This is a genomic window from Sideroxyarcus sp. TK5 (assembly GCF_054601595.1).
Genome location: NZ_BAAHSJ010000002.1, coordinates 222,153 through 452,838, shown reverse-complemented (window position 1 = coordinate 452,838; position 230,686 = coordinate 222,153). Strand labels below are relative to the sequence as shown.

Sequence of the window (230,686 nt, the reverse complement as noted above, 5' to 3'; positions counted from 1 at the left end):
TGCAATTGCGACAGGTCGGTGCGCCATGCATCACCGATGGTGTGGTCGATCAGCGCGCTCAGCTCGGGGTTGCTGGAAGCCATCCAGCGGCGCGGTGTCACGCCGTTGGTCTTGTTGTTGAACTTCTCCGGCCACATCTCGTAGTAGTCGCGGAACAGGTTCTGCTGCAGCAATGCGGAATGCAGCGCGGCCACGCCGTTCACCGAATGGCAGGCCGCCACGGCCAGATAGGCCATGCGCACTTGCGGCACATCGCCTTCCTCGATGATGGACATGCGGCGCTGGCGCGCCACGTCGCCCGGCCAGCGCAGCGAGACCTGTTCCATGAAACGGGCATTGATCTCATAGATGATCTCCAGCAGTCGCGGCAGCAGGCGGCCGAACATGCCCACCGACCACTTCTCCAGCGCCTCCGGCAGCAGGGTGTGGTTGGTGTAGGCCATAGTCTGCGAGGTGATCTGCCATGCATCGTTCCAGGACTGGCCGTGCTCGTCCATCAGCAGGCGCATCAACTCCGCCACGGCACAGGTGGGATGGGTGTCGTTCAGCTGGAAAGCGTTCTTCTCGGCGAACTGTCTGAAGTCCTGGCCGTGCCTGCGCACCCAGCGGTTCAGGATGTCCTGCAAGCTGGCCGAAGCCAGGAAATATTGCTGGCGCAGACGCAACTCTTTGCCGTTCTCGCTGGCATCGTTGGGGTACAGCACCATGGTGATGTGCTCCGCCGCGTTCTTGGCGGCCACCGCCTCGGTGTAGCTGCCGGCGTTGAACTCTTCCAGATTGAACTCTTCGGTCGCCGTGGATTTCCACAGGCGCAGCGTGTTCACAGTGCCGTTGCGGTAACCGGGGATGGGCATGTCGAACGGCAGCGCCATCACGTCCTGCGTATCCACCCAGCGCACGTGCAACTTGCCGGACATATCGGTGAACATCTCGCTGCGGCCGCCGAACTTGACGCGCACCGCATGCTCGGGACGTTCCACTTCCCACGGATTGCCGTTGCGCAGCCAGTGATCCGGATCCTCCACCTGCCTGCCGTGTTCGATGCGCTGGCGGAACATGCCATACTCGTAGCGCAGGCCGTAGCCGGTGACCGGCAGTTGCAGGGTGGCGCAACTGTCGAGGAAGCACGCGGCCAGACGGCCCAGACCGCCATTACCCAGACCCGCGTCGCTCTCCTGCTCCTGCACATCCTCCAGCATCACGCCGAAATTGCGCATCGCGTCGGCGGTCTCCTGCTCCATATCCATATTGAGCATGGCGTTGCCCATGGCGCGCCCCATCAGGAACTCCAACGACAGGTAATAGGCCTGTTTGCAGTCCGTCTCGTCATGCGCGCGCTGGGTGTGACGCCAGCGTTCGATCAGCCTGTCGCGCAGCGTGTGTGCCAGCGAGGAATAGACGGGATAGCCCGAGATGGTGTCCTTGCCCCAGCCCAGGGTGTGGCTGAAATAGCGCCGGAAGTCCTCCATGACGCTGATCGCATCATTGCCCAGCGGGGGCATGCTCATGATGCTGTGGTGTTTCTCGATGAAGGGCTTGCTGGCTGCGTTCACGATTGGGTTTCCTGCTGAGTGGAGGGTGCGAGAGACGGGGATTCTATCAAATCGCCCTCCCCTTTCTCCCGCGCATCATTATTGGATTGATTAGAAAGGCCTTATTCCGATCTGCGCATGGTGCCGCCTGCCGCAGGCGAGCCGCCGCCGACACTGATCACATGCTGCAGATCGACCGGCGGTTCCAGCTTGAGCAAGCGATACAGGTTGCTCAGGTTCTTGCGGAACAGCACATCGAACGAGGAGACGCTCTGCGCCGAGTTGTAGTCGCCGAACCACCAGAACCAGTCCGAGCCCTCACAATCGGCCAGCTGCTCGGTCGCCAGCTTGAGCTCGGCGGCATTCAGGCGACCGCTGTTGGCCACGATGTCATAACTGCGTTTCGCCTCGCACAACAGGTCCCAGCCGCGGTTCTTGTCCGGCGAACCGATCCAGGTGCTGAACGTGCCGTACACCCAGCTGCCGGCCACCATCTGTTTCAGCTTGCCGCAGCTGCTGCGGCTCTTGCCTTGATCCAGAGCTTGCGACACTTCGTCGAAGGTGGTGGTACTGATGTACGGGTGATCCTCCAGCAGCGCATACAGTTCCGACAGGAAGTAATAGCCGTTGTAGGGGTAATACTCCCAAGCATTCTCGCCATCCAGGATCACTGACACGACCGGGTCGTGTTCGCCGTGCGAATTCTTGTAGATGTCTTCCAGTTGGTGAACGAAATCAGCAGCCGCATCGTCGCCTTTCCACTTCGCGTATTCGAAGCCGATACGATCGGACAGATGATCGTCGCGGAAGAAGCAGTACACCGGCTTGCCTGCATCCTCCAGCACATAGGGCTGGTACAGATACTCGGACTTGTCCGGCAACGGCGCACCGTTCAACTCGCGCTGAAGACTGTGCGCCAGCACCGCCTGACCGGTCGCCGTCCAGTGGCAACCGTGTTCGCCCAGCAACTTCACCGTAGCGCGCGACAGACTGCCCTCGGACGGCCACATCCCCGCAGGCTTGCTGCCGAAATTGTGTTGATGGCTTTCCACCGCCCTGTTCAGGTGGGCCTGCGCACGACGCAGACCGCCGGGATAATTGTTGGCCCCCGGTAGCGGCGCATCCGGCTCGCTCTCGCGCGCGGTCTTGAAATCGAGCAGCAAGGGCAGGATGGGATGGTTGTAAGGCGTGGTCGATATCTCGATCTGGCCGCGCTCGGACAAGGCACGGTAACGAGGGATGATGCCGGCGATCAATTCGCCGATCAGCCTGAACAGCTCCATGCGCTCCTCGAACGTGAACTGTGCCCCCTTGGTCATCAGGCGCGCCACCACTTCGTTCTCACGGCGCACACTCTCCCCCGTCCATACCAGGTGATACCACACCAGCAGGTCGGCCAGATACTGGCCGGAGAGGTAGGTCACGCTCTCGCGGCCACGCTCCTCCACCATCTTCTGCAAGTCGAACAGATGCTGGTAGGCACGATAGGGCTGCAGCATCTTGGTGTGGTTGCTCTTGAAGCAGCTGTCGAGGATGTGCAGGCGCTCCGCATCGCCCAGCGCATCCAGGTCCTCGCGGCACAACATCTTCAGCAGGCCGTCGCGTATCTCGCCCGTCTGGAACTGCTGCTCGTAATCCTGCAGTTGCTCGACCAGGATGGGCACGAAATTCACCACGGCACGTGCCTTCGGATGCTGTTCCAGGTGATAAGCCATGTCGGTGTAATCCTTCATGGCGTGCAGATAGGTCCACGGCAGAGTGAACTCACCGCTGAGGTAGTCGCGGTAATCCGGCTGGTGCATGTGCCAGCAGAACACCAGCTGCAGTCTCTTCCCGGTTTGTTGCTTGCGTTGCGGCATAAGTTGCTTCGATTCCTTCTGATTTATCTGACGTGGTGGATGGACTGCCCCAGCATGTCCGGCGTGACCAGCGTGACACCGCCCTTGGAGACATGGAAGCGTTTGGCATCCTCGTCACGATTGAAACCGATGGTCATGCCATCGGGTATCTCGCAACGATTGTCCAGCACCACCCGTTTCAGTTTCACATTGCTGCCGATGCGGCAGCCCGACAGTATGACCGAGTCGGTCACTTCGCTGCGCTCGCCGACACGCACGTCGGAGAACAGCACGCTGTGGAACACGCGCGCCCCGCTGATGATGTCGCCACCCGACACCATGGAATCGATCGCCTCGCCGCGCCGCCCTTCCTCGTTGAACACGAATTTGGCCGGCGGCAACTGTTCCTGGTAGGTCCAGATCGGCCAGGTCTTGTCATACAGATCAAGAGCCGGCACCACATCCACCATCTCCATGTTGGCTTCCCAGTAGGCGTCTATGGTCCCCACATCGCGCCAGTACGCGCCGCCCGAATCGGTCATGCCCACACAACTCTTCTCGAACCTGTGCGCGTACACGCGATAGCGCTCGATCAGGTAGGGGATGATGTCGTGGCCGAAATCATGGGTGGACGACTTGGTGTCCGCATCGCGCACCAGTTGCTCGTACAGGAACTTGGCATTGAACACATAGATACCCATGCTGGCCAGCGCGCGTCCCGGCTTGTCGGGGATCTCGGTCGGATTGGCAGGTTTCTCGGAGAATTTGACGATACGATCCTCCTCGTTCACCGTCATCACGCCGAAAGCCGTGGCCTCCGCCACCGGCACTTCGAGACAGCCCACGGTCATGTCAGCCTCGCTGCGCACGTGCGCGGCCAGCATCTCGCCGTAGTCCATCTTGTAGATGTGGTCGCCCGCCAGGATGACGATGTACTCCGGGTTGTAACCGCGCAGGATGTCGATGTTCTGGAACACCGCATCTGCCGTACCTCGATACCACTCCTCCTGGATGCGCTGCTGCGCCGGCAGCAGGGCGACGAACTCGTTGAACTCGCCGCGCAGGAAACCCCAGCCCTTCTGGATGTGTTCGATCAGGGTGTGCGCCTTGTACTGGGTGACCACGCCGACACGGCGGATGCCCGAGTTGATGCAGTTGGACAGCGGGAAGTCGATGATGCGGAACTTGCCGCCGAACTGCACGGCCGGCTTGGCGTTCCAGTCGGTCATATTGTGCAGGCGACTGCCGCGCCCGCCCGCCAGGATCAAGGCGACGGTGTTCTTGGTGAGCGCGCTGATGAAGCGTGGTGAATGCATATCCTGTGCCATGTAGCTCTCCCTGTGTTTATTGATGCTGCTTTTCCAATACTGACCGGTACAGATCCAGATACAGCTGGGCACTATGACGCCAACCGACATCCTTGTTCATGCCGTTCAGTTGTATGCGGCGGAACGTCGGCGCATCGTGGTAACACTCGATCGCCCACTTGATGGTCTGCTGCAATGCCGCCACACCGGGCTCGTCGAACACGAATCCGGTGCCGCCTTCCAGACTGGCATTGATGACCGAATCGGCCAGTCCGCCGGTGCGGCGCACCACCGGCGGTGTGCCGTAGCGCATGCCGTACATCTGGTTCAGGCCGCACGGTTCGAAACGCGACGGCATCAGGAAGATGTCCGCCCCCGCCATGATCTGGTGCGACAGTGCCTCGTCGAAGCGGGTGGTCACCGACACCCGGCCGGTGTAGCGCTGCGCCAGCAGCTGGTAGCGCCGCTCGAACTCGGGTTCCCCGCTGCCCAGCACAGCCAGTTGCGCGCCGCTGTCCAGCAAGGTCGGCAGACATTCCAGCAGCAGATCCAGCCCCTTCTGGTAGGTGAGGCGGCTGACCACCCCCAACAACGGTGCCTGCGCATTCGCCTCCAGCCCCAACCGTTGCTGCAGCGCACGTTTCACCCCGGCCTTCCCGCTCAAGTCTTTCGTGTCGTAATGGGCGGGCAGATGCGGGTCGGTCGCGGGGTCCCACTCGCTCTCGTCGATGCCGTTGAGGATGCCGCTGACCTGCGCACTGCGCATCGTCAGCAATCCCTGCATGCCATAGCCCATCTCCGTCACCTGGATCTCGTGCGCATAGGTCGGGCTGACCGTGACGATACGGTCGGCATACTGCAGACCGGCCTTGAGGAAGGAAAGATGGCCGTGGAACTCCACGCCGTGCATGTGATACAGCGACTGTGGCAGATGCAGATGTTTCGTCCACTCATGGTCGAAGTTGCCCTGGAAGGCGATGTTGTGGATCGCCATCACGGTCCTGGCGTGGGGGTCCTGATCCAGATGCAGGTAGGCCGGCACCAGACCGGTCTGCCAATCGTTGCAATGCACCAGCTCCGCCTGCCAGTTCAGCGGCGATGCGCTGCTGCCCAGCATGGCCGCCACACGCGACAGCAGGCCGAAACGCATCGGATTGTCCGGCCAGTCGCCGCCCAGGTGGTACTGGTAGGGGCCGCCCACCCGGCAGTAATAATGCGGCGCATCCAGCACATACAGCGTCACGCCGGTCCCCGGCATCTTCGCGCTCAGCAGGCGCACCTCGGCCTGATCCTCGAACGGTTTGAAGGTGGCGACCACCTTCTTGCCCTGCAGCCTATCCAGCACTTGGGTGTAGCCCGGCAGCAGCACGCGCACGTCCTGTCCCAGCGCCTGCAAGGCGGCCGGCAGCGAGGCGCTGACATCGGCCAGACCGCCGGTCTTGATCAGCGGGTGCATCTCGGAAGTGGCGAACAGGATACGCATAGTTCTACTGCCTGATTGATTTGTAATGGTTGATCAGCCCGTTGGTCGAGGCATCGTGGGCGGTCACTGGCTGCGCATCGCGCAACTCGGGCAGGATGTGCGAAGCCAGCTGTTTGCCCAGCTCCACCCCCCACTGGTCGTAGGAATTGACGTTCCAGATGACTCCCTGCACGAATATCTTGTGTTCATACAAGGCGATCAGGCGTCCCAACGTGCGCGGCGTGAGACGCTCGAACAGGATAGAGTTGGTCGGCTTGTTGCCAGTGAACACCTTATGCGGCAACAGCAGCTCGATGTCTTCCTCCGCCATCCCGCTCGCCTCCAGCTCGGCACGCGCCTCGGCCTCGCTCTTGCCCTTCATCAGTGCCTCGGTCTGCGCGAAATAATTGGACAGCAGCGTGGCGTGATGTTCGCCCAGCGGATAGTGACTGTTGGCCGGCGCGATGAAGTCCGCCGGGATCATCTGTGTGCCCTGATGGATCAGCTGGTAGTAGGCATGCTGGCCGTTGGTGCCGGTGCCCCCCCACAGGATGGGGCCGGTGGCGTAATCGACCGCATTGCCCTGCCTGTCCACGCGCTTGCCGTTGCTCTCCATGTCGGCCTGCTGGAAATAGGCGGTGAAATATTCCAGTGACTGGTCATAGGGCAGCATGGCGATAGAGGCCGCATCGTGGAAATTGCGATACCACACGCCGAGCATGGCCAGGATCACCGGCATGTTCTGCTCCAGCGGCGCACTGCGGAAATGTTCGTCCATATCGTTGCCGCCCTGCAGCAACTCCTCGAACCGGTCCATGCCGACATACAGCGCGATGGACAGGCCGATGGCCGACCACAGCGAGTAGCGCCCGCCGACCCAGTCGGAGAACTCGAACATGTTGTTGGGGTCGATGCCGAACGCCTTGACCGCCGCCGCATTGGTGGACAACGCCACGAAATGTTTGGCGACATGCGCCTCGTCGAGCGCAGCGGCCAGCAGCCAGTCGCGCGCGGAACGCGCGTTCATCAGCGTCTCCTGCGTGGTGAAGGTCTTGGACGCGACGATGAACAGTGTCGTTTCGGGATCCAGCGTCGCCAGCCTGGTGGCGATATCCGCGCCATCCACGTTGGAAACGAAATGCGCACGCAGCTGCGGCAATGCATAGGGCTGCAAAGCCTGGCACACCATCAGCGGTCCAAGATAGGAACCGCCGATGCCGATGTTCACCACATCCGTGATCGGCTTGCCGCTGTAACCGCGCCACACGCCGTTGCGCACGCTGTTGCAGAAAAGGCGCATCTTCTCCATCACGTGCCGCACGCCGGGCAACACATCCAGACCGTCCACACGGACCGGCGCATGATCCGCCACGGTTGCCGCGCGCAATGCGGTATGCAGCACCGCGCGGCCTTCGGTGAAGTTGATCTTGTCGCCGGCGAACATGCGCTCGCGCCAGCCTGCCACATCGGCCTGGCGCGCCAGCGCCATCAGGTGCGACATCGTCTCCCCGTCGATCAGGTTCTTGGAATAGTCGAGCAGCAGATCGTCGAAGCGCAGCGAGAATCTTGCAAAACGTCCCGCATCGGCGGCGAAGGCCGTACGCAACGAGAAACCCTGTAACGATGCCCTATGCTTTTGCAGCGCCTGCCATGCCGGTGATTGCGTTAATTGAGACATATCCTGAACCCTGCCCGCTCTTGTTGTATCCGTTGTCCCCTGTCCCGCATCAAGCCATCCGCTGCAATACGATGCCCGCCAGCGGCGGCAAAGTGATCGCGACGGACTGCACCATGCCGTCGCATTCGACATCGTTCGAATACATGCCGAAGCCGTTGCCCATGTTGCTGCCGCCGTAATAGTGCGAGTCGCTGTTGAATATCTCGCGGTAACCGCCCTTCTGCGGCACGCCGATACGATAGTTCTCGCGCGGCACCGGCGTGAAGTTCAATGCCACGATCACCTCCGAACCGTCACGCGCGATACGGCGATAGACCAGCACCGACTGGTCGGCGTTGTTGCAGTCGACCCAGCGGAAACCCTCATGCGAGAAATCCAGTTCATGCAGTGCCGGCACATCGCGATACAGCCGGTTCAGATCGCGCACCAGGTTCTTGACCCCGCTGTGCTCGCCGCGATCGAGCAGATACCAGTCCAGCTCCGCGCCGACACGCCACTCCTGCCCCTGTGCGATCTCGTTGCCCATGAAGTTGAGCTTCTTGCCCGAGATCGTCATCTGGTAGGTGAACAGCAGACGCAGGTTGGCGAACTTCTGCCAGCCGTCGCCCGGCATCTTGTCCAGCAGTGAATGTTTGCCGTGCACCACCTCGTCGTGCGAGAAAGGCAGCACAAAGTTCTCGGTGTAGGCGTACAGCTGGCCGAAGGTCAGCATGTTCTGGTGGTAGCGGCGATGCACCGGATCGTGCTCGATATAGGCCAGCGTGTCGTTCATCCAGCCCATGTTCCACTTCATGGAGAAGCCCAGTCCGCCCAGATAGGTCGGGCGCGACACCATGGGCCACGAGGTGGATTCTTCGGCAAGGGTGAGCGTGCCGGGGAAATGCTGGTGGGTCATCACGTTCAGCTGGCGCAGGAAGTCCACCGCTTCGATGTTCTCGCGCCCGCCGTAACGGTTCGGCAGCCACTGGCCCGCCTCGCGCGAGTAGTCCAGATACAGCATGGAAGCCACCGCATCCACACGCAGACCGTCGATATGGAATTCTTTCAGCCAGAAATAGGCGTTGGTCAGCAGGAAGTTGCGCACCTCGTTGCGACCGTAGTTGAAGATCAGCGTGCCCCAGTCCTGGTGCTCGCCCAGGCGCGGGTCCTCATGTTCATACAAGGCGGTACCGTCGAAATGCGCCAGCGCCCAGCTGTCTTTCGGGAAATGCGCCGGCACCCAGTCGAGGATCACGCCGATGCCCGCCAAGTGGCAGCAATCGACGAAATAGCGGAAATCGTCCGGCGTGCCGAAGCGGCTGGTGACACCGAAATAGCCGGTGGTCTGATAACCCCAGGATTCATCCAGCGGATGCTCGCTGACCGGCATCAGCTCGATATGCGTATAGCCCATCTCCTGCACGTAGGGCACCAGCGTATCGGCCAGTTCGCGGAAATTGTAGAAACGCCCATCCCAATGCCGCTTCCAGGAACCGGCGTGCACCTCGTAAATGTTCAGCGGTCGATGTTGCCAGTCGCACGCTGCACGTTCCGTCATCCAGCTTTCATCCCGCCAGTCATGGTTGGCCAGCGAAACCACGCGCGATGCCGTTCCAGGACGCATCTCGAAACTGAAGCCATAGGGATCGGTCTTGGTCAGCAAGGCACCGCTGTGGCGACTGCGGATCTCGAACTTGTACAACTCGCCGATGCCGATATCCGGGATGAATATCTCCCAGATGCCGCTGCTGCCCAAGGAACGCATAGGATGCACGCGACCATCCCAGCCGTTGAAATCCCCCACCACGCTGACACGTTCCGCATTCGGTGCCCACACCGCGAAACGCACGCCCCACACTCCCTGCAACTCCATATGATGCGAGCCCAGAGTACGGTAGGCCTGCTGTAGCGTGCCTTCCGAGAACAGATGCAGGTCGTGTTCGCTGATGCTGCTGCCAAAGGTAAAGGCATCATGCACTTCCAGCAGATGGTTGAAATAGTTCAGCCGCAAACGGCAAGGTACAGGCAAAGCCTGTTTGCCACGCCATTCGAACAGTCCTGCTGCATCGACACGCTCCAGTTGCAGCCATGCCTTGCCGTCGAACACCGAAACTTCGGTGGCATAAGGCTGGAACACCCGGAATATGTATTCTGATTTGGATCGGTGCAACCCCAGGTATGAAAAGGGGTCATGGTGACGCGCTTCTAATACGGCGCGCTTGTTCTGGCTTTCGTTCGGCATTTATCGCTCCTGTGATGCAATATAGCCTGTAAATGCTGACAGAACAATGTGAAGGTATGAATACTTGGCGAAAAGCAGGGGATATGACTGGTGCGAAAGGAGAGACTCGAACTCTCACGCCTTGCGGCGCTGGAACCTAAATCCATAGATTAAATCCCACCAAACCCATTGCCTGCGCTGTTTATATTGATTCAAAAATAATTATCCGGCAAAATCCGGCAAATAGTTCGTGGGCACCATCATGTGGAAAAAGGTCGAGAAAGGCATATACCAAGAAGGTTTGTACTCTTTCCGCGTACGCATGATGGTGAACGGCCACAAGCTAGACAAGACGCTCGACAGTCTAGCAGAGGCGCGCGTCTTTCGTGACAGTCACAAACTCTCTCAAGCGCTCGATGTACATGAGAGCGCAGTAATTGAGAGTCGCATAAAAAAACAGACAATAAAGGGTTTATCAGTCAGCGATGCGCTTGATCGCTACCTGCTGGAGATAACTCCGCACAAGAAAGGTGCCGATACCGAGGAATGGCGAATCGGCAAAGCGAAGCGCATGCAGTTGGCAAAGAAGCCTTTCCATGGGGTCACCGCTGACGACGTAATCGCTTTCATGGGAGAGATTGGCGGAAGCGAAAACAATCAACGCAAGTATGTCTCACTCATCTCACACCTGTATCGCGTAGCAATACGTCAGTGGCGCCTGCCGGTGACGAATCCCGTCACCGGCCAGATAGATCTGCCAGATAACGGAGTGGCGAGAACCAGGCGGCTCAAAAAAGGGGAATACGACAAGCTGATGAAAGCGCTAATCGGCGAGCCGAAGCAATTCGTCATCATTGCGGTAGAAACGGCCATGCGCCAATCGGAAATATTCTCCTTGCGCTGGGAGAATATAAACAAAAAGAAATGCACAGCCCTACTCACCGACACAAAGAACGGCGAGTCTCGCACCACCATCCTTTCACGCGTTGCCATGAACGCCCTTGATGCAGTTGGCTGGGAAGATGAAGGTGAGGTGTGGTCGATCAACAAAGGGCAGCTCAGGAGAGCCTGGGAGGCCGCCAGAGATGACATCGGCGCCCACGACCTACATTTTCATGATTTGAGGCATGAAGGCGCATCGAGACTGTTCGAAAAAGGTCTCAACGTATTTGAGGTCCAAAGTATCACTGGGCACAAGACGCTTTCGGAGTTGCGGAAGTACACGCATCTGACACCAAGTTCGATACTTGCAAAACTGAATAAGTAGGCTACTCCTCAGGCAAAAGCAACTGCCAAGGCTCGACATTGAGTGCAGCGGCAATCTTCCCGATGTTTCCTAGCGACACATTCCAGATGCAGCGCTCGACCGCTGAAATATAGGTTCGATCCAGATCACTCCTGAATGCTAGGTCCTCCTGCGAAAGAGACTGTTCACGCCTAATGCGACGAACATTCTGCGCAAGAATGCTTCGCAGATCTTGCTCCTCCGAGGATTTCCCAACATTGACTGCTGTACGTTTTGCCATGCCGCGAAGAATCCATTCTTGCGGTGTTTGTTTCCACGGAGTTTGCTTCTCATTTGTGCTAAATTGGAGCCCTACAGATAAGGGGATAACCAGAATGACTACTGTTCTCGGAATTGTCATGTTGGCTGTATGTGCGATCGGTGCCATGTCCGTTCTTTCTTGGCTATACAGGGAAGTGGTGAAGTTGCACCTCGGTCAGTGGGGTGCGTTGCCACTCGCAAATTTATTCAAGCCAAATGGAACTGGGACATTACTGAAAGTCTGCAGGACAGAAGAAATGTGGGGGGAAAAGCTGACGCGATGGGAAGACCTTCCTCAATACAAAGGCCGCACAATGCCCTTTGGCCTCCCCCACTATCGTGACGTGAAGGTGCCAGACAAGCACAACTATGCAACCGTGGAATACATGAATCATCCGGTCAAGCAGTACGTGTATGACGTGATGACCAATTTCTCAGGTGGACTGGATGCCAAAGGGATTGCATATCAACTGTTTTTCCCAGTGACGTTCATACTGGCTGGGGCTCCTGTAATCACCGTATTGGTACTTTCCGGCCTGTTCTATGCCTGGTCATTGTTATGGCTCACACCTGCAGCAAACCGCGCATCTCGACGCTCCGCTGAACGGTGCAGAAACCTCAAGCCAAACGACTGGAGGAAGATCTACCAAGAGATCGCCGAGGAAAAAGCTCAAGAAGATATGCTGGTCCGAGCCCTGCGTAGAAGCGGGATTCGGAGATTGTGAAAGACGCTCAAACTTTGAAAGGGGACTTTCTGTGAATTGCCATCATCTTCGAAAAGTAACAGCAGGGTTCGTGATGCTTGGATTGGCCCTGATGTCTCTAGCTCATGCAGGAAACATTCCAGACAACAGCACCACGCCATCACACTACAAGAAAGGCGCCTCTTGCGTGCAGGAAAGCAGTAAGGCCGGGATGTTCACTTGCTGGGGAATGTTCGGGAACGAACTTGTCGGCGTCGATGAAATTTACAAGCATGGATGGCGCGTAGTTGCATTCAAGCCAAGGACGGATGATCCCAACACCATCGACAACGGAATTTTGATTATCGAAGAACAGTGAGTTGCATTTCCAACTTATCTTCTCGATAGCTCCTCTCAATTTTCAGTGCACGGCAACACGCAGAAGCTGCCGACTCCCTTCTCAGAAGTGTCCGCACAGACCATCTACAGTTGGGAAGCAGATAAATCGAGCCCGCGAACTGCGAAAATGGCAAGAATCGTAGCGTTGAGGAGGTTGGGCAAGCGAGCGGCCACTGAACAGTTAACCGTTGGGCTGAGCTTATTACGATATTACAAAGTTTGACTTGTCACACCTATAGACGGACAACCCCTTCAGTACTAAGCCAGATATTGCCCATGCAGATAAAAATAACGCCAGCTTTTTCCTTATCATTCATCACATTAAACTCAAGACAGCCCTAAAAATAGGCGCATTTTACTGCACTTGTGGTCGTTAAAATTCAGATAGTTGCAGATGGTTTTACAAGTCCACGACTGAACAGACGACACTAGTTTTCGTGCGCGCGCCGCCAGACGTTTGCAACTTAACTCACCTGCTTCATCCATCATGATATCGAGAGTATCAAATTCCCCCCCCCCACTCTACCCACCATCTCACTCCTCGGACAAGGATTAATGAAGTCACTTGTCAGTAATTGCCTGAGGATGCGACAGGCTGTAATTCGGCCATAACTGCCGGTGAGTACCAGATGAGCCAATGGCTGCTATGGAATCGTTAATCCCCATAGGCAGACATTGCTAACTAAACGCTCAGCACTTGGATGTTTCACATATCGCTTCAAAGCTATAGGTGGAGGTATAGATACTTTGTCATATTGACCTATGGGATATTGCGGCGTCATATCCGTCGCAGAACCAAAGATTGGATGTGGTGATTTTTTGGCAGTGTATTCAAACCAAGGAATAGAAAAGTTCTACTTCGTAGTCTACGTTGCTGTGGCTACCACTCTTCAGCAGAGGTGGTTTGACTGGCTGGTTTCTTTGCTGGATATACACGCAAATCAGAACTCATACTCCGCTTGCATCCTGACTGTATGGCCGGGAGTCGCATGATTTGCGCCCATAAGCCAGGCTGCGTTGTACTTGATTGCTTGCCGGGTACCCAGAGCCAATTTACCGAAGATTGCCGGCCCCATTTGATGCGACTGCTCGGCGCTTTTACTCCAGTTGTTCCATTTTCCTACCTCGCCCAATCCTTGCATGCCGAATTCGAAAACGGGCTGCCAGCGATATTTGACCTGCCACTGATAACCGAGGTTGGTACTGAACGGAACGCCGCTCTCATCAGTCTTGCCGAAGGCGCGCTCGAACAGCAAATTTCCATTCAACTGAACCCTGCCGAAATCCGATTGGAGCAATGGACCAAGTCTGACTTCCCACGGGGCATTGCTGCTTAACGGCGCTTCCAACTCCGTGATGAAGCCCAGATCAAGGGGGTATTCCCCGGCCTCGGTAAGCTGAAACTTGTTTTCCCATTCAACCGAGTTGGACTCTTGGTTGCCGTTGCGCTCCCGCTTAAAATAGACCTCGGTGAACCAATATTCCTTGGCGCCATAACCCACACCAAGGCTGGCAACCTGCCTAAGCGTTCCATCCGGTTGCCGGGCAGATCCATATTTTGAATCGATCTCTTTCTCGCCGTATTCCACCATTGGGGTGTACACATAATCTGCGGGGCCGGCGACAACGGGTTGTGCGAAGAGCGCCCAAACAAAGGCTGTCGGCAGCAGGAAGGCTAATTTTGTGCTCATGCGTCCCTCACAGTTCGATTCTGTGCCGACGTTTGGACGCTGCTAGGCGCATCCCTAGGTAGGTAACGGCCAACACGGCGATATAAAAGATCAATTGCATTCCTGCCGGACGCGAGTCGTATCCGATAAGGCTGCGCAGCAACATACCAGGGAGAGCATCTTCCGGCAGCGAATTCGAAGTGTCCCATAGCGGTGCCGCAAGGCTGGGTAACAGGTCAGCTTGGATCAAGAAGTGAGCCGCTTGCGAAGCCATGCCGGCGGCCAAAAGAAGCACGAGTACGCCAGTCACCCCAAAGAACCAACGCATGGGAATGCGTAATAGCCCGGCATAAATCGCGTAACCAGTTGCGATGCCAAGCAACATGCCAACCAGACCGCCTGACAGCATTGCAGAGCGTCCACCGCCGTCGGTCGCCGCGATGCCATAGAGAAACAGCACGGTTTCCGAGCCTTCCCTCAACACAGCCAGACTGACAATGATCAACAATGCAGAACATTCGCTGCGCCCATCGCGAATATCGCCGCCTACTATTCGCGCACTGGCTGCCAATTCAGCGCCATGCGATGCCATCCAGATGTTGTGCCACATCAACATCAGCACCGCGAACCCAAGAATGACGGCATTGAACAGTTCCTGCCCGATTCCGCTAGCGAGCGATCCAATCGTGTCGGTGAACGCTGCAACCAAGGCAGCTCCGGCCAGGCCGGCCAATAATCCGGATGCCAGCCAGAACCTGCTGCCGGGAACGCTGCGTGTCGCCGCAGCGACTATGCCGATAAGAAGGGCGGCTTCCAGGACTTCACGGAAAACGATAATGGCGGTTTCAAACATGATGTGACTCCTATTGAGCGATGATTACCCCTTGGGCGGTAGCTTCATGGAATTCCCCCATGAACTGGTAGCGGCCTGCTTCCAGCGGCCCGATGAAGATTACGGTACTGCCATTTCCTGCAATCACTTTTTCGCGGTTCAAGGCATGGCTCTCGAACTCTTCAGGTGTCGCATCTTTATTGATTATCTGTAGCTTGATCTTTTTCCCTGCCGGAACCCTCATTTCGGAGGGCAGAAATCGGTGATCCTTGATTGTAAGGATGAAGTCTGCATCAGCGGCAAGTGCGTGCAGAGGCAATAAAGCCAATAAAAGAATGAGGTGTTTCATGTCGGTCCTTTTTAATTGAGAGTGCGAACGATAACTATTCTCGTTTGCATTTGCAAATGATTTCTGACAATATGCTCAAAATCAAAAAACCAAGGCACATTGAACAGATATGGATCAAGCTCAGCCAGATAGCCTGAAGAATGTGGGCCTGAAATCGACTCTGCCACGGCTCAAGATTCTGGGATTGTTCGAATCTGGGCAAGAACGCCACCTGAGCGCGGAAGACGTTTATAGACTTTTATCGGCAAACGGGGGGGACGTTGGACTGGCTACGGTATACCGCGTGCTGACCCAGTTCGAGCACGCAGGGCTGTTGGTGCGACACAATTTTGAAGGCGGAAAGTCGGTGTTTGAACTTAATGAGGGCAAGCACCACGATCATATCGTGTGTCTACAATGCGGCCATGTGGAAGAGTTCCATGATGCGACCATCGAGTCGCGCCAGAAAAAAGTCGCCGCCGACCTTGGATTTACCGTCCACGATCACTCGTTGCACATTTATGCGGACTGTACAAAACCAAAATGTCCGCATAGGCGTTAATCTCCAAACCGGTTAACATGCAGCCATGAGAAAGTTTTTTCGACAGACCGCCTACTTCCTGATGCTCACGTTGATGAGCAACGCGGTCGGCTGGACGTTCAATAACGAAGCTGTTGCCGACGTGTTGTTCGAGGCACAGATTAACTTGGCTGTGGCTGCCGATCAGGTTTCTGGTGAACATCAAGAGGGTAATGCTGCGGCACATGAAGGCCAGTGCAATCACTGGTGTCATGCAATAAGCCATTTCATGGGCTTATTGAGCCAGACGGCTTTTGCGGTTCCCCAATATTTCGGTGAATACACTGCCCAGTTGCAAGTCGCTGTTCAGTCTTCTTCCCCCGACGCACTATTCCGTCCGCCTAGGGCAACGCTCGCCTGATCCGGCGGGGTTCCTTCAGTTTCGTTTTTTTTCGCAATCAGCGACACTAAGCCTCGCCGAATTCCAACGTAGTCTTGTCTGGAGAATTCGATGCTTAGATTTTTATTGCCGCTGTGGATGGCGGCGCTGTATTCCATCCCTGTTCTTGCAGAAACCATCTCTGCCACGATGCCCGCCGTGTCTGCGGCAACGATCACCCACGCGAATGGCAAGGTCTGGACGCTTGAATCCTCGATCCGCCGGGTGCTGGAAATAGCGCCGGAGCGCCGCCAATCAGAAGCGACCATACAAATGCGTCAGATGGAATTGACTCAGGCGGGAAGTTGGCCCAATCCAAGTATCGATCTGCGCACTGACAACAGGATCGGCCAGCTTAGTGGTCAAGGTGGTATCAGCCTCTCACAGATCGCTCTCTCCCAACCACTACCGATCCGTCGCCTTGCGCATCAGCGTGCCGCTGCCGAATCCGGTTTGTTGGCGGCGCAAGCCAGCCGCCGCGAACAGTTTTTATTGCTAGAGCGCGATACAGCCCGTGTTTTTCATGCGGTGCAGTTTGCTGTCGCAAAACATCAGTTGTCCCACGAACGGTTGCAACTCACCAACAGTTTCGCTGCGGGAAAAATAGCGGCAAAAGAAGATCGGATAAAGCGATATTTGACCCCACTTGAAACGGGGCGGCTCGCTCTTTTGCAGGAAGAAGCACATCAGGCAGATATTCTCGCCGAGCGTGACCTTGAAAATGCACAGATCGGATTCAAGAGCCTACTCGTTCTTAATGGCAAGGGTGACCCGGAGGCGATGCCGCTGATACTTCCCGAGCATCCGGCAGCATTCGCCGTGTTGGCCGACAAACTAGATCTGCATCCCACTGTTGAGGCGGCTCGCCGTGAAACGGAGTCTGCGGAAATGGGTATCAAGGTGGCGGAATCAAGGCGCTACGCCGACCCTGTACTGAAGTTTTTCCATGACCGTGATTTCAACAACGGCACCACCATGAACATCACGGGGATTGGCGTAGGGATAGAGATTCCTGTTTGGAGCCGGAATCGCGCCATGGAAGGCAAAGCCCAGGCCGATGCCGATGCGAGCCAGTCACGCTACGAAGTGTTGCGTCGAGATGCCAAGATGCGACTGGAACAGGCATATACCCAACTGACTCGCCTGCAAGATCAAACCCGGTTGATGGATGAGCAACTTATCGAACCGGCGCGAAAAATGTTCGAGCTCACCCGCCGCAGTTTCGCCGCAGGCGAATCCAACGTGCTGACGCTGGTCGATGCCAGCTATGCCTACTTCGATGCCCGTACACGTTATTTGGAACTGCTGCACGAATGCGTTCTGTCCTCGGCGGAAGTGAGATTTGCTGCCGGATTATCCGTTGTTGACCTGAAGGAGTATCAGCCATGATCGCCGCACTTATCCGTTTTGCGCTGATCCAGCGCCTGATGATGTTGATCATCGCCGTCGCGGTAGTCATCGGCGGGCTGTGGGCATTTCGCACGTTACCCATCGATGCCTTCCCCGACATTTCGCCACCGCAAGTACAGGTACTCGTCAAGGCCCCCGGACTTGCGCCGACCGAGGTCGAGTCGCGCATCGCCTTCCCCATCGAGATGGAGATGCAGGGTATCCCGCGCCTGAAGCTCCTGCGTTCGACCACCAAGTACGCCATATCCAACATCGTCATCGACTTTGAGGATGGCACCGATATCTATTGGGCGCGCCAGCAGGTTTCTGAGCGGCTCAATCAGGTACGCGGGGCGCTTCCCATGGATGCGGAAGTCGTGCTGGCACCGATAGCCACGCCCTTGAGCGACATCTACATGTACCGGGTCAAGGGAGATGGGTACTCGAACAGCGAACTGCGCACCCTTCAGGATTGGGTGATCCGGCCGCAACTGCGGGCTGTCGATGGGGTGGCGGACGTGAATGCAATGGGCGGCTTCGTGCGCGCCTTCGAAGTTCGCCCCGAACCGCACAAACTTGCCGCACAGGGCTTGACGATTGAAGATATAGAGCGCGCCATCGCGCGTAATAACCGCAACGCGGGCGGCGACCGCGTCAACCGCAGCGACAAGATGCTGCTGGTGCGCACGGTCGGACAACTCAAGAATGCCGACGACATCAAGAGTATCAGCGTTGTGACCCGAAGCGGTTTGCCCGTGCGCATCGGCGATGTCGCGCAAGTCGCCGAAGGGTCGCTGGTGCGTTTCGGTGGTGTGACAGCGAACGGCGAAGGTGAGATTGTGACCGGCTTGGTTTTGCTACGTGTCGGTGCCAACAGCCGCACGGTGGTCGAATCCGTCAAGCAAGAACTCGCGCGCCTTGCCCCCTCGCTCCCCAAGGGCGTCACCATCGAGCCCTACTATGACCGCACCGATCTTATCAACGCGGCGGTGCTCACGGTGGAGAAGGCCCTCGGCGAGGCGGTGGTGCTGGTGATTCTGGTGCTGATCGTGCTGCTCGGCAATTTGCGTGCAGCGCTCACCGTGGCGCTGATCCTGCCGCTGACGGTGCTGTCCACCTTCATCCTGATGAAGCTGTTTGGCGTCAGCGCCAACCTGATGTCGCTCGGAGGGCTTGCCATCGCCATCGGCATCCTGGTGGATGCAGCCGTGGTAGTGGTGGAGAACGTGCATACCCAGCTCGCGCATGCGCCCAAGGGGGTGAGCCGCTTGCATCTGGTCTATCGCGCCGTGGCCGAGGTGTCCGCTCCGGTACTGTCCGGCATCCTCATCATCGTCATCGTGTTCCTGCCGCTGTTCTCGCTCACCGGGCTCGAAGGTCGCATGTTCGGGCCGCTCGCACTGACCATCGTGTTTGCGCTGCTGGGCTCACTGCTGCTGTCGCTCAGCGTGATTCCGGTGCTGGCGAGCTTCCTCATGCGCTCGGGCGCGCACGGCGAAGACCGTCTGCTGGCGGCGATCAAGCGCGTGTATCTGCCGACGATGCGCTGGGCGATTGAGTATCGCAAGTCCGCCGTGTTCGGGGCGATTGTGCTTCTTTTAGCTGCCGCAGCGTTGTTTCCGTTGATCGGCAAGGAGTTCATGCCGACGATGGACGAGGGGCAAACGGTGGTGAGCTTGGAGAAAGCTTCCGACATCTCACTTGAAGCATCGCTGGCGCTGGACAAGCCGATCCAGAAAGCGATCTTGGAAATCCCCGAGGTCACCGGCATGATCTGCCGCAGCGGTGCCGACGAGCTGAGGCTCGATCCGATGGGCTTTTACCAGACCGACTGCTTCCTACAGACCAAGCCGCGCAAGGATTGGGGCTACGATCTCGAAGCTTTCCAGAAAAAATTGCGCGAAAAGCTGGAGCCGTTTGAAGAGCTGGGTGTCGAAGCAGGTTTTAGCCAGCCGATTGACATGCGCGTCTCGGAGATGCTGTCCGGGGTGCGCGCCGCTGTTGCCATCAAGCTCTTCGGCGACGACTTCGCCACACTGGAAGCGCTGTCCGGCAAAATCGAGGAAATCGTCAAGCGCACCCAAGGCGCAAGCGACGTGTTCAGGGCGCGCCTTTCCGGGCAAGGCTACCTCACCGTCGCTATCAATTCGGAAAAGCTAGCGCGTTACGGCCTCAACAACGAGGATGTGAATGCCGTGGTGGAATCCGCAGTCGGTGGCAAGGTGGTGACCGATGTCATCGAAGGTAGCCGACGCTTCGGTGTGTTGGTGCGTTATCCGGAAGCCGCGCGTGCCTCGCCTCGGGCGATCAAGGCGCTGCTGATCCGAACTGCAGGCGGTGCGCTGGTTCCCCTCGGTGAGGTTGCCGATGTCAGGGAAGCGGACGGGCCGGTACTGATCCAGCGCGAATCGGCACGTCGACTAGTCGCCGTGCGCACCAACGTCGAGGGGCGCGATGTGGTGGGTTTCGTCGAAGAATTGCGGGCTGCCATCGAGCGCGAAGTGAAACTGCCCGAGGGCTACCACATCAGCTACGGCGGACAGTTCGAGAACCAGCAACGGGCGGCGCAACGTCTGGGCGTAGTCGTGCCTGTATCCATCGCGCTAATCTTCTTCATGTTGTTTTCGACCTTCCGCTCGGTGCGCCAGGCCGGACTGATCATCCTGAATATCCCGTTCGCCCTGATCGGCGGGGTGGTGAGTCTTTATCTCTCCGGGCTTTATCTGTCGGTACCCGCATCGGTGGGCTTCATCACGCTGTTCGGCGTGGCGGTGCTCAACGGTGTGGTGATGGTGGCCTATATCAATCAGTTGCGCGAGACGGGACGCACGATATTGCAAGCAGTGCAGGAAGGCGCGGAGCGCCGCTTGCGGCCGGTGCTGATGACGGCGCTCATCGCCAGCCTCGGCCTCATGCCGATGCTGTTGGCCACCGGCCCCGGCTCCGAATTGCAGCGACCACTGGCCGTGGTGGTGATCGGCGGACTAATCACCTCCACACTACTGACGCTGGTGCTATTGCCCACACTCTATGCCTGGATCGAGACTCGTTTTGAGTCGAGCATCCAGAATAACCAAAGGAAAATGAAATGAAGAACCTCATGTTGATCGTGCATGCCGATATTCAACAGACGCTGGCGGATACGCTGCACAGCCTTGAGCAGGTAACCTGGTTTACCTTCATCCAGGTCGAGGGCCACAGTCCCCAGGACGAATCTGATCCTGTGCTTTCCGCGCGCGACCGCGTAATCGGCTACACGCCGCACGTGCGGGTGGACATTCTGCTCAAGGACGAGGATGTGGAGAATGTCTTGCAGGCTTTGCGTGCTGCCAACTGCGGTCTGGCGGGGCGCTGCACCTACCAGGTGACTGCGATTGAAAGAAAGGGGGCGTTATGACATTAACGGCACTAGGAAAGTGAAGCGGTACGTGAACGGGATTGGGGATGCGGCCACTTGCTGCCAGTGGCCGGAATTTCTGGCGTACTGAAGTTGGTTATGAGTTCAATACTTGATAAGGAGAAGATCATGGGTATTCGTTATGGCTTTGGCAAGCAGGTTGCACTGGATTTTGAAAGTGCGTTGGAGCAAGTGATCCGTGCCTTGCAAGCCGAGGGGTTTGGCGTGCTGACCGACATCGACGTGGCGGCAACGCTCAAGAAGAAGCTTAACCAGGACATACCGCCCTATCGCATTCTCGGTGCTTGCAACCCGCCGCTGGCGCATCGAGCTCTTGTGGCCGAGCCTTCCATCGGCCTGCTGCTGCCATGTAACGTGGTGGTGCGCCAGGACGAATCGGGTGCTGTTTACGTCGAGATCATGGATCCAAACGCTGTGCTCGATCTCGTCGACAAGCCTGCCATCACCGACTTGGCGCGCGAGGTACGGCAGAAACTCGAACGGGTGTTGCAGGCAGTCTCGTAGGTGAAGTATAGGATTTCATAAGCATAACCAAGCGGAGTAGTATGGTATTTAAGTTATCGTATTTGGTATCACAACCTGGTTTGAACCGGGCCGTTTCGGCCCATGTAGTGTGTTTTCAACCATAAAGGAGAAGTGATCATGAAAAAGACGATTTTTATAGCTGCAATGTCCGTTGTCTTGTTTTCTGCTGTACCGGCACTGGCCGAGAAGACTCCCCCTGCCGGAAAGGAAAGCCAGTCGGCGCAGCAGGCACCCGATGTTGCGAAATTTGACAAGCAGATGTCGCAGATTCAGGAAAACCTGAAGACCATGCAGGAGCAGATGGACAAGATTCGCCAGACACAAGACCCGCAGGAACGGCAGCGTTTGCTGCAGGAACACTGGACGACCATGCAAAGCACGAGCGGAATGATGGGCGGTATGTGGGGGCCGGGCATGATGGGATGTTGCGGCGGAGGGATGATGGGCGGTCACATGATGGGCGGTCACATGATGGGAGGCCATATGATGGGCGATCACATGATGGGCTGGCGTGGCATGGGTGGCTACTACTCCAATCTCACCCCAGAACAGATGAAGCAGCGCCAGTACATGATGGATCAATACATGGGCACACAGCAGATGATGATGGACCAGATGATGCAGCGCCAGCAATGGATGTGGCAGCCAAGGTAAAGGATCGGAAAATCTTTGGAGTTATGGAAGGAATGAAATGAAACAATCGGTATATGTCATCAGCAACATGGACTGCCCGACCGAGGAGGCACTGATTCGCAAACGTCTCGGATCAGTGCCCGGCATCGGTGAGCTGTCATTCAACCTGATGGCTCGCCGTCTTACGGTGATGCATACGCTGGACGACGATCAAGCCATTCGCGATGCCTTGCGCGAGATAGGCATGAAGACAGACACCGGGCCGCAATGCCAGCCTGGTTCCTGCTCCACTTGCAAGGTGGAATCTCCTGTGGTGTCGCGCCGGACCTGGATGCTGATGGCGGTGTCCGGCGCTGCGGCCATCGCTGCGGAAATCGTTGCATGGAGCGGGGCAAGCGAGCAATCGGTTGCGGTGATCTCGCTGGCTTTGCTATCCATCGCTACCGGCGGTCTCGGCACCCTGAAAAAGGGATGGATCGCGCTCAAAAACTTCACCATGAACATGAATTTCCTGATGAGCGTCGCCGTGATCGGCGCGATTGCCATCGGCGAATGGCCGGAGGCTGCGGTGGTGATCTTCCTGTTCGCGCTGGCTGAATTGATCGAAACGCTTTCGCTGGAACGTGCCAAGAACGCGATCAAGGGGCTGATGGCCATGACTCCGGAAATCGCCACCGTGCAACTCGACAACGGCGAGTGGCAAGACATGGCGGCTGCCGATGTGCGGATCGGACATACCGTGCGCGTCAAACCGGGCGAACGCATCCCGCTGGACGGCGTGGTCACGGCGGGCGGCAGTTCGGTGAACCAGGCACCGATCACCGGGGAGAGCATGCCCGTGGTGAAGGCGGCGGGTGATCCGGTGTTCGCGGGAACCCTGAACGAACGCGGCATGCTGGAATTCCGCGTCACGGCGAACAAGGGTAACACCACGCTGGACCGCATCATCCATACGGTGCAGGAGGCACAAGGTCAGCGCGCGCCGACGCAGCGCTTCGTCGACCAGTTCGCGCTTTACTATACCCCGGCGGTAGTGGTCTTCGCAATACTGGTGGCAGTCGTACCGCCGCTGTTGTTCGGCGCTGCGTTCCAACCTTGGCTCTACAAGGCGCTGGTCATGCTGGTGATCGCCTGCCCCTGCGCGTTGGTGATCTCCACGCCTGTTACCGTGGTGAGCGGTCTTGCCGCAGCGGCGAGGCTGGGCATTCTGGTCAAGGGCGGCGTGCATCTGGAGAATGGCCGTTTGATCAAGGCGATGGCGCTGGACAAGACCGGCACGCTCACGCACGGCAGGCCTGTCGTGACCGATGTGGTTCCGCTGGTCGAATGGCCGAAGGACAAATTGCTGCAACTTGCCGCCAGCGTGGATGCACATTCCGAGCATCCCGTTGCGGCGGCCATCGTGTCGGCTTGGCAGGATGGCGGTGAGACGGAACGGGCGCTGTTGCCAATCACATCGTTTGAATCCATCACCGGGCGCGGAGCCAAAGCGGTGGTGGACGGGCAACTTTACTATGTGGGAAACCATCGGCAGATCGAAGAACTGGGTGTCTGCGGAGTGCATGTCGAGGAGGTACTGCATCGTCTGGAACAGGCGGGCAAGACAGCCGTGGTGCTGGCTACGGCAACCGAGCCGCTGTGCATCATCGGCGTGGCCGATACGGTGCGGAGCCACAGCGCCGAGGCCATCCGCCAGCTTCACGCGCTCGGTGTGACATCGGTGATGTTGACCGGCGACAACCAGACAACGGCCAGCGTGATTGCCGCCCAAGTGGGTATAGACGATGCGCGCGGCAACCTGCTGCCGGAAGACAAGCTGGCAGCGATTGATGAATTGGTCAGTCGTTATGGAAAAGTTGGCATGGTGGGTGACGGCATCAACGATGCACCAGCGCTGGCCAAGGCATCCATAGGCTTCGCGATGGGCGCAGCCGGAACCGACACGGCCATCGAGACCGCCGATGTCGCCCTGATGGATGACGATCTGCGCAAAGTGCCGCACTTCATCCGGCTAAGCCGCGATACGTCCCGCGTGCTGCGGCAGAACATCGCGCTGGCCATCGGCATCAAGGCGGTATTTTTCATCTTGGCGCTTGCTGGGCAAGCCACGCTCTGGATGGCGGTGTTCGCTGACATGGGGGCCAGCCTGATCGTCGTATTTAATGGAATGCGCTTACTGAAATACAAGGCCACAGTCCATCAGGTCTAACTTGCTTAAATCTGCAGGACTGGATGCGCATATTTTTAGATGGATGAGCTGTTACTCTGGAATGAGAAACGCACCTAAACTCGAACAATCATAACTAGGCGCAATGGATCGAAAGCGGAAGTAATATCACCTAGTTTTCAGTGACTGCTTTGGCCGAATTGCCGACCTGGCTGACCTAAATCTTTGCAGCCTGATGGGCTACAATGAAAATGCAGTATTCGTAGAGTGCTACTTAAAACACCGTGAACAATCCTAGGAGGGTTAATTGTGGCCAATCTTACTTCAATGTTGAAGGATGAGATCTCGCGAATCTCTCGCAAAGAGATACGTGGCGAGACAGACAAACTCAAGAAAACATCCACGCAATACCGCTCAGAAATCGCGTCACTGAAGCGGCGTACATCAACTCTTGAGCAGCAAGTCGGACGATTGGAAAAGCTCGTTTCAAAATTGGCTGGTGAAGCGCCCTCCTCCGAGCCTGCGAGCAAACCGCGTTTTACAGCGAAGGGATTCAAATCCCATCGAAATCGATTGGGTTTGAGCGCAGAAGCAGTTGGCTCCCTTCTTGGAGTGTCCGCACAGACCGTTTACAGCTGGGAGGCCGGCAAGTCGAGTCCGCGAGCTTCGCAAATGGAAAGGGTCGTAGCTTTAAGGGCGCTGGGGAAGCGAGCGGCCGCTGAACTGCTCAACCGTTGAAGGGGCTCTATGGTGGTATAGCCCCCATAGGGATCTAGCCAACAACGCCCTTCCGAAAAATCGATACAACGTTCGTTCCGGCGAATTCCTTGTGCTCTTCAGTCATCTCGACAGAGCGCTTGATCAGATCTCCGAAAGAGCCAGGAATCTGCTCCCCCTCCACAAGGCCGGCAATCTCGTCCTGGATGAACTTGGGCGTTCGCCCGATGGTGTGAGCCATTCTTTCTGGCCGCACCAGTCCGTCGATCATCTCTTCCGTTTTTTGTTGTTGCTGATCCATGGTGTCGCACTCTGTTGTGTGATGCGTCGATTGTATTTCAGAACACGGCATTGCAGATGCTTGTATTTGCAGGTGTATTGTGCCGTTTTGAACGGCGGCTTGTATTACCTGCCACTTTATCCACGAAAAGTGCAATTCCTGATAATAGGAGTTATCAGGAATGCCGATTGACCGCGTACCGTTTCAAGATGAGATTCGGTAGTATTGGTCCGGAGGTTCAAACCGGCCAGTCATCTCTTGATTGTGAACGACAGCTTTACGGCGGGCAGATACAAATGCTGTCAGGCGGCTGCGTGCCAATTGCAGTCACTCGATGGCGCTGCTGGGAAAGCTCACTCTTCGGCCTGAAGAGACATTTCCGATTTCTTGAATTGCTAATTAGTCGTAACGAAGTGATGTCCGTTATTCACTCAGCACCAGACATTTGAGCATCCTAAGTAGTGGTGCAACTTAGGCAAAAGAAGTCTGTATGCAATGAGCACGCAACTAGCAACCGTCTTAGAGATCGTCGGGAGTAATTAGGGGATGACCGCGACGTGTTGCAGAGCCGATTGCCGGACTGAAGCGTTACATCAAACCCATATTGCGGGCTTGCAGCGCGGCTTCGGCACGTGATGAGATGTTGAGCTTGCGATAGATGTTCTTCACATGGTCGCCCACGGTGTGGTGCGAGATGCCCATCTCCTGCGCGATGGCGGCGATGCTGATGCCGCGTGCCAGCTGCCCCAACACCTCGCGCTCGCGAGGGGATAGCAGGCTCTTCTGCTCTTCCTGTACCGCGTCCGGTATTTCCCTGAAGTGACTCAGCATGCGCCGTGCGACCGAGGGTGACAGCGGCGGTCGCCCTTCACGTATGCCTTGCAGTTGTCTGGCCAATACCTCAGGTGCCTCATCCTTAAGCAGATAGCCGTGCGCCCCGGCACGCAGAGCGGGAAAAAGATGTTCGTCGTCGTCGAAGATGGTTGCCACGACGATCGTGCACGATGGGCATTCCGTAGCCAGCCGCTGGATCACCTCGATGCCGGATCCATCCGGCAGCGAAAGATCGATCAGTCCAAGCTGAAAACAATCCGTAGCGTGCGCCAGCGCGTTTTTCACATCTGCCACGCAGACGCATTCGATCCCGGGAAAAGCCGCCGCCGCGATCTCGCACAGCATCTCCTGCGATTCCGGCATGTCCTCCAGGATGAGTGCTTTCATGGATTGAGTCCTTTCAGCGGTACGGACATCAGCAGACGTACCGACCCTTCCTGCGCTGCGATGACCAGCGTGCCGCCGAGATCATGCAATCGCCCGCGTATGCTGCGCAAGCCATAGCCTTCCTGCCAGTGCATGGGGTCTCCTCTGTTGCCGTCGTTGCCCACACTCAACGCCAGTTCCGATCCCTCAGCCGCGATGCGGACTTCCACTTTGCAGGGCGTGGCATGCTTGAGCGCGTTGGTCACCGCTTCGCGCAATACCGAACCGAGCGCGGCCTTGATGCGTGGCTGCAGGTTCGATCGTGGCAGTTCGCCCTGTTGCCACTCCAGCGCCACCCCCGCCGCTGCGCAGCGGGCATCGATCTCGGCACGCCAATCGGCCAGCGCCTCTTGAAGCGGGGCAGGTGGCGCGTCGATGGCCGCGATGGCCGAGCACAGGTCTTTCATCGCATCGCGCGCGATATCCGCATCGGGCGAACCCCTCAGGTGATGGATGAGCCGCAGCAGACGCGCGCCGATGTTGTCGTGCAGGTCGCGCGCCAAGCGCTGCCGCTCCTGATGTACCCCGCGTTCGTAACCTTCGCGCCCGGTCATCACCTGTTCGACCAAATGGCACAGCGTGGCGGCAAAACTGGCATCGCGCGTGGAGAACAGCCGCCGACCACCTGCCGCGAAGCGCAAAGTGCGCGACTGCAAACCGCCGGAAGCCGGGAGGCACAGCGCGAGGCCATCTTCAAGTACGGTCACCTCCGCACAGGCGGCCTCGCCGCGTCGTATCTCGAGCGGATCGAACATGCGTCGCAGCACGGCTTCCAAGTGTGCCTCGCGCGATTCACCCTCGGACAGGAACGCCAATTCGGAAATCTGCGGCAACAGCGTCTCCAGCCGCACCACGTTGCTGTTCACGATGCGCTGCCACAGCCATTGCCGGAAGGGGAAATACATCCAGCCGCTGACCAGCAACGAGACGCCGAGCGACATGGCCTGCTCGATGCCCGCCATGATCAACAACACGTCCAGCGTGATCACCGCCGTCGCTCCCGCGATCCAGAGCAATACCCTGTAAGCCCATTCGTCCATGTCGAACAGCCGATATTTGCGCAGCCCGAGCGCGATGCCCGCATACATGATCAGAAAGAACCCGAAGGAATAGCCTTGGGATAACGGCGGCAATAAGCCCAACGTGGAATAACCGGGGACTGCCAGGATGAACAGACTGCACCCGAGCAGACTTGACAGCGCGAACCAGCGTAGCGAGGCACGCTCCAGAGGCTGGCGGTAGCTTCTGCGCCATTGCATTACAGCTAAGGTGATCGCCAGCAGCAATTCAATGATAAGTGGAATGCGGAAGCCCCAGTCGGTATCTGGTGCCCAACGAAAAATATCCGCAAGGAACCATGCGCCAAAGATGGCGGGCAGCACCAGCAGATTGCGAGGCCGGAACAGCATGCGTGGATAGCACATGAACAACGCTACCAGTGCGATACCGAAGGCTGTGGAACCTAAATGGTTGAGTGTGGATAAATGACGAAACAGGGCTTCCGGCAAGGCCAGCTCGCGCGTACTGTAGATCGCGGCAGTCGAGGTCGCTATGGGGAAGGCAAGTCCGGTCAAGGCGAACATGCGCGCCCCCCAGTCCCGGGGCCGCAACAGATAAACCCAGCCTGCAATCATCAGGCAAGCGAATCCAGCGCCGAGCTGGAACCAGAAGACCATCGACAGATCCCGCATCGACCGCTTGCCCGGGACGATCACCGTTGTGCCCGTTGTGCCGTCTTCAGCTTGCCAGTGCAAGCGCACTTCGCCCGAGCGCAGGATCGCATCCAGCACGGCCTGTCGCTCGAAGAAGGCCTCCATCTCCTGATAGGTATCGTAGAAATCCGGTTCTTCGATGATATCCATAGGCGCGATGTCGATCATTTCTGCATCGCGCCCCTGCATCCGCAGCACGGTCGCGCCTGTCGGCACATCGCTCCTTTGCGTCGCCCCGACCACAACCGCCTTGCCCGTTTCGGACAGATCGAAACGAACACCCAGCCAGGGTGCCTGCAAAGCCAGCCAGATGGTGAATGTGCCTGCTACCATGATCGCAGCCCATAACGCATACATGTGGCGTGCTGGTCTTTTCAACAGGCTCATGGTCCCCGGCGCCCCCGTAATTTGAAGTACGCAGACTCTACCAAAAGTCCTGCTGAATACCACCCCCCGAGTTCTCGGGATTGTGTGCGGCTGTTTGCACACCCAAAATCCCCTGCCAGCTACAGGCTAATCCATTCACCCATTTTCGTACTCAGGGAGCACAACATGCATTCGACTTCGATCCGCAGATTCCTTGCAGCCTTCGCGCTGCTCACTTTCACCTTCTCCATCCCCGCCCAAGCCAAGGATGACTTCAGGGACGAGAATCTGTCCAAGCTGAAGAAGCACGGCGTCAAGCAGGTGGTCGTACCCTATTTCAAGGTCAACGTGCATACCAAACTGAACAAGACTGCCAAGGCGAAGAGCGGACTCTTTGGCGGCGGCAATGCATCTGCCAAGGCCTCCATGTTCACGGAGTGGACCGATCCGGACACCAAGATGCTGCAACAGGTCGCGGACAGTGCTTGGCAGGCTTTCGAGAAGCAATTGACGGCAGCCGGTTTCGAGGTCGTGCCCTTGTCCAAGGTGACCGCCACCGAGGCGTTCAAGAAGATCAATGCCGGCACCGAGCCAGTGAAGAGCGACAACATGCTCTCGCTGGCACCGACCGGCATGAAAGTCTACGACCCCATGGGTAAGATCGACCCGAACGGCAGCTTCTTCCTCGGCGTGGGCAATATGAACAGCAAGCTGGAAGGCGATATCGCACGCGAGGTACTGGGTACGCTTGATGGCGTCGCCGTGGTACGCATCACACTCAATCTTGCTTACGGTGCCTTCGAGACCGAAGTGGATTCCTACACTGCAATGGGCAGCTCGGACCGCGATTCTGCCTCCGCAAAAGTGGCTTTCATCCCCGCGATCTCGATCAAGCCCTCTTCACCGACGGTCACACCCGAGATCACCGGCATCGAGTTCCAGACCAACTTCGATACCGGCAAGCTGCCGAACGGCACTGAGTTCAACATGCCCAAGGATTTCACCCGCGTACAGCTGACGACACCACTGGTCGGTGACAAGAAGGTCAGCGCTCTGGAGGAGGTCACCACTTCCGGCGAGAAGGCCGCCACCGGCGCGGTCGCCCTGTTCGGCGCGATGATGGGTCAGGGCGCTAGCCTTGAAGCTGGCAAATATGTGGCCAAAGTGGACGGCAAGGCATTCACCGCCGAGTCGAAAAAGGAGATCGGCAAATTGGCCGAATTGATCGGCCAGAAAGTCGCTGTAAAGTAGTTTTGTAGAGGCCCCGTGAGGGGCCTTGTTTTTATCGGAGAATCTTGATGTTCAATTTTGGCTTCCAATCAAAGTATTTATTTGTCCTTGTTTCACTCATTTCATTCAACGCGACAGCCAGCGACCTGGAAGTTGGCTACGAATACGGCAATTTTTCACTGCAAAGCCAGTATTACCAGTTTGCCGGAGCTGCCACGCCAGTCCGTGAGGATTCATCTTTCGGTTTGCACCGCTTCGTCTGGTTCGATACCCAAGGGGCGATGACTTCTGCCGTGCGCGGTGCGCTAAACGAAAGCGCAGCGCGTATGGAAAAAGAAAAAGAGGTGAGCGAGGCGTATCGCAAGGGCAATACCGCCAGCTATGAATATTCATGGCAACAGCCCGAGCCGGTACCAACGGCAGGGGATACTTGGGCGCTGGTAATTGGCTCCAAGGGTAATCTGCTCACCGACACACTGGCACCACAAACTTCCTCGACCAAGCAACCCTCTGTCGTTGGGCTTGAATTCCAGCAGAACGTCTGGGCACTGACGGCCGCCCCAGTCTCAGTAGCATTCGGTTGGGGCCTGCGCACGTACTATTTCTCTCACCTCAACGGATCGCACTCGACCCTCTCGACACCCTTAAGCATTTCCGCTTCCACACAAGTGATCGATGGCGTGGTTCCCTATGTCGAGTATTCGCGAGGCCTGATGGGTTTGTTCAATGCTGCGAAGTTCGGCCTTTACCAAAACGTGGAGGCTGGTATCCACTGGCAATTTTCACCTGAGTGGAAAGCCGTATTGACCTACCGCAAGACCCATGACGAAGTTGCCTTCGCCAACAATAATCCACCCAATACCGAGCATGATTCCACGCTGACCATGGTCGGCATCCGCTGGACGATGTAACCCAGATACAAGGAGACGAGCATGAATATTGTTAGAGTCATTTCAATGGCGCTGTTGCTGTTAGGCTTCGCCGCCCCTGCCTCCACCCTCGCAGATGACCTGAAATACTGGAGCTTCAAGAATTTTTCCCCCGCGCTCGGCAGCGCATGTCATGAGCGATGGGAGATGCAGAACAAAGGGCCAGGACCCAAGTCTCCTCAGGTCTGCGACCCTGTCGGCAACCAAGTCCAATCCAATACTGCAAAGGAAGGGGCTTAGCGGCTGTCACTTACTACTTTGTGCAGTATCGAATCCTCATGGCATGCAGTGGGCAGCACTCGCCCGATGATGTCCTACAACGCTCCTGCTGTAGTCGAGAACTATGGCGACCACATGACGTTCACCTTTCTGTCGCAGTCGGTAACTGACGAGGAGGTCGCAGAAGTCGAGAAGCAGATCAAGGATCGCCGCGAGGAGATGGCCAAGGAATACAAGGACACCAAGGTACAACTGACGCGCACCAACGGCGGCTATGCCATCACAGCACAGACCGATTTTGCCAAAGGGATGGACAAATCTGATGTGACAGATCGCATCGTCTGGCTGACCGGGCAGGCTCAGTTCCTGATGTGCGACATCACCAACGGCCAGGAGCTGTACCGCATGGCCATGTGGGATCGACTCAAGGGCGCTGATTTGACTTACCTGAACAAGGCTGAGTTCTATACGCTCAATCCCACCTTGCACGAGGGATACAAGGAAGTCAAAGGGGATGGCAAGGAGGGCAACTGGGGCGTGTCTTTCGGAGGCGGATCGTACAAGGTCTGGATGGAGAACTTCGGGGACAAGATGATCCTGTGGGTTGCCGTGCCACACAAGGAAACAGATTCGGAAGATGTGAAGAAGAAAGCCACGGCTGCCGTTGAAAAGTGGGTGAGTAAGAATAAGTTCGAAGATGCCGCCGAGATGACCGTGTTATGGAACGACGAGTGGGTATGGATCGGCGCGGACTATCCCTACAAGGGCCTGACCGGCAAAAAGGTGATGAACCTGGCCAAGGATTTCGAGAATGAATACGCCCCCGAAACGGCAGATGACCTGAAGGATGAGTTGGAAGATTTCGATCTTTGATTTCTGCCATAGTCCAACTTGCCGGTACGTGTTTTTTCGGAGCAGCTCAATGAATCTTGCTTTCAAAATTCTAGTGTCAGTCCTGATCGGATGCACGTTTTCATACGCTGCTTCGGCTACAGATATTAAGGCCTCCATGTTCGAAGGCGACCTTGCTTTTGACGTAGACAAGGCACCTGCTTCGGACCGCGGCAAGGCCACCCCCATCGGCGGAAATCCAGCCTATGGTTCCAGGTTCACGGAAGCGAATGGTCTGTATACCTTCATACTTCCAACCGGCTGGTCATGGCAGCCAGATGAGAACAATCCCAAGGCGATCTTTTTTTCAGGAAAAAGCGGCAATAACTATGTCGAGTGCACGGTTTACCCCCTGAATTACTGGCGAGGTCCCAGAACACTGGCAGAATTGCAGGCAACATCGGAAAAAACGGTACTGGATCATTACGAAAAACAACTCGTAAAACTCCAGGGATGGGAGAAGGTGGATTCACGCGGTTTCTGGCCGCTTGGTGATGGCGGCTGGCCAAAGCGCACGCCGATCAAGGCCCCTTTCTGGCGTGCAAAACACAAGGGCGGGGGCGTTTTTTACGATACTGATGCAGTGGTAGAGTCGCCCGCCAACACCTTCCTTATCCATTGCTATTCTGCCGACCCGAAGGCAGGCGAAATCGCCATCAAGAATGCATTTCGCCTAGCCGAAGGCGCGCTCGTTCCGGCGGCGGGCAAGGCCGATGTCGCTAGCAAACCGCTCAGCCCGGCCTCATCCGCAACACTATCTGCTGCTACTACCAGGCAAAAACTGGCGGAAGCATTGAAACTGGAAAAGCAGGGCGAGACCGCGAAAGCCGTGTCCATATACAGAGCGCTTGCAGAAGCCGATGACCCTTTGGCCCAACTCAAACTGGGCATGGCCTACAACGATGGCAAAGGCATAGACAAGGACAAGACGCAGGCCGCGATCTGGTTCCGTAAATCCGCCGCGCAGGGCGATGTCATGGCACAAGGCTTTCTTGGCCTTTCCTACCAGACCGGCGAAGGTGTACCGAAGGATAAGATTCTGGCCTACATGTGGTTCAAACTGGCTGAACAAGAGCCCTTGTGGGCGCAGATGGCCAGCCAATTGGGGATGGGGTTTACTACTTCCGAACTTGGCCGTGCTAATAAGCTGGCAACCGAGTGCCGTGCAAGTAATTACAAGAACTGCCCTTAAATTGATTGGCATCGGTACGCCAATCCCAGTACACGGGCATTATCCGCGTGCCTTTGCTTGCAATTGCACCGACGATCCGGACGGATCCCACACTACTTGCGACCGGTTGCCACGGCGTAACGCACATGTCGAACACAGTGCAATGTAATAACTGGCGAGCCCTTTACCGAAACGACAGGATTGGGCGCGTGCGTTTCGTGCAAGTCGTGTGCCTTGTTCTTGCCGGGCTTTGTGCCTACTTGCTACACCTTGCATTGTATGGGCGACCGGGCTTGGTTCCGCCTGCGCCAGTGCAGGAGCTGCTATTCGTGGTTCCGCTGTGCCTTGCCGGAATCCTGCTGCCCAGTTTGGGCATGGCTGCGTACCTGCGGCGCTACATATTGTCCTTCGAGGTCTGCGGCGAGCACGCGCGGCTGACCACACCGCGCTTGGTAAAGGGCAGGGTCTTGCGGGAATTCAAGCGCGAAGATTTCCTGGACAACCAGTACGAGGAAGGCAGGTTCAAGTCGTTCCACGCAGTGATGGTCCACGCGCCATGGACATGGCTGCAAACACGTCATTCCCGTTTTATCCTCGACGAACAAAGTCCGGGCGGGGCAGAAGTCACGGCCTGGGTTACCGCTAAAATATGAAGGCTCGAAACGTCGCATATAGTCACTTAGGAGGTGTTCCATGAAACGATTGTCCATTTCTATCTTGTCCTTGCTTGCCCTGCTTGCGGGATGTGCCGGGACAGGTGGACTCGGCGGAGGGCCGGTCGCACTTTCCGCATGTGAAGAAGTCAACAGCGCCAACCCGAATGGCTATTTCCCATATTGGCGCGAAACCGGCATCAGAAAAGGCCTGAGTGACTGCTACTTCGCTCCTTCATGCAAGACTTGGCATTGTCCCAAACGTTTCCCCAGTGATTTTTACGCGACCTATCAAACCTGTTGTGAACAGCTGAATGCCCAAAAGGATCTGGCGAAGAGATACCAGTCTGCTGTGGAAACCTATTACAACGATTCCAGCAAGGATCCCCTCACCGGTTTGCAGCCTGCCTCGCTGACCCTTTCCAGTAAGGGTAAGGTGGTCGCCAGCGGCAGCGTGGAACAGGTGATGCCGAAAGTCCGGCGCGGGGACTCGATCGAAGCCGGTGAAGGCAGTATCAACATCACTGCATACACCAAGAACATCCCGGACAGCATCTCGTTGCGCGGCCAAGGTCTCAAGACCGTCCTTTACACCACCACGATGGTCAAGATTCCTTCCAAGGGCTTGTTGTTCGAGAACCTGCTGATCAAGACCAAGAACGTCTCCTTCGGTAGTCGCGAACAGGGTGGCACACCGAACATTCTGGTGAACGTCACACTTTTCGGGTATCTGTTCGTTCCGGAATACGGCTATCTGTGGAGCAAACCCGATGACCGCGACATCGCGGGCAAGTTCGACGGCTGGAACAATGTGATCATGATCGGCGGCTCTTTCGGGGTGCAATCACCAGAAGCCATCCAGACTCTGCCCGAGCTGGCATTCGGTACGCACGCCGTGACATTGAGCGAGTATGGCGACTCGTTCGATATGTATGCCGCTCCGGACTGGTTGCCTGAAGGTGGATTGAAGACCTTCCTCAAGGGGCTGTCGCGCCAGTCACGTTCGACTTCGCTGGAATCTCGGCTGAAACCCGTAGCCGTGAACATGCTTGCCGACCTGAATCCTGACACTTTGCAATCTTTGCTGAAAACACGTCCCACCAAGGGCATGCCGGGCGCTCAAGCCATGGCGTTATCCAGCCTGAACGACTGGCTCGGCAAGGCGGGCGGCGGGCTTGACATTCAGGTAACTGATGAGGATCGCAAGATTGCCGAGATCATCGAGTCAGATATGAACAGCAAGCGCATCTTCTCGGCGCTGGCCCGTATCGCCACGCTGGACGACAAGCAGGCGCGCCTGAAGGCCGGCATGGCCGGCAACATCCTCGCGCTTAAGCGTGACCTCGCAAACCGTTATACCTGTCTGGCCAGTTACGAGGACGTGCCTGCCAAACGCGGAGAGCAGACGAGCAGACTTGGTCCGCCGAACGAAGTGCTCAGCAACGGCATCACGCAACGTCTGCTCCGTGATTTCGTTCAGCTGGTCCCGGCGGCGGCATACGGAACCGAGGTGAAAGCCAGCGCGGGGGACTTCGACTGCGAATACCGCATCAAGATCGGCCTCAATGATTTCACCTATGGCAAAACGGTGCGCAATGCCTATCTGGCGAATACGGAGTGGTGGATCAGTGCACAGGGGCAGGCCAGGAAGAATCAGGCCCTGTCGCAAGGTTTGACCAGTATGGGCAACAGCTTTGATGCGGCGGGGCGTTCCATGGAGAGTACTTGGAAGAACTTCGAGGAATATCGCTCACGCACGGTCACCACCCAGACTGGGGATCAGTATCTCAAGAGCTACAAGGGAGACCGCAACGCGATGAACAAGAACACCTTCGCTGAACTCGATGCATTGCGCAAGAATGCACCGACCACAGGCGGGCCGGGCGCGCCGGGTGACTACTATCCGGTACACACCTACAAGATCACGGCGATGCAGTCGTTCACCCATCAACTTCAATACGAAGTCAAACCTATGTTCAAGGGTAAAGCTGCCCATTGGAGCCATTCACAAAACCTCTATGAGCAGTGGAGCGATGGTCCATGTGAAGACAGCTTCATTGACAACGGAGCTTCTGTCAGATCCGGTGGCACAACCTGTTTTATGCATTCAGGCCACAGGGTGGTCAACAAAGCCTATCAACTCATCTATCAGGATTACGCAAGCTTCCTCCAGACACATCTGCTCAAGCAGATCGCTGCCGAGAATCAGCAACGCAGCAAGAACAAAGCCGTGGCCAATCAGGCTGAAGCCATCCTTGCGCGTTTTGCGAATCAGGAAGCCGTAAATGCCAACGAGTGGCGTACTGTCTCGCAGGCGCTCGGTGTGACACTGGATGCGGCTCGTGCCAAAGACTTGATGGATAGCATCAAACAGCTCTGACATAGCACCACGCACCTTCACTCTGAATCGACAAGGAATCTTGCGATGCACAGCCTTCAATTCTGCTTTCGCCGCATGCGCTGTCCGTTGCTGGAATACCTTGCCGATAATCTCTAACTACAGGAAGGGCCTCATGTTAATTAGCGAACAGCAATGACCGTTTTGGATTAACAATTGTTCCTTTAGCTTCAAATAATCGCAGGTAGAAAACGTCCGTTGCAGAATGAACAACGGACATACTTTCATCACAACTGATTAGCTATTTCAGAAAATCGGAAATGTCTCTTCAGGCCGAGATTGAGACAGGCAGGTTCTCGGCCTTCACTTTATGGTTCGCTAATTTTCGACACCTAATGTGTTCATGAACACGTTCAATCTAAATTGAATCAATTCCTCGGTATGAACACAGTTTATGTACAGTCACCAATCAAGTTAACTAGACAAATGCACTAAATCCTTTATTAATCATTTTGATAGGTCTGGATTTTAGTTCATATGTACATTTTCCAGTTCTTAGAAGTCAAATGAAGGGGGCGATAGGACAATATCAAGCAGCTCTTGTGAACTCGATTTTCCTTGCTTGCATCAATTCGTCTCCGGCGGCTGCACGATAGGCAGCCAAACCCTGAACGCGGTGCCTTTACCCGCCTCACTCTGCACCTCGATCCGGCCGTGGTGTTTCTGCACGATGCCGTACGACAGCGACAGCCCCAGTCCCGTGCCCTTGCCGACCGGCTTGGTGGTAAAGAACGGGTCGAATATCTTCTGCAGGTGTTCGGGCGCGATGCCGCACCCAGTGTCGGCGATCTCTACCCACACCTCGTCGCCTTCGCGGCCGGTGCGCAGGGTGATGGTGCCGCGTTCCTCGATGGCGTGAGCGGCGTTCACCAGCAAGTTCATGAACACTTGGTTGAGCTGCGACGCCAGGCATTCCACTTCGGGCAAGACGCCGTACTGCTTGACCACTTCCGCTTTGTATTTGATCTCGTTGTTGACGATGCTCAGGGTGCTGTCCATACCGTGGTGCAGGTCGGCATAGCGCCATTCGTCGCTGCTGTCCGCATGCGAGAAGTCTTTCAGGTTCTGTACGATCTTCTTGACCCGGGTGATGCCGTCCTGCGATTCGTCCATCAGCGCGCGCAGGTCGGTCTTGAGATAGGCGAGATCCAGTTTCTGCTTGGCCGCCTGTAGACGCGCCAAAACTTCTGGGTCGGTGATCGCCCCTTCCGCCTGCTCGTACAGTTCGATCATGCCGAAGGCGTCATGCACGTATTTTTTCAGCATGCCCAGGTTGGAATACACGTAGCCGATCGGGTTGTTGATCTCGTGTGCCACACCCGCCGCCAGCTGACCGATGGAGGCCATCTTCTCCGATTGCAGCAGTTGGCTGTGCGCATCTTCCAGTTTCCTGATGAGGATATCCTGCTCTTCCTGTTTCTTTTGCAGGATATGTTCTATGCGCCGGTGCTCCGCCAGTTCCTTGCGCAGTCCGCCATTGGCCTCGGTCAACTCTTTCGACATCAAATCAAGGGAGCGTTCGATCAGCAGGCGATCGGCATCGGCGTTGTCATAAGCCTCGTCCACAGCGGCGATGAATGCCGCAAGCCCCGCCGGCAGTTCGGCCGGATCTCCGAGGTGACGCTTGATCTGGCGTGCGAGCAGCCTGTGCATGGTTCATCGCTCCGAGAAAGTGGTGATCGTCATAGTCTGGTTGTGCAACTCGCATTTGGTGAACGCACCGTACGGACAGATCTCGCCGTAGGAATAAAAGCCGGCGAGCACAGTGTCTTCGCCCAGCACCTCGCGCACGCCTTCCACCTCTTCCTCCACACGCTGTTTGAGCACCAGCTTGCGTCCCACACAACTGACTAGCAGAGCCAGTTCGGGGTTGGACGCGCCCAGCGTCTCGCTGGTGGCGTGCGCCGCATCGGCTGCGCCGTCGATGAGGCGTTCGAAGTTGGCCTTCATCAGACGCGCATAGCCCCCTTCCGGCATGTCGCCGGCGAAGGTCATGCTTTGTTCTTCCTCGTTTATCACCATGACCGAACGCACCAGGCCGTAGCCCTCGCCGTCGGTGCGCAGCGCCAGCGGGAACAGCAGGGCTTCCGCCGGCCCGGCCGCATGTTCGCCCAGATATCGTTTGTACAATTCAAGGGCGGATTGCCCGTCCAGTTCATACAGCACGTTGCCTTTCGAGCGCGTGATCAGTCGTTCCGCGCCGAAGGAGTCCCAGCCACCGAGGGAGCCATAACCGACCTTGAGGCGATCACCGTAGAAACCCAGCGCGGCGATCATGCCTTCGGCGGGCGGGCCGTCGGCACAGACCAGTGTCTGTTTGAAGTTCGCGCCGTCGCCGGCCATGCCGCCGGTCACGGCCACGCCCTGCGGTAGGTTCTCGCGCAAACCGCGCGCCAACTCGGTGCCGTTGACCTTGAGCCCGTCCGACAGCACCAGCACATGCACCAGTTGCGGCTGCACCAGATCCTGCGCCAGGCGCTGGCCGGCATGCGCGCTGTCTGCGCTGCCGTTGACGGTCGTCTGCGCCAGCTTGATCGCGGTATGCTCGAAACGGACGGCGGTCACGACAAGCGAGTCGTCGCGCACGCGGGTGCCGCAGATCTCACCCGAGGTGGAACACCCGAGCAGCGGGGCGGCGGGATAGAACGCACGCACCTCGTCCATCCGCGCGGCATCGGCCAGCACATGGCCCGCGCCGAAGACCAGCACCAGCGAGGCATTACCGTCGACGGTGGCCGCCGATTCCTTTTGCCAGCCGTCACTGGCCGTCCAGTATTGCTGTTCGATGTACATGATCGCCCTCCGTTGGAGTTGATGGAAAAGCGGGCGTCAGACGCTACGCCTGTCCCGGCCTTTTTTCATAGACATACAGGGTCAATTTGTCGCCCTGTTGTTCGAAGTTCCTGATCTGCCCGATCAAAAGTTCGTCCAGCCGGTAATCCTTGGACAACAGCAGTTCGCCTTGTTTGGTCAGCAGATCGCGCGAAAGCACCATGCCGGGCCTGAGCTGCTCCGGATGCAGCGCCAGTTCCGGCCGCACATGGGCAGTTTCAGTGTTCGCTCCCATGACGCTGATGAAAGCATCCACCACCGCCGGATCGTAACGCCGCCCGCGGCCATCCTGGATGAACAGCAGCGCGTCGGCCTGTTTCAGATGCTTGTTCAACATCGTGCCGATCTGCACCGAGTCGTATTCGTTGGCCACCGCGATGATGCGCGCGCCCAGGGGGATCTCCAGCCCGGCCAGTCTGTCCGGGTAGCCGGAGCCGTCGAAATGCTCGTGGTGGCTGCGGATCAGCTTCGCGGCATTGTGCAATTGTTCCAGCGCCATCAGCGCCGTCTGCCCTTTGGCCGGATGTTTGATCACCGCGCCCCGCTCCTCGGCGGTCAGGGTCGAGAACGGCTTCACCAGCAGGTAGTCCGGAAAACCGATCTTGCCGACATCATGCAACAGCGCCGCCAGGAATACGTCCTGCACGTCCGGTTCCTTCATCTCCATCTGCCAGGCGATGGCTCTGGACAGTTCGGCGACCCGGCGCGAGTGCCCCGCCATGCCGCCCTCGCGCATCTCGATCAGGTTGGAGAACACCCGGATCGAGGTGATGAAACCCTGCTTGAGCTTCTCGTGTGCGGCTTCGAGGAAACTCATGGTCTGGCGCAGCTCCTCGGTGCGCGCCTTGACCTTCGTTTCCAGGCTGGCGTTCAGCTCCTTCAGCTCCTCGTTCTGCCGGTAGGTCAGTTCTTCCAGTCGCTGCTTGTCCCGCTCCAGCTGTTTCTGATGCAGCGCGTGCCGGATCGTCAGCGTGATGTCGTTGTCTTCCCACGGCTTGGAGACGTAACGGTAGATATGCCCCTTGTTGATGGCCTCGATGGTGGCGTCTATCTCGGCATAGCCGGTCAGCAGGATGCGCAGCGTCGCCGGCCATCTTGCACGGACCTGCTCCAGGAACTGCGCGCCGTTCATTTCCGGCATGCGCATGTCGGAGACCACCAGGTCGACGGGCTCGCGCTGCAGGATCTCCAGTCCCTCGGCGCCGCTTTCCGCCGTGAGGATGCGGTAACCTAACGGGCGAAACAGTCGCTTGAGGGAGGACAGGATATTCGCCTCGTCATCGACGAACAGTATCGTCGCTGTCGTGTCTGGTGTCTCGCTCATACGCGCCCCGATCGTGTGTGCCGTTGCATATTCGATATCCTTTTCCCCGCTGCTGCGGCTGACGTGATCATTCCGTCCTGTTGCGCGCTTGCTCAACGGGCAACCATACGCGGAAGGCCGATCCCCTGCCCAATTCACTCTGCACTTCTATCCGGCCGTGGTGTTTCTGCACGATGCCGTAAGACAGCGACAGCCCAAGCCCTGTCCCCTGCCCCACCGGCTTGGTGGTGAAGAAGGGGTCGAACAGTTTCTTCAGGTGTTCCGGGGCGATGCCCTTGCCGGTATCCGCCACTTCCACCCATACCTCATCGCCTTGCCGTCCGGTGCTGACAGTGATGGTGCCGCGCTCCTCGATGGCGTGGGCGGCGTTCACCAACAGGTTCATGAACACCTGGTTGAGCTGCGATGCCAGGCACTCCACTTCCGGCAACTCGCCGTACTTTCTGACCACTTCCGCCTTGTATTTGATCTCGTTGTTGACGATGCTCAGGGTGCTGTCCAGTCCGCGGTGCAGGTCGGCGTAACGCCACTCGTCGGCGCTGTCCGCGTGCGAGAAGTCTTTCAGGTTCTGCACGATGTTCTTCACGCGGGTGATGCCGTCCCGCGATTCCTCCATCAGCGCGCGCAGGTCGGTTTTGAGAAAGGCGATGTCCAATTTCTGCCTGGCTGTCTGCAGGCGCGCCCGCACGGCCGGGTCGGTGAGCGCGTCTTCCGCCTGTTCGTACAGTTCGAGCATGCCGAAGGTGTCCTGCACGTACTTTTCCAGCGTGCCCAGGTTGGAATACACGTAGCCGATCGGGTTGTTGATCTCGTGCGCCACGCCCGCCGCCAGCTGGCCGATGGAGGCCATCTTCTCCGATTGCAACAGCTGGTTGTGTGCGTCTTCCAGTTTCTGGTTGAGCTGTTTCATCGCATGGATGTCCGCCTCCAGCGCCTGCTTGGCCTGCTCCAGCTCGGCCGTACGGTCACGCACGCGCAGTTCCAGTTCCGCCTTGCTGTCGGCCAGTGCCGCGGTGACCGCCAGCAAGCGCGTGATGTCGGTGCGGATGGCGATGTACTGGCGCGGCAGCCCCTGCTCGTCGAGCAGGGGCACGATGGTGGTCTCGACCCAGTAATGTTCACCGTCCTTGCTCCGGTTGCACAATTCACCCTGCCACACGTTGCCGGCAGAGATCGTTCTCCACATGTCGATGTAGAGTCCGTCCTCGTGCATGCCGGATTTGAGAATGCGGTGGTTCTGCCCGAGCAGTTCCTCGCGCCGGTATTTGCTTGCCTTGCAGAATTTCTCGTTCACGTAAACGATTTGCCCCTTGGCATCGGTGATGCTGACGATGGCATGCCTGTCCAGTGCGAACTTGAGGGAGCGCAACTCTCCCAGCGAAGCCTGCAACACCTTCGCGTCATGTGTGCGCCGGCGCAGTTGCGCCACCATGGGCCGGAACAGGAACAGATACAGCGCGGGCGAGATCAGCACGACCAGCATGGCCGCATCGGCGAACGCCTCCTGCAGCATGGAAAGCGGCGGGAGATAGTTCAGCAGCAGCATCACCGACGCTTCGGCCGCCACCACGGACAAGGCGATGACCAGCAGGATCAGGGCGGGAGAATTCTCCAGCAGGGATGCGCTGCGCTTTGAAAGATCCATGGTCTCCGTTGCCTCCTCGCAATATCCTTGTGCATCAATCCTGCGTCGCCAGCATCAGTCTTGCCGTGGCATCCAGTTGCTGCGGCTGCGGCAAACAGACCTCCAGTTCCGGCCAGCTCAGTTGCAAACTCTCGCGCAGCGTTTCCGGCAGACTCTCGATCAGCGCCTCGCCGCCCGCGCCGCGCTCCAGTTCCACCGCGATATGCACCATCGCGGTCACCGCCTCGAACGGCTCATGCGCCGGCGCGCGCCAATAGCGGATGGCATGTTCCAGTTTGGCCGGAAAATTCCAGCGCCTGGCCATATCCGCACCGATCTCGGCATGATCGAATCCCAGTTCTTCCCGCTCGCATTCGAGCAGATCCCGGCCGGAAGCCGCTTGCTGCGCCAGTACGTCGGCGAACTGTTCCGGCATGCATACATCCAGCACCAGTTGGCCGACATCGTGGAACATGCCTGCGCTGAACGACATCGGCCGCTCATTGCCCAGACATTGCGCCAACGCCTCGGTGTAGGTCGCCACCCGGAAACTGCGCAGCCAGTAGGCATGGCGGTCGAAACCCTTGCCCGCGGCGGCGGGGAAGGCGCGCATGAAGCCCGCCGACAGCACCAGCGAACGGACGGTGTCGAAGCCCAGCACCGTCACCGCTTCCTGGATCGAACCGATCTCGCGCGGCAGGCCGTAGAAGGATGAGTTCGCCACCCGCAGCACTCTGGCGCTCAAGCCCTGATCGAGCGCGATCTTGTGTGCCAGAACAGCGCTGCCGATCCGCTCGTCATTGAAACTTGCCAGCACCTCCTGCACCACCAGCGGCATGGCGGGCAACTGATGCAGGCGGTCGAGAATCGCGTTCTTATCCATCGTAATTCGCGTAGTCATATTGGTTCGGGCCAAATTTCGGAATGATTAGTTTCATATGCCGGCATCGATAACGAGAACGAAGCCTTTTGATAACGAAAACGCCCCCATCCTGCAGCACCAGCAGCTGGCTTGCCGACCATCGTCCAAACGGTACGGGTATTTTTCATCCGGCCTGTCGCATTCCGCGCCCGCCATGCACGCCAGCAATTCGGGCGGGATGACGTCGCTGGCCGTCTCGCCCAGCAAGGCACGCGCTCCCTGCTGCGAGAACAGGCTGTGCGCGGCCCGGTTGGCAATGGCGATCACACCGTCTTCGCCAATGCCGATGACTGCCACCGGCAAGTGTTCCAGCACTTCCTGCGACACCCGCAGCACGTTCAGGTTGCGCATGACTTCACTGGTTTTCTCCTCCACCCGCCGCTCGAGCTCATGGTTGATGCTCAGCAACTCTGCGTTCGCGCGCTGCAACTCCTGCGCCAGCCGGACGTTCTCCATTTTCAATTCGTAGCGCTGGAACGCCTCTTCCACGTTGGCACGCAGCAGTTCGTCCTCCCATGGTTTGGTGAGGAACTTATAGACCGCACCGCGGTTGATGGCGTCGGTCACCGAGTTGAGTTCGGTGTAACCGCTCAGAACGAGGCGCACGGTGTCGGGATACAGTTCGCGCACCCGGCCGAGGAACTCCACTCCGGTCATACCCGGCATGCGCTGGTCGGAAATAATCACGCCGACCTCGTTCTGCGCCAGCAATTCCAGTCCCGCCTCGCCGCTGTTCGCGCGCAGGATGCGGTAGCCATCCCGGCGCAACAGGCGCAGCAGGGCGGAAGTGATGTTCTCCTCGTCGTCGACCAGTAACAGTGTGCGTTCCATCACACCTCCAGTGGCAAACTCAGGGTTTCGCCGTTTTGCAGTAAACGTGTCATTTCCGCCGCGGACACCGGCCGGCTGAACAGATAGCCCTGTATCTCGTCGCATCCCATCTCGCGCAGGCGTGCAAGTTGCGTTGTGGTTTCCACCCCCTCGGCGATGACGTTCATCCCCAGGCTGTGCCCCAATGCGATGATGGCGGTGACGATGGCTGCATCGCTACGGTCGCTGGACAGGTCGCGCACGAACGACTGGTCGATCTTGAGGCTGCTTATCGGAAAGCGTTTCAAATAGCTCAGGCTGGAATAGCCGGTGCCGAAGTCGTCGATGGAGAACTCTATTCCCGTTGCGTGCAGTTTGTTCAGCGTGTCTATCGTCCCGGCCACGTTGTGCATCAGCAGACTTTCGGTCAACTCCAGTTCGATCATCCTCAGCGCCGGATCGAGGCCGTATTCCTCTAGGATGGCGATCACCACCCCGGCGAAATCCGGCTGCCCGAATTGCAGCGGAGACAGGTTGACCGCAACATGAAAACCGGAAAGTCCGGCCGCCTGCCATGCGCGCGCCTGCTTGCATGCCGTGCGCAGCACCCACTCGCCCACCGGCACGATCAGGCCGGTCTCCTCCAGCAACGGGATGAACTCGCCGGGAGAGACCAGACCGCGCTCCGCGCTTTGCCAACGCAGCAGCGCTTCCATGCCGATGATCTTGCCGTGATCCAGATCGACTTGCGGCTGGTAATGGAGCACGAATTCATCGCGCTCCAGCGCCCGGCGCAACCCTGTTTCCAGTTGGAGCCGCTGCCATGCCGAGGCATTCATGTGGGCGGCGTAATACTGGAAGTTGTTGCGTCCCTCGGTCTTGGCGTGATGCAAGGCCGCATCCGCATTCCTGAGCAACGTCGCGGTGTTCGGCCCGTCGAGCGGATACAGGCAGACGCCGATGCTGAGCGTGACGAATATTTCGCTGTCGCCTATCGACATGGGATTCTGCGCGATCGAATCGATTATCTTCTGCGCCACATCGCCGACGTCATGCGCGGCTTTCACGCCCGTCAGCACCACGCCGAATTCGTCGCCTGCGATGCGCGCCACGGTATCGCACGCACGCACCTTGCCGGCCAGCCTTCCCGCCATCACTTGCAACAACTGGTCGCCCATGGGGTGTCCGAAAGAGTCGTTGATCTGTTTGAACCGGTCCAGGCCGACGGCCAGGACGGCCACCATACGATCTTCCCGATGCGCGCGGGCCAGCTCTTGATCCAGACGGTCGTTGAACAGCAGGCGATTGGGAAGACCGGTCAGTGCATCGTAATGGGCGATATGCTCGATCTGACTGTCCTTGTGCGACACCACCTCCGCCAGCTCAAGATTGACCTGCGCCAGCAGGTCGTTTGCGGTCTGTATCTCCTGCAGCAGATGCGCTTTCTCCCACGCCAACTCGTGGTGCCTGAAGGCCTCCAGCACTTCGGCCCGCAATATTTCGTTGTCCCACGGCTTGGCGAAGAACTTGTAGATGGCGCCGCGATTGATGGCATCCATCACCGAATCAAGGTCGGCGTAACCGCTCAGCACGATGCGTATGGTGTGCGGATAGAGCTCCTTCACCTGGGTCAGGAACTCCACGCCGGACATCTCTGGCATGCGCTGGTCAGAGATGATGACGCCGACATCGTGTTGTGCGAGTAGCGCCAAACCTTCCTTGCCGCTGCTCGCGCACAATATCTTGTAGCCGTCGTTCCTCAGCACACGCAACAGAGCGGAGGTAATATCTGCTTCGTCGTCGACCAATAACAGCGTGCGTTCCATATCCCCCCCTCGATTCATGGATTACGCGTGCACTTTATCACGGCATCCGCCATCGAACACGGAGACGCGCCGCAATGAAAGTCGCCCTGTACGCTACCCAGTGCACTGAACTAGGTTTTGCGGCAAGCATCATCTAACCGCATCAAAAGCAAGTCGGATTGAGGACAAGCATGGTGATCAAGACCTTCTGATCTCGACTTTACCGGCCTACATAAAAGAGGCGATAGCAATTCTTGCCTGCCTGTTTTGCCAGGTACATCGCCTGATCGGCATGACGCATCAGGATATCGGCATCGGCATCATCGTCGGGATAGAGCGTCACGCCGATGCTGGCGGATACATTCACTTCAAAATCACTGATCTGAACAGGCGCCGAGGCGGCTTCCAATAGACGGGAGATCAGTTGCTGCGTTACGGTCCGCATCTGCCTTGCTGCTGCCTGTCTTGGCGGCCAGTGCATCAATCAGTTCCTTGCGATTCATGAGATCTCCATATCCATGGTTGCCAATAGGGTTTTGGATTGTTTCCCAAATCGCTGCCCAGTACAAGGATAAAGAATATCTATATCTTTTCGGAAAAGGCATAGATATTCATGGCGATTCCTTTGCTGCGCACGATAGGCTATTTTAAAAAACAGCCCACCTCTCAGGAAGCAAACCACATGTCAGACAATCTGAACATCCGTCAGCCGCAAGATCCGCAACGCATCAACGTGAACGAACCGTGGGAATTGCGATACTGGACAAAGAGAATGGGGGTGTCGGAAGCGCAGCTAAAACAGGCCGTTAAATCTGTCGGCCCGATGGTGATGAAGGTGAAAATCTATCTGGGCGTCAGGTAGCGTCACGCAAACGCTGGATGCAAGGAGGCTTATTCCAAAAGGGATGACTGCTGGCTGTCGGTATGTCGCTATCCTGTTAGCACAAATCCAGCGGATTCTATTTTATTCAGTCCGGATACATTAATCCCTACTTTTAGAATGGATACTGCTAGTATCCATATGCAACACCCTTAATCAGCCAAGGATAACCAACTTTATGCAACTTGAACAATCCGGCTCCACATTGATACAAGCCGCCATCGTCATGGCGATCTTCTCCATGTTCGTCACACTAACCGTCAAGGGGCGCGAGATGCTGGAAAGCTCACATTGCAGTGACCTTGCCAATAAATTCAGGGCGATAGAACAGGCTCTTTATGATGGACAGATTCGTTCCGTTACTTCAGGCGGTACCAGTCAAGCCAACAAGCGCAGAACGCAAAACAACGAGAGTACAGGCGTCACCCAGGACAATCAACGCATCGCTGATCTGCTTAATACTTCCCTAAACGAACCGTTTTATATCTGGCAGAAGATACCGGAAACGGAATCAACGCATAGCGCCTCGAAAAGTCGCGTGAGCGGCTATGCGCCAATCAATTTGTCCAAGGGGGGAGTGAATGCAAGCGACATCCGCAACGCGCCCGTCCGCGGCATGGGCGGCGGATTCATCATCTGCTCCGACAACATCCCGGGTCGCCTAGCGAAACAGCTGGACATGATGCTGGATGATGGCATCACGACCAAAGGTGCAATGCAGATTTCCCACGCGCAACATGGCGGCGCGCCGCTCTCGGAGGATTTTATCAATGCTCACGATTTCTATCTTGCTTGTTTGAGCATCAGACGGACGCCTCAATAATTTCATTTTCGTCGCTCCCTCGCCTGCTCCGGTACGCGCAATCCGCCGGGCCTCAAATCTAGCCCGCCGGATTGGCATCACCCATCAGGTTGATATAGACAGGGGATAAATGAGCAATCCCACTTTATTTCCATAATGATGGTGTGGCTACTGATATAGATACAGGTATAGATAAGTATCTATATCTGTGCGGCATATATGAAAATCCTCCAGGACAGGGTAGTCTGATTAATCGTCGGCGATTTCTCCGGCGCTGTTGTCGTTTGTTCACATTTTACGTGATCAAGAACGCACAAAGAGGGACAGCATGAAAGTTCGTGCCCCATCATTGATCAGGATGCTGCTCATTGCGGTCTTGCCGCCGCTCGTTGCCGGCATGCTGCAATGGGTCTTCTGGGCCGCAATTCAGCCTTACGTATGGCTTCTATTCTTTCCTGCGGTGTTCATCAGCTCCTGGATTGGAGGATTGCGCCCGGGCTTGGCCTCCACGTTTTTTTCGGCAGCATTAGTCACGTGGTTCTTCATCCCTCCTCAATTTTCCTTCGCCGTCGACACGCCGATGACACTCGTCTCGGTCAGCGTGTTTTGCTTGATGGGTGTCCTGTTCAGCATTTCGCACGAAAAAAGAATAAGGTCAGTGCGGCAGGCTGTGGAGGCAACCGTCGCCCTGCGTGCCAGCGAGAGAAAATTGTCAGTGACGCTCGATTCCATTGGCGATGCTGTGATGTCGACCGATGCCCAAGGTAGGATAACGCGCCTGAATTCCGTGGCGGAACAACTGACCGGTTGGTCGCAGGTGGAGGCGCTCGGTCATCCTGTGGCCGATATTTTCCGCATCATCAACCACAAGACACGTCAACCCGCGACTATCCCTGTAGAAGCTGCGCTGGCGGAAGGCATCATCCACGGTCTTGCCAACGATACCGTGCTGATCGCCCGTGACGGCAGGGAAACCCCTATTGCCGACAGTTGCGCGCCCATACGCGACACCGATGGCAGCGTGATCGGTGCGGTGCTGGTGTTTCGCGATGTGGGCAATGAATACGCCGCGCAACAGGCGCTGCGGACCAGCGAGGAGCGATATCGCATGCTGGTCGACGGCGTCAAGGATGTCGCGAACCTGATGCTCGACCTGCAGGGCCATGTCATCACGTGGAATGAGGGGGCTGAACGGTTGAAAGGCTATACGGCCGAAGAGATCATCGGGCGGCACTTCTCGGTCTTCTATCCTGCAGAAGACATCGCATCCGGAAAACCGGCAGCAAAGCTTTCCCAAGCGATGGAGCATGGCCGTTGCGAAGACGAAGGCTGGCGGGTGCGCAAGGACGGAACGCGATTCTGGGCCAATGTAGTCATCACCACCCTTTACAACGAAGAAGGCAAAGCGCTGGGTTTTTCGAAAATCACGCGCGACGTCTCTGCCCGCAAGGCGGCAGAGGATCAACTGGACCGTTTCTTCGAACTATCGCTGGACATGATGTGCATCTCCAGCGCGGACGGTTACTTCAAGCGCGTCAATCCCGCATTCACCAAAACGCTGGGTTGGAGCACCGAGGAGATGCTGACGCATCCCTATCTTTTTTTCGTGCATCCGGACGAACATGCCGTCACCCTGCGTGAGGTCGAGCGGCAGGTCAAGTCCGGAGAGACCGTGCTGCGGTTCGAGAACCGCTACCGGCATAAGGATGGCTCATGGCGGATATTGTCTTGGTTGTCGGCGCCCGACAAGGATGGTCTCATGTACGCCACTGCGCACGATGTTACCGCCTACCGTGAGGCCACGAAACAGCTTGAAGCCGCGAAGCAAAAGGCGGAACTCGCCAACAAGGCTAAGGACTCTTTCCTTGCCACCATGAGCCACGAGATACGCACGCCGCTCACTGGCATGCTGGGCATGCTGGAGCTGCTTTCCATGACGAATCTCGACAAAGAGCAGCATGCGACGCTGGATGCTGCATGGGATTCCGGCAGAGGCCTGTTGCGTATCGTCAGCGACATCCTGGACTGGTCCAAGATAGAAGAAGGAAAACTTGAACTCTCTCCGCGTCCGACTTCAATACCGGGCTTGCTGCAGGATGTCGTCAACACCTACTCGCGTGTCGCCAGCGCCAAATCGCTGATGCTTTGGCAGCATGCCGATCCGCGTCTCAAGGCAGCTTACGTCGTGGACCCCTTGCGCCTGACGCAGGTACTCAACAACTTCGTCAGCAATGCGATCAAATTCACCCTGCAGGGAGAGATCGAGCTGAGGGCAGAGCTTGTGAAACATCTTGATAGCAGCGATCAGGTGCGTTTCTCTGTCAAGGATACGGGGATGGGGATCGCCCTGAAAGACCAACAGCGCCTGTTCCAACGCTACCGGCAGGAGAGCGCGGATACAGCGCGTATGTATGGCGGGACCGGACTCGGGCTTGCGATCTGCAGGCGATTGGCGGAGCTGTTGGACGGTGATATCTCATTGCAGAGCACACCAGGAGAAGGTTCCGTCTTCAGCCTTACCCTGACGCTTCCAGTCTCCGGTGCACCGGGCGAAGAAATAAGAAGTTCGCACCTGGAAGTGGAGCAACGTAAGGTCGTTCCTCTGCTCGACGTCGGTGCCGATGCCCCGCTGGTGCTGGCGGTCGACGATCATCCCATCAATCGCGATCTGCTGGCACGCCAGATCCAGTTGCTGGGATTGCGCGCCGAAACCGCGGAGAACGGATCGGTCGCTCTGTCGAAGTGGCGCGAAGGGCGTTTTGTGCTGGTCATCACCGATTGCCACATGCCTGAGATGAATGGTTACGAACTCGCTCGCGAGATACGCAAGGCGGAAGCGGACGAGTCCCTTCCCAGAACCCCGGTCATCGCCTGGACAGCCAACGCCTTGGCCGAGGAAGAGGGGCGTTGCCGGGATGCCGGAATGGATGAACTGCTGGTGAAGCCCGCCAACCTTGCCCAGCTCAAGCAGGTATTGGCCAAATGGCTATCTCTTGCACAAAGCAACGGTGCATCGAGTATGCCTTCCGTGACGACCACGGATGACCATGAGCAACCTTTAGACCACTCGATCCTGGATGCTATCGTGACGGACGGTTCCGGGCATGCGCGCGTATTGAATGACTTCCTGGCACATATCCGGGACGATCATGCCAAGCTGCCCGGAATGCTCGAACAAGGAAATATCGCCGATGCGGAGACTACCGCGCATCGCATGAAGGGCTCTTGCCGGATGGTCGGTGCCACGGCCATGGCGCGGGCATGTGAAGCGCTGGAGCAGGCGGCGCGGGATCATAATGAAAAAGCAGCGGCCATCGCCAAGGCAGCGCTTGATCAGGCACTTGAGAGGCTGGCGTCGTTTATCTCGGAAGGTGATAACACGGAGGGCGGGCGATGAACATCCATGACCTGAGCGTCTTGATCGTGGAAGATGACGAATTCCAGCGCAGCATCATGACGACCATGCTGAAGTCGCTGGGAATCACTTCCATCCAGACCGCCGGCAATGGCAAGCAGGCGCTGGATATCCTCCTTAATCCAGATTCGAAGAACGTCCATATCGCACTGTGCGACCTGAGCATGCCAGAAATGGATGGTATGGAATTCCTCCGCCATCTGGGAGAAATGCACCGGGATGTTGCTGTCATCCTCACCAGCGGGATGGACGACAAGATATTGACGTCGGTCGGCAAAATGACGCAGATGTATGGCGTCCAGTTGCTGGGCATGATGGAGAAACCGATCTTGCTGGAACAGCTCCGGCAGCAACTGCTCAAGTACGGCAAGACGGCGCAAAAAGCACCGCAGACCAACACGGCAATGAGTTTCCAACTTGAAGAGATCATGCAGGCGATAAGTGCCGGCCAGTTCGAGCCGTTCTTCCAGCCCAAGGTGGATATGAAGAGCGGGCGACTGGTGGGCGCCGAGGCGTTGGCACGCTGGAAGCATCCAGCGCATGGAGTGGTCGGTCCCGGTATGTTCATCCCGGTGCTAGAACAGACTGGCAACATCGATGAACTGACCTTCCATATCCTGAAAAGGTCGGCGGAGGCAGTACGTGTGTTGCATGGACAGGGGCACCTGCTGACGGTATCGGTCAACCTGTCACTGGTCTCGCTGGACGATACGACATTGGCAGACAAGATCACCCGGATCGCACGCGCGGCAGGAGTGGAACCGCAGTTCATCGTGCTGGAGATCACGGAATCCGCTGCCATGACAGATGTCGCGTGCGCATTGGAGAATCTGGCGCGACTGTGTATGAACGGTTTTGTGCTGTCCATTGATGATTTCGGTACCGGCTCTTCAAGTCTGCAGCAACTCACGCGCATAGCCTTCGGAGAGCTGAAGATAGACCAGTCCTTCGTAACCGACTTCGCAGACAACAAGGCACTGCGCATCGTGGTCGAATCAAGCGTTGACATGGCGCATAAGCTGAAGGTCAAGAGCGTGGCGGAAGGCGTGGAGACCCAGCAAGACTGGGATGCCCTGAAAGCCATCGGATGCGATACGACGCAAGGCTATTTCATTGCGAAGCCGATGGATGAAAGTTCATTCCGCGACTTCGTCAACAGTTTCGGAATAACGTTCGCGCACCTGACTCCCTCTTCAGCCCGGGAGGTCTCGCATAAGGCGGCTGAGCTGAAAGTCCTCGTGATCGAGGATGATGACTTCACCAGAAAACTCACACTTCAGGTTCTGCATGACTTGGGCTATTCGAATATCGTCGATGCTGACAACGCGACGGCTGCTATCGAGTTGCTGAATGGGCATGTATTCGATCTGGTCATCACCGACGTCAACATGCCGGGGATGAATGGTTTGCAATTCATCCAGAAGATACGCGCTGGTAAGACCTGCGCAAAACCAGAAACGCGGGTAGTGGTGCTCACTTCGTTCTCGCAGACCGAGATACTCGGTTCAGCGCTGGCACTCGACATCAACGGCTTTCTGGTAAAGCCCATCATTCCTGCCGTCGTGGAGGAAAAGCTTGCGCAGGCTTTGTCGGAACCCCTGCACCTTCATTCCCCCGTGGCATACGAAGCGGTCAGAACCGAATTGAAGAGTCTACCGTCGTCCGAGGAAACCAACACTTCCGTCCATCGCTCGGCTACTGTGAATGCATCCGGAGTTCGTCAGGTGCGCAATGCCAAGGAGCCGACTGGAGGACGACCGATCTCGCTGAACCGCTTGCGCCCCGGGATGGTGCTGAAGGAGAGCGTCCGCCTCAAGGACGGGACGTTGATCCTGTCACAAGGGCACGCACTTTCCGAATTGACCATCAACCGCTTGATGGATCTTAAGAACATGATGTACATGAACGGCATCGTCGTAGAGGGCGTGCTATGAAGGCAACTGCTCGCCACTCCGCAGGCTCACCGGCTTGTGTAACGTACTGGAAAATCATCCGCGCCTGTACCCGTGCCTTTCTCGGGTGCGCGTAATGCGGCGTACCTCTTTCAAGGCGTCTGACATGCAGAGGAACACTTGTTGTTTTGCGCCGCCTCTCCGGTTGTTCAGGCCATACCAACGCCTGCGCAAAATATATGCTCCGAACAGATCCTCACTCAGCTCGACCATGTATCCGCGCTGATTGCTCTCGAAACGCAGAATCACACCGCCCCCTTGCTCGATCTGCTCTGCCCTGCGCTTTCCACCGCACGCCACATATTCTCATCGGAGGCATCGGTATAAATGCTGGTTGTTTGAAGGCTGGCATGGCCCAGCAATCGCTGAATGACGTTCAGGGGAACGCCGCTCAACGCCAAATGGCTTCCGCAGGTATGACGCATCCAGTGGACCGTAGCCTGCTCGAATGCTTTGGCCTCGATGCTCCGGCCGTCTTCCTTGAGTTTTCTGGCCACGTCATCAAAGAACCCGTCCAGCGATTTGGAAAGCGCACTGGTGGTGACCGCTCCCGGGCCGGTCAGGCTTGCGATGAGCGGCGTCTCAGGCGGGTTGCTGAGGATGTCCGAGTTCAGGCCCCGATGGTCAAGGTAGGTTTTCAGCGCCTCGATGGTGTCCGATGGAATAGGCACTGCGCGCCACTTGCCGCCCTTCCCCAGCACCTTGAGCATCCACCTCACTCCCACACCATCCGTGAGCGGCATGGTGTAGATACGACCAATGGTCGCGTCCACCAGCTCCGAGATACGCATGCCGGTGGAATAGGCCAACGGGAGGACGAACTTCAGCCTCACGTTCTGTTTGCTGATCGGCTGGCCAGCCAGACCCGACATCAAATGTTCCCATTGGCCAACCGAGAAGGCGCGCATGAACTCAACCTCCGGTGCCGGTTCGTCGGCATTGACCCGCAGCGTCTTCGACACCCCTACCCATGGATTGAATGCGCAGTAATGTACGCGGACCAGCCACTCATACAAACCACTGACAACGGTTACGGCGTACTTCACGCTGCGCGCCGATAGCGCCCCATCGAACGGCTTCCAGCCTTGTTTGTGGCGAGCAATACCCTTCTCACCCAGCCATGATGACTGCGCAATACGGAAGGGCCACTCTGCGTCTTCTGTGCGGCCGAGCATGGAAAGCCAATCACGATAGGCGGCACAGTCTTCGACCGACAGGCTGGATAGTGCCTTGCCGCGTTCCAGCACCGCCCATAGCAGCATCCGTTCAGCTTCCTTCTGATAGGAGCGCTGCGTGTTCGGATTTCCGGACTTCGTGGCCAGCCACGCAAAGATGGCCTGGTAATCGTTGGCTGCATCGATGCGCGGTGCTCCAGGGTAGCGGTTCGAGCCGTCCCGTCCATCAAGGTCTGCCGGCGAGGCAAACGACTCCAGCGGCACGATTCCTGTGCACATCTGGCGTGTTTGGATCAGTGCGCTGGTGGATATGCTACGCAGCGGCATAAGTGACAGTTCCGGAAGTGCCCCCAGTGAGGCTTCATAGCCCCGCAGCCACGCCACGATACGCGCAGCGCCCTTTTCTCCTAGTCTTGGCACGCCGATCCACCACCGATATCCGGCGCTGGCAATACAATCCAAGAGATGCCCCAGCGTAGGCAGCCCGGCCAGCAGCAGGCGCTTGGATATCGTTTCATCGAACCATGCCGCAACCCAGTCTTCGCGCACAGGGTCGGCAGAGATCAATGGCTCTATCCATTTCAGGGCTTCCAGCTGCCGACTGATCAGGCGCTGCCTCTTCCGAGCTTGTGTATCGACGGACTGGGGATGGGCTTCCAGATAGGCTTGAAGCAGCTCTCTCTCGGTGTAGAAGCCGTTCGGGTCGAACTCATCCCGGAACTCATCCAGCGAAGGGATCTTGGCCGTGACCTCGACGGGACTATGGATGGTCACCCGCAGACGGATCAGGTGGGCCTCACGATGTTTGCCATGTCGCAATGCAGCCTGGCGCAGCGTGTCCCAGATCCACACCAGCGTCGTCTTGGCGCGGCGGAGATCCATGCCGGTCTCAAGATACTTGTCGGCCATGTCGCCGATGTCCAGCCCTTGCAGACTTGCACGGAAAAAGGCGATGTGATGCCGACCGATTTTTCTTTGCACGAGGTTGCCGCTCAAGGTATGTGCAGCACCTCGAACTCCAGCAATTTCCGGTGGCTCGACGGCCTTGTTCACAACCTTATCCACCATTTTTGTGGATAGATTTGAGCGCAAGGCGCGGAACAACCAGCCACTTCCAGATGCCCATCAAGCTTGTGACCGTGAAGCCGAGCTGCTGGACCACCAACCCATTAGCGTGTGTCAACAGGCCGTATGCAATCCAGGCAACATTCGACAGGATGAATAGCACCCATCCCCATGCAGAATGGCGGGAGTTCATGGCAAGCAGTGCTGCGCCGCCCAATCCGATGATGCACCCTACCCATTCAATCAATTCGATCATTCAACCCACCTCATCAGCGCTTCCAGATGTTCGCCTTCGAACACCTCGCGTTTCACTGCACTCAATTTCCGATAGTTCATCTCGGCCAGTGCCTCACAGAGTCTTTCCGCGTCCGGATGCAACAACCGTTGTGCCGTGTACTCGGGATGTGCTGCAGAACACTTCGTATTGCCTCCCCCAACTGTTCCAGCGACACCCATTCATGAGATAGGGCGCGCGACATCACTGCGGTCTTCTCGCTCATGATTTCTGACTTCCCGCTAGCCATCTGGATACAAGCGGCGCATTTCTGCTTCATGCTCCCGATCCCAGCGATAACGAACTTCTCCGGCCGCGTTGCTCATGGCATCGGCGAGTTCGATCATGCGCGGGAAGTTCTCGACGCACCAACGGCCAGCGATCCGCAATTCCTCGGTTTCGCCGTGGCGCGCGTACTCGTGAAGCATGGCAAAGACCGCCGCCGAATACTTGTTGTCGAGCGGTGCCAAGATCTCGCTGATCGAGAACGAGTTCCGGCTGTTGTACAGCGACAGGATGCACTTCACCATTGCGGATTGACCGCTTGTGCCGTGGTGCTGCTTGGCCAGATCAAGGCCGGCAAGATAGGGATTGCTAATCGTCATTCGTCTGCCCGAAAACACTACGCGTAATGGACTTTGCTGTGCTGCTAGCACCCTTGCCTGGTGTCGTCTGGATTGCCGCAGGAGCTGCCTGCGTAGCAACCGGCGCTGCTGCCGGTGCAGCGGCGGCGTGGGACCGACCATCGTTCATGAAAGCCAATCCCATCGCCGCAAGGAATCGCATCCGCTCAGCACGGGCGCGTGGCGAGTGCTTGGCCAACTCGGCCTCCAACTCAGGGTATCCCTCGAAATAGTTGACGGTTATCCGCATGACCCCTCCAAGCTCTCGCCGTCCATTACGCCGCCCCGCCGTGCCAGAAGCCGCGTGCGTTCGCGAACACGGACGATTCGGAAATCGTCAGCGGTGTCTTGTCGAAAGCTTCCTTGATCGCGGCTTGGAACAACGGTGCGCCACCACCCACCATCACGATGGCATCGACCGCTGACTCTTCCTTGCGCAGGGAGGCTTGCAGCTGGGAGCTGACGATGTGCCCCACTGTTGCCGAAGCAGCGGCCAGATAGGGGGCGATGTCGACGCGAGTGCCGTGCACCGACACTGTGTTCCGGCCGGAACGTACCGCGTTCTCCATCTTGCTGCGTCCTGGGCCGCTCCCGTAGTCCTTGCCGATCAGCGCGCTGGCTTCGTCCAGGATGACCGAGGTGGCATCGAGACTGGTACCGGACGAGCCGCGCTTGAATTCGCCGTTCACCAAAAGCACCCAGTCCACCGAGAAGAAGCCCGGGTCGATGACCAGTACCGAGGCATCTTCGATCTCGGATGGATCTTCGAGGTGGTTGAGGTAGTCGACGAAACCGCCCAGCGGCTGGGGCACGATCTTCACGTCCTTGACGATGATCTTCTTCTTCGGGGTGACTTGATGCTCGCCCTTCATGGTCTTGGCCAAGTGCTTGCGCAGACCGTCATCGAAGTATTGACTGGTCGGCAGACCAGTCACCACGCGATCGATCTCCGTCATGCCGGACAGCAGCAGACCGGCATTGAACAGGGCGCGGTAGGAATCGGTGGAGGTGTAATCCTTGTGGAGTTCGCGCGCCCAGTTCTCCAGTCGATCATGGCTGCATCCGGCGACATACTCTTTGCCATCCACCAGAACGCGCAAAGGCTCATCTGCGCCGGCAGGCATGATGCGCTGGCCGATATGCTCCGATGGTGCGGCACCGGCAGGACGGCTTACGAGCGCTGGCTCCTTCCCATCTTCACCAAATGCCACCTTCAAGTTCGAGTAACCAATATCCAGTCCGACGATTTGCACAGCATTCTCCTTGTGTGTAGTGAAATTCCAGTTCACCCACAGGCGTTCTACCGAACGTCTCGCAAATTTCACGCCCTCATCTTCAACACATCTACAAGGCGTCTGCGGCGCGTTTCCCTGCGCCTTCAAATCTTCCTTGCGTGCTGTAGTGCGCCTGTGGAGCGTGTGGCGATTATCAAGAGATGCTTCTCTGAAATCCTTGAAATACGGTTCAAATTTGAACCGCATTCCGAGGATTTTCTTGGGGGGCTGCGGCAAAGTCATGCTCGCAATACCCATCCCATTCACTTAAGGAACAACCATGGCAGACAAGACGGAAGTAAAGAAAGCAGAGATCCCGGCTGCGAAGCGCAAGATCGAATTCAGTAACCCCTATATCCAGAAAACGATATCGCTGAATACGACCCCTGCCCAACTGGCTTTTGATACCGCATTCGATGAGTGCGCAGTGTCGATGCGCAATTTGAGCGCGGTGCTCCCCACCATCATCAAAAACCAGAGCGACATGATGGCTGTCAACGGTGCCGTCGATCATCTGATCAACAAAGCGCTGGCCGAGCTGCGCAAGGTAGCAGCTCAGATCAAGAAGATCGCCGACGATAACGGTATTGAAATGGGTAGATTGAGCTACACGAATGCAGCGACCGTTGAGGCCAAACTGACCTGTCACAAGGCTGGCCAGTACCTGCAAATCATCACCGAACTGGACGAGCTGATCTGCCTTGTCCACTCAGCCTGGTTCGCTGGTTTCATTGCCGACGATGTGAAATCGAGCATGGAGCGCAAGTGGCGTCGCAAGGCCATCGGCGTGGCTGCCGAGATCAAGAGCATCACGAACCGCGCATTCAAAGCCCACAACAACAAGGGACCAGACCAGGAGCACGATGACGATCTGACTTTGACTGATGGCGCATCTACCACCGAGACCGGTACGGAAGGTTCGGAACCTGCTGCAACAGCGACCAAGCCGAAGCGCACAAAGAAGGCCGCCGCCGCAGCTCAACCTGCTGAAGCTGTCGTTGCTTGATCGAACTCAACCCGCATCAAAATCGGGCTATCAGCGCCGATGGGCATTGCTCGATTCTGGCCTGTCCAGGATCGGGCAAAACCAGCGTGCTATCCATGCGCGCTGCCCGGCTCCTCTCTGAAAACAAAACCGGACGGCTCTGCGCCGTCACCTTCACTCGCGATGCTGCAGCCGAACTTAAAGCCCGGACACTACAGTTGTGCGGGGAGCGCGAGGCGCAGCGCTTAGCTGTCGGCACCTTCCATTCCGTCGCACTTTCGCAAATTCGCCGCCTGAAGCACTTGTCCCGTATCAAGCTGCTATCTGATGGGGAGCGCATGGGCATACTGCGTCGGTGCTACTCTCAATTCAAGTGCCACGCACCTTTCGAGGACGTGCTGTCCGCCATCGACCGCGCCAAATCCCAACTCGGCGTCCCCAAGTTCGAGGATGTCGAGATCGAGGATGTGTTCCATGCCTACCAAGGCCTGCTGGCCACAGAGCGCGGCATGGACTTCTCCGACATCCTGTTGACCGTGGTGAACGGTATTCGGGATGACAGTATCAAGCCGCTCTCCATACGCTGGCTGCTGGCTGACGAATTTCAGGATGCGGATGAGATTCAGACGCAGTGGGTGATCGAGCACGGCAAGGCAGGCATCGAGTGCACCATCGTTGGCGACGATGATCAGAGCTTGTACTCCTTCAGGAACGCCCTCGGGTACGAGGGGATGCAGCGCATCACCCAGCAGCTTGTCTCCCAAGAGATCACCCTACCCGTCAATTACCGGTGTGCGCCGAACATCCTTGCTCACGCCGCAACGCTGATCGCCTGCAACAAGCTGCGTGCCAACAAGGCCATCACGGCGCATCGCTCCAATGTGGGCGTCATCAATGTGCATCGCGTTGCAGATCGGCTCGATGAGGCTGGCCGCGTAGCCAAGGCAATCAAGTCTTCCCCCGGCCAAACTTGGGCGGTTCTGGCCAGAACCAACAGCTTGCTTGAGCACGTCGAGGCGGAGCTGATGGCGAACGCTATCCCCTATCGCCTGTCTGGCGGCAAGTCCATCTGGGATGGCATGGTAGGAAGCGCGCTTGTCGGGCTGCTCAAGAGTGTGCATTCGGACAACTGGACGGGCATGGCCAACGCGCTCTCTATGTGCGGCATCAAGCCGGAGCTGCTCAACCTGGACCACAGCCACAAGAACTGCGACCAGATGCTGGAAAAGATCCGCCAGCACGTACCCAACGAAGATGTGCGCGCCATCAAAATCATCGACGGCGTGAGGCGCGGTTGCGCCGACTGGCGCCGGCAAATGGCAGACGGCAACACCTCTCTGGCCATCTATGCGGCCACGAACTGGTTTTCTCAGTACCTGAAGTCCGATAGAGGAAACCTCCTCAAGAAGCTGGCCAACATCGTGGCAAAGCTGAATGGATCTCTCGCGCAGCGGCTGAACACCCTGACCAGGCTGAATTCGGACACTGCCGCGGCCGAGGTCGTTCTCTCAACCTTGCATGGCAGCAAAGGACTGGAGTTCGACAACGTTTGGATCATCGCGGCCGAGGACGGGAACCTCCCCCACCTTGATTCTACCGAGGCCGAGGAAAGGCGCTTGTTCTACGTCGGTATGACGCGCTCCAGAAACCGACTTGAGATCAGCAGTTCGCTTGATGATGGGCCGGAATCGAGATTCATGAGGAAAGCTGAGCTTCTTTAGATTACCAAACTCCGGTGGGCTCCTTTTTGACATCCTCCCCGGCATGAGTGCCGGGGAGGATGTCAACCCCGCCTGTTGGGAGACGAAAAACCGGGGGGAAGGTCACACCTATTCCCTCAATGGAGAAATAGTCTCGCTTTGTTGCGGTGTGTGTCCGCCAAGTCAACGAAGGCACGCAGGTAATCTATATCAGCGTCCACCTCGCGGAATCCCAGAAAAATCTGCTTGGCCAAGCCACGCTTCCCCAGCTTTACCGGCGCGACGTCGAACTTGGCTGATTGATCCTCGACCAACCAGCGCGGCAGGGCAGCCACACCGCGACCGCTGGCGACCATTTGCAGCATGATGTCGGTGGTCTCGATGATTTTGTGGCGCTTGGGTGCAGCCCCGGCAGGGATCAGGAATAGCGTGTAAATGTCCAGCCGCTCGATGGCGACCGGGTAAGTGATGAGTGTTTCTCCCGAGAGTTGTTTGGGTAGTACATATTCCACCCCGCGCAGCGGGTGCTGCGGACCAACGACCAGCACTTGTTCGTAGTCGAATACCGGCTCAAAGGTGAGGCCAGGTTTGTAGAGCGGATCAGGGGTTACCAGCATGTCGATTTCATAACCAAACAATGCACCGATACCGCCAAATTGAAATTTCTGTTTTACATCCACATCCACGTCCGGCCATTGCGCGAGATATGGGGAGACAATCTTCAATAACCACTGATAACACGGGTGGCACTCCATGCCGATGCGCAGGCTGCCGCGTTCGCCCTGCGCAAATTGTTTTAAGCGTTCCTCGGTATGCACCAGTTGCGGCAACAGACGGTTGGCAACTGACAACAGATATTCACCTGCCTGAGTCGGACGCAAGCTGCGCCCCTCGCGGTACCAGACCGGCAGACCCAGTTGCTCTTCCAGCTTGCGCACGGTGTGGCTCAAGGCGGATTGGGTCAGGTGCAGTTTTTCTGCGGCGGCGGTCAGCGAACCGTGTTGTGATACGGCGCGGATGATTTCCAGGTGGCTGCGTTCGAGTATGCCCATAAGTCTATTGCATGAAAAATAATAATTGATGGTTGAAATAATATCATTTTATCTCATGGGATGATTTTTCTATCATTGCGCTCCTGTTCTCATCTGAAAGAAAAATCATGGTCGTCACGCATAACTTGGGTTTTCCGCGCATAGGCGCGAAACGCGAACTGAAATTTGCCCTGGAGTCTTACTGGAAGGGGCAGTCCTCCATATCCGAACTGAAAATCCAAGGCACAGCACTGCGCAAAACGCATTGGAATGTGCAATCCGGCCTAGACTGGAGTCCGGTGGGCGATTTTTCTTTCTACGATCAAGTGCTTGATATGAGCCTCACACTTGGCAATCTACCCCTGCGCGCACGCGACTACCATGGCGATCCGCTGGATAATTATTTCAGAGTCGCTCGCGGGCGTTCCGCACAAGGTACCGAGGATCATGCGGGCTGTTGCAGCGGGATCGCTGCGGGCGAAATGACCAAGTGGTTCGATACCAACTATCACTATATCGTGCCGGAATTTACTGCCGACACCGAATTCAAGCTGGATGCCACACGTCTGCTGGCGCAACTAGCCGAGGCTAAGGCGCAGGGCGTGCATGCCAAGCCGGTGATCATCGGCCCCGTCACCTATCTGCGCATCGGCAAAACCAAGGATGACTCCAGTCGACTGAACCTGCTGCCGCGTCTGTTACCCGTCTATTCCGAACTGCTGGACACACTTGCAGCACAAGGCGTGGAGTGGGTGCAAATCGACGAGCCCGCCTTGGTTACAGAATTGGATGCCGATTGGCAGAACGCTTACAATCTAGCTTACCACCACCTCAAGAGCATTCGCATCAAGCTGCTGCTGGCGACTTATTTCGGCACACTGCAAGAGAATCTGTATTTGGCATGCAATCTGCCGGTCGCCGGTCTGCATCTGGATGTCATCAATGCACGCAACGAGATACAGCCGCTGTTGAATCTGGTGTCTTCACACAAGATCGTGTCGCTCGGTGTCATCAATGGTCGCAATATCTGGAAGACCGACCTCAATGCCACGCTGGACTGGCTGGAACCGCTGGCCGAGCGCCTTGGTGAGCGTTTGTGGATCGCGCCGTCCTGCTCGCTGCTGCATGTCCCTGTGGATTTGAACAGCGAGCAGAAGCTGGATACCGAGATCAAATCCTGGCTGGCCTTTGCGGTACAAAAACTCGATGAACTGCGTGTGCTGGCCACCGCATTGAATCAAGGCCGTGCCGCCGTCGCCAACGAATTGAAAGCGAATCAGGGCGCACTCGCCAGCCGCCGCGCTTCGCCTCGTGTCAGCAACCCGGCGGTCAAGCAGGCACTGGCTCGCATCACACCTGAACTCGGACAACGCCAGAATGCCTATCCGGTGCGCGCCGAGAAACAGGCAGCATTTCTGAAGCTGCCGCTGTATCCGACCACCACCATCGGCTCGTTCCCGCAGACGGCGGAAATCCGCCAGGCGCGCAGCCAGTTCAAGGCGGGCGAGATCAACAATACCGACTACCAGAGCGCGATGCAGGCTGAAATTGCGCGCTGCGTGCGCGAGCAGGAAACACTGGGGCTGGATGTACTGGTGCACGGCGAGGCCGAGCGCAACGACATGGTGGAATACTTCGGCGAACAACTGGATGGCTACGCCTTCAGTCACTTTGGCTGGGTGCAGTCTTACGGCTCGCGCTGCGTAAAGCCGCCCATCCTGTTCGGCGACATCAGACGTCCGCAAGCGATGACGGTGGAATGGATCAAATACGCACAATCACTGACCGACAAGCCGATTAAGGGCATGCTGACCGGGCCGGTGACGATGCTGAACTGGTCCTTCGTACGCGACGACCAGCCGCGTTCGGTTTCCTGCTACCAACTGGCGCTGGCAATCCGCGAGGAAGTTCTGGATTTGGAACAGGCCGGGGTGCGCATCATTCAGATTGACGAGGCCGCGTTGCGCGAAGGATTGCCGCTGCGCCGCGCACAATGGCAATCCTATCTGGACTGGGCGGTGGAATCCTTCCGTATTGCTGCCAACGGCGTGACAGACGAGACGCAGATTCACACCCATATGTGCTATTCGGAATTCAACGACATTATCGCCGCTATCGCCGACATGGATGCCGATGTCATTACTATCGAGACCTCGCGGTCGGATATGGAGTTGCTGGATGTTTTCGACCATTTCAAGTATCCGAATCAGATCGGCCCCGGCGTGTATGACATCCATACGCCCAACATCCCGACTGAACAGCACATGGTGGAGTTGATGAAAAAGGCCGCCCTTCGTATTCCAGCCGAACGCTTGTGGGTGAACCCGGATTGCGGTCTGAAGACACGCCAGTGGGCAGAGGTCATTCCCGCACTGACCCACATGGTGGCGGCGGCAAAAACTTTGCGTGCCGCAGCAGTTTGAATCAAGGTCTATTTACATCCTCCCCAGCTTGAATGCTGGGGAGGAATTGATTGGCAAACCGCACGCCATGGAGCCTGTCCCGATCTATTGGATGTAAATGGATGTGTTTTGGATGGCGCACTTGAAATGGGTGTAATTGGGTGTATCATTGGTTCCGTGATTAAAACCGACACAATCCATATCACCCCGGACATTCTGTCACTGATCGCTAGAATTGATGAATTCAAGGGGGCGTGGCGCGCCTTGGGGACGCTCGCCCCAGACAGGCTGTCTGCCCTGCGCCGCGTTGCCACTATCGAAAGTATCGGCTCGTCAACCCGGATTGAGGGCAGCAAATTGTCCGACCGCGAGGTCGAGGGATTGCTGTCCAACCTGCAGATCAAAAACTTCAGCAGTCGTGACGAACAGGAAGTGGCTGGCTATGCGGAAGTAATGGAGCTAGTTTTTTCGTCGTGGAAAGACATCACATTCACCGAAAACCATATCAAGCAATTGCACCAGAATCTGCTCGTCTATAGTGAAAAAGATGCATGGCATCGCGGCAATTACAAGACCACATCCAATAGCGTCGCAGCCTTTGATGAAAACGGCACGCAGCTCGGTATCGTGTTTCAGACAGTTTCACCATTCGACACGCCACGTTTGATGACCGAACTGGTGACATGGGTACAGGAAGAACGCGATTCAAAACACCTGCATCCGTTACTAATCATTGCAGTTTGGGTAGTCGTGTTTCTGGAAATTCACCCATTTCAGGACGGCAACGGTCGCCTTTCGCGCGTGCTCACAACCTTGTTGCTGTTGCAATCAGGCTACGCCTATGTGCCCTATAGTTCACTGGAAAGCGTCATCGAGCAAAGCAAGGAAGCCTACTATCTGGCACTGCGTCAAACCCAAGGGACGATTCGCAGCGATGCCCCGAACTGGCAACCATGGCTGGTGTTCTTCCTACGTTCGCTGACGGAGCAGGTCAAGCGACTGGAAAAGAAGGTTGAGCGCGAAAAACTGGTGCTGGCCACCTTACCGGAACTTTCGTTACAAATCGTCGAGTTTGCCCGCGAGCATGGTCGTGTCACGATCGGCGAGGCAATCAAACTGACCGGTGCAAGCCGCAATACACTCAAGCAACATTTCCGCACGCTGATTGAACGTGGGCACTTGAACCAGCACGGTAGCGGACGGGGTGTCTGGTATGAGCTTCGGTGAAACCACTCATCTAGGACGCGGGTTCAATTCCCCAATCGCGCTATTTGAACCCGCGTCGCCGTGACACTCGGCGCACTTACCCACCGGCAGCAAGTTGTCAATCCAACGATGAGACGCTTTGAAGAACAACAACCTCGATGCCGCCACGCTCGGCAAAATCGTTTTCGCTCGCTTTCTCACTTTACCGCTCAAGGCCTATGATCGAAGCGTAGAAAAAATTGAGCTTTCTCCGCATTTCCGGTCGCTCAAACCCCATGTGGAAGTATCAGCACTGAATAGTGCAGTACTGTGCGCACAGACTGTGGAGCGATCTTCAAGTGCACCTTTGGCATTAGGGGAAATTCGCACGTCAGAAGGTTACCCAAGCTTTGTCTACCATCGGACGGCCTTCGTCCGCGAATACCGCTTCGACGAGGACGAAATAGAGCGCATGAAACTAGCGCAAGGTATTTTGCCGGAAATACATTCCATGCTTCATCGGCTACGCCTCATCAATAGCCGCAACCGATTGACTCATGCATTGATGCATTCGCTCATTGACGTTCAGGCGGAATATTTGATGTCTGGGAATCCGCTTGATCTGGCAGCCATGCCCCAAGCGCGTCTAACGAGAATATTGGCAGAGCGTGCCCAACTTCCCATGGTGGCCGACGTAAGTAGAGTGTCGCGCCTAGTGCGTGGACTGGCCTTCAAAATGCCGGATGGCAAAATTCAGCCATTAACGACACTCCTTCCCAACGAACGCCAACTCCATTGCCATCGCATTGATCACTTGATGAAATTGGAAAAAACGCTGATTCTGGAGAGGCGTATCGAACATCCTCTGCCAGACGAGGCTGTCGCCTCACTGCTCGCGCAGCAATATGGAGTTTTGATCACGCGGCGCTCGGTCGCCGCGATACGCCATCATCTGGCGATCCCAGACTGGCGTCGCCGTGCCGGACGTGAAAGCTATTTGTCCGTGGCTGGTGGGTTCTCTCCTCTCCTGCCCATGACGCAACAGGGAGTCAGCGCCATGATCCCTTCCCATTCTGGCGTATATGAAATCCACGCGACCAGTCCCTGTGAGGATACCGTCATGCCAGATAGCCAACTGTCGACTGAGCGAACACAAGTTGTATATATCGGTTCGACCAGGAATTTGCGCAAGCGTTTGTCAGATCATTTGCGCGGCAATGGTAGTGTATTATTATTCAGCGCACTAGCTGAGGGGGGCGCAAGAGTAAGGTACCGTGTAGTGAGCGAAGACTGGCGTTTGCTGGAGCGACAGTTGTACCATGCTTTTTGCGAGACGTTCGGTGCACCATCGCCATGTAATCGGATGAGTCCATGAAAAATAACAATCATCGTGTAATGGAAAGAACATTGCGCAAGCAAGCAAGCAAGCAAGCAAGCAAGCAAGCAAGCAAGCAAGCAAGCAAGCATAACGACCGGTTCGTCTCTTCCGAATGGGTGGCAGCGAGGGCCGGAGAAATGAAGCCGGTTGCTGAAACTGTCGAGTCAGTGATTGCAGCCCTCGGCCTGAACGATGCGGAAGTTTCGACACGCAAGGCATTCCTCGGCTTTTCTGAAGCAGATATCCATCTCCTGAAAAAACTCCACGAGGTACTCGATGGATTGGGACCTGAATTCGCCCAGCGCTTCTACGACCACATGCTGCGTTTTCCGGAAACGCGTCGCTTCATACCAGACCCCGAAACGCTGGGGCGTCTGAAACAGACCCAAGGCGAATACTTCGATTCTCTCACTGCCGGGAATTATGACTCCGACTATGTCCGTCACCGATTGCGCGTCGGCATTGCACATCAGCGCATCGGCTTGGAAACGCAATGGTATCTCGGCGCGTACGCCAAATACCTTGTGGATATCATGCCTGAAATATGGCAACGAATGGGCGAGGAACATGAACAATACATTCCCACCCTGCAAGCACTCCTCAAGATCGTCCTACTGGACATGGGGCTTGCCGTCGACACCTACATCCACGCTGATCGCCGATCGATTCTTGCGCTCAAGGAATATGCGGAACTGGTGTTCTGCGCCATTCCTGACGGGTTGGTCGTTCTAACTTCTGATTTCACCGTACTTTCCGCGAACCGTGCATTTCTCAAGCGATTCAATCTGACTGAGGCAGACATGCGTGGACGCTCTTTCCTCGCCTTTGTGGTTGCCGACGGACTCAACGACAAGCTCTGCGAGGTGCGCGATTCCGCTATCGCCCAGCACGATCTGCTACTCGACATGGGATTGGTCGGAGCATCAGAGCGCAATCCAGTGCGTGTAACCCTTACTGGCATGCGTCTTGCGGAAGAAGAAGAAGAAGAAGAAGAAGCCCGTATTCTGGTCGTTGTGGAAGACATGACCGAGCAAACCCGTTTGCAGCAGGCGCTCAAGGAGAGCGAGGCTACCTTGCTGCACGCTCAGGAGGTGGCACATATTGGAAGTTGGAAGCTGGATTTCAAGACCGGAACCTTTTCTTGGACACCGGAAGTGTCCAGGATCATTGGGCTGCCTCTGGACGCGCCAATCAGTCATGAGTTGTTTCTCGACCAAATCCATCCAGATGACCGGGAAATGGTCAATACAGCCTGGACTGCGGCAATCAATGGTGCGCCGTATCACGTCCAGCACCGCATCGTGGCGCGTGGCAAGATGCGCTGGGTAGAAGAGAGGGCTGAGATTGAATTCGACCGCAACCACCAGCCGGCAATGGGAATTGGCACTATCCAGGACGTTACGGATCGCAAGACCGCCGAAATGCGGATCGAAAATCTGGCCTTTTATGACACCTTGACAGGACTGCCCAATCGCGCGCTGTTCATGGACCGCTTGAGGCATGAACTGGCAGTTGCGGAACGGCGTAGCCAACGGCTTTCATTGTTTTTTCTCGATCTCGACCGCTTCAAGGAAATCAACGATACCATGGGGCATGATGCGGGCGACTTGGTGTTGTCCGAGGTAGCTCGCCGCTTGAAGCTGGCTTTGCGGGAAGATGAAACCCTGGCGCGGCTTTCCGGCGACGAGTTCGTGATCATTGCCGCAGATTCTGTGCAAACGGCTGGTCATATCGCCGACCGAATCGGTCGTGCGCTGTCCGCGACCTTCCATATTAGCGGCCAGAGTTTCATGCTATCCGCCAGCATTGGTATCGCGGTCTTCCCGGAAGACGGACGATCTACAGAAGATCTGCTCAAGCATGCCGATATCGCAATGTACCGTGCCAAGGGTGATGGCGGCGGCTATCGTTTTTACCGTTCTGAAATGGGCGAGGATTTGCTCCGGAAAATCACCGTTGCCAAGCGACTGGAAGAAGCGTTGGTGAATGGTGGTTTGCAGCTCCACTATCAACCCCAAGTGTATCTATCCAACGGCAAACTGGCAGGGGCCGAAGCGCTGGCCAGATGGCAAGATGCCGAGTGGGGTATCATGTCGCCAGCAGACTTCATTCCCATAGCTGAAGAACGTGGCTTGATTGGGCGCTTGGGCGAATGGGCTCTCCACGAAGCATGTAACCAGGTACACCTCTGGCAGGAACGGAATTGTCCTATGCCGGGCAAGGTGGCAGTCAATGTCGCGGCAAAACAATTCGAGGATGACGATTTCGTAGACCGGATGCTACGGATCGCCCGGGAACACCGTATTGCAGCTAGTCACATTGAACTAGAACTTACGGAAAGCGGCATGATGCGCGACCCAGAGCGCGCCATCGACATCACCCGTGCGCTGGCTTCCGCCGGTTTCTCGCTTTCGATTGACGATTTCGGCACCGGATATTCTTCGCTCTCCTACCTCAAGCGTTTTCCGGTGAATAAGTTGAAGATCGACATCTCTTTTGTGCGTGACATGCTGACCGATCATAACGATTACTCCATCGTCAGCACCATCATCGCCATGGGAAAAAATCTGGAACTGGAAACGCTTGCCGAGGGAGTCGAGCAGGCTGGGCAGGCCAATGCACTTCTTACTCTGGGATGCCAACTTGCTCAAGGCTATCACATCGGCCGACCGATTCCTGCCGAAGAGTTCGAAAGTAAATGGCTGATTCGACCGTGAGCCTGACTTGTTACTGTTTACCTACTCTGGCGATAGACTTTAGCGTGACCATCGGCAAATCCCTGTGTATTGAAGATTTGTTCCCATCCCTTTTGCGTGTCTCCGCCGCCTGCCTTACCCAGCTTTCCGGGTCATGAAGCGCTTTCTGCAACTGTTCTTCACTCAAATCGCCGCAACGTACTGCGACTTGTCTGATTCCCTCGTCATGGTGGGAAAGCATCATATCCAGGTGCGTAGGAAACATACATGCCACAGAAAGGTTGAGCTTACCAGCCGCCCAATGAACTCCAGAATCGAAAGCATAATCCGGCAGCCGGGATTCAATCTCGCGTTGTGCCACGGACAGATTTGAGAGAACACGACCGGTCAGGAGTTGGCCATCTGAAATGCTTGCCGCTGTAACAGCGCAAAGATGAGGTGTATGGCTTTCCATGCGTTGCAGTTTCTCGAAAAGCATCTCTGCTGTCTCTTGGGCGGACAACAGTTGATCGATGATGACTTTCAGGTTTTCATTCTGAGACGACATGGCTACCCCTTGAAGTTCGATTTACGTTAGAGGACTTGATTGATAAACCGTGAATCACGCCAGTAGAACCTCAAGGATGCGGACTACCAAAATCGACGCGCGCACGCAGTTCTAGACCGGCCTTGAAGCGTGGGACATATTTGCCGGGAACGGGAACTGAGACTCCGTTCTTTGGATTGCGTCCCATCCGCGGAGGACGGTAGTTAAGGCCGAAACTGCCGAAACCTCGGATCTCAGTCCGCCCTCCCCTGGACATGGTGTCAGCCATGGCATCCAAGATAATGGTGACTGCCAGTTCTGAGTCTTTGATGGTGAATTTCGGAAAACGATCAGCCAGTTTTTTTATAAGTTCAGAGCGTGTCATTTTATTCAACTGCCAGCTTTAGGTTGGTTTGAGTGATACTGATACTTCACCACATGCCCCGAGCAACTTTTTATACCTTCGGATCTGGGCACTCCTGACCAATCCATTCATCGTACTGTTCCGGTGAAATCATGCCGACCTCTCCGGACTTTTCTCTCATCTTGTAAATGAGGGAGTACAACGAGGATAGGCTTTCAAGAAGATTGACCATGTATCTTTTTCGTTCGGACTTTGACCATGCGCAGAATTGAGCCGCCCTGCTTCCAATCTTTTCTTCAAGCACGGGAGATTGTGGATCGAGTTGTAGCCACCTATCTTTTATCAATGGCGCGAGGCCTTCAAAGTCATCCTGCAGCGCATTTTCAATTACCCACTCAAGCGCGTACGTGATGGCCTGATGCTTTTTTCCAGAGTCTATGAAGGCAAGTGACGTTCGCAATATGCGATGTTGGGCTAACAATACTGGCCATAAAATCTTAACGCCGTATTGAACGCCCTGCTCTTCAAAATTCCTCGGTGGCTCGATAATCTCGCGCTGACGTTCAAATGCCTTTCTAACGTCATACGCAAGGCCAATAAAAAACCCTTCAACATCTCGAATCAGCGGAGAACGCTCATTCACATCATGGATGACTTCATGCAACACCTTCAGCGTGCCATAGTCACCAATCAGCATGATTCCACCGTGATTCTTCAGCAGTCTGTAACTTAGCACTGTATTAACTCTCTTGAATTGGCGACAACAACGCAGCTCGCGTGTCTTCTATTCGCATTTACTTTCGTCATTCCAACTGCTAGTCATTCAGTGTCTGGATGTGATGCAGCCCAATCATGGGCGACTTGGACTACATCATCGATGTCGTATCCCATGTGTTCGCCAGAGACGAACATCTTCGCGGTCGCAGCCGCATACATCACGGCTTCTGAAATCATAAGAGCACCAGGCTCATTACCCTCGCGGATCAGGTCGCCCAACCGCTCACGCGCCTCCAATATCTCGCCAAAGTGCATGAGGCGGTTCAGATATGCTTGATGATTCTTAGCTTCCAATTCGTTCAATTGCCCCTTGGCTGCCAGCATGCCGCGATTAATCGGCATGTCCGAAAAAGAGTATTGTTTTCCATTCATCTCAAGAATCGGACGCGCACTTGGATTTTCTACTGGCATGGTCATCCTTGCAGCAGCCTGATAGGTTTGAGATACAAACTTGAAAATCTCGAAATCAACGGGCAATAACATATCATCGAGCCAGTTTTCGTCTTGCCTCAACTCTTCTGGCGCCAATTTCTTACGCTTGTGTTCTCCCATCCCCTATTCCTCCGTCCATGTCCGCGCGACATAACTTGCCGCGAGAATCTGAGCTATTGTAGTTAATTAGTCGAATTACTGGTAGAAACGATGCGTCATTACGACCTATCACTTCATATCTATCCAGTTCGGAAACTTGGATGGAAGTGCTCTGGTTATCCAGAATCGCATCAAATGTCCTGTTGGATCCTGTTATTCGATGCCCTCTCTGAAGAATTTCAGAAAACCTGGTACCGGGCGGCTCGTACCCCAGTTCTTCTATGAACTTCAACAAGTCACTCAAAGCATTTTCCGCATTATCGAACAGCGCAATCATGCGTTTGGCTTTGTCGATATTTCCATTTCCGTCGATTACAACCTCTTTGTCCATGATGATCTCCTGTTTGTTGGCACACGCGGAAGTCCGCGTGATTGAACAAGCTATCACGGCTTTTTGAAACCTATTTCCTACGGCTCGATTTCCAACTGCAGACCACAAATAGCCCTTATGAAAAACTATACGGTATGAAAAATTATATGGTCCCCGAACGCAAACGACGGGTGTGAAAAAACCCGCCATCCATTCGTGACTGGCGGGCTCTCACAAAGTCTTGCAGCTTACTTCTTGCCGCCGTTCACGGCTGCTTTCAGCGTAGCGCCAGCCTTGAATGCCGGAGCCTTGGAAGCCTTGATCTTCAGCTCTGCGCCGGTAGCAGGATTGCGGCCGGTACGTGCTGCGCGCTTGCGAACTTCAAACGTGCCGAAGCCAACCAATGCAACGTTGTCACCCTTCTTCAGGGTGCTGGTGATGATTTCGATCAGTGCTGCGATGTTGCGATCTGCGTCAGCCTTGCTGCTGCCGGTCTTTGCGGAAAGTGCGTCAATCAGTTCCTTACGGTTCATGCTTATTCTCCTGTGTGGCGGTTAATTGTGATGGGAAGCATATCTCTGCACCAAGTGCAGAGATATGCTTTACTTATTGGAGTGCATTGTTATGTTTAACATCAATTTTCTGTGACACAACCGTTCTAGTAAACTTTTCCTTCAAATTTCAAATGGAATCACTTGATTGGTTGAAAGACGATTTCAATTAGGTTTTTGTCGTCTATCGACTTACTCTTTTCCAATTTTGCATAAGCCTTAACGAAGGCTGGATTCGATTGTGGTTTTCTTTCCCCCGCCTGATCAAAAACGACGATGTGTTTGAAACTGATGCCTGTTTCCGCTCCCAAGTCACCGCTTCCGTTGAGCGCCTTTGAGTCGTGGCCTCTGAGCAAATTAAGAAACTCTGCGACCTGCTTTGTATTGAAGTGCTTGGAATATGCTGGCTCAAGTAGGGTGGTTAACTTGTCTGCGATTTCGATTCGAATATCTGCTGCAATATGAAGGTCACACCCCCCTTTTTGTGGGCGGATTACACCAATAATATCGCCACTATCGATATCGACTTCAGCAACACGCCCCCTCCCTTGAAGCGCAACAGCAATTGATATTTTGGCAATGTAATATACAAAATGAGGAGTTATCGGAAGGCCAATTCGACCTAATTCTTGCAACGCCGCACTTTGAATGCTCAATGCATATAGTTCGTTTAATCTTCCAATCAGTTTCAACAATTTTCTATTATTGAGCCTTTCGGCACTTAAGGTACGTAGATTCTTAAACTCCCCCCAATCAATTGAGTAATACTTTCCATCAATCTGATAGACCTGATGCTTGCGGTCGATCTGATCAATCGTCAGTTTAAGTAGTGAGGCCTCTGTTTTCACGTCAATCGAGTTAAGGGTTCCTTCGACACAAAGAACCTGATCATTTGTAATTTTGTTATGGGTCAAGTCGCAAGTTTGCGAAATCACCAACAGCACGACATTATTTTCACAGGCAGCCTTGTATACATTAGCAAATCTAATTTCGGCGACACCAGCATCTAATAGTACTTGTTCTGTGCTTGGGAAAAATGACGCCTCGTAGAACAGTGCAGGGATTAGTTGTTGAGGCTTTAGTTGCCCTAACAGAACCTCATCGGAGTCTTGGACGATTCTTGCTGGGCCTACAAACTCAGCACACCTAAGCAGCTTTGATGTAAGCACCTGCCCGAACAGCCATGCTAAATATTCATCGAGCGTGTCTTCCTTTTGAAGCTGCGCAGCATGAAATGTAGCCAAATCCTCTAATTCAAGATCGTCGATTGATTTGGTAATTTCTGCAGCCGCATTTTGATAGCCCTTCTTGAGCCCTTTGTATACAGAGTAGAACCCAGACAACCTTTCTGAAGTTGTCTCTTGAAAATATTTCGCATGATTTACGATGCGACAAGAAAAATCAGCATCTGTTTTCGGTACAAAACGAAAATAGCTGGAGCGAGTTTTCGAATCAAGACGAAATGCTTTAGCCTTTGTTTCTCTATCTTGGCTTCTTAAGGAAGTGCTAATTAGCAAAACAAGTGGGGGCTTAGCGTCATCACTGTTAATGCAATGATCAGAAATTGCACTTAGCCACAAATTGCTCTCCCTGATTTTCTCTGGGTCAGCCTCCTCTGATAGTACGTAATCGAGAACGATGACTTCTGGAATTCGTAGCTGGGTGGCATCAGGCAATTGCTTTTGAAGAACGACTTCGAAGCCTTTTTCCTCCAGCTCCTTTCGGACTTGTTCTAGCAAAATAACGGACTCTCGCCAGATATTTGCAATTTCTCCCCAGTTATCCTGCAACTCATTGAACTTCGGTGACGAAGATAGTCGTTGCCAGAATTTTATGTCTTGCTCTGCCTCCCGCAACCAAGCATCAAAATACGTTGGGTCTGAAACTTCACCAGTTGTTCCATATTCCGAAGAAAACCAGTCCCTCACATCTTGATAGTCTTGAAGTATTTCCCGAATCTGAGGTATGCAAGAAACGAGCTTGCCTCTGGCAGGCGCGGCCCAAGCATCATCAATAAATAGGACTTGTGGTTGACGTTGCTTTTCTGCAGACAAAGAATCCATGGATCACGAAAAACTAAATTGGAAACCGTTAAAGACCTGCTCATCCTCACTCCAGAGCAGATGAATTTTTATCCCATTGTCGTCACACAATCGTTTAGCTATATATAGTCCCAAACCTCGCCCTGCAGAGGCCGGCTTCTTACTCCAGAAAGGATCGAAAATTTTATCTCCATCTTCCTCCTCCATACCAGGCCCGCTGTCTGTGAAGCAAATTATTTTCTGAGCCAGATCGAATTGAACGGTGATTTCCGACTGCCTGGCGTGACTTGTAGTCGAGCTGTCCCCCAAAAGCGAATCTCGAGTCGACAACCAATAGACAGAATTGGAAATCAAATTCTCAAAAATCTGGAACATTTGCCCAGGAACAACGTTTGAAACAAGCTTCTCGAATGGCTCCCGGTCAAACTTTATAGCTATCTTGTGGCGATCAAACTGAGCCTGATGGGCACTAAACAATGTTTCCAATACTTCCAATATATCGCATTCAGTTTTGATTTGTCGTCCTGGAGTACTCACGGGATCCAATATGCGGAGCCTCTTCTCAAGTGTTTTGAGTTGTTGCTGGAGTGACCGCAAGGAAGGTGAAAGTCTCGTAGACTTTGCCTCCATATCGAGGTCGTTCAAAGTGTACTTGGTTGTCCTTGCTAGCTCATGCACGATAAATTCCACTAGCAATCCGACTCCTGCAAGATGAACATAAGTCTCGGCACCGCTCTGTTGTTTCTTGATCGTCGATTTGGCATGAGCCCATGCGAGTTCCAGCTGATCAACATGAGATCTTAACTGTCGAATAGTAGAGTCACTTTCCGGTAGCTTCTTGGCTAAGACGGTCAATGACGTTTTCGCTGATTTAGATTGTGTCTTGACCAATTGATCAATCTTTTGGACCGAGTTCAGAGCCAAACGGGCAGAGCGCTCCTCATGAGCGGATACCCGAACACCCAATTCTTTCCAAATACCATATTGCAGACATTGAATTAACGCTCTCTTTTCGGGTGAGTCTCGCATTCCCTCCCGATTCGTCTGATCTTTTAGCGCCGGGTTTTGCAGGGCGCCAATTCGCACGTAGCCAACAAACTGACCTCGATTTAGCTTGAATGACTTGCGTCTCAATGCACGCTGATCAAGAGACAGCCAGTCATCCTCGGGAGACGCATATGGATAAACCCGAAATCCGTCGCGATATACCAGCAGGCCTCCGCCCCACTGGGTTAGCCATTCTTTGAATTCACTCTTTGCCCCCTTCTCTGGAAGTTCCAAGCCTTTACGCTGACGGTTATACCAATAACCCTTCATTTCGAAAGCCCCTAAAGAATCAATGCCCAGATAACGCGGAGCGTTACTACGCGTTTGTCCTGGCGCTATCGGCTCATTCTCGTCTGCTAACAGACTAAATACCCCATCTCCTTCGGCATAGATTTCCTTTTCATCTTCCTCAACGTTCCCTCCAGTTGCAGGTACGCGAAATATCGCTTTTCCAGTCAAGACCGGAATTTTTTTCGATTTACTTGGGCTATCTTGCACTGGGAGCTCTTTGTAAGAGAAGTTTAGTTCAAGATATCCATGCCATTGATCGAGCCAAGTTTTATCGATTTCGATCAATGCGCCTCTTATCTGAGTACTGTTAAAAAAGAGTCGAATATCCAGTCGAGGGGATTCCAAATCAAATGGATCCTGCAATTTGGAAAGATGCTGTACGGCGATTTGCCGAAGCTTAAGTTCTGTCCAATCGCTTTGCAGATCAGATATTGATATCGTCGTACCTTTGTCTTTGTTTTTTTCAACTTCAAGAGTGTTAATTTCGGGATGAAAATCTCCCAAATTTAAGTCCAAGTTTTCTTCGAGCGCCCCCCAATCACATCGCAACTGCGAGTAATGATTATCATGAATAGTTGTTGTCGTTACAATCAAGCGACGCCCAAGGCGCATTGTAGACAAGCGTCCAATGCCTTTTTCACCAAGGTATTGCTTAGTACCTTTCTGTAGGCGATTGGGCGTACCTACAGTCAGGAAATTTGTCTCCAAATTATCTTTGGACATTCCGTCGCCGTAGTCCTCAACCTCAATGTACGTGCAATTCGAATAGAGGCTACGCAATGGACTGAGAACTTGTGCCGATGTAGCCCCAACCAGAGTATTCACAAAACTCTCTTTGAACTCATGGCTGGCTTCTGCACTCACGTAGTGTTTGAGCCATTTCGTGACCTGAGCCGCTTTGAAAGGGGAATCTGCCTCCAAGATTTCTGCCAACAATGTTCGGTAGTCTGAGTGTTTCAGCCACGAATGAATGCTGATAATGATCTTTTTGCTGCCCGCATCAATGGCATTCTTGATTAACTCATACAGCGCTACTTCATCCGAACTGATGAGTTCAGCCCCGAGTTCAAGCAAAACGCGGGCTTTGACATTGAATTTATACATGGCGTGTAGTCATTTATCTTGAGGGGTACAAACAGGTGAGTATGTCTACAATTGACACACTAGGCAGCCTTGGTCATCATCTTCTTCAAGCCCTTCTGCCTGATCAGCTTCAGCAAAAATTTCAATAAGCTTTACGTTTTCCCTTCTTGCAGCATTTCGCTGCATCCGTATTACGTGCTCGCGCCTGATTTGTTCCATTCGCTCTGGTTGCTCCAATTCGGCAAGGCTCTCACCTTGACTCCACGTAAAGAAATTTCCTGTCTTCTCGTATGGCCTCTCGTACTCTTTAGCCTTGTCATAGAGATCAGGATAGGTTTCCTTCAGTCGAACCCATTCAATCTTTTGTTGATAGAAGCAGAAATAGCACCCTGACCTTGTACGGCCCCACTTGGTGTATGGAGGCATACCCACTCCTGAGGTATGCAGAATTTCTTCAATGTCACGCAACACCAGTCCGTCTTCTCTGAACGGGTAGACTGCTTTGATGTTTGGCTTATGGCTGATATAGCCACTACGATTTTCTTCTGCTCTCAAGCCAACATAGTTGATGACCTCTTCGTTGCCACAATACTGCTCAAAAGGTTTGAGCTTGAGGGCTCTAGTGCACCACCTACGATGGTTCGACGGAATCATTCCACCGTACATCTCATACCAGTGGTCAAAACCCACATCGGCATTTAGATGAACTACTTCTTTGCCTAAATAGCTGGATATTCGATCCAGATACTCATAGGTTTCTGGCAGCTCCTTCCGAGTATCACTGAATATATACTCCATCTCTGGCACACGATCACGCAAGTAGATTGCAAGCGCTGCACTGTCTTTGCCGCCTGACAGGCTCAAAATGTGCCTTGGACGTTTCTCTTCAGCCATGGCTGGTTCTCTCCTTCGCATTCTTACTTACATCATCTGTTTGAATCCCCATTAATGCTTGGGCCAATGATGTGGCCGCCAACTGGGAGTCACCCTTCGCAAACTTGGCAACCAATTCAAGGACGCTTTTCGCGATCGATGTTGACGCATCGTTGGTAGAGGAAAACACAGAGACTTCCTCACCTCCTGGAGTTGTTAACGTGACACCAATAAAGCGATCCGCAGCACGAGGAGCCTTTCCTCGAAGCATCACAACCTTCATCCAGCGCTGGTATCGACCGCAAAGATCAGCGAGTCCTTCCTGAAACTTGCTCATTGTGTCATCAACCCATGAATCCAAAGGTCGTTGCACTATAAGGCTCCCAACAGAATCAAGCCACTTTTCATCAGTTAGCAGCAAATCTGTACACCGCAGGATAAAGCCTTTTAATTTCGCATCTGCAAGCTTGGAACTCTCTTTAGTACACTCAGCTTGCAATTGGCCGCGAACGCGACTTAAAGGACCGCTTATCCCAAAGCCTCGCCCCAACTCATTAGCAACGTCCTCTTGAAGCTTACGATGAGCCATGCCCAGATTCGTCAAAGTGTTTGTCAGCCAAATGGAGAAGCTGTCTTTTGACTTCGATTCAAGATGTGCACGGCATAGCGTATGAGTAAGTAGCTCTATGGGGTCCGTAGCCTTGTCCAATATTGAGCGAACCAAAGTTGCGTCCTTACTAACGCTCAGAGTTTGTTTGGTGAAGTCTGGAAGTCTGTAGAACCACCGAATGAGCTCTCGCGCAGTCTCTAGGTACGTTGCATTCGTTTCAATGGAACAACCAACTGCCGTGAGCGCGACCCGATAGTCTGCAAGCAGCCTCCGACTTCCTTCAACTTCGGGCAACTCTCTCATCGTAAATGCCGACGGATTCTTGTACATCCGCTGCAAATGCTCGGAGGTCATTTCCAAAATCAACGTGCCTCGCTCGAAAACAGCACATCTAGCACGATTTGTTAGCAGATATACAGCAATCCAGATCCCAGCTGGTCCCGCCCTAACACCCAGAGGAGGCGCTGCAAGTGCCTCAAGAATTTGTTCAAAACTCTTTGGCTCTTCAGAGTCAAGTTGGAGCGCAATAGCTGACCATACTGCAGAAAAAGGGGATGACTTGGAGAGAATGGGCGCATGAAGCCCCCAACGACCGTCAACTTCCCGCCAGATGCCTGTATTACATAAAAGCGTGGTGTGAATCAGTCGCTCTGGGGGGTATTCGGCATCGCCACTAATTTGACGCGCTTCATCTCCGCTCAAGTAGACATCGAACATCCGTTGTCTTGCTAAAACTATAGCCGAAGCGGGCTTGTCTTTATTGATCAACTCGTTCACGATTCGCGGCGTCTGGTGATACACCTTATCGAATAGCCAAGAGGCCAGTTGGCTGACGTTCATGAACTCACTATTTGGAATAGTGGAGCCGACATGCCAATAACAGGGGCCGGGACGATCTGCAGATGGCACTAACGCTGAAGTCACAAGACGCTCGACAACATCGCCGGCATCCTGTAGTCGATCTTCGACATACCTAGTTGTCCATGGATCCAACCGCTTATTATTTACTTCTCCCAGTACAGTTTGCCAAATAGCGAACTCTGCAAGCGCGGCACGGCTTTCATTAGACAATGCCAAGCCAGCACTGATACAAAGTTCGTCCTGCTCGTCCTTTAAACGATCTGCCAGTTGCTGTTCTGCCTTTGAGCCCTTAGTAACCAATACAAGCCTAAGCCATGCATCTGGCCGCACATCATCTGATTTTCCGACTTGGATTTGCGGCCAGGCATCCGCTGTACCCACTAGCATGCCCATGGTGCGAATCGTGCCAGTTGCGTCATAGTGACGGTTGGCTACAACGAGACGTTTAGATAGTGCTTTGGCAATGCCCTTAACAACTAATTCACTTTCGCTAGAACCTGCCGCACGCTCGTAAAGCGCCTCAATGTTGACGGCATCAGACACTGCCAGACTATATTCCGGCTTCTTGCGACGCTTTAGAAGAATGCCTTGATCAACCAATCGTGAGAGTGCCGAACTACTCTCCATCACATCATCATCACCCAACGCGAAAGAAATCACCTCAGCGGTTATTGGCACAGTAATACCGGCCTGCACCAACTCTAGCACTGCAATTGTCTTTAAAACTGATAGTGCGACCGCATCCTGAGTAAGTCGCTCGACGGCTGCCTTAGCAAAAGCCCAACGGCGCTCAGCACCCAAGTCTCGAAAGCGCAGACTGTTCCCATCCGATAGAAAATCGTAGAGATCCGTAAGCCTGTACCAAGCACCAATAGCATGGCTAGCAGCAAAATCACGAAGTCCTTTAGGTTCGCTGCCTTTGAGGAATGCGTGAAAAGACCTTTCACTCTGACCGTATCGTTTCGATACTGTGGCAATAGCGGCTAACGTAAGCGGATGTAGCGGGTAGAGATTCTCTGGATACTCAAAGAGTTCTTTGTCAACAGTAGAAGTAGAGCGCAATATGCCCAATTGCAGAGCTTGTGTATAAAGAGTCTTGCCTTCCGAGACCAGATCCTTGCGTTTATACAAAACCGGCTTGACGCCCAGGGCGTGACTGGCAAAGTGAGCGTAACGCTCTATGGGTTCATCAAACGGAATTTCTTCGAACCGCGCAGCAACTTTATGCCACTCATCGTTGAGGGAGCGCCCGACACCGGCCGCATAACTGGCAAGATGTTGGTGCAACATTGCAAATACAACCAGCTTATCGTCGTTAGCCTTGCATGCAGACTCAGCAACTTGTTGAAGTGCAATTAAGTCTCCTTGCTCAGGGTAGAGAGCTGCGTACTCTACGAATTTACCCACCTCGTCGATCAATAGCGCTATGCCTTGGTAACCCACCGAGGTAACAACAGTGGCAAAGTCCCCGGCCAAATCGCCTACTACCGAATTAATTGGGAGTTTTTTGTAAGTTCCATTTTCGATATCGAGTTTTTTTCGAAACGCGATGACCGCTTTTGTCCCCTTGATGTCTTGAAGCGCCTGATCTATCGAAGCGGCCAAAGCCAAGCCAAACGACGTGCGCGAGCCAACAACTGCCAGACCAAGTCTGTTTGTCGATTGAAACTTGGCGGCGATATCTGGCGCAATTGCAGCAAGACATTCTGCAGCGGCAGGATAACGGCTTGGACCCGCTAACAACTGAGCAAGAATAACCCCCAAAGCAGACTTGCCGCTCCCATAGGGACCTACAATCTTCCATGCGCGTTGCGCTTTTCCCGTGACAAGACCCTCACCAATTTGACGAAGAGCAGCAAGGCCATTAGGCGTCATCAAATAACCATTTGTAACCTGGTCATCATATAAGTCCCGATTTAAAGCAATAGAGCGAGTGTGTCGCCCACTGAGAGTCAACACATCAATGACATGTTCATGCATATTCCAATACCTCCTCCCGCACCCACTGACGGTATTGTGGTCCAAGCTCCGCTGGCTTCAGGACAACGCTTTGCGTATCCGCAGTATCAACAAACCTGAGCGCCCCCTGGAACGGCCCTGCAATTGTGTTTGTGAGGAATTGACGCAATTGATGCTCATCCAAACGAAAAACAACCCCTGGACTACATTCCCCCTTGAGCACATTGCTAAAGTCAGCTGTCCATTGATTATTACCCTGACGGGCCAAGAAATTTAACAAGGCAAATCCGAACACACGAGCGGACAGCCCTATTGGTAATGCCGCATCTGTATTGTATTTGACGCCCCCATCCTCGGCTTTCGTTGCTTTGATCAAATTCAAGTCCTGCAATGGGCACCAAGAAGTATCGTCTGTACTGCGCTCGGCCTGATAGTAGCTCTGGATGAAAATTGAGACATGCTGCTCAAGAGTGCTGGACGCCAGAGGGCGAGACAACCCAGCGCTCCTCCTCATCAAAGCATTTACCAGTCCTTGCCGATCAAAACGAATAAGCCGCCCCTCGCCAAACACCTCATTCCACGCAGCCAAACCTGCCTTCGTGCTTAATTGCCAATGTATAAGCCACAAGGATTCTAACGATTCGAGATAAGGATCCCATCCTAACTCACCAAACAGGCATGAACCCACAAGACCGGGAACGTGTCCAGCCTTATCCGGTGCGATAATGTCAGTTGCTTCAGCCCAGAACTGCAGTGACTTCACCATATTTCGCCCGATGCCAAGAGTATCCATCGCCCCCTCATGATTTCGAAGCAGTGCCGGCTCGTTCACAACGGCACGATAAATCTTTGGCAACCAGCCGTAGCGACATACAAAAGACTCGTGACCCGAAAAACGCTCGGCCCGATCAAGCTCATCAACCATTTATCCACCTCGTTTCTTAGCATTTTTTGGCACTTCTGTTGCCCCCAAGACGGCCCCAGCTTTCTGAACAAAAATGTGCTTGGCTATAATAAACTGTATATGCATCACAGCTAATCTTAATTAAGTTAAATATTAGTACTATTTGCAAGCCAAATAGCGTCCTTCTCTGATGATTGAGATTGCCCGATCCGAAGACGTGTCATCGAAAAATCAGACTGACATTCGCATTTTTTCAGCTCAAATAACGAAGAACAAAATACGCCACGATTGCGCAAATGATTGCTGGCAATGCTACCAGCCAATCCTGGCGTGACGGTAGACTCGCGGCAATCAGCGTGCCAGCAATCCACACATGGACCAGATTCCACCCACCCGTAACCTCGGGATGGGCGACGGCATACCAGATGCTAAAAGGAAAGAGCGCAATCGGCGCCAGTGCAATCGGGATGCGCGTCAGGATGTTGGGAGCCATGCGAACTGATCCCAATGTCCAGGTGCCGCCCTCCCGCTTGGGGATAATGTTCGGGAAGCTAGGCTTAGCTCCCAGCAGCAGCGCAACAAGCCAGTGACTCAGCTCGTGCACCGCGGTACCAGGCAAAGCAAACAGGCTAAACGCCCACATGCCCAATCGAGGCGCGATGACGAAATGAATCACCAAAATGCCGCCAATCAGCAGGTGTGTGATAGTCGGCAGCGCAGTGAATTGGTCGAACAGGCTTGTCACTGCCTACCCGCCCTTCCTCATCTCGGAATAGAGAATGCGCTCGTCCCAAAGTAGTTCAGCCAGCTCTCTGGTTTTGCCCGTCGGGCCAATCGACTTGCACTCAAAACATTCCACTGCCCAGCCTTCAGTATCAATCTCGATGGTTCCAGTGTGTTCACTCGCGCAAAATGGGCATGCTGCATTCATGGCTTCACCTTTCGTTTCCGCCACTCCCATGGTGGCACTGCGTCTTCCAATCGCCATAGGCCGCGCTTTTCTCTTTTTGCGTCATCCTCGGCACGGTAGAGCGTTGTGTCATGCGCATACCTGCGATACACCCAAGCCATGCCGCGCTGGACTTGCTCTCTGTTCACATCGATGCCGTCCACAGAGATGCCGCACACAGAGATGCCGCACACAGAGCGGCCATAGCGGTCTGTATCACCACAGGAAGCCGTTACCATCTTGCCAAAGGTGAGTTGAGCCAGCGATTGCTTGGAATCGTTGCCGAAGGGCTGTCCGGGCTTGTTCTTGCCGTGCGAGGTCTCCGGTGCGTCGATCTGGGCAAGGCGCACCTTATGCTGCACTCTGGCCACATCCAGGATGGTGAGGGTATCTCCGTCCGCGACGCTGACAACCTTGCCGGTGATGGTGTTGGCCAAGGCAGAAGTGGCGAACGCGCATGAAATCAACAGCAGCAAGGCCGGAAGTCTCATCGTGCCGCCCATCCGTTATATCGCAAAACCTGAAGCATTCATGACATACCATGCGTCATCAACCAGATTGCAGGATACAGCGCCCTGGATGACCTGCTCGCTACCATCCACAAGTCTGAGTTTCACGAATGGTTGTCTCTGGCGCTGGCCAACCGAGCATGCCAGCACGTTTGTGAGGTGCGTTTTCTTGCCAGTTTGATGTTCAACCACTGCACAGTTCATAGCTCACATCAACCTTTATCCCCAAGAATCCGCCTCATTGCCCACCACATCAGCGGATGCACGCGCCGGTTGTTGCCTGACTCCAGTGGCGATTCCCATTTCTTGACCGTATTGATAGTCGTCATCCAGTGCTCTGCCGCTTCTGTCTGTGTCAGGCCGTGGCGCTCGCGCAAGGCGATTACCTCTTCCGGTAGTGGCTGATAAAAGGTGTGCCTATCAACGCTCATTGCATAATTACATATTTCATCGCTTGATGAGGGCTCCACCCGCCTGAATGCTCTTCTCTTGGAAGGCTTGAAACTCTACTGCCGCGTAATATCCACCAATCAGCAGCAGGCCAATTGCGATGATGCGAACAAATAACTCCATACGACTCTTCCCTATTGCAATTTAACTGCTTCGTGGTCATCGCCCAGAAATGCCGCTTGAGCATCTGCCTGCTCAAAATTCAGCGCGATCCAGGCCATCTCCAAAGGGCCGTAAACCGGTTCCTGCGTATCCGAATCGAACTTCGTCATCCTCAAGTACAGCCCAGTCGATATTTGCCGCACAACGTGAATCGTATGCATTCAATTTCCTCCAGCACATCGAGAGTCACTTCACCGGGCAAGCATCCACCATCATGCCGCGCCCGAACTATAGACCCAGTGGGTCTATGTAGCAAGTGCAAATAATGAACTGCAAACGCTTTTCATCATTCCCGCGAACTCGGGCCTATTCTGCCAATTCGTGTTCATCAACCGATGTTCCTCTCGGGTAACAAAAAAGCATTTAGCAGTGTCTCTTGGGTCGAACTGTTGCCATCTCTGATCGGCTGGTGATGGAATGGCGCGATAGCGGTAGCAATCATTCTTTTCAGCGCAGCCTTTGCCGGTACACATCGTTATGCTTGCCATGGTCACACCTTCGGACTATTCGCCAATTGAGCCAGGGCCGGATCAGTCACCGGTGACTTCGTGCCCTCTACCGCTTTTGCAATCTCGGCCACGGTTGGTTTCTTCTTGGAGTTGAAGCGCAACGTCGCATACCCTGCCTGACTGGTCATTGCATCCCGTTTCCCGTCCTTTTCTGACGAGTGCATGCGGTCATCCAGCTCGATCAGCGCGACAATGTTCAGCGCTTGGTCGCACACCACGAAATCAACCATCTTCTGCGAGAACGTCCCGCGAATGCGGTAATAGTTGCGCTTGTCCTGTCTGGTCACGGCTGGCTGCAAAATCGCCCCCATCGCCACTTGCGGGAACACGTAGAAGTCCGGTAGCGCCTCAATGAGCCGCCCAAAGAACTCTTTCTCGTTGTCAGTCAGAATCGGCTTTTTCAAATACTCCTGCGCGCCTTGTGAGCGTTGCGCCATCAGACGCATCAACACCAGAAATACGGCGACTATCAGAACCACGAAGACCACGAATAAAAATATCGACATCAATCCCTCCCTTTCACTTGATAAAGATCCGCATGGCCGTAATGGCCACCCAGCCATACATCAACAGCGCCAGAATGTACTCCCGGAAGTCCCCCGTGCACAGTTTCAGCGGCGAGACGAAACGCATTTTGCTTGGCCATAGCAGCGGCACCCCAGAGTTGGTCAGCCAATCCCCCATCAGATGCGAAAGATACCCGACCGCTATTCCCACCAGCACCGGTACCGCGATGCCTTGGTGCCAGTTGGCCTGCTGAAACACCCACCACAGGAGGCAGGACATGGCCACGACCGCAATCAGGCTGTGCGTGATACCGCGGTGCCCGAATATCGCGGAGATCGGCAAGGAAAGCGGTAAAACGCGGCTTCCGAATGCGCTTTTCGGGTGGTCGATGTCGGGCAGATAGCTTCCAGCAACACCACCGGACAGGACCAGCAACGTTTGAATCGGCCCCGCGTGAAGATATTGCGCAACCAGGAGCGAAGAAGCTGCCCCGGCAGCGGCATGGGTGAAGGCCATCATGGTCTCAAATCCGCTTCTGCAAGTTGCTCAACCAGATCCAGCTGGCAATCCCCATCGCGAGGATAGAGAGCGGCGCGAATACGGCCGGAATCGGGATCGGCAAGACCATCCAGAACGCCACAAAAAACAGATTGGCGTTGGAGATGACCACGCCCATCCGGTGTTTCATCGGCGACTGCGATGAAAACCGGTGCATGCTGATCTCTCGCACACCCCATCCGTCCATCGAGATGGCGAACACAAAGGGCATCAAGACAAAGAAATACAGCAGGAGCATATAGGCGCGGTAGGTGATGAGCGAGGCCCACAACCAGGTAACGATGATGCGCTCCTGCGCCCATCTTCTGACCGGCGCCGGCAGCGATTCTGTGCCTTTGATGACCGAGGTGGAGTCTTTGATGATGTCCATGCTGCCCGATATGGAGTGGGTGTAGATCCAGTGATCCGCATCCACGCCCCCCAACTTCATCGAGAAGTCGCGTTCCGACTGGAGGGAGCCCATCAGGTACTCTGGGGTTATCAGCGCCCACACGGCGGCGGCCGCCAAGATTGCAACCATCGCTATGGTCGCGCCGAAGCTCCCTTTGTTCTTTTTTTCAGCCATCGTGATTATTCCTCGTCCTGGAGTATCTTGATCTTGCCTTTGATGATTCGGCCACCGGAGAGCTTCGCAAAGAAGTGAAGCGGCGCTAGCTCGCCAAGGATTGCGGGGGGAATGACAGGCGCTTCTTCTTCGTTGACGGACTCTTGATACGAGGATTTGTATTCATCCTGCAGGTGTGCGTCAGCACCGTGTCCGTAACGCAAGGTGATGGATTTGTATTTGAACTTCGGCAGGCCGTTTGTGATGTATTCCTGCGTGTCGCCATCGGTCACACGGAAGCAGATCAGGTTGTTGATGTTGCCCATCACCTGTCTGGCCTTGTTCTCATCTCCCAGACGAGCCGGGAGGTCGGCAAGGGTCTGCATGGCCAACGTGACGCGGAACAGCGCACCGCCGCCCTTGTTCATCAGCTGGATGGTCGGCTGGTTGATGACTTCGGCCGCTTCGTCAATGAACAGGTTCACCGGCTTAATGGAGTCGATACCGTAGTTGTAGCGATCACCGGCCACCGCAGTCAGGTCGGCGAGCATGATGGAGCCGATTGCGCTGCCAACGGTGCCGTCCGCCAAGCTGTCCAGCCCCAGATAAAGCACTTGGCTGTTGTTGATGATCTTGGCCATGTCGGTCGATTTCCGCTTGCCGCCGATCTCTGCCGTGGGCGACAACAGGTCGGTCAGCGGGTCCGAGGTGAGCATGGACAGAATCGGGATGAGAGAGGCGACCATCTTCTGGAAGTGGTCCCGGTTGTGCTCGAAGGTGGAGATCAGGCCGTCCAGGTCGGATGACTGGGCTTCATGAATGGCAATCTGCTTGTAGAAGTCGATGTAGGCTTCAAGAACCCTGTCCTTGTGCTTTTTGACGAAGCCGCTTGAGCGCGACTCCCAATCGGCCACGTGGTCGATGAAGTGGTGACGCAGGGTATTCAGCACAAGGTTGTCTGCGCCGCCCTCGATGTATTGCTTGAGGTGCGCGAGGTTCGGGCTGACACCGGTGGCCACCAAGCCGTTCACGATGTCGTTGAGCACCTTCCAGCCAAAAGCCGCGAATGGGTCAGCGCCTGTTTCGGATGGAATCAGGGCCGCAACCCGGCTGGCGAGTTCTGTACGGCGGTTCCAGTTGCGCATGGGGTCGATCGCGACCGAGCGTTCAGGGTGCGCCGGATGGAAGTAGACGAACCGTTCGGGCTGCCCAATCTTTTCGCAAATGCGCTTCATGTTCTCCTGGAGCGCGTGATCACCCTTGGGGTCGATGACAATGACGCACTCTCCGCGAAGGATGGCTTGGCCAATCAGAAGCTCCATGCCGCGCGTCTTACCCACTCGGGTAGTTCCGACGAATCCGGTATGCCCCACAAGGTTGTCGAGGCTCATGAATCGGTCGGTCTCTTCATCCAGCCCATGCAGCCAGTACGCGCCGTTCAGTCCGTGTGCGTTGGTGCTCTTGCCAATGGTTTTTGCGATGCCCAAGCCAATCATGGAGTGCATCTTCTGGGCCTCGATGTCCGTCCAGTCGAATCCGTCGCCCAGCCAGACCGATTTATTCCTCTTCGCCTCTTCTGTCTTCTGCGCCAGTTCCGCGATGCTCATGAATTCAAAGCCTGAGTTATTCAGGCGCGAGCTGTCCACGAAGCGGTTGTAGGCTGCAATTCCACGGTAGGCGGCCATGCCAGTGCACACGAGCGCTGCGATCGCGCTGAACTTCATAGGGATGGGAACCGGCATGTATTTGCCGATCATGAGCGTCGCCGTTGCCGCCCCGCCCCACACCGCCGCCATCTTGGCCTCGATGTTCGGACGCCAAGGATTCTCCCAGTCAAACGACTTTGCCATGCGTTATTCCCTTGTCTTGAGTGTGAGGATGGTTGCGGAGAGGTACACGCCGACCAACGCTTCAATGAACGGCTGGCCAGCACCAACCAGAGTCAGGAATGCCATCGCGGGGATGGTGAGCAGGAACACGGCAGACAGAAGGCGCTTGTTCAGCCCCATCGACCCATCGTGCGAGGCGAACAGCCAGATTGCACCCAGCCAGACTGACGGTATCGCCACCGCAACAGCGCCGCCATATTCAATCCAGACCGCCAGCACGCAAGCCGCGAATGACAAGACGCCCAAGGCAATGCACAGGCCTGTCGAGTCAGGCATATCGCCCCAGCGGCCACGGAAGGTGTTGTACCGCCACGAGAGAGACGCCAGCGCCCGGATGAGTTGGCCTAGTTCGCTCATTTCGGCTGCGCGCCCCGCACTACATGATTGAGTGATGTGATCGCTTTGTTTGTTAGGTAGACCCTGCGGCGAATTTCACTCAGCTTCGGTTCAATGGCTTCAATCACGTCCATTTCCCAAGGTTGGGCCAACTTGCCCAGCACAGCCAAGTTGTAACCATAGCTACCCTTCTGCTTGGGAATAAGCCTCTTTGTCATACGGCGCGTCTTCGCCGACTTTGAGCCATACCACCGAATCTCGTACCAATTCGCTGTCAAGCTGTTACCACGAATCCGCGTCTGAACAAAAAGTACGCTCTTGTCGTTCCATGACTTCTGCTTGTTTCCGGCCATAACCAGTTCGAAATGCTGTTTGCATAACTCCTCGGCTTTGGTCCCGAGTTCTTCAACGCAATTCTTCAGGTGTTCGAGCGCCTTCTCTGCCTCCTCGCTGGCATGCCCCAATGCTTCACTCAATGTCTCCATACGTCCTCCATAAGTAGCAGCTCACCTAACAATTACCCACCTTGCTTACCCTGTTAAGGCCTAGCTTTACTTCTAGGCCGCGAGGTTCTCGCGGCGCGGTAAATTGGTACTCTGGTTTCGCCTTGTTTTCGTACATCGCGGAAAAATCGTCCTTCGTAATTTCAATAGGTTGAGTACGGAAAACGTCTCCACAACGCATGCGGAATTTTCTTCCGGTTGCGGAATTTTCTTCCGCTCTCACATCAAAAGGATGCTTCGAGGAAAAACCTTCCGGCTTCAGCGTCAAAACTTCACATTTACTTTCATGGTGTTGCATGTGGAATATTTTTCCGCTCTACGCTGATAACTTATAGGTTCGAATCGCGGAAAGTTTTTCCGCCCCATCGTCCTTGTCGGAAGAAAATTCCGGCAGCGGCTTGGCTATCAGTTCGTCGATGAGTGGTTTGAACTTGCGCAGTGGCGAGGTCGAACCTGTCACTTCATGCAACTTTGCGTATGAAACGGTCAGTCTTTCTGCGCTCCCGCAGTGCTGTTTGAGGAACAGGTAGATCAGCCTGCGTACAGCCGACTGATTGAAGTAATCGCGATGGATCTTGTCGAAAAATTCATTGTGCGCAAGGCAGTAAATCGAGTGCGGCAGCCTGATTTCAACCGTTTTTAATCGCCCTGCTTCGTCGCGACCCAGCTGGTACTTCTCGATGAAATTCAGCGATGCATATTCGAGGCCTATGGGCTTGGTATTGGTCGAAATGCTGCAGTCAACAAGACGTTCCAGACCTTGAATGAAAAGGCTTTCGCGCTCACCGTGCCGTGGCCGCCCTGCAAAGCGATAGAAGTCCTCTATCTCGAACTCATAGGTTGCTCCTACATCGGCATCCCGTCCGTCCAGGGCCGCGTTGGCTATCCACGTGACGCAGTAGATCAGCACATCGAAATCACGAATGGTCGGGAGTCCATTGGGGCCGGGCTTGAACTCCATGAACTTGCCCTTGTATTCGAACCTTCTGGGCTTCACGTCCCCTGCTGAAATCGCGAATGGCGAGCAGAATGGTAAGTCGGCCGAGAATTCTTCATACATGGCCTGCCGATCAGCTGGCGGGGCATCCGAAGGAAATAGATCCTCATCCTTGATAAAGGATGCTGCGAACAGGTCTAGGGATGCAATGAGCTTGAACGCGGATGATTTGATTCTGATGGCTTGTTGCTTCCCCATTGCGATACCACTTCGATTTGATTGACCGTCGAAGTCTAGTTTTTCGGGGAGGGGAAATCCCTTGAATGCGGTTCAAATTTGAACCGTATTTCCTGATAGAGGATGAAACTCTTCTGGACTGCGCAAAGCTTAAGCCTACTGTAGGCGCCCTGCCGTGTGTGTGCACCTTACTGGCATATCGTTCACATGCTCTGCAGTTGTTCTGCAAGCGCTATTGAAACGCAGTCTTATTGTCAGCTAACCTGCAGGCGTTCTGTAGTTGCGTTGGAATAGGCGATATATCTTCAAGGTCACTTTCACGGCCTCCCATTCTTCCGACAACATGGGATTCAACTCATCGAAAATCTTTGACGACAAGGTGTTGGCCCCGTTGGCCTTGGCAGTCTCATACATGGTCATGGCAGTCAGCGCGTGTGCATTGAACTGGGCGATTGAGACATTTTGTTTATGAGTAGCAGCTCAAAGCTTGTAAGGCGATTTTCCGGTGCCAAGGACGTATAGTCTCCAAATTACAAATTTTGAATCTAATTCGTCAGGTTGACACGGGGCTCATGATGTCGCTGGCCAAACGCTCAGATAGCCATTTAGCCAAGCTGGTGCCATCCAACCGTGCGTCTTCCAAAATCCTCGCAGCTTCTGCGCGCCAAGCGAGATCACCCGGCTCCATGAAAGTCCTGCGCAGATCGCGAATTGCTACCAGCGCTACTTCCGCCCACTGCCGGAAATCCTCCAATGGCCAGTAGCTCACTCTGCCCAGCGATGGCATGGCACCGCTGCAGGCTTTAGTGGCCGGGGTTACCAGCACCGACACGATTGTGGCCGACTCTGTACCCAATACGTGTGTGCGAATCCAGTCTGGGTGTGAAGCGGCCTGTCGAGCCTTGGTGGCGTCGATGACGGCGTCCGCTTTAGCGCCGGCATGGTCCTCAAAGACAATCACTTGGTCGCCAATCAGCCACCAAGGGTCCGGCGATGCATCCGACTCTTCCTTGCCGGCGGCAAAGCCTAGGTGCTCGCCGAGCTGCTGCTGGGCGCGTTCGAACGTTTTTGCCGAAGCAAGGCCACTGCGAATTTCGTTTTCCCGTACTACGAAGTCGCGATTGTGCAACGTACCGAGTCTGGCCAAGTAGGCCTCAAGGCGCTCTACCTGCAGCATAAGCGCGGCGTTATTAGTGGCCGCCGCTTCCTCAGCCTCCGCTGTTCCGCCTCGTGCCAATGTCACTAGCCAGGGAATGCCAGTTGCCGCTTCCTTTGCCTTGCGATAGGCCTGACGCGCCTTCGTATCGAAGCCGGCCACGCCCTCTGCGGCTGCACTTTCTGCCGCAGCACCAGCTAGATAGAACCACAGCGCGCGATAGCCTCGGAGGCCAGCGTCACTGAGGCCCGCCAATACGTCTCTCGCCGCATCGTGGGCACGCTCATAGTCTTCATTCCACATCGAGGTCTGCCATTCGATTTCATTGGCGACCACGCCCGTGAGCTCATCTATCGCAGGAAAGTCCTCTTGCTCCGCAGCGCTGCGCATCTCCAGAATGCTGTCATTGGCATCCTGCCAAGCATCGTCATGCTCAAGGAAAACCTTGAAATTTTCCAATATCTCCCGAGCTGTGGTTTCGGACGATTGCAGGATGCCGAACTCGATTTCGGCTTGCAGCTCTGGGTGGAAGTGCACGCGCCTTTTGCGATCGGTCAGATATGTAGGCAGGTCTACGCCAGTCACAAAGACTGCGGAATAGTCGTTAAGGCCGCGGGTGCAGCGCCCCAAGGCCTGCATGATTCTGGTCTGGACCCGCTCGTTGAATAGTAGGTTGGCACCCATGCGGGTCATCAGGAAGCGCTCCTGAAGATTGGTGGCCTTGGGCAGGCCCTCAACTAAGAGCAGCCGGCAGTCGTCATCCGGAAAATCGATGCCGTCGTAGCGATTCGCGATCACGGCCACAGCTCTCTCCTCTGCCACGAACTTGGCCTTGGTTTTCTCCAGTGAGTCCGCGTCGAACACGGGGTAGCCCAGCTTATCGCTGATGTCCTGCCTGATTTCCTCGGCGCTATCCTTTCTTGGGGTTAGCACCAAGCTGCGACCCGCAGCGCGCATGAGCGAATGGCGCAGTGTCAGGGTGTCGTCTTCGCTCAGCGATTTCTCAGGGAAGACAAAGAAGCGGCGGCCGATACCTTGAACATCCCATCCTTCCGGAATCGGCAATCGAAGTATGTTCGGGCGGCCAGTGAGCCGCTCTAGGTCTCCACCAGCACCAAGCGTGGCCGACATGAAGATACGCTGCTTCGCACCAGCGAAGGGGGCATGGGACCACGTTGGCGGAATCAGCGGACGAATCATGATCTCGGTGGCCGACATATATAGCTGACATGCGTTCAAGTGGCCCACCAGACTCCTCCAAGCATAGCGCTCGCGCGTATCCTCAACATGTCCGCTAATCGCCGATGCCAGTTCGTCAGCCACTTCCGCGAGCATATGAGTAGGCAGCTTGTCCACCCAGGACGCATCGTCAACGTCGCGAGTGATACCCATGATGCGGGCGTAGCTGCTGGCCGGAATCGCCTGCTTGATCACGCTGGCCACTGCGTTATGTAAGTGAACCGTATCATCGTTCAGGCGCGACATCGACAGGGTCCATTGTGCGGCAATGTAATTCTCGGCGGCATGGGCGTCGTCGACGATGATAATGTCCGGATCCTTGAAGAATGGGTTGGTGTTGAACAGGCTGCTGTAGGTAGTGACGGCGACCCTCTCACCGTCCATGTATGCGGCCTTGGCCGCCGGTGCGTAGTCCTTGACCCCACCGGTGAAGGCCTCGATGGACAGGCCGTACTTAGCGGAGGCCTCCTCCGCCACTTGGTTAACCAGTTGCTTCGTCGGGCATAGATAGACCACCTTTTCGCCGAACTTGCGGCGACGCCACTCCGCCAGCAGCAGGCCGACCAGAGTCTTGCCGCTGCCCGTCGGCAACTGAAGCGCGACGTCCTTCGCGTTGAGCGCCTTGGCTAAGTAGTTCCGCAGCATCTGTCCCTGGTGGTCAAATAGGCTGGGGTGCCGACGCCTGGGTAGGTCGCGGAAGAGTCGGTCTGGGCTTTCCGGAACGGCGGCGGTGATTGTAGGTTTCTTAAATGCCATTTTCACTTTCTCCCTGTAGCCGACATGTCGGCCCAATCTACTGTACCGGCTCGCCTCCATTAATTGCATGTTAATTTCAGCTTTCGCCTCTGGGCACCACTTCTCTAGCCCGCGGAGGCGCGCTCTAAGACACGATCTTCAGTACCGGCCTCTTGTCGCCCGGCACGGATGGTGGAGGTGGCTGAGTGACCAGCTCGCCCACTAATGACTCGATCTCATCCAGCGGGATGTGCAACTCAGCAGCGATGCGGTCCCTAGTAATGCCATCCTTCCAAAGCTCATCAAAGACCATGCGCCAAAGTATGGACTTCTCACGCGCAAGACCTTGAGGCTCAGTAGTTCGGTATCCCAAGTGGCTCATCTGCTTGCACAGATCGCGGTAGTGCCAGTCAGAGATCAGACCGGCATCGAACGCTGTCCGTGCTAGAGCCGACACCGAGACGCCCCACCGTTTTTTAGCGGACACCAGCTGCGTCAGGGAGTTGACCCGGCCCAAGTGACCAATCAGGTCGCCCCGGTTGATCAGAAACGCCGAGGCGAACATATCGGCCTCGCGCTCGATATCCCGACCGCCATTTGTCATGCCGTGGATGTGCAGGACTAGGTGGGCCAGCTCGTGGGCCGCATCAAAACGGCTACGCTCCGCTGACTTGAAGGTATTCAAGAAGATATAAGGAGTATTGTCTCGCCAGCAGGAAAAGGCATCAACATGCTTGTGCTGCTCGGCCAACGAGAAGACCCGAACACCCTTGGACTCCAACAGCTTAATCATATGCTCGATCGGCTTAGATCCCATCCCCCAATGGCTGCGCAGAACCTCGGCAGCCGCAATGGGATTTTCGTCACGCAGGTCAAGCAGCTGCGCTACGGGAAGCTCGAATCTCTCGGCCACCCAACCGTGTAATTCAAACGCCAAATCGCCCGCTGCCAGAGCTGCGTCGCGCTGGCGAGCCGTGAGCGATGACAAACTACGAAAGCTCACCGCTTCGGCACTAAGCGCTTCGCTGTCGCTGAGATACAAGAATTCCGTCGGGTAATTTAAGGCGAGGGCCAGCGCGCGCACGGTGTCGCTGCCCGGTTCTGGGGTATCGCCTGCCTCTAAACGCGTTAGCGTCAGAGCTGTCAGTTGTGCCTTCTCTGCCAGTTCCTTTTTTGTGAGCTGTCTGCGCTTTCGAGCTAGCGTAAGCCTGCTCCCGTTAAACATACGCTGATTCGTTCTTCATCTTCACTTCTTTGCTATTCGTACCACATGGTCTACGGGACCGCTGTTATCGTCGGGGCGACCGATGTCGCAGGGCGTGGGTTCCATATCCTCATCAACGACCCAGATACGTTTACTAAAGCCCTCGAACTGGTTGCCCTCGAAGGCTTCAGGGCAAGACACCTCGGCCCGCAACCTCTTGGAATCTGCGCTCACGCAAACAGCCCACACGGTCGGCGTACTGCCAATGGCGTCAACTGCCTCCGGAGCGTCTCGATTGAACAGCTCAGCCTGACCATTCTGGATGAGCTTGCGCGACCCAGCTCCTTTCCCAGAAATGGCCTGAGGGTTCTGTTCTGTGCAGGCGATGTCGACGTTCTGAAAACAAATCTGAACCCCTATCTTGTCGTTGACTGTTGCCTCCACGTTGCCGGTACGGCTTAGTCGCCAGCCCAGAGGCAAGAGCTCCATGCGGATGGCCCGGACGCCATTGATATAGGCCAAGGTGCCCGGCGTGCTCGAAGGGTCGATCTCTAGGGCTTCGGCCTTAGCTGCCGCAGCTTTCCGAGCTATGGACGTGACTATATCCGCCGTCAGCCCGAGCGAGTGTAACTGCTGATGGACAGAATAATCTTCACTAATAACAATGGGCGATTGCTGGGTCATAAGTTATGGGCATGTTGATTTTTAACGCCTACATTGTAGGTCAAATTAATCAACATGTGTGAATTTTATCCAGAATATTACAGCGGCGTTGCCACGCCCCCCCACCGAAGCGTGTGAACGACATCAATGTGTGGGCATTTGACCACATTCCAAAATTCTGAAAAGTAGCATTGACCGCACGTATGAGTTCGCGAGATCCGGGGGAGACTGCCACCCGCAGCTATTGGCCGAGCGGCAGGTAAGCAACGCATTGCTGGCAGTGATGATTCTGCATGCCACAGAAATCCACTTGTTTAATCCAACTTAATCAAGCAGCGTAAACGCTCCGCCCTTCCCCCTGATAACTCTGGTACACATGCTCGAACACAGCTGAACACTTGGCTTCGTAGAGCTCCTTGGAATAGGCACGCGGCAGCCCCTCATCCAGAGCATTCTCGATCTCGATCTTCACGCGGGCACGGGTGGATATCTTCTGCCGCCATCCCAGCACCAACAACTTGTGCAGCTTCTCCAGGAGGTGATGCGCGATCTTCTTTACCTCATCCCGCTCTTCGGTGGTTAGCTCTGGCGCAGGACGGGTGAGGATGTCCAAGATCGTCAGCTCTTCTTCGCTCAGGTTCTCGCGCACATGCCTTGTTTGCTCGTCAGTCAGCACCTGAGACAGCGCCAACAGCTCTTTGAATATCTCCTCGATATTGCGGCTACCGGAGTTATAGCCTTCGATCAGGTCTTGGAACTTGGCCAGATAGTCCGCCCTCGTAGGGTTAAGGCGAACCATGCGCTCCAGTTGCGCGCGCACAGCCGCCTTCAGCCGTTCGACATCCGTATTGCTTGGCTTCTTGTCTTCGAAGCGTTTGCGCAATGCCTCGAAATTGATCTTGGAAAGATCGATCTGCCCATAAGCCGATGTCTTTTGCCGGATCTTGAAAGGTTCAGCCTCAATTGAAGCATCGAGCAAATTCTGAATCCCCCGCATGATGTGCGAAATATCCGGAGGGTCAGTTACGGTACGGATGCACTCGGCTATTGCGGCAAGACAACCGCAGCGCTGGGCAAACTCGACCGCGACCGGATCGGGCTTCACTGCGCGATATAAACTATTTACCAATGCTTCCAGAGCCAGGAAATCGCGTTTGATCGTCTCTGGTGCCATCAAACGATCTGCGGCCGCCTGGATCGCACCAGCCTGTGCAAAGTTGGCTGTTTGCATATCCTCGATTTCAGCGAGTGAGATGCCGAGCTCCAAGCAGAACATATTCGCGTCATTGATGGCATAGCGCAGCTCGTCCGCCAGCGCCTTCTTATCCCGCACCGGCATCTCACCGCCGCCACCCTGGCCATAGATCGCCAGCGCCTTTTCCAGCGAAGCGAACACATTCGCGTAGTCCACGATCAAGCCGCTCTGTTTGCCGGCATAGACGCGGTTGGCGCGGGCGATGGTCTGCATCAGGGTATGGTTGCGCATCGGCTTGTCCAGATACACCGTCGAGCAGCTTGGTGCATCAAAGCCGGTCAGCCACATCGCGCACACAAACACGAGGCGCAATGGGTCATTGGGGTCTTTGAATTTCTCGTCCAGCTTCTCATCGAGCATGCGCTTTCGGTGCGGCACGATGTCGAGGCCCAGTTTCGCCATCTGCTCGATCTCGTTCTGCCCCGCAGAGACCACCACGGCCATATCAGTTCCCGTGAGGTAATCCAGACGCTCTTCCAACTCTAACTCGTGCTTCATCTCCGGGCTGTCTTCAGGGTCCAGCGTCCCCACGTACCCCGGCAGATTGTTCCACTTTTCAATCTCTTTTTGCTGATTTTCCAGCTCGATCTTCCAGTACTTCTGCACCTTGTCATACATGCGCAGCGCGGTCGCCTTGTCGATGGAGACCACCATCGCCTTGCCCTGGAATCCCCGCCCGAGGAAATGCTGCACGATGTCCTGTGCCACCGTATCCAGGCGGTCATCACGGGTGATGAGGTGATACTGCCGCCCCAGCTCGCGCTCCAGCTTCCTCTCGGCGTCTTCGGAAAGGTCGGCGTTCTCGATCAAGTCGTAGATGTCGTCGTTCAGGTCTGGGTTGTCGAGATGCAGCTCGGGCGTGCGGTTCTCGTAGAACAATGGCACGGTCGCACCATCCTCAACGGACTGCTGGAAGTCATAGATAGAGACGTAATCACCGAACACCTCGCGGGTGCGCTCCTCGCCGGCGATCAGCGGCGTACCGGTAAAGGCGACGAACATGGCATTCGGCAGCGCGGCGCGCATGTTCAGGGCCAAGGTGTCGTATTGGCTGCGGTGCGCCTCGTCGGTCAACACGATCACATCGCGCCGGTCACACAGCACCTCGGCGGCCTGGAATTTGTGGATCAGCGTGAATACATAGCGGTTGTTGCCGGAAAGCAGCTCACGCAGCTGTGCCCCGCTCTGTGCATGGCAGGCGGTCGCATCGCTCACTGCGCCACATGCGGCGAAAGTCTTGGCGATCTGCTCGTCCAGTTCCACACGATCGGTGACAACCACGAATGTCCAGTTCCCCGGAATCTTGCGCAGCACCTTCTGCGCGAAGAACACCATCGAAAAGCTCTTGCCTGAACCCTGCGTCTGCCAGAACACACCGCCGCGCCCATGCCCCTCCTCGCGTGCCTTGAGCATGGCCTGGATGGCGTTGTTCACGCCGATGAACTGATGGTTCTGCCCAATGATCTTGGTCAGCCCGCTCTTGTGCTCGGAGAACAGCGTGTAATTTTCGGTCAGATCGAGCAAGCGTGAGGGATCGCACAGACCGCGCAACATCACCTCCAGCGACACGCGGCGCGGTTCGTCCTCGCTCTCGATGCGCTTCCACTCAAAGAAACGCTCCCAGTCGGCGGTCAGCGAGCCGACGCGGCTATCCGTGCCGTTGGATGCAATGAGCAAGGCATTCGACCAGAACAGGGCTGGCACGCCATTCTGCGCATGCTTGTAACTGGTGAGGTTGCCGTCGAAGGCTTGTTTGGCCGGCACACCGGGCTTCTTCAGCTCGATCACCACCCACGGCAGACCATTCACGAAGCCGATCAAATCCGGGCGGCAGGTGTAAAGCTGGCCGACGATGGTCATCTGGCTCACCAGCAGGAAATCATTGGCAGTGGCATCGTCCCAATCCACCACCCGCACCCGCTCGGCCTTCACCCCGCCCTTCGCCAGGTCAGGCACAGACACCTTCACCCCGTCGCGCATCAATGCCCAGAGCTCACGGTTCGCGGCGGCAGGCGTCATTGCTGAACGGTCGCGCGACAACTCATCCACGGCGGCGTTGATTGCTTCAGGGGGTAAGGATGGATTCAATCGCGCCAACACATTGCGCAAGCGCGCGGCCAGCACCACCTCGGATTTCGTCTCACGGCCGAGCGTGCCACTCTCCCCCATCACCTCTTCCGAGGCGACCAGCGTCTCCCAGCCCAGCTCGGCAAAGAGCTGGATGGCGGGTTGTTCGACGAGGCTATCCTCGGTGTAGCTCAATTTTTATCCTATTTATCCAATTATTTTTTCTAATATTTCAATGCACTATCAATAGTCCGCAGTCACAAGAAGGATAAGAATGGGATAAAACGAGACATAGCGGGACATAGCGATGGCCAGTGAGCATAGTTAATCTGATTGCGTTAGAGGTAATGACCAACCACTTCCCGGGCCTTTGCCAGTTGGTTCTACTGCTCCTTCCCTGCGCATTTCAGCCAACAAGTTTTTTACCATGTTCCTCTTCTGTTCCTCACTTAGAACCTCCGGCAACTTTGGCAACAGTAGCCGTTCAATCTGTTCACGATTCGTTGCCCCAAAACTCGTCAGGTGGCTAATCACCAGCCCTTTGTAAAACACCTTGTCCAGCCCCTTGTTCCGTGTGTACTGGGCGGCATCGCCGACTGCGGCAGCTACATCTGCCGCCACAAAGAAATTAGGTGCACGGCCTTCAATCAGTTTCTTGCCGCGCAACATCCTCACCTCGTCAGGAGTAATCTCCAACCGCTTCTGCACACGGTCCAGCAAGATAACCTCATGTAGCGTCAAATCCGCATGTCGAATCAGCGCGAAGGTATAGCGCTCGTCAATCAGCCGCCCCGCGATATGCGCCTCCACCCGCGAACGCTCACGATCGATCAGGTAATCCGGCAAAGGGAAGAAGCGATTTCGTTGCAGCATGAACATGCGGCGGATGCCGCTGCCGATGGTATCAATCAACTTCATCTCCACCATCGCATCGGCCAAGCAGCGGTTGCGGTATTCTTCCGGCGGCACATCCTGTTCGATCACCTGCTCGACGGAGCCGGGAATGAAATTGCCCAGGTTGCTGAAAATCAGCTCACCCGGTTTTTCCACCACTCGCACCAGTCCGCCCATAGCGTAATCTTGGTGCGCGAGGCAGTTATGCAACGCCTCACGGATCACCCAATTGTCGTACTGCGGAACCTCGGTCGGAAACAATGTGCCCGGCGGCATATAGCGCACCGTCAGGTTGCGCACCCGTGCGAACAATGCATCCGGTAGCTTGAGCAATGGCAGGCCAAAATGCTGATAGTCCACATCCATGCTCTGCGCATCTTTCAGAATCCAACTGATTTTCGGCTGCACAGGCAACTTAGCCGCAGCCTCATCCCGGCCAAACAGCAACAACGCAGCGCGCGTGAGTTGCACATTGATGCGCAGCTTCAGCTTGTCGAGAAACTTGGCGTCATCCCAAGTTGCTTCCTCCGCAAGCAAGCGCACATTACCCTCATGCTTCTCGCGATACTTCTGCCGCCCCAAAGCCAAAGCCTCGGCATCGAGATCAGCCATCCCGGCATCAACCACCAACTCGGCCGACCAATCCACACGCAAAGCCTGCCGCCGGATGCGCTCGATCTTCTCGATGGAGAGACCCGCCAAAGATTCGCCATTGCGCCCATACATGTGCATCTTCCAGCTCACCGGCATCCCAGCAGGCGCAGGCGGGATCTGGAACATTAGAACCCGCCCTTCGGGGCGGATAAGCTCAAAAATATCAACGAAAGTGAGGTTCGGAGCTAACTCACGCGCCACCTCCTGCTTCAACGATTGCAGGCTGACGGCGGTATTGCGGTATTGGCTGCCAACAATCTGGCGCGGCTTGTCCTTCACGCCAAACACTAGCCACGCGCAGGGCTGACGATGCAGATTGGCCTCGTTGGATAGTGCCGAGAAATACTGCCCGAGGTCATTAGCACCGAAATCAAACTTGGCTTCCTTGAACTCCACCCATTCGGTTTCCACCGGCAGTGCAAGCAGGCGGTCAAGCAGCGCGTTTAATTCGGGCTTGATCACGCGGCCCCCCCAGCATAGACATGGAGATTCATTTATCCCGAGCCTGTTTAATTAAATTCGCGATCTGAGCGATCAGATTGCCCGCCTCTTCAGTGCTTGAATCAGCAGTTGATTGAGCACCCTCAGAAAAAATACCCTTGGCAATCTCAAGCTTTATTTGCTGTGCCTTATCGTCATCCAACAGCGCCAGATACGGATCGATTGTAGAAAGAATCAACTCGCGCCGGCGATTCAGCACTTCGGTATTTCTGTGCTTATTAGACTCCCGTGCAAGATAAAAGGCAGGAACGAATAAGATGATCGAGAATGGTATTCGGCCAAGCGTGACATGCCAGTCGAGAACGTAGTTTTCTGCTTCTTTGACAAACTTCGCTATCTCAGGAATCACCAACACTGCAACGCCAAGGATCATCAGCGCGATTGCCGACCAACGCAATATATTTGCCGTCTTCTTCTCTTCATTTGCATATGAAGAATAGGCACCAGCTTGCAGCGTGTTAACCACCACGCCAAAAACCTTGGCGGCATCATCATGGAATTTACCAAGCACCTCGAGCGTTGTGCCAGCCTTAGTTGACAGCTTCTCGAATTCTGCGTCAGCCTTTGTACCCAGCCTAACAACTTCGTCATCAATCCGTTTTTCGAGTTTAGCCAAAGCGACATCATATTTATCAACTCTGGCTTTTTCGCTTGCCTGGAATTGGGTATTAAATTCGGCAGTCTGCTTCTGGATAGTCTGGCTAACTGACTGAAGCTGTTCTTTCAAGGCGGCAAGAGTTTTTTCATTCTCGCTGATGGATATTTGAATAGTTTCGACATTCTTTTTAATGCCCCCGACCTCAGCATCCACCGCCTCATTTAATCGGTCCAAGTGCCGGTCAAGCACTTCGGAATAGGCACTCGCAGCCTTCGAGAGATTTCCCTTCTGTTGTCCCGCAAGCATAAAAGGCGTCTGGCTGAAAATTGTTATGATCGAATCAATATATGAATTCACATTGTGCAAATGCCCGATGGCTTGATTGCTCTTAAATGTATTCAACTGTGAAATGGAGTTGGTTGCGTGCTGGTTAAGCGTGTCAAACAACGAAATCGGCATCAACTCAGGATCAATCTGCTCCATGACAGAATCAATATATTTCACGACCTTGCGAAGTCGAGCAATCTCTTTAACCGCAGGCTCGTTATTATTTTTCTCAAGTTCAGCATCATCTAGCAACGCTTTCATCGAGTTCCACGAAGTCCTGAAAGCATGGTTTTGAAACTGATCGTTCCATCTAGACATGAGCTTCCTCCTGATTGATTGCTTGTATATTTATAGCACCAGACAACAGGCGTGGCAGAAGCAGGTCACGGGTGCGGCGAAGGTTGCCCAATGCAAAAAAAGATTGTGCAAGCTGCGAAAGCATAGGAGCCACAACAGTCTCAAACCGTTGCAATACTTCAGTAGACGGCAAGACAAGCGGCATTTCAGAAAGCGAGCCATCCCATACCGCATAAGGGATAGTCGCGCCCTGACTGTGCGCGTTGGCGTAAGCAACCGTTGTCTCGTCAAACACGGTCATCGTCGCAAAAGCATGCCATCCAGGCTGCATTGGTTTAAACACGAAGCACGTTGTCCGTGTTACTCCGGCGAACGGCGCGACTACAACCTTGTGGAAATAAGGGCGCATCGCGCCGAAAAGAATGTCACCTTTCTCAAACAGTTGCAGGCTGCTTTGAGCTTCCTCAATAGGTTTGGCCTCCAACAATGCAAGGCTCTTTGAAGGCAGGCAATCAATAGGAACATATCGACGTTCATCCAGTTGCTGGCCCGGCTTCGTTGATCGGCGCTTGTAATTGATTAGGTCACCAAGCTTCTTCACCTCCCACCCCTGCGGAATCTGCCCAAGTGGTGAATCGACGAGCGGAGCGGACTCGTGGCCGGGGTAGCGGAAGTGGACGAACCATTCGCGGTAGAGGCTGCGCGCCATTTCTTCCAGGATGCGGATGCGCCGCTGGTTGTTTTCGATCAGCTCGTCGTAGGCGGAGAGGATGCCTGCGATGCGGCGTTGGATATAGATTGGCGGAAGTTCTGGAATCGGGAGCGATCGCACATCCTTCATGTTTAAGTGCGCAACAGTAGCTCCGTTTGTTTTTGCATGGATGGCCCCCTGAATTTCAGGCCCATTCAGCAAGTAGTTCAGAAAAGCAGGAAATACCTTTGATCGATTAGGCCGAATCAGAAGTGTTCTTTGCCCCAGACACGGTTTTAGTCCGTCTGGAATCAACGCTGCATTCCCAACGGGAGCTTCACGAGCCATGATGATGTCACCAGACTGTGGCTCGGCACGCTTGGTCCAAAGCTTGTAGGTTTCCTCAGAGACCCGATTGACACCATCCAAGATGAAGTAGCCACGCCCAATGTTTGGAGTGCGAATTGACGGATAGCCGACCTCCTGTGTCGGAGCAGTCTTATGCTCACAATCAACTATTAGTTCAGAAAGTTCCCCCAGTTCCATCATTAGACTTCCAGAATTGCCGTCATATTCTGTGCGATTGTCTGCTCCAACTCACGCGCTTGGGCATTCAGTACTTCCAGTTCCTCATTCAGCGCTTCCAGTTTTTCCTTGAAATCTTCGTCGCTGACCTCTTCACCTGCAGCAACACCAACATATCGCCCTGCATTGAGGCTCCAGCCTTGAGCTTCGATTTCGGCCAGGGTGGCGGCTTTGCACAGACCGGGGATGTCGGCATAGCTCGGCTTCTTACCAAAAACCTCTACCAGCTTGGCCTTGGCTTCTTCGCCGCCCAAGGTGTAATCCGGCGCTTCTCCGCGATACAGGCGCACGATGTTGGAGATGAAGCCGATTTGCACATCTGCCCAGTCGCGATGGGCGCGGTCGATCTGGCGGTAGATGTGGCGAGTGTCGATGAACAGGATGGTGTCGGCGCGCAATGTGCCCTGCTTGCCCTTATCCAGGAACCACAGCGTGCATGGCAGCGTGACGGTGTAGAACATGTTGGGGCCGACGGCGACCATCACGTCCACAGCGCGGGCTTCGATCAGCTGTTTGCGGATCTCCTGTTCGCTGCTGCGTGCATCGCTAGCGGAATTCGCCATGACGAAGCCGGCGCGGCCTTGGGCATTCAGGCTGGAATAGAACAGTTGTATCCACAGCATGTTGGCGTTGTCGGTGCGCGGCACACCAAAGGGGAAACGGCGGCCTGCGCCCACGTCCGAAGCCAACCTATCCTTGTCCACGGCGTTGACGTTGAACGGTGGATTGGCGAGGACGAAATCGAACTTGCCAACGGCCTCGTGCGGGTCGTCGTAGTAACTGTTGATGTGCCCGCCGTGGCGGATGTCGCCTTCAAGGCCGTGGATGGCAAGGTTCATGCGTGCCAGGCGTCCGGTGTCGTCGGTCTTTTCCACACCGTGGATGAACAGTTCATCGGCGGCATTCTTCTGGTGTTCGGACACGAAGCGTGCGCTCTGCACGAACATGCCGCCGGAGCCGCAGGCGGGGTCGAGAATGCGACCATGGAACGGTTCGATCACCTCCACCAGCAGGCGCACGATGGAGCTGGGCGTATAAAACTCGCCGCCCTTTTGACCTTCTGTGCGTGCAAACTGGCCAAGGAAGTATTCGTAGATGCGGCCGAAGGCATCGTAGTCGAGGCTGACAGGGATCTCGGAGACTTTCTTCAGCAGCTCTTTGAGCAAGGTGCTGGTGAAGATTTGGAACGTGCGCGGCAACACGCCCGCCAGTTGCGGATTGTGCTGCTCGATCGCCGCCATGGCATCGTTGATGGCTTGCCCTACGTTCGCGCCTTCCGGCAGGTTAAGCAGATGTTCGAACCGGGCGGCTTCGGGCAGGTACATAACGCCCTCTGCATGGTAAGCGGCAGGATCATCCATCCGGCTTGTTGAGCGGCGGGAAGTTGCACCGACTGATTCGAGGTCCTTGCGGCGCTTGGCAAAGCGAGATTCGGCAAACAGCAGGAAGATCAGACCGAGCACCGGGGCGGAATATTGTGCCGCAGTCAGCCCGGAATTGGCCCGGAACTGGTCGGCTGCATCCCAAAGTCGTTTTTCAATGGTGTCGGTGGCTGTATCTCGTTCTGTTGGTGCTATCCAATGCATGCGGCTTCCCTGTTCTGTAGCTTGTTGTTTTATCGCCGGATGCTAGCACGAAGGGGGCTTCAAGACATATATGCCGTTTGGCCTATATCTATAAGGGTGTGCACAGCCTTACGCCTAACTGGTCCACCCCAATCTCCCCTGACGTGGCAGTGGCCAGTATACGAATCATTCCAGCCCCCTCGCACTGGAAGCCTCAATGCAGCTGTATCGAACAGCCCGCATTCTGGGCTGAGGCATATGCGCGCCCTTTAAACTTCTCACAGGTGCCGATCAACTGCTTCAGGATGTCGATCTGTAGCGAACGACGGCTTTCTGCAGTTTGCTGAAGTGCGACCTGCTGAATGTGCGCTTCCGCCTCGGCTTGAATCTCATTCAGCCCCTGAATGAATTTCACTGCTGGATAGGAAGCCTCCACGTTGTTCATCGTGACCAGAGATAGCAACTTCACTTCATCCTTATCCAGGAAGAGATGGTCATCCTGATATTTCATGGTGGCTCCTTATCCAGAAGTGATTACAAATGATGCATATGACGCACAGCAGGAGCTTATCCTTAGTCAGCCCAGCAAGCAGCCTGATGGGTATCCTCAATGTGGTGCAGATATCCAAGGGCTTTTGCAATGAAGGACACTTCTCGACGTATCGGGATAAGTTCCTCCTCAATACGGGTGACCATATCCACCTCCCAATACTGGGCGCGCTTTAGCAACGTATTCATATTGTAGCCATGTTTGTTTTTGGGCTTGATGATGACCTTCTTTTCCATACGGCGGGTCTTTGCCGCATTGGCTCCATACCAGCGGATTTCGAACCAGTTGATGGCAAGCGTGTTGTCTCGTGCACGGGGTTGCGCGTACAGAATGCTCCTCTCCACCCATGCCCTTCGCTTGTTCTCGGCCATGACAAATTCAAAGTGCTGATTGCACAGCGCTTCTGCCATTACTCTCAAATCGCCCAGACGAAGGATAAGATTGTCCAACGCCTCTTCGATACAGGGTGATTTTCTGTTCAGATTGCTCATTCGATTCTCCTCGTATGCGGAATTTTTGTCTCAATTCTGGGATGCTGCTTTCGCCCAGCTTTACCTCTGTGCGGAAATAGGGGAAACCGCACGGCGAAATCAGCTTGGTTTGTGGTGCGGAATTTTCCTCCGGCACTCAGAATGACGTTCGCTGGTTGTATTGAGTGATGATTTGCCAGCCGCTCTGGAGTTGCACTACAGGACAAGTGCCCTGCCCACTTCCTAGGCCAATTTTCACGAGATGTTCCCGAGAGGTTCTGTGGTACCACTGACCGCAGTAGCCTTCGTGCTAGATAGTGCTCAGCCGTGCTGGAGACGTACTGGAATGCCACTGTCATTTTGAATCCACCTCCTCATCCATTCTCCGCTGAGCAACTGCAACACCACGCTCGGGAGTGAATTTCCCGTCAGCAGCTCGCTGAACGAGAGCCATCGTAAACGCAACGGGACTGTTGATTTCACGATGAGTCATAGCACCGAAAAGCTCATCCAGAATGACTTGCCATTGATCTTGTTGGATCTTGTTGCGCACCAGAATGGAGTGAAGACATTTGCGCTCGCTCTGCGAAATTGTTGACGGAAAATATAGTGCCATTCGATCGTCAAATTCCTGTTGCAGCGGCTCAGCAAGCTGCTTCACCTTTGCATCTGTGGTGGTGGTTGATTCTGAAGATGCAGATGGTGTTGTAGTTGGCAGGCAAATTAATGATTTTTCAGAAACTATTTTTTTAATGGCTTCCGAACGGATTTTCGAGATCTCTCGTTTAAGCATCGTTCTCGACGTAGGCGTTCTGAAGCGATGAAATCGGAACCAGCCATCAAGGGCCAGTTCCGCCGTCAAACCATCAACAAACACCAAGCCTGCTTTTTCGAGATTCGTTATGCCCGTCTCGGTAGATTCTGGCGAGATACCCAGCGATGCGGCAAAGGGGCAAAGCGGAAGTTCACCGTATCCCGCGCAACTCATCCAGGGGGCAAACCAGAGTGCCGCAAGAATCAACTTCTCCTCCGGCAAACGGCGTGCCACTGGCGGCCAACTCAGCAGATTCGTTGGAACCAAGGAGCTCTCTCTCATGATTTCCCCCCATTTTGTTTTGGGGGCTGCTTGGGTCGACGACCACGCTTACTGAATGATGGGATTGCAGTGCTCTGCTGCTGTGCATTTAAAGGATCGCCTTGCACGAATGCCTCGACATCTGAGCGGCGAAGCAATCGCCTGCCGCAAAGAAGCGTTGTAGGTATCGGGAAATCTCCTTTAAAGATGTGGTTGCGAATCGTTTGAGGTGCAATGCGCAGCAAGTGCGCAGCTTCAGGGATGGTCAAATATAACGTGGTATCCATTTTGCTTACTCCATAGGTAAAGAAACAACCCGAAGGAAGTACAGCGCAAGCGGACGGGGCTGATAATCGTCACGCTTTAAGCGCGACGAAAAATAGGAGTGGGGATTAGACGGGCAAACAAGGAGGGGTGAACGATGCCTAGCGCGATTCTGACTCGAACAACGGCCCGGATAGATTGAACCTCCATGCGCTGAAGCAATGCATTCAAGGAATTCATCATGACATGGATTGTCGAGATACATAGATACCCGACTCGGCCAGAACCGATCCATCTCAGCGCAGCCGATATCATGGCGCTCATGAATACCTTAAAGCAGGCTGCACCTATCGAAAAAATCCCATGGCATAGAGCCAAGAGTTGAAGCCAGTCGAACAATAGCTGCAAAGTTGCGTCGATTCGGAAAGTAATCACGAGTAAGGCATTTACTACCAACAGCACCATCAGAGGTTTGAAACTCCGCAAAAGCAAAGCTTCAATGTGCTGCCAGGATTCGCTTGGCTGCGCATCGAAGAATTTCATATCCAAGGCTTTTTGCACCAGATTCATGCAGCAACTGTAATTCACCACCGCTTAAAAACACAAGTATTTTTTCATCGGATTGCCAAGATATTTTTGGAAAAAACAAAGCGGTAAATGGAAGTAAATATAAGTAAAAGCGCGTGATAAATTCAGGAACGGAATTTCGATTAAATCATTTAAGAGTTTGCCAGCCATGCCTTCTATTTCTGCACCTCGGCCAAAGCGGACTGTGGGGATTTGCTGAAATGTCTGTCTGATCTGGCAGAAGCGATGTCCGCCTCACATCCAACTCCAGTCATTCATAGACACTGATCTGAAGGTGATCGAGTGGCGATTCCTAACCCGTGCAGTCCCTGACGACAGGCTACTATGTAGCAGTCCAATTCCTATGGTGATGACGGATTATGGCTTTCTTGGACGTTCATTTAATTTCCTTGCTACTGCGTTAAGTTTGGCTTGCGAGTAATTTGCCAAGCGACTTCTCCGAAGAAATTGATTGTGCGAAGTCGACATAATTTCTGGAGCTAGGCAATTGCCTGTAAAAGAAAATCAGTCATAGATTTCCTGTGAGACCGCACAGGCACTGATAGTGCCGCAATGTCGATTATGCGAGTGACACCTCGTCAACAACTCCCCACCCTTGGTGGATTGCGGATTATGTAGAACTTTGCATTAACGACCTCCGCAGTAGCAAAGGACTTAGGGTGGGCGCAGAGCATCAAGTCCACACAATCAAGCAGTCTACATAATCGGCCTTATGTAGCGCACCACATAAGGCCGAAGTCCGGAAAATGGCACGGCAGATTTCCAAAGCTCGTCAGCATATCTTCTGCTCAAACTATTCCGCATCCCAATTACCCAAAACATCATCAAAAGAAATTCAAAATCAGCGGATGCTGGTCAAGCGGATGTGTAAGTCGATTCATTTTAGGCGCTGAAGCGGTCTTTTTCCACAACTGTTCTGGTGCCAGTAGTCGCGGTACTTCATGTCCTCTGCTAGGAGATGGTCGATCAGCGCATTCTTGACCTCGAGCCCCGCCTCGACCCACTCATACTCCAACCCGCCAGATTCGAACCTGCCCATGATGCCCTGCAAACATTGCAGGATTTCGGCGTGCTTGCGCGCATGCTCTTCCGCCTCCGGGTAGCCCCATTGCTTAAATATCTGTTCTTCATGTGCAAAATGCGCGATGGCATCCTGCTGGATGGCCCGCAAGCGTTTCTTGATCTCGGCAAGTCCCATGCGCGCGATGATGGCCTCGTTCAGTTCGTTGACAAGACGGGCGAAGCGCTGATGATCGGCATCAATCTCCGGGATGCCGACGCTCAGACCGTCCTGCCATTCCAATCGCCACGGAGATTTTTCAATTAGGGATGACATAGTCCTTCTCCCTGAACAACGCCACACAGGCATCCACCACTTGTGCGTCGTAGCGCGTACCGCGTCCGCGCGCGATCTCTTCCAGCGCCGCCTCGATGCCCAGCCCGGGACGATAGGGACGATGGGAAAACATCGCCTCCACCACGTCGGCCACCCCGATGATTCTGGACTCCAGCAGGACCTGCTCGCCCTGTAGCGCGTCCGGATAACCGGAACCATCCTGACGCTCATGGTGTTGCTGCACGATGGTGGCGATCTGCCATGGGAAGTCGATGGTCTTGAGCAATTCGTGGCCAGCCTGAGGGTGCTGCTTGATCAGGGCGAATTCCAAGTCAGACAGCTTGCCGGGCTTGCTGAGAATCTCTGCCGGTATCTGTATCTTGCCGACATCATGCACGACACCGGCCAGATAGATGCCCTCGACCTGCGCCTCCGGGAGCTGCATCTCTGTCGCGATGGCGACCGCGAGTTGCGCCACACGGCGCTGGTGGCCCGCAGTATAGGGATCGCGCAGCTCGACCGTCGCAGCCAGCGCCGAGATTGATTCGAGCAGGCTGGCTTTGAGCTGTTTCTGGCTGGCCTGCAGCTCGGCCGTGCGCGCCTTCACAATATCCTCCAAGTGGTGGCGCAATCTGTTCAACTCCAGATGGGTGCGCACCCTGGCCAGCAACTCATCCCGCTGGTAAGGCTTGGTCACGTAATCCACCGCGCCGATCTCGAAGCCTTTAAGTTTCTCTTCCGTCTCCGAGGCGGCACTGACGAAGATCACCGGCACCTCGCGCGTTTCGGGTTGCGCCTTGAGGCGTCGGCAGACTTCATAGCCGTCCATCCCCGGCATGCGGATATCGAGCATCACCAGCTCAGGCGGGCTGCTGCTGGCGGCATGCAACGCCAATTCACCGCTGATCGCAGCGCGCACCTCATAACCTTCCGCCTTGAGCAGATCTGCCAGCAACTTCAACGAGGCCGGTGTGTCGTCTACCACCAGTATCTTGCCTTTATCGGCCATGTCGGTCATATCGTTCACCAGTCAGTTGTCCTGCAACGCTTGCAGGATGGGCAGATAGTCATAACTTCCCGTCAGCCGGGTCAGCGTCTTGTGCAGTGCCGGGTCGAGTGCGGCGACTTGCTGCACCGCAGCGTCGATACGCGCCCCTTCCAAGCTCTGCAGGGCCTCACGCAGCTCCTCGCGCAAGGCCGGCGGCAGCACCTGCAGCATCTCCGGCGTCAGCGTGCCGCTGCTTTCCGTCTCGGCCGGCGTCTCATTTGCATAGGTGTATTCTACGCCCAGCTGTCTGACCAGACATTCGTAGATCTCGTTGAAGCGATACGGCTTGCGGATGAAATCATCCATCCCCGCACCGATCATCTCGGCGCGCTGTTCGGTGAAGGCCGAAGCAGTTACCGCGACGATCTTCACTTCTTTTCCTCCGGGCAGTTTGCGGATGCGCCGGGTCGCCTCCAGACCGTCCATCACCGGCATGCGCCTATCCATCCAGACCAGGTGCGGATGCCAGCTCTGATACAGCGCCACCCCCTGCTCCCCGTTCTCGGCCACCTTGGCCTGGATGCCGATGTCCTGCATCAGCTTGGCCAGCAACAACTTGTTGTCCCGCTGGTCTTCCACGATCAGGACGCGATATTCGGGCTGCCCGGGGGCCAACCCCGTCACCTCTCGGGTCACAATGCTGTCCGGCCGCCTCACCTCGCTCGCCTCTACTGGCTCGAGCGGCAGCTCGACCCGGAACACGCTTCCCTGCCCCGGCGTGCTCTCAACCGAGATCTTGCCCCCCATCAATTGCGCGTACTGGCGGGCCAGCGGCAAGCCCAGCCCTGTCCCTTTTTGAGACGCATCTTCGGCCAGCTGCACGAACGGCTCGAATATCTTCGCTTGGTCTTCCGGACTGATGCCGACGCCGGAATCTTCGATCTCGATCAGCAGATGGCTCTGCTCCGCATTCGGCTTCACCCCGAAACGCACGGTGACGCCACCTTGCTGCGTGAACTTGACCGCATTGCCGACCAGATTGATCAGCACCTGACGCAGGCGCGCTTCATCGCCATTGATGTAGCGCGGCACTTTTGACGACTGCTCCAGCAGCAGGCGCAACCCCTTGTCCTGCGCACGCAGCTGCATCATGTCGGCCACGTCGCGCACCAGCGCGCCCAGGTCGAGCGGCGCTTTTTCCACCTGCATGCGGCCGGCCTCGATCTTCGACATCTCCAGCACGTCGTTGATCAGCGTCAGCAGGTGCTCGCCGCTGCGGTTGATGATGTTCAGGCTTTCGGAATGTCCGGGTTGCAGCTGCGGGTCTTTGCGCAGCATGCTGGAGAAACCGAGGATGGCGTTCAGCGGCGTACGCAGCTCATGGCTCATATTGGCCAGGAACACGCTCTTGGCGCGGTTCGCAGTTTCGGCCGCATTGCGTGCCAGCACCAGGTCGGCCGTGCGTTGCTGCACCTCTTCCTCCAGATGGTCCTTGTACTGCAGCAGCGCTTCTTCTGCCTGCTTGCGCTTGGTGATGTCGGTCAGCGCTGCGATGAACCCGGTCACCCGGCCGTCGGTGTCGTATTCCGGCACATAGCTGGCATGCACGGTACGCGCTTCGCCTGCCGACGTGAGGGTGATGTCATATTCGTTGGCCTGCCCGGCCAGCGCATCCTCCATATGCGGGCGCGCCTGGGCGAAAACCTCATCACCCAGCAATTCCCGCGCACAGCCTCCAACGATATCTCCCGGCTCCCGGGCGAACATTTCCGCGTACGGTCGGTTCACGAACTTGTAACGCAGTTCGCGATCGCACTGGGCGATGAGTACCGGCACATGATCCGCCACGAAATGCGGCTGCGCTTCCACACGCTTGCGTTCGATGCGTGCGCGCAGCACCATGAGACCGAAAGCCATGTCGCCCGCCAGCTCTTCCAGCAGCCTCGTCTCTTCCGGGGTGAACGCGTTGGGAATCGCCGCGTAGATATTGAAGATGCCGAACACTTGGTTATTCTTGTCCTTGAGCGGCAGCGCGATGCTGGAACGATAACCGCGCCGCAGGGCGGCTTCGCCCCAGGGCGCGGCGTTGGGATCCGTACTGAAGTCCTGGATGCTGACGCTCCGACCGCTACGGATGGCGTTTCCGCTGGGGCCATGACCGCGCTCCGTGTCTGCCCAGGTCAGCCTGGCCTGCTCAAGATAGCCGCTCTCTGCCCCCGCCCGCGCCACAAGGCGGATGGTCTGAGCTTCATCCGTTTCCGGATAACCTGCCCAAGCCATCAGGTAGCCGGCATCCTCGCAGACGATGCGGCAGATCTCGTCGAGCAACTCCTGCTCGCTCCCGGCCCGCACCAGGACCTGGTTGCAGTTGCTGATGGCCCGTAGTTCGCGGTTCAGACGCCGCAGCGCCTCCTCATCCTGCTTGCGTGCGGTGATGTCCATCACGATACCGCGCACCTGGGCCACCGTCCCGCTTGCATCCCGCACCGGCTCCCCGCGTGCCAGCATCCACCTGGTGCCGCCCTCCTTGGGCACCATTTCCAGTTCCATCTCATAGGCGATGCCAGCTTCTGCCGCACGGGCGATGGCAGAACTCAATCTTTCCCAGCTCTCCGGCGTAAACAGCTTCATAGATTCGGTATAGAGCGGCGGCGGCAGCGCCGGATCGAAACCGTACATCTTGTACAGCTCCTCCGACCAGTAGACCTCGCCGGTCGCCAGGGTCATGTGCCAGCTGCCCAGATGCGCGATGCGCTGCGCATCCTTCAGGTCTGCCTCGCTCTGCCGCAGCGCGTCTTGTGCCCGCTTTTGCTCGGTGATGTCAATATTGACCCCGACCATGCGGAGAGGCTTGTGCTGGCTGTCGTAGTAGGTTTTTGAGGCGGCTTTGATGATCCGCACACTGCCATCCGGACGAATGATGCGAAATTCGGGGGCATATTCCCGCTCCCCGCGCAATGCCGCCTGAATCTCCCCGTCGGTAGACTGCTGGTCATCAGGGTGCAGCGTATGGAGCCACGCATCATAGGCACCGCCGAAATCCTCTTTGCGGATGCTATACAAGGCGTACATGCTCTCTTCCCAGACCAGCTCGTTCTTGACCACATCCCAATCCCAGATGCCGATGTTGCCCGCAGTGGTGGCCAGATGCAGGCGCTCCTCACTCGCCCGCAGCAGCACTTCGGTATGCTGTCGCTGTGCGATTTCTGCAGCCAGACTTTCATTGCTCTGGCGCAAGCTGCGCTCTCGACTTGCCACGGCATCGGACATGGTCTTGAAGCCGGCGAGAACCGGGGCGAACTCCACATAGGTTTGCGGCAGATCATCTTTCCGGTAGCGCCCCTCGACCATATCGCCGGTTGCACCGATGAACAGGTCCACCGGCTTTTTCAACAGTCTCGACAATATCCATCTGGTCGCGCCAAACAGCGCCACGATCAGCAGCAACATGGTGCCGATGCTTGCCAGCAACAACTGGCGGTCGCGCGCTTCGTATCCGCTCAATGTCAACCCGAACTCGACGCTGCCGATGTTCTGCCCGTTGTGTTCGATGGCGAACTGGTGCCTGATCTGATTCCCGTTCGGTTTCGCGTGTTGATAGACGACGCGCTGCTGATCGTCGCGGATCGTCATTGAGGCGATCTCCGCATTCGATGCGAATGCACTGCCGATATTCTCTATCAGCTCGTCGTCCACGTTCCACAGCGGCCACTCGAGCGCTTCGCGCAGATAGCTGACATATTCCGTGGCGCGGCTTTCATAGGCTGCTTCTGCTTCACGGGTGAAATACAGGTAGTTGAACAGATTGACCGCGATCGAAACCAGCGAAACCAGCACGACCATGGCAATGGTGAGTTCACGATAAAGCGATTTCGGCTTGCCGCGGGATAGATCCATTTTGCTTTGTCCTGTCTGCCTGTCTAGTTATCCCAACTGCTCGAATATTGCCGCTCGAACCTTTTCAGGTGTTCGAGTCGGTCAGCGGGTATGTTGTTCTGGCCGTAGAATCCTTCCAGAACGTCCAGGTATTCCCGGCTGCGCAGTGTCTTGTCCAGCACGCGACGATAGCGCTGCGCAACGGATATCCCCTCAGGGGCACCCACATCAATCATGATGGTGATGGGGCGCACCGAGCCCGGAATGGGCACTTGGATGAACGCGTCCTGCTCATTTGGAAATAGCTTGCGGATCGTGTGCTGTCCCGCTGCATCTACCAAGATGCAGAAATCGATACGGCCTCGCTTCAGCTTCCTGATCAGCGATTCAACCGAGTCGCTCTCTTCCACCCTGACACCGTTGCTGGAGAAATATTCCTTGTCCTCAAGCGTCCCGCGCAGGACACCCAGCGTATGGCCCTGCAAATCGCTCAGGCGGCGAAATGCGATCACCTCGTGATGGGGTTTGTAGTAAAAGAAGGCGGAATGGAATATGCCGATTGGAAAGATGGCGCGCTGTTTCTGGTTGATCAGGATGTCCGGGTCGCCGACGATGAAGGTCGCGCCACTCAGCCGGAAGCGCTTCACGGGCAAGTATTCGATGGAATAGTTCACCCCTGCTGCCGCTGACACCACCCGCAACAGGGCGCCTCCCAGACCGTTTTCGGGCAGCGAGGCCGACCAGAATGGCGGCGTTTCGGTTGATTGGAAAACGATGGCCTGATTCTCGGCTCGTGCATGGCACGACATCAGCAGCGACAAGCCTAACAGCAGCCGGGCCGCGCTCGTGCAGAAGGCCACGCCGGACCGCCTCATCGAGGCGGTCCGGGTCATTTCCACCCCGGATTCTGACGTTTCAAACGCGCGGCATAATCAGCGGGCACCTGCCCCTTGCCGTGATACGTCTCTAGAATCTCCAGATACTTCCCGCTTCGAATGATGTCGCGCAGACCGGCGCTGAAAGCCCGGTGCAACGCATTCCCGCGCGCGGTCTTGCTGAAAATGAGCGCAACCGCTTTGTTGCCGGTTGTTTTCGAACCCAGATAGAAAGTCACCGCGCGGTACTTGCCTCTTTCCTTGGCCGGCAAGTCTGCCAGGCTGCCCATCAATGCCGCCGCCTCATCGTTCTGGAGTGCATAGGTGGCCAATTGTTTCGCGGGCAGCACATCGAGCACCGGCGCTTGGCCTGCCGCCTTGAAGGCCACCGTCACGATGTCCAGCAGCAATGCGTTCTCCGATTTGGCTGCCGCCTCCTTCGGCGAAAATTGAAAACCGACGATATCGGCTTTCTTTTCCTCACCGAACATCTGCGGTGCGATACGCGGTGCCGTGGCCTGCGCACTCCACGAACAGACCAGGCAGCACAGGGTCAGCATACGGATCGCGTGCCCCCGCACTCGTAAGGAGAAAACAGAATCATGTAGTTGTTTCATGGTGAACCTCGCTTGATCAGTCTGCGATGCTGGAACTGGACAATACCAGCAACTTGTCCCACAGCTCGAAGTGATGGTTGAACGGATGGGTCTGCGACATAAAGATGGTGATCTTCTCTTCCTTCGGATCGACGCTGAAGCGCGTGGAGTAAAGTCCCGCCCACTCGAATGTGCCGACATCGCCGGCGTCCACGTTGTGCTCGCGATCCATCTGGATACCCAGCCCCAGCCCGAACTTCCAGCCCTCGTCATGCAGGGTGGTCTCGAAATGTCTGCCGATCTGATTGGTGGTCATCAGTTCGACCGTCTTGCGGCTGACCAGTCGCACGCCGTCCAGTTCGCCCTTGTTCAGCAACATCTGGGCGAAACGGAAGTAGTCGTAGGGCGTGCTGACCATGCCGACCCCGCCCGACAGGAAGGTCTTCGGCCCCTGGGTCTGGAAAGTCGGAGAATACACGTAGACCCCCTCACGATGCGGACCCGGCGTCACCTTCTCCAGTTTGCCGTGCCAGTCGCTCTTCCACACCGCCGAGAGCCTGTCCTGCTTGCTCTCCGGCACGAAGAAATAACTGTCGTTCATCTTCAGCGGTTTGAATATATGTTCGGTGACGTAGTCGTCCAGCTTCTGGCCCGAGACCACTTCGACCAGATAACCGGAGACATCCGCCGCCATGCCGTAGATGAACGCCTCACCCGGCTGGCTGGCCAGCGGCAAGCGCGCCAGCCGCTTGACCATGTCACCTATCGTGCCTTCGGTCTCGTACATGCCGCTGCTGATGCCTGCTTCCTCGTACAGCACATGCATCTGGTGCAGCACGCGGTCTTTGGGATACCACTCGGTGGCGAACGGATAGGGCATGCCTGCGGTGTGCGTAAGCAGGTCCTTGATGGTCAGGTCACGCTTGGCAGGAACCAGCCTGAAGGCCGGATTGGAACCTTCCGGCAGCATCTCGATCACCTTGGGGTGCGAGAATTCAGGGATGTATTTGGCGACCGGGTCGGACAACAGCAGCTTGCCTTCCTCGTACAACTGCAGGATCGCCAGAGTGACGACCGGCTTGGTCATCGAGCAGATGCGGAACATGGCGTCTTTTTGCATCGGGTTGCCGGTGTCGGCCTCGCCGAACGATTCGAAGTAAGCAATCTTCCCCCTGCGTGCGATCAGCACCACCGCGCCCGCCATCTTCTTTTCTTCGATGTGGCTTTGAATGAAGTCGCCTATTTTTTCAAGCCGCTGGGATGATAGGCCGACATCTTCCGGCCGAACTGTCTTGATATCTTCTGCAGCAACTGGATTCATCCACAATGCCAGTGTCAGCAGAATCGGTAACAAAATTGATTTCATCATGCCCCTCCAACAGAAAGCCCGTTGCTTGGAAAACAAACGGGTTTGTCAGCGCATGGTATGCCTATTCTGCCCGTCATGGAATAACTCAACATGTTCAGTAAATAAATCATCATCATGGTACTAACAGCGGAAATCGTTGAGGAGACAGTGTCTATGAACGGCTCTAGCTGGATGTGAAGCTGACATTCATGCTGTCCGAATTGGTAGACATTTCTGCATATCGCCGATGTCTCTTATGGCCGATAAAGAGCCCCTAGATGACCTATCGATCAAGCAACCATGATTGGAATTGTTGGGCGTGCCTTATGGGAGAGGGACATCCACTTGCATGCTCCTAAATTGAATGCCTATTCAGTTTAGGAGCATCCAAACCATCGTCGGCATAGCACGATTGACAGAAGTGAGTCGGATCCAAAGCAAGAAGCCAGACTTTCTTTGCGAAACCCACAAAGAAATGTTCCGGCAAATTCCGGCAAATTTTGCCAAAATTCATAGGTAAACTTAAGGATTTGCCGGTACACAGAAGTAACGTAAGTACTTGGTGCGAAAGGAGAGACTCGAACTCTCACGCCTTGCGGCGCTGGAACCTAAATCCAGTGCGTCTACCAATTCCGCCACTTTCGCATTCGAAGCCTGATGGCTTCGAGGGGCGCGGATTATAACCGAGCGACCCTCACTTGGCAGCGCAATCGACCACCGCCCGCCCGCGTGCCTGGCCTGCGATCAATTGCTCGCAGGCTTGCGACAACCCGCTCAGTGGAATGGTATGGGCGATCTTATCCAGGCCATTGGGCCGCAAGTCGGAAGCCAGCCGGCCCCACAATCGTTTGCGCAACGGCATCACGGTGGCGGCCGAATCCACGCCCAGCAGCTTCACCCCGCGCAGGATGAACGGGAACACCGTGGTGTTCAGCGCCGCGCCGCCGGCATTGCCGAAACTGGCGATGACACCTTCCAGTTGCATGGTGCGCGTCAGCCAGGCCAGCGTATCACCGCCCACCGCATCCAGCGCTGCCGCCCACAGTCCTTTTTCCAGCGGACGCGTGCTGTGCATGTCGATGCTGCCACGCAATAACACTTCGCTCGCCCCCAGCTCCAACAGGAAATCCTGCTCGCTTTCCTTGCCGGTCAGCGCCACCACGTGATAACCCAGTTGCGCCAGCATCTGCACTGCCAGACTGCCGACACCGCCGGTCGCGCCGGTGACGATGACCTTGCCCTTGTCCGGCGTCAATTCGTTCTGCTCCAGCCGGTGGATCGCCAGCGCCGCCGTGAAACCGGCCGTGCCCAGCGCCATCGCCTCGAACAGGGTCAAGCCGACCGGCAACGGCACCGCCCAATCCGCAGGCACACGCGCATATTCGGCAAAGCCGCCGTCATGCGCCACACCCAGATCGTAGCCGGTGACCAGCACGGCATCGCCCGCCTTGAAACGACTGTCCGATGAATGCTCAACCACGCCGGACATATCGATACCGCCCACGCATGGGAAACGGCGGATCACTTTGCCTGCGCCGGTCGCCGCCAGGGCATCCTTGTAGTTCACACCGGAGTGGTAGACACGGATGACCAGCTCGCCCGCGTCGAGATCATCCAGGCGCAGATCGACCAGCCTGCCTTGGGACTTGCCGTCCTCTTCGAAGATGCGGAATGCGCGGAAAGTAGTCATCACAGATCCAGCAGCACCAGCCCCGGCATCTCCAGATATTCCTTGATCGCGACCAGGAACTGCACCGCTTCGCGGCCGTCGATGATGCGGTGGTCGTAGGAGACGGCGAGATAGTTCATGGGACGGATGACGACCTGGCCGTTCTCCGCCACGGGCCTGTCCTTGGTGGCGTGGATGCCGAGGATGGCGCTCTGTGGCGGGTTGATGATGGGGGTGGAAAGCATGGAGCCGAACACCCCGCCGTTGGTGATGGAGAATGTCCCGCCAGCCAGTTCGTCCATGCCGATCTTGCCGTCCTTGGCGCGCGCGGCGAAATCGGCGATACGGCGCTCGATATCGGCGAAGGACAACTTGTCCGCGTCACGGATGATGGGCACCACCAGTCCGCGCTCGCTACCGATGGCAACACCGATGTCGAAGTAGTTGTGGTACAGCACATCCGTGCCATCCACCGACGCGTTGACGACCGGGAACTTCTTCAGCGCATGCACTGCCGCTTTAACGAAGAACGAGGAGAAGCCGAGTTTCACCCCATGCTTCTTCTCGAAAGCATCCTTGTAGCGACTGCGCAGCTCCATCACCGGCTGCATGTTCACTTCATTGAAGGTGGTGAGGATGGCGGCGTTGGCCTGCGATTGCAGCAGACGCTCGGCGATGCGCTGACGGATGCGCGTCATCGGCACGCGTTGTTCGGTGCGCCCTTCACCCTTTACTGTGCTATCCGAAGCCGGAGCCGCAGCAGATTTGGATTGAACCGCGCTCAATACATCTTCCTTGGTGACCAGACCATGCTTGCCGCTGCCTTTCAGGCTGGCCGCATCGACATCGTGTGCGTGTGCCAGTTTGCGCGCGGAAGGCGATGCCGCGGCGGGCGCCTCCTTGGGGGCTGGCTCGGCTGGTGACGCAGCCACAACAGGTGCGGGTGCGGCGGCTGTGGCAGCGGAATCGATCTGCGCGATGACCTCGCCGCTCACCACCTGCGAACCGCTCTCCTTGAGGATGCGACTCAGCACACCGCTCTTGATCGCCGGAAGCTCCAGCACCACCTTGTCGGTCTCGATGTCGATGAGGTTCTCGCCTTCGCTGACCGGCTCGCCGACCTTCTTGTTCCAGGTCAGCAATGTCGCTTCGGAAACGGATTCAGAAAGTTGCGGAACTTTGACTTCAATGATGCTCATGGCGGTGTGCTCCTGGTCGGTTCTTGACGTCCAGATCGGGGCGGAAGGCGGCCTCGACCACGGCTTTCTGTTGTTCGTTGTGGATGGCGAGATAACCCGCTGCAGGTGACGCGGACGATGGCCTCAAGGCGTAGTCGAGGCGCATGCCCTTGCGCATGTGGCGCAGCAGGTAATGCTGGATGCGGTGCCAGGCTCCCTGATTGCCAGGCTCTTCCTGACACCACACGACTTCCGTGGCATTCGGATAGGCCGCGACCTGTGCAGCGAACTCGTCGTGCGGGAAAGGATAGAGCTGCTCGATGCGGATGATCGCCATATCGCTGATACCGCGCTCGCCGCGCCCTTTGACCAGATCGTAATACACCTTGCCGCTACAGGCGATGATGCGACGCACCTTGCCCGCATCCAGCGACTCCACCTCCGGGATCACCGGCAAGAAGCCGCCATGCGTCAGGTCTTCCAGCGGCGACGCGGCGTCCTTGCTGCGCAGCAGGCTCTTGGGCGTGAACACCACCAGCGGTTTGCGCGTGGGGCGCAGCATCTGGCGGCGCAGCAGATGGAATGTCTGCGCCGAGTTGGAGGGGATGCACACCTGGATGTTGTAGTCCGCGCACAGTTGCAGATAACGCTCGATGCGCCCCGAGGAGTGTTCCGGCCCCTGTCCCTCATAGCCGTGCGGCAACAGCATCACCAGACCGCACAGCCTGCCCCACTTGGCTTCGCCGGAGGTGATGAACTGGTCGATGACGACCTGAGCCCCGTTGGCGAAATCCCCGAACTGCGCCTCCCAGATGGTCAGCGTCTCCGGTTCGGCTGTGGCATAGCCGTACTCGTAGCCGAGCACCGCCTCCTCCGACAGGATGGAATTGATGACCACGAAGTCGGACTGGTCGGGCGTCAGGTTCTGCAGCGGTACGTGATAACCCTTGTCCCATTGCGTGCGATTCTGGTCATGCCACACCGCGTGACGGTGGAAGAAGGTGCCGCGTTCGCAATCCTCGCCGGACAAACGCACCGCATAACCTTCAGTAAGCAACGTGGCATAAGCCAGGTTCTCGGCCATGCCCCAATCCAGCGCCATCTCGCCCTTGCCCATCGCCGAGCGGTCGCCGACGATCTTCTCGACGCGCGAATGCAATTTGAAACCTTCGGGTATCGCCGTCAACCGTTCGGCCAGCTGCTGCAGACGCTCGCGCGAGACTCCGGTATCGAGCGGGATGTTCCAGGGCACATCGCCCCGGTATTTGGCCCAGCTCACACCATACTCGAAATGGTAGTCGGGAATGACCTTGGCGATCGGGTTGCGCCCCTCATCCAGCGCACTGCGGTAATCGGCGACCATGGCATCAGGTTCCCCCGCGCCGATCACGCCCGACTCCACCAGCTTCTTCCCATACAGGGCGCGCATGCCGGGATGCTTGTTGATGTAGCCATACATGAAAGGCTGGGTGACCAGCGGCTCGTCCTGTTCGTTGTGCCCCAGTTTGCGGAAGCACACCATATCGACCACAACGTCCTTGCTGAACTGCTGGCGGAAGTCGAAAGCCAGCTCGGTCACCATCAGCACGGCCTCGGGATCATTGCCGTTGACGTGGAACACCGGCGCCTCGACCATCTTCGCCACGTCGGTGCAATACTGCGACGAGCGCGCATCCTGCGCCATCGAGGTGGTGAAACCGATCTGGTTGTTGATGACGATGTGCACCGTGCCGCCGGTCTTGTAGCCGCGCGTCTGCGACAGGTTGAACGTCTCCTGGTTCACCCCCTGCCCTGCGAATGCGGCATCGCCGTGCAGCAATATCGGCAGCACTTCCTTGCCCTTTGTGTCCTTGCGTCGATGCTGGCGGGCACGTACCGAACCCTCCACCACCGGATTCACGATCTCCAGATGGGAAGGATTGAAAGCCAGCGTGACGTGCATGGGCCCGCCCGGCGTGTCGATGTCGGACGAAAATCCCTGGTGGTATTTCACATCGCCGGAGGTCAGGTGTTCGTGATGGATACCTTCGAATTCCGCGAACAGGTTCTTGGGCTGCTTGCCCAGAGTGTTCACCAGCACGTTCAGACGGCCACGGTGCGCCATGCCGATGACGGATTCCTTCACGCCCTGCTTGCCCGCGCGCTGCAGCAGGTGATGCAGCAGCGGGATCAGCGTCTCGCCGCCCTCCAGCGAAAAGCGCTTCTGCCCGACATATTTGGTATGCAGGTAACGCTCCAGCCCTTCGGCGGCCGTGAGCTGTGCAAGGATGGCGCGGCGCGTCTCGGCCGGATAGTCGGGCTGCCCCTGCTCGCCCTCCAGGCGCGACTGGATCCAGCGTTTCTGCGCCACATTGTTGATATACATGTATTCCGCACCGACGCTGCCGCAGTAGATGCGGCGCAGCCGCTGCAGGATGTCGCGCAGCGTCATGCGCGCGCCGCCCACCAGCGAACCGGTGTTGAACAGGGTGTTCATGTCCGACTCGGAGAGGTCGTAGTAGGACGGATTGAGTTCTGCGACCTCCGGCTTCACATGCCGCGCGAGCGGATCAAGGTCGGCAGCGCGCACGCCGAGGAAGCGATGCGCATTGATCAGCTGCAGTACCGAAGCCTGCTTTCGCATCTCCTCTGTCTGCGCGACGGATGGATGTGCGGCCGCCGCCGTATCGAGTGCCAGCCCTTGCCGGATCGGGGTGTGCGCCACATCCGCCTGCGCGCCGGTCGACTGCAACTTGCCGAAATACTCGCGCCATTCCGGCGGCACACTGCCGGGATCGCGCAGGTAGTCCTCGTACAATCCCTCCAGGAACGCATTGTTGCCGCCGAACAGCGGCGAACTGTCTTGCATCGCTTGCAGATAGCTGCGTTCCGGGGCGGTCATCGCGTTTCCGATCAGCGCTTGTCCACCGGCACGAAATCCCGGCGCACCGCACCACGGTACAACTGGCGCGGACGTCCGATCTTCTGTTCGGCGTCGGCCACCATCTCGTTCCACTGAGACACCCAGCCTATGGTGCGGGCCACAGCGAAGATCACGGTGAACATATTGGTCGGGATGCCGATGGCGCGCAGCACGATGCCGGAATAGAAGTCCACGTTCGGATACAGCTTGCGCTCGATGAAGTAGGGATCGTTCAGCGCCGTCTTCTCCAGCTCCATCGCCAGTTCGAACAGTTTGTTGTTCTCCAGCTTGAGCTCCTTCAGCACCTCGTAGCAGGTCTGGCGCATCACGCTCGCGCGCGGATCCATGTTCTTGTACACGCGGTGGCCGAAGCCCATCAGGCGGTATTTCTTGTCCTTCACCCCCTGCACATATTCCGCCACGCGCGACACATCGCCGATCTCTTCCAGCATCTTCAGCGCGGCCTCATTGGCCCCGCCGTGCGCCGGCCCCCACAGCGCCGCGATGCCGGAGGCGATGCAGGCGAACGGGCTGGCTCCGCTTGATCCGGCCAGTCGCACGGTCGAGGTCGATGCGTTCTGCTCATGGTCGGCATGCAGGATGAAGATGCGCTCCAGCGCCCTCACCAGTACCGGATTGGGCACATATTCCTCGGCCGGGGTGGCGAACATCATGTACATGAAGTTCTCCACATAGCTCAGGCGGTTCTGCGGATACATGAAGGGTTCGCCCACGTTGTACTTGTAAGCCATGGCCGCGATGGTCGGCACCTTGGCCAGCAGGCGGTGCGCGGACACCACGCGATGCTGCGGGTTATTGATGTCGAGCGAATCGTGATAGAACGCCGACAACGCGCCGACCACGCCCACCATCACTGCCATCGGGTGCGCGTCGCGGCGGAAGCCGTTGAGGAAACGCGCCAGCTGGTCGTGCACCATGGTGTGACGCGTGATATTGCGGATGAATTCAGCCTTCTGCTCGGCGGTCGGCAGCTCCCCGTTGAGCAGCAGATGACAGACTTCCAGGAAGTCCGATTTGTCGGCCAGCTGCTCGATCGGATAGCCCCGGTAATACAGCAGACCGGCATCTCCATCGATGAAGGTGATCTCGGAGATACAGCTGGATGTGGAAAAGAATGCCGGGTCGTAGGTGAACAGTCCGGCTTTGCCCAGATTGCGGATGTCGATCACATCCGGCCCCAACGTGCCTTTCAGAATCGGCAATTCGAGCGTGCGCCCGTCATCCAGTGTCAATGTCGCGATACGATTGGTTTCCATATTCATCTCTTCCCCCTCAAACCTGTTTTATCCATTCCAGCACTTCGCGCTGACGCGCCTGTTCCGGCTCTTTCTCACCGCGCACCATGTCCCACAGATCGGTGTCCGGCAGATCCAGCAACTCATCGAAAGCTGCGCGCTGCTGCGCGTCCAGTTGCGCATACCGCTGTGCGACGAAACGCCCCAGCAGGATGTCCATCTCGAGCATGCCGCGCCGGCAACGCCAGCGCACCCGCTCCAAAAAAACCGGATCGACAGGCTGCATCAGCATCGCATCCTTATACCATCCTCTTTACCATCATATCCTTGATCTTGCCGATAGCTTCCGTCGGGTTCAATTCCTTGGGACAGACGTCCACACAATTCATGATGGTATGACAACGGAACAGGCGATACGGGTCTTCCAGATTGTCCAGCCGCGCCGCCGTATCCTGGTCGCGCGTATCGGCAAGGAAACGGTAGGCCTGCAACAGACCCGACGGCCCGACGAACTTGTCCGGGTTCCACCAGAACGAGGGGCAGGCGGTCGTGCAGCAGGCACACAGGATGCATTCGTACAAGCCATCCAGTTCCGCCCTGTCCTTGGGTGACTGCAGGCGCTCGGTCTCCGGCGGCGGATCGTTGTTCACCAGATACGGCTTGATCGAATGGTACTGCTTGAAGAACTGCGTCATGTCCACGATCAGGTCGCGGATCACCGGCAGGCCGGGCAAAGGACGTATCTCGATCGGCTGCCTGAGCGAGGACAGCGGCGTGATGCAAGCCAGCCCGTTGCGCCCGTTGATATTCATCGCGTCCGAACCGCACACGCCCTCACGGCAGGACTTGCGGAAGCCCAGGCTATCATCCTGCTGGCGCAACAGCATCAATGCATCGAGCAGCATGGCATCGTGGTTCGTCATCTCCAGCTCGTAGTCCTGCATGTAGGGCGCAGTGTCGGCTTCCGGGTTGTAGCGATAGATTCTAAAACGAAGTGCAGACATGACTATATCCCTCGAAGGAACGGCATGGCTGCACGAAGTTTCAGTGCAGGCTCATATCGGCGAAGCCGATGTGAAGCGTAGCGGCCGTAACTAGATCTCATCGCCGCCTCCTAGTACACCCGCGCCTTGAGCGGGAAGGTTTCCACCGTCAGCGGCTTCAGGCGGACCGGTTTGTAATCCAGACGTTTGCCTTCGCTGAAATACAGCGAGTGCTTGAGCCAGTTCTTGTCGTCGCGCTCGGGGAAGTCCTCGCGCGCATGCGCACCGCGGCTTTCCTTGCGCGCCTCGGCAGCGGTCATGGTGGCCTGAGCCACTTCGATCAGATTGTCCAGTTCCAGCGCCTCGACGCGCGCCGTATTGAAGACCTTGCTCTTGTCCTTGATCTCGGTGGTCTTCACGCGCTCGGCGACTTCGCGGATCTTCGTCACGCCTTCCGCGAGCAGATCCGGGAAACGGAACACGCCGCAATGCGTCTGCATCACTTTGCGCATCGCATCACCGACTTCCGCGACGCTCTCACCGTTCTTCTGCTCTTCCAGTCTGGCCAGTCGCGCCAGCGGACGGTCGGCTGCGTCGGCCGGCAGCGGCTTGTGGTTAGGATTGGCCTTCAGGTCTTCGATGACCTGGCGCGCGGCGGCGCGACCGAACACGATCAGGTCGAGCAGCGAGTTGCAGCCGAGTCGGTTGGCACCGTGCACCGACACGCAGGCGCACTCGCCCACCGCGTAGAAGCCTTGCACCACCACGTCCGGCCCGGTGCCGTGTGGTGCCACCACCTGACCATGGTAGTTGGTGGGGATGCCGCCCATCATGTAGTGCGCGGTCGGCACAACGGGGATGGGGGCCTTGGAGGGATCGACATGCGCGAACTTGAGTGCGATGTCACGGATGCCGGGCAGGCGGTGACGGATCACTTCATCGCCAAGATGATCGAGCTTGAGCAACACATGGTCGCCATGCGGGCCGCAACCGCGACCTTCCTTGATCTCGGTGGCCATCGCGCGCGACACCACGTCGCGGCTGGCCAGGTCTTTCGCGGTCGGCGCATAACGCGGCATGAAACGTTCGCCGTCCTTGTTCACCAGGTAGCCACCCTCGCCGCGCACGCCTTCGGTGATCAGCACGCCCGCACCGTGCACGCCGGTCGGGTGGAACTGGAAGAATTCCATGTCTTCGAGCGGGATGCCCGCGCGCGCCGCCATGCCGAGGCCGTCGCCGGTATTGATGTAGGCATTGGTGCTGGCGGAGAAGATACGACCTGCGCCGCCGGTGGCGAACAGGGTCGCGCGCGCCTGCAGGATCATCACTTCGGAAGTCTCGATCTCCATCGCCACCACACCCAGCACGTCACCGTCCTGGTCGCGGATCAGGTCCAGCGCCATCCACTCCACGAAGAAATTGGTGTTGGCCTTGACGTTCTGCTGGTACAGCGTGTGCAGCAAGGCGTGGCCGGTGCGGTCGGCGGCGGCGCAGGCGCGCGGCACCGGGTTCTTGCCGTAGTCCTGCATGTGGCCGCCGAAGGGGCGCTGGTAGATCTTGCCGGAATCGAGCCGGTCGAAGGGCATGCCGAAATGCTCCAGTTCGTACACCACTTCCGGTGCGGCGCGGCACATGTATTCGATGGCGTCCTGGTCGCCCAGATAGTCCGACCCCTTCACGGTGTCGTACATGTGCCAGTGCCAGTTGTCCTCGTTGACGTTTCCCAGCGAAGCGGCGATGCCACCCTGCGCTGCGACGGTGTGCGAACGCGTGGGAAACACCTTGGACAATACAGCAACCTTGAGCCCGGCCTGCGACAGGGTCAGCGCTGCACGCATGCCGGCGCCGCCCGCTCCCACCACCACCACATCGAATGTTCTCTTGTTGACCGCCATCACATGCCCCAAAGAATTTGCACCGACCAGATCACATACAGGATGAGCACGAGGATCACCAGTACATGGATGAGCAGCCGCACGCCGGCCGGCTTCACATAATCCATCACGATGTCACGCACGCCTATCCATGCATGATAGAAAAGACTGAGCAGGAACAGCAGCGAGAAGGATCGCATCATGTTGCCGGAGAACAACTCGGTCCAGACGTCGTAACCGAGCGCCGGTTGCCAAAGCGCCCAAGCGGCCAGCGCCAGCACATAGACAGCCATCACCACTGCAGTGACACGCTGCACCAGCCAGTCGCGCAGACCGTAATGCGCGCCGGTCACGATACGATTCACCATAGCTTCACTCCCAGGAGAACGGTCAATGCCAGACTCACCGCCAACACCCAGCGGCTACTGGCGCGCGCGCCGCTCAGTCCGTGCACCAGATGCAGGTCGATCGCCAGATAGCGCAGACCCGCGCAAAAATGATGCAGGAAAGCCCACATCAATCCGATCAGGGCAAGCTTGACCAATGCATGATCCAGATATTCTGCAAGGTTGGTGAAAGTCTCGATTGAGCGCAGACTCTGGTCGAGCATGGCGAGCAACAGGGGCAAAGCCAGGAACAGGATCGCACCGGAGAAGCGATGCAGGATGGAGACATAACCGGCCAACGGCAACTTGATCTTGTGCAGTGCTAGATGTTTGGGGCGTGTCTTGTTCATGTCCTTTTCCACTACCAAGATCGAGTGCCGCAATGTTACACCCGAAGCGACGGATTTAGATATCAATACGGCACCCGGTAACGAGTATTGAATTTTCCAATGCTCACATTAGGCCGCTCGCGATAGACACCAAAATGATATGCAATCGACCTTGCCATAACTTTACATTCGAAGAAAATGCAGACCATGACCGCCTTCAAAAGACTAAAAACAATCAGGGAATTCGAGAAGGCACGCATGCCGCACCTGCGCTCCCATGAGGATTTCGACATCGTGATCGAGGTCGGTTATCACGAGGATATGGGAGAGCCATTGACTCTGAAGTGCCTGCTGCTGATCGGCATCACCTCGACTTCTACCACCCAACGCAGAGTGCATGCACTGGTCGAAGCCGGCATCCTCACTCGCAACCGCAGCGCCAGCGATCGCCGCAGTATCCAGCTCGGCGTCTCTTCACAGACGCGCAAACTGGTGGATCGCTACGTGCAGATCCTGCACGCGCAAGCGCCCAAAAAGAAAGTCTGACATGCTCAGCCGCCTCGCCGAACTGGATAGCGAAGAGGAGATCACGCGTCTCATCCAGCAAGTGCTGGGCACTTTCGGGACCGTGGAGAGCATCCACTTCTTCGAGCCCACCGCGCAGAACCCGCAACGCATCGTCCTCGCGACGATGATCGCCACGGAGCCGGCCAGCCTGGCCTGCAGCACCCTCGGCCTGCGCGCGTTCGGCCACAAATCGCTCATCATCCCCGTCCCGAAGCCGAACCGCTGAACGCTTCCTTCCGCTGCGCACGGAACACTGGCAGAATGCCAAGCACGCCCATCCGCAGGAGGAAGCCATGAAAGCACCCGTCCGTGTCACCATCACCGGCGCCGCAGGCCAGATCGGTTACAACATGCTGTTCCGCATCGCGAACGGCGACATGCTGGGCCGGGAGCAGCCCGTCATCCTGCAATTGCTCGACATCACGCCCGCGCAGCAAGCCTTGCGCGGCGTCGCCATGGAGCTGGAGGACTGCGCCTTCCCCATGCTGCAACAGATCATCACCACCGATGATCCGCGTGTCGCCTTCCGCGATACCGAAGTGGTGCTGATGGTGGGCGCGCGCCCGCGCGCCAAAGGCATGGAGCGCAGCGACCTGCTGCAGGCCAACGGTGCCATCTTCTCCGAACAGGGGCGCATCCTGAACGAGGTCGCCGCCCGCCACGTCAAGGTGCTGGTGGTCGGCAACCCGGCCAACACCAACGCGTTGATCGCCATGAAGAACGCGCCCGACCTCGACCCTAAGAACTTCACCGCCATGATGCGCCTGGACCACAACCGCGCCATCACCCAGGTGGCACTCAAGCTGTTCCAACCGATACAGGACATCAAGAAGATGGTGGTGTGGGGCAACCACTCCGGCACGCAATATCCCGACCTGTCGCATGCGGAGATACGCGGACGCAAAGTGATCGATGTATTGAAACAGAACAACTGGGAAGGCTGGATCGAGGACGATTTCATCCCCACCGTGCAGAAGCGCGGCGCGGCGGTGATCGAGGCACGCGGCCTGTCCAGCGCGGCCAGCGCGGCCAATGCCGCCATCAGCCATATGCATGACTGGCTGCTGCGTTCGCACCACAACGACTGGGTCACCATGAGCGTTCCTTCCGACGGCAGCTACGGCATCCCCGAGGGGGTGATGTACGGCTTCCCGGTGACCTGCCGCAACGGTCACTACGAGATCGTGCAAGGCCTGCCCATCAGCGAGCTGGGACGCAAACACATGATGGATAGCCACAAGGAATTGACGGAAGAACGTTCGCATGTGAAGCACCTGCTGGGCTGAAGCACCGACACCGCGACGGAATAGCCCTAAACTTTACGGGGTTCCGGCCGATAGGGTCTCTACATCGCAAGTCTTCAGGGGGGAAGGCACAGCATGCAAAACAGGACCGCTTACGTCTCGCAGAAGGAAGTGCCGTTCCCGGCCGGGACGGTGCTCATTTCCAAGACCGACACCAAAGGCATCATCACCTATGTGAACGATGCCTTCGTGCGCATCTCCGGCTATGCACGGGATGAGCTGATCGGCAAGAGCCACAACATCGTGCGCCACCCCGACATGCCGCCACAGGCTTTCAAGTGGCTGTGGGACACCCTGAAAGACGAACACCCGTGGCGCGGACTGGTGAAGAACCGCTGCAAGAACGGCGACCACTACTGGGTGCATGCCACTGTGGCACCCATCATCGAGAACGGCAACATCACGGGATATGTCTCGGTGCGCCGCCCCCCTTCCCGCGACGACGTGGCGGCCACCGAATCGCTGTACGCCGGGCTGCGCAACAGCGGACAGCAGATCGTCTCCCGCTATGAACGCTACAAATTCAAGAACTGGTCGCTGATCAGCAAGCTGCAATTCCTGATCCAGATGTCGCTGGTGGTCGTGCTTTCCGGCGCGCAGATATTCGTCTCGGCCAACCTGCGCGAAGAATCCAGGATCCTGGCGGAAGAGAAAGGTGCACAGGTAGCCAACGAGATCATCGACGGCGCCAACCTGCTGATGGTCACCGGACAGATCAGCGAGACCGAGAACCGCAAACTGCTGCTGCACAAGATCAGCACCGGTGTGAACATCAAGTCGGTGCAACTGGTCCGCGCCCAACCCGTCGTCGATCTGTACGGGCCGGGGTTACCGGAAGAGCAGCTCAAGGACGAGGTGCAGCGCGAAGTGATCGCCAGCAAGCAGGCGCGCATCACTTTCGGCAAAGATGCGCAGGGCAATCCCATGCTGCGCGTCATCACCCCCTATGCCGCCAGCAAGGACTTCCACGGCACCGACTGCACCGGCTGTCACCAGACCGAGGAAGGCACCATACTCGGCGCGTCGGACGTGACGATAGACCTCGCCCCCGACTATGCCCGCATCAACCATATGGAAGTGCAGACCGTGCTCGGCCAGGTCGCCCTGCACGTGTTCCTGTATTTCTTCATCGGCTTCTCGGTCAAACGCTACGTGCGCACGCCGGCGGCGGCCGTGCGCAGCGAGTTCCGCAACATCATGGAAGGCAATCTGGACGGCCAGCTGGACATCTCCACGCGGGACGAGATGGGCCAGTTACTGTGCGAGATCCAGACCATGCAGACCTATCTGCGCACCACGGTGGACGAGATCGTCACGCCGGTGAAGAAGATACAGGGGCGCATCACCGAGATGGACCAGCGGGTGAGCACGGTGGCCGACAATGCCGTGAACGAACGCGACAACATCCAGCAGATCACACGCTCCATGGAGCAGTTCAGCCTGTCGGTAGAGGAGGTCTCGCACATGGCGAACGATTCGCTGCAGGACGCCAAAGCCATGCAGCGCGTGGTGGAGGAGAACAACCGCAACATGGAGCTGAGCATCGAAGCGACCGGCGAAGTGGCCAATACCGTGCAGTCATCCAGCAAGACCATCTCCGATCTGGGTCAGGCCATCCAGCGCATCGGCGCGATCGCAGACACCATCAAGGAGATCGCCGACCAGACCAACCTGCTGGCGCTGAACGCAGCCATCGAAGCGGCGCGTGCGGGCGAGCAGGGGCGCGGCTTCGCGGTAGTCGCCGACGAGGTTCGCAAGCTGGCCGAACGCACCGCCAACAGCACCACCGACATCACGCGCAACATCGGCGAGATCACCGCCATCTCCGACACGGCCGTGGCTTCCATGGAACACTCCGTCAGCAAGGTGAGCCAGAGCATAGACCTGATACGCAAGAACGGCGACGGTCTGAAGGAGATCATGAGCGCCTCGGTCAACGTCGCTTCGCGCGTCGACCACATCGCCAAAGCGTCGAGCGACCAGACCGCGGCCGGCAAACAGGTGGCCGAAAGTCTGGAGCGCATCACCGCGCTGGTGGAACATAACGCCAGCTCATCGGCAGAAGCAAAATCCTCCGCCGAGGAACTGGCCCGATCGGCGGTAGAACTGCGCAAGGCCGGCTATCCGCTGACCAAGTGCGGCATGACCGACGACCCCGCCACCTAGCCCGAGAATTCCTGCTTGCCCGGCGGGGCCCGGCGTCCTATGCTGGGCGCATGCAATTCCCCGAAGGGAGTCGTCATGCCGAACACACGTCCGCCTGCTGTCGCCGGATCCTTCTATCCGGCCGATGCCAACACCCTGGCCGCAGATGTGCGCGCCTTGCTGGCCTCCCCTGCCGCGAGCGACCTGACACCCAAGGCACTGATCGTCCCCCATGCCGGATACATGTATTCCGGTCCGGTCGCCGCCAGCGCCTATGCCAGCCTGCGAACGATCGCCTCCCGCATCCGCCGGGTGATCCTGCTGGGCCCTACCCACCGCGTCCCGGTACACGGCATGGCCCTGCCCGATGCGGACACCTTCTCCACACCGCTGGGCCCCGTCGCGCTGGACACGGACGCCATGCGCGCCATCGCCGACCTGCCCCAGATCACGGTCAGCGCCCAGGCACATGCCTTCGAGCACGCACTGGAGGTCCAGTTGCCGTTCCTGCAAATCGCGCTGAACGACTTCACCCTGCTGCCGCTGGCGGTGGGCGATGCCCGTACGGAAGACGTCGCCGAAGTCCTGCTGCGACTCTGGGGCGGAACAGAGACGCTGATCGTGATCAGTTCGGATCTCTCCCACTATCTGCCTTATGAGGTTTCCAGACTGGTCGACCAGAAGACCGCCCAAGACATCCTTGCGCTGCGCCCCGGCATCACGCACGACGAGGCATGCGGCGCGACACCGGTCAACGGCCTGCTGCTCGCCGCTCGCCGGCATCACCTCACGCCGCATCTGCTCGACCTGCGCAACTCGGGCGACACCGCCGGGCCGCGCGATGGCGTGGTCGGTTATGCGGCCTTTGCCTTTTGCGAGGAGAACGGCCATGAATGATGAACAACATGGACTGACATTGCTGCGACTGGCGCGCGCCGCCATCGCCCGCGAGCTGGGCTTCGATTCGCACGACCTGCCACGCAGTGACTGGCTGGCGCAGGACGGCGCGACCTTCGTGACATTGAACTTGCACGGCCGGCTGCGCGGCTGCATCGGCAGCCTGGAGGCTCATCGCGCGCTGTATGACGATGTGCGCCACAACGCCGTAGCTGCCGCATTCCGCGACCCGCGCTTCCCGCCACTGGGCAAAGAGGAGTTCGCAGAAGTGCAGATAGAAGTCTCCCTGCTCAGCACGCCCGAGCCCGTCAGCTTCAAGAGCGAGGCGGATGCCTTGGCCCGACTCCATCCCGGCCGGGACGGCGTGATCCTCGAATATGGCCGCAGCCGCGCCACCTATCTGCCTCAGGTCTGGGCGCAGTTGCCCGAGCCTGCGGATTTCCTCGGCCACCTGAAAGAGAAAGCGGGACTGCCTGCCGACTTCTGGTCCGACGATATCCGCCTCTCGCGCTACAACGTGCAGAAATTCAGCGAAGGAGCATGAGATGGACGAACCGATCGGCATCGAGGAACGCTACCCCGCACGCTACTGGCACCGGCTGGAAGACGGCCGTATCCAGTGCGACCTGTGCCCGCGCGACTGCAAGCTGCAGGAGGGGCAGCGCGGCGCGTGCTTCGTGCGCGGCCGCATCAACGACGCGATGGTGCTCACCACCTATGGTCGCAGTTCCGGCTTCTGCGTCGACCCCATCGAGAAGAAACCGCTCAACCACTTCTATCCCGGCAGCAGCATCCTGTCGTTCGGAACAGCCGGCTGCAACCTCGCCTGCAAGTTCTGCCAGAACTGGGACATCTCCAAGGCGCGCAGTTTCGACCGCTTGGCCGATCAAGCCACCCCGCAGGCCATCGCCGCCAGTGCCGTAGACCTCGATTGCAAGAGCGTGGCCTTCACCTACAACGACCCTGTGATCTTCGCCGAGTATGCGATGGATGTGGCGGACGCCTGTCATGCGGTCGGCGTGAAGACGGTGGCGGTGACGGCGGGTTACATCCATGCACAACCCCGGGCCGAGTTCTACGCCGGCATGGACGCGGCCAACGTCGACCTGAAAGCCTTCACCGACGAGTTCTATTTCAAACAGACCGGTGCCCACCTGCAGCCGGTGCTGGAGACCTTGCAGTATCTGTGCAGGGAGACCGATGTATGGGTGGAACTGACCACCCTGCTGATCCCGGGATACAACGACAGTGCGCATGAGATCGGCCAGATGTGTGAATGGATCGCACTGGAGCTAGGTCAGGACGTGCCGCTGCATTTCACGGCCTTCCACCCCGATTACAAGATGACCGCCATCCCCGCCACACCGGTCGCGAAACTATCGGAAGCCAGGCACATCGGCCATGCGGCCGGTCTGCATCATGTGTATACCGGCAACGTGCATGACCTGGATGGCGGCACCACATATTGCGCGAACTGCGGACAGACGCTGATCGTGCGCGACTGGCACCGGATACTGGAATATGCGGTCAGCGAACAGGGGACATGCACGCATTGCGGCAGCCCCTTGGCGGGCAGGTTCGGCAAGTTCGAGGGGCAGTTCGGCCGGCAGCGCATCCCCGTTGTGATCCGGGCCCGCTGAGCGGGCAGCGCCGTCAACACTACCCTGCGAGCACCATGCCGCGCCCTTCGTCGCGGAAACGCCGCGCGATGCGGGAGAAATCGGCCCGGATATCGAGGAAGGCATCGACGATGTCGCGATCGAACTGCGTGTCGCGCCCGGAAGCGATGATGTCGACCACCTCCTCGTGCGCGATGGCCTGCTTGTACACACGGTCGCAGGACAAGGCATCATAGACATCGGCCAGCGCCATCAACCGTGCGGAAATCGGGATGTCGTCTCCGCCCAGTCCGTACGGATAACCGCTGCCGTCCCATTTCTCGTGATGCCCGACCGCGATCTGGCGTGCCACGCGCAGGAAATGGCTCTGGATGTTCACCTGACTCTCGGCCGCCGCGATCGCATTCCCGCCCAGTATGGTGTGTTTCTTCATGATCTCGAACTCTTCATCGGTCAGTTTCCCCGGCTTGTGCAGGATATGGTCCGGGATACCGACCTTGCCCACATCATGCAGCGGTGCCAGTTTGAACAGCAGTTCCACATTCTCGTCGCTGAGGAAATCCCGGAAGCGTGGATGCCGCTGCAGGCGCTGCGCCAGCAACCGTATGTATTGCTGTGTGCGCCGGATGTGGTTGCCGGTCTCGTTGTCACGCGTCTCCGCCAGCGAGGACAGCGCCAGTATCGTGGCATCCTTGATCAGCCCGACCTCCTCGGTCTGCATGCGCAACTGCGATGTGCGATCCTGCACCATCAGCTCCAGCTTGCTCTCATGCGCGCGCAGCTCGGCATTGGCCTTCTCCAGCTGGTCGCGCGCCGACTCGGTCGCGTTCTTCTGCGCCTCCAGCTGCTTCAGCAACGTCAGGTTCTCGAAACGCTGCTCCAGAGAGGTCTGAAAGGTCGTGCTCAACACCCTGCCCGCCACCAGCATGACGATGCAGAACAGCAGCAGCATCATGGCCAGTATCCAGTGCAGGGTGTCGCCCTCCGCCATCACCCGGCCGATGAGCGGCAGCATGATGCCGAACAGATAGGCGAACGAGGCAGGCGGATGGACCGGGTTCATGGCGACCCCGCCCGCGACCAGACCGAGCATGATGCAGATCAGTATGCCCTGGTAGAACATGTCGTCCGGGAAGAACATCAGACAGGCTGCGCCCCACAGCAAACCGGAAGCCAGCGCGGAGAAAGTGAAATGCAGGTGCCAATCACGGCACTCCGCCAGCGTGTCGAGCCGGTGGCGATGCAAACTCCACTTGGCGATCTCCGCCACATGCAACGCGAACGACACGGCCAGCCAGAACAGCAGCGCCGAGTGGGAGGCCAGGTCCCAGAACAACCAGACGAATAGCGGCTGCACCGCCATCTGGCTGAACACCATGGCCGGGAACATCTCCATCCTGGTACGCAACTGCTCCCGGCGTATCCTGAGCGATTCCGCATCCAGCGCGAACCCCCAGTTGAATCGCCAGCTATCAGGATGGGCGGGATGCTTGGATGTCATGTCCATGACAGACTCCTTCAGGGTCGCATCGGCAGCGTGCGGGAGTGCCTAGGCCATCTCGAACGACAGGTGGAGTTTTGCCAGATTGGACTGGTAGCGGTCCGAAGCATCCTTGAAGAAACGGCTGCCGCGCACGATGGTCATCGCCGCTTCACGCTTGCCCAGTTCGACCAGCAGCAATGCCTGTGTCGCCGCCTCGTGGAACTCATAGCAGCTCTCATGCAGGTCGTTCAGCAGGGCCACATCCTTGCATTGCTTGCCACCCTCGCCGTGTATCCACTCGCCGACCGGGCAACCTGCACAACAATCTTCGGGAAACTCTGGCTTCTCAGTCGAATAGCCATGGACATAGGCTTCCACCTTGGATCTTTGGTTGAGGTGCATCTGAATAGCGCGGATGCCGTCGAAACGTACCAAGGGGGGGGCATTGCGTTGAACCGTGTTGCCGACCTGTTTCCACATGATGCACCTCCTGCAAAAGACCAGATGGGATGGTCATTCTGCGCGTAGGAAACGGCCGGTTCAATATGCCGAACGGCCTATATATCGGCCTATACAACAGCCTATACCAAACGTCTAACGCATTGATTCAATGAGGTTCAAGAAATCACCCGCACCAGAGCGAATCCCCCGCCGGGTGTGCGGAAGTTCGTGGTCTGCCCCTGGTACAGTCGGGCGGCGATCATCTGGACGCGTCCGGCATATACATAGCACCGCACGTCATATTTCAGTGACACGGATTCGCCGCCCGAACACACCTTGCGCTCGCCGGGCATCGCCAGTTGCTGCGCGATGTAGTCGGCCTGCATTACCTCATCGAACACACGCTTGGTCATCTTGTCGCCGCGATAGGCGCCCTTGCTGCCATAACCGCTCACCGGCTTGAAGAACCACTCCTTGCGCTCAGGCCACCAGCGTTCCGCATCTGCCGCCCGCACGATCCTGGTGAGCGGGATGCCCTGCTGCAAGGTCTCGATCGCCTCTTCCGCCACACCGGCGGCCCGCAGTGCGGCGGCATCGGTGAGCCAGGCCAGCTTGCGCTTGTCCGCATATTTCGCGTGATGCGCGGGCCCCGGGGTCAACACCACCTGCCTGCGTTCCCACACTCGCCGCAGATGCACATGCTGCGCCAAATCGAAATCCGTGAGCCGGTTGTAGACCAGATCGATGCGGCGGCCTTCCAGATACAGACCATCGTCGCGCGCCTCCAGCTGCGCCGGATCGGCGATGAAAGCAGCGATGCCTGCGCGTTGGAACATCTTCTGCGCAAACAGGAATTCCGGATAGAGATACTGCGACGCCGGTTGCTCATCCACGATGGCGACCGACTGCAACGGCGCATCGCCTTGCGCCAGACGCCATTCATTGCGGAACATGTCGATGAACGCCTGCTCCGGATCGGCCTCTCCCACCGCCTCGCCATACAGGGTGGCATCACGCTGGCTGCCGATCAGCAGCGCATTGAGGAATGCACCGCCCGCGTTGGTGTTGATCTCGATCAGGTGCGCGCCCTGCGCGTTGAGGTGGAAGTCGTAACCATAGAACACGCCGAGCGGCGCAGCATCTTCCGACCTACCCAGCGCCAGTTCTGCCGCCGCGATGACTTGCTCCATCTGGCGCAACTGCAGATCGCTGATGAACACCGGGACTGCAGCGAACAGATGCGGGCAGCGCTCCTGGACCAGCCCGAACCAGCCCTCACCCTGCGCCTGCAGTGCCTGCTGCAAGGCGGCTCCATCCATGCCGTTCCAATCCAGACATTCGCCGTTCAGGTGCGCGACGAAGTCGTGGTCGACGTCGAAATGTTCGGTTGCCGTATCCGGCGACAGCGCATCAGCCACCGAGCATCGCCTTCTTCAAATCGTCCTGCGCCGGCTTGTTGCCCAGCCATATCTTCAACAGCGCGCGCTTGAACGTAGCGCCCGCAACGGTGCCGTACACCTTGCCGTTCAAACTGATCTGCGTACCGCCGGCCGGCTGGTAATCGAGCGTGATCACATCACCCTGCTTGGCCTCGCCGATCTCATTGAAGATGTTGGCCATCTGTTCGAGCTGCCCCTTCATGGCCTTCAATTCCGCGCCATCATGGTTCGCCTGGATGGCTTCGTTGAACGCCCCGTACAAACGTTTGCTGCTTAGGTCACGCAACATGTGGAGCGCGACGCGCTGCACCTGCTCGTCGGCGATCACCACATCGGCAGCCTTCTGCTTCTGCGGCAGGTACAAGGCCCCGACATAGACCTTGAAGAACCACTTGGTACGCACGCCCGCGCCGTTCAGCACCAGCGCCTGCGTGCCGACCTGCACGCTGTCGCTCAGTTTCACCCCTTCCACCTCCAGCGCCGCCGCCGCACTCGCCCACAGCAACAAACCCGCCATCACCACTCGTTGCATGACCACTCCCTCATTCAAGACTTGCTTGTCCGCAGTTTAGCATTGCGCCAGAACAGTATCCCCATGGCCGCCATGCAGATCACCGCGCCACCGATGAAGGTGCTGGCCGCGCCCAGCGTCTGCCACAACACGCCGGCCAGCACACTCGCCAGCAGCATCGCCAGCCCGCTCATCAAATTGAAGAATCCATACGCTGTGCCGCGCAGATCGGCCGGTGCGGTATCCGCCACCATGCGCGCCAGCAGGCCCTGCGTGATGCCCATGTGCACGCCCCACAGCGCCACGCCCAGCAGCACGAACCACCAGTGATTGTCCCAGGCCAGCGCCGCATCCGCCGCGATCAGCACCAGCAACCCCAATGCCAGTAGCTTGGTATGGCTGACACTGTCCGAGAGTTTGCCGAAAGGATAGGCCGTCGCTGCGTACACCAGACTCATCGCCACCATCACCAGCGGCACGAACGCCACCGGCACGCCGCTCTGCTCCGCACGCAACACCAGGAAGGCCTCGGAGAAGCGCGCCAACGTGAACACCGCACCGAAACCCACCACCCACCAGTAGGCGCTGCTCAGCCGTCTCAGGTTCTCGCGCCTGATCGGGTTCACCGGCTTGTGCGTCTCCGTGCGCTCCGGCTCGCGCACCCCGAACAGCAGCAGCGCCACCGCCAGCAGACCGGGGATCACCGCCACCCAGAACACCGCGCGGAAATCGTTGGCCCACAGCAGCATCAAGCCCACCGCAAACAGCGGGCCGAGAAAGGCCCCGACGGTATCCAGCGACTGGCGCAGGCCGAACGCCGCACCGCGCACCTCCTTCGGCGTGATGTCGGCGACCAGCGCATCGCGCGGCGCACCGCGTATGCCCTTGCCGATGCGGTCGGTGAGGCGCGCGGTGAGCACCATGCCCGCGCCCTGCGCCAGGGCGAACAGCGGCTTGGTCAGCGCGCCCATGGCATAGCCCAGCAGCGCCAGTCCTTTGCGCTTGCCGAGATAGTCGCTCAGCGCGCCGGAGAACACCTTCACCATCAGCGCCGTCGCCTCGGCCAGCCCCTCGATGATGCCCACCGCCAGCACGCTGATGCCCAGCGTGCCGACCATGAACAAGGGCAGCAGGCTATGGATCATCTCGGACGAGATGTCCATCAGCAGGCTGACGAAACCCAGCACCCAGACGCCACGGGGGATGCGTGACTTTGAGAGATTGTCATTCATGGAGATTCACGCAGATCACACCATCCACTCCGTCATTCCCGCACAGGCGGGAATCCAGCAAGAAACCATCCCTGCCCCTACCGTCACACCGGCGCAGGCCGGTGTCCAGCTTATCAAAAGAACTGGATTCCGGCCTGCGCCGGAATGACGAATCGATACTTGACCAGAGGTTTCCAAAATGCATCGGGATTGAAGCCACTGGATTCCCGCCTGCGCGGGAATGACGACATCACAAAGCCTCGAACACCCCGGCCGCGCCCATGCCGGTGCCGATGCACATCGTCACCATGCCGTACTTCTGCTTGCGGCGGCGCATACCGTGCAGCAGCGTGGCCGTGCGGATCGCACCGGTCGCGCCCAGCGGATGGCCCAGCGCGATGGCCCCACCCAGCGGATTGACGATCTCCGGGTTCAGCCCGACATCGTTGATCACTGCCAGCGACTGCGCGGCGAACGCCTCGTTCAGTTCGATCCAGCCCATGTCGTTCAACGACAGCCCCACCTGCTTCAGCACACGCGGGATGGCCTCCTTGGGACCGATGCCCATGATCTCCGGCGGCACGCCGGCCACCGAGAAACCGAGGAACTTGCCGATGGGCGTCAAGTTATAGCGCTTCAGCGCCGCTTCCGAACACAGCAACACCGCCGCCGCCCCGTCGGACATCTGCGAACTGTTGCCCGCCGTCACCGACCCCTTCAGCGCGAACACCGTCTTCAACTTCGCCAGTGCTTCCAGCGAGGTATCCGCACGCGGGCCTTCGTCCTGCACAACCATGCGTGTCATCACGTTCACCTCACGGCTATGCATGTCCGGTGCATGCTCAGTGATCTGATAGGGGGTGATCTCGTCCGTGAACTCGCCGTTGTTGATCGCAGAGATCGCGCGCAAATGGCTCTGCAAGGCGAAGGCATCCTGCGCCTCGCGCGACACCTTCCAGCGCTCGGCCACCTTCTCCGCCGTCATGCCCATGCCGTAGGCGATGCCCACATGCTCGTCCTCGAAGATGGCCGGATTGAACGCCACCTTGTTGCCCATCATCGGCACCATGCTCATGCTCTCGGTGCCCGCCGCGATCATCACGTCCGCCTCACCGAGACGGATGCGGTCGGCGGCCAGCGCCACCGCCTGCACGCCGGAAGAACAGAAACGGTTGATGGTCATGCCCGGCACCGTGTCGGGCAGTCCCGCCAGCAGCAGCGAAATGCGCGCCACGTTCATGCCCTGCTCCGCCTCCGGCATCGCGCAGCCCACAATGACATCGCAGACACTGGCCGGATCGAGCGACGGCGCCTGCGCCAGCACGCTTTTCAATACATGGGAAAGGAGATCGTCGGGGCGCGTGTTGCGGAACATGCCGCGCGGTGCCTTGCCCACCGGCGTGCGCGTCGCGGCGACGATATAGGCTTCCTGGACTTGTCTGCTCATGGCTCGCTCCATCGGACGAAGTTGGCTTGCGGGGTGTCGTCTGCATCATACGTCAGCGCCCCGCCGGGGTGAAGGACAAAAACAAACGCCCCCTCGCGGGAGGGGGCGTTCAAGCACGCGGTGCGTCGCCGCACCGGCAGCGCGGGTGTTACTTGATCTCGGACAGCAGCGCCGGCTCGGTCACCAGCTTGCGCACGCCGTGTGCGTGATCTTCCTCGAACTCGTTCGACTCACACCATTTGGCCACCGAATTGATGTCCAGCTTGGCGCACATCGGACGCACGCTCCAGGTCACCTGCAGCGGCGAGCAGGTCGAATCGGAATAGCTCGGGCCGGTGGTCGAACCCGCGAACAGCACCGGCTTGCCGGTATTGCCCGGGATCGACTTGGCCTGATGGAAACCGTTCACCATGTTGCCGCCATATCCCAGGTCGTTGAAGTTCAGCGCGTTCTTGTCGTTCACCAGCACGAACACCTGGGCTTCCACGCGCAGGTCCGGATTCTTGTTCTTGTCCGACAGGCAGGCACCCAGCGTCTTGCCGGGCTTCACGTCAGCGGAAGAATGCACCCAGTGCACCTCGATGGTGTCGCCGGGCTGCAGGTCGCCGTGCGCGCTCTTGCAGGCGGGCTTGGCCAGCGGCGCCAGCTCGGCCTTGCTCAGGCTCTTGCTGATGTTGCACTTGTAGCCGCTGCCATAACCCTCGTGGCCGTCACCGGCATAGATGGAATAGTCCTTGGCCTTGTGCTCCGCGTTCTCGTGCATGTGGATATTGCACAGGTTCATCTGCTTGTAGTCAGCCGCCAGTGCAAAAGTGCGTGTGTTCGCACCCTTCGCGCTGTCGATGTCGCGCGGTGTCTGCGGCCCGAAGCCGGTACACGCCGGCGCTGCCGCTTCGTGACCGTGCGCATCATGGCCGTGACCATGATCGCTCGCGAACGCGCTGCCCGAAGCCAGGCCCAATGCCACTACCAAACCTACATAACTCTCCCTGAGTCTTGTCATTTGCGTCTCACCCTAAAATGTTCGTTGGAAATGTACAGCTTGTTTTTATAAGTGTTACCGAACAGTGCGATTGCGGCGGCGGATTCTACAAGCAATCCGCAGCAAACGGGCTAGCGTTAGAAGCGACTAATATTCTTGACGTTTTTTTCACATTGGATCAGTTCAGCAGGCCCGCCAGCTTGCGGCGATAGTCCTTCACCAGCTCGCCCGAACCGCCCAGCAGATTGAATACATCCAGCAGCGTCTTGCGCCCGATGTCGTCCTTGAACTTGCGGTCGCGCCGCACGATCTCCAGCAACTGGTCCATGCCCTCGGCCACGCGGTTCGAGGCGATCAGCACATTAGCCAGCTTCAGCCGCGCCTCGAGGTCGTTGCCGTCCGCCGCCACCGCCGCACTCAGTACCGCCTCGCTCTCGCCGCTCCCGCTCATCTCGGCTAGCCGTGTGTGCGCCTTCAGTTGCAGCACCCGCGCATCCTTCAGTACATCCACATCCTTCAGACTGTCGAGCAGGCGCTGCGCCTCTTGCGTCTCGCCCTTGTGCAGCGACAGCTCCGCCGCATCCACGCGCACCCACTCGTTGCTCGGATCCAGCGCCGAAGCCTCCGAAAGCTTCTGCAGCGCACCGTCAATATCACCCGTGGCCGCCAGCTGCTGCGCCGCGAGGCGCAACTCTTCGGCCGGGCTGGGGATGATCTTCTCCAGCCAGGCGCGCACCACACTCTCCGGCTGCGCCCCGGTGAACTCGTCCACCACCTGGCCGTTCACCACCGCCTTCACCGCCGGGATGCCGCGCACCTTGAACTGCGCCGAGATGTCCGGATTCTCGTCCGAATCCACCTTGGCCAGCAGGAAGCGCCCGCCATACTCCTCCGCCAACTTCTCCAGCAAGGGCTTCAGTACCTTGCACGGCGCACACCACGGCGCCCAGAAGTCGATCACCACCGGCTGCTTGAACGAAGCGGCGATGACCTTTTCCTCGAAATCGGCTTGTGTCACGTCCTGCGAATACATTTGCTGCTTACCTTTCCTGTTCCAATTTCATCGCAGTAGCATCTGAAAATTCAATTCCGATGCTGCCCCCATATCGCCGACCCCATATTGTTATTAATCACGAAGATGTTCCAATATCTGAAGCACGCGAAAAATAGGATTCTTGGCGTCATGCGTTGTATCTCTAGCCTTCTCCTGCAACTGAATAATTCGTTTCTTGTACTCACCATTGATAATCAATTCGAGGCCCTTAACTTTCTCCAGATTTTCCGTGATATACCCTCTTGGAACTACTGGCGACCAAAATTGAAATTTAATATTTTTAAAGTTAGATAAATTTTCCGAGGCATACTTTTTCTGCCTTTCATGCTTCTTTTTGACTCTCTCGACAGTCTCTTGATTGTTCTTGTATAGAACACCTCTGATGTGTGTTGTCACCTCACATACGTAAGCCGTTTTCGTTTTGAAGTTCAAACCTACAACATCAAGCTCACCCAATCCTTCTAATCCTCCTCCTGGAGGCCTGATGTTGTAATCAACAAAATCACAACCTTCTTCAAGCTGAAGGTAGGCTCCAACAATATATTCACCTACATCAGTAAGCATCTTAGTTCCTCAACGGCTTCCCACTCTTCAACATATGCTCGATGCGTGCCTGGGTCTTATCGGTGGCGAGCAGTTCCATGAAATGTTTGATCTCCAGGTCGAGCAGCCATTGTTCGTCCACCAGCGAACCCGCTTCCACATCGCCGCCGCATAGCGTGTCGGCCACGCGACAGCCGATGTTGTAGTCGTGTTCGGAGATGAAGCCGCCTTCGAGCATGTTGATCATCGCGGCTTTCAGCGTGGCGGTGCCGGTGCGGCCGGCGACGGCGATCTGGCGCTGGTGCAGCGGTGGGCGGTAGGCGGTGGCGTTGAGCGCTTTCGCTTCTTCCTTGGCGATGTGCAGCAGCTCGAACTTGTTCATCACGATGCGGTCGCCCTGCCGCAGGTAGCCCATCTCTCTTGCCAGCTCGGCGCTCTTGGCGACCTCGCCCATGGCGATGTTCTGGAAGTACTTGCGAACGAAGGGGAAGATGTCCACTCGGTTGTCGCTGGAGTAGCGCTGTGCTTCATTCGCGGCGCGTTGCGCCATCTCCTTGCAGCCGCCGCCGGCGGGCAGCAGGCCGACACCGACTTCGACCAGACCGATGTAGCTTTCCAGCGTGGCAACTATCCTTGAGCAGTGGATGGAGAACTCGCAGCCGCCGCCGAGCGCAAGGCCGTCCACTGCGGCGATGGTGGGCACCTGCGCGTATTTGAGGCGCATGGAGGTCTGCTGGAACTTGGCGACTACTTCCTGCACCTTGGGCACGTTGCCGGTGGCGGCATTGAGGATGTCGCCCACGCCACCGCCGCCCGCTGCGGTGTATTTGACGCGGTTCACCGCGCCCTTGAGCTTGCCGAACAGGCCGGTGTCGGGCGTCTCCTGCACGCCCTGCATCAGTTGCAGCAGGTTGGCCCCGGCGGAGAACGGCGGCTCGCTCTGCCACAGGATGAGCGCGCTGAAATGCTGCTCGGCCTCGTCCACCGCGCGCAGGATGCCGTCCAGCACCTCGTTGCTGACGGTGTGCATCTTGGTCTTGAAGCTGAGGATGGCGATATCGTCTCCGGTGTGCCACAGGCGCACTTCGTCGGTCTCGAAGATGGTTTCGCCGTAGTGGCGTTCTTCGCCGAGCAGTCGGTCAGGATAGGGCTGGCGCCGATAGACGGACAGTGTGGAGCGCGGCGCCATCGCGCGTGTGGCCGGGGCATAGGAGCCCTGCGCCGTATGCACGCCGCTGCGCGCCGGATCGGCCACCCACACCGGTAGCGGTTTGTCCGCCATCGCCTTGCCGGCGGCGATGTCTTCGGCGATCCAGCCGGTGACCTGTTGCCAGCCGGCGGCCTGCCATATCTCGAACGGACCGTTGTCCCAGCCGAATCCCCAGCGCACGGCGAAGTCGAGGTCGCGCGCGTTGTCGGCGATGGCTTCCAGATGCAGCGCGCAGTAGTGGAACACGTCGCGGAACACCGCCCACAGGAACTGCGCCTGCGGATGCTGGCTGTTGCGCAGGCCGGCCAGCTTCTTCGCCCAGTCGCGTTCGCGCAGGATGTCTTTCACGGCATCGTCCACTTTCGCGTCGGAGAATTTGTATTCGCGCGTATGCAGATCGAGCACGTGGATCTCCTTGCCGATCTTCTGGTAGATGCCGCGTTTGCTCTTCTGCCCCAGAGAACCCTGATCGACCAGGTACTGGAACCAGCCCGGCAGCTCGAAATGTTTATGCCACGGGTCTTCGGTGAGGTTCTCGCGCATGGTGTTGACCACATGCGCGAACACGTCGAGGCCCACCACGTCCAGTGTGCGGAAAGTGGCGCTCTTGGGACGGCCGAGGTAGCGGCCGGTCAGCGCGTCCACCATGTCGAAGCCTAAGTTGAACGCCGCCGCATGGTGCTTGGTGGCGAGCATGGAGAATACGCCGATGCGGTTGGCGATGAAGTTGGGCGTGTCCTTGGCGCGCACCACGCCCTTGCCCAGCGTGGAAACGAGGAAGGTCTCCAGTTCGTCCAGCAGCGATGCCTCCGTGCCCTTGCACGGGATCAGCTCCACCAGATGCATGTAGCGCGGCGGGTTGAAGAAATGGATGCCGCAGAAACGGTGGCGCAGGTTCTCGGGGAACGCCTCCGCCAAAGTGTTGATGGAAAGACCGGAAGTGTTGGTGGCGAAGATGGCTCGCTCGTTCACGAACGGTGCGACCTTGCGGTACAGGTCGGACTTCCAGTCGATGCGCTCGGCGATGGCTTCGATGATGAGGTCGCACTCGCGCAACTTGTCCAGATGCTGCCCGTAATTCGCCGCTTCGATGTAAGCGACACGGGACGGGGATGAGATGGGCGCCGGATCGAGTTTCTTCAGGCCGTCCAGCGCCTTGTTCACGTTGCCGTTCGGGTCGCCTTCTTTCGCGGGCAGTTCGAACAGCAATGTCTCGACATTGGCGTTGACCAGATGCGCGGCGATCTGCGCGCCCATCACGCCCGCACCGAGCACGGCGACCTTGCGAATCTTCAGTTGACTGCCCATCGCTTTCCCCTCAATCATAAAGCAGTGAAAACGGCGGGGAGTTCCCCCAGCCGTTCACGAACTGCAAGTTAGAACTTGTAACCGTACTGCAAACTCACGATATCCACGCTGTTGCTGTAGCTGCCGACCAGATAGCCTTTACCGCTCAGTTCGGTATTGGCCGTGGCACTCTGATTGATGGCACCGCTCTTGACGAACAGGTGGGCGTAGCCGAAATCCAGCGTGCTGGCAGCGTCAGGCTTGTACTGTCCGCCCAGCGCCAGCCAGGTGCGGTCGGCATCCGGGATGCGTACGGTGCGGTAGGCATCAGGCACCGGTGCCTGATCGAAGGCCACGCCTGCACGCGCTGTCCACTGTTCGCTGTAGTGATAACTGGTGCCGACGGAAACGCGCCAGGTATCTTTCCAGTTCTCGGGGGTCGCGGTGCCCAGCGATGTCCCGTTGGTTTTCTTCACATCCAGCGTCTTGAACACACTCCAGCCGGTCCAGGTCGCATCGGCCATCACTTCCAGCTTGTCGCCGTACTGGTGCAACGCGCTCATGGAGAAGGAGTCCGGCATGGTGATGTCCAGCGTGACCGCCTGATCCGGCAAAGCCGTGGCCAGCAGCGCCGGACGATTGGCGAACTTCACATCGCCCGTGAGTTTGTATTTGATCTGCGAACGGTAGGCCGCGCCGATGCGCGTCTGCGAATCGAGTTTGAACAGGGCTCCAAAGTTATAGCCCCAGCCGGTATCGCTCCCGGTCATGGTGCTGAGACCTTCCAGGTTCGGGATCGCCGTTGCACCCGATGTCGCCTGATATATCGCCGCGCTGTAGTTCGTTATGCTGGTCAGCTCACCGGTGATGCGCTGGTAATTCAAGCCTGCGCCCACACTGAGCGTATCGCTCACGTCATACGAGACCGACGGATTCAGGTTGATGGTCTGTATCTTGGATTTGACTGCCTGGAAACGGCCCATCCAGGTAGCGTCGTAATCGGTCTGCAGGCCGAATGGCGCGTTGACACCCACACCCGCGTGCAGCTTGTCATCAAGCCGCATGGCGTAATACATGTTCGGCACGAATGCCATACCGCCCGCATCGCCGCCCGTACCCGTGCCGGCCGTCTGTAGCGGAGCCAGACCGGAGATCGTTCCGCTGTACTGGGCTGAAGGCTTGATGAAGGCTCCGCCGACGGAGATCTGCGAGCCGTCCAGACGGGACATACCCGCGGGATTGAAAAAGACTGTCGCGGCATCTTCCGCAGATGCCGCCCCGCCGGCGAATGCATTGCCCAGACCTCCGCCCTGTTCGATCAACGCAAAACCGGATGCACCGGCTTGTCCTGCCATCAACAACAAGGCCGCTGCAACGGCGGTGCTCGATATGGTCTTCTTCATGATCCCGTCTCCTTTTTATGATTCAAAAGAACTACCCCCAACAAGATCCCGCTCTTCCGCTCAGAGCGGGGGCAATGGTCGCGGCTTGCGATCCTCTCCCACCGCGACATAGGTCAGTTGCGCTTCCGTCACCTTGTGGCAGGTGGGATTCTCCGGATCGCGCTGCACATAGACTTCCACGTCCACGGTGATGGAGGTGGTGCCGGTCTTGACGATCTTCGTGTAGAAACTCACCACATCCCCGACGAAGATCGGTTGCTTGAACACGAAGGAATTCACCGCCACGGTCGCCACCCGCCCTTTGGCGCGGTGCACGGCGGGGATGCTGCCGGCGACGTCCACCTGCCCCATCAGCCAGCCGCCGAAGATGTCGCCGGTGTAATTGGCATCGGACGGCATGGCCGCCACGCGCAGGGTCGGTTCACGGTCTGGCAATGAGGTGACGGGGGTGATCATGTTCAGTGTCCTTCGTAAAGTGCATCGATCTCGCGCGCGAACTTCGCCACGATCTTGTCGCGTTTCATGCTCAGCTTGGGCGTGAGCAGGCCGTTGTCTATGCTCCACGGTTCGGTCAGCAACAGCACGCGGTTGACCTTGGCATAGCCGGGGAAGGCGCGGATGTTGCGCGCGATGCGGCGCAGCACCTTGGCTTCCACGTTGCTGTCGGTGAGCGATTCCGGCATGTCCGGCCTTACGCCGACCTTGGCCGCGATGTCCGGCCACACCACCGGGTTGAGCACGGCCAGCGCCACCAGATAGGGTTTGCCCTCGCCGAGGATCATCACTTGGTCGATCAGCGGATCATGCAGGATGGCCGCTTCCATGTCGGCCGGCGGGATCTTCTCGCCGTTGGCCATCACGATGATCTCCTTCAGGCGGCCGGTGATGTAGACATGGCCGGTCTCGCTGATGCGCGCGATGTCGCCGGTGTTGAGCCAGCCGTCTTCGTCGATCATGGCGCGCGTCGCCTCGGGATTGTTCCAGTAGCCCATCATCACGTTCGGGCCTTTCACCAGCAGCGCGTTCTGCGCGCCCAGCTTGATCTGCACGTCGCGTATCGGCTGGCCCACGCTGTCGGGGAAGTTGTTGTCCAGATGGTTGCCGGTGACGATGGGACTGGTCTCGGTCAGACCGTAGCCTTGCACCACCGGCAGGCCGAGGCCGACGAACATGCGCGAGATGTCGGCATCCAGCGCCGCACCGCCGGTGACCGCCGTGCGCAAACGGCCGCCCAAGCGCGCCAGCAGTTTCTTCGCCACCAGTTTGTCCAGCAGCGGCCACAGCAGGAAGGAGGCTTTCCACGGGCCGCGTCCCTGTTCGTGCTCGAAACGCGCCCATCCCACTTCGACCGCCAGGTGGAAAAGCTTCTTGCGCAGCGGCGGCCCCTCTTCCAGCTTGGCGCTGATCGCCGAATGGATGCGCTCGTAGATGCGCGGCACCGAGATCAGGATGGTGGGGTGTATGGTCTGCAGGTCTTCGGAAAGCAATGGGATGGAGCGCGCGTAAGCGACGGTCGCGCCGGTCATCACTTGCAGGTAATAGCCGCAGGTGCGCTCGAAGGTGTGCGACAGCGGCAGGAAGGACAGCAGCAGATCGTCGCTGTAGAGCGCGAAGGTACCCAGCGCGGAGTGTGTGTTGCTCAGCATGTTGCGGTGACTGAGCATCACGCCCTTGGGTTTGCCGGTGGTGCCGGAGGTGTAGATGATGCTGGCCAGTTCGCCCATCTCGCACGGCACAGGCGCTTGCAGTTCGGCGGCAGACGGCAAGGCATGCGCTGCCGACATCAGACGCGAGTCATCGCTCTTTACCTCGTCCAGTGAGATGAAACGCTGCACACTGGGCACCAGCGATTTCACCGCATTCAATTCCTGCCATTGCTCGGCGGTCTCAAACAGCAGCACTTTTGCCTGCGCATCGTTCACGATGTAGGCGATGTTCTCGGCGCGGTCCACGGTATACAGCGGCACGGTGACCAAGCCCAGCGACATCGCCGCCTGGTCGAACATCACCCATTGCGGGCAGTTGCGCAGCATCAGCGCCACGCGCTCGCCCTTCTGCAGACCTTCCCTGGCCAGCGCCGCCTGCCAGCGCGCCACTTCCGCCTGCATCTGACGCCAGCTCAGGCTCACCCAGCCGTTGATGTTCGCATCGAAATATCGGTAGGCTTCCTTGTCCGGCGAGCGCCTTACCCGCTCAAGGAACAAACCGTGCAGCGTCCCCGCCTGTTCCGGCGTGATCACGTCTACGTTGTCAGGTGTCGTCATGGCCCTCTCCCCTTGTTGTTTCAATGCAAGAACAGATCGTCGAACAGTCGCCCCCCCGGACTGACCGCATAGTGCTCGAAGTCGGTCACGCCTGCTTCGCGCAGCACGTCCTCGTCGATGAAGAAGTTGCCGCTGCACGTATCGCTGGGCCGCATCAGGATGGCATGCGCGGCATCGGCCACGATGGCCGGCTTGCGCGAGGCGCGCAGGATCTCTTCCGGGAAGTTGTATTCGATGGCGGCGGTAGCGATGGTGGTGCGCGGCCACAGGCAGTTGCAAGCGATGCACGCTGCGGCGAACTCGCGCGCCAGGCCCATGGTCACCATGCTCATGCCGTATTTCGAGATGGTGTAGGCCACATGCGGCGCGAAATTGTCCGGCCCCATGTTCAGCGGCGGCGACAGGGTGAGGATGTGCGGGTTCACCGCCTGCTTCAGATGCGGGATGCAGGCCTGCGATGCAAGGAAAGTGGCACGCATGTTCACGTCCCACATCAGGTCGAGGCGGCGCACCGGGGTATCCAGCGTTGGCGTCAGATAGATGGCGCTGGCATTGTTGACCAGCACATCGATGCCGCCGAAATGCGCCGCGGCCTGTTCGACCGCGTCGTGGATGGCCTGCTCGTCGCGCACATCCAGTTGCAGTGCCAGCGCCTGTCCGCCCGCCGCGACCGCCTCTTCCGCCACACTATGGATGGTGCCCGACAGTTTGGGGTGCGGCTCGGCGGTCTTGCCGGTGATGACCACCTTCGCGCCGTCGCGCGCGCAGCGCAAGGCGATCTCCCTGCCGATCCCGCGACTGGAACCGGTGATGAAGACCACCCTGTCGCGCAGGCTGCTCATCCGTTCGCCTGCAGCTGTCTGGCATCGAAATCATCCACCATGATGACCTTGCGCCGCAGCATGTAATCGCGCTCCAGCTGCAGCGCTTCTTCCGCCGTGATGAGGCCAAGATCGCGTGCCTCGACGATACGCGCCATCTCGTCCATCGCCTTGAGCTTGCCGGCCTTGGCTTCCTTTTCCAGCACGGCCTGCAACGGTTCGCACGCCAGAGTGCTGGCCAGTGCCGCCTCCAGCGCACCGATCGCATCCTGTTCGTCGCGCTTGATGTACATGCCAGACGTGAGGCGCTCGCGCACCTCGCCCGGCTTCAGCATCAGTGCCGCCACCTGATGCCCCCGCTCATCGGAAGGCGGCTTGCGGCACTGCCCCAGCGGGAAGATCACCACCCGCAGCAACAGAGCGAACAGGCGGTTCGGGAAGTTCTGGATCACGCCGTCGAACGCGGTCTGGATGCGGTACAGCCCGTCTTCCATGGCCCAGTGCAGCAGCGGCTCGTCGGCTTGCGGCCGGCCGTCGTCCTCGAACTTCTTCAGCACCGCCGAGCACAGATAGAGGTTGCTCAACACATCGCCCAGACGCGCGGAGAGTTTCTCCTTGCGCTTCAGCCCGCCGCCCAGCACCGCCATCGCGATGTCTGCCGCGAAAGCGAACGAGGCCGCATAACGCGTCAGCAACTGGTAGTAGCGATGCGTGGGTGCACCGGTCGGCACATAGATCAGACGGCCGCCGGACAGCGCATACAGGAAGGAGCGCACCGCATTGCTCAGGCTGAAGCTGATGTGGCCGAAGAAGGCCTGGTCGAAGTCCAGCGAGGCGCGTTCCGCGTTCTGGTCATGCGCCGCCTGCATCTCCTTCAGCACATAGGGATGGGAGCGGATCGCGCCCTGCCCGAAGATCATCAAACTGCGCGTGAGGATGTTCGCGCCTTCCACGGTGATGCCGATAGGCGTCTGCTGGTACATGCGCGCCAGATAGTTGTCCGGCCCCATGCAGATGCCCTTGCCGCCGTGCACGTCCATCGCATCGTTGATCACCATACGGCCGCGTTCGGTGCAGTGGTATTTTGCGATGGCCGACACCACCGACGGCTTCTCGTGCAGATCCACCGCCAGCGCCGTCATGCGCCGCGCCGCATCCATCACATAGGTGTTGCCGCCGATGCGCGCCAGCGCCTCTTCCACGCCCTCGAATTTGCCGACCGGCATGTGGAACTGCTTGCGCACGCGGCCGTAGGCACCGCTGCTGCGCACCGCCAGTTTGGCGCCGCCCACCGCACTGGCCGGCAGCGAGATCGAGCGCCCGACCGACAGGCAGTCCATCAACATGCGCCAGCCCTGGCCGATGCGCGACATGCCGCCGATGATGTAGTCCATCGGGATGAACACGTCCTTGCCCACGGTCGGGCCGTTGAGGAAAGCGGAATTGAGCGGGAAGTGGCGGCGGCCGACCTCGACGCCCGGCGTGTCGGTGGGGATCAGCGCCAGCGTGATGCCGAGCGACTTCTCCGCACCGAGCAGATGGTCGGGGTCATACAGCTTGAATGCCAGGCCCAGCAAAGTCGCCACCGGTGCCAGCGTGATGTAGCGCTTCTCCCAGTTGAGACGGATGCCGAGCACGTTCTGCTCGCCGTTGAACTCACCGTGGCAGACGATGCCGTAATCGGGGATGGCACCCGCGTCGGAACCGGCGAACGGCCCGGTCAGCGCGAAGCAAGGCACCTCCAGCCCCTGCGCCAGACGTTTCAGATAGCGGTCCTTCTGCTCCGGCGTGCCGTACTTCAGCAGCAGCTCGGCCGGGCCGAGCGAGTTGGGCACCATCACTGTCACGCCCGCCGTGCCGCTGCGCGACGACACCTTGGTCACCACCGCCGAGTGCGCCTGCGCCGAGAAATCCAGCCCGCCGTACTGGCGCGGGATGATCATGCCGAAGAACCCCTTGTCCTTGATGAACTGCCACACTTCCGGCGGCAGGTCCTGCCGCGTGTGGGTGATATCCCAGTCGTCCAGCATGGCGCACAACTGCTCCACCTCGTTGTCGAGGAAAGCCTGCTCGCGCTCGGAGAGTCCGGTCTTGGGCATGGCCAGCAGCTTGCTCCAGCGCGGGCGGCCGCTGAACAGTTCGCCGTCCCACCACACCGTACCGGCGTCCAGCGCCTCCTGCTCGGTCTGCGACACCTGCGGCAATATCTTGCGGAACAGCTTGAGGATGAAGTCGCTGACCAGCTTGCGGCGCAGCCAGGGCACGCCGAACACCAGCACGAAGACCGCCAGGGCAAGGTAGATGTTCTTCAGCGCACCGTCCGAGATACGACTCTCGATAGCGATCATCGGCACCAGCACGAGGATGGCGAACAGCCAGCCCCAGATCGATGATCGGAAGAACGCCAGTAAGAGGAAGACCGCTACTGCTATCACCGTGATCGTCATCGCCATTTTCGAACCTCATTTATTGTTATGCGGGGTTGGGCGAACTTTAACCCCATCAGCGCCTTACGGACAATCGATATATATGATGCAGCGCAGTTCGGAACCATTCCGTTGACACATTGACTAATCTTCCGGTTTTAGCCACACTGCACCCCATGTCGACACTGACCCGAAAGATCATCGCCGTGTTCATGCTGTTGTGGCTCCCGCTCTCCGGCGGCAGCGCACTGGCGGCTTCGCTCGGCATGCAGTTGCAGCAGGGCGAGTGTCATGACAGCACCATGATGATGGACATGTCACATGACGACATGGGTGAACATCACATGATGCATGCGGAAGACATGCAGGCATCCGCCGCCGAAACATCACAATGCACATCCTGCGGCGTGTGCCATCTGGCCTGCACCGCCTTCCTCGCCGCACCGGTCGTCGCCATGCAACTGGAAGAAAGCGCTTCCCAGGCTGTGCTGTCCGTCCCCGAGGATCTCGCTTCACATCTTTGCGCCCCACTGGTTCCGCCCCCTCTCGTAGCCGCTTGATGCGGGACGAGTCCGTCTGCTGAATCCGTAACACCCCACTCGTCCCGCTTCGTGCGGCGTCCGTTCGCGGTCGTCCGCCTGCATTCCAACTGCAACAGGAAGCGGAACATGAGATACGTATCAGTGATTTTCACTTTGCTTGGCGCGCTGTGGCTTGCACCCGCGACAGCCGCGCCACCGCTGGGCAGCGACCTTGACGGTCTGCTGGCCTATGCGCGCGAACACAATCCCGAACTGGCGGCGATGCGACACGAGGCGGATGCCGCAGTGCAGCGCGTGCAGCCCGCCGGCGCATTGCCAGATCCGGTGCTGCGCGCCGAACTGATGGACGTCACCAACCAGGGCACGAACCAGCCTCCCAGCCTGTGGCCGTCCGAAGTGGGCGGTACGCGCTATCTGCTGATGCAGAGCGTACCGTGGTTCGGCAAGCGGGGTTTGCAGCGCGAGGTGGCCGAGGCGCAGGTCCAACAGGCCGACGGTCAGGTCGCCGCGACCTGGGCCGAGTTGGCCGGGCGGATCAAGACGGCCTATGCCAGCTACTACTATCTCTCCGGCAGCGAACGGCTGGCGCGACAAACGCTGGAGCTGCTGGCCACGCTGGAGCAGATCGCGCAGACACGCTATGCCCACGGGCTAGGCGCGCAGCAGGACGTCATTCGCGTGCAGGTCGAGCAGACTGGCTTGCGCGCGGAACTGCTCGATCTTGAGAGCGAGCGGCATCACCAGCAAAGCCGGTTGAATGCCTTGCTGTCGCGCCCTGCGATGGCGGAACTGGTAGCGCCGTCGCAGTTGCGGCGGTTGCCTGCCGCAGCTCAACTGGACTATGAGTTGCTGGAGCAGAGACTGCGAGCACGCAACCCGCAGTTGCAGATCGCCGAGGCGCAGATCCAGTCAGCCGAAAAGAGTCGCGACCTCGTTCAGCTCAATCGCTATCCCGGCTTCACGCTGGGCGTCGCGCCGACCCAGTCCGGCAATTCGGTAAGGAGCTGGGACCTGATGGTCGAGTTCAACATTCCATTGCAGCAAGGTACACGCCGTTCGCAGGAGCGCGAGGCGGAAGCTATGCTGGCCGCGTCCGGCGCGCGCAAGGAAGCGCTGCTCAATCAGACGTCGTCCGAACTGTCCGAGAGCCTCTACGGGCTGGAGACCGCACGCCGTACCGAGTCGTTGGCGACGACGCGATTGCTGCCGCAGAGCGAACTGACCTACCAGTCCGCGCTCGCGGGCTACGAGACCGGCAAGGTGGAATTCGCGATGCTGATCGAGGCGCAGCGGCAAATCCTGAAGGCGAAACAGCAGCTGCTCAAGGCGCAGGTGGATGCGCAACTGCGGCTGGCCGAGATCGAACGTTTGTTGGGAGAAGAATTATGAAAAACATTTCCGTAATCATCGTCGCCGTGCTGGCGCTGCTGGGCGTGGCCGCGGGCGGCTACTGGCTGGGCACGCGTTCCGCTGCACCGTCATCTGAAGCCGTCGCGGTCAAGAGCGAGCGCAAGTTGTTGTACTACCGCAACCCGATGGGGCTGCCGGATACTTCGCCGGTGCCGAAGAAGGATGCGATGGGCATGGACTATGTGCCGGTATACGAGGGCGATGCGGAGCAGGGCGGCACTAACCAGATAAGCATCAGCACCGACAAGGTGCAGAAGCTGGGCGTGAAGAGCGAAGCGGCGGCGTTGCGCGTGCTGGACAAGACGCTGCGTGCGGTCGGGCGGATTGAGATAAACGAGCGCCGCACTTTCGTTATCGCGCCAAAATTCGAGGGCTGGGTGGAGCGCCTCCATGTGAATACCACGGGTCAGGCGGTAGCCAAGGGCCAGCCGCTGTTCGAGGTATACAGCCCGGAACTGCTCTCGGCACGGCGCGAACGCGAACTCGTCGCGCAAGGCATAGACGCGCTGAAGGATGCGGACGACGAGGCGCGCGACGGCATGCGCCGCCTCGCCGAATCCAGCGCCGCGCGCCTGAAGAACTGGGACATCGCGGACGGCAGGGGGAGCGGCAACCGCGTGACTTTCCATGCGCCGGTCTCCGGCGTCGTGCTGGAGAAGCGTGCGGTGCAGGGCGTGCGCTTCATGCCCGGCGAAGAGCTGTACCGTATCGCCGACCTGTCCACGGTGTGGGTCGTCGCCGACGTCGCCGAACAGGACATCGCCAGGATTAAGGCGGGCGATGAGGTGCGGGTCAAGGTCGATGCCTACCCGGAGCAACGTTTCGACGGCAAGATCGATTTCGTCTATCCGACGCTGAACGAGACCACGCGCACGGTGCAGGTGCGGGCGGAGCTCGCCAATCCGCGGGGCTTGCTGAAACCCGCGATGTTCGCGCAGGTCGAGCTGCCGGTGGGTGGAGCCACTCAGGTGCTGACCGTACCGACGTCGGCGGTGATAGACAGCGGTGTGCGCCAGGTCGTGCTGGTGCAACTGGCTGCGGGACGTTTCGAGCCGCGCACCGTCACGCTGGGCATGCGCGGCGACGATTATGTCGAGGTGCTGGAAGGCGTTGCGGAAGGAGAGCTGGTCGTGACCTCGGCCAACTTCCTGATTGATGCGGAGAGCAACCTGAAGGCGGCGTTGTCCGGTCTGGGCGCTCATGCGGCGCACGGCGGTGCCACGGCATCGCCGGTCGAACAGCGCAAGGAGACTGTAGCGCCCAGAGACAAGCCTGCCGTGGTTGGACATCAGGCCCAAGGCACGCTGGAGGCGGTCAACGCCGACGGCACGGTCAGCATCACCCATGGGCCGATCGCGACGCTGGGCTGGCCGGGCATGACCATGGATTTCGCACTGGCTAATTCCTCGCTCGCGCAAGGCATCGAACCGGGTGCGGCGATCACGTTCGAACTCGTCGAGCGCGGCGAGGGCGTGTGGGTGATTACCAAACTGCGGGCTGCGCAGCACGAGGGACACTGACATGCTATCCAACCTAATCGACTGGTCGGCGCGCAACCGTTTTCTGGTGTTGCTCGCCACGCTGTTCGTCACGCTGGCAGGCATCTATGCGGTGATCAAGACGCCGCTCGATGCGCTGCCGGACCTGTCCGACGTGCAAGTGATCGTCTACACGGAATATCCGGGGCAGGCGCCGCAGGTGGTGGAAGATCAGGTGACGTACCCGCTCACCACGGCGATGCTGTCCGTGCCGAAGTCCAAGGTGGTACGCGGCTTCTCGTTCTTCGGCGCATCGTTCGTCTACGTGATCTTCGAGGACGGCACCGACATTTACTGGGCGCGTTCGCGCGTGCTGGAATATCTCAACAGCATTGCGGGGCGTATGCCCAAGGGCGTGTCGCCACAACTGGGGCCGGACGCCAGCAGCGTGGGCTGGGTGTACCAGTACGCAGTGCTGAGCGAGAAACATAACCTCGCCGAATTGCGCACGATGCAGGACTGGTATCTGCGCTACCAGCTCACCAAGGCGCACGGCGTCGCCGAAGTCGCCTCCGTCGGCGGCTTCGTGCAGCAGTATCAGGTGACGGTCGATCCGGTGAAGCTGCGCGCCTACAACATCCCGCTGAGCAAGGTCGCGCAGGTGATACGCGACAGCAATCGGGATGTCGGCGGGCGCGTAGTGGAGATGGCCGAGACCGAGTACATGGTGCGCGGCAAAGGCTACCTGCGCGGCAAAAGCGACATCGAGAATCTGGTGGTGAAAGCTGAACGCGGCACGCCGGTGCTGCTGCGCGACATCGCGCGGGTCGAACTCGGCCCGGACGAGCGGCGCGGCCTCGCGGAACTGAACGGCGAAGGCGAAGTGGTGTCCGGCATCGCGATGGCGCGCTACGGCCAGAACGCGCTGGAGGTGATCCGGAACATCAAGGCCAAGATCGCCGAGATCACCCCGGGACTGCCGGAGGGCGTGACCATACAGGCGGTGTACGACCGCTCCGAACTGATCCAGCGCGCCATCTCCACTTTGAAGACGACATTGCTGGAAGAAGGCCTGATCGTGGCAGCCGTGTGCATGGTGTTCCTGATGCATGCGCGCAGCGCGCTGGTCGCCATCGTGATGCTGCCGATAGGTGTGCTGATCGCCTTCATCGCGATGCGCTTCCTGAACCTGAACTCCAACATCATGAGCCTGGGCGGGATAGCCATCGCCATCGGTGCGATGGTGGATGCGGCCATCGTGATGATAGAAAACGCGCACAAGCATCTGGAACGCATGAAGGAAGGCGAGTCGCGCGCGGAAGCGATGATCGCCGCCTGCAAGGAAGTCGGCCCCGCGCTGTTCTTCTCGCTGCTGATCATCACCGTGTCCTTCCTGCCGGTGTTCACGCTGGAGGCGCAGGAGGGGCGGCTGTTCGCGCCGCTGGCATTCACCAAGACCTTCGCGATGGCGGGCGCGGCGCTGCTGTCGGTGACGCTGGTGCCGGTGCTGATGTTGCTGTTCATTCGCGGTCACATCAAGCCGGAAGCCGAGAATCCGCTGAACCGCTGGATGATCGCCCTCTACCGTCCGATGATCGCGGGCGTGCTGCAAGCGAAGAAGACCACGCTCGCCGTCGCCGCGCTGGCGCTGCTGGTGAGCGTGTATCCGGCGATGAAGCTGGGCAGCGAGTTCATGCCGACGCTGAACGAGGGCACGTTGTTTTACATGCCCGCATCGCTGCCGGGCATGTCGGTGACCAAGGCGGCGGAACTATTGCAGACGCAGAACAAAATCATCAAGAGCTTCCCTGAGGTCGCATCCGTCTACGGCAAGGCGGGACGCGCGCAGACCGCCACCGATCCCGCGCCGCTGGAGATGTTCGAGACGGTCATCAACCTCAAGCCGCAGGAGGAATGGCGGCCCGGTATGGACACCGACAAGCTGATCGCCGAGATGGACAAGGCATTGCAATTTCCCGGCGTGGCAAACTCGTGGACCATGCCGATCAAGGCGCGCATCGACATGCTCTCCACCGGCATACGCACGCCCATCGGCATCAAGGTGTTCGGCAAGAACCTGGAGGAGATGGAGCGCGTCGCCAAGGAGATCGAGGCCGTGGTGCGCAAGGTGCCGGGCACGACCAGCGCCTTCGCCGAGCGCATCACCGGCGGTTTCTATCTCAACATCGAACCGGATCGGCAGGCCTTGGCGCGCTACGGCCTGACCGTGGGCGAGGTGCAGGAGGTGATCGCCACCGCGCTGGGCGGCGAGAACGTCACCACCACGGTGGAAGGGCTGGAACGTTTCGGCGTGAATGTCCGCTACCCGCGCGAATTGCGCGGCACGCCGGAACAGATCGCACGCGAGGTGCTCGTCCCCACGATGGATGGGGCGATGATCCCGCTCGGCCAGATCGCACGCATCAGCATCGGCAAGGGCGCGCCCTCGATACGCACCGAGAACGCGCTGCTCTCCGCCTACATCTACGTCGATATCCGCGACCGCGACATCGGCTCCTATGTCGCTGATGCCCGCAAGGCAGTGGCCGAGCAGGTGAAGTTTCCGCCCGGCTACTACGCGACCTGGAGCGGGCAGTTCGAGTACATGGAACGTGCCGCCGCGAAGATGAAGATCGTGATTCCGATCACCCTGTTGCTGATCTTCCTGCTGCTGTATCTCAACTTCAAGCGCGTTACCGAATCGCTGGTGGTGATGCTGTCCGTGCCGTTCGCGCTGGTCGGCGGCGTATGGCTGCTGTGGCTGCTCGATTACAACCTGAGCGTCGCGGTGGCGGTCGGCTTCATCGCGCTGGCCGGTGTCGCGGCGGAGACCGGCGTGGTGATGCTGATCTATCTGGAGAAGGCATGGCAGGAAGTGCAGGCAAAGTGCGCCGAGGTTGGCCGCGAACCCTCAGTCCATGACCTGTATGCCGCAATTATGGAGGGTGCAGTGGAGCGCGTGCGCCCCAAGATGATGACCGTGGTCGCCATCATGGCCGGTCTGCTGCCCATCCTGTGGAGCAGCGGCACCGGCTCCGAAGTGATGCGCCGCATCGCCGCGCCCATGGTGGGCGGCATGGTATCTTCCGCCGTGCTCACCCTGCTGGTGATACCGGTCATCTACGCACTCATCAAGCAACACCGACTGGCAACGATCACATCAACCACTGAAGGAGAAAATCATGGATAAAACCACGCTCGCACTCTGCATCACACTGGCGACCGCCAGCGGAACCACACTGGCCGCATCCCACGAACAGATGCAGGACCACAGCATGATGACGCATCACGCCGCGCAGGAACACACCCGCTATCCGGCGACAGGTGTGGTCAAAGCCCTCAAGGATGGCAAGATACAGATCGCCCACGAACCCGTCGAAGAACTCGACTGGCCTGCCATGACAATGTGGTTCGAACTCAAAGGACACGCCGGTCGCGGCATCAAGGTCGGCGACCGGGTACGTTTCGAGATGATGCAGGGGGAAAAGAAGAAGTGGGTGATCGAGAAGATCGGGAAGAAGTAAGACCTTTCCGAGGCAGGGAGAGAGCGGGCACTACATCCGCTCACTCCCTGTAGCGATTAACGCCAAGAGTTTATTGACTGTTTGTCGGCCAAATCGGACGAAGTAAGCATAGTCAGATTAAGGCAGCTTTACACCAGACTCCGGCCATTCTCTCGGCCGAAACTGCTTGCCCATTATTCGAACAAGTAATCCCTGTCACAAAATTCCAGACCCCATCGAACGATGACGAAACTGTAATGAGCAGGTCACCTTGCTGTAGGGGGGCGTTACCTATTATGGCGACGAGTGGGAGGCGAAATGCTCCTGCCCAATCATTTTATCTATGCAAAAGGAGAGAACCATGAAACGCCATATCATTAGCCTGACCTTGGTCGCCTCGTTGTTCGGCACAGGCTCGACGGCAGCCTTCGCGCACGGGACATTTTCTGAGGAAGAATCCATGCACTGGCTAACCCATGTCGCGGAGACCATAAAACAACCGACGGCCAATGAGCGAGCGCCTTTCGGTTACGCCGTCGATGGTAAAGCCGACCGCTCAATCGATATTGGCCAAGGCACCAAATATCTCAACGTGACGCGTCTTGAAACGATCCGGATCAATGCCGGTGGGAAATCTGTCACCTGGAAATTCGATACCATGGGTACTGCATCCTTCCCTCTGTCGAACGTTATTCCTGGTCTGAATGGTATTACGGTCTACGTTGAGGAGAGTCCTTTGTACCGAGGTTGATAATTGACGAAGCGAAGATTTCATTCTGATTTTTTCAAGCAAAACCTATTTAACTTCTAAAGGAGCAACACTATGAATAAACTGCTAATCGCCTCACTTTTCTCCGTAATGTCTGCATCCGTATTCGCTGCCGATTTTGGGCAAGTGGATAAGTCGATTCCGCTCAAGGATGGGTCTACGGTCTATATCTTCAAAGATGGCAAAATGGGGATGGAGGATCAGTATGGCCGTGCCGTTCGCATGGACGAAAACCAGGTGATGGAAACAGCGGACGGGCAAAAGATCAGGATGCACGGTGACGAAGTTCAGCGTCTGGACGACATTCTGCGGGCAGACTATTTCGGCTAATAGCATCATCCCTCAGAAAAGGTTGGCCCTTCTCGGGCCAATCTTTCAATTAACGACGCCGCGTATAATTTCGAATGTTTGAAATCATGTGCCGAGCTCGAATATTCTCTTCAAACAGCCAGCACGAATTTTATCGGCCACCTGACCAAAAAGTTTCTGGATGGGCGTGCGCGAACGATACGTATTGATCCGGCCATCTTCAATATCCACGCTAGCAGTGTGTCCGCACCAATATGCTTCGTCATCATGGATGAACCTGCTGGTGCAGGGCAGCGCGTCCATACCTCAGAGCGGACTCGCGTAATATCAAAATGCCTGCTTGCTGAATGGGATTTGGCATAAAAACTCTCTTTTGCGGTAATGACAGAGGCATGGCTTGTGATCTCTTCATTAATTGCAATATAGCGAATCGCATCTTACAGCTCGGCATTCTGGTTCAACTTTGCAGTGCGTGGGAAGAACAGGGTGAAACACGTCCCCTCCGTATCGGACGATACCTTTACGTTTCCGCCATGCGCCGTGACGATGGTCTTGACGATTGCCAAGCCCAGCCCCGCGCCCAGCGTGTCATCGCGCGTGCGCGCTGTGTCCGCACGGTAGAAGCGCTCGAACAGGCGTGGCAACTGCGCAGGCGGTATGGATTCGCCCTTGTTGGATACTTCGATTTGCGTTACTTCGTCACTCATGTCGAGGCCGACTTTCACCTGGCTGCCCTGCGGCGCATGGCGAATTGCGTTCGATAGCAGATTGCTGAGCGCACGGCGTATCATCAGCCGATCTCCTTGCAGCGCCCCCTGTCCTTCGAATACCAAGGTCACGCCCTGCGCCTCCGCCAGTGCGTCGTAGTAGTCGAATAATTCGCGTAATTCCGAGCCCAGGTCGATGCTTTCGCATGAAGGCAACATCAACCCGTGCTCTGCCTTGGCAAGGAACAGCATGTCCGAGATCATCCGTGACAAGCGCTCGAACTCCTCGGCATTGGATGCAAGTGTGTCTCGATATGCTTCGCTACTTCGCGCCTGAGACAGAGCGACCTGGGTCTGCACCATCAAATTGCTGATCGGTGTGCGCAGCTCGTGGGCCAGGTCTGAGGAAAAATCCGACAAGCGTTGAAACGCCCGCTCCAACCGATCCAGCATCTCATTCAGGGTCGCAGCAAGGTCGGCCATTTCCACCGGGACTGATTCGAGGGGAAGCCGCAAGTCCAGCTTGCGCGCGGTCACGCTCGCGGCCTGCGCTTTCATGGCGCGCAATGGCGCGAGCCCGTTGCGCGCGGCAATCCAGCCCAGCAAGCCGCTGAATAGCACTGCGATGACAACAAACAGTGTCATCGTCAGTGCAAATTGCATCAGAAAATGGTCGTGCTGGACGGTATCTATTGCAAGGCCAACCATCACCGACGGCATTCCTGCCATCGCCGTAGGGATGGCACGCGCAAGACCGCGATAGGTATGCCCTCCGCTACGCCACTCGAACAAGCTTTCGCCTCCATGCAGGTAGGCAGACGGTATGGCGATTGCGCCAATCGTAAACAAGGGTTTTCCATCCGTTTCCAACACAGTGACTAGCAGGTTGGGATGGCCCACCAGCGCGTCATGTAACTGGCCCGGCATTTGGTTCAGCGCAGCCGGTGTCGCAATACGCTCGATCTCGCCACGCACAAGCAGCAGCTTGCCTTCAAGTTCCTCCCTGTCCATGGATGCGAAATGCCGATCGATAGCATTTACCGTGATGCTGGCGAACCCCAGCAACAGCAGCCCCGACATCGCCGCGAAAAGCAGTGTCAGCCGACTGGTCAATGAAAGGCGATGTCTCATTCGTGAGCGGCTGACTCGAGCACGTATCCCATACCGCGCACGGTCTGGATCAGTTTTATCGGATAGGCATCATCAACCTTGCTGCGCAGGCGCCGCATGGCGACTTCGATCACATTGGTATCGCTGTCGAAGTTCATGTCCCAGACCTGAGATGCTATCAATGAGCGTGGCAATACCTCCCCCTGACGTCGCATCAGCAACTCTAGCAAGGCAAACTCCTTGGCCGTAAGATCGATGCTCGCGCCAGCACGCGTAACGCGACGACGCAGCAGATCGAGTTCCAGGTCGGATACGGTCAGTGTGGTAGGTTCATTGCTGTGGTGGCCGCGCCGCAGAAGCGTTCGCACGCGTGCCAGCAATTCGGCAAAGGCAAAGGGCTTCACGAGGTAATCATCCGCACCCAGTTCCAGTCCCTTGACGCGGTCTTCGATCTGATCGCGCGCAGTTAAGAACAACACCGGCATTTCGCGACCACCATGGCGCATGGTTTCCAGAACCTGCCAGCCGTCGAGTGCGGGCAACATCACGTCCAGTATCACGAGGTCGTACTCTTCCAGCAGCACCATGTGCAGGCCATCCGCACCGTTGCGGGCGAGGTCGGTGGTATAGCCAGCCTCGCTCAGCCCCTGCTGCAGGTAGTCTCCGGTTTTGGGTTCGTCTTCGACGATCAGTATCTTCATGATCAGTATGTGCTTTGCGCTGAAAGCATTATGCACGTACTGCTCTGACGTTGGCGGAACATTACAGAAATGTAATCGTGGTGTCAGGGTCCTGATGGCAACGCTCGGTCACAATTACGCACAAGTTTGTTTGCAACTTTTCAATCATCCGGTCGGCTTGCTGGGTGCAAACAAAAAGGAGGGCATCATGGATGGATTGTTGTCATTACTGCTGTTCGCGGGGCTGTTCTTCCTGATGATGCGTTTCGGCTGCGGCTCGCACGTCGGTCACGGCGGGCACGGCCACCGACATGGCGGACATGGTGCGGCGGAGGAAGGCCCCATGTACACCTGCCCGATGCATCCGGAAATACGCCAGACCTATCCCGGCAGCTGCCCCAAGTGCGGCATGCAGCTGGCACCGGAATCCACTAGCAAAGGAGGGCAACCATCATGAGACACGGCCTTTCACTGACGGCGGTCGGCCATGCCACCAGCCTGTTTCTGGCGATCACGTTTGCGCTGTGCGTGGCGTTCGACCTCGCATTTCCCGAGCATGCGATGTACGAGGCATGGCGCAAGTTGCTGCCGGGATTCGATTGGATCAGCTGGTCCAGCTTCGGGCTGGGGCTGGTCGAAAGCTACGGCTACGGCTGGTACATCGCGCTGATCTGGGTGCCGCTGTACAACGTGTTCCTATGTGGCAGCGACCGGCACGGTTGCGGATATTGCTGCAGCAAGGACAAAGCGGAGTGAAACCGGGATGAACGGCATGCAATACGTCTGGCTGCTCTGGTCCGGCGCGTTCCTGCTGGCCTGGTCGTTGCTGTATCTGTTAAGGCCGGGCTTCAGGCATAAGATGCTGCGCGTGAGCCTGTGGACCAGTCTTCTCGGCTTGAGCGAACCGCTCTTCGTGCCGACCTACTGGAACCCGCCCAGCCTGTTCGACCTCGCGCAGCGCACGGGTTTCGACATCGAGAGCCTGATCTTCTGCTTCGCCATCGGCGGCATCGGCGCGGTGAGCTACAACGCCGTGACGGGGGGCCGTATGGCAGAGCTTACGCACGATGAGCGCCATGCGGGACGTCACCGCTGGCACCGCCTTGCCATCGCCGCGCCGTTCCTGGCATTCCCTGTGCTGTATTTCCTGCCGTGGAACCCGATCTATCCGGGCATCGCCGCGCTCACGCTGGGTGGCATCGCCAATGTGCTGTGCCGCCCGGACCTATTGCGCAATACCCTGACGGGTGGCCTGCTATTCCTGTCACTCTATGCGACCTTCATGTTGCTGCTGGTCATCTTCGCACCTGGCTACATCGAGCAGGTGTGGAACCTGCCCGCGATTTCCGGTGTGGCGCTGGCGGGCATCCCGCTGGAAGAACTCGTCTTCGGTTTCGCCTTCGGACTGTACTGGGCGGGCATCTATGAACATTTCACCTGGCATCGCAGCCAGTTCAACCAAGGAGCGTAACCATGCATCACCACAAGGCAACACTGACCAAGCTGCTGCACATCGGCCTGATGGCCCTGTCGCTCAATGCAACCACCGCTTTCGCCGCCACCGGCATCACCGTGTACAAGAGTCCCACCTGCGGCTGCTGCGAGAAGTACGTGGACTATCTGCGCGACAACGGCTTCAAGGTGCAGGCCATCAACGAAAACGACATGGACGCCGTGAAGAAGCGCTACGGCGTGTCCCACATCGCCAGTTGCCACACCGCGCGCATCGGCGGTTATGTGGTCGAAGGCCATGTGCCGGTCGGTGCCATTCGCAAACTGCTGAAGGAGAAACCGGCGATCATCGGCATCAGCGCGCCCGGCATGCCGATGAATTCGCCAGGCATGGGCGAGATGAAGAAGGGCACGCTGACGATCTACTCCGTTCCGAAAGACAGACAGGAACCGTATGTGTTTTCGGTCGAATAAGCGCGTGACTTTTTCACGCATCAAGAAAACAGGAGATTGAAATGAAGCGACATCAAACCGGAGAAGTAATGCTGGCAGTAATGTCCGTGATGCTGCTTCTTGTCCTGCTCTCGCGCGGACACATCGGTATGATGGGGCATGGACCGCACGGTGACCACGGTACGGACCCGCAACCGGCAACCAATGCCGCTACGGCTGTTCCAGACCTGCCAGGGACATCCGAAAACCGGCCATGACATACGGAGACGACCATGATCGAAGTGATCCCGAATTTGCACCCGCTGTTCGTGCATTTTCCGATTGCGCTCATTTCCGTGTCGGCCTTCTTCCATCTGGCGGCCAAGCTACTGCGCGGCCGACCACGCTATGCGGCTCACTGCGCCGTGCTCGCGCATGCCACGTTGTGGCTGGGTGCGCTGGCGGTTTTGCCCACGGCATGGCTGGGATGGCTCGCGTTCAACTCAGTCGAACACGACGAGGCCGGCCATGCCGCGATGTTGCTGCATCGCACTTGGGCATTGTCCACCGTAGGGCTGGTCGCGTTCCTGGCAGCTCTGGATGCCTGGCGCCATAAGGTAGATGCTACACCGACGCGGGCGTTCATCGTCGCGGTCTTTGCCACTTGGATACTGGTGGTTGTCACCGCATGGCACGGCGCGGAGCTGGTGTACCGGCACGGCCTCGGGGTGATATCCATGCCCGATGTCCATACTGAGCAGAATGCAGTACCGCATGGAGCGGATGACCATGCGCACCCGCAATAGCGGCTTATATGATGAAGTATCGATGAGAGGCTGGGCTTGCATGGAAGTGCAATGCATGGGTTAAACAACGCAGGAGGTGTGAACGATGACGACCAAGGATGTGGTTTGCGGCATGCAAGTCGAAACGGGCAAGAATCAATCGGTCTATATGGGCACGCCGTACTCTTTCTGTTCGGAACAATGCCGGGAGCGTTTCGAGGCCAATCCCCATCTCTACATCGGCTTGCCCGGAAAGAAGGCACCGAAGCAGGCCGGACTCTCTGTCATCAGGCAGCGCCGTCTGCGCCTGGCGCAGCCCTTGTTGCCCGAACAGCAAACGATGTTACGTGAAGCGCTGCAATCCATGATGGGTATTCAGTCTGTTTCGGTCGTGAGCGATAGCGTAGTGATTGAATATGACCTGTTGCAGGCGACAGCAGAACAGATCGAAGCAAGACTGGGGGAGATCGGCGTGCAACTTGGTGAGGGGCTGGCAGAACGTCTGCGGCGCGCATTCATGCACTACGAGGAAGACTGCGCAATCGGCAATCTGGAAGTGCGTCCCTGCCATCACAACCACGGGCATTGATCCGTAACTGGGATATGCACGGCAGGCATGTATCAACACATGAAGGACAGGAGGGATAGCGACATGACCACCGAAAGATCCATGACATTAGCCCAGCCTGTTCTGATCGGCATCGCCGCATGTGCGATGATGCTCGCCCTCTATTTCGGCATAGTGGGCCTGATCTCGGGGCTGGATTTCGCACGCGATGAATTCCTCAGGTTCCGCTATTACCTGTCTGCCCTGGCGATAGGCTTCGGCATGCAAGTCGGGTTGTACGTCCATTTGCGGAACCTGGTCTCTGGACAGGATGCCTCCACCCGCGTACTCGCCGTTTCCGGCACCACATCGACCGCCGCGATGGTCTCATGCTGCACCCATTACTTGCTCAATGTATTGCCGGTGATCGGCGTGACAGGATTACTCACATTCGTCGCCCAATACCAGATCGAGTTCTTCTGGCTCGGCCTCACATTCAATGCGGCCGGCATCTTCTACATCGCACGCAAAGTCCTCATAGCTAGAAAGGAGCACGCAAAATGCTGAACAGACTGTTATCGATGTTCGTGCTGCTGTGTCTCGGCAGCCTATCCATCCCTGCAAGCAATGCCGACGGTTGGCAGCTTGCCCCACAAACCAGCAACGCCGCAGGTGTGAAAGTGACGGTAACTCCACAAGCCCCAACAGGCAATGACACGGCATGGGGATTCGAGGTGATGCTGGAGACACATATCCATCCATTGGATGAAGACCTGACGCGCAGCGCGATCCTGCTCGTGGATGGCCAAACGCTCCGCCCGAGCAAATGGGAAGGTGCCGCACCGGGCGGTCATCACCGGAAAGGCTTGCTGAGTTTTGGTCCCTTGGCGGCAAAGTTCGATTCACTGGAGTTGCGTATCCAGTTGAATGGCGAAGCCACGCCGCGGTCATTCCTGTGGTCTCAGGAAGGAGTACTTCATGGCAACTGATCCCGTCTGCGGCATGAACGTGGCAGAGGACACGCCACACCGCCACACCCATGCAGGCCAGAACTGGCTGTTCTGCAGCGCGCATTGTCTGCATAAATTCCAAGCGGCACCGCAGGCTTACCTTGCGCCTCAACCTGCGATGCCACCATCGCCCCCAACAGGGAAGACATACACCTGCCCAATGCATCCCGAAATTAAGCAGCCCGCACCGGGCAGCTGCCCGAAGTGCGGCATGGCGCTTGAGCCAGTCACACCGGTCGCGGCACCCCCAATGGAATACACCTGTCCCATGCACCCTGAAGTGGTGCGCAACGAACCGGGAACTTGCCCGAAATGCGGTATGGCGCTTGAACCGCGTCAGGCCACCGGCAGCGAGGACAATGCGGAACTCACGGATATGACGCGCCGCTTCAGGTTCAGCGCCTTGCTCGCCTTGCCGGTGTTCGTGCTGGCGATGCTGACCGACCTGCTGCCGAAGTTACTGCCGGAATCGTTCTCCATGGTCACCGTGCAGTGGATCGAGTTCACCTTGGCCACACCGGTCGTGCTGTGGGGTGGGCAGCCAATCTTCCAGCGCGGCTGGGCATCGCTGGTCAATCGCAGCCTCAACATGTTCACCCTGATCGCACTCGGCGTCGGCGTCGCATGGGGTTACAGCATGGTGGCGATGTTCGCGCCCGGCCTGTTCCCGCCTGTGATGCACAGCATGATGGGGACCGTGCCGGTCTACTTTGAAGCGGCCGCAGTCATCATGGCACTGGTGTTGCTGGGCCAGGTGATGGAGTTACGCGCACGCAGCCAGACCAGCGCCGCGATCAAGCTGCTGCTGGGCCTCGCCCCCAAGACCGCGCGCATCGTGCATGCCAACGGCAACGAGACTGACATCCCCCTCGAACACGTACAGGCCGGTGATGTGCTGCGCGTGCGTCCCGGCGAAAAGGTGCCGGTGGATGGCATAGTGCTGGAAGGCAAAAGCTCGCTGGATGAATCCATGGTCACCGGCGAACCCATCCCCGTCGAAAAGACCGCCGGCATGCCGCTGATCGGCGCGACGGTGAACGGCACCGGCAGCCTGCTGATGCGCGCCGAGCGAGTGGGCGCGGACACCCTGCTCGCGCAGATTGTACAGATGGTGAGCGAAGCACAGCGTTCACGCGCACCCATCCAGCGCCTAGCAGACGTGGTCGCCGGATACTTCGTTCCAGCCGTGGTGCTGACCGCCGCAGCCACCTTCGTCATCTGGTGGGGGTGGGGGCCGGAGCCGCAACTGGCGCACGCCATAATCAATGCCGTGGCCGTGCTCATCATCGCCTGCCCTTGTGCGCTGGGCTTGGCCACACCGATGTCCATCATGGTTGGCACAGGACGTGGGGCTGGTGCAGGCGTGCTCATCAAAAACGCCGAGGCGCTGGAAGCGATGGAGAAGATCGACACGCTGGTGGTGGATAAGACCGGGACACTGACCGAAGGTAGACCGAAACTGGTCTCGGTCGTGACGGCTGCCGGATTCGACGAAGACGGGATACTGCGATTCGCAGGCAGTCTGGAACGTGCCAGCGAACACCCGCTTGCCGCCGCCATCATCGAAGGTGCACAGGCAAGAAAGCTGGCACTCTCGGCTGTGGCGGATTTCGCATCGCACACCGGCCAAGGTGTGACCGGGACTGTAGAAGGACGCGAAGTAGTGCTCGGCAACCTCAAACTATTCGAGGCATTGGAGCTGGACGCAACAGATTTGTCGGAACGTGCCACGGCATTGCGCAACGAAGGCCAGACGGTGATGCTGCTCGCCGTGGATGGCAAGGCCGCCGGACTGCTCGGCGTCGCCGATCCGATCAAGGCTTCGACACCCGATGCGATCCGCGACCTGCATGTGGAAGGCATACAGGTCATCATGCTCACAGGCGATAACCGCGCCACGGCGGATGCCGTCGCCGGAAAACTGGGCATCGATCGCGTCGAAGCGGAAGTGCTTCCGGAGCATAAGGCGGCCATCGTCAGCCAGCTCCAGTCTCAAAGACGTTTTGTGGCGATGGCTGGCGACGGCATCAACGATGCACCGGCGCTGGCGCGCGCGCAGGTGGGAATAGCCATGGGCACCGGCACCGATGTGGCGATGGAGAGCGCGGGCATCACGCTGCTGAAAGGCGACCTGCGCGGCATCGTGCGCGCTGTCCGGCTTTCACGCGCGACGATGCGCAACATCCGCCAAAACCTGTTCTTTGCCTTCGCCTACAACGTGCTCGGCATCCCGGTCGCTGCCGGCGTGCTGTACCCCGTTTTCGGCCTGCTACTGTCGCCCATCATCGCCGCAGCCGCGATGAGCTTCAGCTCCGTATCCGTGATTGCCAATGCCTTGCGCTTGAGACGGCAAGCACTATGAGCAACCGCATCACACTGCACTTTCTATCGGATAAGGTTGTTCGCACCGAGCCTTGGTGTTCAGTGGCTCTCCTTGCGGCAATAGCAATAAATAAACTGCTGTGTTTTACCCGCAGGGGTGTGATGCACTTCTTCCTGATGTTCAACGAGAACAAACCCGCCACCAAATTCATTATGCAGAGATTCCGGGTTATATCTCATCACAGGCAGCCCGCTGCATTGGGTCGGTCCATTTTCTCCAAAGGTGGCAACGATTACATGCCCGCCAGGTCGGATAGCGCGCATAACAAGGTCAATATATGCCTGGCGATCAGCGGGATCAGTTAAGAAATGGAAAACAGCACGGTCATGCCAGACATCAAGGCAGTGTGTAGGGAAGTTTGCACGAGTGATATCGCCGCACATCCAGTGAACGGTGTCTGCACTTTTACCTAGGCGCCGCTTTGCAACGTCAAGGGCGGCAGAAGATAGATCAAGAATTGTGATGTCGGTGTATCCCTCATTTACCAAATCATCCACTAGGGTCGAGGCTCCACCTCCAACGTCGATGATGGCGGCATCTTTTCCAAGCCCGGCATCATGAATTAGCTTAAGCGATATATCAGCATGCTTCTGAAACCAGCTCACCTCTTGGGGCGATTTCGTGGAATAGACACCTTCCCAATATTGCTTTCGATCCATTATGCGCTCCAAGCTAATATGACGGTTATATGGGACACAGCGGACATAGTTTATCGCATTCCATAAGGGCGACTATGGCCGAGCAGCAGCCCTCAAGCCGCATCCGCACCACCCAGCGAACAATACAACTCTTCCCGCTTCAACCGCGGATGGATGTGGAACATGCGGAAGGCACCATAGCCTTTCGCGCTCTGTATGGTTCCCGCGTAACGGTAGCGCGCCCAGTGTTCGCCTTCCAGTTCCAGCATGGCGACCAGCGGTTCGGTGCCGAATATCTCGCCCGGCGGCGTGACCGGTTCGATGCGCGCGGTCTTGGTGACGTCGGTGCTGGCGTAGGTGACGGTCTGCGCGAGATGGTCGCGCAGTTTGTAGACCGGGCCGTAGTGCAGGCCGATGCGCAGCATGAGCGGTTCATCCAGCGCGAGATGCGATTGATCGACACCGCTCATCGCATCGTTCAGTTCGGCGGCGATGTGGGCGACGGTGGAGGCCTTGCGCGCCACGAGATAGATGGCGTCGCCCCAGGTGTCGACGAACTGGATATCGTCGCGGTAGCGGTCGATGACGGCAGCCAACACCGGATGCAGTTCGTTGAAGAACCAGACCACCCCGCTGTCGCCCAGTTTGCTGAATCCGCGCACGTCGGAGAACAGGATGGCATGCGGCTCGCGGCGCAGCGAGGGATGCTGCTGGCCGAACGCGCGCACCACGGCTTGCGGCAGTCGCACCGGACTGTCGATGATCTCGCTGCGGTGTCCCAGCGACTGCCACCTGGCGATATTCGAATAGGTGCTCGATTGCTGGTCCGACACCACGCGGTCCCAGATGGCGACCTGCATCACTTTGGCCTGCAGCGAAGCGGCGCGCATCACCGCCATGCCCATGGCGATCTCGGCACAGTATTTGAACAGCCCGTCCTCGCCGAGGAAGTCGGACTCGGTGGCGAAGGACACGAGGTTGGCCTGTTCCAGACAGCGGTGGAATCGTTCCACCCATTGTTCGCCCGCGGGGCGCACCGAGATGTCACAGAAGGCATCGACCGCGAACGGCAGCCACACGTTGAGTTCGCCGCCCTGCGCCAGCACGCGCTCGGCGAACAGGATGTCCGAACCGGCTGCCAGTGAACCGTAGGCGATGACGCAATGATTGTCGGCCAGCACCTGGTCGATGCGTTGCCGCACGTCCGCCTCACCCGCCTGATCCAGCGGACGGTGGCTGTCGAACATGTGGCCGCAATAGTGCAGCACGGTCTCCGGCAGCATGGGGTCGACGATCTTTGGGTCTATGCCCATGTAGCGGCACACCAGCCGCAACTGGCGGTTCATGCGCGCACGGGTGAGCAGGTTGTTCTGGTTGAAACTCGCGGCCTCGCGTATCGCCTCGCCGGCCTGCACCGGCTTGTCCAGCAACAGGTAAGCTTCGGACAAGGTCGCCAGCGGGAAGAAGCGCGGCCCGCTGTCCTGCAACGCCAACTCGATGGCGCGTTCGGCCAGCGCCCGCGAACTGGAGGCGGAGCCGGAGAGCATGTACAGCGTGGCCGCATTGATGGCGGAATAGTGTCCGCCGAAATGGTTGTAGGCCTTGTGGTAGGTGACGGCGGCCGTGTAGAAGCGCTCGACGCCCAGCCCTTCGAACGGCTTGGGCCGGGTGATGTCCACATCGAGGAAGGCCAGGTCCTTCAGCATGCGCGGCTCCAGTGCGCGCACGTATTCATTGCGGCTCTCATGCAGGCGGAACTTGTAGAAGGCATCCAGTGCACGCTGCTTGGCGTTGCAGCGCGACAGCGACAACACCGCGCAATACTGGAAGAACTCGTCGTGCGGACTCAGGCGCAGCCCGGCCTGCGCCAGATCGTGTTCTTTCAGGTGGTCGCCGGTCTTCTGCGCGGCCAGCATGGCGACCCGGATCGCTTCCAGATCGGCGCTCATCGCATCTTCTCTACCGCTTCTTCCACCCGCTCCACCGCGATGACCTGCATGCCCCCGATCTTGTGTTTGGGAGCGTTGGCTTTGGGGATGATGGCGTGGGTGAAACCGAGCTTGGCGGCTTCCTTCAATCTTTCCTGTCCGCGTTGCACGGGGCGCACCTCACCAGCCAGGCCGACTTCGCCGAACACCACCATCTTTTCCGGCAGTGGTTTGTTCTTCAGCGAAGAGACGATGGCCAACAGCACCGCGAGGTCGGCACCCGGCTCGGTGATCTTCACACCGCCGACGGCATTGATGAACACATCCTGATCGAAGCAGGCGATGCCCGCGTGGCGGTGCAGCACGGCCAGCAGCATGGCGAGGCGGTTCTGCTCCAGCCCCAACGACAGGCGGCGCGGCGAAGGCGAATGCGCCTCGTCGAGCAGCGCCTGGATCTCGACCAGTAGCGGGCGCGTGCCTTCCTGCGTGACCATCACGCAGGAACCGGCCACCTGCGCGCCATGCTGCGACAGGAACAGCGCGGACGGGTTGCTCACTTCGCGCAGGCCCTTCTCGGTCATGGCGAACACGCCCAGTTCGTTCACCGCGCCGAAGCGGTTCTTGAACGCGCGGATCAGGCGGAAGCTGGAATGCGTGTCGCCCTCGAAATACAGCACGGTATCGACGATGTGTTCCAGCACGCGCGGCCCGGCCAGCGCGCCTTCCTTGGTGACATGGCCGACCAGGATCATGCTCACGCCCGCGCTCTTGGCGATGCGCGTCAACTGCGCCGCGCATTCGCGCACCTGCGCCACCGAACCAGGCGCGGAAGTGAGCTGTTCGGAATACACGGTCTGGATGGAGTCGATCACCACCACCTGCGGTTTCTCGTGGGCGATTGCACCTTGGATCTTTTCCAGCTGGATCTCCGGCAGCAGGTGCACTTCGCGCGCATCGAGTGCGAGGCGCTTGGCCCGCAGTGCGATCTGCTGCGCCGATTCTTCGCCGCTGACGTAGAGGACTTTCTTCACTGGCGCGAGATGTGCCAGTGTCTGCAACAGCAGCGTGGATTTGCCGATACCGGGATCGCCGCCGATCAGCACCACGCCGCCTTCCACCAGCCCGCCGCCCAGCACGCGGTCGAACTCGGCGACACCGGTGGGCGTGCGCGACACCTCGCTGGCTTCCACCTCGGCCAGCTGCTGCAACTTGCCCGAGGCCGCCAGCGCGCTGAAACGGTTCTTGCCCGCCGACGGCAACGCCTCGGCCACCGCCTCCACCAGCGTGTTCCACTCACCGCAATGAGGGCACTGCCCCTGCCACTTCGGCGTCTGTCCGCCGCATTCGGTACAACTGTAGATCGTCTTTGCCTTTGCCATGAATATCTTCTCTTGTCCTGGGGTGCGCCAGAAATTCTGTTGTCGGGATGAAGTACAAGGCGCACGGAACGCAGCAACCGGAATGTACGAGAGGTACATGAGGATTGCGAGTACCGCGCAACGCCGTAATTCGCCCGACAACTGGATTTATGGCGTGCCGCAAGGATAACGCAGAGGCATCGGGTAGAATAGCGCCCATGCTACGCCTCACCGAAATACGCCTCCCGCTGGACCATCCCGCCGACGCCCTGCAAGCTGCCATCCTGCAGCGGCTGGGCATCGCCGCGCCTGCGCTGAAGCGCTATGCCCTGTTCCGCCGTGGCTACGACGCACGCAAGAAGAACGCCATCGTGTTCGTCTATACCGTCGACGTGGAAGTGGAGAACGAAGCCGCGCTGCTGAAGAAGAAGCTGCCACATGTCGCCCCCGCGCCGGACATGGACTACCGCTATGTGGCGCAAGCCCCGCAAGGCTTGCAGGAACGCCCGGTGGTGATCGGCCTCGGCCCGTGCGGCATCTTCGCCGGGCTGCTGCTGGCGCAGATGGGCTTCAAGCCCATCATCCTGGAACGCGGAAAGGCTGTGCGCGAAAGGACGAAAGACACCTGGGGCCTGTGGCGTCAGGGCAAGCTCGACCCGGAATCCAACGTGCAGTTCGGCGAAGGCGGCGCGGGCACCTTCTCCGACGGCAAGCTGCACAGCGGCATCAAGGACCCGCGCTTCCTCGGGCGCAAGGTGATGCAGGAGTTCGTGAAGGCCGGCGCGCCGGAAGAGATCATGTATGTGAGCAAGCCGCACATCGGCACCTTCCGCCTCGTGGGCATGGTGGAGCAGATGCGCCACGAGATGGAACAGCTCGGTGCCGAGATCCGTTTCAAGAGCAAGGTCACCGACATCGAGATCGCCGACGGGAAGGTGCAGGCCGTGCTGCTGGAAGGCGGCGAGCGCATCGCCACGCATCACGTGGTGCTGGCCGTGGGCCATTCCGCGCGCGACACCTTCGAGATGCTGCACAAGCGCAACGTCTACATGGAAGCCAAGCCCTTCTCCATCGGCTTCCGCATCGAACACCCGCAATCGCTCATCGACCGCGCGCGCCTCGGCCCCAACGCGGGCAACGAACAACTGGGCGCGGCGGACTACAAGCTGGTGCACCACGCCAGCAATGGCCGCGCGGTGTACAGCTTCTGCATGTGCCCCGGCGGCACGGTGGTGGCTGCCACCTCGGAAGAAGGCCGCGTGGTCACCAACGGCATGAGCCAGTATTCACGCAACGAACGCAACGCCAACAGCGGCATCGTGGTCAGCATCACACCGGACGATTACCCGGGCGATGTCCTGGCGGGTGTGGAATTCCAGCGTCAATGGGAATCACGCGCCTTCGAACTCGGCGGCCGCAACTACAACGCCCCGGCGCAGCGCGTGGGCGACTTCCTCGCCGGACGGCCTTCGACGCAACTCGGTGAGGTCGTGCCTTCCTACACCCCCGGCGTGACCCCCACCGACCTCGCCACCGCCCTGCCCGACTACGCCATCGCCGCCATCCGCGAAGCACTGCCCGCCTTCGGCAAGCAGATAAAAGGTTTCGACATGGACGATGCACTGCTCACCGGCGTCGAGACGCGCACCTCATCCCCCGTGCGCATCAAGCGCGGCGAGGATTACCAGAGTCTCAACGTGAAGGGCTTGTATCCCGCCGGCGAAGGCGCAGGTTATGCGGGGGGGATATTGTCGGCGGGCGTGGACGGCATCGAGGTGGCCGAGGCCGTGGCGCGGGATATGGCCAAAGACTGACTAATGCAGCGTCTTGCTGGCCGTCATCGCGGGCACTTCGCTGAACACCGCATCGGCATCCACCCTGTCGAACACGTAGCGCTCGTTGCAGAACTCGCAGTGCACTTCGATCTCTTCACGCTCGGCCAGGATCTCGTCCACTTCTTCGCGACCGATCATGCGCAGCATGTTGGCGACATTGTCGCGTGAGCAGGTGCAGCGGAATGCTACCTGCTGTGGCTCGAACAGGCGGATGTCCTCTTCGTGGTACAGGCGATGTACCAGCTCGCCCGCAGGCAGACCCAGCAGTTCTTCCGGCTTGAGCGTGTCAGCCAGTTTGGTTGCACGCTCCCACGCATCCACGTCGTGCATCTCGCCCTGTTCCGGCAGTTTCTGCAGCAACATGCCGCCCGCGCTGGTGCCATCCGCTGCCAGCCACAGCCGCGTCTGCAACTGCTCGGAGCGCGTCATATAGCCTTGCAGGATATCGGCGATGCTGTCGCCTTCCAGCGGCACGATGCCCTGATAGGCTTGCCCGCCGTCCTTGGGGTCGAGGGTGATGACGAAACGTCCGTCGCCCACCAGTTCCGGCAGCGTGCCGTGGCTGATCTCGCCCTCCCATTTGGCAGTGGCACGCAGTTCCAGATCGCCGCTGCATTCCACCACCAGCAGCTTCACCGCGCCGGTGCCGTGCACCTGCAACACCATGGAGCCCTCCAGCTTGAGCGTGGCGGCGAGCAGCACGGCGGCCGCGCATAGTTCGCCCATCATGTCGCGCAATACAGGTGGATAGTCGTGGCGGTCGGTCACATGCTGCCAGACGGCGTCGAGACGCACGATCTCGCCGCGCAGCGGCAGGTGTTCGAACAGGAAACGGGACAGGGAATCGGAGGACTTTTTCATGGCGCGCGATGATACCGCAGCGGGCGGATCAATGCGCGGGACAGAGCAGTGCGGAACGCTCCTGCGTAGCGGGGTGACTGGCCAGATAGTCCATCACCGAACCACCGCTGTCCTTGCGGGCTTCGGCCTGCCGTTTGGCATGCGCGGCTTCCAGCTTGTGCAGGATGTCGGGCAGCAGGCAGGGCGACTTCGCGTTCAACTGCAAGGTGCGCGCCGCATATTCATCGGCCTCGCGTTCCATGTCGCGCGAGTAACTGGCTTGCACCAGCATTGCCGGCACCGTCGCCAGCAATGAGCTGACGTCGCCCATGTACCAGGTCATCGCCAGACCAACCGCCGAACTCTGCAACACCATGCGCAGGGCGTGGCGCTGCTCGACATGGCCGCGTTCATGCGCCAGCACCGCGATGATCTCGTCATCGTCCTGCGTGAGCGCGACCAGCTCGTCCAGCATGACGATGTTGCCGTCCGGCAGGGCGAAGGCGTTGGGGCCGATCTGCGGGGCGCTGCGGAATTCGATGCGGTAGGCTAGCTGCGCATCGGGCAAGGGGGACAACCTGGCATAGGCGTCGCGTAGTGCCTGTTGACGTTCGGGGGCGAGCTTGCTGGGTTCGAGCATCAGCTTGTCCAGCGTCTGCAAGGAAGACGCACCCATCTTCTGCAACATGGCGGGCGGGATACTCTGCGCGACGACCTCTGCACCCCATGGCAACAGATAGCGATAGGCGGCTGCGAAGAGGAGCACGATGAGCAGCGCCGAGAGCAAGGCCCAGCGCATGCTGTGCTGCATGCCGTCCAGCCAGCCGCTGCGGTAGCCGCCCTGCTTGAGCAACACCTCCAGTGCGGCATGGTCGGTCACTTCGCAGTGGCCGCCATCCGGCAAGGTGATGCGGCGCGGTGTATCCCCCAGTCGCTCGCTGACCTTCACATCCCGCAACGGCCACTCGTGCGCCACCACATCGCCGCGCATCTGCAACCATTCGCCGTCCAGCGTCAGCGTCACCGCGTGCGCGGCGGTGGTCCGTCCGTCGAAATATTGCGCAGCGACCATATCAGAGCGAGATATCCAGATCGAACATCTCTGCGGTCTCTTCGCCGGTGGCGCTGTCCGACTGCACCTGCCCCGCCACGAACTCGGCCAGATCACCCTGCGCCAGCACGCCCATGCAGCTGAACTTGTACTGGGCCATGCGGATCTGCGCAAAGGGGATGTACAAACCCAGTGTGAATACGATGCCCAGCAGATTGGTGAGTGCGATCATCAGGTATTTACCGACTTCCATACGGCAATACAGATCGTGCTCCCCCAATCCGGTCTTGCTCCAGATCAAGTTGGGTAAACGTACTGCCAGGAAGCCGACGATATACAGATAGATCAACGGCAGGATCACCATCAGGATCGGCATGTGCAAGGCGGCGGAGATGCCGAAGAACACACCGGCCAGCAGCAGCAAGCCAAACGCCTTGAGATAGATGCCGTAGAAGTTGCCTGCCGTGGCATCGAAGCGGAAGAAGGTGTCGCCGAAGCGGCTGTTGTTGTGCTGGTACTGCTTGATCTTGTAATGCGTGAACGGTGCCAGCAGGTACAGAGTGAGCACGGTGAGGATGGGGAACAGCAGGAACACGGCATAGGCCGCGCCGTCGCTCCCCGCAAAACCGAAACGCAGGCCGCGATAGCTGCTGTTGAACAGCTTGAAGCGCAGCGAGCGCACGATCAGCCAGGGCATCACCGCCGCGAGCAGCACGAAGATCAGGATGCCCAGCAGCGGGTTCATCTGCCCGGCGACGGTGTAGGCCGCCAGCAACGCGAAAGCGATGAGCCGCCCCTTGAGGATGGCGATGGGCGTGCCGTGGTATTCGAAGCTGGCACCGGCCAACTGCGTGTTGCGGTAGAAATACTGCAGCCTGCGCACCTTGGCCCAGGCGCTGTAGATGCCCAGCGTGAGGATGGACAGCAGCAGGTTGACGATCCATATCCTGAAATATTCCCAGCCCTTGCCGGTGAACTCGAATGCATGTTCCTGTTGTGTCTGCATGACATCTCCCAATGGAATGTTCGCCCCCTGGTCGCGAACGCCCGCGCACTATAACTGCGGCACGATCAAATAACGATATATACGTAGGCCTATATACCGGTCTATACCAGCCATGAAAAAAGGCAGCCGAAGCTGCCTTTTCCCATTCCATCAACACAGAGCGTGATCAGTCTTCCCAGTCAGGATAGTTGGGGATGCGCACGGTGTCCTCGTCGAACACGGCCTTCTTGGCCTGGGTGTGACAGGCGTCGCAATAGCTCAGCGACTTCACATCCTTGTTGCCCTTGATCATCTTCTCGGGGATCTCGTGGTGCTTGCGCTTGATGTAACGCACCTCGGTGATGCGCAGCGGTGCTTCGCCGTTCTCGGTCGCCTTGGCGATCTTGCGCGCGCGCTTGTACCAGGACTTGTCGGCCGCATTCTCCAGCGCGAAGGCTCGCACTTCCTTCAGCGTGTCAGCATCCAGTTCCGCGTTCTCGCCGAAGTGGTCGGCCAGCGCCTTCTCGTCCAGCAGTTTCTCCCACGACTGCGTGGGCAGCAGGCCGGGCTGGTAGGCGAAGTGGCAGGAACCGCACTCCTCCTGCCAGGCATCGTTGCTGACTGCGTTCACTTCGTTCTGACGCCAGATGGAGCCCAGCCAGGTCCACACGGATTCCTCGGCCTGCGCCGCGCCGGTCGCGCCCAGCAGGGCCGCCAGCAGGATCATGGATTTAATCTTCATATGCATATTCGTTCTCCGGAATTATTGAGCCAGCAGGAAGGTCAGGAAATCGGCCTTCTCCTGCACAGTGCATTCGCGCCCCCAGGCATCCTTGCAGTTGCGCTTGAACCATTTCTCGATCTTCTTCACGTCGGTGTAGCGCTCGGCGTTGACCTTCATCGACATCGGCTCGATCACCTTGCCGGTCTTGTGGTGCTTGCCCGGCTTGCTGAAGTCGCTGCCGTGGCAGGTGGCGCAGGACATCTTCTCGCCTTCCACCACTTCCTCGCGCGTCCAGTCCTTCTTGCCCTTGGCGGCATCGGGTGCCTTCGCACCTTCGGACTTGTACTTCGCCAGCAGCGTATCGCTGGCCGGTGTGGCGTGCGCCGGAACGGCAGCGAACAACCCCAGCACCATCAACATCGCAGTCAGTCTTTTCATGTTGTTTCCCTTACCAGGCGATCTTGACGGCAGCGATCATGCCGTAGGCACCGGCCATGCCCATGCCGGCATGGCTCACCGGCGTGGTAGAACCGGCCGACTTGGCGGTGGCATAGGCCATCAGCGCGGCACCGGTCATGCCGAGGATGACGTGCAGGTTGTCCGGATCGGTGAGGCCGTCTTCCAGATGGAAGTCGTCCCAGTGGTAGTACAAGCCGGTCGCCACGGTCGCCACGGCCAGTGCCGTAGTGACCTTGGCCAGCTTGGCGTGCGTGCCGTCGGTCTCGCGCGGGGGCGCAACGTAGCCGGGCGGGCAAGCATCTTCACAGCCTTCGCCGGGCGCTGTCGCGCCGGTGGCGAGCGCGGTGACGATGGTCGCCAGACCCAGCGCCATGTGGGCCTTGCTGCCGGTGAGCCAGGATTCCTCGAACTCGGGTTGCGCGGCCGGCGCAGTCACGGCCGGCGTCTTCTCCGCCGCAACCATGCTGTCATTGGCCGCCAGCATCATCGGCATCGCGCGTTGTGCGTAGGCCTGTGCCGGGGTGGAAAGATCGAGCGGTGCTTCCTGTGCACCCGCCAGCCCGGTAAAGGCCAGCATCGCGGCACCTGCCAGCGCCATGCTGCAACGTTGCTTCACTTCCATAACTACCTCCTCTTGAAAAAACATTGTCGTTGTAACTTTCCCGCTATGCTTCCGGCGCATTGCGCTTCATTCCCGTCACCATCGCGCGCACCAGGTTCTCCTTGTGCTGGATACTGCCGCTCACCACCCCCAACAGATGCAGCGGGATCAGCAGCAGGGCGATGTTCACCATCCAGTCATGCGCATGACGGAAGAGATAGGCCGTCTCGTCGCTCACATCGTTCGCCAGGAACAACAGCGGCCCTTCGAAATCGATCACGGCCAGCGTCACCAGTCCGGTGCCGAAGATCGCCAGCAACACACCCAGCAATGCGAACACCATCAGCGCCCCGGCCGGGTTATGACCGTAATAGTGTCTGGCGTGACCGCTGCGCAGCGAACGCACATAGGCCAAAGTCTCCTGCGGCGAAAAGATGAAGGACTTGAAGCGGGCATATTCATTACCCGCGAATCCCCACGCCAGACGGAACAGCAACAGCGCGACCAGTGCATAACCGACCCACACATGCACCGCCATCTTGTGCATCTCGGCGGAGAGATAGGCGACGATGAATCCCGCCACCAGTGACCAATGGAACACCCTGACCGGCACGTCCCACACCTTCACCTGCGCTGCTTCTTTGTCCGGCATCTTGCTATGTCTCCTCGAAAAACGGGCGCGATTCTATAGGCGTTTTTGATTTTGCAAAGTTGACATTTCTGCGTGCATCGTTTATCGACGCCCAGGCTGGCGACATACACCCGACGCCTGCGACCGGGCTGCTCGTGATTGGTTCAATCCGGCACGGAAAAATCGTTCAGGGGAGCGGGGACACGCCGGGCAGCAACGCCTGAAAGTCCCGCAGCGGCAAGGGTTTGCTGAACAGATAGCCCTGATAGTCGAAGCAACCGTTGCGGCTCAGGATGTCGCGTTGTGCCTCCGTCTCCACCCCCTCGGCGATCACGTTCAGGCCGAAGTTGCGGGCCATGTCGATGATGGTGCGGACGATCACTTCGTCGCTGCTGCCCGATTCCAGTTCGCGCACGAAACTCTGGTCGATCTTGAGCTGATCCAGCGGCAGGCGCTTGAGATAGGAAAGCGAGGAATAGCCGGTGCCGAAATCGTCCATGGAGAAGCGCACTCCCAACGCGCGCAACGCATCCATCCTGGTGATGGTGTCATCCACGTCGCTCAGCACCAGGCTCTCGGTCAGCTCCAGCTTGAGCTTCTCCGGCTGGATGCCGAAACGCCGCAGCACCTGCGCCACCTGGTGGACGAAATCGGGCTGGCGGAACTGGCGTGCGCTGACGTTGACCGACAACGACAGATGACACAGCGCGGGCTGACTCGCCCACTGCTTCAACTGTGCGCAGGCGGACTCCAGCACCCAGGCACCGATAGGCAGGATCAGTCCGCTGTCCTCGGCGATGGGGATGAACTCGGCCGGTGAGACGAAGCCCTGTTCGGCGTTGAACCAGCGCAGCAACACCTCTGCACCGACGATGCGCCCATCCACACCGACCTGCGACTGGTAATACAGCTCCAGTTCGTCGCGTGACAGCGCATGGCGTAGCCGCCCCTCCAGCATCGCACGCGCCTCCACCGCCACCTGCATCGCGCGCTCGAAGAAACGCACCATGTTGCGGCCGCTCTGCTTCGCCTGGTACATGGCGGTGTCGGCCCGCTTCAGCAATTCTTCCAGACTGGCGTCGTGCCCGTGATACAGGCACACGCCCAAGCTGACGCTGGCGTGATGCTCCAGCCCCTTCAATTGATAAGGCAAGCCCAGCTCCGCCACGATCTTCTCGGCCAACATCTCCGCCTGGCTCGCCGCCTGCATCGGGGCGTCGCCCAGTTCGTGCAGTACCACCACGAACTCGTCACCGCCCAGTCGCGCCACCGTGTCGCTCTCGCGCACGCACTGTTGCAGGCGTTTTGCCACCTCGACCAGCAGCAGGTCGCCCATGTCGTGGCCGCGCGTGTCGTTGAGCACCTTGAAGTTGTCCATATCCATGAACATCAGCGCGCCGTAGCCGCCGCTGCGCTGGCTGCCTGCAAGCGCCTGCTGCAGACGGTCGGTGAGCAGGCGGCGGTTGGGCAGGCCGGTCAGCGTGTCGAAGAACGCGAGCCGGTGGATCTCCTCTTCCGCCCGTTTGCGTTCGCTGATGTCCATGAAGATGGCGACATAGTGCGTGACCTCGCCACCCACGCTGCGTACCGCCGACATGGTCACCCATTTCGGATACAGCGTGCCGTCCTTGCGCCGGTCCCACATCTCGCCCGACCAGGCATCCTTCTCCAGCAACTCGCTCCACATCGCCCGGTAGAAAGCCTTGTCGTGTTTGCCCGACTGCAGGATGCTGGGGTTCTGGCCGATGGCCTCGGCGGCGGAATAGCCGGTCAAACGCTCGAAGGAACGGTTGACGCTGATGATGCGCGGTTGCGTGTCGGTGACGATGATGGCTTCCTGCGTCTCGAAAGCGATGGCCGAGATGCGCAACTGCTCCTCGGCATCCTTGCGCTCGCTGATATCCTGCACCGTGCCCATAGAGGTCAGCGGTTTGCCGTCCGCATCGTAGTCGGTGTGGCCGTGCTCGCTCACCCACTTGATGCGCCCGTCCGGGAACAGCAGGCGGTGTTCGATGGCATAGTCGCTGTGCTCCATGACCGAACGCTCGTAGCTGTCCGCCACCAGCGCGCGGTCCTCGGGATGGATCAGATTGAGGAAGGCCTCGTAGGAGGCACCGAACTGCGCCGGATCGATCTCGAAGATGCGGTAGATCTCGTCCGACCAGGTCAGCTTGCCGCTGAGCAGATCCAGCTCCCAGTAGCCCAGCCGCCCCAGCCGCTGCGCCTCCTCCAGCATCCGCTGCTGGCGCAGGCTCTCGGTGATGTCGGTTCGGATGCAGATGAAATATTCGAACTTGCCCTGCTCGTCCGGCACCGGCACGATGGTGGTACGCACCCAGAAACGGTCGCCGCGCTTGCTGCGGTTGCAGATGTCGCCCTGCCACACTTCGCCCGCGTACAGGGTGCGGTAGATAGCCTCGAAGAACGAGGCCGGCTGCACGTCCGCGAGCAGGATGCGGTGGTGCTGGCCGACCAGCTCCTCTCGCGCATAGCCGCTGATGGCGCACAGGTTGTCGTTGACATGCACGATGCGGTCCTTTGCATCGGTGATGGAGACCAGCGCGTGCAGATCCAGCACCTCCTGCATCTTGTGCAGGATGGACGGGATGTGCAGGGATGGCCCCTGCGGCTCAGTGTCCCGCCGCGCCGGCATGCTGCGCCATCTCCATGACATGATGCTCGAACGCCGCACGCGGCAGCGGCTTGCTGAACAGATAACCCTGGAAGTAACCGCAACCGTAGCGGTGCAGCAGGGTGAACTGTTCTTCGGTCTCCACGCCTTCGGCCACCACGTCCAGCTCGAAGTTCATGCCCAGATCGACGATGGTCATCACCATCACCCGGTCGGCGTTGTCGCTGGCAAGGCTGCGCACGAAACTCTGGTCGATCTTGAGCTGGTCCAGCGGCAGGTTCTTCAGGTAGGAGAGCGAGGAATAACCGGTGCCGAAATCGTCCATCGCAAAACTGACGCCGAACTCGTGCAATGCCTTCATCTTGGCGATGGAGTCCTGCACATCATCCAGCACCAGGCTCTCGGTCAGCTCCAGCTTGAGTGCGGTCGGCGCGATGCCGTGCCGCATCACAGCCGCCTGCACCTGCTCCACGAAATCGGCCTGACGGAACTGGCGCGCGCTGACGTTCACCGACAGCGCGAGGCCCGACAGTTGCGGCCGGCTGCGCCAGAGCTTGATCTGCGCGCAGGCCGCATCCAGCACCCAGGTGCCGATGGGCAGGATCAGCCCTGTCTCCTCCGCCAGCGGGATGAACTCCAGCGGTGACACCAGCCCGCGTTGCGGGTGCTGCCAGCGCAGCAACGCCTCCGCCCCTTTCGGGCGGCGCGCGGCATCCACCTGCACCTGATAGAACAGTTCGAACTGCTGCTGCGCCAGCGCCACATGCAAGTCAGCTTCCAGCGCTGCGCGCTTCTCCACCGCCGCCTGCATGGTCGGATCGAAGAAGCGGATGCTGTTGCGCCCCGCATCCTTGGCGCGGTACATCGCCATATCGGTCCATTTCAGCAGCTGGTCCACGCTGTCCGCCTGCCCGCAGAACACGGTGATACCGATACTGGACGAACAGTGGTGGGTGATGGGATCTCCGGCATCGCGCGTCAACTGGTAAGGCTGCATCAGCGCCAGCCTGATCTTCTCCGCCACCGACTCCGCTTGCACCACCGCTTCCTGCGTGTCGGCCGACAGGGCTTCCAGCATCACCACGAACTCGTCACCGCCGAAACGCGCCACGCTGTCCTCCTCGCGGATGCAGGCGTGCAGCCGTTGCGCCACCTCGACCAGCATGCGGTCGCCGATATCGTGGCCGTGCAGGTCGTTCAGCGTCTTGAAATGGTCCAGGTCGAGGAACATCAGCGCGGCATGGCGGCGCGTGCGTTCGCAGGATGCCAGCGCTTTGTGCAAACGGTCGAGCAGCAGGCGGCGGTTGGGCAGGCCGGTCAACACGTCGTAGAAAGCCAGCTCGTGCATCTGCTGCTCCAGTCGCTGGCGCTCGGTGATGTCGTGGATGATGGAGAACAGCAGATCGCGCCCGTCCACCTCGATGGGCGAGGAATGCACCTCCACCGTGCGCAGGCTGCCGTCGGCCAGCCGGTGGGGGAACACGAAGAAGTTGCGCTCCTCGCGCAGGGCCTGCTGGCGCTCGTGCAGCAACTCATCGCGGGTATGCGTGTTGATGTCGGCGATGTTCATATGCTGCATCTGCCCGATACCATATCCGTAGAACGAGGCCGCCGCCTCGTTCGCGTTGACGATGGCACCACTTTCGGGGTCGATCAACAGCATGGGCGAAGAATGGCTTTCGAACATCTGACGGAAACGCGCCTCACTCTGCTGCAGTTCCCGCGTGCGCGCCGCCACCTTCTGCTCCAGCGTGGCATTGGCCTGCTGCAGCGCCTCGTCCAGCCGCTCGCGTTCGCGGAAGCTGGCGCGCAGGCGGCGGTTGACGCGCCCCAGATGGATGGCCACCCAAAGCACCAGCAGCAACATCACCAACCCCGACAGCAGCATCGGATACATGTACTTGTTGAGGATGTCGCGCAGGTCGAATTCGACCGTCTGGTCCGGCATCATGCGCAGCCGCGTCATCACCGCCTCCACCGGCGCGTAGTTGCCCGGCGGCGAGAAACCGAAATAGTTGCCCGCACGCGCGGCCTGGTCGTCGGGGGCGATACTGAACAACGCCTGCGCGACCTGCTTCTTCAACCGCTCCGGCACGCGCGGCATGGCCGAGAACGCCCATTCCGGATACAGATCGGTCGACAGGACCTGCGGGAATCCATCCACCGGCTGGCGGTTGATGACTTTCACCTGCTCCATCTTCAGCTTCCCCTCGCGCACCATGCGCTCCAGCATGCCGGTGCGCACGAAACCGACATCGGCCTCGCCCGACAGCACGTCGTACACGGCATTGTCCTGGGGCATACCGGTGAAACGCATGCGGCCGATCTCGCCGATGGCGATGCCGTGCTTGTACAGGGTCCAGCGCTGCATCATGTAGGCACCGAACGACTTCTCCTGCACCGACGACACCACCTTGCCGCGCAGATCTTTCAGTTCATTGATGTCGGTTCGATCGGCGCGGGTGAAGATGACGCCGCCGAACTGGCTCACCGGATGCCCTTCCGCCAGCGGCATCAATGTGGCGATCGCCGACAGGCCATAGCGCGCCCGCAGCGCGATGTAATGCTCGGGATTGGTCAGCACGAAATCGAAGCGCCCCTGCGCCATCGCCTGCTCGATGTCCGGAAAGAACAGCACCTCGACACTGAAACGGTGATCGGGGATGCGCGCGTTCAGCTGGTCGGTCGTGGCCTGCCACTGCTGCCGTGCCTGCTCCAGCGGCCGGAAGGACAGCACACCGACGCGCACCTCCTGCACGGCCTGTGCACTTAAAGCTGCCAACGACAGCAACAGCCCTATCGCCAATACCAGGCTGCGCTGCATAACCCTCACGCCTTGCCCGTCCCGGAAGACAGGCGCACGCAATTGCGGCCGTCCGCCTTGGCCGCATACAGCGCGCGGTCCACCTGCTGCAACATGGCATCCGGGGTCTGCGGTGTCTGCGGTCGGTGTGCGCCGATACTGACCGTGAAAGAGAACCGGCTCTGCCCGGTATCGATCTTCAGCGCTTCGATGCGGGCGCGGATGCGCTCGGCGATGGCCAGCAGGTCGGTCTCGCTACAGTCCGGCAACAGGATGAGGAATTCCTCTCCGCCCCAGCGCGCGGCATGGTCATAGGCGCGCATCACCCCGCCCAGCACTTTGGCGGCGGCGCACAGCGCGAGGTCGCCCGCAGCGTGACCGTAGGTATCGTTCACCTCCTTGAAGTGATCGAGGTCGAGCAACAGCAGGCCGAGCGTGCCATCCTGCCGTGCCTGGCGCGAGATCTCCTGCTCGAAACGCGCCATCATGCCGCGCCGGTTTAGCAGACCGGTCAGCGGATCGACCTCGCTCAGGCGCTGCAAGGCCTCGGTGCGTTCCTTCACCTTGGCTTCCAGTTCGTGATTGGTGTTGCGCACTTTCTCCACCATCTGCCGGAACGAGCGCGACAACGCCTCCACTTCGCCCTTGCCGACGATGGGCGGTTCCAGTTTGTCGTCACCGTCCTGGATCGCGCGCATCGCCCGATGCAGCGTGCAGATCGGGGCCAGCGCCCAACGATTGAACAACCAGCCGAACAGCATCAAAGCCAGCAGGAAGATGAACACGAACAACATCGGCACCCACTTGTATTCGTGCAGCATGGACAGACTCTGCTCGTCCATCAGCGTCAGGTCGTACCAGCCCAGTTCGGGCAACCAGGCCATCCCCAGCAGATGACGCCCGCCCTGATAGGTCACCCACAGCGTGGCGATCTCGCCATCCGGCTTGCTACGCAACGCTTCGGCCGCCTGCTGTATCGCCGCCATATCCGCCGGACGGGTGAACAGCCGGTCGATGCGGATGCGCTGTTCGACCGTCTTGGTCAGACTGGCGTAATCGATCATCGCGGGGTCGGTGGAGAGCTGGATGGCCAGGCTCTTGTCGACGAAGAAGTTGTCCACGCCGGGCTGATGGATGTCCACGCTCTCCTTCAGGAAGTCGGTCAGCTCGATACCGGTCCCCACCACGCCCAGCACCTTGCCGCGCTGTTTCAGCAGCACGTTGATCCACACCTTGACCACATCCAGATGCACATCAGGATCGACGTTCACCTGATACTCCATGCCGTCCTTCAATGTGGCATAGAACCACTGGTCGTTGACACTTTGCGGATTAAGCGTGTAGCGCAGTTGCTTGCCGCCATAGCTGTTGGCGGCATCGTTGTAGTAGTAGTGGCCGCTGTGCGCGAACGCCGCGAAATAACTGTGCTCGCGGAAGCGGTAGCGGTATTCCTCCAGCAGCTTCAACCCGCGCTTGCGGGCGAGCGGCTCATGCTCGTTCAAGGCCATCTCGACCAGCACCGGTTCGGCCGCCATCTTGCGCGCCAGTTCGATCTCGCGGATCAGCGGCGACAGCGTGCGGTACTTGTCGAACAGCACCTGGCGCTGGGCGAACTCGCGCCCCCACTGCATGTTGATGCGGTCCACCACCGCCTCGAACGACAGCCATACCAGCACCCCCAGCGCGACGAACACCACCGCGCGCAACAACAGGAATCGGGTGGTCAAACGCATCGCGTCATCCCAGGAACCTCACCGCTTCGTCCGCCGGTAGCGGCGGGCTGAACAGGTAACCTTGATATTCCTCGCACTGCAGGGACTGGATGAATTCCAGTTGCCCCGGCTGTTCCACTCCCTCCGCGATCACCTTCATGCCCATCGCATGCGCCAGCGCGGCGGTGGCACTGACGATGCTGCGGTCGTTCTCGTCGCTGGCGATGTCGCGCACGAAGGACTGGTCGATCTTGAGCGCATTCATGGGCAGCATCTTCAAGCGACTGAGCGAGGAATAGCCGGTGCCGAAATCGTCCAGTGACAGGTTGAAGCCTCCGTCGTTCAGCCGTTCCAGCACATCGCCGTGGTCGAGCGCCGACTCCATCAGCATGCTCTCGGTCAGCTCCAGTTCGATGTAGCGCGACTCCAGCCCGCCTTCGCGCACGATGCGCTGGATGCGCTCCACCAGATCGCTCTGCTGGAACTGCGCCACCGACAGGTTGACCGCCACCGGCACGATGGTGCGTCCGGTCGATTGCCACAGGCGCTGCTGCAGCACAGCCTGGCGCAGCACCCAGTCGCCGATCTCGTTGATGAGGCCGGTCTGCTCGGCGACCGGGATGAACACCGCCGGCGAGATGAAGCCGAACTCCGGATGTTTCCAGCGCAGCAAGGCCTCCATGCCGACCACCGTGTTGTCGGCGCACGCCACCTTGGGCTGGTAATACAGCATGAGTTGCTGCTGGTCGATGGCGTTACGCAGATCGTTCTCCAGCCGCAGACGTTCCACCGCCTTGCGGTTCATCTGCTCCTCGTAGAAGGCGAAGCGGTTGCGCCCGCTGTCCTTGGCGCGATACATCGCCAGATCGGCGTTGCGCATCAGCTGCACCTGGGTGTTGCCGTCGTCCGGGCACATGCTGATGCCGATGCTCGGCGTCACATGCAGCATGTGGCCATTGATCTCGAAGCCTTGGGCGCAGGCGGACACCATCTTCTCCGCCACGTACCCCGCCTCCGCCTCGGAGCCGATGTCGGTGACCAGCGCGATGAACTCGTCGCCGCCCTGGCGTGCCAGCGTGTCGGTGCGGCGCAGGCAGACCTTCAGCCGTTCCGCCACCTGCTTGAGCAGTTCGTCGCCGATGTCGTGGCCGAGCGAATCGTTGATGTGCTTGAAATGGTCGAGATCGATGAACAGCATCGCCAGCTTGCTGCCGTGTCGCTCGGCCTGCGCCACGCCCTGCTCGACGCGGTCGGCCAGCAGGTTGCGGTTGGGCAGCCCCGACAGGGTGTCGTAGTTGGCCAGGCGGATGATGCGCTCTTCTTCTTTTTTGCGTTCGGTGATGTCGATGAAAACGCCGATGAAGTTGGTTATTTCGCCTGCTTCGTTGCGCACCACGCTGATAGTCAGGAGTTCAGGATATATCTCGCCGTTCTTGCGCTTGTTCCATATCTCGCCGCGCCAACTGTTCTTTTCCAGCAGTTCTCGCCACATCGCGCGGTAGAACTGCACCATCTGTCGCCCCGATGCCAGGAAGCGCGGATTCTTGTTCAGCACCTCATCTGCTTGATATCCGGTGATGTCAGTGAATGCACGGTTGACCATCACGACATGGTTCTCTGCATCGGTAACGATGATGGCCTCGCTGTTCTGTTCGAACACCTTGGCCGATAGGCGCAATCCCGCCTCCGCCTCGCGCCGTTGCTTGATCTCGCGCGTGAGGTTGCCCACCATGCCATGGATGGCGCGACTCAGGTGACCGACCTCATTGTCGTTATCCTGCGGCGGTACGTCGTATTGCAGATCCCCCGCCGCGACCTTTTCCGCCGCCTGACTGATACTGCGGATGGGCTGCGCGATGCGCCCCGCCATCAGCCAGGTCAGCCAGGCGAAGAACAGACCGACCAGCGCACCCACCGTCAGGATGTGGCGCTGCAAAGCGCGCGCCGGGGCGAACGCGGTGGTGATGTCCTCGCGCACCAGCGCCGTCCAGCCGAAGCCTTTGTAGTCACGGTAACCGGACGAAGTGGCATGGCCGACCAGATAGGTCCGCCCGTTACTGAACTGCTCGATGTGGTAGCCGGCCTTGCTACCGGACTTGATATTCATCATGGTGTCCGGTGCCATCTTGCCGAAGTCCGCCCAGGCCGCTTCCGGGCCGGACAGCACCTGCCCCTGGTTGGAGAGTAAAAAGATGTCCTGCCCGGGGGTGAGTTTGCTGTCCAGCGCCTCGGACGCCCAGGTCCAGTAGATGTGGCCGCACAGCACGCCGAGCAGGTTGTCCTTGTGGTCGAACACCGGCGAGGCGACATCGACCAGATAGAAGGTCTCGCCGCTGGGGTTGGGCAGCAGCTTGGCCAACAGCAGCGCGTCATGCACGTCACCGATGTAGTCGCCCTTGCGGCCTTCGGTACACCACGGACGCTTGGACAGGTTCTTGCCTTCCAGATAACCGCCCGTGCCGGCCAATCCCATGCCGTCCGGCCCGCAAAAACCGATCCAGGCGTAGGCATCGAAATTCTTCTGCAGACGCTCCATCAACTCGCGTTTGCGCAGCAACGGCACCTTCGGATCGCGCATCTCGTCCAGCAACGCGGCATTGCGGATCTCGCGGCTGCGCTCGTACATGCCGCGGTCCAGCACATCCAGCGCCGTCTGCGCGCGGCGCACAAAAGCTTCGCCCTCGCTCTGCTCGATCTGGCGCTTGCTCACGTCTGCCGCGTAGAAGCTCAAGGCTGTAGAAAGCAGCAGCACGATCGCGCCGCTGGCCAGACTGATCTCGGCACGCAGACTGCGGCGCGGATCGATCATGCTGAAAATTGAACTCATTCCCTCTCCCTAATACTGCTTATATATTTTTAACCATAGTAATGAGTTAACCCGAGATTGGCGAGGGGAATACCACCCTTCCAACAACATGGGAATGTGGCCATCCCCCCCTAGTAGCGCCGATTTCCGCCTTATAGTGAGGCTTCGAATTCTTCCAGCGGCAGCGGCCTGCCGAACAGATAGCCCTGGAAACTGTGGCAACCGCGCAGTTCGAGGAATTCCTGCTGCGCCGGCGTCTCCACGCCTTCCGCGATCACGTTCAGACCCAGCGCTTCGGTCATGGCGATGATGGTCTGCACGATGGCGGCATCGTTGGGGTCGCTGGCGATGTCGCGCACAAAACTCTGGTCGATCTTGATCTGGTCCAGCGGCAAGCGCTTGAGGTATTGCAGCGAGGAGTAGCCGGTGCCGAAGTCGTCCATGGAGAAGCTGATGCCGAGCAGCTTGAGTTCGCGCATCTTGGCGATGGTGTCTTCCACATCCAGCAGCACGGTACTCTCGGTCAGCTCCAGCTTGAGCAGCGAAGGCCGCACGCCCGTTTCCAACAGCACGCGGCTCACCTGGTCGACGAACTCGGGCTTGCGGAACTGGCGCGCGCTGACGTTGACCGCCAGGGTGAGATGGCGGGTATGCGGGTTCTGCTGCCAGGCTTTGAGTTGCAGACAGGCCGTGCGCAGGGCCCACATGCCCATCTCCACGATCTGCCCGGTGTCTTCCGCCAACGGGATGAACTGTGCGGGCGACACCAGTCCGCGCTGCGGATGCCGCCAGCGCATCAGCACTTCCGCCCCGAGCGGGCGGCGCATGCCGTCCACCTGCACCTGATAGTAGAGCTGCAACTGCTGTTCACGTATGGCGATGTCGAGTTCGCCTTCCAGCTCCAGACGGTTGTCGATGGCGGCCTGCATGGCGGGGTCGTAGAAACGGATGGTGTTGCGCCCCGCCTGCTTGGACTGGTACATGGCGATGTCGGCGAACTTGAGCAGGTTCTCGATGGCTTCCTGATGACCGCGATAGAGCACCACGCCGATGCTGGGAGAAGTGAGGTGGCGGTTGCCGCCCAGCAGGTAGGGCTCGTTCAGCACGTCGCGTATCTTCTCGGCCACTGCTTCGGCCTGCGGAGCAGCCTCGGCGGCGCTGATGCTCAACTCTTCCAGCACCACCACGAACTCGTCGCCGCCCAGCCGCGCCACTGTGTCGCCTTCGCGCACTGCCATGCGCAAGCGTCTGGCCACCTCACACAGCAACTGGTCGCCGACATCGTGCCCCTTGCTGTCATTGACCTTTTTGAAGTCGTCCAGATCGAGCAACATCAAGGCACCGTAGCGGCCGCTGCGCGCGCTGACCGCCAGCGCCTGCAAGGCACGGTCCAGCAACAGGCGGCGGTTAGGCAACTGCGTCAGCGAGTCGTAGAAAGCGAGCTGGTGGATGTCGCGCTCGGATTGCTTGCGGTCGGTGATGTCGAGGATGACGCCGATGATGCCGACCGGCTCGCCTGCGCTGTCGTTCAATCTGGCCTTGTGGAAGATCACATCGTGCAGGGTACCGTCTGCATGTTTCACATTGCTCTCGTACACCTGCACACATTCTTCAGAGGTGAGCAGGTCAAGATCATGATCGCGATAGATCTCGGACTGCGCCTGCGGCGCGATCTCGAACACCGTTTTGCCGATGATGTCGGCTTTGCTTTTGCCGAGGAACTCGGCGAAGGCGGTGTTGCAGCCGGTGTAACGCCCTGCCGTGTCCTTGTGGAACACCGGCACCGGCATGGTCTGCAACAGGGATTCGCTGAAGGAGACGCTCTCCCGCAAGGCCGCCTCGTTCTGCTTGCGTTCGCTGATGTCAAGGAAGGTGACCACCGCGCCGATCGCCTGACCGTTGCGGTGCATGGGCTGCGACCAGTATTCCACCGCGACCGGCGTGCCGTCCTTGCGCCAGAACACCTCGTCGGAAGAATGTGTCGGCTCGTTGCGGATATAGGCTTGGTAGGCATGGCAATCACACGCCGGATAGGCGCTGCCGTCCGGGTAAGCGTAATGGATCACTTCATGCAGACACTTGCCCAGCAGTTCTTCGCGCTCATAACCGAGGATGCGCAGTAGTGCCGCATTGACGAAGGTGCAGCGCCCCTCGGTGTCCACCCCGTACATGCCTTCGGCGATGGAGTCCATGAACATCTGCAGTTGTTTCTGCGAATCATGCAGCGCGCGCTCGGCCGACTTGCGGTCGCTGATGTCGCGGCAGGAACCGTACACACGACCGTTGGGCAACAGCACAGCGTTCAGTTCCATCGGTATGCGGCTGCCGTCGTGCCTGACCAGGCGCACTTCCATCACATGCCGCTTTTGATCCCTGATGATTTGCCGGCCGCCTTCGCGATAGCGCTCGCGCCAGTCCTCGGGCACCAGATCGAACACCGTCATCGCATACAGTTCGTCCCGCTCATAGCCCAGCAGGCTCACCACGTTGTCGTTGACGTAGACGATGCGCCCGTCCTGCTCGGTGATGAACACGGCATCCGGCGCATTCTGCAGGGTCATGCGCAGCCGTTCCTCGCTCTCGCGCAGGACGCCGATCATCTCCTGCGTATCGCGCTCCGCGCTGTCCATCAGGTCACGATGTTCCTGCTCCAGCTCGGCCAGCGCCTGCGCGTTGCGGCGCGCCATGCGCTGGTCGAACAGGCTGGCCAGCAGGCCGCCGCCGAACCACACCAGCACGGTCAGCGACAGCAGGGTCGCCAGGATGTGCGGCTCGATGCGCAAGTCGCCCGCCTGACAGACCGCTTCCGCCGAGATGTGCATGCCGGACATGGCGGTGTAATGCATGGCGGAGATGGCCAGCCCCATCACGACGGCACCCAGCAACAGGCGCGCGAGCGGCCCCAGCCGCCCCCACTGCTCGCGATACATAATGTAGAGCGCCGCCCAGGAGGCGAGGATGGCGATCAGCACGGAGAGCGCGAAGACCGCCGGATCATAGGCGATGTCAGGCGACATCCTCATCGCCGCCATGCCGAGATAGTGCATGCTGCTGATGCCGACGCCCATCAGCACACCGGCCGTCAGGATCAGGCGGCGACTGACTTGCGCCTCGCGCAGCACGCGAAAAGCCAGCAGCGCGGCGATCACCGCCGGCAGCAACGAGAGCAGGGTCAGCAAAGGATCGTAGCCGACGGGGACGGGCAGATGCAGCGCCAGCATGCCGACGAAGTGCATGGACCAGATGGCCACGCCGAGTGTACTGCCGCCGGCCAGCATCCAGATGGTGGCGGTGTAACCGCTGTTCTCGCGCATACGCCGCGCATGGGTGAGCGCGGTCAACGAGCCGATGATGGCGATGAGGATGGACAGGACGACCAGCGAAGTATCCCAGGTGAACGGCACGCGACTGACTTCCAATTGTTTCGATAGACCGCGCGATGATACGCGAAGACGGCGACGCTGACTCGCATCGGCACGCTCGGACGGAAGTCCGCACACTGGGCCGCTCGCCGCCCCTTGCCGCTTGGGGCTATAATCGCGTCCTCGTTTTCACGCCATCCCGGAGTCTTACGCCATGTCCCACAACCTGTTCGATACCCGCCAGTCCTACACCCTCGCCTCGGGCAAGACCGGCACCTTCTATTCCCTGCCCGCGCTGCAAAAAGCCGGCGTCAGCGACATCTCGCGCCTGCCGGTCTCCATCCGCATCGTGCTGGAATCCGTGCTGCGCAACTGCGACGGCAAGAAGGTGACCGAACAGCATGTGCGCGAACTGGCGAACTGGAAACCGAACGCCGAGCGCACCGAGGAGATCCCCTTCGTGGTCGCCCGCATCGTGCTGCAGGACTTCACCGGCGTGCCGCTGCTGGCCGACCTCGCCGCCATGCGCGATGCGGCCGCCAAGGCGGGCAAAGACCCCAAGGTCATCGAGCCACTGGTGCCGGTGAACCTGGTCGTTGACCACTCGGTGCAGATTGACAGCTACAACAACCCGAACGCACTCAAGATCAACATGCAGATGGAGTTCGAGCGCAACACCGAGCGCTACCGCTTCATGAAGTGGGGCATGCAGGCCTTCGACACCTTCAAGGTGGTGCCGCCCGGCATCGGCATCGTGCACCAGGTCAACCTGGAATATCTGGCACGCGGCGTGTTGCAGAAGGATGGCGTGACCTACCCCGACACGCTGGTCGGCACCGACTCGCACACCACCATGATCAACGGCATCGGCGTGGTCGGCTGGGGCGTGGGCGGTATCGAGGCGGAAGCGGGCATGCTGGGCCAGCCCGTGTACTTCCTGACACCGGATGTGGTCGGCGTGCACCTCAAAGGCAAACTGCGCGAAGGCGTGACCGCCACCGATCTGGTGCTCACCGTCACCGAACTGATGCGCAAGCACAAAGTGGTCGGCAAGTTCGTCGAGTTCTTCGGTGAAGGTACAAGCGCCCTCACCCTGCCCGACCGCGCGACCATCGCCAACATGGCGCCGGAATACGGCGCCACCATGGGCTTCTTCCCGGTGGACGACGTGACCGTGCAGTTCATGAAGAACACCGGTCGCACCGCCGACGAAGTGGATGCCTTCGAGTCCTACTTCAAGGCGCAAGGTCTGTTCGGCATCCCCAAGGCGGGCAGCATCGACTACAGCAGCGTGGTGGAACTGGACCTCGACAGCATCGTGCCCTCACTGGCCGGACCGAAGCGCCCGCAGGACCGCATCGCTTTGCCCGCGATGAAGGAGACCTTCAACACCCTGTTCAGCAAGCCCATCGCCGAGAACGGCTTCAACCAGCCCGCCGACAAACTGAATAAACGTTACGCGACAGGCAAGGATGGTCTGGAGATCGGCAACGGCGACGTGCTGATCGCCGCGATCACTTCCTGCACCAACACCTCCAACCCCGGCGTGCTGCTGGCCGCGGGTCTGCTGGCGAAGAAGGCCGTGGCGAAAGGTTTGAAGGTCGCGCCGCACATCAAGACCACGCTGGCACCCGGTTCGCGTGTGGTGACCGAGTACCTGACCAATGCCGGCCTGCTGGAACCGCTGACCACGCTGGGCTTCGGTCTCGCCGCCTACGGCTGCACCACCTGCATCGGTAACGCCGGTCCGCTGCGCGAGGACATCGACAAGACCATCACCGACAACAACCTGATCTGCGCCGCCGTGCTCTCCGGCAACCGTAACTTCGAAGCGCGCATCCACCCCAACCTGAAGGCCAACTTCCTGGCTTCGCCTCCGCTGGTCGTTGCTTACGCGATCGCGGGCAGGATGAACATCAACCTCGACAGCGAACCGCTGGGCGTTGGAAAGGACGGGCAGCCGGTTTACCTGAAAGACATCTGGCCGAACAGCGCCGAAGTGCAGACCGTGATGAAGTACGCCGCCGATCCGGCGGTGTACCAGAAACTGTACAGCGATCTGACCAAGGATCTGCCGCTGTGGAACGCCATCCAGGCCCCCACCGGCGACCTGTACCAGTGGGACGATTCCACCTACATCGCCAAGCCGCCGTTCTTCGATGCCGCCGTACCCAAGGTCGGTGACATCAAGGGCGCGAAAGCGCTGGCGCTGTTCGGCGATTCCGTCACCACCGACCACATCAGCCCGGCGGGCAGCTTCAAGCCCACCACCCCCGCAGGAAAATATCTGCAGGCACACAAGGTGGAGGTGAAGGACTTCAACAGCTACGGCTCGCGCCGCGGCAACCACGAAGTGATGATGCGCGGCACCTTCGCCAACGTACGCGTGAAGAACCTGATGCTGCCGCCGAAGGAAGACGGTTCGCGCATCGAAGGCGGCTACACCCTGTACAAGGGCGAACAGATGGCCATCTACGACGCCGCGATGAAATACATCGCCGACCACACGCCGACCGTGATCTTCGCCGGTGAGGAATACGGCACCGGCTCCAGCCGCGATTGGGCCGCCAAAGGCACGCAGCTGCTGGGCGTAAAGGCCGTCATCGCCAAGAGCTACGAACGCATCCACCGCAGCAACCTGGTGGGCATGGGCGTGCTGCCCTTGCAGTTCAAAGGCAGCGACAGCATGGCCAGCCTGAACCTGACAGGCGACGAGACCTTCGACCTGCTCGGCATCAACGACAACCTCAAGCCGCAACAGGACGTGACGCTGACCATCACCCGCAAGGACGGCAGCAAGCAGAACGTCGCCCTGCTGCTGCGCATCGACACGCCGATCGAGGTGGACTACTACAAGAACGGCGGGATCCTGCCGTTCGTGTTGAAGGAGTTGGTGGGTCAGGCGTAAGCGCTCGGTTCACGACACCGGAAAACAAGAAGCCCGCACTCGCGGGCTTCACTCTTTCCGGTGTTCGGACGGATCACTCACCGTCCTGCCCCGTCTCAATCTTGCTCGGAACGACCGCCCGTGCGGCGCAGGTCACGCTCGGCCCAGCTGGTGTGGCCGACCACGTTGTGGCAGGCCTTGCAGTTGGATGGCGTCTTCACATCGGGATGCACCCATTCCTTGGGGGAGATGCTGCGGTGTTCGCGTTTGAACCACACCGTCTCGGTGATGCGCAGGCTGGCAGAGCGATGGCGCGCCAGAGTCCCGGCGTTGGCCACCAGGAAGTCGGTGATGGCTTTGCGCTCTCTGGCTTCGAGCTCCGCGTTCGACCCGAAATGATGCGCCAGACCGTCCATCATCGCTTGCCAGTTGTCGGCGGTCAGCAGCTGCGGCGGGAATGCGACATGACAGGCACCGCACTCCTTCTCCCACAAGGCATTCTTCGGCACTTTGAGGTCGTCGGCTTGGGTGTGCTGCACGGCTGCCAGCAGGCAGAACATGAGGGCGTATCGTTTCAATTCTTTCTCCTGATGGGGGGATGACGATGCGACGCATCAGAGCATGGTCGCGGGAGTAAAGTTCCGTGCCGACCGACAGCGACGGTTCAATCGTCCTGCAGATCCTGGCCGGGGAACAACACGTCGCTGAAACCGAAAGCGCGCAGGTCACGGATGCGCATGGGGTAGAGGATGCCGTCCAGATGATCGCATTCGTGTTGCACCACGCGCGCGTGGAATCCGCGCACCGTGCGGTCGATCGGCGTGCCGTGTTCATCCCGCCCCTGATAGCGCAGCCTGGTGTAACGGGGCACCAGCCCGCGCATGCCGGGCACGGAGAGGCAGCCTTCCCATCCCTCCTCCATCTCGTCGGAGAGCGGTGTCAGGACGGGGTTGATGAGCACGGTCTGCGGCACCACCTCCGCGTCGGGATAGCGTTCGTTCCTGTCCACACCGAAGATCACCACACGCAGCGGCACGCCGATCTGCGGTGCGGCCAGACCGACGCCGTTCAGGGCGCGCATGGTGTCGCGCATGTCCTGCAGCAAAGCCTGCAGCGCATCGCTGCCGAAATCGCTGACCGGCTCTGCCTGCTGCAACAGGCGCGCGTCGCCCATGCGCAAGACGTCTTTAATCGCCATCGCATTCCACCACGCATTCGAGGATGCGGCGCACACGCTCCATCGCCGGCTGCGCGACCTCACCGATCCGGTCGAGCACGATGCCGCCTTCGCTGCTGCGCCGACCGGCGGCGTCGTTCACCACCACGGCGATGGCGGCGTAGTTCACCCCGAGCTCGCGCGCCAGTGCCGCTTCCGGCATGCCGGTCATGCCGGCCATATCCGCACCGTCCTTTTCATAACGGTTGATCTCGGCCAGCGACTCCAGACGCGGCCCTTGTATGGCGGCATACACGCCGCCGTTCAGCAGCGGTTCTTTCGCCTGTTGTGCCGCGCTCAGGATGCGCTGCCGTAATGCCTCACTGTACGGCCAGGTGAAATCGACATGGGCGACGGTCTTCTCGTGGCCGTCGAAATAGGTGGATTCTCGCCCGTAGGTGTAATCGATGATCTGGTCCGGCAGCACCAGCGTGCCCGGCGTGAGGTCCGCGCGTATGCCGCCCACCGACGATATCGCCACCACGTTGTTCGCGCCCTGGTCATGCAGCGCCCACATGTTGGCGCGGTAGTTCACCAGATGCGGCGGGATGGTGTGGCCGTAACCGTGACGCGCGATGAACATCACTTCGTGGCCACGCAAGGTACCGAAGGTCATCGGACCGGAGGGTTCTCCGTAGGGCGTGCGCATCACCTGCCGGTGGGTGATGACGAGATTGGACAACTGGGCAAAGCCGGTACCGCCGATGATCGCTATCACTTCATTCCTCCTTCACTGCATAGATCGCGGGCAGGTTGCGCCACGCGCCGTGTATATCCATACCGTAACCGAACACGAAGCGGTTCGGCAATGTCAGGCCGACGAAATCTGGGGCGATGGGTTTGGCGCGGCCATGCTCCTTGTCGGCGAACACCGCGCTGTAGAACGCCGTCGCGCCCAGTTCCAGCACGCGCTGCTTGATGGCCAGCATGGTCTCGCCCTCGTCGAGGATGTCGTCCAGCACCAGCACCACCTTGCCGCGCACGTTCTCGCGCGGCGCGACCTTCCAGTGCAACTGGCCGCCCTGCTGCGCGTTACCGTAGCGCGAGACATGCAGATAATCGAAATCCAGCGGGAAATCGAGCAGCGGCAGCAACTGCCCGCTGAACACCACCGCCCCGCCCATCACCGACAGCACCAGCGGGTGCTGCCCGGCCAGTTTCTCATTGATCTCGCGCGCTACGCGCTGCAAGGCGGCTTGCACCTCGTCCGCGGCATGGATGACCTCGGACTGCGCCAGGAGCTGGCGTGCGCGTGTATCGTCCATCATGGTGTGAAGCCCTCGCCATTGTTCGCCAGAAGTGCCTGCAATGCCGCCTCGTCCCACACCGGCACCTTCAACTCGCGCGCCTTGTCCAGCTTGCTGCCCGCCTCGGTACCGGCCACCACGCAATCGGTCTTCTTCGACACACTGCCCGCCACCTTCGCGCCCAGCGCTTCCAGTCTGGTTTTCGCTTCGTCGCGGCTCATGCTGGGCAGCGTGCCGGTGAGAACGAAGGTCTTGCCGGTGAGCGGCAGCACCAGATGTGCCGTGCCTTCATTCTCTTCCCAGTGCACGCCCGATTTGCGCAACTCGTTCACCACTTCCTTGTTGTGATCCTCGGCGAAGAAATCCGCGATGCTTTGCGCCACCACCGGCCCCACGTCCGGCACCTGCAACAGTTGCTCGACGCTGGCGGACATGATGGCTTCCAGCTTGCCGAAGTGGCGCGCCAGATCTTTCGCCGTGGTCTCGCCCACATGGCGGATGCCCAGCGCGAACAGGAAACGGTTGAGCGTGGTGTGCTTGCTCTGCTCCAGCGCCGCGACGATGTTCTGCGCGCTCTTCTCTGCCATGCGATCAAGGCTCGCCAGCGTCGCCACATCGAGACGATACAGATCGGGCAGCGAACGGATGATGTGCTCGTCCACCAGCTGGTCCACCAGTTTGTCGCCCAGTCCTTCTATGTCCATCATGCGGCGGCTGGCGAAATGCAGGATGGCCTGCTTGCGTTGCGCGGCGCAGAACAGGCCGCCGCTGCAGCGTGCGTCGGCCTCGCCTTCCTCGCGCACCGCATGACTGCCACACACCGGGCAGGTGGTCGGCATCACGAACGGCTTGGCATCGGCCGGACGACGTTCCAGCACGACACCGACCACCTCGGGGATCACATCGCCCGCGCGGCGCACGATCACGGTGTCGCCGATGTGCACATCCTTGCGGCGGATCTCGTCTTCGTTGTGCAGCGTGGCATTGCTGACCGTGGTGCCGCCGACGAACACCGGCTCCAGCTTGGCCACCGGCGTCAGTTTTCCGGTGCGGCCGACCTGCACCTCGATGTCGCGCAGCACGGTGAGCTGTTCTTCGGCCGGAAATTTGTGTGCCACGGCCCAGCGCGGTTCGCGCGAAACGAAGCCGAGCTGCTTTTGCAGCGCAAGGCTGTTGACCTTGTACACCACACCGTCGATATCGAACGGCAGCGTATCTCGCTTGGCGGCGACGCGCTGATGGAATTCAGCCAGTGCCTGCGCGCCTGCTACCACCGCGCGCTCATCGCACACAGGCAAGCCGAAGCCTTGCAGCGCATCGAGGATGGCACTGTGCGTGGCGGGCAACTCCCAGCCGCGCACCTCACCCAGACCGTAGGCAAAGAAGGACAGTGGCCGTTGTGCCGCCAGTTTCGGATCGAGCTGGCGGATGCTGCCTGCCGCGCCGTTGCGCGGATTGACCAGCGTGGGCAAGCCCTGCTCGCGCTGTTTTCCGTTGTAACGGTTGAAGTCCTTGCGCGACATATATACCTCGCCGCGCACTTCCAGCACATCAGCCTTGCAATCGTTCAGATGCAGCGGGATGCAATGGATGGTGCGGACATTCTGTGTGACATCCTCGCCGCTCTCGCCGTCGCCGCGCGTGGCGGCCTGCACCAGCACGCCGCGTTCATAGCGCAGGTTGATGGCGAGGCCGTCGAACTTGAGTTCGCAGGCGTATTCGATCTCGTTGCTGGTTTCCAGTGCGTTCTTCACGCGCGTATCGAAATTGAACGCGCCGCTGGCTTCGGTATCGGTCTCGGTGCGGATGGAGAGCATGGGCACGGCATGACGCACCGGGGCGAAACCGTCCAGCACCTTGCCCCCCACGCGCTGCGTGGGAGAATCGGCGGTCAACAGTTCGGGGTGTTGTGCTTCAAGGGCTTGCAGTTCTCGGAACAGCTTGTCGTATTCCGCGTCGGGAACAGTGGGCGTATCCAGCACGTAATAGGCATGGTTGTGCCGCTCGATCTCGTCGCGCAAGCGCGCTATTTGCTGCTGCACATCCATCAGGAGAACAGCCGCAGGGTCTGGGCGCTGCCCGGCACGAGGCCGCCGGCCAGCATGCGCTGCTCGACCCCCTCGACGCTGTCACGGATATGGGCGATCGCTCCCTGGCTGAGGATCACGCGCTGATCGTCCACCAGCGTGAGTCGCAAGGCGGGGGCGATGTCCAGCGCCAGCAGGATCATGTCGTCGAAGCACTTGGCCGGTTCATGTACGCGCGGGATGTCCAGCAGCAGGGTGAGGCTGCTGACCTGCATCTTCTCCAGTGTGTGATGCTGGAACGGGGTGCCGTCGGATACGGCCAGCGTGTACAGCGTGGCACCATCCGGCGCGAATTGATGGAAGGTGCCATCGGCCTGCAGGCTCATACCGGACAGTTGCACGGCCTGTGCCACTTCGCTGGCGAACAGCGGTCGATCGGCGCGGCTGATGAGGTTGAGGCCTATAATCTGGTCGACGCTGGCGCAGAATTCATCCAGTTCGCGCGCACGCTCCAGCGCGCTATCGGTCAGTGGCAGCACCATGTCGGCGTCCTGTTTGCGTCCGATCTCGCCCAGCAGTTCACGGAAGTCGGCCAGTCGTGTGTCGCTGATCACACCGTTGCGGTCCACCATCTGCAGGGCGATCCTCAGTTCGCTGTAGTTGGCGGGGCTTTCCGGGATGACGCGTTCCCATGCGCCGGTGGCGGCGTTGCAGCCGCAGGTCTGGATGGTCTTGCCATAGTCGAAGCGGCGCGGCCAGAAGTCTTCCAGCACTTCGGCGCTCACCGGGAACTTGGGCGTCATGCTGACGATGTAATCGAGCTTCTCGTCCAGCAGGTCGCAAGCCTCTGCGGCGGGCTTGTCCGCGATGAAATGGTCGGCCGATCCTTCGGCAGCCTTTGCCGTGACGGGAGCCGCCATTTCCGGCACGACTGCGCGTGGCGTCGTGCGCGGCTCCGCATTGCCACGATCGAGGCTGCGCCGATAGCGCCACTGTTGCCAGTAACCATAGGCGTACACCGCGACCACGACCAGTAGCGCGATGACCAATAGACTTTGCTGAAATTCACTCATGTCGCTGCCGATGCTCTCAGTGAAGAATGACCGGGCAGATTATAACGACACCAGCGGCAGTTCGCCCTCGCTGATGCCGATCTTTCCGATGTCGTGCAGGCTGCGCACGAATTCCGGGTCCTCATGCAACTGCGCATGGCTGCGCGGATGCGTGTGGCCGTGCATCTGCGCCAGCCGCGCACGGCTGGGTGCGGGCAGTTCCCATTTCAGACCGGCCAACAGTTCGTCGGCCAGATCGGGGCGGTTGCATACCAGCACCATGTCGCAACCGGCTTGCAGCGCCGCTTCGGCGCGTTGCACGATGCCGCCGGCCACCGTCGCGCCTTCCATGCTCAGGTCGTCGCTGAAGATGCAGCCTTCAAAGCCCAGTTCGCCACGCAGGATGTCCTTCAGCCAGCGCTTCGAGAAGCCGGCGGGTTTGTCATCGACCTTGGGATAGATGACATGGGCGGGCATCACGGCAGTCAGGCCGAAATGCACCATCTGCCGGAACGGGATGAGGTCACACAGTTCGATATCGGTGTAGCTGCGCTCGTCCACCGGAATGTCCAGATGCGAATCGGCAGTGACGAAACCGTGCCCAGGGAAATGTTTGCCCACGGTCGGCATGCCGCCCCGCTTCAATCCCTGCAACAGGCTGTGCGCCAGTTCGGCGATGGCTTGCGGCTCGCTGTGGAATGCGCGGTCGCCGATCACCGTGCTGGCACCGTAATCCACGTCCAGCACCGGCGTGAAACTGAAGTCCACACCATGGGCACGCAACTCGGAGGCGAGCACGAAACCGACCTCCTGCGCCAGATGGCGCGCCTGCTTGGGATGCGCGTCCCATAGCTTGCCCAGTTCGCGCATAGGCGGGATGCGGGTGAAGCCTTCGCGGAAGCGCTGCACGCGTCCGCCCTCATGGTCCACCGCGATCAGCAGTGGCGGCGTGCGCAAGGCGTGGATGCTGGCGGTCAGCGCGGCCAGTTGCGCGGGGGATTCGTAGTTGCGCGCGAACAGGATGACGCCGCCGACCAGCGGGTGCTTCAGACGCTGTTCGTCTTCCGGCGTCAATGTTTTGCCCGCCACATCCAGCATCACCGGTCCGATACCCATCAATAGTCTCCCTCAAGGATCACGAATGCGACGGCATGCTCATGCTCGTCGCTGATACTCAGATGATGGCGCGTGACGCCACGTGTATTCAAAAATGTTTCCAGTTCCGGCGCGAACTGCAGGGTCGGCTTGCCGAGTTCATCGTGACCGACCGTGATGTTGTGCAGCGTCACCGGATGGCGCAGCCCCTGGCCGGTCGCTTTGGCGAAGGCCTCCTTGGCAGCGAAACGTTTCGCAAGGAAACGGGCTGGATGCGCCTGCTCGGCATACTCCGCCAGTTCTGGCGCAGTGAGCAGCCGCTCGGCGAACGCGGCGCCATGGCGTTCGCTGGCTTCAGCGATACGCGCCGTGGAGACGATGTCGGTGCCGATGCCGAGGATCATTTACGCAGTAGCGCCTTCATGTTCTTCACCGCCTGCTCCAGCCCGATGAACACGGCTTCGGCCACGATGGCATGGCCGATGTTGAGTTCGGCGATGTGCGGGATGGCGACGATGTCCTGCACGTTGTGATAGTGCAGGCCGTGGCCGGCGTTCACTTGCAGGCCGAGGCCGTGCGCGTACTGCACGGCATCATGGATGCGCTTCAATTCGGCGGCGCGCGCGGGCACGCTGTCGGCATCGGCATATTTACCAGTGTGGATCTCGATCACCGGCGCGCCGGCCTTCACGGCGGCGTCGATCTGTTTTGCGTCGGCGTCGATGAACAGCGACACGCGAATGCCTGCGTCGGTGCAGCGCTGCGTCGCGCGCTTGACCTGTTCGAAATACTTGACCACGTCCAGCCCGCCTTCGGTGGTGAGTTCTTCGCGACGCTCTGGCACCAGACAGATGTCGTGCGGTTTGACGCGCACGGCGTTGTCTATCATCTCGTCGGTGACCGCGCATTCCAGGTTCATGCGCGTCTGCAGCATGCCGCGCAGGATGTCGACGTCGGCATCCTGGATGTGGCGGCGGTCTTCGCGCAGGTGGATGGTGATGGCGTCTGCGCCTGCTTGTTCGCAGACCAGCGCGGCGCGCACCAGATTGGGATAACGCGCACCGCGCGCCTGGCGCAGGGTGGCGACGTGGTCGATGTTAAGTCCGAGCTTGATCATAGTTTCTGTAAATCTCTCATCAGTTCACGAGTGTGTAATGGCTTGCCTGCCAAGTGATGGTCCAGCAGCATGCGCATCAGTTGTTTGCTCTGGCGCGCGGTCACCGCGTCGCGATAGTCGTCAGCCGCCATATCAAGCAGCGTCTTTCCCGTCACCGGCATGCCCTGCGAACTGTCTGCCGTCTCGGGCACTGCGCCGCGCTCCAGTATATAGCGGTAGCTGCGCTCCGGCACCACGGGCCGCCCGTTGCCCGCCTCCGTTTCCAGCGACAGGGCGTAGCCCAGTTCCTGCAGCATGCGTTTCTCGAAACTGCGCAAGGTGTAGGCATGGTCCTGCTCCTGCGCCAATCGCTGCAGTGTCTGCTGGTAATAGTCGAACAGGCTCTCGTGCGGATCGTCGCGCGCCATCAGGTTGAGCAGCAACTCGTTCAGGTAGAAACCACACAACAGGGCCGTGCCCTGCAACTGCGGCTGCCCGCCCTGCCATTCGGCGCTGTGCAGGGTGCGCAGTTCGTGCTTGCCGAACCAGCTCAGCGCGAGAGGCTGGAATCCCATCAGCAGACCGCGCACAGCAGAACGCGGGCGCCGCGCCCCGCGCGCCACCAGCGGTACGCGGCCGTGGTTGCGGCTGAACACCTCGACGATCAGGCTGGTCTCGCGGAACGGATAGCTGTGCAGCACGAAGGACGGTTCGTCCTGGATGCGATGTCTGGCAGCGGCGTTACTCATACCCCAGCGATTTCAGCATGTGCGCGCTGTCAGCCCAGCCGCTGCGCACCTTGACGAACACTTCGAGGAACACCTTGCCGTCGAACAGCTTCTCCATGTCGAGCCGCGCCTGGGTGGCGATCTCCTTGATCTTCTCGCCCTTGTGTCCGATCAGCATGACCTTGTGCGCATCCTTGTCCACCAGGATGGCGGCGCTGATACGGCGCAGGCGCCCCTCTTCCTTGAACTGCTCGATCACCACGCTGACCGAATACGGCAATTCCTCGCCGGTGAAACGGAACACCTTCTCGCGCAGGATCTCGGCGGCAAGGAAGCGCTCGTTGCGGTCGGTGATGTCATCCTCCGCATACAGATGCTCACCTTCCGGCAGATGCGGCCGCACGGCTTGCAGCAAGGTATCGAGTTGTTTCTCCTGCCGCGCGCTGACCGGCACGATGGCATCGAACTGGCGCAGGGCCGCGACCTTCTCGATGAAGGGCAACAGTTCGTTCTTGTCCTTCATCAGGTCGGCCTTGTTGATGACCAGGATGACCGGCCTGTCCTTGGGCAGCAGTTCCAGCACCTGCTGGTCGCGCTCGTCGAAGTGTCGCGCCTCGATGACGAACAGCACCACATGCACCTCGCGCAGGCTATTGGTGACCACGCGGTTCATGCTGCGGTTGAGCGCGTTGGTGTGCTGCGTCTGGAAGCCGGGCGTGTCGACGAACACGTATTGCGTCGCGCCTTCGGTGAGGATGCCGGTGATGCGGTGACGGGTGGTCTGCGCCTTGCGCGAAGTGATGCTGACTTTCTGCCCGATCAGGTGATTGAGCAGCGTCGATTTGCCCACGTTGGGTCGACCGACGATGGCGATGAAGCCGCTGTACTGGTTTTCGGTTTCGGTCATTTCAGGTTCTGGATGAGTTGATGGGCGCGCTCGGCGGCGATCTGTTCGGCGATGCGGCGGCTGCTGCCGGCCCCGCGCGTAGTGATCTCCAGTTTCGGGACTTCGCAGGCCACCGTGAATATCTGTGCCTGCCCTTTGCCGCTGGTCTCGACGATGGTGTATGTCGGCAAGGGCAGCTTGCGCGCCTGCAACAGCTCCTGCAACTGTGTCTTGGCATCCTTGCCCACCGCGCGCAGGTCGATGTTGGCGATGAAGGGGATGTACAGACCGAGTATCACTTGTTGCGCAGTAGCAAAATCCGCATCCAGCCACACCGCGCCGAACAGCGCCTCCAGCGCATCCGCCAGTATCGACGGGCGCCCGGCACCTCCGCTCTTGATCTCGCCCTCGCTCAGCAACAGATGCTGCCCCAGATGGAGTTGCTGCGCCAGGATAGCCAAAGTCTGCTGATTGACCAGACTGGAGCGCAGACGGTGCAGATCACCCTCGGGCAGGTCCGGGAAATTCTCGAACAGGTGTTTGGCGATAGTGCAGTTGAGCACGCTGTCGCCGAGGAACTCCAGCCGCTCGTTGTGATCCGCGCTGTGGCTGCGGTGCGTCAAGGCACGCTGCAACAATTGCGGTTGCGCGAAGCTATAGCCGATCTGTCGGCACAGTGCCGCGTGCTTCATCGGCCGGTCATGAACTGGTGGGTTTGAATTCGAGCAGCAGGGTGATGTTGCCGACCAGCTTGATGCGAACTTCGTATTCCGCGCTCAGGGTCAAAGCCCCCCCCTCTTCGCGCACGATGACGACATCCTCGACTTTCAGGTCCTGGATATCGTTGATGCTCGCGCGCTTGCGGTAGGACATCTCGATCTCCGGGATACTGGCCGAACGCATCGCCGGATCGGCCGCGATCTCGCGGAACATCTGGCTGATCTGTGCGCTGTGCAGGTAAGGGGGGATCAGCTTCAACCCCAGCAGTGCCACAAAGATCAGGGCGAATGCCCCCATGATGAAACCGGAGAAACTCAGGCCGCGCTGACGACTGCTCAATCCGTACATGTTCCGCTCCTTTCCGTAAACGCTCACTTGACCGGCAGACCGATACGATCCAGTTCGCCGAAATTCATCCAGATGAGGAATGCCTTGCCCACGACCATCTCATCCGGTACGAACCCCCAGTAGCGACTGTCGCGGCTGTTGTCGCGGTTATCGCCCATCATGAAGTAATGGCCGGCCGGGACGACACAGCGCATCTCCCGCTCACTATAACTGCACTGCTCGCGCAGGGGAAAGTCATCCACCTTGCCCAGGTGGATCTGATCCATCCCCGGAGTAACCAGCATGGCATGTTCGCTTTCGCCGAGTTTCTCCAAGTAGCGCTCGGTATGGACGAAGCGCAGGCCGCTTTCGACATAGTTGTAGTCGCCATCGGCGGTGAGCGCCTGCAGCTCGCCGTTCACCCACAATCGCTTGTCACGGTAGACGATCTCGTCGCCCGGCAGGCCGATCACACGCTTGATGTAATCGACCGAGGGGTCGTTCGGGAAATGGAACACCATCACATCCCCGCGCTGCGGCTGGTTGATATCGATGATCTTCTTGTTCAGGACCGGCAGGCGCAGTCCGTAGGTGTAGCGGTTGACCACGATGAAATCGCCCACATGCAGGGTCGGGATCATCGAACCGGAGGGGATCTTGAACGGTTCGATCACGAAGGAGCGCAGCATGAAAACCGCCAGGATGACCGGGAAGAAACTGATGGAATACTCCACCCACCACGGCTCTTTCTCGCCTTCCTTGCGCTGCTTCCGCAGCGTGTGCTTGTCCAGCAACCAGATGGCTCCGGTCACCACCAGCAGCACGAACATGATGAGTGAAAAAGTCATATCTTGCCTGCCTCTTATTTATCGTCGACACGCAGGATCGCGAGGAAGGCCTCCTGCGGGATCTCCACGCTTCCCACCTGTTTCATGCGCTTCTTGCCCGCCTTCTGCTTCTCCAGCAGTTTCTTCTTGCGGGTGATATCGCCGCCGTAGCACTTGGCCAGCACATTTTTGCGCAGGGCCTTCACGTTCTCGCGCGAGATGATGTTGGAACCGATGGCTGCCTGGATTGCGACATCGTACATCTGGCGAGGGATCAGTTCGCGCATCTTGGCTGCCACTTCGCGACCGCGGTACTGGCTGTTGCTGCGGTGCACGATGATGGACAAGGCGTCCACCCTGTCGCCGTTGATCAGCATATCCACCTTCACGACATCTGCGGTCCTGTATTCCTTGAACTCGTAATCCATCGAAGCATAGCCGCGCGACACCGATTTCAGCTTGTCGAAGAAATCCAGCACGATCTCGCCCATCGGCATCTCGTATTTCAACAACACCTGCTTGCCATGATAGGTCATGTCGATCTGCACGCCGCGCTTCTGCGTGCACAGGGTGATGACCGCCCCCACATATTCCTGCGGCATATACAGGTTGACGTTGACGATAGGTTCGCGGATCTCCTCGACCTTGGCCATGTCCGGCAACTTTGACGGGTTGTCCACCATCAGTACCGTGCCATCACGCTGCACCACTTCGTAGATGACCGTCGGTGCCGTGGTGATCAGGTCCATGTCGAACTCGCGCTCGAGACGTTCCTGCACGATCTCCATGTGCAGCAGGCCGAGGAAGCCGCAGCGGAAGCCGAATCCCAGCGCCTGCGACACTTCCGGTTCGAACTGAAGCGCGGAATCGTTCAACTTCAATTTCTCCAGCGAGTCGCGCAGCGCTTCGTACTGGTTGGATTCCACCGGGAACAGGCCGGCGAACACCTGCGGCTGGATCTCCTTGAAGCCGGGCAAGGCGGCAGCAGCCGGCCTGGCCAGATGGGTGATGGTGTCGCCGACCTTGGCATCCTTCAACTCTTTGATGCCGGCGATGACGAAACCGACCTGTCCCGCAGACAGGGACTCGCGATCCTGCGACTTGGGGGTGAACACACCGAGGTGCTCTGTCAGATGCTGCGCGCCGGTCGCCATGAACAGGATCTTCTCCTTGGGCCTGAGCGTGCCGTTGATGATGCGCACCAGCATCACCACACCGACATAATTGTCGAACCACGAGTCGATGATCAGCGCCTGCAGCGGCGCGGCCGGGTCGCCCTTGGGCGGCGGCACCTTGACGATCAGGGACTCGAGCACATCCTCCACCCCAAAACCAGTCTTGGCCGAGCAGTGCACCGCCTCCTGCGCATCGATGCCAATCACATCCTCGATCTCGGCGATGGCGTTCTCGGGATTGGCGGAGGGCAAGTCGATCTTGTTCAGCACCGGCACCACTTCCACGCCCAGATCGAGTGCTGTATAGCAGTTGGCCACGGTCTGCGCTTCCACCCCCTGCGAAGCATCGACAACCAGCAGCGCACCTTCGCACGCCGACAGCGAGCGCGACACTTCATAGGAGAAATCCACGTGCCCCGGGGTGTCGATGAGGTTGAGGTTGTACACCTGTCCATCGCGCGCCTTGTAGTTCAGGGCAGCGGTCTGCGCCTTGATGGTGATGCCGCGTTCGCGCTCGATGGACATGGAGTCCAGCACTTGCGCCTCCATCTCGCGCTCGGACAAGCCCCCGCAAAGATGGATGATGCGGTCGGCCAGCGTGGACTTGCCGTGATCGATATGGGCGATGATGGAGAAGTTGCGGATATGTTGCATGAGGTTTGAAATAAAAATCCCGTCAAATTCGGCAGTTGCGCAGGGCGCGCATTCTAGCCGATTTTGACGGGCACTGCCGGAAGGCAGCTTATTTTTCGTCCAGCCGGACCGGAATGTAGACCGTCCCGTCGTTGCGGCGCACCAGCAGAGCGATGCTGCGTCCCGGCGGTACTTGCTTGAGGATCTCGTTGAATTGAGCCACGGTGCGGATCTCGATGTTGCCGATGGCAAGGATGACGTCGCCGCGTTGTATCTCGATGCGTGCCGCTGCGCCTTTGGCATCGACCACCAGCAGACCGCCGTCGACCTGCAATTCCGCCTTTTGCTCGTCGGTCAGTTCGATCACGCTCAATCCCAGACGCAGCACGCTCTGGGTCTGCGCATCTGCCGGGTCGATCTGCGCCGCCACCTTCTCGTTCGGATCCTGGATCTCGCCCACGACCAGGGAGACTTCCAGTGTATTGCCCTTGCGCCAGATCAACACCGGCACCTTGCTGTCCGGCTTGGTCGCCGCCACGATGCGCGGCAGATCGGAAGAACTTTCCACCAGCTTGCCGTCGAACTTGAGGATCACATCGCTCGCACGCACGCCGGCCTTGTCCGCCGGGCCGCCGCGCTCCACCCCGGAGATCAGCGCCCCGGCGGCTTTCTTCAAACCGAAGGATTCGGCCAGTTCACGCGTCACTTCCTGGATGGTGACGCCGATACGGCCGCGCGTGACCTTGCCCGTGGCGCGCAATTGCTTGACCACATCCATCGCCACATCGATGGGGATGGAGAAGGACAATCCCATATAACCGCCGGAACGGCTGTATATCTGTGAATTGATGCCGACCACTTCACCCTTCATGTTGAACAGCGGTCCGCCCGAGTTGCCGGGATTGATCGCAACATCGGTCTGGATGAACGGCACGAAGTTCTCCTGCGGCAGGGAACGGCCCTTGGCGCTGACGATACCGGCCGTCACGCTGCTGTCGAAACCGAACGGCGAACCGATCGCCAAGACCCACTCGCCGACCTTGAGTTGGTCCGGTTTGCCCAGCGCCACCGTGGGCAGGCCGCCGGCTTCGATCTTGAGCAAGGCCACATCGGTGCGCTTGTCGGCCCCGACCACGCGCGCCTTGAATTCGCGTTTGTCGCTCAGTCGCACCGTGATCTTGTCGGCGCGATCCACCACATGCGCATTGGTCAGGATGTAACCATCCGCACTGATGATGAAGCCGGAGCCTAACGATTGCGATTCCTGCTGGCGCGGCACCTGCGGTGCAAAGCGTTTGAAGAATTCGTAGAACGGGTCGTTCTCCGGCAAATTGGGCAAACCTGGCAGCATCTGCTGCGCAGAAAGGGTCTGGCTGGTGCTTACATTCACCACCGCAGCCCCCTGTTTCTCGACCAGCTCGGTGAAGTCAGGGAGATCCTTGGCCGACACGTTGCCGACCAACAACAACCCGAGCAAAAGCGCAATAGAACGTTCGAACATCCAAACCTCCTGTTGAATCCGTTCAGGAACCGGCCGCATTCACAACCGAGCGCACCACAGCCTGCATCCCCGACCGTTTCGTCAACTGCCGCACTACGAGAAAGCCGGCCACCAATCCCGCAGCGGCACCCAGCAATGCAGCACCATCCCGCGCCCCGGCGAAGATGCCGGAAGCCAGCAATGCCGCCCCCAACATGCACATCAGCGGCAACACGTACATGAGTATCGAATTGCGTAACAAAACACCATCGGGCAGGCCTACGTTCACTTCATCGCCCACTTGGGCGTTGACGGCATTGCCTACCTTGAAACTGCGCGGTTTGCTGCTGCAGAACAGTTGGGACAGCTTGCCGCTGCCGCAACCATTGCCGCTCGCGCAATGGCCGCAACCGTTGCCGCCTACCGGCGCGATCTCCGCCTCCGAGCCATGCAGGCTCAGCACGATGGCTCGCATCTCATTCATCTTGCTTGCCCGCGTAACGTACCGAATCAGCGACCTGTATCACCGCACGCGGCGGGAGCTCGCCCACCACCGTCACCAACTGGTCACCGATCAGCCTGCTGTAGATGTGTACCGCCCCCTGGCTTTTCAAGCCGGCGCGATACCCTGCGGCATCGGTGGCCTGCTCGACAAAAACCGACAAGGCAGCCAGTCCGTCGGAATAGACGATATGCACGACCGGGAACTTCTTGTCGCGCATGTTGCGACTCATCTCGAGGATCTTCTTGAACCCGGGAGGGATGCCATCCACCTGCCAACCGCTGGCTACATTCGCCAGATTGTGGTTTGGCAGCGGCGAGAGATGCTTGCGCCGCGCCATCTTCTCCGCAACCTTTTCATCGGGCACAGCCCATTTGCGATCGATGTCGCCGCCGATCTGCAATTGAGAGAAAGCGTATTGTTCGATCACCTTGCCGCGCTCATCCAGGACCACCGCCTTCAGCAGCAGGCCGGATTCGCTGTGCGCCCACATCTTGCGCGTATAGCGCAACGTGTCCTTGGGCTGCAGCAGCAATGTGTGGGCATGGTGGTCAGCCACACGGTCCTCTTCCTGCTGGCTGATGATGTAATTCTCTTTGAGACTCTGTATCTGCTCGGGAAGGAGCGCCGGGAAGGCGCGGCGAGGACGCTGCTGTTCGAAGTGCACTTTCTTGTCGCCCAGCTGCAGCCAGACCTGATCGTTATTGCGTATCACTTCGCGTCGCTGCCCGTCCAGCCCCTGCAGGCGCTCATGCTCGCCGTGCTCGTCGACCACATGTGTGATACGGGAGGTCTCGACCCGGCCTCCTGCCTGATAGACGAACACACCGCTGTAATTGGTCTCGTGCGCCGCAAAGGCCATGGTGCGCAACCAATCGGCATCGTCCAGCAAAGGATCGGCCTGCACCGTCGCCGCACACAACGGCAGCAATGCGAGCAGCATCCCGGCCCTGGCTATCCGCATACGCACTATTTTGCTGCCACCGAATGGATGTAGGTCGCCGCGCCCTGCACATCCGCACTGGGGGAGAACTCCTGATGGGCCATCAGATAATCGCTTGCATGGAATGCCACCGGGCGCACCATGTTCTGCTGTTGCACACTGGCCATCTGCGGAGCCGGCTCCTGTCCGACCTGCATGGACAGCCAAGCCACCAGTGCCAACGCCATGACCGAAGCGGCTGCCGACAGCGCGTATTGCTTGATGCGCTGCTGTTGGCGTCGACGCGGGGCGAGGATGGTCGGCTCTGCCAGCATGCGCTCGTGGAATGCGGCCATGAAGTCGCGATTGACATGATCAGGTTGGCGCAGGGCATCCCCGATCAGGTGATAGGTAGCCCAGTCACGGTCTGTCTCGGGATGGCGTTTCAACTTGTCCAGCAGTACATCCGCTTCGTCCTCGAACATCTCGCCATCCATCAACACCGAAATCTCCTGCTTCATGCTCACCACCTCTTGTCTTCGCTAGTACCCAGCAACGGACGCAAATTCGCTGCCACCACCTCTCGCGCACGGAAAATACGCGACCTTACCGTGCCGATCGGACAATTCATCACCGACGCGATCTCTTCATAACTCAAACCTTCGATCTCGCGCAGCGTCAAGGCGGTGCGCAAGTCCTCAGGCAACTGTTGCAGGGAAGAGTTCACCACCTCGACCACTTGTTTGCTCATCAACTCGTTCTCGGGCGTCGCCACCTCATGCAACAAGGAGGCATCCTCGAACGCCTCGGCTTCCTCGGCGTCCAGCGGCGTGCTGGTCGGTGCCCGGCGCCCCTGCGACAACAAGTGGTTCTTGGCTGTATTGATGCCGATCCGGTACAACCAGGTATAGAACGCACTGTCACCGCGGAACGCCGGCAATGCACGGTAGGCCTTGATGAAGGCTTCCTGCGTGACATCCTCGGCCTCACCCGGGTTGCGGACGAAGCGAGAGATCAGACGCCCCAAACGGCGCTGATACTTGGCCACCAGCAGCTCGAACGCGTGCTTGTCGCCACCCTGCGCGCGCTCCACCAGCTGTTGATCGACCTCCCTGTCACCCATTCCGTTTCCCGGTTTTGTATTGATTGCGCCGCGATGTGCGGCGCGAGAGTATAACCGGACGGGTGCACATCGTCAGCCTTGCCCGTAACGCGGCAATGGACAGCACCATCCTGAATAAGTTCATTTCCACGTTTTCATCACAAGTTTTGCTATAGTCGGGCCAATGATTCCTTCGCCTTTTCCCTATCGTGTTGAGCTTTGATACCCTGATCATCGGCAGCGGCCTGGCCGGTCTGACGCTTGCCCTGAAACTGGCCGACCGGCAAAAGGTCGCCATCGTCACCAAACGTTCGCTGCTGGATGGTGCCAGCGCCTGGGCCCAGGGCGGCATCGCCGCAGTCCTGAGCCCCGACGACAGCCACGACGAACATATTCGCGACACCCTGACGGCGGGGGCTGGCCTGTGCGACCCGGAGACTACGCGTTTCGTGGTGGAGCGCGGCGCTGCCGCCGTCAGCTGGCTGATCGATCAGGGGGTGCCGTTCTCGAAAGAGGACAACGCAAGTCAGGATTTCCACCTCACCCGCGAAGGCGGGCACAGCAAGCGCCGCATCATCCATGCCGCCGATGCCACGGGAAAAGCCGTCCAGCAGACGCTGGCCGACAAGGTGCGCGCCCATCCCAATGTGACCGTGCTGGAGCATCACATCGCGATCGACCTGATCACCGGCCGCAAGATCGGCAAATCACCGACCCGCTGTTTCGGTGCCTATGTGCTGGACACATCGAGCGACAGAGTCGACACCCTCTCGGCAGCGCGCACCGTCCTGGCAACCGGCGGTGCCGGAAAAGTCTATCTCTACACCACCAACCCGGACACGGCGACCGGCGACGGTATCGCCATGGGATGGCGCGCCGGCTGCCGGGTGGCGAACATGGAGTTCATGCAGTTCCATCCGACCTGTTTGTATCACCCGCATGCCAAGTCCTTCCTCATCAGCGAGGCCGTGCGCGGCGAAGGCGGAATCCTCAGACTACCGGACGGCACGCGCTTCATGCCCTGGCACGACGAGCGCGCCGAGCTGGCGCCGCGCGATGTGGTCGCCCGCGCCATCGACTACGAGATGAAGAAAGGCGGATTGGACTGCGTCTATCTGGATATCACACACCAGTCCGAAGCCTTCCTGCGGGAGCATTTCCCCACCATCCATGAACGCTGCCTGTCACTGGGGATCGATATCGCGCGCCAGCCCATCCCGGTGGTACCGGCGATGCACTTCACCTGCGGCGGCCTGATGACCGACCTTGCGGCACGCACGGATATCGACGACCTCTATGCTATCGGCGAGACGGCACATACCGGCCTGCATGGTGCCAACCGCCTCGCCAGCAATTCATTGCTGGAATGTCTGGTGTTCGCGGACGCCGCCGCGCAAGACATCCTGTCCGGGAGCTCGGAACCGCCCGAGCCGCTACCCGACTGGGACGAGAGCCGCGTCACCGATGCGGACGAGCTGGTGGTGGTGTCGCATAACTGGGACGAATTGCGGCGTTTCATGTGGGATTACGTCGGCATCGTGCGCACCACGAAGCGGCTGCAGCGCGCCCAGCACCGCATCAGCCTGTTGCGCGAAGAGATCAATGAGTATTACCGGAACTTCCATGTGACATCCGACCTGCTGGAGCTGCGCAATCTGGTCGAGACTGCCGACCTCATCGTGCGGAGTGCGCTGGCGCGCCACGAGAGTCGTGGCCTGCATTACAGCAAGGACTTCCCGCTGACCGCTCCACACGCGCAACCGACGATATTGCGCCCGCAAGACTGAAAGCGCTACGCGTTCCGCAACAACACCCGTAAACGGCGATGCGCATCGGCAGGCATCGCATCCGTGAACAGCAGCAGACTCCTGACACCCTGACCGGAGATCGCCACGTTGAGCAATACCAACCAAGGAAGAACAAGCGTATCCGACCGCACCACCCCCGACACCTGCTCGCCATTGCGCAGTTCCAGTGAAACCCGGCGGTCTTTGTCGTATGCAAACGCGATGCATGACCGACCGGAGCGTAACGCGACATCCCGCCAGAGCAACCATGCCGTGTGGACCGATACCACCGAATAGCCTATCCACTGCCAGGCGCTGGCGACAGGTAGTTGGGACAGCGTCAGGATCGTCAGGGTCGCGAAAGCGGCCAACAAGAGGAACAATGTCCGCGAAGGTTGCAGCGTGAACCGGACTCGTGTGCCCATCCGGCGCGAAGGACTCAGAAGATGAGTGCGGAGAACAGGCCGAGCACGATCAATGCAACGATGACCAGCAGCAGGTAACCGCCGCCATTTCTTGCCGGCTCAGACCTGTGGCGTGCATGATGCGACACACCGGTTTTTGGGGCTGCCCGGTTGATCTCAGCCATGCTGGGACGCTCGGTGCGCAGGGTTTTGGAAAGCTCCTCGACCTCTTCCTTGCTGGCGGTCATCGCTGCCAGACGCATCGTCGCCTCGTTCGAATCGAAGGACGACGACAGGCCCAGCGCTATGACAGGCTTGGCCTCCTCGTCCCCATCCATCGTCCGCGTGATCATGGCGGGTCGCTTGGCCGCATGTGCGACATCCGCCGCGCGAGGCAACGCTTCACGACAGGCGCGAAGGTCGTTCACCAACTCGTTGGCATTCTGATAACGTGCGTCCAGATCCTTGGCCAGCGCCTTGGCAACGATATAGTTCAGCATCTCCGGCACTGCCGGATTGGCATTACTGGGCGGTGCGGGAATGGCGTTCAGCGTCTGGTACATGATGGCATTGACGTTCTCGCCGATGAACGGCACCTGCCCTGTCAGCATCTCGTACAACATCACACCGAGTGAGAAGATATCGGAACGCTGATCGGTGAGTTTGCCCAGCACCTGTTCGGGAGACATGTATTTGGGCGAGCCCAGCACCATGCCGGTCTGGGTGCGCACGGCCGCCGAGGCCATGCGCGCGATGCCGAAATCGGTGATCTTCACATGTCCATCGCGAATGATCATCACGTTGGAAGGCTTCACGTCCCGGTGCACGATCTCATGCTCATGGGCATAGGACAGTCCCTGCGCCACCTGGATGATGACATCCAGCACCTGCTGCACCGGCAATGTCTTGTTCTCGTTGAGCACATCGCGCAATTCGCGGCCATGCAGATATTCCATCGCGATATAAGCGATATCGCCGGTCCGCCCCACATCATAGATGGTCACGATATTCGGATGGCTCAGCCGGCCAGCCGCCTTGGCCTCCTGATAGAAGCGCGCCTCGTATTCTTCGCGCTCTTCCAAGGCCAGACTGAGATTGATGGTCTTGATCGCCACTTCGCGGTCGATGAGCGGATCGCGTGCCTTGTACACGACCCCCATGGCCCCCTGGCCTAGCTCGCTGATGACTTCATAACGACCGAGTTGGCTGATCATGGCGCGTAACGGCTCCGAATGATCACTTCCGGACGGCACCCTTCACGCTGCGGAAGACCGGCCCCCATAGCGGATGCCCCGCTTCGGCGGCCGACAGCTCGAAATTCGGATTGATCTCGAGCACGTTCCTGAAATGGTCCCGGCACGACTTCTGGTCGCCGGAAACACAGTGGATGAAAGCCAGATATTTGTTCGCCCATAATGTCTCGTATCGAGTGGCATACTGGTTCTCCAGCACACCTTGCAACGCGGTTTTGGCATTGACGTAGTTGCCAGCCTCGTACTCGCTGACGCCTTTGGCCAGGAACCGCTTGGCGACGCTATCCCCGAACAGGCGGATACCGCCACTGCCGTCTTCGCAGGTCCCGACCACCGATCCGCAGCCGACCAGCACCAGCGAACCCAAGCCCGCCACCATCCAACGTAACATCCTTCAACTCTCCTGTTCGATCGGGCTACTTGAAACTGTGCCTGATTTTTATGTTTGCGCCCGGCTTTACCCAGATCACTTCTTTATGCGCCGGGAATGTCGAATTCCTGATTTCCAGCGTGTGCTTCCCTGCCACCACCTGCAACTCCATCAGCGGCGGGCTCACGCCCTGCTTCTTCCCATCCAGATATATCTCGCCCCAAGGGAGGATGGCCAGACTGATCACCGCCGGACCGCCGGTCGTGTCTTCAAGCGTGCGGATGCGCGCACTCTCTTTCACTCCTTGTATCTTTTTCTCCGGCGCTGGCGTTTCGACCTTGGGCGCAGGCGCTGGCGCAGCCGGGGGGGCTGGCTTGGCCGGCTCCGTCTGCGGCACGGCCGCTACGACCGCATTGGCCGGCTCCGGTTCACTCCGATGTGCAAGTTTATATACCGCCAACACCGAGGTAGCCAATACCAATGCCGCCACCCCGATGATCGCCGCACGCTGTTGCTTGCTCGCGCGATTGAAGATGGCCACTGCATGCCGCTCATATCCGGAGGCCTGACGCAGGAATTCGTACCAGTAACGCTTGGACAATGCCACTATCCTTTTCACACCATGCGTGTGCTCGATCTCTTCCTCGATCTCCACGCTACGCTGTGTGGTCGTGAAATCGCCCGGATATCCGATCGCGTACACCTCATGTTCGCGCACATGCTTGTCGGTGCGCGAACCCTGATAGTGGAACATGCCGGCATATTCCTGCGACAAGCGCGACACGGCATCATAGTAAGAGCGCGACACCAGGATCTGCCCGGGATCGGCAAAACCCATCACGCGCTGGGCCACATTGATCCCGTCACCGACGATGTTGGGCTGACCGTTGATATCCTTGACCAGTCGCACGGGGCCAAGATTGATCCCCATCCGCACCAGCAGAGGCGGATCCATGCGCACCCCCTCGCCCAGCAAACTGCTGCGCACGCTCAGCGCGGCCTGCAGTGCGTCCTCGATGTCACCCAAGAAACTGATGGCAGCACCATCGCCCGTATCCAGGATGATGCGGTCCGCCACCGGCACATCGCGGATAGCGATGGACAGGAAGGCGTTGAAGCGCTCCTTCAGGGATATCTGGCCTGACACGGACTTCTTGGAATATTCGACGATATCCAGGAAGAAGACCGAGCAAACGATGGTTTTATTGCCTCTTTGTTCCATGTGTCCAATCTGTCATTCGCGTTCCGCCCACGGATGGCTCAAACACGGCCAAAAATAACCTGCCGGATTCTAACGACACTAGGGGTTTACCGCCAGTTCAATTTTTCCGTACTTTGGCACGAGTCATCTTGCCGGGCCGCGCATCCGGGCGCTGCTGGCGCGGCGCAGGAACCGGCAAGTCGACCCACTCCATGATCGCCCGCACCTCGCCCTCGCCCAACTCGGCCATCATGCCGCGCTTGATGCGCGGCGGCAGGTTGACAATACCAAAGCGCACGCGCATCAAACGACTGACCGGCAAGCCCAAGGCCTCGAAAGTGCGGCGCACTTCGCGATTGCGCCCTTCCTTGATGACGATGCGGTACCAGTGATTGAAGCCCTCACCGCCCTCGTCGCTCAGCTTGTCGAACTTCACCAATCCGTCTTCCAGTTCCAAACCCTGGTTGACCATCTGCTTCATCTGTTCGGGCGACATCTCACCCTGCACGCGCACCGCATATTCGCGCTCGACCTCGAAACGCGGGTGCATCAAACGGTTCGCCAGCTCGCCGGAGGTCGTGAAGATCAGCAGCCCGCTGGTGTTGAAATCAAGACGTCCGATGGCGATCCACTTCTGCCCGCGCAGGCGCGGCAGCTCATCAAAGACATTGGCCCGGCCATCCGGGTCGTCCCGGCTGACGATCTCGCCTTCCTGCTTGTGATAGAGCAGCACGCGCGGCAGTTTCGGCTCCGCCTCCAGCTTCAGACGGATGTTGCGACCGTCCACCTGCACGCGGTCGCCTTCTGCAACGCGCACGCCCAGTGTCGCGACCGCGCCATTCACCGTGATGCGCCCCGCCGCGATCCAGGCTTCCATCTCGCGGCGCGAGCCCAGACCGGCCTGCGCCAACACCTTCTGCAACCGTTCGCCCTGTTCACTCATGCTGCTATCTCACGCCTTTCGAATACGGCTTGCGCCAATGTGCCGCTGTCCACGTGTTCCAGTTCACCGCCCACCGGCAAGCCCCGCGCGATGCGAGACACCTTGATCCCCTGCGACGTGAGCAAGGTCGCAAGATAATGGGCCGTCGCCTCGCCCTCCACCGTGAAATTGGTCGCCAGGATCACCTCGCATGCCAACTCCTGCGCACGCTTGACCAGACGCTCCAGCGGCAGTTCGCGCGCGCCCACCCCGTCCAGCGGAGACAAGCGCCCCATCAGCACGAAATACATACCGCGATAACACTGCGCCTGTTCCATCATCAACAGATCGGCCGGCATCTCTACCACGCACAGCATGTCCGCTTCACGCTGCACCGAACTGCACATGGAACATATCTCCTGCTCGGAAAAGTTGTTGCACTTGCTGCAATGCTTGACGCTTTCGACCGCATGGCTCAGGGAGCGCGCAAGATGCATGGCACCTTCCCTGTCACGCTGCAGCAGGTGATAGGCCATGCGCTGCGCGGACTTCGGGCCGACGCCCGGCAGACAACGCAAGGCGTCGATCAGATCTTCCAGACTGGAAGGTGTCTTCATTTAGAACGGCAGGCTCATGCCCGGCGGCAGCTTGGCGGTGAACCCGCTCATGCGTTGCTCGGTGGTCTGCGCCGCCTTCTTGTTGGCGTCGTTGACGGCGGCGACGATGAGGTCTTCCAGCATCTCTTTGTCGTCCATCACGCTGTCGTCCAGCGTCACGCGGCGCAGTTCATGCGCGCAGGTCATGGTCACTTTGACCATACCGGAGCCGGACTGCCCTTCCACCTCGATGGTGGCCAGCTCATCCTGCGCCTTCTTCATGTTCGCCTGCATCTGTTGCGCCTGCTTCATCAGCCCGGCCAATCCGCCCTTCATCATCTTCACTTCCTCCGGTTATACGGGTCTGATGGACCCTTCGATCAATTGCGCACCCAGTATCGCCTGCGCATCGCGCACGAATGCATCCTGACGGATCGCATCTTCGGCTTGCTGCTGACGGTTCTGCTTGTCCTGCTGCTCCACCACTGCGGGTGTCGCCACCTCGTTCGATGCACTCAGCTCCACTTCCAGCCGGACCGGACGCGCGAAATATTCGCTCAACGCAGCCTGCAGCTTCTCCTGCGCGATCTTGTTGCTCTGCAGATGTTTGTGCTGCGGCGGCAGATGCAACAGCACCCGCCCCTCTGTGAAGCTTGTCAGCAGACTGTTCTTCGCCAGCTGCAGCGCCATGCCCGACAGGTTGAGCTGGGCCAGCAAGGTATGCCAATCCAGATCGGCGCCCCCCGTCATCGCCGGAGCCGGAGCAGCTGCGGCTTTGGCAGGCGCCGGGGCAGGCGTCGGTTCCGCCGCACGGACCGCACTCGCCACCGGCGCACTACGTGGCGCGGCCTGCGGAGCACTCGTCGCAGCGCCCGCGGCCTGCGGCGCGAACGCCAGCATGCGCAACAAGGTCATGGTGAAACCGGCATATTCGTCCGGTGCAAGTTCGATCTCGTTACGACCGTGGATGGCGATCTGGTAATTCAGCTGTATCTCTTCCGGCGTGAACTGCTGCGCCAGCTCCAGCAAGCGCACGCGCTCCGGCTCGTCGTCTGGAATGGCCTGCGGGATGGTCTGCGCCAAAGCGATGCGGTGCAGCAGGGTCGCCAACTCCTGCAAAGCGGCTTCAAAGGCGATGCTGCGCATGGACATATCGTCCGCGATGCGCAGCAGACCAGGACCATCACCCGCACGCAGGGTCTGCATCAGATCGAACAGATAGCCCTGATCGATAGCGCCCAGCATGGTGCGCACCAGCGCTTCGTCCACCTTGCCAGAGGAATAGGCAATGGCCTGATCCATCAGACTCAAGGCATCGCGCATACTGCCCTGCGCGGCACGCGCCACCAGATTCAGCGCGCCGTTCTCGAACGGAATGTTCTCCTGCCCCAGCACATACTGCAGATGCGACACGATCAAGGCGGGCGGCATCTGCTTGAGGTTGAACTGCAGACAGCGCGACAACACAGTGACCGGGATCTTCTGCGGATCGGTGGTGGCGAGGATGAACTTCACATGCGCGGGCGGCTCTTCCAGCGTCTTCAACATCGCGTTGAAGGCAGACTTCGACAGCATGTGCACTTCGTCGATGATGTAGACCTTGTAGCGGCCACTGGTCGGCGCATACAGCGCGCTCTCCAGCAACTCGCGCATGTTATCCACCTGGGTGTTGGACGCCGCGTCCAGCTCAATCAGATCGACGAAGCGACCGCTGTCGATCTCCTTGCACACGCTGCATACGCCGCATGGTTCGGCGGTCACGCCGGATTCGCAATTCAGGGATTTGGCAAAGATGCGCGCGATGGTGGTCTTGCCCACGCCGCGCGTGCCAGTGAACAGGTAAGCATGATGCAGACGGTTCTGCATCAGCGCATTGCTCAGCGCCTGTACCACATGCTCCTGCCCGGCCAATTGGGCGAAGGTTCGGGGACGCCATTTGCGTGCTAAAACTGAAGTCGCAGACATTTCGCCCTGCCTCCGCTTGTCGAGTGCAACACCCTCGATAAATAAGGAGGCGAGCCTTACCCCCGGCACTTACAGACATCAGCTGTGGCTGCTTCCTTCCGGACCTGACCAGGTTCACTGCGCTGTAATGCGGGGAGACCCGCCAATTCGTGAAATCGTATCTTGCAGGCTGGCAATACGCGCCTCAAGACTGGCGCGCATGATAGTCGAAAAGCGGGGATAAATCCATGATAAGGATGACCTCTAGGCCGTTCGTCCTGAGTAGGCGAAGCCGTATCGAAGTGTAGGCGTAGCCCGCCAGTTTGTTTGAATTCAAAAGCAAAACCGTCGGGGGTGGCCCGACAGCCAGTCACTTTTCTCGTCTTGCCGAGAAAAGTAACCAAAAGAGGGCGCCCCCGGTGCAGCGCCCCTTCGGGGTCCCCTCCGTTGCTCAACCAGACAGGCCTCCTCATAAACTCGCACGATCCGCTACGCGGCCACGTGCTCAAACATATTCGTCGGACTTCCCCTGTCTGGTCTCCGCTACTCGGCGCTGCACAGGGGATAGAAAGGCAAAACCTGAAAACCAAAAAACCAACCCGCGAGGCGGGCTCGCCCGCCTCGCCAAAACAAAACGAAGCGTGCGCAAAGCGCACACAATACCGCAGTAGATTTTCTATCCCTTGTGCGCCGCCGAGTAGCACAGGCAAGTCAGGGGTAGTCGGTGAGGACTGTTTGAGCGCGCAGCGCGAGTTCCGCAGCCGCCTGACTTGCCGAGCAACGCTGGGCACCCCGTAGGGGCGGCAAACCAGGGTCGCCTTTTCTTTGGTTACTTTCTTTTGGCGAAGCAAAAGAAAGTAACTTGCTGTCGGGCAACCCCCGACGGTGTTGACTTGGATTCCATACGGTGCAATGCGCGTTGGTTATTGCCCCCCCTACGTTAGCTGAATTAACCGTGCACTTGTTTGAGCACAAATTCGATAAGCACTCGAATGAGAATAACCAGAATCGCGGGCAAGACGCAGAAAAAAAGAACAATCCAGACATAGTGGAATAGCGCATTGAACAGCAGCTCTGCATTTTGATGCAGCGGCTCTAACGCATAGGTAGCAACAGCAACGACTGGGGCAATAAGCACGGTGCTCAACACCGCAGAGCGGGCGGAGACCATGTTATCGGCGCCAAGGGCTGCTGGCAGCAGACACACAAAGGTTATATACGCAGGAAGCATGAGAGGTTCGGGCAACGCGTTAGCCCACTCGGGGAGATGGATGACTTTTGACCAGCGGAATAAATCACCCCAAATGACCATAGCGGCGGAAAGCGCAGCCAAGCTGATGAAGTAGGCAATACGGTTTCGACTCACTGTTCGCTTTTGCATGGCAAACATAATTTGGACGCAGTATCACACCACCTTCACCGGAATCCCCGCAATCCTCCCCTGCCACTCCCTCGGCCCCGTCTCATGCACTGACCTCCCCTGCGTATCCACCGCCACCGTCACCGGCATATCCTGAACCTCGAACTCATAGATCGCCTCCATCCCAAGGTCGGCAAACGCGACCACGCACGCCTGTTTGATGGCCTTGGCAACCAGGTAGGCCGTACCACCGATGGCGATAAGGTACACCGCACCGTGTTTCTTGATTGCCTCGATGCCGGTCTTGCCGCGTTCGGCTTTACCTATCATGCCGATGAGCCCGGTCTCGGCCAGCATGGTCTCGGTGAACTTGTCCATGCGCGTGGCAGTAGTGGGACCAGCCGGACCGACCACTTCGTCGCGCACGGGATCGACGGGGCCGACGTAGTAGATGAAGCGACCATTGAAATCGACCGGCAACGGCTCGCCCTTGGCGAGCATGTCCACCATGCGTTTGTGCGCTGCATCACGACCGGTCAGTAACTTGCCGGAAAGCAGCAAGGTCTCGCCCGGCTGCCATCGCGCGATGTCGGCGCGCGTGACGTTATCCAGATTCACGCGGCGCGCATCGGGAGCGGGTTGCCAGTGCACGTCGGGATAGTCCTCGATCTTGGGCGGTTCAAAGCTGGCTGCGCCGCTGCCGTCCAGCGTGAAGTGCACATGGCGCGTGGCCGCACAGTTGGGAATCAATGCAACAGGCTTAGAAGCGGCGTGCGTGGGGTAGTCAAGTATCTTCACGTCCAGCACAGTGGTGAGGCCACCCAGTCCTTGCGCGCCGATGCCGAGTGCATTCACTTTGTCGTGCAGTTCGATGCGCAATTCCTCGATGCGATTCTGTGCACCGCGCGCCTTGAGCTCCTTCATGTCTATGGGTTCCATCAAGGCCTGCTTGGCGAGCAGCATGGCTTTCTCCGCCGTGCCGCCGATGCCGATACCGAGCATGCCGGGCGGGCACCAGCCCGCGCCCATGCCGGGCAGTTGCTTGATCACCCACTCCACGATGTCGTCGCTGGGGTTGAGCATGGCGAAACGCGATTTGTTCTCGGAGCCGCCGCCCTTGGCCGCGATGTCCACTTCCACCTTGTCGCCGGGCACCAGTTCGTAATGCACCACGGCGGGCGTATTGTCGCCGGTGTTCTTGCGGCGTCCGGCCGGGTCGGCCACGATTGACGCGCGCAGCACGTTGTCGGGGTCGAGATAGGCGCGGCGCACGCCTTCGTTCACCATGTCGGTGACGCTCAATGTCGCATCGTCCCAGCGCACGTCCATGCCCACCTTGACGAAAGCGACCACGATGCCGGTGTCCTGACAGATCGGGCGCTTGCCAAGCGCGCACATGCGCGAGTTGCTTAGGATCTGCGCCATGGCATCCTTGGCGGCGGGCGATTGCTCGCGCTGGTAGGCTTCTGCCAGCGACTGCACGTAGTCTTGCGGGTGGTAGTAGGAGATGAATTGCAGCGCGTCGGCGATGCTGCCGATGAAGTCCTGCTGGCGGATGGCGGTCATGACGGGGCCTCGTTGGGGGATGACCGATTATGGAAGTGTGGGCAGTCAGCGTCAAACGGTTAGAATGCGCGCCTCGACACAACTCACCTCATCCAGCATGGCGATCCAGTGGTTCCCCGGACATATGACCTCGGCGAAGAAGAAGGCCACCGAGACCATGGAGCGCATCGATGTCGTCATCGAAGTGCTGGATGCGCGCGTGCCGGAGGCCTGCAGCAACCCGATGCTGCGCGAGATGCGCGAACACCGCCAGCGTCCCTGCCTCAAGGTATTGAACAAGGCGGATCTGGCCGACCCGAATGTGACCAAGGCCTGGCTGGATCATTTCAACGGCCAGAAGGGTGTCAGGGCGGTCGCGTTATCCTGCAAGAAACCGGGCGAGGCAGCGAAGATACCCAAGCTCTGTCTGCCGTTGGCACCGCACCGCGGCACCACCATCAAACCGCTGCGCATGATGGTGATGGGCATCCCCAACGTGGGCAAATCCACTTTCATAAATGCCCTGCTCAAGCGCCGCACGGCAGCGGTGGGCGACGAACCGGCCATCACCAAGAACCTGCAGCACTTCGACCTCAGTCCCACCATGCAACTGACGGATACGCCCGGCATGATGTGGCCCAAGATCGAGCACGAGAGCGACGGCATCCTGCTCGCCGCCAGCAACCTGATCGGACGCAATGCTTATGACGAGGGTGAGGTCGCCGCCTGTCTGGGTGACCTGTTGGTGGCACGCTATCCGGCACTGCTTGAGCAACGCTACAAGACGCCCATGCAAGGACTGGATGGCGTAGCGCTCATCGAGACCATCGCCCGCAAGCGCGGCTATCGCATCAAAGGACAGGAATTCGATCTGGAGAAGGCGGCGATCACCCTGCTGCAGGATTACCGCAGCGGTGTCCTCGGCGGCATCAGTCTGGAAACCCCCTCGTCGCGTGCGCAGATGTTGGCTTTATCAGAAAATGCTTATAATCCGCCGCATGATGAAACCTGAACATCCCTCCATGCCCGCTTCGCGCCTGTCGCTGCTGCTGGCCTGCCTGCTGCTCAGCGCCTGCAGCACGACCCACCTGAGCCGTTACACGCAGGAGAAAGATCCCTTCGAGACCTACAACCGCGCGATGTTCAATTTCAACGATGCCATCGATCGCGCCGTGATGAAACCGCTGGCGGAAGGCTACGTAAAAGCCATGCCCAGACCGGGACAGCTGGCGGTGGACAATTTCTTCAACAATCTGGATGACGTCGCGGTCACCTTCAACGACCTGTTGCAGCTGAAGTTCAAACAGGCCGCCAACGACGGCAGCCGCGTCGTGTTCAACACCACTTTCGGCTTGTTCGGTCTGATCGAAGTCACCTCGCGCCTGGAGAAGCATGACGAGGATTTCGGGCAGACCCTGGGTTACTGGGGTGCCCCGAGCGGCCCCTATCTGGTGCTGCCCCTGCTCGGCCCCAGCTCGGTGCGCGACGGCCTCGGCCGTTATGCGGACAGCCACGTGGATCCCATCAGCAACACGCCGCATGTCCCCACGCGCAACACGGCTTACGCCGGCGAGGCTTTCAACGCGCGCGTGCATCTGCTGGATAACGAGAAGCTGCTGGATAGCACCAGCATCGACCGCTACAGCTCGATACGCGAGGCCTACCTGATGAACCGGCGCAGCCGGGTCTACGACGGCGAGCCGCCGCGTCAGCGCTACGAGGATTTCGACGACGAGGAATGAAAAACGGCGGGGATGTCCCCGCCGTTCCGTTTCCTGTACTGCCTGCGGCTCAACGTCCTTCGCGCAAGGCGGCGATACGTTCATCCAGCGGCGGGTGCGTCATGAACAATTTGGAGAACCCGCCCCCGCTGGAGATAGCCATGGCAGACATGTTCTCAGGCAACGCTGCCGCCTGTTCGTGGTTGGCCTTCAGGCGCTCCAGCGCGGCGATCATCTTCTGGCGGCCTGCCAGGCTGGCACCGCCCGCGTCGGCACGGAACTCGCGCTGGCGCGAGAACCACATCACGATGACGCTGGCCAGGACCCCCAACACGATCTGCGCCGCGATCTCGGCCACGAACATGCCGATGCCGGGGCCGTCGCGACCGTCGTTCTTCAGCAACACACGATCGACGAAGTAACCGAACAGCTTGGCGAAGAACACCACGAAGGTGTTGACCACACCTTGTATCAGGGCCAGCGTGACCATGTCGCCGTTCGCCACATGGCTCACTTCGTGTGCCAGCACCGCCTCCGCCTCGTCGCGGCTCATGTTGTGCAGCAGACCGGTGCTCACCGCGACCAGCGCGTTGTTGCGGTTCCAGCCGGTGGCGAAGGCATTCACGTCCGGTGCATCGTAGATCGCCACTTCCGGCATGCCGATGCCGGCGGCCTGCGCCTGGCGGCGCACGGTGTCCACCAGCCAGCGCTCGGTCGGATCCTGCGGATGCTCGATGACATGAGCCCCCGTCGACTGCTTGGCCATCCACTTGGACATCAGCAGCGATACGATGGAACCGGAAAAACCGATCACGGCGGACAGCACCAGCAAGGCATTGAAGTTGATACCGCCGCTGGCATCCATCCAGCGGTCAACGCCGAGGATGCGCAGGGTGATGCTGATCACCGCCAGCACGGCGATGTTGGTCAACAGGAACAAGAAGATACGCTTCATTCGACACTCTCCGTCATTTAATAATCACATCCACAGGGACTTTTGTCCGTTCGCTGGGCCATATGGGGCTGCAGCGCCACAATTTCAAGCCGCGCTTGTGACGATATTCCGCGCAGAAAGTTCGCTTGCCGGATGGATGCCATGGCGTTACCCTGCGCCGACCGTTCTTCACAGGATGATCGCCATGTCGAACCGATATACCCGCACCGCTATCTCGCTGCACTGGCTCATCGCATTGCTGGTCCTGGCCGCCTTCCCGCTGGGCATCTACATGCACGACCTGCCGCTCTCGCCGGCCAAGCTGCAGCTGTACAGCTACCACAAATGGCTGGGGGTGACGGTATTCCTGCTGATGATGATCCGCCTCTACTGGCGGTTGACGCACCGCCCGCCCGCACTCCCCGAAAGCATGCCGCGCTGGGAGCGGGTCGCGGCGGAAAGCGTGCATTACCTGCTATATGCCTTGCTGTTGCTGATCCCGCTCAGCGGTTGGCTGATGAGTTCCGCCAAGGGCTTCCAGACGGTATGGTTCGGCGTACTGCCGCTGCCAGACCTGGTCGGCAAGGACAAGATGCTGGGGGAATCACTGCAGCAGGTGCATCAGTTGCTCAACTTCGCACTGTTCGGTGTGCTCGGCGGACATATCGGTGCCGCGCTCAAACATCACTTCATCGAACGCGACGACATCCTGGCCCGCATGATCCCGTGGCTGAAGCAGTCGCGCAAGGGGTGACTCAGCCCGCCGACTCTTCCATGAACTGGATCGCGTTGCCACTCTCCTTGGCCTGATACATGGCCGCATCCGCTCTGGCCAGTATCTGTTCCTGATTGGCCTGCCTGCCATGGAACAGCACCATGCCTATGCTTACCGTGCATTCGTGGCTCACCGCCAGCGGCGGCTGATCAAGCGTCTGGTACAGCAGGTGATAAGGTTGCGACAAGGTAGCGCGGATCTTCTCCGCCACGATCTGCGCCTGTCTGGTTGATCGCTCGCGGTCTTCGTCCAGCTCGTTCAGCAACACCACGAACTCATCCCCGCCGAAGCGGGCGACCGTATCCACGGCACGCAGACAGCTTTCGATACGGCGGGCAGCTTCGACCAGCAGCAGATCGCCCACACTATGGCCGTACTTGTCATTGAGCGGTTTGAACTTGTCCAGATCCATGAACATCACCGCCGCATAGCGTTCGCTGCGCATGCTGGCTGCCAGCACCTGATTCAGGCGGTCGCTGAGCAAGCGCCGGTTTGGCAACCCGGTCAGGGTGTCGAAGAACGCCAGCTGTCGCAACTGTTCGGTCGCTTCATCGATGCGCAGCTGCAGATGCGCCCTTTCCTGCTGCAACTGCTCGGCCATGACATTGATGCCATCCGTCAGCTTGCCCAGTTCTTCAATCTCCACCCCGTGACGTACCCGGGTATGCAATTCGCCGCGTCCGATCGCCTGGATCGCACCGCTCAGCCGATAGACCGGTTCGATCAACTTGCGGCTGGCCCTGAACACACCGTACAACACGAGCAACAGGAAACCCAGGGTGGCGGCGATCACCATCACCATCATCTCGGTCTGCTGCTGGCGCGTCCGCTTCCAACTCAGCACGACCGCCACGCTGCCGATCTGCTGTACGGCAGGCTTGTCCTCCAGCTCGTCCAGCGCCAGCTGCGTGGACGTTATCGGTTGCCGGAACAGCAGGATGTCCCCTGAAGGCCCCTCCCGCCCACGGTCTGCCGACATCAGTGGTACATCCACTTCCCCGACAGCCGCCAGTTCACGCCCATCGCGGTCGGTGATGCGCACTGCAAGCACATCAGGCTCATGCAGCACCTGCAAACTGAGCGTGCGCAGGAACTCCCGGTTATAGGAGAACACGCCATATTCGCTACTCGCGGCCAACTGCCGCGCCAGCAGTTCACCGCGCGCTTGCAAGCTCTGCGCCATGTTCTCCGTGCGATCATGCAGGAACACCGCTTCGAGCAGTACAGACATCACCAATAACGGCGACAGCGTCAGCCATGCGACATACCTGCCTATCTTGTATCGCCTGCTCTTCATGGACGCCCCCCTTCGACGCGATCAATTTCGATACGCAACGCTTCGACTGAACGGATATCGAGGCGCAACGAACGCGCCACCTCGGCGTTCAGCGCGATCTGGTACAACTGAGGGAATCGCGGGGAAGGCAAGCTGCCCCGCTGCAGGAACTCGGAAACCATCCCGGCCGATTGCGCAGCCTGCTGCTCGGGTGTCGAATACACCGCGCACAAGGCCCCGGCATTGACATAGGCTGCGGACAGACCGATCACGGGGATGCCACGCCGGTAGCTGCCGAGCAGGATGTTCCGTATGGTGGAGGAGTTGTATATCCGGCTATCCGGCACCGCCAGCAGGATGTCGCTCCGTGCCAGTAGCTCCTCGAGCCTGGCGGCAAGGCTGTCGTCCGGCTGCACCGTCTGGCTGTGCAGCGATGCCCCCTGCCTGGCCAGCTCCTGTTGCAAGGGCTGCTGGGCGAAATCCCCGTCCGGCGTATACAACACCCCCACCCTGCTCAATGATGGCAACGCTGCACGGATCAGCGCAACCTGGCGCGGGAGCGGCTGATCGAGGAACAATGCAGACAAAGGATGCGGGAGTGGCCTGCCGGCACGCAATTGCTGGAAATTATTGCTGGACAGCATGGTGGCCAGCATCGCACCATACCATCGGTCTGCGGCCCATTGCATGGCCTTGCTTCCCGCCGTCACCAGGATGTCCGCCTCGGGGATATCCGTCTGCTGCGCCAGCGTGCGCACTTCTAGCCGAACGTCAGGCGACAGGTTCTGCGCGAATGCCTGCCGGAAATGCTGATAAGACGCATGCTGCTCGCTGAGCAGCAGCACGACCTTTCTCGGTTCGGCTGCCCACGTTACGGACACGGAGAAGAGGCAGAGCAAGGCTGCAGCCAGACATCTCAAACATGTCGGAAAAAACGTGCTCAACAGACACCCCCCATCAGCATTCCCCAGCAAGACCGCGATCTCAAGACAACCGGGACAGGCGACCGCACCCGGGGCGCCTCCCCACGGCAGGGAACATACGTGAGTTGCGGATACTTGTCAGCAGGCAGGCGGAATGGGTCAGCGATATTTGCGCACGAGACCGACGAGGACACCGAAGATCTCCAGCGTGCCTTGCGGTCGGATGACCGGATACGCGGGGTTCTGCGGGCGCAGGATGAATTTGCCGCGCTCCTTGTCCAGTGTCTTCAGGGTGAATTCGCCGTCCACGATGGCGACCACGATGTCGCCGACATTGGCCAGATGGCGCTTTTCCACGACCGCTACATCGCCGTCATGGATGCCAGCTTCCACCATCGAGTCTCCCTTGACCGGGATCAGCGTGGTCTGCGAGGGCTTGTCGATCAGCATCTCGTCCAGCACGTAGTACTCGCCCTGCGTCGCGCTGACCGTGACCGGCATGCCGGCGGGGACGGAACTGTCGGCCAGCGGCCGCGCGAAGAACTCGCGCGTCGGGATCCACATGCCGTCCGGCGTGCGTTCCAGGAAACCGGCCTCGCCCAGCCGGTCGAGGATGGCTTTCACCCAGGATTTCGAGGCGATACCGAACACGTCGCACAAGGCGGCATAGGACGGGATGCTCTTCCAGTCGGAATAGTAATCCTGCAATCTGGCCAGATATTCGGCGTCCCGCTGCGCGGAAGGATGGAGGTCGGTCATGGCATCACCTGTACAGAACGGATGGTCTGCATGGTAGAGAACGAACGTTCTGGTGTCAA

At 58.5% G+C, this 230,686-nt stretch carries 201 protein-coding genes, 1 tRNA gene and 1 other RNA gene (1 of these 203 running past the window's edge); 58 read left to right on the top strand and 145 right to left on the bottom strand.

Annotation, left to right across the window (positions count from 1 at the left end; translation table 11 throughout):
* The 6 genes from ACYPYQ_RS05205 to glgB all read right to left on the bottom strand — a co-directional run.
* Positions 1-1,553 carry the 5' portion of a glycogen/starch/alpha-glucan phosphorylase gene (locus ACYPYQ_RS05205; RefSeq protein WP_459720779.1) on the bottom strand. It extends 952 nt beyond the left edge of the window, so 1,553 of the gene's 2,505 nt are visible here — the first part of the coding sequence; its start codon is at positions 1,551-1,553; the stop codon falls past the left edge of the window.
* Positions 1,554-1,654: 101 nt separating this feature from the next.
* Positions 1,655-3,391 carry a glycoside hydrolase gene (locus ACYPYQ_RS05200; RefSeq protein ID WP_459720777.1) on the bottom strand — a complete coding sequence of 579 codons (1,737 nt, stop codon included), beginning with the start codon at positions 3,389-3,391 and terminating at the stop codon, positions 1,655-1,657.
* A 23-nt stretch (positions 3,392-3,414) separates the two neighbouring features.
* On the bottom strand, positions 3,415-4,698 hold the full coding sequence (glgC, locus tag ACYPYQ_RS05195) for a glucose-1-phosphate adenylyltransferase (protein WP_459720774.1): 1,284 nt from the start codon (positions 4,696-4,698) through the stop codon (positions 3,415-3,417).
* Between the two features lie 16 nt (positions 4,699-4,714).
* Positions 4,715-6,160, bottom strand: coding sequence for a glycogen synthase GlgA (gene glgA, locus ACYPYQ_RS05190; RefSeq protein ID WP_459720771.1), 1,446 nt, complete (start codon positions 6,158-6,160; stop codon positions 4,715-4,717).
* 4 nt (positions 6,161-6,164) lie between these two features.
* Entirely contained in the window at positions 6,165-7,817 is a 1,653-nt protein-coding gene (gene pgi / locus ACYPYQ_RS05185) for a glucose-6-phosphate isomerase (protein WP_459720768.1), read from the bottom strand.
* Between the two features lie 49 nt (positions 7,818-7,866).
* Complete coding sequence (glgB, locus tag ACYPYQ_RS05180) at positions 7,867-10,038, bottom strand: 1,4-alpha-glucan branching protein GlgB (RefSeq protein ID WP_459720764.1); 2,172 nt, start codon at positions 10,036-10,038, stop codon at positions 7,867-7,869.
* Between the two features lie 229 nt (positions 10,039-10,267).
* On the opposite strand from glgB, the gene ACYPYQ_RS05175 reads away from it, so the two are divergent.
* Positions 10,268-11,284: a tyrosine-type recombinase/integrase gene (locus tag ACYPYQ_RS05175; RefSeq protein ID WP_459720761.1), complete on the top strand. Its 1,017-nt coding sequence runs from the start codon at positions 10,268-10,270 to the stop codon at positions 11,282-11,284.
* A 1-nt stretch (position 11,285) separates the two neighbouring features.
* Here the strand turns inward: ACYPYQ_RS05175 and ACYPYQ_RS05170 are convergent, their stop codons facing one another.
* Positions 11,286-11,543, bottom strand: a complete 258-nt coding sequence (locus tag ACYPYQ_RS05170; protein WP_459720758.1) for a helix-turn-helix domain-containing protein — start codon at positions 11,541-11,543, stop codon at positions 11,286-11,288.
* Between the two features lie 94 nt (positions 11,544-11,637).
* Here ACYPYQ_RS05170 and ACYPYQ_RS05165 point away from each other — a divergent pair, with 94 nt between their 5' ends.
* Positions 11,638-12,288, top strand: a complete 651-nt coding sequence (locus tag ACYPYQ_RS05165; RefSeq protein ID WP_459720755.1) for a hypothetical protein — start codon at positions 11,638-11,640, stop codon at positions 12,286-12,288.
* A gap of 73 nt (positions 12,289-12,361) precedes the next feature.
* Positions 12,362-12,625 (top strand): hypothetical protein, encoded by a 264-nt coding sequence (locus ACYPYQ_RS05160; RefSeq protein ID WP_459720752.1) that lies wholly within the window; start codon positions 12,362-12,364, stop codon positions 12,623-12,625.
* Positions 12,626-13,586: 961 nt separating this feature from the next.
* On the opposite strand, the gene ACYPYQ_RS05155 is transcribed toward ACYPYQ_RS05160, so the two are convergent.
* Genes ACYPYQ_RS05155 through ACYPYQ_RS05145 form a run of 3 tightly spaced genes read right to left on the bottom strand, consistent with a single transcriptional unit; the run spans position 13,587 to position 15,496 of the window.
* Complete coding sequence (locus ACYPYQ_RS05155) at positions 13,587-14,336, bottom strand: hypothetical protein (RefSeq protein WP_459720749.1); 750 nt, start codon at positions 14,334-14,336, stop codon at positions 13,587-13,589.
* 7 nt (positions 14,337-14,343) lie between these two features.
* The gene (locus ACYPYQ_RS05150; protein ID WP_459720747.1) at positions 14,344-15,168 is read right to left on the bottom strand and encodes an FTR1 family iron permease; all 825 of its coding nucleotides are present in this window, start codon (positions 15,166-15,168) and stop codon (positions 14,344-14,346) included.
* A 10-nt stretch (positions 15,169-15,178) separates the two neighbouring features.
* Entirely contained in the window at positions 15,179-15,496 is a 318-nt protein-coding gene (locus tag ACYPYQ_RS05145; RefSeq protein ID WP_459720744.1) for a cupredoxin domain-containing protein, read from the bottom strand.
* A 109-nt stretch (positions 15,497-15,605) separates the two neighbouring features.
* Here ACYPYQ_RS05145 and fur point away from each other — a divergent pair, with 109 nt between their 5' ends.
* From fur to ACYPYQ_RS05100, 9 genes are all read left to right on the top strand, one after another.
* On the top strand, positions 15,606-16,037 hold the full coding sequence (gene fur, locus ACYPYQ_RS05140; RefSeq protein ID WP_459720740.1) for a ferric iron uptake transcriptional regulator: 432 nt from the start codon (positions 15,606-15,608) through the stop codon (positions 16,035-16,037).
* 25 nt (positions 16,038-16,062) lie between these two features.
* Positions 16,063-16,416, top strand: a complete 354-nt coding sequence (locus ACYPYQ_RS05135) for a hypothetical protein (RefSeq protein ID WP_459720737.1) — start codon at positions 16,063-16,065, stop codon at positions 16,414-16,416.
* Between the two features lie 90 nt (positions 16,417-16,506).
* The gene (locus ACYPYQ_RS05130) at positions 16,507-17,823 is read left to right on the top strand and encodes a TolC family protein (protein ID WP_459720734.1); all 1,317 of its coding nucleotides are present in this window, start codon (positions 16,507-16,509) and stop codon (positions 17,821-17,823) included.
* A complete protein-coding gene (locus tag ACYPYQ_RS05125; protein ID WP_459720730.1) occupies positions 17,820-20,915 on the top strand; it encodes an efflux RND transporter permease subunit in 3,096 nt (1,031 codons plus the stop codon). The genes ACYPYQ_RS05130 and ACYPYQ_RS05125 overlap by 4 nt, the downstream gene beginning before the upstream one ends.
* Entirely contained in the window at positions 20,912-21,220 is a 309-nt protein-coding gene (locus tag ACYPYQ_RS05120; protein WP_459720727.1) for a DUF3240 family protein, read from the top strand. The genes ACYPYQ_RS05125 and ACYPYQ_RS05120 overlap by 4 nt, the downstream gene beginning before the upstream one ends.
* Before the next feature lie 129 nt (positions 21,221-21,349).
* Positions 21,350-21,745: a DUF302 domain-containing protein gene (locus ACYPYQ_RS05115; RefSeq protein WP_459720724.1), complete on the top strand. Its 396-nt coding sequence runs from the start codon at positions 21,350-21,352 to the stop codon at positions 21,743-21,745.
* A 138-nt stretch (positions 21,746-21,883) separates the two neighbouring features.
* Complete coding sequence (locus ACYPYQ_RS05110) at positions 21,884-22,420, top strand: DUF2059 domain-containing protein (protein ID WP_459720721.1); 537 nt, start codon at positions 21,884-21,886, stop codon at positions 22,418-22,420.
* Between the two features lie 37 nt (positions 22,421-22,457).
* Positions 22,458-24,608 carry a heavy metal translocating P-type ATPase gene (locus ACYPYQ_RS05105; RefSeq protein WP_459720718.1) on the top strand — a complete coding sequence of 717 codons (2,151 nt, stop codon included), beginning with the start codon at positions 22,458-22,460 and terminating at the stop codon, positions 24,606-24,608.
* A gap of 267 nt (positions 24,609-24,875) precedes the next feature.
* On the top strand, positions 24,876-25,304 hold the full coding sequence (locus tag ACYPYQ_RS05100) for a helix-turn-helix domain-containing protein (RefSeq protein ID WP_459720715.1): 429 nt from the start codon (positions 24,876-24,878) through the stop codon (positions 25,302-25,304).
* A gap of 34 nt (positions 25,305-25,338) precedes the next feature.
* On the opposite strand, the gene ACYPYQ_RS05095 is transcribed toward ACYPYQ_RS05100, so the two are convergent.
* The 3 genes from ACYPYQ_RS05095 to ACYPYQ_RS05085 form a co-directional block, all read right to left on the bottom strand.
* On the bottom strand, positions 25,339-25,584 hold the full coding sequence (locus ACYPYQ_RS05095; RefSeq protein WP_459720712.1) for a hypothetical protein: 246 nt from the start codon (positions 25,582-25,584) through the stop codon (positions 25,339-25,341).
* 567 nt (positions 25,585-26,151) lie between these two features.
* Positions 26,152-26,784 (bottom strand): LuxR C-terminal-related transcriptional regulator, encoded by a 633-nt coding sequence (locus ACYPYQ_RS05090; protein ID WP_459720710.1) that lies wholly within the window; start codon positions 26,782-26,784, stop codon positions 26,152-26,154.
* Positions 26,781-28,922: a sensor histidine kinase gene (locus ACYPYQ_RS05085; protein WP_459720708.1), complete on the bottom strand. Its 2,142-nt coding sequence runs from the start codon at positions 28,920-28,922 to the stop codon at positions 26,781-26,783. The genes ACYPYQ_RS05090 and ACYPYQ_RS05085 overlap by 4 nt, the downstream gene beginning before the upstream one ends.
* A gap of 165 nt (positions 28,923-29,087) precedes the next feature.
* On the opposite strand from ACYPYQ_RS05085, the gene ACYPYQ_RS05080 reads away from it, so the two are divergent.
* From ACYPYQ_RS05080 to ACYPYQ_RS05050, 7 genes are all read left to right on the top strand, one after another.
* On the top strand, positions 29,088-30,152 hold the full coding sequence (locus ACYPYQ_RS05080) for a hypothetical protein (RefSeq protein WP_459720705.1): 1,065 nt from the start codon (positions 29,088-29,090) through the stop codon (positions 30,150-30,152).
* Positions 30,153-30,199: 47 nt separating this feature from the next.
* Complete coding sequence (locus ACYPYQ_RS05075) at positions 30,200-31,042, top strand: hypothetical protein (protein WP_459720702.1); 843 nt, start codon at positions 30,200-30,202, stop codon at positions 31,040-31,042.
* Between the two features lie 21 nt (positions 31,043-31,063).
* Positions 31,064-31,300: a hypothetical protein gene (locus tag ACYPYQ_RS05070; protein WP_459720699.1), complete on the top strand. Its 237-nt coding sequence runs from the start codon at positions 31,064-31,066 to the stop codon at positions 31,298-31,300.
* Between the two features lie 114 nt (positions 31,301-31,414).
* Entirely contained in the window at positions 31,415-32,152 is a 738-nt protein-coding gene (locus tag ACYPYQ_RS05065) for a hypothetical protein (RefSeq protein WP_459720697.1), read from the top strand.
* A gap of 49 nt (positions 32,153-32,201) precedes the next feature.
* Complete coding sequence (locus ACYPYQ_RS05060; RefSeq protein ID WP_459720694.1) at positions 32,202-33,362, top strand: tetratricopeptide repeat protein; 1,161 nt, start codon at positions 32,202-32,204, stop codon at positions 33,360-33,362.
* A gap of 188 nt (positions 33,363-33,550) precedes the next feature.
* Positions 33,551-33,994 carry a hypothetical protein gene (locus ACYPYQ_RS05055; protein ID WP_459720691.1) on the top strand — a complete coding sequence of 148 codons (444 nt, stop codon included), beginning with the start codon at positions 33,551-33,553 and terminating at the stop codon, positions 33,992-33,994.
* Positions 33,995-34,034: 40 nt separating this feature from the next.
* Positions 34,035-36,374, top strand: a complete 2,340-nt coding sequence (locus ACYPYQ_RS05050; RefSeq protein WP_459720687.1) for a hypothetical protein — start codon at positions 34,035-34,037, stop codon at positions 36,372-36,374.
* Positions 36,375-36,959: 585 nt separating this feature from the next.
* On the opposite strand, the gene ACYPYQ_RS05045 is transcribed toward ACYPYQ_RS05050, so the two are convergent.
* From ACYPYQ_RS05045 to ACYPYQ_RS05010, 8 genes are all read right to left on the bottom strand, one after another.
* Complete coding sequence (locus tag ACYPYQ_RS05045) at positions 36,960-38,045, bottom strand: ATP-binding protein (RefSeq protein ID WP_459720684.1); 1,086 nt, start codon at positions 38,043-38,045, stop codon at positions 36,960-36,962.
* Between the two features lie 3 nt (positions 38,046-38,048).
* Entirely contained in the window at positions 38,049-39,185 is a 1,137-nt protein-coding gene (locus ACYPYQ_RS05040) for an FIST signal transduction protein (protein ID WP_459720681.1), read from the bottom strand.
* Positions 39,186-39,228: 43 nt separating this feature from the next.
* Positions 39,229-40,548: an HD domain-containing phosphohydrolase gene (locus ACYPYQ_RS05035; RefSeq protein WP_459720678.1), complete on the bottom strand. Its 1,320-nt coding sequence runs from the start codon at positions 40,546-40,548 to the stop codon at positions 39,229-39,231.
* A 67-nt stretch (positions 40,549-40,615) separates the two neighbouring features.
* Positions 40,616-42,193: an ATP-binding protein gene (locus tag ACYPYQ_RS05030; RefSeq protein ID WP_459720675.1), complete on the bottom strand. Its 1,578-nt coding sequence runs from the start codon at positions 42,191-42,193 to the stop codon at positions 40,616-40,618.
* 34 nt (positions 42,194-42,227) lie between these two features.
* A complete protein-coding gene (locus tag ACYPYQ_RS05025; RefSeq protein ID WP_459720672.1) occupies positions 42,228-43,055 on the bottom strand; it encodes an HDOD domain-containing protein in 828 nt (275 codons plus the stop codon).
* A gap of 51 nt (positions 43,056-43,106) precedes the next feature.
* The gene (locus ACYPYQ_RS05020; RefSeq protein ID WP_459720670.1) at positions 43,107-43,925 is read right to left on the bottom strand and encodes a response regulator; all 819 of its coding nucleotides are present in this window, start codon (positions 43,923-43,925) and stop codon (positions 43,107-43,109) included.
* The gene (locus tag ACYPYQ_RS05015) at positions 43,925-45,730 is read right to left on the bottom strand and encodes a putative bifunctional diguanylate cyclase/phosphodiesterase (RefSeq protein WP_459720667.1); all 1,806 of its coding nucleotides are present in this window, start codon (positions 45,728-45,730) and stop codon (positions 43,925-43,927) included. Before ACYPYQ_RS05015 ends, ACYPYQ_RS05020 begins: the two co-directional genes overlap by 1 nt.
* A gap of 199 nt (positions 45,731-45,929) precedes the next feature.
* Positions 45,930-46,190: a diguanylate cyclase domain-containing protein gene (locus ACYPYQ_RS05010; RefSeq protein ID WP_459720664.1), complete on the bottom strand. Its 261-nt coding sequence runs from the start codon at positions 46,188-46,190 to the stop codon at positions 45,930-45,932.
* A gap of 132 nt (positions 46,191-46,322) precedes the next feature.
* Here ACYPYQ_RS05010 and ACYPYQ_RS05005 point away from each other — a divergent pair, with 132 nt between their 5' ends.
* From ACYPYQ_RS05005 to ACYPYQ_RS04990, 4 genes are all read left to right on the top strand, one after another.
* Entirely contained in the window at positions 46,323-46,571 is a 249-nt protein-coding gene (locus tag ACYPYQ_RS05005) for a DUF3606 domain-containing protein (RefSeq protein ID WP_459720661.1), read from the top strand.
* A gap of 196 nt (positions 46,572-46,767) precedes the next feature.
* The gene (locus tag ACYPYQ_RS05000) at positions 46,768-47,412 is read left to right on the top strand and encodes a hypothetical protein (RefSeq protein WP_459720658.1); all 645 of its coding nucleotides are present in this window, start codon (positions 46,768-46,770) and stop codon (positions 47,410-47,412) included.
* A 307-nt stretch (positions 47,413-47,719) separates the two neighbouring features.
* Positions 47,720-50,788: a PAS domain S-box protein gene (locus tag ACYPYQ_RS04995; RefSeq protein ID WP_459720655.1), complete on the top strand. Its 3,069-nt coding sequence runs from the start codon at positions 47,720-47,722 to the stop codon at positions 50,786-50,788.
* Positions 50,785-52,740 (top strand): EAL domain-containing protein, encoded by a 1,956-nt coding sequence (locus ACYPYQ_RS04990; protein ID WP_459720652.1) that lies wholly within the window; start codon positions 50,785-50,787, stop codon positions 52,738-52,740. Before ACYPYQ_RS04995 ends, ACYPYQ_RS04990 begins: the two co-directional genes overlap by 4 nt.
* 263 nt (positions 52,741-53,003) lie before the next feature.
* Here the strand turns inward: ACYPYQ_RS04990 and ACYPYQ_RS04985 are convergent, their stop codons facing one another.
* The 4 genes from ACYPYQ_RS04985 to ACYPYQ_RS04970 form a co-directional block, all read right to left on the bottom strand.
* Positions 53,004-54,986 carry a tyrosine-type recombinase/integrase gene (locus ACYPYQ_RS04985; protein ID WP_459720649.1) on the bottom strand — a complete coding sequence of 661 codons (1,983 nt, stop codon included), beginning with the start codon at positions 54,984-54,986 and terminating at the stop codon, positions 53,004-53,006.
* Positions 54,987-54,990: 4 nt separating this feature from the next.
* Positions 54,991-55,254: a nicotinamide mononucleotide transporter gene (locus ACYPYQ_RS04980; protein ID WP_459720646.1), complete on the bottom strand. Its 264-nt coding sequence runs from the start codon at positions 55,252-55,254 to the stop codon at positions 54,991-54,993.
* A gap of 260 nt (positions 55,255-55,514) precedes the next feature.
* Entirely contained in the window at positions 55,515-55,877 is a 363-nt protein-coding gene (locus ACYPYQ_RS04975; RefSeq protein WP_459720643.1) for a hypothetical protein, read from the bottom strand.
* A 293-nt stretch (positions 55,878-56,170) separates the two neighbouring features.
* The gene (locus ACYPYQ_RS04970; RefSeq protein ID WP_459720640.1) at positions 56,171-57,148 is read right to left on the bottom strand and encodes a ParM/StbA family protein; all 978 of its coding nucleotides are present in this window, start codon (positions 57,146-57,148) and stop codon (positions 56,171-56,173) included.
* Positions 57,149-57,449: 301 nt separating this feature from the next.
* Here ACYPYQ_RS04970 and ACYPYQ_RS04965 point away from each other — a divergent pair, with 301 nt between their 5' ends.
* Together ACYPYQ_RS04965 and ACYPYQ_RS04960 are read left to right on the top strand one after the other, a co-directional pair.
* Positions 57,450-58,175, top strand: coding sequence for a hypothetical protein (locus ACYPYQ_RS04965; RefSeq protein ID WP_459720637.1), 726 nt, complete (start codon positions 57,450-57,452; stop codon positions 58,173-58,175).
* Positions 58,172-59,875 carry an ATP-dependent helicase gene (locus ACYPYQ_RS04960; protein ID WP_459720635.1) on the top strand — a complete coding sequence of 568 codons (1,704 nt, stop codon included), beginning with the start codon at positions 58,172-58,174 and terminating at the stop codon, positions 59,873-59,875. Before ACYPYQ_RS04965 ends, ACYPYQ_RS04960 begins: the two co-directional genes overlap by 4 nt.
* Positions 59,876-59,991: 116 nt before the next feature.
* On the opposite strand, the gene ACYPYQ_RS04955 is transcribed toward ACYPYQ_RS04960, so the two are convergent.
* On the bottom strand, positions 59,992-60,900 hold the full coding sequence (locus ACYPYQ_RS04955) for a LysR substrate-binding domain-containing protein (protein WP_459721210.1): 909 nt from the start codon (positions 60,898-60,900) through the stop codon (positions 59,992-59,994).
* A 113-nt stretch (positions 60,901-61,013) separates the two neighbouring features.
* Here ACYPYQ_RS04955 and metE point away from each other — a divergent pair, with 113 nt between their 5' ends.
* From metE to ACYPYQ_RS04935, 4 genes are all read left to right on the top strand, one after another.
* Complete coding sequence (metE, locus tag ACYPYQ_RS04950; RefSeq protein ID WP_459720632.1) at positions 61,014-63,308, top strand: 5-methyltetrahydropteroyltriglutamate--homocysteine S-methyltransferase; 2,295 nt, start codon at positions 61,014-61,016, stop codon at positions 63,306-63,308.
* Between the two features lie 108 nt (positions 63,309-63,416).
* Positions 63,417-64,514: a Fic family protein gene (locus tag ACYPYQ_RS04945; RefSeq protein WP_459720628.1), complete on the top strand. Its 1,098-nt coding sequence runs from the start codon at positions 63,417-63,419 to the stop codon at positions 64,512-64,514.
* 118 nt (positions 64,515-64,632) lie between these two features.
* On the top strand, positions 64,633-65,847 hold the full coding sequence (locus tag ACYPYQ_RS04940; protein WP_459720625.1) for a GIY-YIG nuclease family protein: 1,215 nt from the start codon (positions 64,633-64,635) through the stop codon (positions 65,845-65,847).
* Entirely contained in the window at positions 65,844-68,567 is a 2,724-nt protein-coding gene (locus ACYPYQ_RS04935) for an EAL domain-containing protein (RefSeq protein WP_459720622.1), read from the top strand. Before ACYPYQ_RS04940 ends, ACYPYQ_RS04935 begins: the two co-directional genes overlap by 4 nt.
* Positions 68,568-68,577: 10 nt before the next feature.
* Here ACYPYQ_RS04935 and ACYPYQ_RS04930 read toward each other — a convergent pair whose 3' ends face one another.
* The 52 genes from ACYPYQ_RS04930 to sdhC all read right to left on the bottom strand — a co-directional run bounded on the left by ACYPYQ_RS04930 (position 68,578) and on the right by sdhC (position 126,420).
* Positions 68,578-69,093 carry a hypothetical protein gene (locus ACYPYQ_RS04930; RefSeq protein ID WP_459720619.1) on the bottom strand — a complete coding sequence of 172 codons (516 nt, stop codon included), beginning with the start codon at positions 69,091-69,093 and terminating at the stop codon, positions 68,578-68,580.
* Positions 69,094-69,163: 70 nt separating this feature from the next.
* The gene (locus tag ACYPYQ_RS04925) at positions 69,164-69,457 is read right to left on the bottom strand and encodes an integration host factor subunit beta (RefSeq protein ID WP_459720616.1); all 294 of its coding nucleotides are present in this window, start codon (positions 69,455-69,457) and stop codon (positions 69,164-69,166) included.
* 70 nt (positions 69,458-69,527) lie between these two features.
* Positions 69,528-70,172 carry a DUF6904 family protein gene (locus tag ACYPYQ_RS04920; protein WP_459720613.1) on the bottom strand — a complete coding sequence of 215 codons (645 nt, stop codon included), beginning with the start codon at positions 70,170-70,172 and terminating at the stop codon, positions 69,528-69,530.
* Between the two features lie 83 nt (positions 70,173-70,255).
* Positions 70,256-70,765: a hypothetical protein gene (locus tag ACYPYQ_RS04915; protein ID WP_459720610.1), complete on the bottom strand. Its 510-nt coding sequence runs from the start codon at positions 70,763-70,765 to the stop codon at positions 70,256-70,258.
* The gene (locus ACYPYQ_RS04910; protein ID WP_459720607.1) at positions 70,746-71,135 is read right to left on the bottom strand and encodes a hypothetical protein; all 390 of its coding nucleotides are present in this window, start codon (positions 71,133-71,135) and stop codon (positions 70,746-70,748) included. The genes ACYPYQ_RS04915 and ACYPYQ_RS04910 overlap by 20 nt, the downstream gene beginning before the upstream one ends.
* A 227-nt stretch (positions 71,136-71,362) precedes the next feature.
* Positions 71,363-71,647: an HU family DNA-binding protein gene (locus ACYPYQ_RS04905; RefSeq protein WP_459720604.1), complete on the bottom strand. Its 285-nt coding sequence runs from the start codon at positions 71,645-71,647 to the stop codon at positions 71,363-71,365.
* A gap of 158 nt (positions 71,648-71,805) precedes the next feature.
* Complete coding sequence (locus ACYPYQ_RS04900) at positions 71,806-73,728, bottom strand: hypothetical protein (protein ID WP_459720600.1); 1,923 nt, start codon at positions 73,726-73,728, stop codon at positions 71,806-71,808.
* 3 nt (positions 73,729-73,731) lie between these two features.
* The gene (locus tag ACYPYQ_RS04895) at positions 73,732-76,149 is read right to left on the bottom strand and encodes an ATP-binding protein (protein WP_459720598.1); all 2,418 of its coding nucleotides are present in this window, start codon (positions 76,147-76,149) and stop codon (positions 73,732-73,734) included.
* Positions 76,150-76,194: 45 nt separating this feature from the next.
* Positions 76,195-77,022 carry a phosphoadenosine phosphosulfate reductase family protein gene (locus tag ACYPYQ_RS04890; RefSeq protein WP_459720595.1) on the bottom strand — a complete coding sequence of 276 codons (828 nt, stop codon included), beginning with the start codon at positions 77,020-77,022 and terminating at the stop codon, positions 76,195-76,197.
* Positions 77,015-80,452 carry a hypothetical protein gene (locus tag ACYPYQ_RS04885; protein WP_459720592.1) on the bottom strand — a complete coding sequence of 1,146 codons (3,438 nt, stop codon included), beginning with the start codon at positions 80,450-80,452 and terminating at the stop codon, positions 77,015-77,017. The genes ACYPYQ_RS04890 and ACYPYQ_RS04885 overlap by 8 nt, the downstream gene beginning before the upstream one ends.
* A complete protein-coding gene (locus ACYPYQ_RS04880) occupies positions 80,445-81,356 on the bottom strand; it encodes a DUF4007 family protein (RefSeq protein WP_459720588.1) in 912 nt (303 codons plus the stop codon). Before ACYPYQ_RS04880 ends, ACYPYQ_RS04885 begins: the two co-directional genes overlap by 8 nt.
* 232 nt (positions 81,357-81,588) lie before the next feature.
* A complete protein-coding gene (locus ACYPYQ_RS04875) occupies positions 81,589-82,080 on the bottom strand; it encodes a hypothetical protein (RefSeq protein ID WP_459720585.1) in 492 nt (163 codons plus the stop codon).
* 182 nt (positions 82,081-82,262) lie between these two features.
* Positions 82,263-82,775, bottom strand: a complete 513-nt coding sequence (locus ACYPYQ_RS04870; RefSeq protein WP_459720582.1) for a thermonuclease family protein — start codon at positions 82,773-82,775, stop codon at positions 82,263-82,265.
* A 230-nt stretch (positions 82,776-83,005) separates the two neighbouring features.
* Positions 83,006-83,224: a helix-turn-helix domain-containing protein gene (locus ACYPYQ_RS04865; protein WP_459720580.1), complete on the bottom strand. Its 219-nt coding sequence runs from the start codon at positions 83,222-83,224 to the stop codon at positions 83,006-83,008.
* Positions 83,225-83,240: 16 nt separating this feature from the next.
* Positions 83,241-83,366 (bottom strand): hypothetical protein, encoded by a 126-nt coding sequence (locus ACYPYQ_RS04860; RefSeq protein WP_459720578.1) that lies wholly within the window; start codon positions 83,364-83,366, stop codon positions 83,241-83,243.
* Between the two features lie 11 nt (positions 83,367-83,377).
* A complete protein-coding gene (locus ACYPYQ_RS04855; RefSeq protein ID WP_459720575.1) occupies positions 83,378-83,566 on the bottom strand; it encodes a hypothetical protein in 189 nt (62 codons plus the stop codon).
* A gap of 329 nt (positions 83,567-83,895) precedes the next feature.
* Positions 83,896-84,420, bottom strand: coding sequence for a DUF2726 domain-containing protein (locus tag ACYPYQ_RS04850; RefSeq protein WP_459720572.1), 525 nt, complete (start codon positions 84,418-84,420; stop codon positions 83,896-83,898).
* A gap of 13 nt (positions 84,421-84,433) precedes the next feature.
* Positions 84,434-84,940: a metal-dependent hydrolase gene (locus ACYPYQ_RS04845; protein WP_459720570.1), complete on the bottom strand. Its 507-nt coding sequence runs from the start codon at positions 84,938-84,940 to the stop codon at positions 84,434-84,436.
* Between the two features lie 4 nt (positions 84,941-84,944).
* Positions 84,945-85,544: a hypothetical protein gene (locus tag ACYPYQ_RS04840; protein ID WP_459720567.1), complete on the bottom strand. Its 600-nt coding sequence runs from the start codon at positions 85,542-85,544 to the stop codon at positions 84,945-84,947.
* Positions 85,545-85,549: 5 nt separating this feature from the next.
* Positions 85,550-87,373 (bottom strand): conjugative transfer system coupling protein TraD, encoded by a 1,824-nt coding sequence (traD, locus tag ACYPYQ_RS04835; RefSeq protein ID WP_459720564.1) that lies wholly within the window; start codon positions 87,371-87,373, stop codon positions 85,550-85,552.
* A gap of 3 nt (positions 87,374-87,376) precedes the next feature.
* Complete coding sequence (locus ACYPYQ_RS04830; protein WP_459720561.1) at positions 87,377-87,769, bottom strand: hypothetical protein; 393 nt, start codon at positions 87,767-87,769, stop codon at positions 87,377-87,379.
* Entirely contained in the window at positions 87,766-88,233 is a 468-nt protein-coding gene (gene mobI, locus ACYPYQ_RS04825; protein ID WP_459720554.1) for a conjugative transfer protein MobI(A/C), read from the bottom strand. The genes ACYPYQ_RS04830 and mobI (ACYPYQ_RS04825) overlap by 4 nt, the downstream gene beginning before the upstream one ends.
* Positions 88,234-88,567: 334 nt before the next feature.
* Positions 88,568-89,446, bottom strand: a complete 879-nt coding sequence (locus ACYPYQ_RS04820; protein ID WP_459720551.1) for a replication initiator protein A — start codon at positions 89,444-89,446, stop codon at positions 88,568-88,570.
* A 532-nt stretch (positions 89,447-89,978) separates the two neighbouring features.
* Positions 89,979-92,576: a DEAD/DEAH box helicase gene (locus ACYPYQ_RS04815; protein ID WP_459720547.1), complete on the bottom strand. Its 2,598-nt coding sequence runs from the start codon at positions 92,574-92,576 to the stop codon at positions 89,979-89,981.
* A gap of 124 nt (positions 92,577-92,700) precedes the next feature.
* Positions 92,701-93,780, bottom strand: a complete 1,080-nt coding sequence (locus tag ACYPYQ_RS04810) for a helix-turn-helix domain-containing protein (protein WP_459720542.1) — start codon at positions 93,778-93,780, stop codon at positions 92,701-92,703.
* A gap of 21 nt (positions 93,781-93,801) precedes the next feature.
* The gene (locus tag ACYPYQ_RS04805; RefSeq protein WP_459720539.1) at positions 93,802-94,443 is read right to left on the bottom strand and encodes a hypothetical protein; all 642 of its coding nucleotides are present in this window, start codon (positions 94,441-94,443) and stop codon (positions 93,802-93,804) included.
* 307 nt (positions 94,444-94,750) lie between these two features.
* Positions 94,751-97,939 (bottom strand): type I restriction endonuclease subunit R, encoded by a 3,189-nt coding sequence (locus ACYPYQ_RS04800; protein WP_459720537.1) that lies wholly within the window; start codon positions 97,937-97,939, stop codon positions 94,751-94,753.
* Positions 97,940-98,068: 129 nt separating this feature from the next.
* Complete coding sequence (locus ACYPYQ_RS04795) at positions 98,069-99,754, bottom strand: RNA-binding domain-containing protein (protein ID WP_459720534.1); 1,686 nt, start codon at positions 99,752-99,754, stop codon at positions 98,069-98,071.
* A gap of 28 nt (positions 99,755-99,782) precedes the next feature.
* Positions 99,783-101,036, bottom strand: coding sequence for a hypothetical protein (locus ACYPYQ_RS04790; protein WP_459720531.1), 1,254 nt, complete (start codon positions 101,034-101,036; stop codon positions 99,783-99,785).
* Positions 101,029-102,255, bottom strand: a complete 1,227-nt coding sequence (locus ACYPYQ_RS04785; RefSeq protein ID WP_459720528.1) for a restriction endonuclease subunit S — start codon at positions 102,253-102,255, stop codon at positions 101,029-101,031. Before ACYPYQ_RS04785 ends, ACYPYQ_RS04790 begins: the two co-directional genes overlap by 8 nt.
* The gene (locus tag ACYPYQ_RS04780; RefSeq protein WP_459720524.1) at positions 102,255-103,877 is read right to left on the bottom strand and encodes an N-6 DNA methylase; all 1,623 of its coding nucleotides are present in this window, start codon (positions 103,875-103,877) and stop codon (positions 102,255-102,257) included. The genes ACYPYQ_RS04785 and ACYPYQ_RS04780 overlap by 1 nt, the downstream gene beginning before the upstream one ends.
* Positions 103,878-104,070: 193 nt before the next feature.
* On the bottom strand, positions 104,071-104,367 hold the full coding sequence (locus ACYPYQ_RS04775; protein WP_459720521.1) for a hypothetical protein: 297 nt from the start codon (positions 104,365-104,367) through the stop codon (positions 104,071-104,073).
* Between the two features lie 62 nt (positions 104,368-104,429).
* Complete coding sequence (mobI, locus tag ACYPYQ_RS04770) at positions 104,430-104,897, bottom strand: conjugative transfer protein MobI(A/C) (protein ID WP_459720518.1); 468 nt, start codon at positions 104,895-104,897, stop codon at positions 104,430-104,432.
* Between the two features lie 334 nt (positions 104,898-105,231).
* The gene (locus ACYPYQ_RS04765; RefSeq protein ID WP_459720516.1) at positions 105,232-105,972 is read right to left on the bottom strand and encodes a hypothetical protein; all 741 of its coding nucleotides are present in this window, start codon (positions 105,970-105,972) and stop codon (positions 105,232-105,234) included.
* The gene (locus ACYPYQ_RS04760) at positions 105,969-106,238 is read right to left on the bottom strand and encodes a helix-turn-helix domain-containing protein (protein WP_459720513.1); all 270 of its coding nucleotides are present in this window, start codon (positions 106,236-106,238) and stop codon (positions 105,969-105,971) included. Before ACYPYQ_RS04760 ends, ACYPYQ_RS04765 begins: the two co-directional genes overlap by 4 nt.
* Before the next feature lie 76 nt (positions 106,239-106,314).
* Positions 106,315-106,785, bottom strand: a complete 471-nt coding sequence (locus tag ACYPYQ_RS04755) for a hypothetical protein (protein ID WP_459720511.1) — start codon at positions 106,783-106,785, stop codon at positions 106,315-106,317.
* 895 nt (positions 106,786-107,680) lie between these two features.
* The gene (locus tag ACYPYQ_RS04750; RefSeq protein WP_459720508.1) at positions 107,681-108,139 is read right to left on the bottom strand and encodes a bacteriohemerythrin; all 459 of its coding nucleotides are present in this window, start codon (positions 108,137-108,139) and stop codon (positions 107,681-107,683) included.
* A complete protein-coding gene (locus ACYPYQ_RS04745) occupies positions 108,123-109,157 on the bottom strand; it encodes an HD-GYP domain-containing protein (RefSeq protein WP_459720505.1) in 1,035 nt (344 codons plus the stop codon). The genes ACYPYQ_RS04750 and ACYPYQ_RS04745 overlap by 17 nt, the downstream gene beginning before the upstream one ends.
* A gap of 12 nt (positions 109,158-109,169) precedes the next feature.
* Positions 109,170-113,024, bottom strand: coding sequence for a PAS domain-containing protein (locus ACYPYQ_RS04740; RefSeq protein ID WP_459720501.1), 3,855 nt, complete (start codon positions 113,022-113,024; stop codon positions 109,170-109,172).
* A gap of 23 nt (positions 113,025-113,047) precedes the next feature.
* Complete coding sequence (locus ACYPYQ_RS04735) at positions 113,048-113,896, bottom strand: hypothetical protein (protein WP_459720498.1); 849 nt, start codon at positions 113,894-113,896, stop codon at positions 113,048-113,050.
* Positions 113,893-114,495, bottom strand: a complete 603-nt coding sequence (locus ACYPYQ_RS04730; RefSeq protein ID WP_459720495.1) for a hypothetical protein — start codon at positions 114,493-114,495, stop codon at positions 113,893-113,895. Before ACYPYQ_RS04730 ends, ACYPYQ_RS04735 begins: the two co-directional genes overlap by 4 nt.
* A 16-nt stretch (positions 114,496-114,511) precedes the next feature.
* The gene (locus tag ACYPYQ_RS04725) at positions 114,512-115,840 is read right to left on the bottom strand and encodes a serine hydrolase domain-containing protein (RefSeq protein WP_459720493.1); all 1,329 of its coding nucleotides are present in this window, start codon (positions 115,838-115,840) and stop codon (positions 114,512-114,514) included.
* Positions 115,841-116,382: 542 nt separating this feature from the next.
* A tRNA-Leu gene (locus tag ACYPYQ_RS04720) sits at positions 116,383-116,467 on the bottom strand.
* Between the two features lie 49 nt (positions 116,468-116,516).
* Entirely contained in the window at positions 116,517-117,512 is a 996-nt protein-coding gene (locus ACYPYQ_RS04715; protein ID WP_459720490.1) for an oxidoreductase, read from the bottom strand.
* Positions 117,512-118,690: a 2-oxoglutarate dehydrogenase complex dihydrolipoyllysine-residue succinyltransferase gene (odhB, locus tag ACYPYQ_RS04710; RefSeq protein WP_459720488.1), complete on the bottom strand. Its 1,179-nt coding sequence runs from the start codon at positions 118,688-118,690 to the stop codon at positions 117,512-117,514. The genes ACYPYQ_RS04715 and odhB overlap by 1 nt, the downstream gene beginning before the upstream one ends.
* Positions 118,677-121,550 carry a 2-oxoglutarate dehydrogenase E1 component gene (locus ACYPYQ_RS04705; protein WP_459720485.1) on the bottom strand — a complete coding sequence of 958 codons (2,874 nt, stop codon included), beginning with the start codon at positions 121,548-121,550 and terminating at the stop codon, positions 118,677-118,679. The genes odhB and ACYPYQ_RS04705 overlap by 14 nt, the downstream gene beginning before the upstream one ends.
* 11 nt (positions 121,551-121,561) lie before the next feature.
* Positions 121,562-122,848 carry a citrate synthase gene (gene gltA / locus ACYPYQ_RS04700; protein WP_459721208.1) on the bottom strand — a complete coding sequence of 429 codons (1,287 nt, stop codon included), beginning with the start codon at positions 122,846-122,848 and terminating at the stop codon, positions 121,562-121,564.
* A gap of 16 nt (positions 122,849-122,864) precedes the next feature.
* A complete protein-coding gene (locus ACYPYQ_RS04695; RefSeq protein WP_459720482.1) occupies positions 122,865-123,119 on the bottom strand; it encodes an FAD assembly factor SdhE in 255 nt (84 codons plus the stop codon).
* 7 nt (positions 123,120-123,126) lie between these two features.
* On the bottom strand, positions 123,127-123,831 hold the full coding sequence (locus tag ACYPYQ_RS04690) for a succinate dehydrogenase iron-sulfur subunit (RefSeq protein WP_459720477.1): 705 nt from the start codon (positions 123,829-123,831) through the stop codon (positions 123,127-123,129).
* A 110-nt stretch (positions 123,832-123,941) separates the two neighbouring features.
* The gene (gene sdhA, locus ACYPYQ_RS04685) at positions 123,942-125,705 is read right to left on the bottom strand and encodes a succinate dehydrogenase flavoprotein subunit (RefSeq protein ID WP_459720474.1); all 1,764 of its coding nucleotides are present in this window, start codon (positions 125,703-125,705) and stop codon (positions 123,942-123,944) included.
* Positions 125,705-126,052, bottom strand: a complete 348-nt coding sequence (gene sdhD, locus ACYPYQ_RS04680; RefSeq protein WP_459720470.1) for a succinate dehydrogenase, hydrophobic membrane anchor protein — start codon at positions 126,050-126,052, stop codon at positions 125,705-125,707. Before sdhD ends, sdhA begins: the two co-directional genes overlap by 1 nt.
* Complete coding sequence (gene sdhC, locus ACYPYQ_RS04675) at positions 126,046-126,420, bottom strand: succinate dehydrogenase, cytochrome b556 subunit (RefSeq protein WP_459720467.1); 375 nt, start codon at positions 126,418-126,420, stop codon at positions 126,046-126,048. The genes sdhD and sdhC overlap by 7 nt, the downstream gene beginning before the upstream one ends.
* A 186-nt stretch (positions 126,421-126,606) precedes the next feature.
* Between sdhC and ACYPYQ_RS04670 the strand changes: the two genes are divergently transcribed.
* From ACYPYQ_RS04670 to amrS, 7 genes are all read left to right on the top strand, one after another.
* Positions 126,607-126,945, top strand: a complete 339-nt coding sequence (locus ACYPYQ_RS04670) for a hypothetical protein (protein WP_459720464.1) — start codon at positions 126,607-126,609, stop codon at positions 126,943-126,945.
* 1 nt (position 126,946) lies between these two features.
* Complete coding sequence (locus tag ACYPYQ_RS04665) at positions 126,947-127,192, top strand: hypothetical protein (protein ID WP_459720461.1); 246 nt, start codon at positions 126,947-126,949, stop codon at positions 127,190-127,192.
* A 67-nt stretch (positions 127,193-127,259) separates the two neighbouring features.
* Entirely contained in the window at positions 127,260-128,252 is a 993-nt protein-coding gene (locus ACYPYQ_RS04660) for a malate dehydrogenase (protein WP_459720458.1), read from the top strand.
* 93 nt (positions 128,253-128,345) lie between these two features.
* A complete protein-coding gene (locus ACYPYQ_RS04655) occupies positions 128,346-130,436 on the top strand; it encodes a methyl-accepting chemotaxis protein (RefSeq protein WP_459720453.1) in 2,091 nt (696 codons plus the stop codon).
* A 75-nt stretch (positions 130,437-130,511) separates the two neighbouring features.
* Complete coding sequence (gene amrB / locus ACYPYQ_RS04650) at positions 130,512-131,312, top strand: AmmeMemoRadiSam system protein B (RefSeq protein WP_459720450.1); 801 nt, start codon at positions 130,512-130,514, stop codon at positions 131,310-131,312.
* Positions 131,305-131,856 (top strand): AmmeMemoRadiSam system protein A, encoded by a 552-nt coding sequence (gene amrA, locus ACYPYQ_RS04645; RefSeq protein ID WP_459720447.1) that lies wholly within the window; start codon positions 131,305-131,307, stop codon positions 131,854-131,856. Before amrB ends, amrA begins: the two co-directional genes overlap by 8 nt.
* A gap of 1 nt (position 131,857) precedes the next feature.
* Positions 131,858-132,952 (top strand): AmmeMemoRadiSam system radical SAM enzyme, encoded by a 1,095-nt coding sequence (gene amrS, locus ACYPYQ_RS04640; RefSeq protein ID WP_459720442.1) that lies wholly within the window; start codon positions 131,858-131,860, stop codon positions 132,950-132,952.
* A gap of 19 nt (positions 132,953-132,971) precedes the next feature.
* Here the strand turns inward: amrS and ACYPYQ_RS04635 are convergent, their stop codons facing one another.
* From ACYPYQ_RS04635 to ACYPYQ_RS04565, 15 genes are all read right to left on the bottom strand, one after another.
* A complete protein-coding gene (locus tag ACYPYQ_RS04635; RefSeq protein ID WP_459720437.1) occupies positions 132,972-134,438 on the bottom strand; it encodes an HD-GYP domain-containing protein in 1,467 nt (488 codons plus the stop codon).
* 42 nt (positions 134,439-134,480) lie between these two features.
* Positions 134,481-134,894: a hypothetical protein gene (locus tag ACYPYQ_RS04630; protein ID WP_459720433.1), complete on the bottom strand. Its 414-nt coding sequence runs from the start codon at positions 134,892-134,894 to the stop codon at positions 134,481-134,483.
* Between the two features lie 137 nt (positions 134,895-135,031).
* Complete coding sequence (locus ACYPYQ_RS04625) at positions 135,032-136,273, bottom strand: hypothetical protein (RefSeq protein ID WP_459720430.1); 1,242 nt, start codon at positions 136,271-136,273, stop codon at positions 135,032-135,034.
* On the bottom strand, positions 136,266-136,826 hold the full coding sequence (locus ACYPYQ_RS04620; RefSeq protein WP_459720427.1) for a chalcone isomerase family protein: 561 nt from the start codon (positions 136,824-136,826) through the stop codon (positions 136,266-136,268). The genes ACYPYQ_RS04625 and ACYPYQ_RS04620 overlap by 8 nt, the downstream gene beginning before the upstream one ends.
* A gap of 14 nt (positions 136,827-136,840) precedes the next feature.
* Entirely contained in the window at positions 136,841-138,037 is a 1,197-nt protein-coding gene (locus tag ACYPYQ_RS04615) for an MFS transporter (protein ID WP_459720423.1), read from the bottom strand.
* Positions 138,038-138,266: 229 nt separating this feature from the next.
* Positions 138,267-139,463, bottom strand: coding sequence for an acetyl-CoA C-acyltransferase (locus ACYPYQ_RS04610; RefSeq protein ID WP_459720419.1), 1,197 nt, complete (start codon positions 139,461-139,463; stop codon positions 138,267-138,269).
* A gap of 148 nt (positions 139,464-139,611) precedes the next feature.
* The gene (locus ACYPYQ_RS04605) at positions 139,612-140,466 is read right to left on the bottom strand and encodes a delta-class carbonic anhydrase (protein WP_459720417.1); all 855 of its coding nucleotides are present in this window, start codon (positions 140,464-140,466) and stop codon (positions 139,612-139,614) included.
* 157 nt (positions 140,467-140,623) lie between these two features.
* Positions 140,624-141,478 carry a tetratricopeptide repeat protein gene (locus ACYPYQ_RS04600; protein ID WP_459720414.1) on the bottom strand — a complete coding sequence of 285 codons (855 nt, stop codon included), beginning with the start codon at positions 141,476-141,478 and terminating at the stop codon, positions 140,624-140,626.
* A gap of 93 nt (positions 141,479-141,571) precedes the next feature.
* Positions 141,572-142,063 carry a hypothetical protein gene (locus tag ACYPYQ_RS04595; RefSeq protein ID WP_459720412.1) on the bottom strand — a complete coding sequence of 164 codons (492 nt, stop codon included), beginning with the start codon at positions 142,061-142,063 and terminating at the stop codon, positions 141,572-141,574.
* Between the two features lies 1 nt (position 142,064).
* Complete coding sequence (locus tag ACYPYQ_RS04590) at positions 142,065-144,560, bottom strand: 3-hydroxyacyl-CoA dehydrogenase/enoyl-CoA hydratase family protein (protein ID WP_459720409.1); 2,496 nt, start codon at positions 144,558-144,560, stop codon at positions 142,065-142,067.
* A gap of 68 nt (positions 144,561-144,628) precedes the next feature.
* Positions 144,629-145,942, bottom strand: coding sequence for an OmpP1/FadL family transporter (locus tag ACYPYQ_RS04585; protein ID WP_459720406.1), 1,314 nt, complete (start codon positions 145,940-145,942; stop codon positions 144,629-144,631).
* A 60-nt stretch (positions 145,943-146,002) separates the two neighbouring features.
* On the bottom strand, positions 146,003-146,398 hold the full coding sequence (locus tag ACYPYQ_RS04580) for an acyl-CoA thioesterase (protein ID WP_459720403.1): 396 nt from the start codon (positions 146,396-146,398) through the stop codon (positions 146,003-146,005).
* Positions 146,399-146,400: 2 nt separating this feature from the next.
* The gene (locus ACYPYQ_RS04575) at positions 146,401-148,206 is read right to left on the bottom strand and encodes an AMP-dependent synthetase/ligase (RefSeq protein WP_459720399.1); all 1,806 of its coding nucleotides are present in this window, start codon (positions 148,204-148,206) and stop codon (positions 146,401-146,403) included.
* A gap of 20 nt (positions 148,207-148,226) precedes the next feature.
* Entirely contained in the window at positions 148,227-149,048 is an 822-nt protein-coding gene (locus ACYPYQ_RS04570; protein WP_459720395.1) for an SDR family oxidoreductase, read from the bottom strand.
* Positions 149,045-151,474 (bottom strand): acyl-CoA dehydrogenase, encoded by a 2,430-nt coding sequence (locus ACYPYQ_RS04565; protein WP_459721205.1) that lies wholly within the window; start codon positions 151,472-151,474, stop codon positions 149,045-149,047. The genes ACYPYQ_RS04570 and ACYPYQ_RS04565 overlap by 4 nt, the downstream gene beginning before the upstream one ends.
* A gap of 155 nt (positions 151,475-151,629) precedes the next feature.
* On the opposite strand from ACYPYQ_RS04565, the gene ACYPYQ_RS04560 reads away from it, so the two are divergent.
* The 7 genes from ACYPYQ_RS04560 to copK all read left to right on the top strand — a co-directional run bounded on the left by ACYPYQ_RS04560 (position 151,630) and on the right by copK (position 159,485).
* The gene (locus ACYPYQ_RS04560) at positions 151,630-152,013 is read left to right on the top strand and encodes a DUF2946 family protein (RefSeq protein WP_459720392.1); all 384 of its coding nucleotides are present in this window, start codon (positions 151,630-151,632) and stop codon (positions 152,011-152,013) included.
* A gap of 108 nt (positions 152,014-152,121) precedes the next feature.
* Positions 152,122-153,384, top strand: coding sequence for a TolC family protein (locus tag ACYPYQ_RS04555; protein ID WP_459720388.1), 1,263 nt, complete (start codon positions 152,122-152,124; stop codon positions 153,382-153,384).
* Positions 153,381-154,925: an efflux RND transporter periplasmic adaptor subunit gene (locus ACYPYQ_RS04550; protein ID WP_459720385.1), complete on the top strand. Its 1,545-nt coding sequence runs from the start codon at positions 153,381-153,383 to the stop codon at positions 154,923-154,925. Before ACYPYQ_RS04555 ends, ACYPYQ_RS04550 begins: the two co-directional genes overlap by 4 nt.
* Position 154,926: 1 nt before the next feature.
* Positions 154,927-158,073, top strand: a complete 3,147-nt coding sequence (locus tag ACYPYQ_RS04545) for an efflux RND transporter permease subunit (RefSeq protein ID WP_459720382.1) — start codon at positions 154,927-154,929, stop codon at positions 158,071-158,073.
* The gene (locus ACYPYQ_RS04540) at positions 158,066-158,407 is read left to right on the top strand and encodes a copper-binding protein (RefSeq protein WP_459720379.1); all 342 of its coding nucleotides are present in this window, start codon (positions 158,066-158,068) and stop codon (positions 158,405-158,407) included. The genes ACYPYQ_RS04545 and ACYPYQ_RS04540 overlap by 8 nt, the downstream gene beginning before the upstream one ends.
* 340 nt (positions 158,408-158,747) lie before the next feature.
* Positions 158,748-159,137: a CzcE family metal-binding protein gene (locus ACYPYQ_RS04535; RefSeq protein WP_459720376.1), complete on the top strand. Its 390-nt coding sequence runs from the start codon at positions 158,748-158,750 to the stop codon at positions 159,135-159,137.
* Between the two features lie 72 nt (positions 159,138-159,209).
* Entirely contained in the window at positions 159,210-159,485 is a 276-nt protein-coding gene (gene copK / locus ACYPYQ_RS04530) for a periplasmic Cu(I)/Cu(II)-binding protein CopK (protein WP_459720373.1), read from the top strand.
* A 416-nt stretch (positions 159,486-159,901) separates the two neighbouring features.
* Here copK and ACYPYQ_RS04525 read toward each other — a convergent pair whose 3' ends face one another.
* Both ACYPYQ_RS04525 and ACYPYQ_RS04520 read right to left on the bottom strand, forming a co-directional pair.
* Positions 159,902-161,302: a heavy metal sensor histidine kinase gene (locus tag ACYPYQ_RS04525; protein WP_459720370.1), complete on the bottom strand. Its 1,401-nt coding sequence runs from the start codon at positions 161,300-161,302 to the stop codon at positions 159,902-159,904.
* Entirely contained in the window at positions 161,299-161,982 is a 684-nt protein-coding gene (locus ACYPYQ_RS04520; RefSeq protein WP_459720366.1) for a heavy metal response regulator transcription factor, read from the bottom strand. The genes ACYPYQ_RS04525 and ACYPYQ_RS04520 overlap by 4 nt, the downstream gene beginning before the upstream one ends.
* A gap of 187 nt (positions 161,983-162,169) precedes the next feature.
* Here ACYPYQ_RS04520 and ACYPYQ_RS04515 point away from each other — a divergent pair, with 187 nt between their 5' ends.
* The 9 genes from ACYPYQ_RS04515 to ACYPYQ_RS04475 all read left to right on the top strand — a co-directional run bounded on the left by ACYPYQ_RS04515 (position 162,170) and on the right by ACYPYQ_RS04475 (position 168,549).
* Entirely contained in the window at positions 162,170-162,418 is a 249-nt protein-coding gene (locus ACYPYQ_RS04515; protein ID WP_459720360.1) for a heavy metal-binding domain-containing protein, read from the top strand.
* Positions 162,415-162,717: a DUF5676 family membrane protein gene (locus ACYPYQ_RS04510; RefSeq protein WP_459720357.1), complete on the top strand. Its 303-nt coding sequence runs from the start codon at positions 162,415-162,417 to the stop codon at positions 162,715-162,717. Before ACYPYQ_RS04515 ends, ACYPYQ_RS04510 begins: the two co-directional genes overlap by 4 nt.
* A gap of 16 nt (positions 162,718-162,733) precedes the next feature.
* The gene (locus ACYPYQ_RS04505; protein WP_459720354.1) at positions 162,734-163,432 is read left to right on the top strand and encodes a lycopene cyclase domain-containing protein; all 699 of its coding nucleotides are present in this window, start codon (positions 162,734-162,736) and stop codon (positions 163,430-163,432) included.
* A gap of 2 nt (positions 163,433-163,434) precedes the next feature.
* Complete coding sequence (locus ACYPYQ_RS04500) at positions 163,435-163,887, top strand: DUF411 domain-containing protein (protein WP_459720351.1); 453 nt, start codon at positions 163,435-163,437, stop codon at positions 163,885-163,887.
* Positions 163,888-164,138: 251 nt separating this feature from the next.
* Positions 164,139-164,651, top strand: coding sequence for a DUF2231 domain-containing protein (locus tag ACYPYQ_RS04495; protein ID WP_459720348.1), 513 nt, complete (start codon positions 164,139-164,141; stop codon positions 164,649-164,651).
* Positions 164,652-164,736: 85 nt separating this feature from the next.
* On the top strand, positions 164,737-165,219 hold the full coding sequence (locus tag ACYPYQ_RS04490) for a YHS domain-containing protein (RefSeq protein ID WP_459720345.1): 483 nt from the start codon (positions 164,737-164,739) through the stop codon (positions 165,217-165,219).
* A 63-nt stretch (positions 165,220-165,282) separates the two neighbouring features.
* Positions 165,283-165,744: a hypothetical protein gene (locus tag ACYPYQ_RS04485; protein WP_459720342.1), complete on the top strand. Its 462-nt coding sequence runs from the start codon at positions 165,283-165,285 to the stop codon at positions 165,742-165,744.
* The gene (locus ACYPYQ_RS04480) at positions 165,738-166,166 is read left to right on the top strand and encodes a hypothetical protein (protein ID WP_459720339.1); all 429 of its coding nucleotides are present in this window, start codon (positions 165,738-165,740) and stop codon (positions 166,164-166,166) included. The genes ACYPYQ_RS04485 and ACYPYQ_RS04480 overlap by 7 nt, the downstream gene beginning before the upstream one ends.
* Entirely contained in the window at positions 166,156-168,549 is a 2,394-nt protein-coding gene (locus tag ACYPYQ_RS04475) for a heavy metal translocating P-type ATPase (RefSeq protein ID WP_459720336.1), read from the top strand. The genes ACYPYQ_RS04480 and ACYPYQ_RS04475 overlap by 11 nt, the downstream gene beginning before the upstream one ends.
* A gap of 59 nt (positions 168,550-168,608) precedes the next feature.
* Here ACYPYQ_RS04475 and ACYPYQ_RS04470 read toward each other — a convergent pair whose 3' ends face one another.
* From ACYPYQ_RS04470 to radA, 3 genes are all read right to left on the bottom strand, one after another.
* Positions 168,609-169,229, bottom strand: a complete 621-nt coding sequence (locus tag ACYPYQ_RS04470; RefSeq protein ID WP_459720333.1) for a class I SAM-dependent methyltransferase — start codon at positions 169,227-169,229, stop codon at positions 168,609-168,611.
* 92 nt (positions 169,230-169,321) lie between these two features.
* Complete coding sequence (locus ACYPYQ_RS04465) at positions 169,322-171,157, bottom strand: adenylate/guanylate cyclase domain-containing protein (RefSeq protein WP_459720330.1); 1,836 nt, start codon at positions 171,155-171,157, stop codon at positions 169,322-169,324.
* Positions 171,154-172,515: a DNA repair protein RadA gene (gene radA / locus ACYPYQ_RS04460; protein ID WP_459720327.1), complete on the bottom strand. Its 1,362-nt coding sequence runs from the start codon at positions 172,513-172,515 to the stop codon at positions 171,154-171,156. Before radA ends, ACYPYQ_RS04465 begins: the two co-directional genes overlap by 4 nt.
* A gap of 197 nt (positions 172,516-172,712) precedes the next feature.
* On the opposite strand from radA, the gene ACYPYQ_RS04455 reads away from it, so the two are divergent.
* The gene (locus tag ACYPYQ_RS04455) at positions 172,713-174,308 is read left to right on the top strand and encodes an NAD(P)/FAD-dependent oxidoreductase (RefSeq protein WP_459720324.1); all 1,596 of its coding nucleotides are present in this window, start codon (positions 172,713-172,715) and stop codon (positions 174,306-174,308) included.
* Here the strand turns inward: ACYPYQ_RS04455 and hslO are convergent, their stop codons facing one another.
* The 12 genes from hslO to ACYPYQ_RS04395 all read right to left on the bottom strand — a co-directional run bounded on the left by hslO (position 174,309) and on the right by ACYPYQ_RS04395 (position 192,977).
* Positions 174,309-175,190, bottom strand: a complete 882-nt coding sequence (gene hslO / locus ACYPYQ_RS04450; RefSeq protein WP_459720321.1) for an Hsp33 family molecular chaperone HslO — start codon at positions 175,188-175,190, stop codon at positions 174,309-174,311.
* Between the two features lie 28 nt (positions 175,191-175,218).
* Positions 175,219-176,241 (bottom strand): M48 family metallopeptidase, encoded by a 1,023-nt coding sequence (locus ACYPYQ_RS04445; protein WP_459720318.1) that lies wholly within the window; start codon positions 176,239-176,241, stop codon positions 175,219-175,221.
* Between the two features lies 1 nt (position 176,242).
* Complete coding sequence (locus ACYPYQ_RS04440; protein ID WP_459720315.1) at positions 176,243-177,226, bottom strand: YjgN family protein; 984 nt, start codon at positions 177,224-177,226, stop codon at positions 176,243-176,245.
* A gap of 166 nt (positions 177,227-177,392) precedes the next feature.
* A complete protein-coding gene (locus tag ACYPYQ_RS04435) occupies positions 177,393-177,947 on the bottom strand; it encodes a diheme cytochrome c (RefSeq protein ID WP_459720312.1) in 555 nt (184 codons plus the stop codon).
* A gap of 21 nt (positions 177,948-177,968) precedes the next feature.
* Positions 177,969-178,367 carry a DUF1924 domain-containing protein gene (locus ACYPYQ_RS04430; RefSeq protein ID WP_459720309.1) on the bottom strand — a complete coding sequence of 133 codons (399 nt, stop codon included), beginning with the start codon at positions 178,365-178,367 and terminating at the stop codon, positions 177,969-177,971.
* 10 nt (positions 178,368-178,377) lie between these two features.
* Positions 178,378-179,010 (bottom strand): hypothetical protein, encoded by a 633-nt coding sequence (locus ACYPYQ_RS04425; protein WP_459720306.1) that lies wholly within the window; start codon positions 179,008-179,010, stop codon positions 178,378-178,380.
* 43 nt (positions 179,011-179,053) lie between these two features.
* Positions 179,054-179,641: a cytochrome b/b6 domain-containing protein gene (locus tag ACYPYQ_RS04420; RefSeq protein WP_459720302.1), complete on the bottom strand. Its 588-nt coding sequence runs from the start codon at positions 179,639-179,641 to the stop codon at positions 179,054-179,056.
* Positions 179,642-179,807: 166 nt separating this feature from the next.
* Complete coding sequence (locus tag ACYPYQ_RS04415) at positions 179,808-182,294, bottom strand: EAL domain-containing protein (RefSeq protein ID WP_459720299.1); 2,487 nt, start codon at positions 182,292-182,294, stop codon at positions 179,808-179,810.
* Positions 182,251-185,076 (bottom strand): EAL domain-containing protein, encoded by a 2,826-nt coding sequence (locus ACYPYQ_RS04410; RefSeq protein WP_459720296.1) that lies wholly within the window; start codon positions 185,074-185,076, stop codon positions 182,251-182,253. The genes ACYPYQ_RS04415 and ACYPYQ_RS04410 overlap by 44 nt, the downstream gene beginning before the upstream one ends.
* 5 nt (positions 185,077-185,081) lie before the next feature.
* Positions 185,082-186,788 (bottom strand): diguanylate cyclase domain-containing protein, encoded by a 1,707-nt coding sequence (locus tag ACYPYQ_RS04405; protein ID WP_459720293.1) that lies wholly within the window; start codon positions 186,786-186,788, stop codon positions 185,082-185,084.
* Positions 186,789-186,792: 4 nt separating this feature from the next.
* Positions 186,793-189,594, bottom strand: coding sequence for a bifunctional diguanylate cyclase/phosphodiesterase (locus ACYPYQ_RS04400; RefSeq protein ID WP_459720289.1), 2,802 nt, complete (start codon positions 189,592-189,594; stop codon positions 186,793-186,795).
* 131 nt (positions 189,595-189,725) lie between these two features.
* Positions 189,726-192,977 (bottom strand): bifunctional diguanylate cyclase/phosphodiesterase, encoded by a 3,252-nt coding sequence (locus tag ACYPYQ_RS04395; protein ID WP_459720285.1) that lies wholly within the window; start codon positions 192,975-192,977, stop codon positions 189,726-189,728.
* Positions 192,978-193,149: 172 nt separating this feature from the next.
* Here ACYPYQ_RS04395 and acnA point away from each other — a divergent pair, with 172 nt between their 5' ends.
* On the top strand, positions 193,150-195,843 hold the full coding sequence (gene acnA, locus ACYPYQ_RS04390) for an aconitate hydratase AcnA (protein ID WP_459720282.1): 2,694 nt from the start codon (positions 193,150-193,152) through the stop codon (positions 195,841-195,843).
* Between the two features lie 95 nt (positions 195,844-195,938).
* Here acnA and ACYPYQ_RS04385 read toward each other — a convergent pair whose 3' ends face one another.
* From ACYPYQ_RS04385 to rpoE, 20 genes are all read right to left on the bottom strand, one after another.
* Positions 195,939-196,400, bottom strand: a complete 462-nt coding sequence (locus tag ACYPYQ_RS04385; protein ID WP_459720279.1) for a cytochrome C — start codon at positions 196,398-196,400, stop codon at positions 195,939-195,941.
* An 86-nt stretch (positions 196,401-196,486) separates the two neighbouring features.
* Positions 196,487-197,020, bottom strand: a complete 534-nt coding sequence (gene def / locus ACYPYQ_RS04380) for a peptide deformylase (RefSeq protein ID WP_459720276.1) — start codon at positions 197,018-197,020, stop codon at positions 196,487-196,489.
* Complete coding sequence (locus ACYPYQ_RS04375; RefSeq protein WP_459720272.1) at positions 197,010-197,756, bottom strand: S-methyl-5'-thioinosine phosphorylase; 747 nt, start codon at positions 197,754-197,756, stop codon at positions 197,010-197,012. Before ACYPYQ_RS04375 ends, def begins: the two co-directional genes overlap by 11 nt.
* Position 197,757: 1 nt before the next feature.
* On the bottom strand, positions 197,758-198,306 hold the full coding sequence (locus ACYPYQ_RS04370; protein WP_459720269.1) for a hypoxanthine-guanine phosphoribosyltransferase: 549 nt from the start codon (positions 198,304-198,306) through the stop codon (positions 197,758-197,760).
* Positions 198,303-200,333 (bottom strand): NAD-dependent DNA ligase LigA, encoded by a 2,031-nt coding sequence (gene ligA, locus ACYPYQ_RS04365; RefSeq protein ID WP_459720266.1) that lies wholly within the window; start codon positions 200,331-200,333, stop codon positions 198,303-198,305. The genes ACYPYQ_RS04370 and ligA overlap by 4 nt, the downstream gene beginning before the upstream one ends.
* The gene (locus tag ACYPYQ_RS04360) at positions 200,333-201,385 is read right to left on the bottom strand and encodes a cell division protein ZipA C-terminal FtsZ-binding domain-containing protein (RefSeq protein WP_459720263.1); all 1,053 of its coding nucleotides are present in this window, start codon (positions 201,383-201,385) and stop codon (positions 200,333-200,335) included. The genes ligA and ACYPYQ_RS04360 overlap by 1 nt, the downstream gene beginning before the upstream one ends.
* A 39-nt stretch (positions 201,386-201,424) precedes the next feature.
* A complete protein-coding gene (nagZ, locus tag ACYPYQ_RS04355; RefSeq protein ID WP_459720261.1) occupies positions 201,425-202,480 on the bottom strand; it encodes a beta-N-acetylhexosaminidase in 1,056 nt (351 codons plus the stop codon).
* Positions 202,480-202,863: a holo-ACP synthase gene (gene acpS / locus ACYPYQ_RS04350; RefSeq protein WP_459720258.1), complete on the bottom strand. Its 384-nt coding sequence runs from the start codon at positions 202,861-202,863 to the stop codon at positions 202,480-202,482. Before acpS ends, nagZ begins: the two co-directional genes overlap by 1 nt.
* The gene (gene pdxJ, locus ACYPYQ_RS04345) at positions 202,860-203,576 is read right to left on the bottom strand and encodes a pyridoxine 5'-phosphate synthase (protein WP_459720255.1); all 717 of its coding nucleotides are present in this window, start codon (positions 203,574-203,576) and stop codon (positions 202,860-202,862) included. The genes acpS and pdxJ overlap by 4 nt, the downstream gene beginning before the upstream one ends.
* Positions 203,573-204,304, bottom strand: coding sequence for a DNA repair protein RecO (gene recO, locus ACYPYQ_RS04340; RefSeq protein ID WP_459720252.1), 732 nt, complete (start codon positions 204,302-204,304; stop codon positions 203,573-203,575). The genes pdxJ and recO overlap by 4 nt, the downstream gene beginning before the upstream one ends.
* Positions 204,297-205,190, bottom strand: a complete 894-nt coding sequence (gene era, locus ACYPYQ_RS04335) for a GTPase Era (RefSeq protein ID WP_459720249.1) — start codon at positions 205,188-205,190, stop codon at positions 204,297-204,299. Before era ends, recO begins: the two co-directional genes overlap by 8 nt.
* The gene (rnc, locus tag ACYPYQ_RS04330) at positions 205,187-205,861 is read right to left on the bottom strand and encodes a ribonuclease III (RefSeq protein WP_459720246.1); all 675 of its coding nucleotides are present in this window, start codon (positions 205,859-205,861) and stop codon (positions 205,187-205,189) included. The genes era and rnc overlap by 4 nt, the downstream gene beginning before the upstream one ends.
* A 7-nt stretch (positions 205,862-205,868) precedes the next feature.
* A complete protein-coding gene (locus ACYPYQ_RS04325; protein WP_459720243.1) occupies positions 205,869-206,237 on the bottom strand; it encodes a DUF4845 domain-containing protein in 369 nt (122 codons plus the stop codon).
* 23 nt (positions 206,238-206,260) lie between these two features.
* Positions 206,261-207,064: a signal peptidase I gene (gene lepB, locus ACYPYQ_RS04320; RefSeq protein ID WP_459720240.1), complete on the bottom strand. Its 804-nt coding sequence runs from the start codon at positions 207,062-207,064 to the stop codon at positions 206,261-206,263.
* A 14-nt stretch (positions 207,065-207,078) separates the two neighbouring features.
* Entirely contained in the window at positions 207,079-208,872 is a 1,794-nt protein-coding gene (gene lepA, locus ACYPYQ_RS04315; protein WP_459720237.1) for a translation elongation factor 4, read from the bottom strand.
* Positions 208,873-208,960: 88 nt separating this feature from the next.
* Positions 208,961-210,352 (bottom strand): DegQ family serine endoprotease, encoded by a 1,392-nt coding sequence (locus tag ACYPYQ_RS04310; protein WP_459720235.1) that lies wholly within the window; start codon positions 210,350-210,352, stop codon positions 208,961-208,963.
* A 22-nt stretch (positions 210,353-210,374) separates the two neighbouring features.
* Complete coding sequence (locus ACYPYQ_RS04305) at positions 210,375-210,815, bottom strand: SoxR reducing system RseC family protein (RefSeq protein ID WP_459720233.1); 441 nt, start codon at positions 210,813-210,815, stop codon at positions 210,375-210,377.
* The gene (locus ACYPYQ_RS04300; RefSeq protein ID WP_459720230.1) at positions 210,808-211,776 is read right to left on the bottom strand and encodes a MucB/RseB C-terminal domain-containing protein; all 969 of its coding nucleotides are present in this window, start codon (positions 211,774-211,776) and stop codon (positions 210,808-210,810) included. Before ACYPYQ_RS04300 ends, ACYPYQ_RS04305 begins: the two co-directional genes overlap by 8 nt.
* Before the next feature lie 26 nt (positions 211,777-211,802).
* Positions 211,803-212,276, bottom strand: coding sequence for a sigma-E factor negative regulatory protein (locus tag ACYPYQ_RS04295; protein ID WP_459720227.1), 474 nt, complete (start codon positions 212,274-212,276; stop codon positions 211,803-211,805).
* 2 nt (positions 212,277-212,278) lie between these two features.
* Positions 212,279-212,878 carry an RNA polymerase sigma factor RpoE gene (rpoE, locus tag ACYPYQ_RS04290; RefSeq protein WP_459720223.1) on the bottom strand — a complete coding sequence of 200 codons (600 nt, stop codon included), beginning with the start codon at positions 212,876-212,878 and terminating at the stop codon, positions 212,279-212,281.
* A gap of 188 nt (positions 212,879-213,066) precedes the next feature.
* On the opposite strand from rpoE, the gene nadB reads away from it, so the two are divergent.
* Positions 213,067-214,644, top strand: a complete 1,578-nt coding sequence (nadB, locus tag ACYPYQ_RS04285) for an L-aspartate oxidase (RefSeq protein ID WP_459720221.1) — start codon at positions 213,067-213,069, stop codon at positions 214,642-214,644.
* Between the two features lie 5 nt (positions 214,645-214,649).
* Here the strand turns inward: nadB and ACYPYQ_RS04280 are convergent, their stop codons facing one another.
* From ACYPYQ_RS04280 to ACYPYQ_RS04230, 11 genes are all read right to left on the bottom strand, one after another.
* On the bottom strand, positions 214,650-215,069 hold the full coding sequence (locus ACYPYQ_RS04280; RefSeq protein WP_459720218.1) for a protein YgfX: 420 nt from the start codon (positions 215,067-215,069) through the stop codon (positions 214,650-214,652).
* Between the two features lie 14 nt (positions 215,070-215,083).
* A complete protein-coding gene (locus tag ACYPYQ_RS04275) occupies positions 215,084-216,262 on the bottom strand; it encodes a serine/threonine-protein kinase (protein WP_459720215.1) in 1,179 nt (392 codons plus the stop codon).
* A gap of 22 nt (positions 216,263-216,284) precedes the next feature.
* Positions 216,285-216,692, bottom strand: a complete 408-nt coding sequence (locus tag ACYPYQ_RS04270; protein WP_459720212.1) for a TssQ family T6SS-associated lipoprotein — start codon at positions 216,690-216,692, stop codon at positions 216,285-216,287.
* A 25-nt stretch (positions 216,693-216,717) separates the two neighbouring features.
* Complete coding sequence (locus tag ACYPYQ_RS04265; protein ID WP_459720209.1) at positions 216,718-217,893, bottom strand: adenylate/guanylate cyclase domain-containing protein; 1,176 nt, start codon at positions 217,891-217,893, stop codon at positions 216,718-216,720.
* A 97-nt stretch (positions 217,894-217,990) separates the two neighbouring features.
* Positions 217,991-218,815 carry a 23S rRNA pseudouridine(2605) synthase RluB gene (gene rluB / locus ACYPYQ_RS04260; RefSeq protein ID WP_459720206.1) on the bottom strand — a complete coding sequence of 275 codons (825 nt, stop codon included), beginning with the start codon at positions 218,813-218,815 and terminating at the stop codon, positions 217,991-217,993.
* Positions 218,812-219,411 (bottom strand): recombination mediator RecR, encoded by a 600-nt coding sequence (gene recR, locus ACYPYQ_RS04255; protein ID WP_459720203.1) that lies wholly within the window; start codon positions 219,409-219,411, stop codon positions 218,812-218,814. Before recR ends, rluB begins: the two co-directional genes overlap by 4 nt.
* A complete protein-coding gene (locus ACYPYQ_RS04250) occupies positions 219,412-219,729 on the bottom strand; it encodes a YbaB/EbfC family nucleoid-associated protein (protein WP_459720200.1) in 318 nt (105 codons plus the stop codon).
* Between the two features lie 15 nt (positions 219,730-219,744).
* Positions 219,745-221,355, bottom strand: coding sequence for a DNA polymerase III subunit gamma/tau (gene dnaX / locus ACYPYQ_RS04245; protein ID WP_459720197.1), 1,611 nt, complete (start codon positions 221,353-221,355; stop codon positions 219,745-219,747).
* Between the two features lie 45 nt (positions 221,356-221,400).
* An RNA gene (gene ffs / locus ACYPYQ_RS04240) (signal recognition particle sRNA small type) lies at positions 221,401-221,499 on the bottom strand.
* 784 nt (positions 221,500-222,283) lie between these two features.
* A complete protein-coding gene (locus tag ACYPYQ_RS04235) occupies positions 222,284-222,715 on the bottom strand; it encodes a hypothetical protein (RefSeq protein WP_459720193.1) in 432 nt (143 codons plus the stop codon).
* A gap of 24 nt (positions 222,716-222,739) precedes the next feature.
* Positions 222,740-224,260, bottom strand: a complete 1,521-nt coding sequence (locus tag ACYPYQ_RS04230) for a fumarate hydratase (protein ID WP_459720188.1) — start codon at positions 224,258-224,260, stop codon at positions 222,740-222,742.
* Positions 224,261-224,357: 97 nt separating this feature from the next.
* Here ACYPYQ_RS04230 and ylqF point away from each other — a divergent pair, with 97 nt between their 5' ends.
* Entirely contained in the window at positions 224,358-225,251 is an 894-nt protein-coding gene (ylqF, locus tag ACYPYQ_RS04225) for a ribosome biogenesis GTPase YlqF (RefSeq protein ID WP_459721203.1), read from the top strand.
* Positions 225,238-225,981: an MlaA family lipoprotein gene (locus ACYPYQ_RS04220; RefSeq protein WP_459720185.1), complete on the top strand. Its 744-nt coding sequence runs from the start codon at positions 225,238-225,240 to the stop codon at positions 225,979-225,981. Before ylqF ends, ACYPYQ_RS04220 begins: the two co-directional genes overlap by 14 nt.
* Before the next feature lie 49 nt (positions 225,982-226,030).
* Here ACYPYQ_RS04220 and htpX read toward each other — a convergent pair whose 3' ends face one another.
* Complete coding sequence (htpX, locus tag ACYPYQ_RS04215; RefSeq protein WP_459720182.1) at positions 226,031-226,915, bottom strand: protease HtpX; 885 nt, start codon at positions 226,913-226,915, stop codon at positions 226,031-226,033.
* A 184-nt stretch (positions 226,916-227,099) separates the two neighbouring features.
* Between htpX and ACYPYQ_RS04210 the strand changes: the two genes are divergently transcribed.
* Entirely contained in the window at positions 227,100-227,648 is a 549-nt protein-coding gene (locus ACYPYQ_RS04210; protein WP_459720179.1) for a cytochrome b, read from the top strand.
* 1 nt (position 227,649) lies between these two features.
* Here the strand turns inward: ACYPYQ_RS04210 and ACYPYQ_RS04205 are convergent, their stop codons facing one another.
* The 3 genes from ACYPYQ_RS04205 to ACYPYQ_RS04195 all read right to left on the bottom strand — a co-directional run bounded on the left by ACYPYQ_RS04205 (position 227,650) and on the right by ACYPYQ_RS04195 (position 230,627).
* Complete coding sequence (locus ACYPYQ_RS04205; protein ID WP_459720176.1) at positions 227,650-228,966, bottom strand: diguanylate cyclase domain-containing protein; 1,317 nt, start codon at positions 228,964-228,966, stop codon at positions 227,650-227,652.
* On the bottom strand, positions 228,963-229,790 hold the full coding sequence (locus ACYPYQ_RS04200; RefSeq protein ID WP_459720171.1) for an ABC transporter substrate-binding protein: 828 nt from the start codon (positions 229,788-229,790) through the stop codon (positions 228,963-228,965). The genes ACYPYQ_RS04205 and ACYPYQ_RS04200 overlap by 4 nt, the downstream gene beginning before the upstream one ends.
* Positions 229,791-230,027: 237 nt before the next feature.
* Positions 230,028-230,627 carry a LexA family protein gene (locus tag ACYPYQ_RS04195; protein ID WP_459720168.1) on the bottom strand — a complete coding sequence of 200 codons (600 nt, stop codon included), beginning with the start codon at positions 230,625-230,627 and terminating at the stop codon, positions 230,028-230,030.
* Positions 230,628-230,686: the final 59 nt, after the last annotated feature.

Coding starts and splice junctions, on each gene's coding strand:
- ACYPYQ_RS05200 (WP_459720777.1), bottom strand. CDS start 3,391: ATGCCGCAACGCAAGCAACAAACCGGGAAGAGACTGCAGCTGGTGTTC.
- glgC (WP_459720774.1), bottom strand. CDS start 4,698: ATGGCACAGGATATGCATTCACCACGCTTCATCAGCGCGCTCACCAAG.
- glgA (WP_459720771.1), bottom strand. CDS start 6,160: ATGCGTATCCTGTTCGCCACTTCCGAGATGCACCCGCTGATCAAGACC.
- pgi (WP_459720768.1), bottom strand. CDS start 7,817: ATGTCTCAATTAACGCAATCACCGGCATGGCAGGCGCTGCAAAAGCAT.
- glgB (WP_459720764.1), bottom strand. CDS start 10,038: ATGCCGAACGAAAGCCAGAACAAGCGCGCCGTATTAGAAGCGCGTCAC.
- ACYPYQ_RS05170 (WP_459720758.1), bottom strand. CDS start 11,543: ATGGCAAAACGTACAGCAGTCAATGTTGGGAAATCCTCGGAGGAGCAA.
- ACYPYQ_RS05165 (WP_459720755.1), top strand. CDS start 11,638: ATGACTACTGTTCTCGGAATTGTCATGTTGGCTGTATGTGCGATCGGT.
- ACYPYQ_RS05160 (WP_459720752.1), top strand. CDS start 12,362: ATGCTTGGATTGGCCCTGATGTCTCTAGCTCATGCAGGAAACATTCCA.
- ACYPYQ_RS05155 (WP_459720749.1), bottom strand. CDS start 14,336: ATGAGCACAAAATTAGCCTTCCTGCTGCCGACAGCCTTTGTTTGGGCG.
- ACYPYQ_RS05150 (WP_459720747.1), bottom strand. CDS start 15,168: ATGTTTGAAACCGCCATTATCGTTTTCCGTGAAGTCCTGGAAGCCGCC.
- ACYPYQ_RS05145 (WP_459720744.1), bottom strand. CDS start 15,496: ATGAAACACCTCATTCTTTTATTGGCTTTATTGCCTCTGCACGCACTT.
- fur (WP_459720740.1), top strand. CDS start 15,606: ATGGATCAAGCTCAGCCAGATAGCCTGAAGAATGTGGGCCTGAAATCG.
- ACYPYQ_RS05135 (WP_459720737.1), top strand. CDS start 16,063: ATGAGAAAGTTTTTTCGACAGACCGCCTACTTCCTGATGCTCACGTTG.
- ACYPYQ_RS05130 (WP_459720734.1), top strand. CDS start 16,507: ATGCTTAGATTTTTATTGCCGCTGTGGATGGCGGCGCTGTATTCCATC.
- ACYPYQ_RS05125 (WP_459720730.1), top strand. CDS start 17,820: ATGATCGCCGCACTTATCCGTTTTGCGCTGATCCAGCGCCTGATGATG.
- ACYPYQ_RS05120 (WP_459720727.1), top strand. CDS start 20,912: ATGAAGAACCTCATGTTGATCGTGCATGCCGATATTCAACAGACGCTG.
- ACYPYQ_RS05115 (WP_459720724.1), top strand. CDS start 21,350: ATGGGTATTCGTTATGGCTTTGGCAAGCAGGTTGCACTGGATTTTGAA.
- ACYPYQ_RS05110 (WP_459720721.1), top strand. CDS start 21,884: ATGAAAAAGACGATTTTTATAGCTGCAATGTCCGTTGTCTTGTTTTCT.
- ACYPYQ_RS05105 (WP_459720718.1), top strand. CDS start 22,458: ATGAAACAATCGGTATATGTCATCAGCAACATGGACTGCCCGACCGAG.
- ACYPYQ_RS05095 (WP_459720712.1), bottom strand. CDS start 25,584: ATGGATCAGCAACAACAAAAAACGGAAGAGATGATCGACGGACTGGTG.
- ACYPYQ_RS05090 (WP_459720710.1), bottom strand. CDS start 26,784: ATGAAAGCACTCATCCTGGAGGACATGCCGGAATCGCAGGAGATGCTG.
- ACYPYQ_RS05085 (WP_459720708.1), bottom strand. CDS start 28,922: ATGAGCCTGTTGAAAAGACCAGCACGCCACATGTATGCGTTATGGGCT.
- ACYPYQ_RS05080 (WP_459720705.1), top strand. CDS start 29,088: ATGCATTCGACTTCGATCCGCAGATTCCTTGCAGCCTTCGCGCTGCTC.
- ACYPYQ_RS05075 (WP_459720702.1), top strand. CDS start 30,200: ATGTTCAATTTTGGCTTCCAATCAAAGTATTTATTTGTCCTTGTTTCA.
- ACYPYQ_RS05070 (WP_459720699.1), top strand. CDS start 31,064: ATGAATATTGTTAGAGTCATTTCAATGGCGCTGTTGCTGTTAGGCTTC.
- ACYPYQ_RS05065 (WP_459720697.1), top strand. CDS start 31,415: ATGACGTTCACCTTTCTGTCGCAGTCGGTAACTGACGAGGAGGTCGCA.
- ACYPYQ_RS05060 (WP_459720694.1), top strand. CDS start 32,202: ATGAATCTTGCTTTCAAAATTCTAGTGTCAGTCCTGATCGGATGCACG.
- ACYPYQ_RS05050 (WP_459720687.1), top strand. CDS start 34,035: ATGAAACGATTGTCCATTTCTATCTTGTCCTTGCTTGCCCTGCTTGCG.
- ACYPYQ_RS05045 (WP_459720684.1), bottom strand. CDS start 38,045: ATGCACAGGCTGCTCGCACGCCAGATCAAGCGTCACCTCGGAGATCCG.
- ACYPYQ_RS05040 (WP_459720681.1), bottom strand. CDS start 39,185: ATGTACATCGAACAGCAATACTGGACGGCCAGTGACGGCTGGCAAAAG.
- ACYPYQ_RS05035 (WP_459720678.1), bottom strand. CDS start 40,548: ATGAGCGAGACACCAGACACGACAGCGACGATACTGTTCGTCGATGAC.
- ACYPYQ_RS05030 (WP_459720675.1), bottom strand. CDS start 42,193: ATGGATCTTTCAAAGCGCAGCGCATCCCTGCTGGAGAATTCTCCCGCC.
- ACYPYQ_RS05025 (WP_459720672.1), bottom strand. CDS start 43,055: ATGGATAAGAACGCGATTCTCGACCGCCTGCATCAGTTGCCCGCCATG.
- ACYPYQ_RS05020 (WP_459720670.1), bottom strand. CDS start 43,925: ATGGAACGCACACTGTTACTGGTCGACGACGAGGAGAACATCACTTCC.
- ACYPYQ_RS05015 (WP_459720667.1), bottom strand. CDS start 45,730: ATGGAACGCACGCTGTTATTGGTCGACGACGAAGCAGATATTACCTCC.
- ACYPYQ_RS05010 (WP_459720664.1), bottom strand. CDS start 46,190: ATGCACTGGCCGCCAAGACAGGCAGCAGCAAGGCAGATGCGGACCGTA.
- ACYPYQ_RS05005 (WP_459720661.1), top strand. CDS start 46,323: ATGGCGATTCCTTTGCTGCGCACGATAGGCTATTTTAAAAAACAGCCC.
- ACYPYQ_RS05000 (WP_459720658.1), top strand. CDS start 46,768: ATGCAACTTGAACAATCCGGCTCCACATTGATACAAGCCGCCATCGTC.
- ACYPYQ_RS04995 (WP_459720655.1), top strand. CDS start 47,720: ATGAAAGTTCGTGCCCCATCATTGATCAGGATGCTGCTCATTGCGGTC.
- ACYPYQ_RS04990 (WP_459720652.1), top strand. CDS start 50,785: ATGAACATCCATGACCTGAGCGTCTTGATCGTGGAAGATGACGAATTC.
- ACYPYQ_RS04980 (WP_459720646.1), bottom strand. CDS start 55,254: ATGATCGAATTGATTGAATGGGTAGGGTGCATCATCGGATTGGGCGGC.
- ACYPYQ_RS04975 (WP_459720643.1), bottom strand. CDS start 55,877: ATGACGATTAGCAATCCCTATCTTGCCGGCCTTGATCTGGCCAAGCAG.
- ACYPYQ_RS04965 (WP_459720637.1), top strand. CDS start 57,450: ATGGCAGACAAGACGGAAGTAAAGAAAGCAGAGATCCCGGCTGCGAAG.
- metE (WP_459720632.1), top strand. CDS start 61,014: ATGGTCGTCACGCATAACTTGGGTTTTCCGCGCATAGGCGCGAAACGC.
- ACYPYQ_RS04935 (WP_459720622.1), top strand. CDS start 65,844: ATGAAAAATAACAATCATCGTGTAATGGAAAGAACATTGCGCAAGCAA.
- ACYPYQ_RS04930 (WP_459720619.1), bottom strand. CDS start 69,093: ATGTCGTCTCAGAATGAAAACCTGAAAGTCATCATCGATCAACTGTTG.
- ACYPYQ_RS04925 (WP_459720616.1), bottom strand. CDS start 69,457: ATGACACGCTCTGAACTTATAAAAAAACTGGCTGATCGTTTTCCGAAA.
- ACYPYQ_RS04915 (WP_459720610.1), bottom strand. CDS start 70,765: ATGGGAGAACACAAGCGTAAGAAATTGGCGCCAGAAGAGTTGAGGCAA.
- ACYPYQ_RS04910 (WP_459720607.1), bottom strand. CDS start 71,135: ATGGACAAAGAGGTTGTAATCGACGGAAATGGAAATATCGACAAAGCC.
- ACYPYQ_RS04905 (WP_459720604.1), bottom strand. CDS start 71,647: ATGAACCGTAAGGAACTGATTGACGCACTTTCCGCAAAGACCGGCAGC.
- ACYPYQ_RS04900 (WP_459720600.1), bottom strand. CDS start 73,728: ATGGATTCTTTGTCTGCAGAAAAGCAACGTCAACCACAAGTCCTATTT.
- ACYPYQ_RS04895 (WP_459720598.1), bottom strand. CDS start 76,149: ATGTATAAATTCAATGTCAAAGCCCGCGTTTTGCTTGAACTCGGGGCT.
- ACYPYQ_RS04890 (WP_459720595.1), bottom strand. CDS start 77,022: ATGGCTGAAGAGAAACGTCCAAGGCACATTTTGAGCCTGTCAGGCGGC.
- ACYPYQ_RS04885 (WP_459720592.1), bottom strand. CDS start 80,452: ATGCATGAACATGTCATTGATGTGTTGACTCTCAGTGGGCGACACACT.
- ACYPYQ_RS04880 (WP_459720588.1), bottom strand. CDS start 81,356: ATGGTTGATGAGCTTGATCGGGCCGAGCGTTTTTCGGGTCACGAGTCT.
- ACYPYQ_RS04870 (WP_459720582.1), bottom strand. CDS start 82,775: ATGAGACTTCCGGCCTTGCTGCTGTTGATTTCATGCGCGTTCGCCACT.
- ACYPYQ_RS04865 (WP_459720580.1), bottom strand. CDS start 83,224: ATGAGCGTTGATAGGCACACCTTTTATCAGCCACTACCGGAAGAGGTA.
- ACYPYQ_RS04860 (WP_459720578.1), bottom strand. CDS start 83,366: ATGGAGTTATTTGTTCGCATCATCGCAATTGGCCTGCTGCTGATTGGT.
- ACYPYQ_RS04855 (WP_459720575.1), bottom strand. CDS start 83,566: ATGCATACGATTCACGTTGTGCGGCAAATATCGACTGGGCTGTACTTG.
- ACYPYQ_RS04850 (WP_459720572.1), bottom strand. CDS start 84,420: ATGTCGATATTTTTATTCGTGGTCTTCGTGGTTCTGATAGTCGCCGTA.
- ACYPYQ_RS04845 (WP_459720570.1), bottom strand. CDS start 84,940: ATGATGGCCTTCACCCATGCCGCTGCCGGGGCAGCTTCTTCGCTCCTG.
- ACYPYQ_RS04840 (WP_459720567.1), bottom strand. CDS start 85,544: ATGGCTGAAAAAAAGAACAAAGGGAGCTTCGGCGCGACCATAGCGATG.
- traD (WP_459720564.1), bottom strand. CDS start 87,373: ATGGCAAAGTCGTTTGACTGGGAGAATCCTTGGCGTCCGAACATCGAG.
- ACYPYQ_RS04830 (WP_459720561.1), bottom strand. CDS start 87,769: ATGAGCGAACTAGGCCAACTCATCCGGGCGCTGGCGTCTCTCTCGTGG.
- mobI (WP_459720554.1), bottom strand. CDS start 88,233: ATGGAGACATTGAGTGAAGCATTGGGGCATGCCAGCGAGGAGGCAGAG.
- ACYPYQ_RS04820 (WP_459720551.1), bottom strand. CDS start 89,446: ATGGGGAAGCAACAAGCCATCAGAATCAAATCATCCGCGTTCAAGCTC.
- ACYPYQ_RS04815 (WP_459720547.1), bottom strand. CDS start 92,576: ATGGCATTTAAGAAACCTACAATCACCGCCGCCGTTCCGGAAAGCCCA.
- ACYPYQ_RS04810 (WP_459720542.1), bottom strand. CDS start 93,780: ATGTTTAACGGGAGCAGGCTTACGCTAGCTCGAAAGCGCAGACAGCTC.
- ACYPYQ_RS04805 (WP_459720539.1), bottom strand. CDS start 94,443: ATGACCCAGCAATCGCCCATTGTTATTAGTGAAGATTATTCTGTCCAT.
- ACYPYQ_RS04790 (WP_459720531.1), bottom strand. CDS start 101,036: ATGTCTAGATGGAACGATCAGTTTCAAAACCATGCTTTCAGGACTTCG.
- ACYPYQ_RS04785 (WP_459720528.1), bottom strand. CDS start 102,255: ATGATGGAACTGGGGGAACTTTCTGAACTAATAGTTGATTGTGAGCAT.
- ACYPYQ_RS04780 (WP_459720524.1), bottom strand. CDS start 103,877: ATGCATTGGATAGCACCAACAGAACGAGATACAGCCACCGACACCATT.
- ACYPYQ_RS04775 (WP_459720521.1), bottom strand. CDS start 104,367: ATGAAATATCAGGATGACCATCTCTTCCTGGATAAGGATGAAGTGAAG.
- mobI (WP_459720518.1), bottom strand. CDS start 104,897: ATGAGCAATCTGAACAGAAAATCACCCTGTATCGAAGAGGCGTTGGAC.
- ACYPYQ_RS04765 (WP_459720516.1), bottom strand. CDS start 105,972: ATGAGAGAGAGCTCCTTGGTTCCAACGAATCTGCTGAGTTGGCCGCCA.
- ACYPYQ_RS04760 (WP_459720513.1), bottom strand. CDS start 106,238: ATGGATACCACGTTATATTTGACCATCCCTGAAGCTGCGCACTTGCTG.
- ACYPYQ_RS04755 (WP_459720511.1), bottom strand. CDS start 106,785: ATGAATCTGGTGCAAAAAGCCTTGGATATGAAATTCTTCGATGCGCAG.
- ACYPYQ_RS04750 (WP_459720508.1), bottom strand. CDS start 108,139: ATGTCATCCCTAATTGAAAAATCTCCGTGGCGATTGGAATGGCAGGAC.
- ACYPYQ_RS04745 (WP_459720505.1), bottom strand. CDS start 109,157: ATGACCGACATGGCCGATAAAGGCAAGATACTGGTGGTAGACGACACA.
- ACYPYQ_RS04740 (WP_459720501.1), bottom strand. CDS start 113,024: ATGGATCTATCCCGCGGCAAGCCGAAATCGCTTTATCGTGAACTCACC.
- ACYPYQ_RS04735 (WP_459720498.1), bottom strand. CDS start 113,896: ATGACCCGGACCGCCTCGATGAGGCGGTCCGGCGTGGCCTTCTGCACG.
- ACYPYQ_RS04730 (WP_459720495.1), bottom strand. CDS start 114,495: ATGAAACAACTACATGATTCTGTTTTCTCCTTACGAGTGCGGGGGCAC.
- ACYPYQ_RS04725 (WP_459720493.1), bottom strand. CDS start 115,840: ATGAAATCAATTTTGTTACCGATTCTGCTGACACTGGCATTGTGGATG.
- ACYPYQ_RS04715 (WP_459720490.1), bottom strand. CDS start 117,512: ATGACTACTTTCCGCGCATTCCGCATCTTCGAAGAGGACGGCAAGTCC.
- odhB (WP_459720488.1), bottom strand. CDS start 118,690: ATGAGCATCATTGAAGTCAAAGTTCCGCAACTTTCTGAATCCGTTTCC.
- ACYPYQ_RS04705 (WP_459720485.1), bottom strand. CDS start 121,550: ATGACCGCCCCGGAACGCAGCTATCTGCAAGCGATGCAAGACAGTTCG.
- gltA (WP_459721208.1), bottom strand. CDS start 122,848: ATGGAAACCAATCGTATCGCGACATTGACACTGGATGACGGGCGCACG.
- ACYPYQ_RS04695 (WP_459720482.1), bottom strand. CDS start 123,119: ATGCTGATGCAGCCTGTCGATCCGGTTTTTTTGGAGCGGGTGCGCTGG.
- ACYPYQ_RS04690 (WP_459720477.1), bottom strand. CDS start 123,831: ATGTCTGCACTTCGTTTTAGAATCTATCGCTACAACCCGGAAGCCGAC.
- sdhA (WP_459720474.1), bottom strand. CDS start 125,705: ATGGCGGTCAACAAGAGAACATTCGATGTGGTGGTGGTGGGAGCGGGC.
- sdhD (WP_459720470.1), bottom strand. CDS start 126,052: ATGGTGAATCGTATCGTGACCGGCGCGCATTACGGTCTGCGCGACTGG.
- sdhC (WP_459720467.1), bottom strand. CDS start 126,420: ATGAACAAGACACGCCCCAAACATCTAGCACTGCACAAGATCAAGTTG.
- ACYPYQ_RS04670 (WP_459720464.1), top strand. CDS start 126,607: ATGACCGCCTTCAAAAGACTAAAAACAATCAGGGAATTCGAGAAGGCA.
- ACYPYQ_RS04665 (WP_459720461.1), top strand. CDS start 126,947: ATGCTCAGCCGCCTCGCCGAACTGGATAGCGAAGAGGAGATCACGCGT.
- ACYPYQ_RS04660 (WP_459720458.1), top strand. CDS start 127,260: ATGAAAGCACCCGTCCGTGTCACCATCACCGGCGCCGCAGGCCAGATC.
- ACYPYQ_RS04655 (WP_459720453.1), top strand. CDS start 128,346: ATGCAAAACAGGACCGCTTACGTCTCGCAGAAGGAAGTGCCGTTCCCG.
- amrB (WP_459720450.1), top strand. CDS start 130,512: ATGCCGAACACACGTCCGCCTGCTGTCGCCGGATCCTTCTATCCGGCC.
- amrA (WP_459720447.1), top strand. CDS start 131,305: ATGAATGATGAACAACATGGACTGACATTGCTGCGACTGGCGCGCGCC.
- amrS (WP_459720442.1), top strand. CDS start 131,858: ATGGACGAACCGATCGGCATCGAGGAACGCTACCCCGCACGCTACTGG.
- ACYPYQ_RS04635 (WP_459720437.1), bottom strand. CDS start 134,438: ATGGACATGACATCCAAGCATCCCGCCCATCCTGATAGCTGGCGATTC.
- ACYPYQ_RS04630 (WP_459720433.1), bottom strand. CDS start 134,894: ATGTGGAAACAGGTCGGCAACACGGTTCAACGCAATGCCCCCCCCTTG.
- ACYPYQ_RS04620 (WP_459720427.1), bottom strand. CDS start 136,826: ATGCAACGAGTGGTGATGGCGGGTTTGTTGCTGTGGGCGAGTGCGGCG.
- ACYPYQ_RS04615 (WP_459720423.1), bottom strand. CDS start 138,037: ATGAATGACAATCTCTCAAAGTCACGCATCCCCCGTGGCGTCTGGGTG.
- ACYPYQ_RS04610 (WP_459720419.1), bottom strand. CDS start 139,463: ATGAGCAGACAAGTCCAGGAAGCCTATATCGTCGCCGCGACGCGCACG.
- ACYPYQ_RS04605 (WP_459720417.1), bottom strand. CDS start 140,466: ATGACAAGACTCAGGGAGAGTTATGTAGGTTTGGTAGTGGCATTGGGC.
- ACYPYQ_RS04600 (WP_459720414.1), bottom strand. CDS start 141,478: ATGTATTCGCAGGACGTGACACAAGCCGATTTCGAGGAAAAGGTCATC.
- ACYPYQ_RS04595 (WP_459720412.1), bottom strand. CDS start 142,063: ATGCTTACTGATGTAGGTGAATATATTGTTGGAGCCTACCTTCAGCTT.
- ACYPYQ_RS04590 (WP_459720409.1), bottom strand. CDS start 144,560: ATGGGCAGTCAACTGAAGATTCGCAAGGTCGCCGTGCTCGGTGCGGGC.
- ACYPYQ_RS04585 (WP_459720406.1), bottom strand. CDS start 145,942: ATGAAGAAGACCATATCGAGCACCGCCGTTGCAGCGGCCTTGTTGTTG.
- ACYPYQ_RS04580 (WP_459720403.1), bottom strand. CDS start 146,398: ATGATCACCCCCGTCACCTCATTGCCAGACCGTGAACCGACCCTGCGC.
- ACYPYQ_RS04575 (WP_459720399.1), bottom strand. CDS start 148,206: ATGACGACACCTGACAACGTAGACGTGATCACGCCGGAACAGGCGGGG.
- ACYPYQ_RS04570 (WP_459720395.1), bottom strand. CDS start 149,048: ATGAGCAGCCTGCGCGACAGGGTGGTCTTCATCACCGGTTCCAGTCGC.
- ACYPYQ_RS04565 (WP_459721205.1), bottom strand. CDS start 151,474: ATGACGATCACGGTGATAGCAGTAGCGGTCTTCCTCTTACTGGCGTTC.
- ACYPYQ_RS04560 (WP_459720392.1), top strand. CDS start 151,630: ATGTCGACACTGACCCGAAAGATCATCGCCGTGTTCATGCTGTTGTGG.
- ACYPYQ_RS04555 (WP_459720388.1), top strand. CDS start 152,122: ATGAGATACGTATCAGTGATTTTCACTTTGCTTGGCGCGCTGTGGCTT.
- ACYPYQ_RS04550 (WP_459720385.1), top strand. CDS start 153,381: ATGAAAAACATTTCCGTAATCATCGTCGCCGTGCTGGCGCTGCTGGGC.
- ACYPYQ_RS04545 (WP_459720382.1), top strand. CDS start 154,927: ATGCTATCCAACCTAATCGACTGGTCGGCGCGCAACCGTTTTCTGGTG.
- ACYPYQ_RS04540 (WP_459720379.1), top strand. CDS start 158,066: ATGGATAAAACCACGCTCGCACTCTGCATCACACTGGCGACCGCCAGC.
- ACYPYQ_RS04535 (WP_459720376.1), top strand. CDS start 158,748: ATGAAACGCCATATCATTAGCCTGACCTTGGTCGCCTCGTTGTTCGGC.
- copK (WP_459720373.1), top strand. CDS start 159,210: ATGAATAAACTGCTAATCGCCTCACTTTTCTCCGTAATGTCTGCATCC.
- ACYPYQ_RS04525 (WP_459720370.1), bottom strand. CDS start 161,302: ATGAGACATCGCCTTTCATTGACCAGTCGGCTGACACTGCTTTTCGCG.
- ACYPYQ_RS04520 (WP_459720366.1), bottom strand. CDS start 161,982: ATGAAGATACTGATCGTCGAAGACGAACCCAAAACCGGAGACTACCTG.
- ACYPYQ_RS04515 (WP_459720360.1), top strand. CDS start 162,170: ATGGATGGATTGTTGTCATTACTGCTGTTCGCGGGGCTGTTCTTCCTG.
- ACYPYQ_RS04510 (WP_459720357.1), top strand. CDS start 162,415: ATGAGACACGGCCTTTCACTGACGGCGGTCGGCCATGCCACCAGCCTG.
- ACYPYQ_RS04505 (WP_459720354.1), top strand. CDS start 162,734: ATGCAATACGTCTGGCTGCTCTGGTCCGGCGCGTTCCTGCTGGCCTGG.
- ACYPYQ_RS04500 (WP_459720351.1), top strand. CDS start 163,435: ATGCATCACCACAAGGCAACACTGACCAAGCTGCTGCACATCGGCCTG.
- ACYPYQ_RS04495 (WP_459720348.1), top strand. CDS start 164,139: ATGATCGAAGTGATCCCGAATTTGCACCCGCTGTTCGTGCATTTTCCG.
- ACYPYQ_RS04490 (WP_459720345.1), top strand. CDS start 164,737: ATGACGACCAAGGATGTGGTTTGCGGCATGCAAGTCGAAACGGGCAAG.
- ACYPYQ_RS04485 (WP_459720342.1), top strand. CDS start 165,283: ATGACCACCGAAAGATCCATGACATTAGCCCAGCCTGTTCTGATCGGC.
- ACYPYQ_RS04480 (WP_459720339.1), top strand. CDS start 165,738: ATGCTGAACAGACTGTTATCGATGTTCGTGCTGCTGTGTCTCGGCAGC.
- ACYPYQ_RS04475 (WP_459720336.1), top strand. CDS start 166,156: ATGGCAACTGATCCCGTCTGCGGCATGAACGTGGCAGAGGACACGCCA.
- ACYPYQ_RS04470 (WP_459720333.1), bottom strand. CDS start 169,229: ATGGATCGAAAGCAATATTGGGAAGGTGTCTATTCCACGAAATCGCCC.
- ACYPYQ_RS04465 (WP_459720330.1), bottom strand. CDS start 171,157: ATGAGCGCCGATCTGGAAGCGATCCGGGTCGCCATGCTGGCCGCGCAG.
- radA (WP_459720327.1), bottom strand. CDS start 172,515: ATGGCAAAGGCAAAGACGATCTACAGTTGTACCGAATGCGGCGGACAG.
- ACYPYQ_RS04455 (WP_459720324.1), top strand. CDS start 172,713: ATGCTACGCCTCACCGAAATACGCCTCCCGCTGGACCATCCCGCCGAC.
- hslO (WP_459720321.1), bottom strand. CDS start 175,190: ATGAAAAAGTCCTCCGATTCCCTGTCCCGTTTCCTGTTCGAACACCTG.
- ACYPYQ_RS04445 (WP_459720318.1), bottom strand. CDS start 176,241: ATGGTCGCTGCGCAATATTTCGACGGACGGACCACCGCCGCGCACGCG.
- ACYPYQ_RS04440 (WP_459720315.1), bottom strand. CDS start 177,226: ATGCAGACACAACAGGAACATGCATTCGAGTTCACCGGCAAGGGCTGG.
- ACYPYQ_RS04435 (WP_459720312.1), bottom strand. CDS start 177,947: ATGAAGATTAAATCCATGATCCTGCTGGCGGCCCTGCTGGGCGCGACC.
- ACYPYQ_RS04430 (WP_459720309.1), bottom strand. CDS start 178,367: ATGAAAAGACTGACTGCGATGTTGATGGTGCTGGGGTTGTTCGCTGCC.
- ACYPYQ_RS04425 (WP_459720306.1), bottom strand. CDS start 179,010: ATGGAAGTGAAGCAACGTTGCAGCATGGCGCTGGCAGGTGCCGCGATG.
- ACYPYQ_RS04420 (WP_459720302.1), bottom strand. CDS start 179,641: ATGCCGGACAAAGAAGCAGCGCAGGTGAAGGTGTGGGACGTGCCGGTC.
- ACYPYQ_RS04415 (WP_459720299.1), bottom strand. CDS start 182,294: ATGTCATGGAGATGGCGCAGCATGCCGGCGCGGCGGGACACTGAGCCG.
- ACYPYQ_RS04410 (WP_459720296.1), bottom strand. CDS start 185,076: ATGCAGCGCAGCCTGGTATTGGCGATAGGGCTGTTGCTGTCGTTGGCA.
- ACYPYQ_RS04405 (WP_459720293.1), bottom strand. CDS start 186,788: ATGCGTTTGACCACCCGATTCCTGTTGTTGCGCGCGGTGGTGTTCGTC.
- ACYPYQ_RS04400 (WP_459720289.1), bottom strand. CDS start 189,594: ATGAGTTCAATTTTCAGCATGATCGATCCGCGCCGCAGTCTGCGTGCC.
- acnA (WP_459720282.1), top strand. CDS start 193,150: ATGTCCCACAACCTGTTCGATACCCGCCAGTCCTACACCCTCGCCTCG.
- def (WP_459720276.1), bottom strand. CDS start 197,020: ATGGCGATTAAAGACGTCTTGCGCATGGGCGACGCGCGCCTGTTGCAG.
- ACYPYQ_RS04370 (WP_459720269.1), bottom strand. CDS start 198,306: ATGATGGACGATACACGCGCACGCCAGCTCCTGGCGCAGTCCGAGGTC.
- ligA (WP_459720266.1), bottom strand. CDS start 200,333: ATGGATGTGCAGCAGCAAATAGCGCGCTTGCGCGACGAGATCGAGCGG.
- ACYPYQ_RS04360 (WP_459720263.1), bottom strand. CDS start 201,385: ATGAGTGAATTTCAGCAAAGTCTATTGGTCATCGCGCTACTGGTCGTG.
- nagZ (WP_459720261.1), bottom strand. CDS start 202,480: ATGGGTATCGGACCGGTGATGCTGGATGTGGCGGGCAAAACATTGACG.
- acpS (WP_459720258.1), bottom strand. CDS start 202,863: ATGATCCTCGGCATCGGCACCGACATCGTCTCCACGGCGCGTATCGCT.
- pdxJ (WP_459720255.1), bottom strand. CDS start 203,576: ATGATCAAGCTCGGACTTAACATCGACCACGTCGCCACCCTGCGCCAG.
- recO (WP_459720252.1), bottom strand. CDS start 204,304: ATGAGTAACGCCGCTGCCAGACATCGCATCCAGGACGAACCGTCCTTC.
- era (WP_459720249.1), bottom strand. CDS start 205,190: ATGACCGAAACCGAAAACCAGTACAGCGGCTTCATCGCCATCGTCGGT.
- rnc (WP_459720246.1), bottom strand. CDS start 205,861: ATGAAGCACGCGGCACTGTGCCGACAGATCGGCTATAGCTTCGCGCAA.
- ACYPYQ_RS04325 (WP_459720243.1), bottom strand. CDS start 206,237: ATGTACGGATTGAGCAGTCGTCAGCGCGGCCTGAGTTTCTCCGGTTTC.
- lepB (WP_459720240.1), bottom strand. CDS start 207,064: ATGACTTTTTCACTCATCATGTTCGTGCTGCTGGTGGTGACCGGAGCC.
- lepA (WP_459720237.1), bottom strand. CDS start 208,872: ATGCAACATATCCGCAACTTCTCCATCATCGCCCATATCGATCACGGC.
- ACYPYQ_RS04310 (WP_459720235.1), bottom strand. CDS start 210,352: ATGTTCGAACGTTCTATTGCGCTTTTGCTCGGGTTGTTGTTGGTCGGC.
- ACYPYQ_RS04305 (WP_459720233.1), bottom strand. CDS start 210,815: ATGAATGAGATGCGAGCCATCGTGCTGAGCCTGCATGGCTCGGAGGCG.
- ACYPYQ_RS04300 (WP_459720230.1), bottom strand. CDS start 211,776: ATGCTGCTCGCATTGCTGCCGTTGTGTGCGGCGACGGTGCAGGCCGAT.
- ACYPYQ_RS04295 (WP_459720227.1), bottom strand. CDS start 212,276: ATGAAGCAGGAGATTTCGGTGTTGATGGATGGCGAGATGTTCGAGGAC.
- rpoE (WP_459720223.1), bottom strand. CDS start 212,878: ATGGGTGACAGGGAGGTCGATCAACAGCTGGTGGAGCGCGCGCAGGGT.
- ACYPYQ_RS04280 (WP_459720218.1), bottom strand. CDS start 215,069: ATGGGCACACGAGTCCGGTTCACGCTGCAACCTTCGCGGACATTGTTC.
- ACYPYQ_RS04275 (WP_459720215.1), bottom strand. CDS start 216,262: ATGATCAGCCAACTCGGTCGTTATGAAGTCATCAGCGAGCTAGGCCAG.
- ACYPYQ_RS04270 (WP_459720212.1), bottom strand. CDS start 216,692: ATGTTACGTTGGATGGTGGCGGGCTTGGGTTCGCTGGTGCTGGTCGGC.
- ACYPYQ_RS04265 (WP_459720209.1), bottom strand. CDS start 217,893: ATGGAACAAAGAGGCAATAAAACCATCGTTTGCTCGGTCTTCTTCCTG.
- rluB (WP_459720206.1), bottom strand. CDS start 218,815: ATGAGTGAACAGGGCGAACGGTTGCAGAAGGTGTTGGCGCAGGCCGGT.
- recR (WP_459720203.1), bottom strand. CDS start 219,411: ATGAAGACACCTTCCAGTCTGGAAGATCTGATCGACGCCTTGCGTTGT.
- ACYPYQ_RS04250 (WP_459720200.1), bottom strand. CDS start 219,729: ATGATGAAGGGCGGATTGGCCGGGCTGATGAAGCAGGCGCAACAGATG.
- dnaX (WP_459720197.1), bottom strand. CDS start 221,355: ATGTCTGCGACTTCAGTTTTAGCACGCAAATGGCGTCCCCGAACCTTC.
- ACYPYQ_RS04235 (WP_459720193.1), bottom strand. CDS start 222,715: ATGCAAAAGCGAACAGTGAGTCGAAACCGTATTGCCTACTTCATCAGC.
- ACYPYQ_RS04230 (WP_459720188.1), bottom strand. CDS start 224,260: ATGACCGCCATCCGCCAGCAGGACTTCATCGGCAGCATCGCCGACGCG.
- ylqF (WP_459721203.1), top strand. CDS start 224,358: ATGGCGATCCAGTGGTTCCCCGGACATATGACCTCGGCGAAGAAGAAG.
- ACYPYQ_RS04220 (WP_459720185.1), top strand. CDS start 225,238: ATGATGAAACCTGAACATCCCTCCATGCCCGCTTCGCGCCTGTCGCTG.
- htpX (WP_459720182.1), bottom strand. CDS start 226,915: ATGAAGCGTATCTTCTTGTTCCTGTTGACCAACATCGCCGTGCTGGCG.
- ACYPYQ_RS04210 (WP_459720179.1), top strand. CDS start 227,100: ATGTCGAACCGATATACCCGCACCGCTATCTCGCTGCACTGGCTCATC.
- ACYPYQ_RS04205 (WP_459720176.1), bottom strand. CDS start 228,966: ATGAAGAGCAGGCGATACAAGATAGGCAGGTATGTCGCATGGCTGACG.
- ACYPYQ_RS04195 (WP_459720168.1), bottom strand. CDS start 230,627: ATGACCGACCTCCATCCTTCCGCGCAGCGGGACGCCGAATATCTGGCC.